Origin of the sequence: Blastococcus saxobsidens DD2, from assembly GCF_000284015.1 — a bacterium.
GTDB lineage: Bacteria > Actinomycetota > Actinomycetes > Mycobacteriales > Geodermatophilaceae > Blastococcus > Blastococcus saxobsidens_A.
In genome coordinates this window covers 3708115-3935642 of sequence record NC_016943.1, presented here as the reverse complement: position 1 = coordinate 3935642, position 227528 = coordinate 3708115, and the positions used below count along the sequence as shown (strand labels likewise).

General features: G+C 73.3%; 210 protein-coding genes and 3 tRNA genes (2 of these 213 only partly in view). 124 read left to right on the top strand and 89 right to left on the bottom strand.

Annotation, left to right across the window (positions count from 1 at the left end):
* The 6 genes from BLASA_RS18605 to BLASA_RS18580 all read left to right on the top strand — a co-directional run.
* On the top strand, nt 1-207 hold the 3' portion of the coding sequence (locus BLASA_RS18605) for a TIGR03086 family metal-binding protein (RefSeq protein ID WP_014377770.1). The gene continues 375 nt to the left of window position 1, outside the view; only the last 207 of its 582 coding nucleotides appear in the window; its start codon lies beyond the left edge, outside the window; it ends in the stop codon at nt 205-207.
* Between the two features lie 88 nt (nt 208-295).
* Nucleotides 296-604, top strand: a complete 309-nt coding sequence (locus tag BLASA_RS18600; protein WP_014377769.1) for an MGMT family protein — start codon at nt 296-298, stop codon at nt 602-604.
* 71 nt (nt 605-675) lie between these two features.
* A complete protein-coding gene (locus BLASA_RS18595; RefSeq protein WP_166486591.1) occupies nt 676-837 on the top strand; it encodes a hypothetical protein in 162 nt (53 codons plus the stop codon).
* 63 nt (nt 838-900) lie between these two features.
* Entirely contained in the window at nt 901-4083 is a 3183-nt protein-coding gene (locus tag BLASA_RS18590; protein WP_166486590.1) for an ATP-dependent helicase, read from the top strand.
* Nucleotides 4080-7508 carry an ATP-dependent helicase gene (locus tag BLASA_RS26360; protein ID WP_014377766.1) on the top strand — a complete coding sequence of 1143 codons (3429 nt, stop codon included), beginning with the start codon at nt 4080-4082 and terminating at the stop codon, nt 7506-7508. The genes BLASA_RS18590 and BLASA_RS26360 overlap by 4 nt, the downstream gene beginning before the upstream one ends.
* Before the next feature lie 449 nt (nt 7509-7957).
* Entirely contained in the window at nt 7958-8341 is a 384-nt protein-coding gene (locus BLASA_RS18580) for a VOC family protein (protein ID WP_014377765.1), read from the top strand.
* Nucleotides 8342-8559: 218 nt separating this feature from the next.
* On the opposite strand, the gene BLASA_RS25215 is transcribed toward BLASA_RS18580, so the two are convergent.
* Nucleotides 8560-8751, bottom strand: coding sequence for a hypothetical protein (locus tag BLASA_RS25215; RefSeq protein WP_014377763.1), 192 nt, complete (start codon nt 8749-8751; stop codon nt 8560-8562).
* Nucleotides 8752-8943: 192 nt separating this feature from the next.
* On the bottom strand, nt 8944-9795 hold the full coding sequence (locus BLASA_RS18575; protein WP_014377762.1) for an alpha/beta fold hydrolase: 852 nt from the start codon (nt 9793-9795) through the stop codon (nt 8944-8946).
* Here BLASA_RS18575 and BLASA_RS18570 point away from each other — a divergent pair.
* From BLASA_RS18570 to BLASA_RS18560, 3 genes are read left to right on the top strand one after another with little or no spacing between them, the layout of a single operon-like run.
* Nucleotides 9794-10837, top strand: coding sequence for a metallophosphoesterase family protein (locus BLASA_RS18570; RefSeq protein ID WP_083878052.1), 1044 nt, complete (start codon nt 9794-9796; stop codon nt 10835-10837). The genes BLASA_RS18575 and BLASA_RS18570 overlap by 2 nt on opposite strands.
* On the top strand, nt 10834-11361 hold the full coding sequence (locus BLASA_RS18565; RefSeq protein ID WP_014377760.1) for a hypothetical protein: 528 nt from the start codon (nt 10834-10836) through the stop codon (nt 11359-11361). Before BLASA_RS18570 ends, BLASA_RS18565 begins: the two co-directional genes overlap by 4 nt.
* Nucleotides 11358-12770, top strand: coding sequence for a M20/M25/M40 family metallo-hydrolase (locus BLASA_RS18560; RefSeq protein ID WP_014377759.1), 1413 nt, complete (start codon nt 11358-11360; stop codon nt 12768-12770). Before BLASA_RS18565 ends, BLASA_RS18560 begins: the two co-directional genes overlap by 4 nt.
* Here BLASA_RS18560 and BLASA_RS18555 read toward each other — a convergent pair.
* A complete protein-coding gene (locus BLASA_RS18555) occupies nt 12767-13510 on the bottom strand; it encodes a putative protein N(5)-glutamine methyltransferase (RefSeq protein WP_014377758.1) in 744 nt (247 codons plus the stop codon). The genes BLASA_RS18560 and BLASA_RS18555 overlap by 4 nt on opposite strands.
* Nucleotides 13511-13619: 109 nt before the next feature.
* Here BLASA_RS18555 and BLASA_RS18550 point away from each other — a divergent pair, with 109 nt between their 5' ends.
* From BLASA_RS18550 to nudC, 4 genes are all read left to right on the top strand, one after another.
* A complete protein-coding gene (locus BLASA_RS18550) occupies nt 13620-14519 on the top strand; it encodes a DUF2510 domain-containing protein (RefSeq protein ID WP_014377757.1) in 900 nt (299 codons plus the stop codon).
* 335 nt (nt 14520-14854) lie between these two features.
* On the top strand, nt 14855-16165 hold the full coding sequence (locus tag BLASA_RS18545; protein WP_014377755.1) for a M16 family metallopeptidase: 1311 nt from the start codon (nt 14855-14857) through the stop codon (nt 16163-16165).
* 37 nt (nt 16166-16202) lie between these two features.
* A complete protein-coding gene (locus BLASA_RS18540; protein ID WP_014377754.1) occupies nt 16203-17567 on the top strand; it encodes a M16 family metallopeptidase in 1365 nt (454 codons plus the stop codon).
* Complete coding sequence (gene nudC / locus BLASA_RS18535; protein WP_014377753.1) at nt 17564-18460, top strand: NAD(+) diphosphatase; 897 nt, start codon at nt 17564-17566, stop codon at nt 18458-18460. The genes BLASA_RS18540 and nudC overlap by 4 nt, the downstream gene beginning before the upstream one ends.
* Before the next feature lie 3 nt (nt 18461-18463).
* Here the strand turns inward: nudC and BLASA_RS18530 are convergent, their stop codons facing one another.
* From BLASA_RS18530 to BLASA_RS18520, 3 genes are all read right to left on the bottom strand, one after another.
* Nucleotides 18464-19018, bottom strand: a complete 555-nt coding sequence (locus tag BLASA_RS18530; RefSeq protein WP_014377752.1) for a uridine kinase — start codon at nt 19016-19018, stop codon at nt 18464-18466.
* Between the two features lie 95 nt (nt 19019-19113).
* Entirely contained in the window at nt 19114-19758 is a 645-nt protein-coding gene (locus BLASA_RS18525; protein WP_014377751.1) for an ANTAR domain-containing protein, read from the bottom strand.
* On the bottom strand, nt 19755-20021 hold the full coding sequence (locus tag BLASA_RS18520; protein ID WP_014377750.1) for a mycoredoxin: 267 nt from the start codon (nt 20019-20021) through the stop codon (nt 19755-19757). Before BLASA_RS18520 ends, BLASA_RS18525 begins: the two co-directional genes overlap by 4 nt.
* Nucleotides 20022-20205: 184 nt before the next feature.
* On the opposite strand from BLASA_RS18520, the gene BLASA_RS18515 reads away from it, so the two are divergent.
* From BLASA_RS18515 to BLASA_RS25205, 6 genes are all read left to right on the top strand, one after another.
* Nucleotides 20206-22200, top strand: a complete 1995-nt coding sequence (locus BLASA_RS18515) for an ATP-dependent helicase (protein WP_014377749.1) — start codon at nt 20206-20208, stop codon at nt 22198-22200.
* Between the two features lie 186 nt (nt 22201-22386).
* Entirely contained in the window at nt 22387-22863 is a 477-nt protein-coding gene (locus tag BLASA_RS25640; protein WP_231839494.1) for a helix-turn-helix domain-containing protein, read from the top strand.
* Nucleotides 22752-23552 carry an IS630 family transposase gene (locus BLASA_RS25210; protein ID WP_197536355.1) on the top strand — a complete coding sequence of 267 codons (801 nt, stop codon included), beginning with the start codon at nt 22752-22754 and terminating at the stop codon, nt 23550-23552. The genes BLASA_RS25640 and BLASA_RS25210 overlap by 112 nt, the downstream gene beginning before the upstream one ends.
* 82 nt (nt 23553-23634) lie before the next feature.
* Nucleotides 23635-23961 (top strand): hypothetical protein, encoded by a 327-nt coding sequence (locus BLASA_RS18500; RefSeq protein ID WP_014377746.1) that lies wholly within the window; start codon nt 23635-23637, stop codon nt 23959-23961.
* 144 nt (nt 23962-24105) lie between these two features.
* Complete coding sequence (locus BLASA_RS18495) at nt 24106-24474, top strand: WhiB family transcriptional regulator (protein WP_014377745.1); 369 nt, start codon at nt 24106-24108, stop codon at nt 24472-24474.
* Nucleotides 24475-24569: 95 nt separating this feature from the next.
* On the top strand, nt 24570-24734 hold the full coding sequence (locus BLASA_RS25205; RefSeq protein WP_014377744.1) for a hypothetical protein: 165 nt from the start codon (nt 24570-24572) through the stop codon (nt 24732-24734).
* Between the two features lie 107 nt (nt 24735-24841).
* Here the strand turns inward: BLASA_RS25205 and BLASA_RS18490 are convergent, their stop codons facing one another.
* The 3 genes from BLASA_RS18490 to BLASA_RS25200 all read right to left on the bottom strand — a co-directional run bounded on the left by BLASA_RS18490 (nt 24842) and on the right by BLASA_RS25200 (nt 27626).
* Complete coding sequence (locus BLASA_RS18490; RefSeq protein ID WP_014377743.1) at nt 24842-26164, bottom strand: ABC1 kinase family protein; 1323 nt, start codon at nt 26162-26164, stop codon at nt 24842-24844.
* Between the two features lie 66 nt (nt 26165-26230).
* Nucleotides 26231-27346: a ThiF family adenylyltransferase gene (locus BLASA_RS18485; RefSeq protein WP_014377742.1), complete on the bottom strand. Its 1116-nt coding sequence runs from the start codon at nt 27344-27346 to the stop codon at nt 26231-26233.
* Nucleotides 27347-27473: 127 nt separating this feature from the next.
* Nucleotides 27474-27626 (bottom strand): DUF5679 domain-containing protein, encoded by a 153-nt coding sequence (locus BLASA_RS25200; RefSeq protein WP_012950213.1) that lies wholly within the window; start codon nt 27624-27626, stop codon nt 27474-27476.
* A gap of 420 nt (nt 27627-28046) precedes the next feature.
* Here BLASA_RS25200 and BLASA_RS18480 point away from each other — a divergent pair, with 420 nt between their 5' ends.
* Nucleotides 28047-28637 carry a M48 family metallopeptidase gene (locus tag BLASA_RS18480; protein ID WP_014377741.1) on the top strand — a complete coding sequence of 197 codons (591 nt, stop codon included), beginning with the start codon at nt 28047-28049 and terminating at the stop codon, nt 28635-28637.
* On the opposite strand, the gene BLASA_RS18475 is transcribed toward BLASA_RS18480, so the two are convergent.
* A complete protein-coding gene (locus tag BLASA_RS18475; protein WP_014377740.1) occupies nt 28634-30028 on the bottom strand; it encodes a zinc-dependent metalloprotease in 1395 nt (464 codons plus the stop codon). The two genes, BLASA_RS18480 and BLASA_RS18475, sit on opposite strands and share 4 nt — an antisense overlap.
* A gap of 109 nt (nt 30029-30137) precedes the next feature.
* Between BLASA_RS18475 and BLASA_RS18470 the strand changes: the two genes are divergently transcribed.
* The 3 genes from BLASA_RS18470 (at nt 30138) to BLASA_RS18460 (ending at nt 34425) form a co-directional block, all read left to right on the top strand.
* Entirely contained in the window at nt 30138-31160 is a 1023-nt protein-coding gene (locus tag BLASA_RS18470; protein ID WP_014377739.1) for a PDZ domain-containing protein, read from the top strand.
* Nucleotides 31161-31330: 170 nt separating this feature from the next.
* Complete coding sequence (locus tag BLASA_RS18465) at nt 31331-34282, top strand: UPF0182 family protein (protein WP_231839659.1); 2952 nt, start codon at nt 31331-31333, stop codon at nt 34280-34282.
* 66 nt (nt 34283-34348) lie between these two features.
* Nucleotides 34349-34425, top strand: a tRNA-Met gene (locus tag BLASA_RS18460).
* 59 nt (nt 34426-34484) lie between these two features.
* Here the strand turns inward: BLASA_RS18460 and BLASA_RS18455 are convergent.
* Both BLASA_RS18455 and BLASA_RS18450 read right to left on the bottom strand, forming a co-directional pair.
* Entirely contained in the window at nt 34485-35024 is a 540-nt protein-coding gene (locus BLASA_RS18455) for a hypothetical protein (RefSeq protein ID WP_014377737.1), read from the bottom strand.
* 85 nt (nt 35025-35109) lie between these two features.
* Nucleotides 35110-36465 carry a threonine/serine ThrE exporter family protein gene (locus tag BLASA_RS18450; RefSeq protein WP_014377736.1) on the bottom strand — a complete coding sequence of 452 codons (1356 nt, stop codon included), beginning with the start codon at nt 36463-36465 and terminating at the stop codon, nt 35110-35112.
* A 195-nt stretch (nt 36466-36660) separates the two neighbouring features.
* On the opposite strand from BLASA_RS18450, the gene BLASA_RS18445 reads away from it, so the two are divergent.
* The 5 genes from BLASA_RS18445 to BLASA_RS18425 all read left to right on the top strand — a co-directional run bounded on the left by BLASA_RS18445 (nt 36661) and on the right by BLASA_RS18425 (nt 40336).
* A complete protein-coding gene (locus BLASA_RS18445; protein ID WP_014377735.1) occupies nt 36661-38241 on the top strand; it encodes a BCCT family transporter in 1581 nt (526 codons plus the stop codon).
* A 60-nt stretch (nt 38242-38301) separates the two neighbouring features.
* Nucleotides 38302-38378 (top strand) — tRNA-Met (locus BLASA_RS18440).
* A gap of 133 nt (nt 38379-38511) precedes the next feature.
* Nucleotides 38512-39822, top strand: a complete 1311-nt coding sequence (locus tag BLASA_RS18435) for a cytochrome P450 (protein WP_014377734.1) — start codon at nt 38512-38514, stop codon at nt 39820-39822.
* A complete protein-coding gene (locus BLASA_RS18430; RefSeq protein WP_014377733.1) occupies nt 39819-40037 on the top strand; it encodes a ferredoxin in 219 nt (72 codons plus the stop codon). Before BLASA_RS18435 ends, BLASA_RS18430 begins: the two co-directional genes overlap by 4 nt.
* Nucleotides 40038-40045: 8 nt before the next feature.
* A complete protein-coding gene (locus BLASA_RS18425; protein ID WP_014377732.1) occupies nt 40046-40336 on the top strand; it encodes a GNAT family N-acetyltransferase in 291 nt (96 codons plus the stop codon).
* A 54-nt stretch (nt 40337-40390) separates the two neighbouring features.
* Here BLASA_RS18425 and BLASA_RS18420 read toward each other — a convergent pair whose 3' ends face one another.
* Nucleotides 40391-40897, bottom strand: coding sequence for a VOC family protein (locus BLASA_RS18420; protein ID WP_014377731.1), 507 nt, complete (start codon nt 40895-40897; stop codon nt 40391-40393).
* A gap of 105 nt (nt 40898-41002) precedes the next feature.
* Between BLASA_RS18420 and BLASA_RS18415 the strand changes: the two genes are divergently transcribed.
* Nucleotides 41003-41872, top strand: a complete 870-nt coding sequence (locus tag BLASA_RS18415; RefSeq protein ID WP_014377730.1) for a polysaccharide pyruvyl transferase family protein — start codon at nt 41003-41005, stop codon at nt 41870-41872.
* On the opposite strand, the gene BLASA_RS18410 is transcribed toward BLASA_RS18415, so the two are convergent.
* On the bottom strand, nt 41850-42740 hold the full coding sequence (locus BLASA_RS18410) for a glycosyltransferase (protein ID WP_041775842.1): 891 nt from the start codon (nt 42738-42740) through the stop codon (nt 41850-41852). The genes BLASA_RS18415 and BLASA_RS18410 overlap by 23 nt on opposite strands.
* 83 nt (nt 42741-42823) lie before the next feature.
* Here BLASA_RS18410 and BLASA_RS18405 point away from each other — a divergent pair, with 83 nt between their 5' ends.
* A complete protein-coding gene (locus tag BLASA_RS18405) occupies nt 42824-43135 on the top strand; it encodes an antibiotic biosynthesis monooxygenase family protein (protein ID WP_014377728.1) in 312 nt (103 codons plus the stop codon).
* A 2-nt stretch (nt 43136-43137) separates the two neighbouring features.
* On the opposite strand, the gene BLASA_RS18400 is transcribed toward BLASA_RS18405, so the two are convergent.
* The 4 genes from BLASA_RS18400 to BLASA_RS18385 form a co-directional block, all read right to left on the bottom strand.
* Nucleotides 43138-44286, bottom strand: coding sequence for a cystathionine gamma-synthase (locus tag BLASA_RS18400; protein ID WP_014377727.1), 1149 nt, complete (start codon nt 44284-44286; stop codon nt 43138-43140).
* Nucleotides 44283-45689 (bottom strand): cystathionine beta-synthase, encoded by a 1407-nt coding sequence (locus BLASA_RS18395; protein WP_014377726.1) that lies wholly within the window; start codon nt 45687-45689, stop codon nt 44283-44285. The genes BLASA_RS18400 and BLASA_RS18395 overlap by 4 nt, the downstream gene beginning before the upstream one ends.
* Nucleotides 45690-45764: 75 nt before the next feature.
* Complete coding sequence (locus BLASA_RS18390; RefSeq protein ID WP_014377725.1) at nt 45765-46937, bottom strand: zinc-dependent alcohol dehydrogenase; 1173 nt, start codon at nt 46935-46937, stop codon at nt 45765-45767.
* A 29-nt stretch (nt 46938-46966) separates the two neighbouring features.
* Nucleotides 46967-47917: an SRPBCC family protein gene (locus BLASA_RS18385; RefSeq protein ID WP_014377724.1), complete on the bottom strand. Its 951-nt coding sequence runs from the start codon at nt 47915-47917 to the stop codon at nt 46967-46969.
* 102 nt (nt 47918-48019) lie between these two features.
* On the opposite strand from BLASA_RS18385, the gene BLASA_RS18380 reads away from it, so the two are divergent.
* Nucleotides 48020-49039 carry an aldo/keto reductase gene (locus BLASA_RS18380; protein ID WP_041775841.1) on the top strand — a complete coding sequence of 340 codons (1020 nt, stop codon included), beginning with the start codon at nt 48020-48022 and terminating at the stop codon, nt 49037-49039.
* A 159-nt stretch (nt 49040-49198) separates the two neighbouring features.
* On the opposite strand, the gene hisN is transcribed toward BLASA_RS18380, so the two are convergent.
* Nucleotides 49199-50008, bottom strand: a complete 810-nt coding sequence (hisN, locus tag BLASA_RS18375; protein WP_331371031.1) for a histidinol-phosphatase — start codon at nt 50006-50008, stop codon at nt 49199-49201.
* A 52-nt stretch (nt 50009-50060) separates the two neighbouring features.
* Nucleotides 50061-50243, bottom strand: coding sequence for a DUF2795 domain-containing protein (locus tag BLASA_RS18370; RefSeq protein ID WP_014377720.1), 183 nt, complete (start codon nt 50241-50243; stop codon nt 50061-50063).
* A gap of 53 nt (nt 50244-50296) precedes the next feature.
* Between BLASA_RS18370 and BLASA_RS18365 the strand changes: the two genes are divergently transcribed.
* The 4 genes from BLASA_RS18365 (at nt 50297) to BLASA_RS18350 (ending at nt 54614) form a co-directional block, all read left to right on the top strand.
* Complete coding sequence (locus BLASA_RS18365) at nt 50297-50833, top strand: DUF2087 domain-containing protein (RefSeq protein WP_014377719.1); 537 nt, start codon at nt 50297-50299, stop codon at nt 50831-50833.
* A gap of 144 nt (nt 50834-50977) precedes the next feature.
* Nucleotides 50978-51718: a hypothetical protein gene (locus BLASA_RS18360; RefSeq protein WP_014377718.1), complete on the top strand. Its 741-nt coding sequence runs from the start codon at nt 50978-50980 to the stop codon at nt 51716-51718.
* Between the two features lie 148 nt (nt 51719-51866).
* Complete coding sequence (locus tag BLASA_RS18355; protein WP_014377717.1) at nt 51867-53348, top strand: HNH endonuclease signature motif containing protein; 1482 nt, start codon at nt 51867-51869, stop codon at nt 53346-53348.
* A 114-nt stretch (nt 53349-53462) separates the two neighbouring features.
* Nucleotides 53463-54614: an IS630 family transposase gene (locus BLASA_RS18350; protein ID WP_014377716.1), complete on the top strand. Its 1152-nt coding sequence runs from the start codon at nt 53463-53465 to the stop codon at nt 54612-54614.
* Between the two features lie 7 nt (nt 54615-54621).
* Here BLASA_RS18350 and rsgA read toward each other — a convergent pair whose 3' ends face one another.
* The 3 genes from rsgA to BLASA_RS18335 are packed head-to-tail and all read right to left on the bottom strand — an operon-like array spanning nt 54622 to nt 58515.
* Nucleotides 54622-55614: a ribosome small subunit-dependent GTPase A gene (gene rsgA, locus BLASA_RS18345; RefSeq protein ID WP_014377715.1), complete on the bottom strand. Its 993-nt coding sequence runs from the start codon at nt 55612-55614 to the stop codon at nt 54622-54624.
* A 26-nt stretch (nt 55615-55640) separates the two neighbouring features.
* On the bottom strand, nt 55641-57005 hold the full coding sequence (gene aroA / locus BLASA_RS18340; protein ID WP_014377714.1) for a 3-phosphoshikimate 1-carboxyvinyltransferase: 1365 nt from the start codon (nt 57003-57005) through the stop codon (nt 55641-55643).
* A gap of 46 nt (nt 57006-57051) precedes the next feature.
* Complete coding sequence (locus BLASA_RS18335) at nt 57052-58515, bottom strand: NAD-dependent succinate-semialdehyde dehydrogenase (protein ID WP_014377713.1); 1464 nt, start codon at nt 58513-58515, stop codon at nt 57052-57054.
* A 137-nt stretch (nt 58516-58652) separates the two neighbouring features.
* On the opposite strand from BLASA_RS18335, the gene BLASA_RS18330 reads away from it, so the two are divergent.
* Together BLASA_RS18330 and BLASA_RS18325 are read left to right on the top strand one after the other, a co-directional pair.
* Nucleotides 58653-59438 (top strand): SOS response-associated peptidase, encoded by a 786-nt coding sequence (locus tag BLASA_RS18330; RefSeq protein ID WP_014377712.1) that lies wholly within the window; start codon nt 58653-58655, stop codon nt 59436-59438.
* Nucleotide 59439: 1 nt separating this feature from the next.
* A complete protein-coding gene (locus tag BLASA_RS18325) occupies nt 59440-61002 on the top strand; it encodes a fused MFS/spermidine synthase (protein WP_014377711.1) in 1563 nt (520 codons plus the stop codon).
* Between the two features lie 61 nt (nt 61003-61063).
* On the opposite strand, the gene ybaK is transcribed toward BLASA_RS18325, so the two are convergent.
* Nucleotides 61064-61537: a Cys-tRNA(Pro) deacylase gene (ybaK, locus tag BLASA_RS18320; RefSeq protein ID WP_014377710.1), complete on the bottom strand. Its 474-nt coding sequence runs from the start codon at nt 61535-61537 to the stop codon at nt 61064-61066.
* Nucleotides 61538-61734: 197 nt separating this feature from the next.
* Between ybaK and BLASA_RS18315 the strand changes: the two genes are divergently transcribed.
* Both BLASA_RS18315 and rsrA read left to right on the top strand, forming a co-directional pair.
* Entirely contained in the window at nt 61735-62427 is a 693-nt protein-coding gene (locus BLASA_RS18315; protein ID WP_014377709.1) for a sigma-70 family RNA polymerase sigma factor, read from the top strand.
* Nucleotides 62427-62768 (top strand): mycothiol system anti-sigma-R factor, encoded by a 342-nt coding sequence (gene rsrA, locus BLASA_RS18310; protein ID WP_014377708.1) that lies wholly within the window; start codon nt 62427-62429, stop codon nt 62766-62768. The genes BLASA_RS18315 and rsrA overlap by 1 nt, the downstream gene beginning before the upstream one ends.
* A 262-nt stretch (nt 62769-63030) precedes the next feature.
* Here rsrA and BLASA_RS26600 read toward each other — a convergent pair whose 3' ends face one another.
* Complete coding sequence (locus BLASA_RS26600; protein ID WP_014377707.1) at nt 63031-63105, bottom strand: 50S ribosomal protein bL37; 75 nt, start codon at nt 63103-63105, stop codon at nt 63031-63033.
* Between the two features lie 172 nt (nt 63106-63277).
* Between BLASA_RS26600 and BLASA_RS18305 the strand changes: the two genes are divergently transcribed.
* Both BLASA_RS18305 and BLASA_RS18300 read left to right on the top strand, forming a co-directional pair.
* On the top strand, nt 63278-64327 hold the full coding sequence (locus tag BLASA_RS18305; protein ID WP_014377706.1) for a biotin carboxylase N-terminal domain-containing protein: 1050 nt from the start codon (nt 63278-63280) through the stop codon (nt 64325-64327).
* 56 nt (nt 64328-64383) lie between these two features.
* Nucleotides 64384-64608: a biotin/lipoyl-binding carrier protein gene (locus BLASA_RS18300; RefSeq protein ID WP_014377705.1), complete on the top strand. Its 225-nt coding sequence runs from the start codon at nt 64384-64386 to the stop codon at nt 64606-64608.
* Between the two features lie 5 nt (nt 64609-64613).
* Here BLASA_RS18300 and BLASA_RS18295 read toward each other — a convergent pair whose 3' ends face one another.
* A complete protein-coding gene (locus tag BLASA_RS18295) occupies nt 64614-65132 on the bottom strand; it encodes a GNAT family N-acetyltransferase (protein ID WP_014377704.1) in 519 nt (172 codons plus the stop codon).
* A gap of 67 nt (nt 65133-65199) precedes the next feature.
* On the opposite strand from BLASA_RS18295, the gene BLASA_RS18290 reads away from it, so the two are divergent.
* Nucleotides 65200-66681 (top strand): sensor histidine kinase, encoded by a 1482-nt coding sequence (locus BLASA_RS18290; protein WP_014377703.1) that lies wholly within the window; start codon nt 65200-65202, stop codon nt 66679-66681.
* 127 nt (nt 66682-66808) lie between these two features.
* Here BLASA_RS18290 and BLASA_RS18285 read toward each other — a convergent pair whose 3' ends face one another.
* Together BLASA_RS18285 and BLASA_RS26355 are read right to left on the bottom strand one after the other, a co-directional pair.
* Complete coding sequence (locus BLASA_RS18285) at nt 66809-67060, bottom strand: WhiB family transcriptional regulator (RefSeq protein WP_041775839.1); 252 nt, start codon at nt 67058-67060, stop codon at nt 66809-66811.
* A 279-nt stretch (nt 67061-67339) separates the two neighbouring features.
* A complete protein-coding gene (locus BLASA_RS26355; protein ID WP_014377701.1) occupies nt 67340-68359 on the bottom strand; it encodes a diacylglycerol/lipid kinase family protein in 1020 nt (339 codons plus the stop codon).
* 90 nt (nt 68360-68449) lie between these two features.
* Between BLASA_RS26355 and BLASA_RS18275 the strand changes: the two genes are divergently transcribed.
* Nucleotides 68450-68932, top strand: a complete 483-nt coding sequence (locus tag BLASA_RS18275; RefSeq protein WP_014377700.1) for a hypothetical protein — start codon at nt 68450-68452, stop codon at nt 68930-68932.
* Between the two features lie 128 nt (nt 68933-69060).
* Here BLASA_RS18275 and BLASA_RS18270 read toward each other — a convergent pair whose 3' ends face one another.
* The 7 genes from BLASA_RS18270 to sodN all read right to left on the bottom strand — a co-directional run bounded on the left by BLASA_RS18270 (nt 69061) and on the right by sodN (nt 74211).
* Nucleotides 69061-69843, bottom strand: coding sequence for an HAD-IIA family hydrolase (locus BLASA_RS18270; RefSeq protein ID WP_014377698.1), 783 nt, complete (start codon nt 69841-69843; stop codon nt 69061-69063).
* Between the two features lie 23 nt (nt 69844-69866).
* A complete protein-coding gene (locus BLASA_RS18265; RefSeq protein WP_014377697.1) occupies nt 69867-70337 on the bottom strand; it encodes a quercetin 2,3-dioxygenase in 471 nt (156 codons plus the stop codon).
* A gap of 78 nt (nt 70338-70415) precedes the next feature.
* Nucleotides 70416-70895: a GNAT family N-acetyltransferase gene (locus tag BLASA_RS18260; RefSeq protein WP_014377696.1), complete on the bottom strand. Its 480-nt coding sequence runs from the start codon at nt 70893-70895 to the stop codon at nt 70416-70418.
* The gene (gene pssA / locus BLASA_RS18255) at nt 70892-71719 is read right to left on the bottom strand and encodes a CDP-diacylglycerol--serine O-phosphatidyltransferase (RefSeq protein WP_014377695.1); all 828 of its coding nucleotides are present in this window, start codon (nt 71717-71719) and stop codon (nt 70892-70894) included. Before pssA ends, BLASA_RS18260 begins: the two co-directional genes overlap by 4 nt.
* 11 nt (nt 71720-71730) lie before the next feature.
* Complete coding sequence (locus BLASA_RS18250; protein ID WP_014377694.1) at nt 71731-72396, bottom strand: phosphatidylserine decarboxylase; 666 nt, start codon at nt 72394-72396, stop codon at nt 71731-71733.
* 52 nt (nt 72397-72448) lie between these two features.
* Nucleotides 72449-73696, bottom strand: a complete 1248-nt coding sequence (locus BLASA_RS18245) for a PP2C family protein-serine/threonine phosphatase (RefSeq protein WP_014377693.1) — start codon at nt 73694-73696, stop codon at nt 72449-72451.
* Between the two features lie 110 nt (nt 73697-73806).
* Nucleotides 73807-74211, bottom strand: coding sequence for a superoxide dismutase, Ni (sodN, locus tag BLASA_RS18240; protein ID WP_014377692.1), 405 nt, complete (start codon nt 74209-74211; stop codon nt 73807-73809).
* A 51-nt stretch (nt 74212-74262) separates the two neighbouring features.
* Between sodN and BLASA_RS18235 the strand changes: the two genes are divergently transcribed.
* Together BLASA_RS18235 and BLASA_RS18225 are read left to right on the top strand one after the other, a co-directional pair.
* Nucleotides 74263-74646, top strand: coding sequence for a S26 family signal peptidase (locus BLASA_RS18235; protein WP_014377691.1), 384 nt, complete (start codon nt 74263-74265; stop codon nt 74644-74646).
* A 395-nt stretch (nt 74647-75041) separates the two neighbouring features.
* Entirely contained in the window at nt 75042-76238 is a 1197-nt protein-coding gene (locus BLASA_RS18225) for an NAD(P)-dependent malic enzyme (protein WP_014377690.1), read from the top strand.
* On the opposite strand, the gene BLASA_RS18220 is transcribed toward BLASA_RS18225, so the two are convergent.
* From BLASA_RS18220 to BLASA_RS18210, 3 genes are read right to left on the bottom strand one after another with little or no spacing between them, the layout of a single operon-like run.
* Nucleotides 76228-77667 (bottom strand): pyridoxal phosphate-dependent decarboxylase family protein, encoded by a 1440-nt coding sequence (locus BLASA_RS18220; protein ID WP_014377689.1) that lies wholly within the window; start codon nt 77665-77667, stop codon nt 76228-76230. The two genes, BLASA_RS18225 and BLASA_RS18220, sit on opposite strands and share 11 nt — an antisense overlap.
* On the bottom strand, nt 77664-79007 hold the full coding sequence (locus BLASA_RS18215) for an MFS transporter (protein ID WP_014377688.1): 1344 nt from the start codon (nt 79005-79007) through the stop codon (nt 77664-77666). Before BLASA_RS18215 ends, BLASA_RS18220 begins: the two co-directional genes overlap by 4 nt.
* A gap of 20 nt (nt 79008-79027) precedes the next feature.
* Entirely contained in the window at nt 79028-80215 is a 1188-nt protein-coding gene (locus tag BLASA_RS18210; RefSeq protein ID WP_014377687.1) for an RtcB family protein, read from the bottom strand.
* 76 nt (nt 80216-80291) lie between these two features.
* On the opposite strand from BLASA_RS18210, the gene BLASA_RS18205 reads away from it, so the two are divergent.
* A complete protein-coding gene (locus BLASA_RS18205; protein WP_014377686.1) occupies nt 80292-80588 on the top strand; it encodes a hypothetical protein in 297 nt (98 codons plus the stop codon).
* Nucleotide 80589: 1 nt separating this feature from the next.
* Here the strand turns inward: BLASA_RS18205 and BLASA_RS18200 are convergent, their stop codons facing one another.
* The 6 genes from BLASA_RS18200 to BLASA_RS18175 all read right to left on the bottom strand — a co-directional run bounded on the left by BLASA_RS18200 (nt 80590) and on the right by BLASA_RS18175 (nt 88155).
* Nucleotides 80590-81303 carry a metal-dependent hydrolase gene (locus tag BLASA_RS18200; RefSeq protein WP_014377685.1) on the bottom strand — a complete coding sequence of 238 codons (714 nt, stop codon included), beginning with the start codon at nt 81301-81303 and terminating at the stop codon, nt 80590-80592.
* Between the two features lie 84 nt (nt 81304-81387).
* The gene (locus tag BLASA_RS18195) at nt 81388-81576 is read right to left on the bottom strand and encodes a DUF6104 family protein (protein ID WP_014377684.1); all 189 of its coding nucleotides are present in this window, start codon (nt 81574-81576) and stop codon (nt 81388-81390) included.
* A gap of 68 nt (nt 81577-81644) precedes the next feature.
* A complete protein-coding gene (locus BLASA_RS18190; RefSeq protein WP_041775837.1) occupies nt 81645-85400 on the bottom strand; it encodes a multifunctional oxoglutarate decarboxylase/oxoglutarate dehydrogenase thiamine pyrophosphate-binding subunit/dihydrolipoyllysine-residue succinyltransferase subunit in 3756 nt (1251 codons plus the stop codon).
* Nucleotides 85401-85539: 139 nt separating this feature from the next.
* Nucleotides 85540-86349, bottom strand: a complete 810-nt coding sequence (locus tag BLASA_RS18185; RefSeq protein ID WP_014377682.1) for an ankyrin repeat domain-containing protein — start codon at nt 86347-86349, stop codon at nt 85540-85542.
* Between the two features lie 157 nt (nt 86350-86506).
* Nucleotides 86507-87262 carry an ABC transporter permease gene (locus BLASA_RS18180; protein ID WP_014377681.1) on the bottom strand — a complete coding sequence of 252 codons (756 nt, stop codon included), beginning with the start codon at nt 87260-87262 and terminating at the stop codon, nt 86507-86509.
* Nucleotides 87259-88155, bottom strand: coding sequence for an ATP-binding cassette domain-containing protein (locus BLASA_RS18175; protein ID WP_014377680.1), 897 nt, complete (start codon nt 88153-88155; stop codon nt 87259-87261). The genes BLASA_RS18180 and BLASA_RS18175 overlap by 4 nt, the downstream gene beginning before the upstream one ends.
* A 234-nt stretch (nt 88156-88389) precedes the next feature.
* On the opposite strand from BLASA_RS18175, the gene BLASA_RS18170 reads away from it, so the two are divergent.
* The 3 genes from BLASA_RS18170 to BLASA_RS18160 all read left to right on the top strand — a co-directional run bounded on the left by BLASA_RS18170 (nt 88390) and on the right by BLASA_RS18160 (nt 91652).
* Nucleotides 88390-88860: a universal stress protein gene (locus BLASA_RS18170; protein ID WP_014377679.1), complete on the top strand. Its 471-nt coding sequence runs from the start codon at nt 88390-88392 to the stop codon at nt 88858-88860.
* Nucleotides 88861-88874: 14 nt separating this feature from the next.
* Nucleotides 88875-89939, top strand: a complete 1065-nt coding sequence (locus BLASA_RS18165) for an adenylate/guanylate cyclase domain-containing protein (protein WP_014377678.1) — start codon at nt 88875-88877, stop codon at nt 89937-89939.
* Between the two features lie 75 nt (nt 89940-90014).
* Nucleotides 90015-91652, top strand: a complete 1638-nt coding sequence (locus BLASA_RS18160; protein ID WP_014377677.1) for an ABC-F family ATP-binding cassette domain-containing protein — start codon at nt 90015-90017, stop codon at nt 91650-91652.
* A gap of 5 nt (nt 91653-91657) precedes the next feature.
* Here the strand turns inward: BLASA_RS18160 and BLASA_RS18155 are convergent, their stop codons facing one another.
* From BLASA_RS18155 to BLASA_RS18140, 4 genes are read right to left on the bottom strand one after another with little or no spacing between them, the layout of a single operon-like run.
* Nucleotides 91658-92215, bottom strand: a complete 558-nt coding sequence (locus tag BLASA_RS18155; protein WP_231839492.1) for a GNAT family N-acetyltransferase — start codon at nt 92213-92215, stop codon at nt 91658-91660.
* A gap of 10 nt (nt 92216-92225) precedes the next feature.
* Nucleotides 92226-93335 (bottom strand): alpha/beta fold hydrolase, encoded by a 1110-nt coding sequence (locus tag BLASA_RS18150; protein WP_041775836.1) that lies wholly within the window; start codon nt 93333-93335, stop codon nt 92226-92228.
* Nucleotides 93256-93714 carry a hypothetical protein gene (locus tag BLASA_RS23660; RefSeq protein ID WP_014377674.1) on the bottom strand — a complete coding sequence of 153 codons (459 nt, stop codon included), beginning with the start codon at nt 93712-93714 and terminating at the stop codon, nt 93256-93258. The genes BLASA_RS18150 and BLASA_RS23660 overlap by 80 nt, the downstream gene beginning before the upstream one ends.
* Entirely contained in the window at nt 93711-95213 is a 1503-nt protein-coding gene (locus BLASA_RS18140; RefSeq protein WP_014377673.1) for a long-chain-fatty-acid--CoA ligase, read from the bottom strand. The genes BLASA_RS23660 and BLASA_RS18140 overlap by 4 nt, the downstream gene beginning before the upstream one ends.
* 121 nt (nt 95214-95334) lie before the next feature.
* On the opposite strand from BLASA_RS18140, the gene BLASA_RS18135 reads away from it, so the two are divergent.
* A complete protein-coding gene (locus tag BLASA_RS18135) occupies nt 95335-96105 on the top strand; it encodes an SDR family NAD(P)-dependent oxidoreductase (protein WP_014377672.1) in 771 nt (256 codons plus the stop codon).
* Here BLASA_RS18135 and BLASA_RS18130 read toward each other — a convergent pair.
* Together BLASA_RS18130 and BLASA_RS18125 are read right to left on the bottom strand one after the other, a co-directional pair.
* The gene (locus tag BLASA_RS18130; RefSeq protein WP_014377671.1) at nt 96095-96511 is read right to left on the bottom strand and encodes a hypothetical protein; all 417 of its coding nucleotides are present in this window, start codon (nt 96509-96511) and stop codon (nt 96095-96097) included. The two genes, BLASA_RS18135 and BLASA_RS18130, sit on opposite strands and share 11 nt — an antisense overlap.
* Before the next feature lie 104 nt (nt 96512-96615).
* A complete protein-coding gene (locus BLASA_RS18125) occupies nt 96616-98820 on the bottom strand; it encodes a putative bifunctional diguanylate cyclase/phosphodiesterase (RefSeq protein ID WP_014377670.1) in 2205 nt (734 codons plus the stop codon).
* Between the two features lie 147 nt (nt 98821-98967).
* On the opposite strand from BLASA_RS18125, the gene BLASA_RS18120 reads away from it, so the two are divergent.
* Nucleotides 98968-100308 (top strand): aminotransferase class V-fold PLP-dependent enzyme, encoded by a 1341-nt coding sequence (locus BLASA_RS18120; protein WP_166486584.1) that lies wholly within the window; start codon nt 98968-98970, stop codon nt 100306-100308.
* Nucleotides 100309-100794: 486 nt separating this feature from the next.
* Here BLASA_RS18120 and BLASA_RS18115 read toward each other — a convergent pair whose 3' ends face one another.
* The 3 genes from BLASA_RS18115 to BLASA_RS18105 form a co-directional block, all read right to left on the bottom strand.
* A complete protein-coding gene (locus BLASA_RS18115; RefSeq protein WP_014377668.1) occupies nt 100795-101484 on the bottom strand; it encodes a hypothetical protein in 690 nt (229 codons plus the stop codon).
* Complete coding sequence (locus tag BLASA_RS18110) at nt 101477-102133, bottom strand: hypothetical protein (protein ID WP_014377667.1); 657 nt, start codon at nt 102131-102133, stop codon at nt 101477-101479. The genes BLASA_RS18115 and BLASA_RS18110 overlap by 8 nt, the downstream gene beginning before the upstream one ends.
* A gap of 181 nt (nt 102134-102314) precedes the next feature.
* Nucleotides 102315-102524 (bottom strand): helix-turn-helix transcriptional regulator, encoded by a 210-nt coding sequence (locus BLASA_RS18105; protein WP_014377666.1) that lies wholly within the window; start codon nt 102522-102524, stop codon nt 102315-102317.
* Nucleotides 102525-103547: 1023 nt separating this feature from the next.
* Between BLASA_RS18105 and BLASA_RS23655 the strand changes: the two genes are divergently transcribed.
* From BLASA_RS23655 to BLASA_RS18085, 5 genes are all read left to right on the top strand, one after another.
* Entirely contained in the window at nt 103548-105668 is a 2121-nt protein-coding gene (locus BLASA_RS23655) for a tyrosine-type recombinase/integrase (protein WP_014377665.1), read from the top strand.
* Entirely contained in the window at nt 105658-108174 is a 2517-nt protein-coding gene (locus BLASA_RS18095; protein WP_014377664.1) for a tyrosine-type recombinase/integrase, read from the top strand. The genes BLASA_RS23655 and BLASA_RS18095 overlap by 11 nt, the downstream gene beginning before the upstream one ends.
* A 441-nt stretch (nt 108175-108615) precedes the next feature.
* A complete protein-coding gene (locus BLASA_RS26350) occupies nt 108616-108747 on the top strand; it encodes a hypothetical protein (protein WP_014377663.1) in 132 nt (43 codons plus the stop codon).
* An 18-nt stretch (nt 108748-108765) separates the two neighbouring features.
* Complete coding sequence (locus BLASA_RS18090; RefSeq protein WP_014377662.1) at nt 108766-110463, top strand: ParB/RepB/Spo0J family partition protein; 1698 nt, start codon at nt 108766-108768, stop codon at nt 110461-110463.
* Nucleotides 110464-110730: 267 nt separating this feature from the next.
* A complete protein-coding gene (locus BLASA_RS18085; RefSeq protein ID WP_014377661.1) occupies nt 110731-111219 on the top strand; it encodes a hypothetical protein in 489 nt (162 codons plus the stop codon).
* Between the two features lie 252 nt (nt 111220-111471).
* On the opposite strand, the gene BLASA_RS18080 is transcribed toward BLASA_RS18085, so the two are convergent.
* From BLASA_RS18080 to BLASA_RS18070, 3 genes are all read right to left on the bottom strand, one after another.
* A complete protein-coding gene (locus BLASA_RS18080) occupies nt 111472-111801 on the bottom strand; it encodes a type II toxin-antitoxin system PemK/MazF family toxin (RefSeq protein ID WP_014377660.1) in 330 nt (109 codons plus the stop codon).
* The gene (locus BLASA_RS18075; protein ID WP_041775835.1) at nt 111798-112022 is read right to left on the bottom strand and encodes an antitoxin MazE family protein; all 225 of its coding nucleotides are present in this window, start codon (nt 112020-112022) and stop codon (nt 111798-111800) included. Before BLASA_RS18075 ends, BLASA_RS18080 begins: the two co-directional genes overlap by 4 nt.
* A 63-nt stretch (nt 112023-112085) precedes the next feature.
* Nucleotides 112086-113279 carry an MFS transporter gene (locus BLASA_RS18070; RefSeq protein ID WP_014377658.1) on the bottom strand — a complete coding sequence of 398 codons (1194 nt, stop codon included), beginning with the start codon at nt 113277-113279 and terminating at the stop codon, nt 112086-112088.
* Nucleotides 113280-113335: 56 nt separating this feature from the next.
* Between BLASA_RS18070 and BLASA_RS18065 the strand changes: the two genes are divergently transcribed.
* Entirely contained in the window at nt 113336-113926 is a 591-nt protein-coding gene (locus BLASA_RS18065) for a TetR/AcrR family transcriptional regulator (protein ID WP_014377657.1), read from the top strand.
* 424 nt (nt 113927-114350) lie between these two features.
* Here the strand turns inward: BLASA_RS18065 and BLASA_RS18055 are convergent, their stop codons facing one another.
* Nucleotides 114351-114953, bottom strand: a complete 603-nt coding sequence (locus tag BLASA_RS18055) for a DUF305 domain-containing protein (protein WP_014377656.1) — start codon at nt 114951-114953, stop codon at nt 114351-114353.
* Nucleotides 114954-115269: 316 nt separating this feature from the next.
* Here BLASA_RS18055 and BLASA_RS18050 point away from each other — a divergent pair, with 316 nt between their 5' ends.
* From BLASA_RS18050 to BLASA_RS18040, 3 genes are all read left to right on the top strand, one after another.
* Nucleotides 115270-115701: a hypothetical protein gene (locus BLASA_RS18050; protein WP_014377655.1), complete on the top strand. Its 432-nt coding sequence runs from the start codon at nt 115270-115272 to the stop codon at nt 115699-115701.
* Nucleotides 115702-115706: 5 nt separating this feature from the next.
* Nucleotides 115707-116396 carry a DUF305 domain-containing protein gene (locus tag BLASA_RS18045; RefSeq protein ID WP_231839491.1) on the top strand — a complete coding sequence of 230 codons (690 nt, stop codon included), beginning with the start codon at nt 115707-115709 and terminating at the stop codon, nt 116394-116396.
* A 146-nt stretch (nt 116397-116542) separates the two neighbouring features.
* Nucleotides 116543-117391, top strand: coding sequence for a F510_1955 family glycosylhydrolase (locus BLASA_RS18040; RefSeq protein ID WP_419761011.1), 849 nt, complete (start codon nt 116543-116545; stop codon nt 117389-117391).
* A 68-nt stretch (nt 117392-117459) separates the two neighbouring features.
* Here BLASA_RS18040 and BLASA_RS18035 read toward each other — a convergent pair whose 3' ends face one another.
* On the bottom strand, nt 117460-117867 hold the full coding sequence (locus tag BLASA_RS18035) for a four-helix bundle copper-binding protein (RefSeq protein ID WP_014377651.1): 408 nt from the start codon (nt 117865-117867) through the stop codon (nt 117460-117462).
* Nucleotides 117868-117985: 118 nt separating this feature from the next.
* Here BLASA_RS18035 and BLASA_RS18030 point away from each other — a divergent pair, with 118 nt between their 5' ends.
* From BLASA_RS18030 to BLASA_RS18010, 5 genes are all read left to right on the top strand, one after another.
* Nucleotides 117986-118363 carry an ArsR/SmtB family transcription factor gene (locus BLASA_RS18030; RefSeq protein ID WP_014377650.1) on the top strand — a complete coding sequence of 126 codons (378 nt, stop codon included), beginning with the start codon at nt 117986-117988 and terminating at the stop codon, nt 118361-118363.
* Between the two features lie 475 nt (nt 118364-118838).
* Nucleotides 118839-119228 carry a hypothetical protein gene (locus BLASA_RS18025; RefSeq protein WP_197536235.1) on the top strand — a complete coding sequence of 130 codons (390 nt, stop codon included), beginning with the start codon at nt 118839-118841 and terminating at the stop codon, nt 119226-119228.
* 195 nt (nt 119229-119423) lie between these two features.
* Nucleotides 119424-119684 (top strand): hypothetical protein, encoded by a 261-nt coding sequence (locus BLASA_RS18020; RefSeq protein WP_041775833.1) that lies wholly within the window; start codon nt 119424-119426, stop codon nt 119682-119684.
* A gap of 692 nt (nt 119685-120376) precedes the next feature.
* Complete coding sequence (mobF, locus tag BLASA_RS18015; protein WP_014377647.1) at nt 120377-124039, top strand: MobF family relaxase; 3663 nt, start codon at nt 120377-120379, stop codon at nt 124037-124039.
* A gap of 122 nt (nt 124040-124161) precedes the next feature.
* Nucleotides 124162-125340, top strand: a complete 1179-nt coding sequence (locus BLASA_RS18010) for a tyrosine-type recombinase/integrase (RefSeq protein ID WP_014377646.1) — start codon at nt 124162-124164, stop codon at nt 125338-125340.
* Between the two features lie 34 nt (nt 125341-125374).
* Here the strand turns inward: BLASA_RS18010 and BLASA_RS18005 are convergent.
* From BLASA_RS18005 to BLASA_RS17995, 3 genes are all read right to left on the bottom strand, one after another.
* Nucleotides 125375-125449, bottom strand: a tRNA-Arg gene (locus tag BLASA_RS18005).
* Between the two features lie 70 nt (nt 125450-125519).
* Complete coding sequence (locus tag BLASA_RS18000) at nt 125520-126194, bottom strand: DUF305 domain-containing protein (protein ID WP_014377645.1); 675 nt, start codon at nt 126192-126194, stop codon at nt 125520-125522.
* Nucleotides 126195-126238: 44 nt separating this feature from the next.
* Complete coding sequence (locus BLASA_RS17995) at nt 126239-126979, bottom strand: DUF3105 domain-containing protein (protein ID WP_014377644.1); 741 nt, start codon at nt 126977-126979, stop codon at nt 126239-126241.
* A gap of 153 nt (nt 126980-127132) precedes the next feature.
* On the opposite strand from BLASA_RS17995, the gene argS reads away from it, so the two are divergent.
* The 24 genes from argS (at nt 127133) to BLASA_RS17875 (ending at nt 152671) form a co-directional block, all read left to right on the top strand.
* Nucleotides 127133-128794: an arginine--tRNA ligase gene (argS, locus tag BLASA_RS17990; protein WP_014377643.1), complete on the top strand. Its 1662-nt coding sequence runs from the start codon at nt 127133-127135 to the stop codon at nt 128792-128794.
* Nucleotides 128794-130287, top strand: coding sequence for a diaminopimelate decarboxylase (lysA, locus tag BLASA_RS17985; protein ID WP_014377642.1), 1494 nt, complete (start codon nt 128794-128796; stop codon nt 130285-130287). Before argS ends, lysA begins: the two co-directional genes overlap by 1 nt.
* A complete protein-coding gene (locus BLASA_RS17980; RefSeq protein ID WP_014377641.1) occupies nt 130284-131576 on the top strand; it encodes a homoserine dehydrogenase in 1293 nt (430 codons plus the stop codon). The genes lysA and BLASA_RS17980 overlap by 4 nt, the downstream gene beginning before the upstream one ends.
* Entirely contained in the window at nt 131573-132658 is a 1086-nt protein-coding gene (gene thrC, locus BLASA_RS17975) for a threonine synthase (protein WP_014377640.1), read from the top strand. Before BLASA_RS17980 ends, thrC begins: the two co-directional genes overlap by 4 nt.
* Entirely contained in the window at nt 132655-133611 is a 957-nt protein-coding gene (thrB, locus tag BLASA_RS17970) for a homoserine kinase (protein WP_014377639.1), read from the top strand. The genes thrC and thrB overlap by 4 nt, the downstream gene beginning before the upstream one ends.
* Before the next feature lie 371 nt (nt 133612-133982).
* Nucleotides 133983-136007: a transcription termination factor Rho gene (gene rho, locus BLASA_RS17965; protein WP_419761019.1), complete on the top strand. Its 2025-nt coding sequence runs from the start codon at nt 133983-133985 to the stop codon at nt 136005-136007.
* Nucleotides 136008-136188: 181 nt separating this feature from the next.
* Nucleotides 136189-136422, top strand: a complete 234-nt coding sequence (gene rpmE / locus BLASA_RS17960; protein WP_014377637.1) for a 50S ribosomal protein L31 — start codon at nt 136189-136191, stop codon at nt 136420-136422.
* A 122-nt stretch (nt 136423-136544) separates the two neighbouring features.
* Nucleotides 136545-137624, top strand: a complete 1080-nt coding sequence (gene prfA / locus BLASA_RS17955) for a peptide chain release factor 1 (RefSeq protein ID WP_014377636.1) — start codon at nt 136545-136547, stop codon at nt 137622-137624.
* 6 nt (nt 137625-137630) lie between these two features.
* Entirely contained in the window at nt 137631-138491 is an 861-nt protein-coding gene (prmC, locus tag BLASA_RS17950; RefSeq protein ID WP_014377635.1) for a peptide chain release factor N(5)-glutamine methyltransferase, read from the top strand.
* 91 nt (nt 138492-138582) lie between these two features.
* Nucleotides 138583-140076: a protein kinase domain-containing protein gene (locus BLASA_RS23650; protein WP_014377634.1), complete on the top strand. Its 1494-nt coding sequence runs from the start codon at nt 138583-138585 to the stop codon at nt 140074-140076.
* Between the two features lie 46 nt (nt 140077-140122).
* On the top strand, nt 140123-140764 hold the full coding sequence (locus BLASA_RS17940) for an L-threonylcarbamoyladenylate synthase (protein ID WP_014377633.1): 642 nt from the start codon (nt 140123-140125) through the stop codon (nt 140762-140764).
* Between the two features lie 257 nt (nt 140765-141021).
* Complete coding sequence (gene glyA / locus BLASA_RS17935) at nt 141022-142326, top strand: serine hydroxymethyltransferase (RefSeq protein WP_014377632.1); 1305 nt, start codon at nt 141022-141024, stop codon at nt 142324-142326.
* A gap of 3 nt (nt 142327-142329) precedes the next feature.
* A complete protein-coding gene (locus BLASA_RS17930; RefSeq protein WP_014377631.1) occupies nt 142330-143580 on the top strand; it encodes a glycosyltransferase family 4 protein in 1251 nt (416 codons plus the stop codon).
* Nucleotides 143577-144053, top strand: coding sequence for a hypothetical protein (locus tag BLASA_RS17925; RefSeq protein ID WP_014377630.1), 477 nt, complete (start codon nt 143577-143579; stop codon nt 144051-144053). The genes BLASA_RS17930 and BLASA_RS17925 overlap by 4 nt, the downstream gene beginning before the upstream one ends.
* A gap of 128 nt (nt 144054-144181) precedes the next feature.
* A complete protein-coding gene (locus BLASA_RS26025) occupies nt 144182-144391 on the top strand; it encodes a hypothetical protein (RefSeq protein WP_014377629.1) in 210 nt (69 codons plus the stop codon).
* Complete coding sequence (gene atpB, locus BLASA_RS17915) at nt 144388-145215, top strand: F0F1 ATP synthase subunit A (RefSeq protein WP_014377628.1); 828 nt, start codon at nt 144388-144390, stop codon at nt 145213-145215. The genes BLASA_RS26025 and atpB overlap by 4 nt, the downstream gene beginning before the upstream one ends.
* A gap of 109 nt (nt 145216-145324) precedes the next feature.
* Nucleotides 145325-145555 carry an ATP synthase F0 subunit C gene (gene atpE, locus BLASA_RS17910; protein WP_014377627.1) on the top strand — a complete coding sequence of 77 codons (231 nt, stop codon included), beginning with the start codon at nt 145325-145327 and terminating at the stop codon, nt 145553-145555.
* Between the two features lie 52 nt (nt 145556-145607).
* On the top strand, nt 145608-146168 hold the full coding sequence (locus BLASA_RS17905) for a F0F1 ATP synthase subunit B (RefSeq protein WP_014377626.1): 561 nt from the start codon (nt 145608-145610) through the stop codon (nt 146166-146168).
* Nucleotides 146168-147040 carry a F0F1 ATP synthase subunit delta gene (locus tag BLASA_RS17900; RefSeq protein ID WP_014377625.1) on the top strand — a complete coding sequence of 291 codons (873 nt, stop codon included), beginning with the start codon at nt 146168-146170 and terminating at the stop codon, nt 147038-147040. Before BLASA_RS17905 ends, BLASA_RS17900 begins: the two co-directional genes overlap by 1 nt.
* Before the next feature lie 50 nt (nt 147041-147090).
* Complete coding sequence (gene atpA / locus BLASA_RS17895; RefSeq protein ID WP_014377624.1) at nt 147091-148728, top strand: F0F1 ATP synthase subunit alpha; 1638 nt, start codon at nt 147091-147093, stop codon at nt 148726-148728.
* Between the two features lie 3 nt (nt 148729-148731).
* Entirely contained in the window at nt 148732-149703 is a 972-nt protein-coding gene (locus tag BLASA_RS17890; RefSeq protein ID WP_014377623.1) for a F0F1 ATP synthase subunit gamma, read from the top strand.
* Nucleotides 149704-149752: 49 nt separating this feature from the next.
* Entirely contained in the window at nt 149753-151195 is a 1443-nt protein-coding gene (atpD, locus tag BLASA_RS17885) for a F0F1 ATP synthase subunit beta (RefSeq protein ID WP_014377622.1), read from the top strand.
* Between the two features lie 663 nt (nt 151196-151858).
* Complete coding sequence (locus BLASA_RS17880) at nt 151859-152248, top strand: F0F1 ATP synthase subunit epsilon (protein ID WP_014377621.1); 390 nt, start codon at nt 151859-151861, stop codon at nt 152246-152248.
* A 21-nt stretch (nt 152249-152269) separates the two neighbouring features.
* Entirely contained in the window at nt 152270-152671 is a 402-nt protein-coding gene (locus BLASA_RS17875; RefSeq protein WP_014377620.1) for a DUF2550 domain-containing protein, read from the top strand.
* 5 nt (nt 152672-152676) lie between these two features.
* Here BLASA_RS17875 and BLASA_RS17870 read toward each other — a convergent pair whose 3' ends face one another.
* The gene (locus BLASA_RS17870; protein WP_014377619.1) at nt 152677-153297 is read right to left on the bottom strand and encodes a cob(I)yrinic acid a,c-diamide adenosyltransferase; all 621 of its coding nucleotides are present in this window, start codon (nt 153295-153297) and stop codon (nt 152677-152679) included.
* Nucleotides 153298-153368: 71 nt separating this feature from the next.
* On the opposite strand from BLASA_RS17870, the gene murA reads away from it, so the two are divergent.
* A complete protein-coding gene (gene murA, locus BLASA_RS17865; RefSeq protein WP_014377618.1) occupies nt 153369-154646 on the top strand; it encodes a UDP-N-acetylglucosamine 1-carboxyvinyltransferase in 1278 nt (425 codons plus the stop codon).
* 1 nt (nt 154647) lies between these two features.
* Here the strand turns inward: murA and BLASA_RS17860 are convergent, their stop codons facing one another.
* Complete coding sequence (locus BLASA_RS17860; protein WP_014377617.1) at nt 154648-154965, bottom strand: hypothetical protein; 318 nt, start codon at nt 154963-154965, stop codon at nt 154648-154650.
* Nucleotides 154966-155059: 94 nt separating this feature from the next.
* Here BLASA_RS17860 and BLASA_RS17855 point away from each other — a divergent pair, with 94 nt between their 5' ends.
* Together BLASA_RS17855 and BLASA_RS17850 are read left to right on the top strand one after the other, a co-directional pair.
* Entirely contained in the window at nt 155060-157078 is a 2019-nt protein-coding gene (locus BLASA_RS17855) for a protein meaA (RefSeq protein ID WP_014377616.1), read from the top strand.
* Nucleotides 157079-157097: 19 nt separating this feature from the next.
* On the top strand, nt 157098-157868 hold the full coding sequence (locus BLASA_RS17850; protein WP_014377615.1) for an enoyl-CoA hydratase-related protein: 771 nt from the start codon (nt 157098-157100) through the stop codon (nt 157866-157868).
* 143 nt (nt 157869-158011) lie between these two features.
* Here the strand turns inward: BLASA_RS17850 and BLASA_RS17845 are convergent, their stop codons facing one another.
* The 4 genes from BLASA_RS17845 to BLASA_RS17830 all read right to left on the bottom strand — a co-directional run bounded on the left by BLASA_RS17845 (nt 158012) and on the right by BLASA_RS17830 (nt 161499).
* Nucleotides 158012-159016: a Fic family protein gene (locus BLASA_RS17845; RefSeq protein ID WP_269446674.1), complete on the bottom strand. Its 1005-nt coding sequence runs from the start codon at nt 159014-159016 to the stop codon at nt 158012-158014.
* A 333-nt stretch (nt 159017-159349) separates the two neighbouring features.
* Entirely contained in the window at nt 159350-159661 is a 312-nt protein-coding gene (locus tag BLASA_RS17840; protein ID WP_166486582.1) for a hypothetical protein, read from the bottom strand.
* A 130-nt stretch (nt 159662-159791) separates the two neighbouring features.
* A complete protein-coding gene (locus tag BLASA_RS17835) occupies nt 159792-160709 on the bottom strand; it encodes a hypothetical protein (protein WP_014377612.1) in 918 nt (305 codons plus the stop codon).
* Nucleotides 160710-160758: 49 nt separating this feature from the next.
* Nucleotides 160759-161499: an EAL domain-containing protein gene (locus BLASA_RS17830; protein ID WP_014377611.1), complete on the bottom strand. Its 741-nt coding sequence runs from the start codon at nt 161497-161499 to the stop codon at nt 160759-160761.
* A gap of 110 nt (nt 161500-161609) precedes the next feature.
* Here BLASA_RS17830 and nucS point away from each other — a divergent pair, with 110 nt between their 5' ends.
* The 3 genes from nucS (at nt 161610) to BLASA_RS17815 (ending at nt 164490) form a co-directional block, all read left to right on the top strand.
* A complete protein-coding gene (gene nucS, locus BLASA_RS17825; RefSeq protein WP_014377610.1) occupies nt 161610-162281 on the top strand; it encodes an endonuclease NucS in 672 nt (223 codons plus the stop codon).
* Between the two features lie 100 nt (nt 162282-162381).
* On the top strand, nt 162382-164163 hold the full coding sequence (locus BLASA_RS17820; protein ID WP_014377609.1) for a 3-hydroxyacyl-CoA dehydrogenase family protein: 1782 nt from the start codon (nt 162382-162384) through the stop codon (nt 164161-164163).
* A 66-nt stretch (nt 164164-164229) separates the two neighbouring features.
* On the top strand, nt 164230-164490 hold the full coding sequence (locus tag BLASA_RS17815) for a hypothetical protein (RefSeq protein ID WP_014377608.1): 261 nt from the start codon (nt 164230-164232) through the stop codon (nt 164488-164490).
* A gap of 13 nt (nt 164491-164503) precedes the next feature.
* On the opposite strand, the gene BLASA_RS17810 is transcribed toward BLASA_RS17815, so the two are convergent.
* The 6 genes from BLASA_RS17810 to mce form a co-directional block, all read right to left on the bottom strand.
* Nucleotides 164504-165124: a class F sortase gene (locus BLASA_RS17810; protein WP_166486581.1), complete on the bottom strand. Its 621-nt coding sequence runs from the start codon at nt 165122-165124 to the stop codon at nt 164504-164506.
* Nucleotides 165125-165134: 10 nt separating this feature from the next.
* Nucleotides 165135-165989 (bottom strand): DUF4397 domain-containing protein, encoded by an 855-nt coding sequence (locus tag BLASA_RS17805; RefSeq protein WP_231839489.1) that lies wholly within the window; start codon nt 165987-165989, stop codon nt 165135-165137.
* Nucleotides 165990-166074: 85 nt separating this feature from the next.
* Nucleotides 166075-166992: a hypothetical protein gene (locus BLASA_RS17800; protein ID WP_014377605.1), complete on the bottom strand. Its 918-nt coding sequence runs from the start codon at nt 166990-166992 to the stop codon at nt 166075-166077.
* A 104-nt stretch (nt 166993-167096) separates the two neighbouring features.
* Nucleotides 167097-168323 (bottom strand): hypothetical protein, encoded by a 1227-nt coding sequence (locus tag BLASA_RS17795; protein WP_014377604.1) that lies wholly within the window; start codon nt 168321-168323, stop codon nt 167097-167099.
* Between the two features lie 146 nt (nt 168324-168469).
* A complete protein-coding gene (gene ccrA / locus BLASA_RS17790) occupies nt 168470-169801 on the bottom strand; it encodes a crotonyl-CoA carboxylase/reductase (RefSeq protein WP_014377603.1) in 1332 nt (443 codons plus the stop codon).
* 99 nt (nt 169802-169900) lie between these two features.
* The gene (gene mce, locus BLASA_RS17785; RefSeq protein ID WP_014377602.1) at nt 169901-170374 is read right to left on the bottom strand and encodes a methylmalonyl-CoA epimerase; all 474 of its coding nucleotides are present in this window, start codon (nt 170372-170374) and stop codon (nt 169901-169903) included.
* A 212-nt stretch (nt 170375-170586) separates the two neighbouring features.
* Between mce and BLASA_RS17780 the strand changes: the two genes are divergently transcribed.
* Nucleotides 170587-171777, top strand: coding sequence for an acetyl-CoA C-acetyltransferase (locus tag BLASA_RS17780; RefSeq protein WP_014377601.1), 1191 nt, complete (start codon nt 170587-170589; stop codon nt 171775-171777).
* Nucleotides 171774-172799: a methylmalonyl Co-A mutase-associated GTPase MeaB gene (meaB, locus tag BLASA_RS17775; protein WP_014377600.1), complete on the top strand. Its 1026-nt coding sequence runs from the start codon at nt 171774-171776 to the stop codon at nt 172797-172799. The genes BLASA_RS17780 and meaB overlap by 4 nt, the downstream gene beginning before the upstream one ends.
* 31 nt (nt 172800-172830) lie before the next feature.
* On the opposite strand, the gene BLASA_RS17770 is transcribed toward meaB, so the two are convergent.
* Nucleotides 172831-173715, bottom strand: a complete 885-nt coding sequence (locus tag BLASA_RS17770) for an HTTM domain-containing protein (RefSeq protein ID WP_014377599.1) — start codon at nt 173713-173715, stop codon at nt 172831-172833.
* Complete coding sequence (locus tag BLASA_RS17765; protein ID WP_014377598.1) at nt 173712-174197, bottom strand: hypothetical protein; 486 nt, start codon at nt 174195-174197, stop codon at nt 173712-173714. Before BLASA_RS17765 ends, BLASA_RS17770 begins: the two co-directional genes overlap by 4 nt.
* Before the next feature lie 121 nt (nt 174198-174318).
* On the opposite strand from BLASA_RS17765, the gene BLASA_RS17760 reads away from it, so the two are divergent.
* Complete coding sequence (locus tag BLASA_RS17760) at nt 174319-175794, top strand: phytoene desaturase family protein (protein WP_014377597.1); 1476 nt, start codon at nt 174319-174321, stop codon at nt 175792-175794.
* A 48-nt stretch (nt 175795-175842) separates the two neighbouring features.
* On the opposite strand, the gene BLASA_RS17755 is transcribed toward BLASA_RS17760, so the two are convergent.
* Nucleotides 175843-176730, bottom strand: a complete 888-nt coding sequence (locus tag BLASA_RS17755) for a hypothetical protein (RefSeq protein WP_014377596.1) — start codon at nt 176728-176730, stop codon at nt 175843-175845.
* A gap of 181 nt (nt 176731-176911) precedes the next feature.
* Between BLASA_RS17755 and BLASA_RS17750 the strand changes: the two genes are divergently transcribed.
* The 4 genes from BLASA_RS17750 to BLASA_RS17735 are packed head-to-tail and all read left to right on the top strand — an operon-like array spanning nt 176912 to nt 180566.
* Nucleotides 176912-177457 (top strand): MarR family winged helix-turn-helix transcriptional regulator, encoded by a 546-nt coding sequence (locus BLASA_RS17750; protein ID WP_014377595.1) that lies wholly within the window; start codon nt 176912-176914, stop codon nt 177455-177457.
* Nucleotides 177458-177480: 23 nt separating this feature from the next.
* Nucleotides 177481-179160 carry an acyl-CoA mutase large subunit family protein gene (locus tag BLASA_RS17745; RefSeq protein ID WP_014377594.1) on the top strand — a complete coding sequence of 560 codons (1680 nt, stop codon included), beginning with the start codon at nt 177481-177483 and terminating at the stop codon, nt 179158-179160.
* 25 nt (nt 179161-179185) lie between these two features.
* A complete protein-coding gene (locus BLASA_RS17740; protein WP_014377593.1) occupies nt 179186-179560 on the top strand; it encodes a VOC family protein in 375 nt (124 codons plus the stop codon).
* A 43-nt stretch (nt 179561-179603) separates the two neighbouring features.
* Nucleotides 179604-180566, top strand: coding sequence for a tetratricopeptide repeat protein (locus BLASA_RS17735; protein WP_083878048.1), 963 nt, complete (start codon nt 179604-179606; stop codon nt 180564-180566).
* Between the two features lie 15 nt (nt 180567-180581).
* Here the strand turns inward: BLASA_RS17735 and BLASA_RS17730 are convergent, their stop codons facing one another.
* From BLASA_RS17730 to BLASA_RS17710, 5 genes are all read right to left on the bottom strand, one after another.
* Entirely contained in the window at nt 180582-181973 is a 1392-nt protein-coding gene (locus tag BLASA_RS17730; protein WP_231839488.1) for a neutral zinc metallopeptidase, read from the bottom strand.
* Between the two features lie 122 nt (nt 181974-182095).
* Nucleotides 182096-184957, bottom strand: coding sequence for a 1,4-alpha-glucan branching protein GlgB (glgB, locus tag BLASA_RS17725; protein ID WP_014377591.1), 2862 nt, complete (start codon nt 184955-184957; stop codon nt 182096-182098).
* 50 nt (nt 184958-185007) lie between these two features.
* Nucleotides 185008-186375, bottom strand: coding sequence for a maltokinase N-terminal cap-like domain-containing protein (locus tag BLASA_RS17720; protein WP_014377590.1), 1368 nt, complete (start codon nt 186373-186375; stop codon nt 185008-185010).
* A complete protein-coding gene (gene treS / locus BLASA_RS17715) occupies nt 186372-188192 on the bottom strand; it encodes a maltose alpha-D-glucosyltransferase (RefSeq protein WP_014377589.1) in 1821 nt (606 codons plus the stop codon). Before treS ends, BLASA_RS17720 begins: the two co-directional genes overlap by 4 nt.
* Before the next feature lie 105 nt (nt 188193-188297).
* Nucleotides 188298-190331 carry an alpha-1,4-glucan--maltose-1-phosphate maltosyltransferase gene (locus tag BLASA_RS17710; protein WP_014377588.1) on the bottom strand — a complete coding sequence of 678 codons (2034 nt, stop codon included), beginning with the start codon at nt 190329-190331 and terminating at the stop codon, nt 188298-188300.
* A 158-nt stretch (nt 190332-190489) separates the two neighbouring features.
* On the opposite strand from BLASA_RS17710, the gene glgP reads away from it, so the two are divergent.
* Nucleotides 190490-193039 carry an alpha-glucan family phosphorylase gene (glgP, locus tag BLASA_RS17705; RefSeq protein WP_041775831.1) on the top strand — a complete coding sequence of 850 codons (2550 nt, stop codon included), beginning with the start codon at nt 190490-190492 and terminating at the stop codon, nt 193037-193039.
* Between the two features lie 204 nt (nt 193040-193243).
* Nucleotides 193244-194203 carry an FHA domain-containing protein gene (locus tag BLASA_RS17700; protein ID WP_014377586.1) on the top strand — a complete coding sequence of 320 codons (960 nt, stop codon included), beginning with the start codon at nt 193244-193246 and terminating at the stop codon, nt 194201-194203.
* Nucleotides 194204-194285: 82 nt separating this feature from the next.
* Here BLASA_RS17700 and glgX read toward each other — a convergent pair whose 3' ends face one another.
* On the bottom strand, nt 194286-196436 hold the full coding sequence (gene glgX, locus BLASA_RS17695; protein WP_014377585.1) for a glycogen debranching protein GlgX: 2151 nt from the start codon (nt 196434-196436) through the stop codon (nt 194286-194288).
* A 111-nt stretch (nt 196437-196547) separates the two neighbouring features.
* On the opposite strand from glgX, the gene BLASA_RS17690 reads away from it, so the two are divergent.
* The 5 genes from BLASA_RS17690 (at nt 196548) to BLASA_RS17670 (ending at nt 201204) form a co-directional block, all read left to right on the top strand.
* Nucleotides 196548-197315: an ABC transporter ATP-binding protein gene (locus tag BLASA_RS17690; RefSeq protein WP_231839487.1), complete on the top strand. Its 768-nt coding sequence runs from the start codon at nt 196548-196550 to the stop codon at nt 197313-197315.
* Nucleotides 197316-197397: 82 nt separating this feature from the next.
* The gene (locus tag BLASA_RS17685) at nt 197398-198183 is read left to right on the top strand and encodes an enoyl-CoA hydratase/isomerase family protein (RefSeq protein ID WP_014377583.1); all 786 of its coding nucleotides are present in this window, start codon (nt 197398-197400) and stop codon (nt 198181-198183) included.
* Nucleotides 198180-199301: a PLP-dependent cysteine synthase family protein gene (locus BLASA_RS17680; protein ID WP_014377582.1), complete on the top strand. Its 1122-nt coding sequence runs from the start codon at nt 198180-198182 to the stop codon at nt 199299-199301. The genes BLASA_RS17685 and BLASA_RS17680 overlap by 4 nt, the downstream gene beginning before the upstream one ends.
* Nucleotides 199302-199418: 117 nt before the next feature.
* Complete coding sequence (locus BLASA_RS17675) at nt 199419-200198, top strand: electron transfer flavoprotein subunit beta/FixA family protein (RefSeq protein WP_014377581.1); 780 nt, start codon at nt 199419-199421, stop codon at nt 200196-200198.
* Nucleotides 200199-200232: 34 nt separating this feature from the next.
* Complete coding sequence (locus BLASA_RS17670; RefSeq protein ID WP_014377580.1) at nt 200233-201204, top strand: electron transfer flavoprotein subunit alpha/FixB family protein; 972 nt, start codon at nt 200233-200235, stop codon at nt 201202-201204.
* 58 nt (nt 201205-201262) lie between these two features.
* On the opposite strand, the gene BLASA_RS17665 is transcribed toward BLASA_RS17670, so the two are convergent.
* On the bottom strand, nt 201263-201940 hold the full coding sequence (locus tag BLASA_RS17665) for a response regulator transcription factor (protein ID WP_014377579.1): 678 nt from the start codon (nt 201938-201940) through the stop codon (nt 201263-201265).
* Nucleotides 201937-203298: a sensor histidine kinase gene (locus BLASA_RS23645; RefSeq protein ID WP_014377578.1), complete on the bottom strand. Its 1362-nt coding sequence runs from the start codon at nt 203296-203298 to the stop codon at nt 201937-201939. Before BLASA_RS23645 ends, BLASA_RS17665 begins: the two co-directional genes overlap by 4 nt.
* Nucleotides 203299-203458: 160 nt before the next feature.
* Here BLASA_RS23645 and BLASA_RS17655 point away from each other — a divergent pair, with 160 nt between their 5' ends.
* The 8 genes from BLASA_RS17655 to BLASA_RS17620 all read left to right on the top strand — a co-directional run bounded on the left by BLASA_RS17655 (nt 203459) and on the right by BLASA_RS17620 (nt 214036).
* Nucleotides 203459-204148 carry a hypothetical protein gene (locus BLASA_RS17655; RefSeq protein WP_014377577.1) on the top strand — a complete coding sequence of 230 codons (690 nt, stop codon included), beginning with the start codon at nt 203459-203461 and terminating at the stop codon, nt 204146-204148.
* A complete protein-coding gene (locus tag BLASA_RS17650) occupies nt 204145-205605 on the top strand; it encodes an MFS transporter (RefSeq protein ID WP_014377576.1) in 1461 nt (486 codons plus the stop codon). Before BLASA_RS17655 ends, BLASA_RS17650 begins: the two co-directional genes overlap by 4 nt.
* On the top strand, nt 205602-206804 hold the full coding sequence (locus BLASA_RS17645; RefSeq protein WP_014377575.1) for a cysteine desulfurase family protein: 1203 nt from the start codon (nt 205602-205604) through the stop codon (nt 206802-206804). Before BLASA_RS17650 ends, BLASA_RS17645 begins: the two co-directional genes overlap by 4 nt.
* A 10-nt stretch (nt 206805-206814) precedes the next feature.
* A complete protein-coding gene (mnmA, locus tag BLASA_RS17640; protein WP_014377574.1) occupies nt 206815-207912 on the top strand; it encodes a tRNA 2-thiouridine(34) synthase MnmA in 1098 nt (365 codons plus the stop codon).
* A gap of 146 nt (nt 207913-208058) precedes the next feature.
* Nucleotides 208059-210386: a bifunctional metallophosphatase/5'-nucleotidase gene (locus BLASA_RS17635; protein WP_014377573.1), complete on the top strand. Its 2328-nt coding sequence runs from the start codon at nt 208059-208061 to the stop codon at nt 210384-210386.
* Nucleotides 210387-210431: 45 nt separating this feature from the next.
* Complete coding sequence (locus BLASA_RS17630) at nt 210432-211448, top strand: methionine synthase (protein WP_193345666.1); 1017 nt, start codon at nt 210432-210434, stop codon at nt 211446-211448.
* Between the two features lie 57 nt (nt 211449-211505).
* Nucleotides 211506-213686 carry an NAD-dependent DNA ligase LigA gene (gene ligA / locus BLASA_RS17625; RefSeq protein WP_014377571.1) on the top strand — a complete coding sequence of 727 codons (2181 nt, stop codon included), beginning with the start codon at nt 211506-211508 and terminating at the stop codon, nt 213684-213686.
* A 62-nt stretch (nt 213687-213748) separates the two neighbouring features.
* On the top strand, nt 213749-214036 hold the full coding sequence (locus BLASA_RS17620; RefSeq protein WP_014377570.1) for a hypothetical protein: 288 nt from the start codon (nt 213749-213751) through the stop codon (nt 214034-214036).
* 222 nt (nt 214037-214258) lie between these two features.
* On the opposite strand, the gene BLASA_RS17615 is transcribed toward BLASA_RS17620, so the two are convergent.
* Together BLASA_RS17615 and BLASA_RS17610 are read right to left on the bottom strand one after the other, a co-directional pair.
* The gene (locus BLASA_RS17615) at nt 214259-216316 is read right to left on the bottom strand and encodes a DUF222 domain-containing protein (protein WP_166486578.1); all 2058 of its coding nucleotides are present in this window, start codon (nt 216314-216316) and stop codon (nt 214259-214261) included.
* Nucleotides 216317-216392: 76 nt separating this feature from the next.
* Nucleotides 216393-217061 (bottom strand): ACT domain-containing protein, encoded by a 669-nt coding sequence (locus tag BLASA_RS17610; protein WP_014377568.1) that lies wholly within the window; start codon nt 217059-217061, stop codon nt 216393-216395.
* 168 nt (nt 217062-217229) lie between these two features.
* On the opposite strand from BLASA_RS17610, the gene gatC reads away from it, so the two are divergent.
* The 4 genes from gatC to gatB are packed head-to-tail and all read left to right on the top strand — an operon-like array spanning nt 217230 to nt 220754.
* Entirely contained in the window at nt 217230-217547 is a 318-nt protein-coding gene (gatC, locus tag BLASA_RS17605) for an Asp-tRNA(Asn)/Glu-tRNA(Gln) amidotransferase subunit GatC (protein WP_041776676.1), read from the top strand.
* Nucleotides 217544-219067 carry an Asp-tRNA(Asn)/Glu-tRNA(Gln) amidotransferase subunit GatA gene (gatA, locus tag BLASA_RS17600; RefSeq protein WP_014377566.1) on the top strand — a complete coding sequence of 508 codons (1524 nt, stop codon included), beginning with the start codon at nt 217544-217546 and terminating at the stop codon, nt 219065-219067. The genes gatC and gatA overlap by 4 nt, the downstream gene beginning before the upstream one ends.
* Nucleotides 219064-219261, top strand: a complete 198-nt coding sequence (locus BLASA_RS17595) for a hypothetical protein (RefSeq protein WP_014377565.1) — start codon at nt 219064-219066, stop codon at nt 219259-219261. The genes gatA and BLASA_RS17595 overlap by 4 nt, the downstream gene beginning before the upstream one ends.
* Nucleotides 219258-220754, top strand: a complete 1497-nt coding sequence (gene gatB / locus BLASA_RS17590; RefSeq protein WP_014377564.1) for an Asp-tRNA(Asn)/Glu-tRNA(Gln) amidotransferase subunit GatB — start codon at nt 219258-219260, stop codon at nt 220752-220754. Before BLASA_RS17595 ends, gatB begins: the two co-directional genes overlap by 4 nt.
* A gap of 203 nt (nt 220755-220957) precedes the next feature.
* Here the strand turns inward: gatB and BLASA_RS17585 are convergent, their stop codons facing one another.
* Together BLASA_RS17585 and BLASA_RS17580 are read right to left on the bottom strand one after the other, a co-directional pair.
* Nucleotides 220958-222088 carry a PQQ-dependent sugar dehydrogenase gene (locus BLASA_RS17585; protein WP_014377563.1) on the bottom strand — a complete coding sequence of 377 codons (1131 nt, stop codon included), beginning with the start codon at nt 222086-222088 and terminating at the stop codon, nt 220958-220960.
* A gap of 23 nt (nt 222089-222111) precedes the next feature.
* A complete protein-coding gene (locus BLASA_RS17580) occupies nt 222112-223068 on the bottom strand; it encodes a DUF808 domain-containing protein (protein ID WP_014377562.1) in 957 nt (318 codons plus the stop codon).
* A 132-nt stretch (nt 223069-223200) separates the two neighbouring features.
* Here BLASA_RS17580 and BLASA_RS17575 point away from each other — a divergent pair, with 132 nt between their 5' ends.
* Entirely contained in the window at nt 223201-224139 is a 939-nt protein-coding gene (locus BLASA_RS17575) for a 2-hydroxyacid dehydrogenase (RefSeq protein ID WP_014377561.1), read from the top strand.
* On the opposite strand, the gene BLASA_RS17570 is transcribed toward BLASA_RS17575, so the two are convergent.
* Entirely contained in the window at nt 224133-224510 is a 378-nt protein-coding gene (locus BLASA_RS17570) for a PH domain-containing protein (RefSeq protein WP_014377560.1), read from the bottom strand. The genes BLASA_RS17575 and BLASA_RS17570 overlap by 7 nt on opposite strands.
* A 63-nt stretch (nt 224511-224573) precedes the next feature.
* Here BLASA_RS17570 and ilvD point away from each other — a divergent pair, with 63 nt between their 5' ends.
* The gene (ilvD, locus tag BLASA_RS17565; protein WP_014377559.1) at nt 224574-226298 is read left to right on the top strand and encodes a dihydroxy-acid dehydratase; all 1725 of its coding nucleotides are present in this window, start codon (nt 224574-224576) and stop codon (nt 226296-226298) included.
* A 70-nt stretch (nt 226299-226368) separates the two neighbouring features.
* A protein-coding gene (locus BLASA_RS23640) for a putative bifunctional diguanylate cyclase/phosphodiesterase (RefSeq protein WP_014377558.1) crosses the window boundary here: on the top strand, nt 226369-227528 show its 5' portion. The gene runs 1654 nt beyond the window's last position; 1160 of the gene's 2814 nt are visible here — the first part of the coding sequence; it begins with the start codon at nt 226369-226371; its stop codon lies off the right edge, out of view.

Here is a 227528-nt window from a genome sequence, read left to right as displayed (position 1 = left end):
GACCTCACCGTGCACGCCTGGGACCTGGCGCACGCCACCGGCGGCGACACGGAGCTGGACGGCGAGCTGGTGACCGCGGCGCTCGTCTACGCCGAGCGGCTGCCCGAGGACGGCGTCCCGGGTCTGTTCGGTCCGCCGCTGGACGTCTCCGCCGCCGCGGATCCGCAGACGCGGCTGCTGGCGCGGTTCGGCCGCAAGGCGACCTGACCGCGCCGCTCCCGGGACGTCCTCCGGTGGCGGGCGTGTCGCTGTTCCGGATGGGTGCTCGCGGGACGACGCTTGCCATGATCTGCGGGTGGCCCGCCCTCCCTCCGCGAGGGATTTCGCGCAGGACGTCGACGAGGCGGTGTTCGACGCCGTCGAGGACATCCCGCCCGGCCGGGTCAGCACCTACGGTGCGATCGGCCGGCTGATCGGCGTCGGCCCGCGGCGGGTCGCGCGGGCGCTGTCACAGGGCGGGGGAGCGGTGCCCTGGTACCGGGTCGTGCGGGCCGACGGCTCGATGGCCGAGCCGGTACGGGCGCGGCAGGCGGAACTGCTCGCGGCCGAGGGGGTGCCGATGCGCAACGGCCGCGTCGACCTCGCCGCCGTCGTCTGGCCGTGAACGGCCGGGCGGCGCCGGCCGATGTGCGCGGCGAGCTTCAGTTCCCCGCGGAGCTTGCCGATCGTCCCTGCATGAACACGATGGCATGCCGGGCGGTCGCCCAGGCCGGGCTCGTCGCCGGAACCGCCTCCCTGGACGAGGAGCGGGCCTTCCCGCTCCTGCTGGTCGCAGGCTGGCTCACCACGGCGGCCGACCTCATGCTCGAGCAGGCGCTCCTCGACTCGCTGGCCTGATCCGCCCGGCCCACCTGCCGCGTCCGGCGCGGGAACGTCGTACCCCCGTGCTTCCATCGAGGGGTGGCACAGCGCGGGGGTGACGGCAGACCGGTCTACCGGTTGCTGCCCGGTCAGGTGCCGGGCACCACGGCGCCGGTCCTCGACCCGACGCAGCAGGCGGTCGTCGACCATCCCGGTGGCCCGCTGCTGGTCCTGGCCGGTCCCGGCACGGGCAAGACGACGACGATCGTCGAGGCGGTCGCCGGCCGGATCGACGCCGGGATCGACCCCGAGCAGATCCTCGTCCTGACGTTCAGCCGCAAGGCCGCCGCCGAGCTGCGCACCCGCATCACCTCCCGGGTCGCCCGCACCATCCGCGAGCCGCTGGCGCGCACCTTCCACTCCTACGCCTACGGCGTCCTCCGTCGCGCTGCCGTGCTCCGGGGCGATCCGCCGCCGCGGCTGCTCACCTCCGCCGAGCAGGACGCCGTCGTGGCCGAGCTGCTGCGCGGCGACGCCGAGGGCGTCGGCACGGTGCGCTGGCCCGACGACCTCGCACCGGCGCTGGGCACCGAGGGTTTCCGGGCGGAGCTGCGCGAGCTGCTGATGCGTGCCACCGAGCGCGGGGTCGGCTCCGCGCAGCTGGCCGCCTGGGGGCGGGAGACCGGCAACGAGCACTGGGTGCATGCCGCGGCCTTCCAGCAGCAGTACGAGAACGTCAGCGACTTCTGGGTGGCGTCCCGCGGTGACGCATCCGGGTACGACCCGGCCGAGCTGGTCCGCCAGGCCATCCTCGAGCTCAGCGACGACCCCGAGCTGCTGCGCCAGGAGCGGGAGCGCGCCCGCTGGCTGTTCGTCGACGAGTACCAGGACACCGACCCCGCGCAGGTCGAGCTGCTGGAGCTGCTGGCCGGGGGCGGCGCCAACCTGGTGGCCGTCGGTGACCCCGACCAGTCCATCTACGCCTTCCGCGGCGCGGAACCGCGCGGCATCGTGGAGTTCCCCGATCGTTTCCGGCACACCGACGGCCGCCCGGCCGGCCGGCTCTCCCTGGGGGTGTGCCGCCGGTCGGGTGCGGAGCTGCTGCGGGTCAGCCGGCAGGTGGCCGACGGGCTGCCGGGGCCGTGGGAACACCGCCGGCTGGCCGCCGGCGAGGGCACGCCACCCGGCGAGGCCGCGGTGCACGTCTTCGGCTCCACGGCGGTGGAGGCGGCCTACGTCGCCGACGTGCTGCGGCGGGCCCACCTGCTCGACGGCGTCCCGTGGTCGGAGATGGCCGTCGTCGTCCGCACGGCCGCGGTGCTGGGTCCCTTCCGGCGGGCGCTCGCCTCGGCCGGGGTGCCGGTCACCGTCTCCACCGACGACCTGCCGCTGGCCGCCCAGCCCGCGGTGGCCCCCTTCCTCCACACCCTCACGGCATTGCTGCCGGGGCCGGACGGCGAACCGGCCGGCCTCGACGAGCCGGCGGCCGAGGCACTGCTGGCCTCGCCGCTCGGTGGGGCCACCGTGCTGGACCTCCGCCGGCTGCGCCGCGCGGTGCGCATCGCGCTGGCCAGACAGGGCATCGATGCCGCTGAGCGCGGCGCGCCGCTGGCGATGGCGCTGGCCGACGACGCGCTCCTGGAGGCGCTGCCCGAGCACGTCGCCCGCCCGGCGGTGCGGGTGGCCGCGGTGATGGCCGCCGGACGGCTGGCGCTGGCGCTGGACGGCACCGTGGAGGACGTGCTGTGGGCGATGTGGCAGCGCAGCGGGCTGGCGTCACGGTGGGCGCGGGCCAGTGCCGCCGGGGGGCCGCCGGGCGCCGTCGCCGACCGCGATCTCGACGCCGTCGTCGCGCTCTTCGACGCCGCTGCCGGCTTCGTCGACCGGCTGCCCTCGGCCGACGTGCGGGCCTTCGTCGCGCACCTGTCGGCGCAGGAGCTGCCCGGCGACACCGGCGCCGCGCGGGCGGTTCCCGGCGAGACGGTGCGGCTGCTCACCGCGCACGCCGCCAAGGGCCTGGAGTGGGAGCTGGTCTGCGTCTCCGGGGTGCAGGAGGCCGTCTGGCCCGACCTACGGGAACGGGCGTCGCTGCTGGGGGCCGAGGTCCTGGTCGAGAAGGCCGCCGGCATCGACGGTGCCCGTACCGACCGCCGCGCCCTCGCGCTCGCCGAGGAGCGCCGCCTGTTCTACGTCGCCTGCACCCGCGCCCGCCGCCGGCTCCTGGTCACCGCCGTCGAGGGTGCACTCGACGGCGCCGACGCCGGCGCGACCGCCTCCCGGTTCCTGGACCTGGTCGAGCCGCCCCCGGCCGACGGCCGTCCGCTCACCGAGCTGCCGCGGGCGCTGACGCTGTCCGCGCTGGTGGCGGAGCTGCGGCGCGCGCTGACCGATCCGCATACCCCGGCGCCCCGTCGCTCGGCGGCGGCTTCGGTGCTGCGCCGGCTCGCCGACGACGGCGTGCCCGGCGCCGCTCCCGCCCGCTGGTGGGGGCTGGCGCCGCTGTCCGACGACGCCCCGCTGGTGCCGGAGGAGCAGCCGGTGCGGGTGCGGCCCTCCGCCATCGAGACCTTCCAGAAGTGCCCCCTGCGCTGGGTGCTCGGGGCGGTCGGCGCGGAGGCCTCGGCCGACGCCACCCGCACCGTCGGCACGGCGGTGCACGCGGTCGCCCAGCAGGTCGCCGAAGGGCTGCCCGCCACCGACGCACGGGCGGTCCTGGACGCCGAGCTCGACCAGCTCGACCTCGGGCCCGGGTGGGCCGACCAGCGGCAGCGCGTCCAGGCCCAGGACATGCTCGTCCGCTTCCTGCGCTGGCATGCCGCCAACAGCCGGGAGCTCCTCGCCGCCGAGGGCAACGTCGACGTCGTCGTCGGGCGGGCGCGCATCCGCGGTCAGGTGGACCGGCTCGAGCGCGACGCCGAGGGGCGCCTGGTCGTCGTCGACCTCAAGACCGGCAAGACGGCCGTCAGGAACACCGAGGAGCACGGCCAGCTCGCCGCCTACCAGGTGGCCATCGCCGCCGGCGGCTTCGCCGAGCACGGCACCGTGCCGGGTGGCGCCGCCCTGCTGCAGGTGGGTACCGGCGCCAAGGCCAAGGAGCAGCACCAGGAGCCGCTGCCCGCCGACGTCCCGCTGGACCAGACGTGGGCCGGGCAGCTCGTGGCCGAGGTGGGCGACGGCATGGGGGCCGGCACCTTCGAGGTCCGCACCGGCGCCCACTGCTCCCGTTGCCCGGCCCGGCGGAGCTGCCCGCTGCAGGAGCGCGGACGGCAGGTGACCGGATGAGCCGCGGACCCGACGACGGGCAGCTCTCCTTCGACGACCTGCTCGCCGGCACCCCGGCCGAGCAGCCGGCCCCGCGCCGCGTGCTCACCCCGGCCGAGGTCGCCGCGCGCTGCGGGCTCTCCTACGCGCCGTCCGACGAGCAGGCCGGAGTGGTGTCGGCACCGGCCGACCGGCCGCTGGTCGTCGTCGCCGGGGCCGGATCGGGCAAGACGGAGACGATGGCCGCGCGGGTGTCGTACCTGGTGGCCAACCGGATCGTCGAACCCGAGGCGATCCTCGGCCTCACCTTCACCCGCAAGGCCGCCAGCGAGCTCAACGAGCGGATCCGGCTGCGGCTGGGTGCGCTCGCCCGCCACCCGGACACCGAGCCGGACCTACGGGAACGGCTGGCGATCGCCCAGCCCACGGTGGCGACCTACCACGGGTACGCGGCGGCGCTGGTCGCCGAGCACGGGCTCCGGATCGGCATCGAACCCGGCGCGGGCGTCCTCGGCCCGGCCATGTGCTGGGGTCAGGCCACGACGGCGGTGGCCGCCTGGACCGGCGACATGTCCGACGTCCCGCTCTCGCTGCTCACCACCGTCGAGGACGTGCTGGCGCTGGCCGCCGAGATGGGCGAGCACGACGTCACTCCCGCCGCCCTGCGCACCTGGACGGCGCGGCTCGAGCAGCAGATCGCCGGCTACCCCGACGCCCCGAAGAAGAAGGGGGTCTACGCCGCGGTCGCCGAGATGCTCGCCCGGCAGCGGGCCCGGGTGGCGCTGCTGCCGCTGGTCGAGGCGTTCGAGGCGCGCAAGCGGGCGATGGGCTCGATCGACTATGCCGACCAGGTGTCCTACGCCGCGCGGATCGCCGTCGCCTCCCCGGAGGTGGGCCGGCGGGAGCGCACCCGCTGGAAGGTGGTCCTGCTCGACGAGTACCAGGACACCAGCGTCGGCCAGCTGCGGATGCTCGAGGCGCTCTTCGGCGGCGACAGCGGCCACCCGGTGCTGGCCGTCGGCGACCCCCGGCAGTCCATCTACGGGTGGCGCGGAGCGTCGGCCGGCACGATCGAGCGGTTCGCCCGCACCTTCCCCGGCAAGCCGGGCCGCCGGGCCGAGCGGCTGACCCTGGCCACCAGCTGGCGCAACGACGAGGCGGTGCTGGCCGTCGCCAACGCCGTCTCCGGGATGCTGCCGGAGCCGGCCCACCCGCTGCCCGACCTGGCACCGGCGCCCACCGCCGGACGTGGCTCGGTGACCGTCGGGTTGTACGAGACCGTCGCCGACGAGACCGTCGCGCTGGCCGACCGGTTGGCGCAGGCCTGGCATTCAGGACTCGGGGATACCGGTCGTCCCGAGTGGGCCCCGGAGGGGTCCGCGCAGGGACGACGCAGCGGCTCCGCTGAGCACGGGGACGGCACCTGGCCGCGGTGCGGTCGGGAGGACCGCGAGGTGCAGAGCCCGCCGTCGATGGCGGTGCTGGTGCGCACCCGCAAGCAGCTGCCGGGGATCGCCGCGGCGCTGCGCGAGCGCGGGCTGCCCGTCGAGGTGGTGGGCCTCGGCGGGCTGCTCGAGGTGCCCGAGGTCTCCGACGTGGTCGCCACCCTCACCGTGCTCGTCGACCCGACCGCCGGGGACGCCATGGGCCGGCTGCTGACCGGGGCGCGCTGGCGGATCGGCCCGCGTGACCTCGCGGCACTCGAGGCGCGGGCCCGGGCACTGGTGCACTCCCGCAGGCCCGCCCGCCCGGCGGAGGGCGAGCCCGCGGACCCGGCAGCGCCCGAGCCCCCGCAGGAACGCGGCAGCATCGTGGAGGCGCTGGACGACCTCGGGGACGCCGAGCAGTACTCACCCGCCGGCTACCGCCGGCTGCGCCGGCTGGGCGGCGAGCTCGCGTACCTGCGCGGCCGGATCGGGGAGTCGCTGCCCGACCTGGTCGACGAGGTGGCCCGCACGCTGGGGCTGGAGACCGAGCTGGCCAGCGCCCCCGGGGTCAGCCCGGCCGGGGCGCGGGCGCACCTGGATGCGCTGCACGGGGTGGCCGCGGAGTTCACCGAGCTGGCCGAACTGCCGTCGCTGCCGGCGTTCCTGGGATACCTGCGCGACGCCGAGGAGCGGGAGCGCGGTTTGGAGCCGGGGGAGGTGGCGGTCAACCCGGAGGCCGTCCAGCTGCTCACCGGACACTCCGCCAAGGGGCTGGAGTGGGACGTCGTCGCCGTGCCGGGGATGACCGTCGACCAGTTCCCGGCGCGGTCCAACGCCAGCGACTCCTGGATCAAGGACTCGGGCGCCGTCCCGGTCGACCTGCGGCTGACCGACCGCGAGGAGCTGCCCAGGATGCGGCTGCCCGTGCCCGGGTCCGGGGACCAGGCGGTGGTGCGCGATGCGCTGGAGGAGTACGTCGAGGACTGGAAGGACTTCGGCCGGGACGAGGAGATCCGGCTGGGGTACGTCGCCGTCACGCGCGCCAAGCGGCTGCTGCTGTGCTCGGGCAGCTGGTGGCGCGACGGGATCAAGCCGTGCGGGCCGTCGTCCCTGCTGCACACCGCCAAGGAGGCCTGCGAGGCCGGCGCCGGCAGCGTCGTGCACTGGGCGCCCGCACCCGAGGACGGCGCGACCAACCCGGCGCTGGAGGAGTGGCCGGTCGGTCAGTGGCCGGCCGACCCGCTGTCGGAGCCGCGCCGTCGCGCCCTGACCGCGGCGGCCCAGCTGGTCGAGGGCGCCGCGCCGCACCCGCTGGATCCGGAGCTCGCCCTCGGCGAACCGGACGAGCTCGTCGCCTCCTGGGTGCGCGATGCCGACCTGCTGCTCCGCGAACGCGCGGTCGCGGCGAGCCCCACGGTCGAGGTGCCGCTGCCCTCGCACCTGTCGGTCTCGGCGCTGGTCACGTTGCGCCGCGACCCCGGTGAACTGGCCCGGCGGCTGCGCCGCCCGATGCCCGCCGCACCCGCACCACAGGCCCGGCGGGGCACCGCGTTCCACGCCTGGCTGGAGGAGCGGTTCGGTGCCGCGCGGCTGGTCGACCTCGACGAGCTGCCCGGCTCCGGTGACGAGCTGGCTGCGCCCGACGACCAGCTGGAGGAGCTGCGCGCGGCGTTCCTCGGCAGCGAGTGGGCCGACCGCCAGCCGCTCGAGGTCGAGGTGCCGTTCGAGACCCCCCTCGGCCCGCTGACCCTGCGGGGCCGGATCGACGCCGTCTTCCAGCGCGAGGACGGCGGCTACGAGGTCATCGACTGGAAGACCGGGCCACCGCCGACCGGTGGCGACCTCGCCGCGGCGGGGGTGCAGCTGGCCGCCTACCGGCTGGGCTGGTCACGGCTGACCGGGGTGCCGGTCGAGCGGGTCAGCGCCGGCTTCCACCACGTGGCCGCCAAGGAGACGATCCGACCGGTCGACCTCCTGGATGAGGCCGGCCTGCTGGCCCTGGTCACCGGGACGGGCTGACCGAGTTCCCGGGCGCACTTTCACCGGACCGGTGCGGTGAGCCGACGGCCACGCGGTCGCGGCGCCGTCGAACAGGGCGTCGGCAGATGGAGCCCGTGCGCCGCGTCATGGTCGGGTGTCCCTGAAGGCGGCTTCAGAGACACGGCGCCGACGGCACGATGTGCGCAAACGGGCAGTTCTCCATCCAGAAACTGCCCGTCCGCGCACACTGTTCGGCTGCCGGAAGGCCGTTGCGGCCATCGTCCCTGAACGGGCCGCTCAGGGACACGAGAGCCGACTCCCCGTAGGCGGCTTCGCGACACCTGTCGAGCGAGGCTCGCAGCCAGCTCCGGGCTGGCCGATCCTCTCGAGACGACACGCTCGACCCAGGATCGTTCGCTGCAACATCCTGAGTCAGCGGACCGTGACCGTTCGCACCGCATCCCGTCCCGCTGGACGAGGATGGCGCCATGGAGATACTGAGCAGCCGCATCCTGCTGCGACCGTCGGATCCGCGACGCTCACAGTCCTTCTATCGCGACGTCCTCGGGCTGGCGGTATATCGCGAGTTCGGCCCAGCGGAGCAGCCGGGAGTGGTCTTCTTCCTGGGGAGCGGGCTGCTGGAGGTGTCCGGTCAGTCACAGCAGAGCTCTCCGGGCCTGGCACTGTGGCTGCAGGTCCGTGACGTCGCCGCTGAGCACCATCGACTTGCGGCGGCCGACGTGACCGTCACACAGCCGCCCCGGCTGGAGCCATGGGGGCTGGTCGAGATGTGGATCGAAGATCCCGACGGCGTTCGGATTGCTCTGGTCGAGGTCCCCGACGACCATCCCCTGCGTCGGGACCAGCGCTGAGTCAGCGCCCAGGACGCGGCTGGTGACATCTCCGACGGCGAAGCTCCACAGGCGTGCGTGGGCCGACCTGGCTGTCCTCGAGTGGGCCGCTCAGGATCACGGGCCACTGCCACACCCGGCGCGTGCTGTCTGCGAGTGCGCAAACCGTTCCCCGTTCGGCGCGCTGCGACGGGGTTGTCATGCCGGGGACCGGCTCCGCCCGCGCTTCGCGGTCTCCCTCAGACGGGGGCTTGCACGATCAGAGGTGCGGCGACATACCCGACACCGCCCCCATCGTCGTCGTCGGGATCACCGCAGGCGGCCAGTCCCAGGGTGACGAGGGTCAGCACGGTGACCAACGAGGTCCGCTGATGCATAGGACCGCGACGGGCAGCATGCAGCATCCATGGGTTCGACAGTTTCCTGACCACGGGTTCCTCCTCCGGCAAGGGGTGAGAGCAACAGCATGCTCCGTGCCGGAACCGCGCGCATCGGCCACGCGGGGGACTCCCGCGGAACGTCAAGGCGCCTGGACGGCGCTTCCGCCGGAACGTCCCGTAGGAGTCCCGACCAGCTGAGGGTGGCTCGGTCTCTCACGGCTGAGTTCGTGAGCGGGCCGAGTGTCAGGCGGAAGCGACGCGGTCCAGGATCGCCGTGGCCAGCTGCTCGGGCGCCTGCTCCGGGATCCAGTGCGTGATGCCGGCCAGCTCCACGAACCGGTAGTCGCCGGTCACGAATTCCTCGCACGCCTCCGCGGCCGTGCGCCCGATGGCGACGTCACCGTCGCTCCACACGTAGGTGGTCGGCAGCTGCACCTTGTCCACCCGGATGTCCGAGCTCATGGCCCGGTACCAGTTCAGGGCCGCGGTCAGGGCGCCCGGCGCCGAGAGCACCGCCAGGTACTCGTCGGCCGCCTCGGGGGAGACCCCCGTCTCGCCCTCGGTGCCCAGCAGCATCCGCCGGAGTCGCCGGGCGTCGTCGGCGAGCAGCACCTCCTCGGCCTTGCCGGGCTGCCAGAACAGCCGGATGTAGGCCGAGCGCTCCTTCTGCTCCGGGTCGATCCGGAAGGCCGCGGTGTAGGCGGCCGGGTGCGGCACCGAGACCGCTGTGAGCGATCGCACGCGGTCGCTGTGCCAGGCGGCCAGCGTCCAGGCGACGTTGGCGCCCCAGTCGTGGCCCACGACGTCGGCGACCGGGATCTCCAGCGCCGTCATGAGGTCCGCGCTGACCTGGGCCAGGTTCTGCATGGCATAGGCCTCGACCTCGCCGGGGCGGGCACCGGGGGAGTAGCCCAGCTGGTCGGGCGCGTAGGTGCGCAGCCCGGCCTGCGCGAGCAACGGCGTCACGGCGGCCCAGCAGGCGGAGGTCTGGGGGAAGCCGTGCAGCAGCAGTACGGGCCGGCCGTCCTCCGGTCCGTCGACGCGCACGTCGAAGGTCAGGTCGCCGACATCGGTCCGCAGCAGCTCTCCGGGCATGGCCCGGACGCTAACGGTCGCGACCCCGCCCCGCGTCGCCGGGAACGCCGGGCACCCGCCGCCGCGTTGGCCCTACATGTCGCTGACCCGACGACAGTTCCTCGCCGCGGCCGCAGGAGTGGGCGGAGCAGCCCTCACCGGCGGGGTCCTCGCCGACCAGGTGTGGCCGCTGCTCAGCCGGGAGGACCTGGTCCCCGGGCGGACGCCCGAGCTCGTGCTCCCGTCCCGGGCCTGGACCACCACCCCCGACCGGCTCACCTTCGCCGCGGTCGGGGACACCGGCACCGGCGGCCGGCAGGCGGTCGCGGTCGCCACCCGCATGGCCCAGGGGTATGAGCAGAACCCGTACGGGTTGATCACCCACCTCGGCGACATCTGCTACTACGGCAAGATCGAGAACCGCTTCGACGACGTCTTCCTCCGCCCCTACGGCCCGCTGATCGAGGCAGGGGTCGACGTCGAACTGGCCATCGGGAACCACGACGGCGAGGTCTACTTCAGCGACGCCCGGCTCGAGGAGATCGAGACCGAGCTGCGGCTGCTCGGCACGCCGGCCCGCTACTACCGGACCACCCACGGTCCGGTGGACTTCTTCTACCTCGACTCCAGCACGCCGGGGCTGTTCGGCGATGACGCCTCCCGGCAGCTGGACTGGCTGGACGACGCGCTCAGCACCTCGACCAGCCAGTGGAAGATCGTCTGCCTGCACCACCCGCCGTACTCCTCCGGCCGGCACGGGCCGACCCCCGGCGCGGAGGACATGCTGGTCCCGGTGCTCGAGCGGCACGCGGTGGACCTGGTGCTGACCGGGCACGACCACAACTACGAACGCACCATCCCGCTCGACGGGATCACCTACGTGGTGAGCGGTGGCGGGGCGAAGCTGACCCCGGTGCGACCGACACGGATCACCGCGGCCGCCGCGTCGGTGCTGCAGTACCTGCACGTGGAGGTCGACGGCGACCGGCTGACCGCCCGGTGCATCCGCCCCGACGGCGGTCTGGTGGACCGGTTCACCCTGCGGGCGCGCGAGGGCCGATGAGCACGCGGGTACGCGCGAGACGGACCATCCGGGAAGGTGCGGCGGCGCTCTACGGGCTGGCCGCGCTCGGCGTCGTCGTCGCGCCGGCGCTCATCCTCGACTCGACCGCGACCGGCGGCGGGGTGGCGCCCTCGTGGCAGGCGTGGGACCTGCTCGCGGTGAGCGCGGTGCTGGGGCTGGGCTACGGGGTCGTCTGCTACCGGCGGCTGCGCCGGCAGTCGACGATGACCCGCTCCCGGCCGAACGTCTGGATCGGCGCCGCGCACGCCCTGGTGGCGCTGGCCCTGCTGTCCTCGGTGCTGCTCGCCGTCGTCCTGCACCAGTTGGGGGACATGCAGGCGCCGCTGGCCGGCCAGGAGTGGACGCTGCTCGCCCTGTGGGGCGGGGTGCAACTGCTCGCGATCGCGGTCGCGGAGGCGGTGGAGCGCGGGGTGTTCCGCTGGCTCACCAGCCCCGAACGCCGGGCGGCAGCCGGACACGGCGAACGTCCCGTCCCGGCCCGCCACTACCGTCGGGGACCGTGACCAGCGCCGAACGGAACTTCGTCCTCGACCACCTCGACGACCTGCACGCCGATCTCGACACCTGGTTGCGCATCCCGTCGATCTCGGCCGACCCGCTGCACGCGCGGGACGTCGCCGCCAGCGCCACGTGGCTGGCCGACGCGCTGCGCCGCGTCGGCTTCCCGACCGTCGAGATCTGGCCGACCGACGGCGCACCCGCCGTCTTCGCCGAGTGGCCGTCGGCCGACGCCGACGCCCCGGTGGCGCTGGTCTACGGCCACCACGACGTGCAGCCGGTGGACCCGCTGGAGCTCTGGGCGCACCCGCCGTTCGAGCCGACCCGCGTGGAGGGCCCCGATGGTCCCGAGCTGCACGCCCGCGGCGCGATCGACGACAAGGGCAACGTCGCCTTCCACCTGCTCGGCATCCGCGCGCACCTCGCCGCCACCGGCCGGGACACCCCCGCCGTCACGGTCAAGCTGCTGATCGAGGGCGAGGAGGAGTCCGGCTCGCCGCACTTCCGCCGGTTGCTCGAGGACCGGCGGGACCGGCTGGGCTGCGACGTCGTCGTCGTCAGCGACACCGGCATGGCCGCCCCCGACGTGCCCAGCGCGGTGACGGCGATGCGTGGGCTGGCCGACGCCGAGATCACCCTGCGCGGCCCGGCCGTCGACCTGCACTCCGGGTCCTTCGGCGGCGCGGTCCCGAACCCGCTGCACGCCCTGGCCGAACTCCTGGCCAAGCTGCACGACGACCAGGGCCGGGTCACCCTGCCGGGCTTCTACGACCGGGTCCGCCCGCTGTCCGACCGCGAGCGCGAGCTGATGAGCCGGGTGCCGTTCGACGAGCAGGCGTGGCTGGCCGGTCCCGCGGCCTCGCGCGCCACGTACGGGGAGACCGGCTTCAGCACCCTCGAGCGCACCGGCGCCCGGCCGACCGCGGAGGTGAACGGCATGTGGGGCGGCTACACCGGCCCCGGCCACAAGACGATCATCCCGGCCGAGGCGCACGCCAAGCTCACCTTCCGGCTGGTCTCCGACCAGGCTCCTGCGGACGTCGGGCCGCAGCTGCGGGCCTGGGTGGAGGCCAACGTCCCGGCCGGGATCGAGGCCGAGGTGCACACCCCGCCCGGCGGTGTCGCGCCCTGCGCGAGCGACCTCGACTCGCCGGCCATGGGCGCGCTCCTGTCGGCCATCGGCCAGGCCTTCGACACCGCACCGGAGGACGTGCTCTTCACCCGCGAGGGCGGCAGCGGACCGGAGGCCGATCTCGTCGAGGTGCTCGGCGCGCCGCTGCTGTTCCTGGGCGCCGGCCTGCCCACCGACCGCATCCACTCGCCGAACGAGCGGGTGCTGCTGCCGATGCTGTACCGCGGAGCCGAGGCCGCGGCACACCTGTGGCGGGAACTGGCGGCCGCGCGGCTCCGCTAGGCGCGCGTCCCGACGACGACGGTCGCGCCGAGCTCGCCGTCCGCCACCAGCCGGGCGGCCAGCCCGGCAGCGGTGACGACGTCGACCGCGGTAGCGGCCTGCTCCTCGCCGCACTCGAACAGCAGCGCCCCACCCGGCGCGAGCCAGCGGGCGGCGCCGTCGACCACCCGGCGGACGAGGGCCAGGCCGTCGGGCCCGCCGTCCAGCGTCGCCCGCGGTTCGTGGTCGCGTGCCTCCGGCGGCATGAGGGCGATCGCCGCGGTGGGCACGTACGGCACGTTGGCGGTGAGGACGGCGATCCGGCCCACGAGCCCGTCCGGCAGCGCGGCGAACAGGTCACCTACGTGCACCGGGACGCCGGGCAGGTTCCGCCGGGCGCAGGCCGCCGCCGCGGCGTCGACGTCCGCGGCCTGCAGGTCGATCCCCGGGACGGCGGCGGCCAGTGCTGCCCCCACTGCGCCGGTGCCGCAGCAGAGGTCGACGACGACCGAACCCGGCCGGGCGCGCGCAGCTGCCGCACGGACCATCAGCTCGGTGCGCCGGCGCGGCACGAAGACGCCGGGCGCGACGGCGATCCGCAGGCCGCAGAACTCCGCCCAGCCCAGGACCTGCTCCAGCGGCACCCCGGCCACGCGCCGGTCCACCAGCGCAGCCAGCTCGGCGGCGTCCCCCGCGGCCGAGACCAGCAGCCGCGCCTCGTCCTCGGCGAAGACGCACCCGGCGCCGCGGAGCCGGCGCACGACGGCCGGGTCGGGTGCGACTGCCTTCGCGACGTTCAGGGCGACCTCCTGGTGGGCGCGGTGGGCGCGGTGGGCGAGGACGGTGGTCGCAACGCCTTACGCTGCACCCGTGACCGGGGTCGGGCAGAACGCTGCGCCGGGCTGGTACCCCGACCCGAGCGGTGCGGCCGGCATGGTGCGCTGGTGGGACGGGACGGGCTGGTCCGACGTCATGATGCCCGCGGGTCCGGGCGTCGCCGTGCACAGCGCCCAAGCCCGACCGCCGGCGTCGTCGCCGGACCCGGCGACCGCCGAGCTCCCCGCCACACCGCGTGGCTCCGGGCGGCCGTCCGCCTTCGGCCGGTGGGTGGCGGCCGGGTCGGTGCTCGTGCTCGTCGTCGCCGTCCTCTCGGTGCTGTGGCTCCGTCCCGGCACCACCGCTGCCGACCGCAGCACCGCCACCCAGCAGCCGGGTGCGCCGCTGCCGCCGCCCGCCGCGCCCTCGTTCCCGCCCGGCACCGTTCGGATCATCGACGAGGCGGCCGGCATCTCCTACCCGTACCTGGGCGAGGGCTGGCAGGAGTTCGACCTGGGCCTCCAGCTGGAGACCACGTCGACCGCCGGTCAGTACTTCACCACCCAGGAGGACACCCCCGACGGCGGGATCTTCATCTCCCAGTGCACCTCCGGCCCGGTGGCCGAGTGGTACGGCTGGGCCGGCCCGTCGACCCTCCGGAGCACCACCCAGGCGCTCGCCGACAGCGTGCGGGTGAACTACTACCCGGGCCCCAACGAGCGGGAGGTCCTGCGCGACGAGCCGCGGACCGTCGACGGGCACGCCGCCCACCTCTACGAGTTCGCCCTCACCTGGGACGTCGAGGGGTACGACGCCTCCGGCGAGCGCGCCGCGCTGCTGCTCATCGACGTCGGCCGCCCGGCGCCGGCGCTCCTCTACGTCTCGATCCCCAACACCCACGCCGAGCTCTACGGCGTCATCGACCGGGTCATCGAGTCCGTCGACGTGCTCTGACATGGTCGGCCTCCGGCCGACACCGCCACCAGGTGCCGTCCCCCTGCCGCGCTGAGCCGCTGCCGGTGTCCCGGTCGGGAGCCCTCCGGGCCCCGCGACCGACCCACACCGCCACCAGGTGCCGTCCCCCTGCCGCGCTGAGCCGCTGCCGGTGTCCCGGTCGGGAGCCCTCCGGGCCCCGCGACCGACCCACACCGCCACCAGGTGCCGTCCCCCTGCCGCGCTGAGCCGCTGCCGGTGTCCCGGTCGGGAGCCCTCCGGGCCCCGCGACCCGTCCACCTCGGACGGGTGCACCGCACGGCGGGCGTCACCGCCGCGCGGTTAGTGTCGGGAGCGTGACTGCAGCTGGTACCGAACTGACCCTGCGGCACCCGATCGAACGGTTCACGCTGGACAACGGCCTGCGGGTGGTCCTCGCCCCGGACCGGAGCGTGCCGGTGGTGGCGGTGAGCGTCTACTACGACGTCGGGATGCGCAACGAACCAGAGGGGCGCACCGGCTTCGCGCATCTCTTCGAGCACCTGATGTTCCAGGGGTCGGCCAACGTCGCCAAGATGGAGCATGCCCGGCTGGTGCAGGCCGCGGGCGGCACGTTCAACGGCTCGACGCACCAGGACTACACGAACTACTTCGAGGCGCTGCCCGCCGAGGCGCTCGAGCGCGCGCTGTTCCTCGAGGCCGACCGGATGGCCGCGCCGGCGATCACCGAGGAGAACCTCCGCAACCAGATCGACGTGGTGAAGGAGGAGATCCGGGTCAACGTGCTCAACCGGCCCTACGGCGCCTTCCCCTGGCTGCAGCTGCCGCAGGTCGCCTTCGACACCTTCGCCAACACCCACGACGGCTACGGCTCCTTCGTCGACCTGGAGTCCTCCACGGTCGACGACGCCACCGACTTCTTCTCCCGGTACTACGCGCCGGGCAACGCCGTGCTGTGCATCGGCGGTGACCTCGACGTCGCCGAGACCGACAAGCTCGTCCGCCGCTGGTTCGGCCCCGTCGGGGGCCGCGACGTCCCGCCGCTGCCGCCCACCGGTGAGCCCTCGCCCACCACGGTGCGCACGGCCGTGGTCGAGGACGCGCTGGCGCCGGCGCCGGCACTGGCCATCGGCTGGCGGGTGCCCGACCCGGTCGGCGACTTCGACACCTACCTGGGCACCGTGCTGCTCGCCGAGCTGCTCAGCGAGGGCGACGCCTCACGCCTGGAGCGCCGGCTGATCCACGACGACCGGATCGCCATCGCGCAGAGCAGTTACGTCGGGCTCTTCGGCGACCCGTTCGACGTGCGGGACGCCACCTTGCTGACCACGCAGGTGCACCACCCGGCTGCGGTCCCGGCCGACCGCGTGATGGCCGCGGTGCACGAGGAGATCGGCCGCATCGCCGAGGACGGCGTCGAGCCGGCCGAGCTGCGCCGGGTGCAGGCCCGCATCGAGGCCCAGCTGCTCCAGCAGGCCGACTCGGTGCTCGGCCGCACCCTGGCCTTCGCCGCCGCCGAACTGATCCACGGCCGTGCCGAGCTCGCCGGCGAGCTGGCCGCCCGGCTCGCCGCCGTGACGCCGGAGGCCGTGCAGGCGGCCGCCCGCGGGCTCGACCCGGGTACCGCCGCGGTGCTCGAGCTGCGACCGGCGGGAGGCCGTCCATGAGTGCCGGAGGCGCCGGTTCCCCACTGGAGGTGCGTCGATGACCGCGACCCAGGAATCCCCGCTGATCCCGCCGCTGGGCGAGCCCCGGCCCTACCCGGTCCCGGTGGTCGAGGAGACCACGCTGCCCACCGGCCTGCGCGTCGTCGTGGTGCCCCGGCCGGGTGTGCCGCTGGTCGAGCTGCGGCTGCGGGTGCCGCTCGCCTCGCCCAGCGCGCGCAACGCGGGGGTGCACGCGGCCCGCGGCGCGGTCCTGTCCGGCGCGGTGCTGCTCGGTACGGACCAGCACGACCAGACCGGCATCGCGCAGCTGCTGCAGAGCCACGGCGCAGAGCTGTCGGTGAGCACGGACGCCGACCGGCTGGTCTTCGGGACGACGCTGCTGCCCGACGGCCTCGGGCCCGTGCTCGGACTGCTCGCCGAGCTGCTCACCGGCGCCACGTACCCGGCCGGCCAGGTCGACGGCGAACGCGACCGGCTCGCCGAGCGGATCGCCATCGCCCGCACGCAGCCCGGCACCATCGCCCGCTCGGCGCTGGCCGCCCGCCGCTACGGCGCCCACCCGTACGCGATCCAGCTGCCCGATGCCGACCTCGTCTCCGCGGTCCGCGCGCCGGCGCTGCGGCGCCTGCACCGGGACCGGGTGGTGCCGGCCGGCAGCATCCTCGTGCTCGTCGGGGACCTCGATCCGCATGCCGCGACCGACACGGTGGCCGCGGCCCTCGGCGGCTGGACGGCGACCGGCAAGGCGGTGGAGACGCCGCCGGTGGACGAGCAGCGGGCGGCGGACATCCAGCTGGTCGACCGCCCCGGCGCGGTGCAGTCCAACCTCAGGCTGGGTGGCCCGGCCCCCGGCCGCACTGAGCCGGACCTGCCCGCGGCCCGGCTCGCGGCGATGGTCTACGGCGGCTACTTCTCCTCCCGGCTGGTGGAGAACATCCGCGAGCGGCGGGGATACAGCTACAGCCCGCGCAGCGCCGTCGAGCACCAGCGTGCCGGCTCGTCCTTCCTCGTCGAGGCCGACGTCGCCACCGAGGTCACCGGCCCGGCCCTGCTGGAGACGCTCTACGAGCTGGGGCGCATGGCGCTCACGCCGGTGACCGAGGCCGAGCTGGACGCCGCCCGCCGCTACGTCCTCGGCAGCATGGCGCTGTCCACCTCCACCCACGCGGGATTGGCCAGCACGCTGTCGGCGCTGCTGGGTGTGGGGCTGCCGGCCGACTGGCTGAGCACCCACCAGCGCGACCTGACCGCCGTGACGGCCGAGCAGGTCCAGGCGGCGGCCGCGCGGTACCTGGCGCCGGAGCAGCTCACCGCGGTCGTCGTGGGCGACGCCGGCCGGGTCGCCACCGCACTCGGGACCCTCGCACCGGTCACCGTCACCGGGGGCGGCGAGCAGGCGTGACCGGCGGGTCGGGCACCGGCGGGTGGCCGCTGCTGTCGCGGACCGTGCACGACCGGGCGCATCTCGCCCGCCTGCTGCCCGACCCCTGCGGGGGGCGACCCGTCCGGGTGCTCACGGTCGACGCCGCCCGTACCGCGCCGGTGCACGAGGACCCGTCCGGCCCGCGGCTGGTGTGGGACGAACGGCCGTCGCTGCCGGTCGGTGCGGTGTTCCTCGGCGAGGCCGACGGCGTGCCCTACGCCGCGGTCCGCGGCGAGCGCGCGCTCACCGTCAACGGCCGGCGCGTGGACCGGTGGGCCGGCCTGCGCGACCTGGGTGCGAACCTGGACGACCTGGACGGCGGTCTGCTCGCCCAGGCCGTCGGCATCCTCGAATGGCACGAGCGGCACCGGTTCAGCCCGCTCACCGGGGCGCCGACCACCGTGGAACGGGCCGGCTGGACGCAGCGCGACCCGACGACCGGGGTCGAGTTCTTCCCGCGCGTCGACCCCGCGGTGATCATGCTGGTCCACGACGGGGCCGACCGCGTCGTGCTCGGCCGGCAGGTGGTCTGGCCGCCCGGGCGCTTCTCCATCCTGGCCGGTTTCGTGGAGCCGGGGGAGTCGGCCGAGGCCGCTGTCGCCCGCGAGGTCGAGGAGGAGGTCGGCCTGCGGGTCACCGACGTGCGCTACGTGGCCAGCCAGCCGTGGCCGTTCCCGCAGTCGCTGATGCTCGGCTTCGTGGCCCGGGTCGACGGCGATCAGGAGATCCGGATCGATCCGACCGAGATCGAGGAGGCGCGCTGGTTCACCCGGGAGGAGTTGCGGACACCGGACGGGCAGCTCGCGGTGCCGCCGTCGATCTCGATCGCCCGCCACATCCTGGACCGCTGGGTGAACGACGAGCTGGACTGACGCTCACGGGGGGAAGCGGCCGCCCAGGACCAGCGCCGGCCGGTCCGGGTGGTCGGCCAGGACGACGGCGTCGGCCAGTGCCATCGGGTCGACCTCGGCGTCGTAGCGGTCGTAGGCAGGCAGGGCCCAGGCCTGCTCGACCGGGGCGCGCCGGCGGCGCGCGGCCGGTGACAGCCGCAGGTGCACCACGACGTCGAACGCCAGGCCGACGCCTTGCAGCAGTGCCCCGGGCATCAGCAGCACGGCCCCGGCCGGCAGCGGCACCCGCGGGACACGGGCGGCCCGGTCACGGGTGAGGTCCCACAGCACCGGCAGGTACTCCCCGGAACCACCGGGCCCGGTCGGCGCGAGCACCTCCCGGTCGAGGGCGCCCACGTCGAGCCAGTCGGTGTACCGGGCGTCGGGGTCGGTGCGGCCGTGCTCGAGCCGCAACGACGCCGGCCGGTAGAACCCGGTGGCGGGAACCACGACGGCAGCCCGCCCCAGTGCGGGAAGTCGATCGGCGATCGCCGCGGCGAGCACCTCCGGGTCGGCGAACTCCGGACCGTCGACGGCCACGCGCAGCGCGACCGCTCCCGCTTCGGCGGGGGTCTCCGCCAGCAGGACGGCGAGACGGGCGGCGAGGGCCTCGGGCGACAGCGGCTCCGGACGGGTCAGGACCGGCCGTCCGCGGCGGCGACGGCGCCGGTGGCCACCCGCACCATGGGTGCCGCGGACGTCCCGACGAGGGGCGCCGAGTCCTCGGCGGACCCCGGCGCGGCGGCGTCGGAGGCCAGACCGTCGAGCACCTCGCGGGCGAGCTCGACGACGGGCCGGCCCTGGGTGCGTGCCTCCCGGCGCAGCGTCTCGAACGCCGCCCGCGGGCTTGAGCCGTGCCGCTCGGCGAGCACGCCGATCGCCCGCTCGGTGGACACCCGGGCGGCGAGGGCGTGCTCGAGTTGCGCGACGGTGCGTTGCAGTGCGGCGATCCGCGCCTCGACCGGGTCGCCCTCGGTGGGGGCGGTCACCGGGCCACGTGCCGCGCGCCGGGCGGTGCGGTCGGGCTCGGGCAGCGCGCCCAGTTCCTCGGCCACCAGGTCGGCCAGCGTCATGCCCTCGACGAGACCGTCGACGCGCTCACCCGGGAAGACGCCGCCCGACCGCGGGACGACGACCCAGCCCCGCCCGGTGCGGGTGACGGCGACCGGCGGCCCGTCGGTGAGGGGGCACCCGGAGCCCCGGGGACGACGAGCGGCGTGCGGGAACGCCCACTCGTCGGACTCCTCGGGCGGCCGGGGACCGGGGACCACGTGCCTCACGCCTCCGGGAGCCGGGCGAGCTGGGACCTGACCGCGTCGATGCTCGGGTTGGTCAGCGCGCTGCCGTCGGCGAACACCAGCGTGGGCACGGTGCGGTTGCCCCCGTTGGCCGCCACGACGATGTCAGCTGCCTGCGGGTCGGCCTCGATGTCGACCTCCGCGAAATCGATGCCCTCGCGCTGCATGAGCTTCTTCAGCCGCACGCAGTAACCGCACCACGTGGTGGTGTACATCGTGACGGCAGCGCCGGGGGTCGTGGTCATCGCGGGGGAGTCTCCCTGTTCGTGCCTGACGGGTCCAGCCCCGGGGCGGGGTGGCGTGGGTGCGTGCATCCCAACGTGTCGTCCCTGGGGATGCTTCCCGCCGGCGGTCCGCGCCGGCTGGGAGGATCGTCCCGGGCCGGGCAGGTCCGGTGGACAGGGCGAGGGACGGGGAGGCACGGCCGAGATGGTGCATGCGGACGCGGAGGCCGTCCTGGCCGGCCTCGACGACGAGCAGCGCGCGGCGGCGCAGGCGGTGTCGGGCCCGGTCTGCATCCTCGCCGGTGCCGGCACCGGCAAGACCCGCACGATCACGCACCGCATCGCCTACGGCGTGCACACCGGGGCCTACGTGCCCGAGCAGGTGCTCGCGGTGACGTTCACGGCGCGTGCCGCAGGAGAGCTGCGTGCCCGGCTGGCCGCTCTCGACGTCGGCGGGGTGCAGGCGCGCACCTTCCACGCCGCGGCCATGCGCCAGCTGCGGTACTTCGCGCCGCGCGTGCTCGGTGGGCCGATGCCCGGGCTGATCGAGAACAAGCTGCGCGTGGTCGCCTCCGCGGCGGCCCGCAACCGGCTCACCACCGACCGCACCAGCCTGCGGGACCTCGCCGGCGAGATCGAGTGGGCGAAGACGACGCTGGCCACGCCCGAGGACTACCCGGCCCGGGCCAAGGCGGCCGGGCGGGAGGCGCCCTTCGAGCCGGCCGCGGTCGCGGCGGTGTACGAGAGCTACGAGTCGGCCAAGCAGCGCGACGGGGCACTGGACTTCGAGGACCTGCTGCTGGTCACCGCCTACGCGCTCGAGGGGCACCCCGACGTCGCGCGGCAGGTGCGCGCGCAGTACCGGTACTTCGTCGTCGACGAGTACCAGGACGTCAACCCGTTGCAGCAGCGGCTGCTCGATGCCTGGCTCGGCGGCCGGGCCGAGGTCTGCGTCGTGGGTGACCCGAACCAGACGATCTACTCGTTCACCGGGGCCGACCCCGACTACCTGCTCGGGTTCGCCGACCGCTATACCGACGCCGCCGTGGTCAAGCTGGAACGCGACTACCGCTCCACGCCACAGGTGGTCGGCCTGGCGAACCGGCTGATCGGTCAGGCGCCCAAGCGCAAGGGGCTCCCGGGGCTGCGCCTGCTCGGCCAGCGGGCGGGAGGCCCGGAGCCGACGTTCGTGGAGCACCCCGACGAGCCGGCCGAGGCCGCGGCGGTCGCGGCGCGGTGCAAGGCGCTGATCGACGACGGCACCCCCGCCGCCGAGATAGCGGTCCTCTTCCGCATCAACGCGCAGTCGCAGGTGTACGAGTCGGCGCTGACCGACGTCGGGGTGCCCTACGTCCTCAAGGGCGGCGAGCGGTTCTTCGAGCGCCCCGAGGTCCGCGAGGCCGTCCTGCTGCTGCGCGGCGCGGCGGCCGGCGGCAACGAGCCCGGCATGCTCGTGCCCGCCGTCCGCGACGTGCTCGCCTCGACCGGTTGGGTCGAGCACCGGCCGCCGCCCGGAGGAGCGGCGCGCGACCGCTGGCAGTCGCTGGCCGCACTCGTCGACCTCGCCGTCGACCTCGTGGCCGAGAACCCGTCGCTCGACCTGGCCGGCTTCGTCACCCACCTGGCCGAGCGGGCCGACGCCCAGCACGCGCCCACCGTCCAGGGCGTCACGCTCGCCTCGATGCACGCGGCCAAGGGCCTGGAGTGGGACGTCGTCTTCGTCGTCGGCCTGGTCGACGGCGTGCTTCCCATCGCGCAGTCGCTGAGCCGTCCGGAGGCGGTGGAGGAGGAACGCCGGCTGCTGTACGTGGCCGTCACCCGGGCCCGCGAGCAGCTCACCCTGTCGTGGTCCCTGGCCCGCAATCCCGGGGGCCGCCGTTCCCGGCCGCGCAGCCGGTTCCTCGACGGGCTGGCGCCGGGCTCGGGTCCCACCGCCCCGCCGGCCCGCCGGCCGGCGAAGAAGCAGAAGGTCGTCCTCGAGGGGGAGGCCGGCGAGCTGTTCGAACGGCTCCGGGCCTGGCGGAGCCAGGCCGCCCAGTCGGCGTCGGTCCCGGCCTACGTCGTCTTCACCGACGCGACCCTGCAGGCCATCGCCGAGAGCCGCCCGGCCAGCCTCCGGGAGCTGTCGGGGCTGCCCGGCATCGGCGCCCGGAAGCTCGAGCTCTACGGCGAGGACGTGCTGGCCGCCGTCAGCAGCTGATCGGACGTGCCGACGCCGTCGCCGAGGGCGACGGCAGGCGGTTCCGGAACCGGCGGAACGCCCCGCCGGAGGAAGCGTCGTCAATTCGATTGACCTCGGATCCGGGGCCGTCCTAGTAGCGCGTCGCCGCTAAATCCGGCAGGTGGGACAATCTCGTGTCAGCAGCTTCCCCCTGCTGACAGGACGATGGCCATGCCCAAATCGAAGGTCTTCACGGCTTGCTTGTCTTCGACCGACCGTGCGGCGTTGCTCAAGATCGTGACCACGGGCGAGCATCCGGCGAGGATGATCACGCGTGCCCGGGTGCTGTTGGAGATGGACGAGAACGCCGGCCCGATCGCTGAACGGGCGGTGATCGGTGCGCGGGTCGGGGTGTCGACCACGACGGTCGCCGCGGTCGCGAAGCGGTTCGTCGAAACCGGCGGTGACGTCGAGGCGACGATCACCCGCAAGAAGCGCGCCTCGCCGCCGGTCGCCCCGATCGTGACCGGGGAGGTAGAGGCCCGGCTGGTCAAGATGGCCTGCTCGGCGCCACCGGAAGGGTATGACCGCTGGTCGTTGCGCCTGCTGGAGAAACACGTCGCGTTGGTCGACGACATCCCCGATCTGGATCACTCGACCATCGGCCGGGTCTTAAAAAAACGAAACTGCGTCCTCATCTGAAGAAGTGCTGGACCATCCCGCCACACGCCAACGGCGAGTTCAGCGCCCGAATGGAAGACGTGTTGGCCGTCTATGCCCGCCCCCACGACTCGGCGCGTCCGGTGGTGTGCATGGACGAGAAGCCCTACCAACTGCTCGGCCACGCCCGCGAGCCGATCCCGGCCACGCCGGGCCACGACCGCAAGGAAGACAGCGAGTACGTCCGCCACGGCACCTGCTCGATCTTCGTCTGGGTCGAGCCGCTGCGTGGCTGGCGCCACGTCGATGCCCATCCACGGCGCACCAAGCTCGACTGGGCCCACCAGGTCGACCGGCTGCTCACCTGCGACTATCCCGACGCGGAGAAGGTGGTGCTGGTGATGGACAACCTCAACACCCACACCATCGGGTCGCTGTACGAGGCGTTCCCACCCGAGAAGGCGTTCGGCCTGGCGCAACGCCTGGAGATCCACTACACCCCCAAGCACGGCTCCTGGTTGAACATCGCCGAGATCGAACTGTCCGCGCTGACCGGTCAATGCCTGGACCGGCGCATCGACGACCTCGGCGTGCTCAATACCGAACTCGCCGCCTGGCAGCAGGCCACCAACGCCGACCAACGCCAAGTGAACTGGCACTTCACCACCGCCGACGCCCGGGTGAAACTACGACACCTGTACCCCGAACAATTAGAAGCGACAGCCTACTAGTGTCCCGTTCCACACGCGCTGCACCACCGTGCACGCCCGGCCGCCCGGCCGGTGCGCGGGCAGAGGAAGGAGGGGCATCCCGATGACCAGCATCACCTGGACCACTGCTGCCTCCACCGACCTCCTGGGCCGGGACGGCGTCGATGTGCGCGCGGGTGGCCCGACCATGGCCGGCCGCGCCGCCCGGCACGAGGGCACCGGTCTGCCCATCGCGGCCTGCACCGGCGTCCAGCCGGCCACCGGGGTCGCCGGCGGAACCGCTGACACGGGCACGCCCCGCATCGCCTCCGCCTTCGACCGGCGCCCGAAGTCGCTCCGCACCGCCGAGCACTTCCCCGTGTCCACCTACCTGCCCCAGAACGACGGCACCACCCTCGGGATCCGATCTCCGGGGAGACCGCTGAGCTAGCCGCTCACCGGTCCTCCTCGAGGCCGCGGAACCCGAACCCCGGGATCCGCGGCCTCTTCTCTTTTCCTCCGCGGCGCCCGGCCCCCGACCTCGGTCGGCGGACCTCCCGCCGGCCGTACCCGACCAGTACGAGGAGGAGCGGCCGTGCAGCAGACGATCGACCGCCCGACGTCCCACCGCCGGCCCGGGCTCCCCTGGACCGGCGGCGCCACGCCGAGCAGCCCTCACCCACCCCACCGGCGGCGACCACACCCCCCGCTGTCACCCGCACCGGTCCGGCGCCCCCTGCCGTGCCGGGTCCAGGACCCCGAGCTGTGGTTCTCCGAGAGCCCGGCCCAGCTGGAGCTCGCCAAGAGCTTCTGCGGCGACTGCCCGGCCCGGGACTCCTGCCTGGCCGGCGCGCTCGACCGCGCCGAGCCCTGGGGCGTCTGGGGCGGCGAGATCTTCGAGCGCGGTGCGGTCATCGCGCGGAAGCGGCCCCGCGGCCGTCCCCGCAAGGTCGTCGCCGCGTGAGCCCACGCCCGTCGACGACCGGTGGACCGACACCCGACAACCGACATCCAGCGCACCCGGCGGCCCCGCCGGGCCGCCACCCGGAGGAACCCACCATGCACATGCTCGAACACCAGCTGGCGACCAACCGCATGCGCGAGCTGCAGGCCGAGGCGATGGCCGCATCACGCGCCCGGCGGCTCTACCTGGCGCGCCGGTCCGCCCGTCGCGCCGAACGAGCGGTCCGCCGGGCCGCCCGCGCCAGCGCCGCCGTCTTCTGACCGGCCGGCATGCTCCGACCGGCCACGGATACGTCCGTGGCCGGCCCGTCCCCCGGACCGGCGCCAGGCCGCCGGTCCGGGGGGACGGGCCGATCATCCCCGGCCGCTCACTCCCGGAAGCCGGGGAGCCACTCCGCCAGCACCGCCCGCCAGTCGGCCGCGGCGTCGAGCTGGCACAGCACGCCGATGGACCCCATCGACACCCGGTGGATCAGCAGGTACGCCGGCGGCAGGTTCAGCTGCCGGCCCAGCCGGTTGGCCTCGGTGCGGGGATCGGCGATCCGCATCGCCTGCTCCTGCATCCAGGCGCGGGTGAAGTGGAAGTGGTGGCCGGCGATCGGCGCCAGCAACGGCCGGAGGTAGTCCAGGACCCCCTCGGGGTCGACCTCGATCCCGGGGCGCACGAAGCCCTCGGTGCGCAGGTCGGCCAGGACCTCCGTCGCCCGGCCCGCCAGTGCCCAGCGCAGCAGGCGGCCGATGGGCTCGGGATGCCCGTCGGGCAGCCGCGCGGTGGCCCCGAAGTCGATGACCCCGAGCCGGCCGTCGGGCAGCAGCCGGAAGTTCCCGGGGTGCGGGTCGGCGTGCAGCAGGCCCGCCCGCTGGGGGGCGGAGAAGTGCAGCACCGCCAGCAGGCGGCCGGCGCGGTCGCGGTCGGCCCGGCTGCCGTCGGCGATGACGCGGGAGAGCGGATTGCCCTCGATCCACTCGGAGACGATCACCTTGGGCGCGCTGGCCACCACCCGGGGCACGGCGATCTGCTCGTCGCCGGCGTAGGCGACGGCGAAGCCCCGCTGCGCGTCGGCCTCCAGGGTGTAGTCGAGTTCCTCGACCACCCGCGCCTTCAGCTCCGCGATGAGCGGCTTGACGTCGAGCCCGGGGAACACCGCGGTGAACAGCCGGGCGAACCGGGCCAGCTGGTTGAGGTCGCTCATCAGCGCGGTGGCCGCGCCCGGGTACTGGATCTTGACGGCGACGTCGCGACCGTCCCGCCAGGTGGCGCGGTGCACCTGCCCGATGCTGGCCGCGGCCGCCGGCGCGTCGTCGAACTCGCGGAACCGCTGCCGCCAGGTGCCGCCGAGCTGCTGGGCCAGGACCGCGTGCACGGTCCGCACCGGCATCGGCGGCGCCTCCTCCTGCAGCTTGGTGAGGGCCTCCCGGTACGGCGCCGCCATCTCCTCGGGCACCGCCGCCTCGAAGACCGACAGCGTCTGCCCGAGTTTCATGGCGCCGCCCTTGAGCTGGCCGAGGACGGCGAACAACTGCTCGGCGGTGCGCTGCTGCAGTTCGGCGTTCACCGCGTCGGCCGACTGCCCCGACAACCGCCTGCCCAGCCCCATGGTGGCCCGTCCCGCCGCTCCCAGGGGCAGCGAGGCCAGCCGGGCCGTCCGCGCGACCGACCCCCGCGGCATCACCGGTCGCTCGTCGCTCACGCGTCCTCCTCGCCGGCGCCCGGTGGTAGCGGCGCCGTGTCGTGTCCGGTGAGCCCGTGAGCTCGCTCAGCGGTCCATTGTGGCCTGTGCGACCGGGGGCGCGCCGGGAGGAGGTGTCTCGCCCTCGCCCGGGCTCCCTGCCCCGCCGGCCGTCGCGCCGCAGTGGCAGGCCGGATGGGGCGGCCATCGGCGCAGGCGGGGCAGCAGTTCCGGTGGGCGTACCTCCACCGTGGCGTCGAGGGTGAGCGGCGCACCGCCGCCGTCCAGGTACGCCAGGGCCTGGCCGGCGGCCAGCAGCGCGGTGAGCAGGCAGGTCAGCGTGGCGCCGCTGGCGGGTGCCTCGGTCGCGGTCAGCTGCGCAGCCAGCCGTGGCCATCGCGCATCCGCGTCGCGGCGGTGCAGGTCACCGCAGTGCAGGCAGCTGCTGGTGCCGGGGACCACCAGCGGCCCGACGACGCCCGTCTCGCCCCGGACGGTGGCCACCAGGTGTGCCCCGTCGGCTCCGCCGACCAGGGGATCCGAGGCGGCCCAGGCCCCGGTGAGCACCGTCAGGTCGGGCGTCAGTCCGGCCGGCAGGGGGCCGAGGTCGGTGAGCGGGCTGGCGCGGCGGATCGCGTCGGCCGCTGCCACGCTGCGCGGCCGCCCCTCGTCGGCTGCGGTCAGCCCGCCCACCACGGTGTCGGCCGCGGTCACGACCCCCGCGTCGCGCACGATCACCCGGCCGACCCCGCTGGCGGCGAGGACGGCGGCCAGCGGCGTGCCCACCCGTGTCGCCCCCTCGACCACCACGGTGGCCAGCCGCCGCGTCCGCCAGGCAGCAGGCCGGCTGCCGGGCGCGCCGGTCGCCGCCGGCAGCTCCACCGCCGCCCGCGCGACCGCGGCCGGTCCGGTGCCGATCGCGAGCAGGTCGGCGACGTCGAGGTCGGTGAGCAGGCCGGTCTGCCGGCACGCCTGGAGGACCGCGTCGACCAGGGCGGGCTCCAAGCCGTCGCGGGCGGCGTCGGCCCGGACCACCCGCTGCGACCGGCGCCCGTCCAGGCCGCGCAGCAGGGGCGCCAGGCCGGCGGCGGGCGCCAGGAGGAGGCCGTCGGTGGAGTCGACCCCACCGACCTGCAGGCTGCCGGCGTCGCCGAGGAGCAGCGGGGTCGCCGCCGGGAGGAGGGGATGGACGCTGTCGCTCACCCCGGCAGGGTGGCAGCCCGGCGGTGGGCCCGCGGCCGTCGTCCACAGGGGGGAGGACGACGAACGGCGGCGTCCCGGGTGAGGAACGCCGCCGTCGCGACCTCCCGGCCGGGAGGTGCGGTGTCTCTCAGGCCTTGCCGAGGATCCGGTTCATCTTGGTGCCGCACACCGGGCAGGTGCCCTGTGCCATGCGGCGACCGGACTCGCTCACCTTGACCTCGCCGTCGAAGTCGCGCTTCTCCTTGCACTTCACGCAGTAGCCGTTGTAGCTCTCCGCCACGGGATCTCCTCGTCTCTGGGGCGTCCCGGCTCGCACGCCGGGCGCCGTTGCGCGAGCACGCTACCCGGCGCGGGCGCCCGCGATGCCTCCGGCGGCCGCCCCGGGCGCACGGGGGCCGCACAGCCGGCAGCCGTGATGGCGGTGCGTCACCCACAGCTGTGGACAGCCCTGTGGACGCGATGGGGACGGGCAGGCGTGTCGCTGTGCGGAACCGGGGGACGGCGCCGGGAGGGGGCACCTGCCGTGGTGGCCGGCGCGGCTGCGACCTGCGCGGATGTCCCCATCCGGGTGTGGACGGCACGCCGGCGGTCGCCTCGTCACCGGCTGGAGCGGCGGCCATGTCCACCGTCCGTGCGACCTGCACCCGAGAGGGTGTCCCTGCGCAGGCGCCACGGCCGAACGGTGCCCTACGGTTCCTCCGTGCCCGGAACCACTCGCGACGCCGCCGCCCTGCCTGAGCCGGCGGACGACGACCTCGTGGAGGTCCGACGCAGCACGCGCCGGCGGCGCACGGTGACCGCATACCGCGAGATGGGCCGCACCGTGGTCCTCATCCCGGCGGCGTTCAGCCCGGCCGAGGAGCAGCGCTGGGTCGCCCAGATGGTGGCGAAGCTGCGGGTCCGCGAGGAGCGCAGGAAACGGTCGCTCGGCGGCGACGCGGAACTCCTCGCCCGCGCCCGGGCGCTCTCGGCCGCCCACCTCGACGGGCTCGCGGAGCCGGCGAGCGTGCGCTGGGTGGACAACCAGCACCGGCGCTGGGGATCGTGCACGCCGGCCGACCGCACCATCCGGCTGTCGAGCCGGCTGCGCTCGATGCCGGAGTACGTCGTCGACTACGTGCTGGTGCACGAGCTCGTGCACCTGCTCGAGCCCGGCCACGACGACCGCTTCTGGGTGCTGGTCGCCCGTTACCCGCGGGCGGAACGGGCGCGCGGCTTCCTCGAGGGCGTCGAGCTCGCCGCCATGGCCGGCGCGGCCGGCCAGGACGGCGCCCCCGACATCGTCGACTAGGGGCGCTGACCGGGCTCCTCACCGGTCTCGTCGTCAGCCGGCGGCTCCTCCTGCGCCGGGCGGTCCGCGTCGTCGGCGTTCAGCGCGGCCAGTTCGTCGTCGAAACCCTGGCGGGCGACGAAGTCCAGCGGCTCGTCCAGGTCCTCCGAGGTCGGCAGGAGGTCGGGGTGCGACCACAGCCGGTCCCGGTCGGCGCTGCCGTGCTGCTGCCCCATCGCGCCCCAGACGGTCGCGGCGTCGCGCAGCCGGCGGGGGCGCAGCTGCAGCCCGACGAGCGTGGCGAAGGTCTGCTCCGCCGGACCGCCCGAGGCCCGCCGGCGGCGCATGGTCTCGGCCAGCGCGGCGTGGCCGGGGAGCCGGTCGGCGGCGGCCGCCGCGACGACGGTGTCCACCCAGCCCTCCACCAGGGCCAGCAGCGTCTCCAGCCGGCGCAGCGCCATCTGCTGCTCGGGCGTCTCCTCCGGCTCCAGCACACCGCTGCCCAGCAGCCGCTGGATGCTCTCCGGGTCGCTGGGGTCCAGGCCGCCGCCCAGGCCGCCCGACATCGCCTCGTTGATCCCGCGTTCGATCGCCTCGCGGTCGATGGTGATGCCGCGGGCGTAGGCGTGCACCGCGTCCTGCAGCTGCTGGCGCAGCCACGGGACGTGCGCGAACAGCCGCTGCGAGGCGGCCTCCCGCAGCGCCACGAAGAGCCTGACCTCGTCGGCGGGGCGGTCGAGCCCCTCGGCGAACGCGGCCAGGTTCTGCGGCACCAGCACCCCGGTGCCGGCCGGTGCCAGGGGCAGCCCGACGTCGGTGCTGGTGAGCACCTCCTCGGCGAGCTTGCCCAGCGCCTGCCCGACCTGGGCGCCGAACATCACGCCGCCCATCCGACCCATGATCCCGGCGATCGGACCGAACGACATGGCCGCCTCCTGGGGGAGTGCGCTGGTCATCGCCGCCACCACCCGCTCGGCGAGCGGATCGATCAGCGCGGTCCAGGCCGGCTGGGTCTGCTCGACCCACTCCACCCGTGACCAGGCGGCGGTGCGCTCGATGCCCGACGGCAGCTCGGTGACCTGGTCCAGCCAGAGGTCGGCCAGCCGCAGCGACTCGGCCGCACCCGTCCGCTCCGCCTCCGACGAGGGCTGGTGCCCGGCCGCCAGTTGGCTGATCGCGCCCTGGCGGGCGAGGTCCCAGTTCACCGGGCCGCCGGACCAGTTCATCAGCTTCTGCAGCTCGGCGAACAGCGGCATCTTGCCGAGCACGTCCTCCGGCGAGCCGCCTCCCGCCATGCCCCCGAAGAGGGCTCCCAGGCCGAACGGGTCACCGCCGCCCTGGTCTCCGCGGCCGGGTTCCCGGCGCTCGGGGTCACGGTCGGGAGGGCCGAAGCCGAACGGCACGTCACTCATGCATCCACGGTAGACGGGTGATCTTCGGTCGGGGGGTGCGGCGCTGCGCCGGTAGCGGACAGGGCGGCTGTCAGGTGATGCCCAGGTGGGCGACATAGGCTCGCCCCTCGTGACCCGTCGGATCGCCGTCCTCAGCGTGGGCGCCGTGCTGCTGCTGCTGTTCGGCGTGCTCGGCACGAGCGTGCCGGTGCCGTACGTGGCGCAGGTGCCCGGCCCCACCTTCAACACGCTCGGGGAGATCGACGGCGAGCCGATCATCGAGGTGCAGGGCAGGGAGCGCGACGACGTGGCCGGAGACCTCACCCTCACCACGGTCGGCGTCAGCCGGGGTGGGCTGAGCCTGGTCCAGGCGGTCCGTGGCTGGTTCGACGACGAGGTGAGCGTCGTCCCGGAGGAGACGGTGTACCCGCCGGACCGGAGCGAGGAGGAGACCCGGCAGGTGAACCGGCAGGCGTTCCTCACCTCCGAGCAGGCCGCCGAGAGCGTCGCGCTCGGCGAGCTGGGCTACCCGGAGAAGGTCGTCGTCCGGGGCGTGGCCGAGGAGTCCCCGGCAGAGGACCGGCTGGAGGAGGGTGACGCGCTCGAGTCGATCGACGGGCGCCCGGTGCCCGACTCGGACGTGCTGGCCGACGTGCTCGCCGACATCCCGCCGGGCAGCACGGTGACCGTGGGCTACACGCGGCTGGGTGAGCCGGGCACGACCACGGTGACCACCAAGGCCGCCGAGGGCCGGGCGGGCTCGCTGCTGGGCATCTCCGTGCTCGACCAGCCGGCGGCACCGTTCGACGTGGACATCCAGGTGGCCGACGTGGGCGGGCCCTCGGCCGGTCTCATGCTGACGCTCGGGATCCTCGACCTCGTGGGGGAGGAGGACCTGACCGGCGGAGCGGTGGTGGCCGGCACCGGCACCATCGACCTCGAGGGGAACGTGGGGCCGATCGGCGGCGTCCCGCTGAAGATGCTCGCCGCCCGCGACATCGGGGCCGAGCTGTTCCTGGTGCCGGCGGACAACTGCGCCGAGGCGGTCGCCGGCCCCGACGCCGGCGTCCCGATGGCCAAGGTCGCGACCCTCGACGACGCCCTCGCGGCACTCGCCGACCTGCGGGCCGGCCGGACCCCGGAGAGCTGCTGACGCCCTGACCGGCGCAACCGTCCGGCCGGGAACCCCGCGCCGTCCGGTGCGTTGTCCTGAAGACCGGGGCTCGCCCCGGAACCGCGAACCCCGTACCACCCGGCCCCCGCGGCCGGTCGTCCCGTGGCCCCTGCGGCCACGCCTGCAACTGAAGGAGCCCGCTCGTGGCCATGCGGCCCCCCGTGCCGGTACCGACCCTGTCGCGGCGCGCGAAGCTGGTCATCGGCGCCATCGCCGTGCTGCTGGTGCTGTTCACCGTCGTCGGGACGCTCACCAGCGTCTACGTCGACTTCCTCTGGTTCGAGGAGACCGGGTTCACCGAGGTCTTCTGGACCGAGCTCCAGACGCGTGCGCTGCTGTTCGCCGTCGCCGCGGTGGCGACCGGTGGGCTGACGGCGCTGGCCATGTACCTGGCCTACCGGTTCCGTCCCACTTTCCGCCCGATGTCGCTCGAGCAGCAGAACCTCGAGCGTTACCGGCAGTCGCTGGAGCCGCGCCGCGCGCTCGTGCTGACCGGCGTGGCGGTCGTGCTCGGCCTGTTCGCGGGCTTCACCGCGCAGGCCAACTGGGAGACGTGGCTGTCGTTCCGGAACAGCACCGACTTCGGCCGGACCGACCCGCAGTTCGGCATCGACCTGTCGTTCTTCGTCTTCGACTACCCCTTCTACCGGCTGCTGCTCGGGTTCGGGTTCGCCATCGTCATCCTGGCGCTGATCGGCTCGCTGCTCACCCACTACGTCTTCGGCGGGCTGCGGCTGCAGACCCCCGGGCAGAAGCTCACCGCGGCCGCGCGCGTGCAGCTCTCCGTGCTGCTGGGGCTGTTCGTGGCGCTCAAGGCCGTCGCCTACTGGCTGGACCGCTACGGGCTGGTCTACTCCGACCGCGGTGACGTGTTCACCGGCGCGAGCTACACCGACGTCAACGCACTGCTGGTGCCGAAGACGATCCTGGTCTTCGTGGCGGCGGTCTGCGCCGTGGCGTTCTTCGCCAACATCGTCGTCCGCAACTTCCTGCTGCCCGCCGCGGCCCTGGTCCTGCTGCTGGTCTCCAGCCTGGTCATCGGCGTCGCCTACCCGGCGATCGTGCAGCAGTTCGTGGTGAAGCCCAGCGCCAACGAGAAGGAGGCGCTCTACATCGAGCGCGCCATCGAGTCGACCCTCCAGGCGTACGGCCTCGACGACATCGACTACGTCGACTACGCGCAGGACACCGCCGGGGACGCGGACGCCCCGGCGGTGCTGGCGGAGTTGCGCAACGACACGGAGACGATCCCGAACGCGCGGCTGCTGGACCCGAACGTGCTCTCCGAGACGTTCACGGCGCGCCAGCAGATCCGCAACGTCTACGGGTTCCCGGAGAAGCTGGACATCGACCGCTACGAGATCGACGGGGAGCTGCGTGACTACGTGGTGGCCGCACGCGAGCTCGACAGCGCCGGCCTGAGCGAGAACCAGGACACCTGGATCAACCGGCACACGGTCTACACCCACGGGAACGGCTTCGTCGCCGCCCCCGCCAACGAGGTCGTCGCGGGGCAGGAGGGTGGTGAGCCGAACTTCACGACCCGCGACCTGCCGCCGGTCGGCACCATCGACATCGACCAGCCGCGCATCTACTACGGCGAGCTGATCGACGACTACTCCGTCGTCGGTGCGCCGGCGGGGGCACCGCCGCGCGAGTTCGACCAGCCCGAGGGTGGATCCGAGCAGGAGGAGATCAACAACACCTACGACGGCGAGGGTGGCATCTCGATCGGCAGCTTCTTCCGCCAGCTGACGTTCGCCATCTACTACCGGGAGCGCAACTTCCTGCTGTCCGGTGCGGTCAACGACGAGTCCAAGGTGCTCCACGTCCGCAATCCGCGGGACCGGGTCGAGAAGGCGGCGCCGTTCCTCGAGGTGGACGGCGACGCGTACCCGGCGGTCATCGACGGCGAGATCAAGTGGATCCTCGACGGCTACACGACCTCGGATTCCTACCCCTACGCCGAGCAGATGGAGCTGGGTGAGGCGGCGGCCGACGCACTGACCACGGCGACGACGGCGCTGCCGAACGAGACGTTCAACTACATCCGCAACTCCGTGAAGGCCACGGTGGACGCCTACGACGGCACCGTCACGCTGTACGCCTGGCAGCCCGAGGACCCGGTGCTGCAGACCTTCATGAAGGCGTTCCCGGGGACCATCCAGCCGCGCACCGAGATGAGCGAGGAGCTCATCAGCCACGTGCGGTACCCGCAGGACCTGTTCAAGGTGCAGCGGGACATCCTGACCCGGTACCACGTGGACGACCCGGCCGACTTCTACGAGCAGAGCGACCGCTGGCAGATTCCCGACGACCCGACGCAGGACACCAATCAGGACCAGCCGCCCTACTACATCCTGGCCCAGCGGCCGGGCGACGACGAGGCCACCTTCCAGCTGACCAGCGCGCTGAACGCCTTCCAGCGGGACAACCTCTCGGCGTTCATCTCGGCGTCGAGTGCGCCGGAGACCTACGGGGACATCCAGGTGCTGCGGCTTCCGGGCAACACCCCGTTCCGCGGCCCGGAGCAGGTGCAGAACGCGTTTCTGACGAACAACCAGGTCCGGCCCGACCTGACCCTGTTCAACAGTGAGAACTCCGACGCGGTCTTCGGCAACCTGCTGACCCTGCCCATCGGGGATGCCGGACTGCTCTACGTCGAACCGCTGTACGTCCGCGGCGCCGGCGAGGGTGGCTTCCCGCTGCTGCAGAAGGTCCTGGTCAACTTCGGGGACCGGATCGGCTACGCCGACACCCTCGCCGGGGCTCTCGACCAGGTATTCGGCGCGGGGGCGGGGGAGTCGGCCACCGACAGTGACGACATCGCCGACACGGTCGACGAGGACGCCACGCCGGAGATCGTGCCCGATCCGGGGACGAATCCGGACCCGGCGCCGGACATCGACGAGATCCCACCCGGCGACACGCAGGTCAACCCGGATCTGGCCGAGGCGGTGGTCGACATCAACGCCGCCCTGGCGGCGCTGGCCACCGCGCAGCGCGGCGGTGACTTCGCCGGCCAGGGCCAGGCCCTGGAGGACCTCCAGACCGCGGTCGACGCCTACCAGGCGGCCCAGCGGGCGGCAGCCGGCGAGTGATCCCGGGGTGGGGTCGGTGGGCGGGCGCCCACCGACCCCACGGACCTGGTACGGTGGTCATAGCGACGCGGGGTGGAGCAGCTCGGTAGCTCGCTGGGCTCATAACCCAGAGGTCACAGGTTCGAATCCTGTCCCCGCTACCACCACGAAGGCCCGGCCCCCAGGGGGCCGGGCCTTCGTCGTTCCGCGATCTCGTGGTCGGTCACACCGAGCTGAGCCGTTCGTCCCGAGAGCGGGTGTCCGGCCAGTCGCGAGACCACTCGTCGGCCTGGGGCGACGTGCGGCGGTACGGCGTGGGCCGAGGGCGCGCCGGTGCCGACGGCCGATGCCGGTGCGCGGCGGGCCGCAGGGCGGTGGCCACGGGGTCCGGAGCGGCGGGCACGGCCGGCGGCGCGACCGCGTGCGCGGGCGGGCGCGGCCGGGTGGTCAGCGCAGCCAGGAGCGAATGCGGCCGGGTGCGGTCGTCCTCGTGCTCGGCGGCGGCCGGGAGGGGCCGCGCCGGTGGAGCGGGGAACGGCTCGCGACGGGGCGGGTGCGCCGGGTCGGGGAGCCGGAGCTCGGCGAGGTCCTTCCACGTCGAGTGCCGCAGCCCGTCGACGGTGCAGCGGACCCGGGCGGCCACCCGGCCGTCGGGTGTGTGCCGCCAGCCGAGCAGTTCGCCGGAGTACCAGATGCCCCGGTGGTGGATCTCCACCGGCTGCGGGTTCCCGACGAACCTGCCCGCCGCCATGTCTCCCGCCACGGGTCGGACTGTAGGTCGGCCGCGGACACGGGCCGGGGAAGGCGCGCGTCGTGCCCGGACGCGGTGTGGCACCGCGTCACACCGTTCACACGGGCCCGTGCCGCCGCCCGTGCACGAACGTGGTGCCGACCGCGCCCCGGCGGCGGGCGCGGGCCTGCAGCAGCCCGGTGAGGTGCCGTTCCGCGGGCAGGGCGGTCCGGCGCAACGCCTGGCCCACGTACTCGCCGAGCAGCGCGCCCGCGGCCAGGGCCAGCCCGACCGTCACCGCGGTGCCGAGCAGCGTGATCCCGCCCAGGGTGTCGCCCTCGGTCAGCCGGCGCAGGCCGAGGTAGATCGTCAGGCCGGGCAGCAGCGGGATGATCCCCGCGGCCACGTACACCACGACGGGCACCTGCTGCCTGCGGGCCAGCACGTAGCTGCCGAGGCCGATGACCACCGCGGCGCTCGCCGACGCCAGGGTGGGGGAGAGGTCGAGCCGGTCCAGGCCGAGGAAGACGCCCCAGCCCAGCGCACCCGCGGCCGCGGTGGGCAGCAGCGTGCGTCGCGGCGCGTGGTTGGAGACGGCGAACGACGCCGAGGCCAGGGCGGCGGCGAACAACTGCAGCGGCACGTCCCCGATCCCGCTCACCTGCGGGTCCCAGATCTGCGCCGGGACCCCGAGGCGCACGCCGATCGACAGGGCGATCGCGACACCGCTGATGATCCCCGCGGTCAGGAGGAAGGTCTCGAACGCCCGCGCGCTCGCGGTGACGTAGAAGCCGGTGATGGCATCGTGCACCGCGCCGACCAGCGTCACTCCCGGTAGCAGCAGCACGATGCCGCCGGCGACGACGAGCGACGGGCGCACCCCGAGATCGGCGGCGACGAGCACCAGCGCCACCGACGTGGCGATCAGCCCGCCGGCGGCGTTCTGGAAGAACGTCGGTATCCCGCGGCGGCCGAGGGCGTCGATGGCCAGACCGACCAGCACGGTGGCGCCGAAGGCGGCGGCGGTCACGACGGCTCCCGCGCCCAGCAGCAGCGCCACGGCGGTGGCGAGCAGGGCGCGGGCCGCGGTCACGACCGGACGCCGGTAGGGGTGCCGCGCCGCCGCGACCATCAGCAGCCGGCGCTCGGCCTCCCGGGGGGTGATCCGGTCCTCGGTCAGCTCCGTGACGACGTCGTGGACGGCGGTCGCGCGGGAGTAGTCCAGCTCCCGCAGCTGCACCAGGCGCAGGCCGCTGATCGGCGCGGTATCGTCGGACGGCTGCCCCGACACGGTGATCGAGGTGAACGTGATGTCGCTCTCCACCCGCCGCAGCCCGCCGGCCCGGGCCACAGCGGAGCAGGTGGCCGTGACCTCCGCGGCGCTCGCACCGGCCGACAGCAGCAGCTCGCCGGCCCGGAGGGCGAGCTCCAGGGCCCGGTAGGCGTCCTGCGAAGCGGAGGGAGACGACGGCACCCGCCCACGATCCACGACCGGCCGGGCGCGGCGCTCGTGGGGGGTGGCACGCCGATCGTGGGACTACTCACCCTCCGTGAAGGTGCGCGGCTCGGCCGTATCGAGCACTCTGGAAGGTCGAGCGCGACCAAGCCCCGGTCGTCCCCGTGCTGCCGGCCACACCTGGCCGGCCCCAACTGGAGGAGTCGCTCTCCCGTGCGAAGAACATCAGCTGTCTTCTGGGCCTCGCTGGCCGTCGTCCTGCCCTTCGTGGTGTGGGGCGCGATCGCGCCGGCATCGCTGGACTCCGCCGCCGGAGCGACGCGGGCGTTCGTCGTCGACCGGTTCGGCTGGTTCTACCTGCTGACGGCGACGATCGTCCTGATCGCGGTGATCGTCGTGGCGGCGTCGCGGTGGGGCAAGGTCCGGCTGGGCCGGGACGGCGACGAGCCCGAGTACAGCACCACCGCGTGGTTCGCGATGCTCTTCAGCGCGGGCATGGGCATCGGCCTGGTGTTCTGGGGTGTCGCCGAGCCGGTGGCGCACTTCATGACCCCGGCCACGGCCGACCCCGAGACGACCGCGGCGGCACGGGACGCGCTGCGCTACTCGTTCTTCCACTGGGGCCTGCACCCGTGGGGCATCTACGCGGTCCTCGCGCTGGCGCTGGCCTACGCCCGGTTCCGGCGTGGTTGGAAGGCCACCATCAGCGGCGCACTGCGGCCGATCCTCGGGGACCGGGTCGACGGCCCCCTGGGCACCGTGGTCGACACCATCGCCGTGGTGGCCACCGTGTTCGGCGTCGCCACCTCCCTGGGCCTCGGCGCCGCGCAGGTCAACGGCGGGCTGGCCTCGCTCGACGACGGGTTCACCATCGGCTCCGGCACCCAGCTGCTCATCATCGCCGTCGTCACGGTGCTGTTCCTGGTCTCGGCACTCTCGGGCCTGAACCGGGGCATCAAGTGGCTCTCCACCGCCAACATGGTCCTGGCCGTGGGGCTGTTCGCCTTCGTGCTGTTCACCGCGTCGACCGGCCGGCTGGTCGGTGCCTTCACCACGACGCTGGGCAGCTACCTCGCCGAGCTGCCCGCGATGAGCCTGCAGACCGGGCCGTTCGACGCGGAGCGATCGGACTGGATCAACGGCTGGACCATCTTCTACTGGGCGTGGTGGATCTCCTGGTCGCCGTTCGTCGCGACCTTCATCGCGCGCATCTCCCGCGGCCGCACGATCCGCGAGTTCGTGATCGGCGTCCTCGGCGTGCCCACGCTGGTGAGCGGCCTGTGGTTCTCCGTCTTCGGAGGCGCCGGCATCCTCGCCCAGCAGGACGGGGCCGACCTGGCCTCCCAGCCGACCGAGTCGCAGCTGTTCGCCCTGCTCGACACGCTGCCCGGCGGCCTGATCGCCGGTATCGGCGCGATGATCCTGATCGTCACCTTCTTCGTGACCAGCGCCGACTCCGCCACCTTCGTGCTCGGGTCGCTGAGCACCCGGGGCGGGGCGGACCCGGCACGGTCGGTCACGGTGATCTGGGGTCTGGTCATCTCCGCTTCGGCGGCCGTGCTGCTGGTCAGCGGCGGCCTCGGCGGGGTGCAGACCGCGTCGATCGTCGCGGCCTTCCCGTTCGCGGTCGTGCTGCTGCTGGTGCTGGCGTCGCTGATCAAGGGGTTGCGCGACGAGCCGCGGCTGCCGAGGACCGAGGCAGCCGCTCCGCCGGTGGCGGCGGGGATGCCCGGCGTGCCGGTCGCCTCCGGGAACGGGGCGACGACCGCCGGGGCGGTTCCGGAACGGACCTGAGCGAGGGTGACGGGGTGGCCTGCGGCAGCCGTGGACGGTGGGGTACAGTGGTCCTATCGCCGCGGGGTGGAGCAGCTCGGTAGCTCGCTGGGCTCATAACCCAGAGGTCACAGGTTCGAATCCTGTCCCCGCTACCACGACGAAGACCCGGTCACCACGGTGACCGGGTCTTCGTGCTTCCGGCCCCGGGTCGCCCGCCTCCGGTGCATTGTGTGTCACCAGGATTCTCACTAGCGTTCGGTCATCGACCGCTGCTCTGGGAGGACGCCCGTGTCCGTCGGCACCGCACCCGGAACCGTTCCGCCGCCCCGCCGGGTGGGGGCCGCCGATCTCGGCATCGACCTCTCCGACCGGGACTTCTGGGCGCGCCCGCCGGCCGAGCGTCACGCGGTCTTCGACCGGTTGCGCCAGGAGCGCCCCTTCGCATTCTTCGCCGAGCCGCAGATCCCGTCGTTGCCGAGCGGGCCCGGCTACCACGCCGTCACCCGCTACGCGGACCTGGCGGCGATCAGCTCCCAGCCCGCGGTCTTCTGCTCGGGGGAGGGGGCGGTCTCCATCCAGGACATCCCGGCCGATCTGAACGAGTTCTACGGCTCGCTGATCAGCATGGACGACCCCCGGCACGCCAAGATCCGGCGCATCGTCGCCAAGACGTTCACCCCGCGCATGCTCGAGCGCGTGGTCGACTCGGTCGCGGGCATCGTCGACGACGTCCTCGCTGCCGTCCGTCGGAAGGCGGCCGAGGGGGACGGCACGTTCGACGTCGTCGCCGACCTGGCCGCGCCCATCCCGCTGCGGGTCATCTGCGACATGATGGGTGTCCCCGAGGAGGACCGGGCGATGGTCCTGGCCAAGTCGAACGTGATCCTCTCCGGCGGCGACCCGGAACTGGTGGAAGACGAGGACGACCCGCTCACCGGCGTGCTCATGGCCGGGATCGAGCTGGCCGGCCTGATGGAGCGGCTGGCCGCCGAGCGGGTGGAGCGGCCCACCGACGACCTCACCACGGCGCTGGTCACCACGGAGGTGGAGGGCGAGAAGCTCACCCACCAGGAGATCGCCTCGTTCTTCATCCTCCTGCTCGTGGCCGGCAACGAGACCACGCGCACCGCCATCTCCCAGGGGCTGCTGGCGCTGCAGGACCACCCCGAGCAGCGGGCCGCCTGGGTCGCCGACCCCGAACTCACCCGTACCGCCGTCGAGGAGATCGTGCGCTGGGCCAGCCCGGTGACCTGGATGCGCCGCACCGCGACCAGGGACGGCGAGCTGAACGGCCACCGGTTCTCCGCCGGCGACAAGTTCCTGCTGTTCTACGCCGCCGCGAACCGCGACCCGGAGGTGTTCGCCGACCCGCACCGGTTCGACCTGGCCCGCGACCCCAACCCGCACGTCGGATTCGGGTCCAAGGGGCCGCACTTCTGCCTCGGTGCCCACCTCGCCCGCCGGGAGCTCGCCGTCACCTTCGCCAAGGTGTTCGAGCAGCTGCCCGACCTGGAGGTCACCGGCCCCCCGGACCGGCTGCGTTCGTCGTTCGTCAACGGCCTCAAGCGGCTCCCGGCCCGGCTCACGGACGCCTCGTGAGCCGGCTGGAGGCCGATCTCGAGCGGTGCGTCGGAGCCGGGGCCTGCGAAGCGTTGATGCCCGACGTCTTCGAGGTGGGGGACGAGGGCACGGTGCAGATACTGCGCCCCCACCCGGCGGACGCCGAGGTGCGCGACGTCGAGGAGGCGGTGCGGCAGTGCCCGACCGGGGCCCTCCAGCTGGTGACGGAACAGCCGGCCCCCGCCGGCGGTTGACCGCAGCCATGGAGACCACAGTCACCGACGTCCCCGAGTCCGACCGCTTCGAGATCCGGGACGGCCAGCGCGTCCTGGGGATGGCCGCCTACCAGCGCCACGGCGACACCCTCGTGTTCACGCACACGGAGGTCGACCCCGACGCCGGGCAGTCCGGGCTGGGCAGCACCCTTGTCCGTGCCGCGCTCGACGAGGTGCGCTCGCGCGGCGGGTCGGTCGTGCCCCGCTGCTCGTTCGTCGCCGGCTGGATCGAGCGGCACCCCGACTACGCCGACCTGGTCGCCGACCAGGACCGCTGATCGCCCGTCCGTGGTCGCCCCCGGGGGAGGGAAGGCCACGGACCGGCGCCGTGCTCAGAGCACCTGCGAGCCGTACATCTCGCCCAGCGGGTCGGCGATCAGCTCGATGCGGGCGCCGTCGGGGTCCCGGAAGTAGACCGAGACGCCGCTGTGCACCTCGTGCTCGACGCCGGCATCGGTGAGCCGCTGCACCAGTTCCTCCCACCGCTGCGGTTCCACGCTGATCGCCATGTGGTGCAGGCCGCCCAGCACCTCGGCGTACGGGCCGACGCCCAGTCCAGGGAAGTCGAAGAAGGCCAGCAGGTTGCTGTTGCCGATGTCGAAGAAGAAGTGCGAGGAACCGGGGTAGTCGCGGTTCTCGATCAGCTCGGTCAGCGGGAAGCCGAGCACGTCCTGGTAGAAGCGCACCGTCCGCTCGACGTCGCTGCTGATCAGCGCGGTGTGGTGCAGGCCCCGGGCGGTCGACGCCGGCCGCTGCTCGGCCGGGCGCAGGTACGCCTCCCGGATGCGGGCGCGCTCGGCCTCCGACGCGGTCAGGTCACGGGTGTTCTCGGTGGTCACGGGGGAGATCCTCCTCGCTCGGGCTGCTGGCACCGACAACCGGCGGAGGCGTGATCTCGTTCCCCCCGCGCGCCGGGCGGCCGCCCGGCTGCGAGGGTGGAGGCCATGCGTGTCCTGGTGGCCGGGTGGTTCAGCTTCGACGAGGTGATCGCCACCGTCGGCGACGAGCTGGGGGCCGACGTCGTCGTCGGGTGGCTGACCGAGCTGGGCATCGACCACGACGTCGCGTGGGCGCCCTACCTGGGCCGCGGGGTGCACTGGCGGGACGTCGAACCCGCCGACTACACGCACCTGCTCTTCGTCACCGGCCCGGTCGGGAACCTGCCGCCGCTGCCGGAGCTGACCCGGGCGTTCGCGTCGGCGCGGCGTTGGGCCGTGAACGTGTCCGTCGTCGACGACGTCGCCCGGACGATGTTCGACGAGGTGTGGGAGCGGGACGCCCCCGGGATCACCCGACCCGACCTGGCCGTCGAGGGCCCGGAACCCGACGTCCCCGTCGTCGCCGTGGCGTTCGCCCCGGTGCAGGGTGAGTACGGCGACCGCAGCCGGGCCGACCGGGTGCGGGGGGTGATCGAGGAGTGGCTGGCGGCGCGGGCGCTGCCGTGGTTCCCCATCGACACCGACCTGTTCGACAAGCCGCATCCGCGCCGGCCGGCGCAGGTGGAGGCTCTGCTCCGGCGGTGCGACGTCGTGGTGAGCATGCGGCTGCACGGGCTGGTCCTCGGGCTCAAGAGCGATCGGCCGGTCATCGCGTGCGACCCCATCGACGGCGGCGCCAAGGTCACCGGTCAGGCGCGGGCGCTGGACTGGCCGCTGCTGCTGGCCGCCGACGACGTGACCCTCGAGGCGCTCGATGCGGCGCTGGCGCGCTGCCTGGCCGGGGAGTTCACCGGCCCGGTGGCGCACTCCCGGGTGCGGGGCGCCGCGGGCAACCGCGAGCTCCGGGAATGGCTCACCCGGCAGCTGGGGAGCTGAGCGGCCGCTGCGCGGCCGCGAACCGGCGCTCGACGTCGGCGGGGACCGCCCGTCGCTGGCGGAGGGCGGCCGGGAGTCGGCGGGCCCAGCCCCGCACCGCCGCCCGCGCCGCCGGATCACCGGCCGCCTGGCGGAGCAGCCGCGTGGTGGCCGAGAGCGCCACAGGCAGCGGCCGGCGGAGCCAGTCGACCAGCAGGTCGTTGCGGGTCTGCAGCGCCCAGCGTTCGGGGGAGACGACCACGGGGCCGGCGGGGTCGTGCCAGGCGACCACGTCGTCGGCGTAGACCTGCTGCCAGCCGGCCGCGGCCAGGTCGAGCGCGAGCAGGTGCTCCTCGCCGCCGAAGAACAGCAGCGGTGAGAAGCCGCCGACCGACAGGTACGCGTCGCGGCGGACGACCACGGCGAAGGCGGGATAGCTGAGCACGTCGGGCCCCGGATTGCCCGGGGTGGTGCCGAGGACGGCGGCGCGGTGCTTGCGCGACACGGCATCGAGCGAGCCGTCCGCGGCCAGCCGGACCCGGCCGGTGACCAGTGCGATGCCGGGGTGCGTGTCGAGCAGGTCGGTCGCCCGGTCCAGGGATCCCGGTGCCCACCACGAGTCGTCGTCGGCGAAGGCGACGTAGGGGGTTGCGGTGCGTCGTACGCCGACGGTGCGGGCGGCCGCCCCGGCGTTGGTGGGCAGCTCCACCACCACGACCGTGGGGTGCCGGTCGCGGACGGCGGCGGGGGTTCCGTCGGTGGAGCCGTTGTCGACGACGACGACCGGGGGTCCGCCGGCGTGCACGAGCCGGTCGAGCGATCGCAGCAGCGACGCCCGGCGGTTCCGCGTGGCGAGCACGATGCTGATCCGGGGAGCGGGCACGGACATCACCTGCCCGGCCGGGCAGTGGGGAATGCACCGGGTGTGCCGGCGGGGATGTCACATCCGCGGCGTCCCCGTACGGTGCGGAGATGATCCTGGAGCGGGCGGAACTGTCGGTGCGGCCCGGTCAGGAGGAGGCGTTCGAGCAGGCGTTCCGCGCGGCCACGGGCCTCATCTCCACGGTGCCCGGATTCGCCGGCCTCGCGCTGAGCCGGTGTCTCGAGCGGGAGAGCGTCTACCTGCTGCTGGTCCGGTGGGAGCGGTTGGAGGACCACACGGAGGGCTTCCGCGGGTCGGCCGGCTACCAGCAGTGGCGCCGGCTGCTGCACCACTTCTACGACCCGTTCCCGGTCGTGGAGCACTTCTCGCCGGTCTTGACCGCCGGCCATCCGGTGCCCTGAGCTCAGCTGAGCGCCCGGTCCAGGTCGGCCAGCAGATCCTCGACGTCCTCGATGCCCACCGAGAGCCGCACGAGGTCGGCGGGCACCTCCAGCGGTGAGCCGGCGGCGCTCGCGTGGGTCATCCGGCCGGGGTGCTCGATGAGCGACTCGACGCCGCCGAGGGACTCCGCGAGCGTGAACAGCCGGGTGCGCTCGCAGACCCGCAGCGCGGCCTCCTCGCCGTCGCGCAGCCGGAACGACAGCATCCCGCCGAAGCCGGACATCTGCCGCGCGGCGATCTCGTGCCCCGGGTGGTCGGGCAGCCCCGGGTAGAGCACCGAGGCCACCGCGGGATGGTCGAGCAGGAACTCGGCGATCCGGGCCGCGTTGGCGCAGTGCCGGTCCATCCGCACGCCGAGGGTCTTGATCCCGCGCATCAGCAGCCAGGCGTCGAAGGGGCCGTTCACCGCTCCCATGGCGTTCTGGTGGTAGGTGAGCCGCTCGGCCCAGTGCGCGTCGCTGGTCACCAGCGCTCCGCCGACGACGTCGGAGTGCCCGCCCAGGTACTTGGTGGTCGAGTGCACGACGACGTCGGCCCCGAGCGTCAGCGGCCGCTGCAGGTAGGGCGAGGCGAAGGTGTTGTCGACGACGAGCACGGTGCCGCTCTCGCGCGCGATCTGCGCCAGCGCGGCGATGTCGGCGATGTTGAGCAGCGGGTTGGTCGGCGTCTCGCACCAGACGACCCGGGTGGTCTCGGGCGCGACGGCCTCCCGGACGGCGTCCAGGTCGCCCAGGTCGATCGGCCGGTAGCCGACGCCCCAGGGCTCGAGCACCCGGGAGATCAGCCGGAACGTCCCGCCGTAGGCGTCGCCGCCCAGGACGATCTCGTCGCCCGGCCGGCAGAGGGTGCGCAGCAGGGTGTCCTCGGCGGCGAGGCCGGAGGCGAAGGTCAGGGCCGTGGTGCCCTGCTCCAGGGCCGCGAGCTGTTCCTGCAGCGCGGCACGGGTCGGGTTCCCGCTGCGGCTGTACTCGTAGCCGCCGCGCAGCCCGCCGACGCCGTCCTGCTTGTAGGTCGTCGTCAGGTGCAGCGGCGGGATGACCGCGCCGGTCGCGGGGTCGGGCTCCTGCCCGGCGTGGATGGCGCGGGTGTTGAATCCCGCGAGCTCGCTCATGAGTCGACCGTAGGCGCAGTCGCCGCGGGACGGTCGGCGATGTGCCCCAGCACGTCCTGCCGGGTGATCACGCCGGCGGGCTTGCCGTCGACGTGCACCAGCAGCGCGCCGGCCGAGCCCAGCTCGGCGACGGCCGACGTCACCGGCTCACCGGAGCCGATGATCGGCAGTGGCGGCGACATGTGCTTCTCCACCCGGTCGGCCAGCGTCGCGCGGCCGGTGAAGACGGCGTCCAGCAGGGTCTTCTCGTCCACCGAGCCGACGACTTCGCCGGCGGTGACCGGCGGCTCGGCACGCACCACCGGCAGCTGGCTGACGCCGTACTCCCGGAGGATGTCGATCGCGTCGCGGACGGTCTCGTTGGGATGGGTGTGCACCAGCGGCGGGGTCTCGCCGGACTTCGTGTGCAGCAACTCGCCCACGGTGGTGCCGGCGGTCGAGCCGAGGAAGCCGTAGTCCGCCATCCACGCGTCGTTGAAGATCTTGTTCAGGTAGCCGCGGCCGCCGTCCGCCAGCAGCACCACCAGGACGTCGTCCTCGGTGAGCCGCTCCGCCACGCGCAGCGCCGCCACCACCGCCATGCCGCAGGAACCACCGACCAGCAGACCCTCCTCGCGGGCCAGCCGGCGCGTCATGGCGAAGGAGTCGCCGTCGGAGACCGCGATGATCTCGTCGGCGACCTCCTGGTCGTAGGTGGACGGCCAGAAGTCCTCGCCGACGCCCTCCACCAGGTACGGGCGGCCGGTGCCGCCGGAGTACACCGACCCCTCCGGGTCGGCGCCGATGACCTGCACCCGGCCGTCGGAGACCTCCTTGAGGTACCGGCCGACGCCGCTGATCGTCCCGCCCGTGCCGGCGCCGGTGACGAAGTGGGTGATCCGCCCCTCGGTCTGCGACCAGATCTCCGGCCCGGTCGTCTCGTAGTGCGACTGCGGGTTGCTCGGGTTGGAGTACTGGTCGGGCTTCCAGGCGCCGGGGATCTCCCGGGTGAGCCGGTCGGACACCGAGTAGTAGGAGCGCGGGTCGGCCGGGTCGACGGCGGTCGGGCAGACCACCACCTCGGCCCCGTAGGCCTTGAGGACGTTGATCTTCTCCTGCCCGACCTTGTCGGGGCAGACGAAGATGCAGTGGTAGCCGCGCTGCTGGGCCACCAGTGCCAGGCCGATGCCGGTGTTGCCGCTGGTGGGCTCCACGATGGTGCCGCCGGGCTGCAGCTCACCGCTGGCCTCCGCGGCGTCGACCATGCGGACGGCGATCCGGTCCTTCACCGAGCCGCCGGGGTTGAGGTACTCGACCTTGGCCAGCACCAGCGGGGCGTGGGGGCCCAGCCCGCGGGTGACCGACGACAGCTTCACCAGCGGCGTGTTGCCGACCAGGTCGACGACGGACTCGGCGTACTGCACGGTGGCGTCCTCCTCGGACCCGGGGCGGCCTCGTCGCCGGCGCCCGGTTGCTGCCCATCCCATCAGACGGGCAGGTCAGGGCTTGAGGACCACCTTGTTGCTGGAGTCCTCCTTGTCGCGGAACATCCGGTAGGCCTGCGGGGCCTGCTCCAGCGGCAGGGTGTGCGAGACGACGAAGCTCGGGTCGATGTCGCCGTTCCGGATCCGCTCGTACAGCGGCTTCAAGTACCGCTGCACGTGCGCCTGGCCGGTCCGCACCGTCAGTGACCGGTTCATCAGCGAACCGATCGGGAACTTGTCCATGAGCCCGCCGTAGACTCCGACGATCGAGACCGTCCCGCCGTTCTTCACCGCGAGGATCGCCTCGCGCAGCGCGTGCGGCCGCTCGGTCTCCAGCATGGTGGCCTGCTTGGCCCGGTCGTAGGCGTTGATCGCGGTGCTCGGGTGGTGGGCCTCCATCCCGACGCAGTCGATCGCGGCGTCCGGCCCGCGCCCGGCGGTGAGCTCCTGCAGGGCGTCGAGGACGTCGACGTCCTCGTAGTCGAGGACGTCGGTGGCGCCGGCCTCCTTCGCCTTGTCCAGCCGGTAGTCGAACCGGTCGATGGCGATGACCCGCTCGGCGCCGAGCATCTTCGCGCTGGCGACGGCGAACTGCCCGACCGCACCCGCGCCCCAGACGGCGACGACGTCACCGGGGGAGATGTCGCAGTTATCCGCACCCATGTAGCCGGTGGGGAAGACGTCGGTGAGGAACAGGACCTGCTCGTCTGTCAGGTCGTCGTCGACCTTCAGCGGGCCGACGTCGGCGAACGGGACGCGGGCGTACTCGGCCTGGCCACCGGGGTAGCCGCCCATCATGTGCGAGTAGCCGAAGATGCCGCACGGCGCGTGGCCCATCACCTTCTCGGCGATCCGGGCGTTGGGGTTGGAGTTCTCGCAGACGGAGAACAGCCCCTTCTGGCAGGCGACGCAGTTGCCGCAGGAGATCGGGAACGGGACGACGACCCGGTCACCGACCTTCAGGTTGCCGACGCCCTTGCCGAGCTCCACCACCTCGCCCATGAACTCGTGACCGACGATGTCGCCCTTGCGCATCGTCGGGATGAAGCCGTCGTACAGGTGCAGATCCGACCCGCAGATCGCGGTGGAGCTGATCTTCACGATCGCGTCGCGGTCGTTGAGGATCTGCGGGTCGGGGACCTCGTTGACCTCGATGTGGTTCTTGCCCATCCACTGGGTGGCGCGCACGGGGGTGTCCTTCCGGAGACGGGTCGGGGTCAGGAGCGGGGCGCCGCGGGGCGCTGGGCGGCGAGCCGCCCCGCCTCCAGGCCGTGCGGTGTGCCCTCGGAGCGGACCACGTGCCCGGTCTCGAGCACCTGCTTGAAGCGGGTGAGGTCGTCGCGCACCTGCTGCTCCGGGGACTCCCCGAACAGCCCGGCGACGACCTTGCCGAGCCGGCCGCCCGGCTGGGCGTAGGCCAGCCGGACCCGCACCTCGGTGCCTCGCCCGCCGGGGGCCGGGCGGAATCCCACCGATCCGGCGTTCTCGATGCCGGCGCCGGGCAGCGAGCGCCAGCGGATGAGCTCGCCGGGGGAGTCCTCGACCACCTCGGCGTCCCACTCGACCGAGAGCTTCCCGGGCGCCTCGGCGACCCAGTGCGAGCGCGCACCGCCATCCAGCGTGCGGACCTCGCGCACGTGCGCCATGAACTCCGGCAGGTGGGCGAAGTCGCGCCAGTACCGGTAGACCTCCTCCGGCGTCCTGTTCACCGTGGTGGCCGCGGAGACGTCGATCGCGCCCTTCCACGGGGCGGACCCGGGGAGCAGCTCCCGGGTGGAGCTCCGGCTGCCCGAGCGGCGTGAGCGCGCCGCGGTGAGCAGGTCGAGGGCCGCCAGCCCGGCGACGGCGGCGGTGGCGTTGCGCAGCCGCCGTCCGCGGTCGCCGCTCCGGTGCGACAGCGCGATCCCCATCGCGGTGAGGTCCACGGCGTCGCCGGCGACGCGCGTCCAGGCCCAGCCGGGGCGGCCGGCCAGCAGCGGAAGGGCGTGCAGCAGCTCGCGGGCGCCGACCAGGGGGATCACCGACAGCGCGGTGGCCGAGTCGTCCACGCCGGACACCCGGGCGACGCCCTTCGGGTCACGCAGCATGGCCACGCCGAGGCCGGTGCTGGCCAGACCCAGGACGCGGGCGGTGCGGCGCAGGCCGGGGCGGCTGCGGCTGGAACTCATGGGGGCCCTCCGGTTCGGTCGGTGCCCGGACCGCCTACCCGTGGGGTGGAGGAGGAAACGGCCGGTGGCGGCCCCGGTGCGCGGCGGACGAGGATGCGGCCCATGCCTGCTTCCCTCCCGCCCGTCGGTACCCGCACGCTCGGCCGGACCGGACCCACGGTCTCCTCGCTGGGTCTGGGCTGCATGGGGATGAGCCAGATGTACGGCCCCGCCGACCGCACCGAGTCGATCGCGACCGTCCACCGGGCGCTCGACCTCGGCGTCACCTTCCTGGACACCTCCGACGTCTACGGCAGCGGCCACAACGAGGAGCTCGTCGGCGAGGCGATCGCCGGCCGCCGGGACGAGGTGCAGCTGGCCACCAAGTTCTCCCTCGCCCGCACCGCGGACGGGGGCATGACGATCGACGGCCGGCCGGAGAACGTGCGCGCCTGCGCCGAGGCGAGCCTGCGCCGGCTGGGCGCCGACGTCATCGACCTCTACTACCAGCACCGCGTCGATCCCCGGATCCCGATCGAGGACACCGTGGGCGCCATGGCCGAGCTCGTGCAGCAGGGGAAGGTGCGCCACCTCGGGCTCTCCGAGGCCAGCGCCGCCTCGATCCGGCGAGCGGTGGCGGTGCACCCGATCGCCGCGTTGCAGAGCGAGTGGTCGCTGTGGACCAGGGACATCGAGGGTGAGGTCCTCGGCGTCGCCCGGGAGCACGGCATCGGCATCGTGCCGTTCAGCCCGCTGGGCCGTGGGTTCCTCACCGGGGCGATCACCAGCCCGGCCGACTTCGGCGACGGCGACTGGCGCCGCAACCATCCGCGGTTCACCGGCGCGGCCTTCGCGGCCAACCTGCGCCTGGTGGAGGCCGTCCGCGCGCTGGCGACGGAGAAGGGGGGAACGCCCGGCCAGCTAGCGCTGGCGTGGGTGCTGGCGCAGGGCGACGACGTCGTCCCGATCCCCGGCACCAAGCGGCGGAGCTACCTGGAGGAGAACGTCGGCGCGGCGGGCATGGAGCTCTCCGCCGACGACCTCGCCCGGCTGGACGTCATCGCGCCACCGGGGGCCGCGGCAGGAGGACGTTACGTCGACGCCGGCTACGCCTACGGCGACAGCCCGGAGCGGGCCCGGTGAACGCAGCCGCGCGCGGGCCGGTGCGGGGCCGCCGGTGAACGGCCTGTTCCTCGGCGCGGACCTGGGGACCAGCGGCCTGGAGGTCGTCGCGCTGGACGCCGGCGGCGGCCTGGTCGCCGAGGCGGAGGCCGGGTAGCGGTGGAGCCGTCCCGGACCTGATCAGGACGGCGGGACCGGCGGGGCGGAGGTCAGCGGGTGGACCGTCTCGGGCAGCCCCAGCCGCTCCAGGGCGGCGTCGTGCAGCTTCCCGTTGCTGGCCAGCGCACTCCCGCCGGCCGGACCGGGCGCCCCGGTGACGTCGGTGAACCGGCCACCGGCCTCCCGCACGATCACGTCCAGTGCCGCGAGGTCCCACAGCGACACCTCGGGTTCGCAGGCGATGTCCACCGCGCCCTCGGCGAGCAGCACGTAGCTCCAGAAGTCGCCGTAGGCGCGGGTGCGCCAGACCGAACGGGTCAGGTCGAGGAACCCGTCGAGCCCGCCGCGCTGCTCCCATCCGGAGAGGCTGGAGTAGCTGAGGCTGGCGTCCTCGAGGCGCGCGACCTCCGAGACGTGGCAGCGGGTGGCCGACTCCAGCCGGCGCCCGGTCCAGGCGCCGACGTCCTTGGCCGCCCACCAACGGCGGTTCAGGGCCGGCGCGGAGACCAGCCCGACCACCGGCTCGTCCCCGTCGAACAGCGCGATGAGCGTGGCCCACACCGGGACGCCCCGGACGAAGTTCTTCGTGCCGTCGATCGGGTCGAGCACCCAGCGGCGGGATCCGTGGCCGGTGGTGCCGAACTCCTCGCCCAGCACCGCGTCGCGCGTGCGGGCCCGGCCGAGGGTGATCCGCAGCTGCTCCTCGACCGCGCGGTCGGCGTCGGTCACCGGCGTCAGATCCGGCTTGGTCTCGACGGTGAGGTCCTGGGCCTTGAAGCGGTCCAGGCTGATCGAGTCGGCCTGGTCGGCCAGCACGTGTGCCAGCCGCATGTCCTCTGAGTAGCCCCGACCCGACGTCATGGGCACCGAACCTAGCGGGCGGTCACTCGAAGACCGCGGAACTGACGCCGCTGGGGCCCTCGTACTCCCGGTCCTCGATGCCTCGGAGCGCCGCGAGCACCTGGTCGTCGCCGCCGTGCTGCTCGGCGTGCGCGACGATGTCGTCCTTGCTCGCCGGGTAGTCGATGCCGGACAGGGCCTTCTGGATGTCGATGGGGCTGACCATGCCCGGTCCCTACCCGGCCCCGCCCCGTCGACGCACCGATTACCGTCGGCTGCGTGGAGGCAGCGACGATCGTGGGGCTGCTGGCCGACCCGGTGCGACTGAAGGTGGTGGCGGCCCTGGCGCTGGGCGCGGGCACCATCGAGCAGGTCGCCGACGCCTCCGGCCTGTCGCTGAAGGAGGTCGCGCTCGCCGCCCGGCGGCTGGCCCGGGCCGGCCTGGTGCACCGGGACGGGCGCCTGCTCGTGCTGCACACCGAGCGGTTCGGCGCCGCTGCCCGCGCCGCCGCCGAGGCCGCTCCGGCACCGGAGCCGCTGTCCGACGACCCGGCGGCCGACGCGGTCTTGTCGGCCTTCGTCCGGGACGGCCGGCTCACCTCGATCCCGTCGCAGCGCAGCAAGCGGCTGGTCGTCCTCGACCACCTGGTGCGGGTGTTCGATCCCGGTGTCCGGTACCCCGAGCGGGAGGTCAACGCGCTGCTGGCCGTCTGGCACCCCGACGTCGCCGCGCTCCGCCGCTACCTGGTCGACGAGGGCCTGCTCAGCCGGGACTCGGGCGTCTACTGGCGCAGCGGCGGCTACGTCGAGGTCTAGCTAGATCGCACGCCCCCGAGATGCGCCGGAAGCCGCTCTCGGTGGCCCCGGAGACCGGCATGCGCCGCATCTCGACGAGTCGACACGTCGGCCTGTCGCCGAATCGCCTCGACGGCCACGCCGCGATCCGCGCACACTCGCCGCGTGCCCACCCCGTCTCCCGACGCCTTCGCCGCCCTCGCGCGTTCCTCGCCGTGGCGGTGGAACACGCTGCGCTGCACGGTGCGCTGGCCCGGCGATCCCTGGAAGACCGGCCGGCTGCGGGCGTGGCTGCGTCGGCCGGACGTGCTGCGGGTGGAGACGATCGACGGCGCGCTGCTGCAGGTGGTCCGGGAGCCGCAGAGGGATGCGGTACCGGAGCCAGGATGCCGGCCGGACGGACTGGTGGCGGAGCGGCGTCGCGCGTGGGACCACTCTCTCGACGACCCGATGCACCAGGACTACCACTGGGTGGCGATGCTCGACCCGGTGGAGCTGGGCGACGGACGCGATCCGGACACCGAGGTGCTGGTGCCCGCGCTGGAGCTGGAGTCCGTGGCGGAGGTCGAGCACGCCGGGCGGCCGACGTGGGAGGCCTTCGTCCGGCCGACCGACGCCTACGAGCCGCGCTGCGGCTGCTGCCCCCTGCTGCGCACGCGGGTCGTCGACCTGGCCGAGTTCGGCGCCGGCGGCCGGCACCTGCTCGATGCGTACCCCGACGCCTTCCGGGTGCGGCTGGACGTGCAGACCGGTGTCTGTGTGCTGACGGAGGCGCTCGGCGGCGACGTCGCGGGGCGGGGTCACGAGCTGCGGATCGAGGCGGTCGACGAACCGATGGCCGACGACCTGTTCACCGAGCCCCGTCGAGGGATCCTCCGCCGCCGCGGCTGGAGCACCTACCCCTGAGGAGCCCGGCGCGAGCGTGCGAGCCGTGGGGGCAGGGAGGTCCTTCTGGCGCCGAGTACGGGCCGCCGAGCTGCCCGTGCGTCCTGCGAAGGTCCGGCCGGGGCGGAAAAGTGTCGTAGGCTGGCCGTAGCTTGTCGGTGTGTCCCGGATGTCCGGCTCCTCGACCGTCGAGGGCGTGCTGATCGACTGGTCGCTTGACCAGCCGATCGCCCCGTCGCGGCTGCCGGTGGCGTTGCTGTCGAGGGAGCAGGCCGCCGCGGAGCTCGCCCAGCACCAGCGCCGGCAGGCGATGGCTGCCGCCTATGAGGCGGAGCTGATCCTTCGGCTGGCTGAGCTGACCTCGGATGAGCACGATCCGCCGGCCGGTACTCGCGGGGCGCGCAGACCCGGGTGGGTGGCCGGACACGATCCGGCGGGGGTCAGTGAGTTCTTCGCCGGAGAGCTGGCGCTGGTGCTCAACCGCGGCCGCGGCACCGCCAACCACCGGCACCACCGGGCCCAGGTATGGCGCGACAGCCTGCCCGCCACCTACCGTGCCCTCTCCCGGGGAGAGCTGGACGAGGCGCGCGCGGCGGCGCTCGCGGACGTGCTCGGGCACACCAGCCCCGAGCTGGCGCGGGCGGTCGAGGACCTGCTGCTGCCCGACGCGGTCGACCTGTCGGTGGCCAAGCTGAAGGCCCGCGCGCTGGAGCTCCTGCTCGAGCTGGACGCCGCAGCGGCCGAGGAGCGTCGCGAGCAGGCCAAGCGCTGTGCGGACGTCTTCCTGCAGCCCGGGCAGGACGGCATGGCGACCCTGGGCGCGGAACTGTCGGCCGATGAGGCGGCCGAGGCCTACGCAGTGATCAACGAGCTGGCGACGATGGCGAAGGCCGACGGCGACGACCGTCCGATCGCCCAGATCCGCACCGAGCTGTTCTCCCTGCTGCTACGCCGCCCCGGCGGGCACGACCAGCCCGACGTCGCCGCAGATCTGAGGATCACCGCCACGCTCGAGTCCCTCCAGGGCGCTGCCACGCAGGCGGGATCGGTGAACGGGCTGGCGATCACCGCCGCGCACGCCCGCGACCTGCTCGCCCGGATCGGTGCCCTGGGCTTGCAGACCCCACCCGGCGGCAGCCTGACGTTCGCCATCACCGACGCGGACGGCCGGCTGCTGGCCACCACCACGGTGACCGAACTGCTGCGGGTGGCCAAGAACGGCTGCGCCGAACATCCGGGCGAAAGCTGCGGCTGCCCGGTGATCGGCAGTCCCCCGGACTCGGATGGCTACGAGCCGACCAGCCGGCAGGAGGCGTTCGTCACGACCCGGGACCGCACCTGCCGGATGCCCAACTGCGGGCAGCGGGTGGGCTGGGCCGATCTGGACCACGTCATCCCGCACTCCCGCGGCGGTGCGACGACGTGCGCGAACCTCTGCTGCCTGTGCCGCTCCGACCACCGGCTGAAGACCTTCGCCCGCGGCTGGCGCTTCATCATGGACCCGGACGGCACCCTGCACGTCACCACCCCCACCGGGATCACCCGCACGACCAGGCCACCAGGCCTGCGGAGACCCCAGTCCGAGCCGCCACCGGAGCCGAAACGGGAGCCGCCACCGGCCGAACCGGACGGCGAACCACCGCCGTTCTAGTGCCGCGGCTCGGAACCTTCGCCCCGTAGTAGGGAGCACGGGAAGGGTCCCAATGGAGGGTCAGAGTGTCAGCCTTGTCGCGTCCGATCCTGTCTTCCCCGCAGGAGATGCGAGATGGTCCACCCCGTGCAAGTCCGGCCCATTGGTGACGACGAGGGCAACCGGCTGCTGCGCATCGTGCGTCGCGACTCCGGGTCGGTGGTGACCTGGCGGCGCGCACAGATGGTGCTGCTGTCGGCGCAGGGCATGCCCGTGCCCAGGATCGCGGAGGTGACGTTCACCAGCCCGGACCGGGTCCGCGACGTGCTGCACAACTTCAACGCCGACGGCTTCGACTCGCTGTATCCGCGCTACGCCGGCGGCCGGCCGCCCAAGTTCGACCTCAAGCAGCGGGCCGAGATCAAGAAGATCGCGCTGAGCCACCCCGGAGATCATGATCTCCCGTTCTCGACCTGGAGCCTGCCGAAGCTGGCCGATTTCCTGGTCGCCGAGGGGGTGGTCGACGACATCAGCCACGAGCGCCTGCGCGTGTTGCTCCGCGAGCAGGGCGTCAGCTTTCAAGCGGTGAAGACCTGGAAGACCAGCACCGATTCGGACTACGAGGCGAAGAAGCACCGGGTGCTGGAGCTTTACGCGATCGCCGACGGCACCTGCTCGCCCGGCCCCGGCGACCCGACCATCGTGTTCTGCGTCGACGAGTTCGGGCCGCTGAACCTGCAGCCCCACCCGGGCAAGCAGTGGGCGCCGCGCGCGGTCGGCAAGGGTGATCAGGGCGCACCACGGCGTCGCCGCCGGCGGGCGACCTACACCCGCCGGCACGGGGTCCGGCATCTGATGGCCGCCCTGGACCTGGCCCGCGACAAGATGTACGGACACGTCACCCACCGCAAGAGCCGTACCCAGTTCCTGGCCTTCTGCCGCTACCTGCGCTCGCTCTACCCCGCCGACGTGCGGATCGCCATCGTCTGCGACAACTTCAGCCCACACCTGTCCACCCAGGTCGATGACCGAGTCGGCCGGTGGGCCGCGGCCAACAACGTCGAGATCGCCTACACGCCGATCTACTGCTCCTGGCTCAACCGCATCGAGCCGCAGTTCACCGCGCTGCGCTACTTCACCCTCGACGGCACCGACCACCAGACCCACCACGAGCAGGCCAGCATGATCCGCCGCTACATCGCCTGGCGGAACCGGCACACCACCGATCCGAAGCTCCGGAAGGTGATCAAGAGAGGCGAGGCCCGCAACAGGGCAAAGGTCGCGTGACGCGGCACTAGTAGCCGGGGCCGACCTGGCCCACCGCGCCGAGCAGGACCCGCAGGGCACTGAGCTGCTCCCGCCGGCGCGGCGCGCCGTCGGCCGCCCAGGCGTCGAGCGCGCAGTCGGGGTCCTCGGCGGTGTGCCCGCAGCCGGGCGGGCACTCGGTCGCCGCCTCCGCGAGGTCGTCGAAGGCGGAGAGGACGTCGTCGGCGGTGACGTGGGCCAGCCCGAAGGAGCGGATGCCCGGGGTGTCGATGACGGTGCCCCCGCCGGGGAGGTCGAACAGCACGGCCGACGACGAGGTGTGCCGGCCCTTGCCGATCTTGCTGACATCGCCGGTGGCGCGGAGCGCGTCGGGCACCAGCCGGTTGACCAGGGTGGATTTGCCGACCCCGGACTGCCCGACGAAGACGCTCATCCGGTCCCGCAACCGGCCGGTCAAGTCGTCCAGCGGCAGCTCCCGGGACATCGGGACGGCGTCGAGGCTCAGCCCGGCGTACCGGTCCAGCAGCGGCTGGGCCGAGGCGAGGTCGGTCTTGGTGAGGCACAGCAGCGGCTCGAGCCCGCCGGCGTAGGCGGCGACCAGGCACCGGTCGAGGAAGCCCAGCGCCGGCTCCGGGTCGGTGACCGAGGTGACGATCACCAGCAGGTCGGCGTTGGCGACGACGATGCGCTCGGTGGGGTCGGTGTCGTCGGCGGTGCGGCGCAGCGACGTCGCCCGCTGCTCGATCACCACGATCCGGGCCAGCGTGTCGGTCCGGCCACTGGTGTCGCCGACCAGGCGCACCCGGTCGCCCACGACCACGCCGTGCCGCCCGAGCTCCCGAGCCCGCATGGCGGTGACGTCGACCTGCCCGCCGTCGGTTCCCTCGACCCGCACGGTCATCCGCCCCCGGTCGACGGCGATCACCAGCCCGGGGACGGCGTCCTCGTGCGTGGGGCGGGTGCGCGTGCGGGGGCGGGAACCGCGCCGGCTGGGCCGGACGCGGACGTCGTCCTCGTCCATCCGCCGGGCGCCGCGCTGGTTGCCGCTCAGCGGATCCTCCCTCGCTCGACTCCGCCCTCGTTCCGCTCCTCGGTCGCTGGCGCTCCCTGCGATGCTCGCTCGGGCGTCGTCTTCGTGCGCCCCGGGTGCCCGCCCAGCAACCCGGCCCACCGCTCCCGGAAGTCCGGGAGCGTCTTGGTCACGGCGCCGGGGTCGGCGACCTGGACGCCGTCGATCGCCAGGCCGAGGACGGCGGCGGCCATGACCATGCGGTGGTCGGCGTAGGAGTCCAGTCGGGCGGACCGCCGCGGTCCGGGCTCGATCTCCAGGCCGTCGGGGAGCTGCCGGACCCGCGCCCCGACCGCGGTCAGCACCTCGTCGAGGGCCTGCAGCCGGTCGGTCTCGTGCCCGCGCAGGTGGGCGATGCCGGTCAGCCGCGACGGCCCGTCGGCCAGCGCGCACAGCGCCGCCAGCACCGGGGTCAGCTCGCCCACCTCCCCGAGGTCGGCGACCAGCGGGCCGATCGTCCCCCTGCCTGCGACCCGCAGCCCGCCCTCGGCGGTGCGGGCGACCTCGGCGCCCATCTGCGACAGCAGCCGGTCCAGCTGGGCCCCCGGCTGGGTGGTGCGCTCCGGCCAGTCGCGCACGGTCGCCCGTCCGCCGGTGACCAGCGCGGCGGCGAGGAACGGGGCGGCGTTGGAGAGGTCGGGCTCGATCACCCGGTCCAGGGCGGCGATCGGCCCGCGGGCGACCCGCCAGCCGCGGTCGGTGGTCGAGACGTCGACGCCGTGCTCCCGCAGCGTCGTCACGGTCATCTCGACGTGCGGCATCGACGGCACCCCGCCGGACAGGGCGAGGTCGACGCCCCCGTCGAAGCGGGCGGCGGCCAGGAGCAGCCCCGAGACAATCTGCGAGGACTCGCTCGCATCCACCGTGACCGCCCCGCCGCGGACACGACCGGTGCCGCGCACGGTGAACGGCGCCCGGCCGCGGCCGCCGTCGTCGACCTCGACGCCCAGGGCGCGCAGGGCGGCGATCAGCCCGGCGTTGGGGCGCTCGCGCAGCCGCGGATCGCCGTCGACGGTCACCGGGCCGTCGGCGAGCGCGGCCACCGGAGGGAGGAACCGCAGGACGGTCCCGGCCAGGCCGGCGTCGACCGTGACCGGACCGCGCAGCGGCCCAGGGCTGACCAGCCAGTCCGCGCCGTCCTCGTCGACGCGCACGCCCAGGGCGCGCAGCGCACCGGCCATGAGGTCGGTGTCCCGCGCCCGGAGCGGCCGGACCAGCCGGCTGGGGCCCTCCGCCAGCGCCGCGAGCACCAGGGCCCGTGCGGTCAGCGACTTGGACCCGGGCAGGGTGACGACGGCGTCGACGGGAGCCGGGTGGTGCGGCGCGGACCAGACGTCACTCACGTGATCAGTCTGCCCGGTCTCCGCGCCGCACCGTCCCTACACCCGTTCAGCCGGCCTGCGGCTTGTCGGCCTTCTTCACCGGAACCGTGCGCACCAGCCGCCGGTTGGCGAACTCGAACATGGCCAGCTCGGAGAGCTCCCGGCCGTAGCCGGACCGCTTCACGCCGCCGAAGGGCAGCTCCGGGGACGAGCCGGTGGGCTGGTTGATCCAGACCATCCCGGCCTCGAGCCGGTCGGCCACCGACCGCGCGCGGTCCATGTCGCCGCTCATCACGGTGGCCCCCAGGCCGTAGACGCTGGAGTTGGCCAGCGTGACCGCCTCGTCGGCGTCCTTGACCTTGTAGACGACGGCCGCGGGACCGAACAGCTCCTCGTGGTAGGCCCGCATCTCCGGCGTGACGTCGGTGAGGATCGTGGGCTCCACGAAGGCGCCCGGGTGATCGGGGCGCTTGCCCCCGGCGACCACGGTGGCGCCCTTGTCGATGGCGTCCTGGATCTGCGCGTGCAGGTCCTGGGCCGCCCGCTCGCTCGACAGCGGGGCCAGCGACGTCGACGGGTCGGCCGGGTCGCCGGGCGCGAAGGTCGAGAATGCCTGCTTGAGGCCCTGGACGAACGGCTCGTAGAGGTCCTCGGTGACGATCAGCCGCTTGGATGCGGTGCACGCCTGACCGGTGTTCTGCATCCGGCCCATCGTCGCGGCCTTGACCGTGGCGCCGAGGTCGTCGGCGTCGAGCACGATGAACGGGTCGCTGCCACCGAGCTCCAGCACCGACTTCTTCAGGTGCTTGCCGGCCAGGGCGCCCACCGCGCTGCCGGCCCGCTCGCTGCCGGTCAGGGTCACGCCCTGGACGCGCGGGTCGGCGATGACCTGCTCGACGTCGGCGATGCGCAGGAAGGTGTTGGTGAAGACGCCCTGCGGCGCTCCGGCGTCGGTGAACAGCTGCTCGAGCGCCACCGCGCACTGCGGATTGATCTCGGCGTGCTTGAGGATGACCGTGTTGCCCAGCACCAGGTTCGGGCCGGCGACGCGGACGACTTGGTAGAAGGGGTAGTTCCACGGCTCGATGGCCAGCAGGACGCCGATCGGCTGGGTCTCGACGACCGCCTCACCCTTGCCCATGAGCGGCTGGATGGCCTGGGGCTGGAGGAAGCCGGGGCCGTTGTCGGCGTAGTACTTCAGGATCATCGAGCACAGGAACAGCTCGCCGGTCGCCTCCTCGCGGCGCTTGCCCATCTCGGTGGTGATGAGGGCGGCGAGGTCGTTCCGGCGCTCGTCCATGAGCTCGGCGACCCGCCGGACGACGGCGGCACGCTCCTCGACGGGGCGGTCGCGCCACTCCTGGTAGGCGGCGTGCGCCCGCTCGACGATGCCGTCGATCTCCGCGGTGTCGGTGAAGGGGAACTCCTTCTCCGTCTCCCCGGTGAAGGGGTTGACCGTGGCGTAGCGCCGCTCGGCGCTCTCGCTCGCGGTCTTCGGGTGCTCGGTCGGTGGATTCTGCGTAGCGGTCACGCGGTGATCCTCGTCTCTCGGCGGTCGTTGCGACAGGGGGGCTACCCCGGGGGCCCGGGTGCACGCACGCTCCGCCCGGTGTCAGCGGCCGCGCCTAGAGTGCCAACGGTCAGCCCGTGCCCGTCGAGGAGGCGCCCATGTGCGGTCGCTACGCGGCCAGCCGCAAGCCCGAGGACCTCGCGGTGGAGTTCGAGGCGGTGCCGGCCGAGGGGCATCCGCCGCTCCCCGCGGACTACAACGTGGCGCCCACGAAGGACGTCTACGTCGTGCGGCAGGCCAAGGAGCGGGACGCCGAGGGCCGGCCGACCGGCGGTGCGCACCGGGAACTGCGCGCGGTCCGGTGGGGCCTGGTGCCGTCGTGGGCCAAGGACCCCTCGGTCGGCAACCGGATGCTCAACGCGCGCGTGGAGTCGCTTCCCGAGAAGCCCGCCTTCCGGAAGGCGGCCGCCTCTCGCCGCTGCCTGGTACCCGCGGACGGCTGGTACGAGTGGGCCAAGCGGCTGGACTCCACGGCCAAGCAGCCGTACTTCATCACGCCCGAGGACGGGTCGGTGCTGGCCTTCGCGGGCCTGTGGGAGGTGTGGGGCCAGGGCGAGGACCGGCTCTACACCTGCACGGTGGTCACCGCCCCGGCGACCGGCGCCCTGACCGAGATCCACGATCGGATGCCCCTGGTGCTGCCTCCCGACCGGTGGGCCGACTGGCTGGACCCGGGTCGGGAGGACGTCGCGGAGCTGGCCCGGCCGACCCCGGCGGACTTCGTGGCCGGCCTCGAGCTCCGTCCGGTGGGTGCGGACGTGAACAACGTCCGCAACAACGGTCCCGAGCTGCTGGCCCGGGCCGGTTCGGTCGCCGCACCCGCTCATCAGGACGCCCTTCCGGTTCCCCTGCGGAGCAGCGACGACCAGCCGGCGCTGTTCTGAGGTGGCCGCCGGACCCGGGCACTCCCCACGCACTCGGAACCTGCCCGCCGACGACCTGCCGCCGGAGCCCCCGCCCCCCGGCGGCGCCCTCCCGACGTGGGTGGCGGCGGCGCTGACCTTCCTCAGCTCGGGGGCGGTCCTCGTGCTGGAGATCGTGGGGCTGCGGCTGATCGCGCCCTACGTCGGCGTCACCGTGCAGACCAGCACCGCGGTGATCGGCTTCGCGCTGGCGGCGATCGCCCTCGGCGCGTGGGTCGGTGGTGCGACCGCCGATCGCACCGACCCCCGCCGCCTGCTGGCCCCCCTGCTAGTCGCCGGGGGTGCGCTGATCGTCGCCGTCCTGCCGCTCGTCCGGTTCACCGGTTCGGCGCTCTCCGGGGCCGATGCCGGTGGTGTGCTCCTGCTGGCCGCGGTCGCGGTCGTGGTCCCTGCGGCGCTGCTGTCGGCCGTACCGCCGATGGTGGTCAAGCTGCAGCTGGCCAGCCTGTCCGAGACCGGGGCGGTGGTGGGGCGGCTGTCGGGCATCGGCACGCTCGGCGGCATCGCCGCGACGTTCGCCACCGGCTTCGTGCTGGTGGCGATTCTCCCCAGCAGCGTCATCCTCGTCGCGACCGGCGCGGTCACCGTGGTCACCGGGCTGGCCGTGGGCCTGGTCCTGCGGCGTGGCACGGGCGCCCGTCCGGTGACCACCGGGCTGCTGGTGCTGGCGGTGGTCGGTGGCGGGCTCGCCGCGGTCGCGCCCACGCCGTGCGAGGAGGAGACCGCCTACCACTGCGCCCGTGTGGTGGCCGATCCCGACCGGCCGTCCGGCCGGGTGCTGATGCTCGACACCCTCCGGCACTCCTACGTCGACCTCGCCGATCCGACGCACCTGGAGTTCCAGTACGTGCGGGCGATCGCCGCGGTCACCGACGCGGTGTTCCCGGCGGGCGAGCCGGTCTCCGCGCTGCACATCGGCGGCGGTGGGCTGACCCTGCCGCGGTATCTGGCCGAGGTGCGCCCGGGGACGGAGAGCGTGGTGGTGGAGGTCGACCCGGGTGTCGTCGCCATGGACCGCGACCAGCTGGGGCTGGAGACGTCCGAGGACCTGCGGGTGCGGGTCGCCGACGGCCGGGTCGGGCTGGCCGAGGAAGCGGCCGGCGAGCGGGACCTCGTCGTCGGCGACGCCTTCGGCGGGCTGTCGGTGCCCTGGCAGCTCACCACCCGGGAGGCGCTGGAGCTGGTGGACCGGGCACTGGCCGACGACGGCGTCTACGCCGTCAACCTCATCGACCACCCGCCGCTGTCGTTCGTCCGGGCGGAGGTCGCCACGCTCCGGGAGGTCTTCGACCACGTGCTGCTGCTCGCTCGTGCACCCGTGCTGGCAGGGGAGGACGGCGGCAACCTCGTCGCCGTCGCCTCGCAGCAGCCGCTGCCGGTCGAGGAGATCGCGGTGGAGCTGGCCGAGCGCGACCTCGCCTGGCGGGTGGCCGGCGGCGAGGAGCTGGACCGGTTCGTCGGCGATGCCGCCGTGCTCACCGACGACTTCGCGCCGGTCGACCAGCTGCTCAACCCCTACGGCTGAGGGAGGACCCCCGCCACCCGCTGGTTCCCGGCGGGGCCCTGCAGAGCGCCGTTTCAGGCGCTCACCTGCCGATCGGCGCGGCACGGGCGCGGGTCAGCCGGACGAGTTCGGCCGGCGACAGCTCCACCTGCAGCCCGCGCCGGCCGGCGCTGACCAGGACGGTGTCGAACTCCAGCGCCGAGGAGTCGACGACGGTGGGCAGCGCCTTCCGCTGACCGAGCGGGCTGATGCCGCCGAGCACGTAGCCGGTGGCCCGCTCGGCGTCTGCCGGGTCGGCCATCACCGCCTTCCGGCCGCCGCCGGCGGCGGCGAGTGCCTTGAGGTCGAGGGTGCCGCTGACCGGTACGACCGCGACGGTGAGGGCGCCGTCGACCCGGGTCACCAGCGTCTTGAGCACCTGGCGGGGGTCGGCACCCAGCGCGGCCACGGCCGCCTCGCCGTGGCCCTGGTCCGCTGGGTGCTCCGCGTCGTACGGGTGCAGTACGTACGCCACGCTCGCCCGCTCCAGGGCCCGCACCGCCGGGGTCGCCGCCACGGCGCCGGAGCCTAGCGAGCTGGCCCCGGCCGGGAATGTCCCCGCCCGGCCGGGCGGTTGCACCGGCCGTGAGCAGCACCCTCTCCAGCACGCGCACGCGGGCCGCGCACCGACGTCCCCCGGGCCGTCCGGACGCAGCACGGCTAGGATCGACCGATGTGGCGCCCCGCACCAGGGGGCCCCAGAGAGGATGGTCGGTGCCTGAGGATTCCGCGGTCGACAACCCCGGCCAGACGCCCGTGGCCGCACCCGTAGAGGTGCCCGAGGCCCGCGAGGGCGGCAGCCGCACGGAGCTGGCCGAGACCCGCGCGGAACGCGATGCGCGGTTCGAGCGGGATGCGCTGCCCTTCCTGGACCAGCTCTACCCGGCCGCGCTGCGGATGACCCGCAACCCGGCCGACGCCGAGGACCTGGTGCAGGAGACGTTCGTGAAGGCCTACTCGGCCTTCCACCAGTTCGCCCAGGGCACCAACCTCAAGGCGTGGCTGTACCGGATCCTGACCAACACCTACATCAACAGCTACCGGAAGAAGCAGCGGCAGCCGCAGCAGTACCCCACCGAGCAGGTGCAGGACTGGCAGCTGTACGCGGCGGAGGAGCACAGCTCCACGGGGCTGCGGTCGGCCGAGATCGAGGCGCTGGACCACCTGCCGGACTCCGACATCAAGGAGGCCCTGCAGCAACTGCCGGAGGACTTCCGGCTGGCCGTCTACCTCGCCGACGTCGAGGGGTTCGCCTACAAGGAGATCGCCGAGATCATGGGCACGCCCATCGGCACGGTGATGTCCCGTCTCCACCGCGGTCGGCGCGGGCTGCAGAAGCTGCTGGCCGACTACGCCCGTGAGCGCGGCTTCGTCCGTGCCGGAGCCGGTGAGGAGGCGAGCCACTGATGGCCGACGAGGCTTCTCAGGCCGGTGGGCCGATCGAGATCAACTCCTGCGACGACGTCCTGACGCACGTGTTCGAGTTCCTCGACCACGAGACCAGCGACGAGCGCCGCGGGCTGATCGCCGAGCACCTCGAGGACTGCTCTTCGTGCCTGCGCGAGTTCGGCATCGAGCAGGAGTTCAAGGCGCTGGTGCGCCGGCGCTGCGGTGGGGACAAGCCGCCGTCGGGCCTGCGGGACCGGATCAAGATGCAGCTGACCACCGTGTCCATCGAGGACGACGGCACCTCGGTCAGCGTCGAGCGGTTGACGATCGAGCGGTCGGCGGAGCGCCCCACCGCATAGGACCGGGAAACGCCAGAAGCCCAGAACCGGTCCGGTTCTGGGCTTCTGGCGCGCAGCCCCTCTGCGTGTAGAGGGGGCCGCTCTCACGCGTCACCGCTGGCGCGTCCCCCGCAAGCGGGAGGTGCCCCCATCCGCGGCCCGGTCCGCTCCTCGCTCGAAGCCGTACGCCGCCTCCGCGGTCGCTCCGCTCCTCGCTCGTTCCTCGCTGCGATGCTCACTCTCTGTCGGCGGCGGCCTCGCTGCGATGCTCCCGGGCCTGTCGTCACGCGTTGGGGCGCTTGCCGTGGTTGGCCTTGTTCCCCTTGCGGGAGCGACGCTTGCGTCCACGCTTGGACATCGCTGCCCTCCTCTCGCACTGCCGGTGGGCCGCTGGGCCCGTGGATCTCGCGGGGCCGGAGCGTGGTGCACGTAGGGTGCACGACGCCGACGAACCCGCCAAGCTGACCCGACAAGCCTCTCACGGGGGGACCCGGCCGTGTGCCGGGCAGGGCGATGCAGGAGGAACAGCAGTGCCGCAGCTGGGGATCGAGACCGTCCTGGTCGCCGGGCGGGGACCGGCGGCCTGCGCCGTGGTCGCCGCCTGCCATCGACTGGACGTCAAGGCCGTGGCGGTGCACAGCGAGGTCGAACGTGCCGCCCGGCACGTCCGGCTGGCCGACGACGCCGTCCTGCTCGGCCCGGCGCCCGCCGCGGAGTCCTACCTGGCCGTCGACCGCATCGTCGAGGCCGCTCGCCGCAGCGGGGCCGACACCGTGCTGCCGGTGCCCCCGGCGCTGGCCGGGAACGCGCGGCTGGCCGGCGCGGTCATCGCTGCCGGGCTCCGCTGGGCGGGCCCCGACCCGGAGGTGCTGGAGCGGCTCGGTGGGGACGGCGTGGAGCCGGCCAGCGAGCGCGGCTTCCTGGCCTGGGTGACCGCCGACGGGTTGCGCTTCACGACCCCGGTGGCCCGCGACCGTGCCGCCGGGATCGCCCGGGTCTCCTGGACGCCCGGCGTCCCGGAGGAGCTGCCGGCAGCGGCCTCCCGGCTGGCGGAGGTGGGCTGGCGGGGGCTGGTCACCGTGGGCATCGCCCCGGACGGCGCGCTCGCCGAGGTCGCCGCCGGATTCTCCCTGGACATGGCCGTGCTGGAGCGGGCGTACGGGGTGGATGCCGTGGAGCTCGCCCTCCGCAGCGCGGGGGACCCGCGGGCGGCCGGCCCGGGCTCCGCGGGGGACACCCCGCCGCGGGCCGCGATCGCCGTCCAGCTGCGGTCGACCCTGCCCCCCGGGACCGCGGGCAGGATCAGCGGTCGCCTCCCGGGCTCCGGCCGCCCGCCGGCGGCCGCGGCCGACGTCGACCTGGTGGCGCGCAGCGGCTACGACCCGGGCGACCGGCTGGACGGCTGGTACGACGCGCTGCTGGCCACGGTGAGCGTGGGCGCCGACGACATCCCGACGGCGGCACGGGTCGCGAGCGGGACGCTCTCGGGGCTGCCCGAGACCGGTGTGCCGCACGACGGACCGGAGGTGTGCGCGGTGCTCGGCCGGCTCGCCTCGGCAGCGACCGTGCCGGGAGCCTGACCAGCGTCCGCCGTGCTTGGATGTGGGCTCACGAACGGCGAGCGCGGGAGGAACCGGTGGCGGTCGAGGAGATCCACGCGGAGATGGTCTCCAGCGTCTGGAAGGTGCTCGTCGCGCCGGGGACGCCCGTGGCGGCCGGTGACACGCTGGTGATCCTCGAGTCGATGAAGATGGAGATCCCGGTGCTCACCGAGCGTGCCGGCACCGTGCGGGAGCTGCACGTGGTGGAGGGCGAGGTCCTCCAGGAGGGCGACCTGATCGCCACCGTCTCCGACGGCTGAGCGCTCTAGAGTTCCCGGCCGTAGACGAGCAGGTCGATGCCGGGTACCGGCGACCAGTCCCGTTCCGGCATCCGGACGAAGCCCAGCCGCCGGTACAGTCGGTGCGCGGCGACCATCCGCGGGTCGGTCGACAGCACCATGCGGCGCCTGCCGGCCGCCCGCGCCCGCTCGAGGCAGGTGGTCACCAGCAGTTCGCCGACACCGCGACCCCGGGCCGCCGGGTCCACCGCCAGCATCCGGAACGCCGCCTCGTCGTCGGTCTCGGTGATCTCGCCGAAGTCGCCGTCGAGCACCAGCGCGACGCTCCCCACCAGCCGCCCGCCGGGGTCGTGCACCACGAGGAGCTCCGACCGGACCGCGCGGCCGGCGACGTCGGCGAGCTGGTGGGTGTAGTCGGGGGAGGCCAGATCGCCGCCGAGGTAGACCCGCACCGTCAGCTCGGCGATCGCGGGGAAGTCCTCGGGCCCGGCGGCGACCACGGCGAGCTGGCTGGGCGGCGGCACGTCCGAAGCGTAGAGAAACACCCCGTCCTCCTCACCCCTCGCTCGCTCGGGGTGCGCCTCGGGACGCCGGCCATAGGCTCGGGGGACCATGAGCAGCCTCTCCGAGCGCCTCACCCGCGGAACGGCGTCGAGCCCCGCGCAGGTCGATCACGCCCGTCGGCTGGTCGCCGACTGGCAGTTGCTGGCCGATCTCGCCTTCGCCGACCTCACGCTGTGGGTGCCGTTGCCGACCGGGGCGTGGTGGTGCGTGGCGCAGGTCCGCCCGCTCACCGCCCCGACCAGCCTGCCGGAGGACATGGTCGGCGCCGAACTCGACGCGGCGGCTGCCGAGGCGTTCGCCGCGGCGCACCGGGACGGGTGCCCGGTCACCGACGGCGAGCCGGACCGGGCCGGCAGCAGGCCGCGACGACGGGAGGTCATCCCGGTCCGTCACGCAGGCGTCGGTGTCGCCGTCCTGGCCAAGGACACCAACCTGGCGGTCACCCGGTCGCCGTCGACGCTCGAGTTCACCTATCTGGACATCGCCGCCGACCTCTGCCTCATGGTGTCCGCCGGCACCTTTCCGCCGGAGAAGCTCCAGGACGCGGAGATGGGCCCCCGGGTCGGCGACGGGCTGGTGCGCCTCGACGGCGCCGGGCGGGTCAGCTATGCCAGCCCGAACGCGCTCTCGGCCTACCGGCGGATCGGGGTGGCCGGCGATCTCGCCGGGGCCGACCTGGCCGAGGTGACGTCCCGCGTCGTGACCGACCGGGTCGCCGGGGAGGCGGCGGCCGCCCGTGTCACGGCGGCGGTGGCCGGGCGGTACCCCGACCCCATGGACGTCGAGGCCGCGAGCGCCACGCTGCTGCTGCGCGCGCTGCCCCTGCAGGCCCCCGGCGCCGATCCGGGTGCCCTCGTGCTGGTCCGGGACGTCACCGACGTGCGGCGCCGAGACCGGGCGCTGCTCACCAAGGACGCGACCATCCGGGAGATCCACCACCGGGTGAAGAACAACCTGCAGACGGTGGCCGCGCTGCTCCGGCTGCAGGCCCGGCGCATGACCGAGCCGGCCGCCCGGGCGGCGCTGGAGGAGTCGGTGCGCCGAGTGGCGTCGATCGCCGTGGTGCACGAGACGCTGGCCGGCAGCCGCGAGGACGTCGTCGACGTCGACGACGTGCTCGACCAGGTGCTGCCGATGCTGGGCGACCTCACCTCCGTGGGCCCGGCGGCCGGCACCCGCCGCACCGGCTCGTTCGGGGAGCTGCCCGCTGCGGCGGCGACGCCGCTGGTCCTGGCGGTGACCGAGCTGCTCCACAACGCCGCCGAGCACGCGTTCGTCGGTGCCGAGCCCGGGACGATCGAACTGGTCGCCGAGCGCGACGGCGACGACCTGGTCGTCCGGGTCCGCGACGACGGGCAGGGCCTGCCGCCGGGGTTCGACCCGATCGACAGCGACGGCCTGGGGCTGCAGATCGTGCGGACCCTGGTGACCAGCGAGCTCGGCGGCAGCCTGAGCATGGGTCCTCCGGAGGGGCGGACCGGCACCGAGGTGGTGCTCACGCTGCCCGGCGGGAAGCGACCGCGTCGCTGACCCGGCCGGCTCCGAGAACGCCGAGGCCGGTCCGGGGACAACCCGGACCGGCCTCGTGGCGGTCAGTGCGATCGCGGTGGTGCAGTGGCCGCGGGGGCGTCCCCCGCAGCCGGTCGTGTTCTCCGGATCAGGCGGTGTGCACCCGGGTCCGAGCCTGACGGCGCTTCAGCGCGCGTCGCTCGTCCTCGGAGAGCCCACCCCAGACACCGGAGTCCTGACCCGAGCGCAGGGCCCAGTCCAGGCACGGCTGCACGGCCGGACAGCGCTGGCACACGGCCTTCGCCTGCTCGATCTGGACCAGGGCCGGGCCGGTCGTCCCGATCGGGAAGAACAGCTCCGGATCCTCGTCCCGGCAGAGCGCGCGGTGGCGCCAGTCCATGGCGTTGTACTCCTCGATGTCGTCTACGGATTTTGCGTCAGTCGCCTGCTCGGTCCGCCTTCGCCGGGCCGACACCGGTGTACCCAGCGCCATGGCGGCAGCGACTTTCCGCTGTGTTACCGACAGGTTGCGTTCCAGCAGCGATGTTTTCACGGCACGGACGCCTGTCAAGGGAAACGGGCTGAGGGCGGACCCCCGCGTGAGCAACCTCACCATGGCCGTGATAGGCCCGCCACTCGGCGGGACGAATCTCGCCGCGCCGGCGCGCAAGAAATCGGATCAGGCCACTACCCGGAGCGCATCCGGCACGTTCTCGATGCGCAGCCCGGTGGCGGTCCCGAGGTGGTCGCCGTCGACCTGCCAGCCCTGCGGGCGCTCAGCCGTCAGCGTGAGCTGCCGGAGGTCGTGCCGTCGGTGCAGCCCCCGGCCCCGGAGGTCGGGCTCCTTCGCCATCGTCTGCCGCAGCGCCCGCAGCATCCGGGCGGTGCTCGTGCGGCCGAGGGCGAACACGTCGAGCCCGGTCTCGAAGGACGCCTCGGGCGTCGGGTTCACCGGGCGCGCGCCCAGATACGTCCAGGGACTCACGTTGGAGATCAGGCAGAGGAACAGCCCGTCCAGGTCGGGTTCGCCGGGCACTCGCAGGCTCATGGCCGGACGGCGCCGCTCCCGGCCGAACAGGAAGGCGCTGGTGGCCTCGCGTACGTACAGCGCCCCGGTGGACCGCCGTCCCTGGGCCCGGCGGGCCTCCACCCGGGCGATGACGTCGGCGTCGAAGCCGAATCCGGCGGCGAAGACGAACCAGCGTGGCGCGGTCCACCCCGACTCGTCGGCGTCGGCCCGGGCCACGGCCTCGGCCACGGCCGGCGCGACACCGCTGACCGCCGCCGTGCTGGTGCCCGTGGCGCGCGCCGTGCCCAGCGACACCATGCGGGTCCGGCCCGCCCGGAGCGCGGCCAGGATCTCGGCGGTGGCCTCCACCGGGTCCCGAGAGCGGCCCAGGGCGCGGGAGAAGACGTTCGTCGATCCGCCGGGGACGACGGCCAGGGTGGGCACCGCCGGCCCGGGACCGTCGCTCAACAGGCCGTTGACCACTTCGTTGACCGTCCCGTCGCCGCCCAGGGAGACCACGACGTCGATCCCCTCCGCCGCGGCCTGGGCGGCGAGTTCGCGGGCGTGCCCGCGGTGGCCGGTCTCGGCGACGTCGACCTTGAGCTCGCTGGCGAGAGCGCCGACCAGCACGTTTCGCATGTTGGCGGTCGTGGTGGTCGCCGCAGGGTTGACCACCACGAGCGCGCGCATGCCGCCAGGCTATCCAGCGGCGCCGGACGGCCGTGGGAGGAAGCGGGGAAGCCGGGCCGGGGGCCGGATGTGCCGCGTAGTCTCGCCGTCGTGACCGAGGACCGCAGCGCGCCGTCCCCGCCGCCCCGTCGCCTGGCCGACCGGTTGTTCGGCGCCGCGGCGGCACAGCCGGCGCCGCGCCCCACGCGGCCCGCGACCGAGGCGCCGGCGTCCCTGCGCCGGGCGGCGCTGGCGGTCGCCCTCGAGGCGCTGGCCTTCGCGCTCGGCGCCCTGGTCCTGCTGTTCCTGACGCTGACCGGGAGCCCGGAGAGCGTGCCCCGGGCGCTGGCCGAGGTGGTGCTCGCCGCCGTGGTCGCGGGCGTCCTGGGTGCCGGGGCCCGCGGTCTGTGGCGGGTGGCCGGCTGGGCCCGGGGGCCGGTGATCGCGCTCCAGCTCTTCCTCGGCCTGACCGGCTTCACGTTCGCGTTCTCCGCCCAGCTGCCGCTGGTCGGCCTGCCGGTCCTCGCGCTCGTGGCCACGGTGCTCTACCTGCTGGCGACCCCGGAGTCCCGGCTGGTCTATCTCGACCGCTGAACCACGGCCCGGCCCAGGCACGGGAGCGCGCCACCGCCCAGGCACGGGAGCGCGCCACCGCCCAGGCATAGGAAGCTATGCATACGGAAGGCGCCCCAAGACCATAGGCACAGGTTCCTATGCCTGGGTCAGATCAGGTCGATCACGTCGGCGATCGAGTCGCACACCCGGCTGGGGCGGAACGGGAAGCGGCTGACCTCGCTGGCCGCGGTGGAGCCGGTGAGCACCAGGACCGTCTCCAGCCCGGCCTCGATCCCGGCCACGACATCGGTGTCCATGCGGTCGCCGACCATCATCGTGGATTCCGAGTGGGCCTCGATCCGGTTCATCGCGCTGCGGAACATCATCGGGTTGGGCTTGCCCACGAAGTAGGGCTTCGCGCCGGTGGCCGCGGTGATCATCGCGGCCACCGAGCCGGTGGCCGGCAGCGGGCCCTCGGGGGAGGGGCCGGTCACGTCCGGGTTGGTCGCGATGAAGCGGGCGCCCTTGGCGACCAGGCGGACGGCGCGGGTGATCGCCTCGAAGGAGTACGTGCGCGTCTCGCCGAGGACGACGTAGTCCGGATCGGTGTCGGTGAGCGTGTAGCCGGCCTCGTAGAGCGCGGTGGTCAGCCCGGCCTCACCGATGACGTACGCCGAGCCGCCGGGCAGTTGGGAGGTGAGGAAGTCCGCCGTGGCGAGGGCGGAGGTGAAGATCGCCTCCTCGGGCACCTGCAGCCCGCCGCGGGCCAGGCGGGCGGCGAGGTCGCGCGGCGTGAAGATCGAGTTGTTCGTGAGCACCAGGAACCGGCGACGACGTTCGACGAGCCGGTCGAGGAACTCCCTGGCTCCCGGCAGGGCGTTGCCCTCGTGGACGAGGACGCCGTCCATGTCGGTCAGCCAGCACTCGATGGGCCCGCGCTCGGTGGTCACGCGGCGAACGCTAGCGCTTCCGGTCACGGCCAGGTGGTCAGCACCTCGGCTCCGTAGTGGGCGGCCAGCGTGACGACCCGCTCGGGGTCGGGTGCACGGTCGTGCGGCGGCAGGGTGGGGGCGGTGGCCGGCTCGCCCAGCTCCACGAACAACCGCTCCACGCCGCCGGGCGTGCAGAGCGTGAGCATCCGCACCTCCTCGGACTCCACGGTCAACAGGTGCGGGACGTCCCGGGGGCAGAACACCAACGAGCCGGCGCGGGCGCGGAAGAGGTCGTCGCCGGCCTGGACGGTGAGCTCGCCGGCCAGGACCAGGAACGACTCGTCCTCCCGGTGGTGGACGTGCGGCGGCGGCTCGGCCCCCCGGGGCAACCGCTCCTCGAGCAGGCTGAAGGCGCCGCCGGTCTGCTCGCCGGTGGCCAGGACGGTCAGCAGCTCGCCCAGGGACCAGTACGCGGGGGCGTCGTCACGGTGCACGGCGAACGGTCGAGGCATGGCGCGCTCCTCGGGGGACTACCGGGTGGCGGCATCGTGCCGCTCTCGGGCGCGCCGGTCCAGGCCTCGGTGCGTGTCTCAGCGGCGGTCGGCGGCGAAGGAGCCCAGGGCGCCGTCGGTGAGGCGGAAGACCGTCCACTCGTCCATGGGGACGGCGCCGGCGGCCCGGTAGAACTCGATGGACGGGGCGTTCCAGTCGAGCACCGACCACTCGAGCCGGGAGTATCCCCCGTCGACGCAGACCTGGGCGAGGGTGCGGAGCAGCTCCCGGCCCAGGCCGCTGCCGCGGTGCTGCGGCTGGACGTACAGGTCCTCGAGGTACACCCCGTGGGTGCCGCGCCAGGTGGAGAAGTTCAGGAACCACAGGGCGATGCCGACCACGGTGCCCTCGTGCTCGGCCACGTGGCCGAACAGCGCCGGGGAGTCGCCGAACAGGCATGCGGCGAGTTGCTCCTCGGTGAGGCGCACCTCGTGCAGCGCCTTCTCGTACTCGGCCAGTTCGCGGACCAGGCCGACGACGGCGGGTACGTCGTCGGCGCGGACGGGGCGCACGCTCATGAGAGGACCTCCTTCAGCCTCGCCGGCAGCAGCCCGGCCAGCGGAGCGACGACCGGCACGAGGACCGGCGCGAACAGGTAGCCGTAGGCCAGCAGGCAGAAGGTGACCACGGGCCAGAGGGCAAGGCCGACGACCAGCAGCACAGCAGCGGCGATCAGGCCGTAGGGGCGCCCGCTCTTGGGGCTGACCAGCGACCGGAACGACCGGAACCGGATGTTGGTGACCATCAGCACCGCCGGCAGCGCCACGACCAGCAGCACCCAGAGCCGGTCGCGGCCCTGCATGGAGTCCCCGAAGGCGAACACCGACGCCAGCACGATGCCGGCGGCGCCGGGGCTGGGCATGCCGATGAAGTACCGCTTGTCCGCCGTCGGGTCGATCGTGGTGTTGAACCGGGCCAGCCGGATCGCCGCGCAGGCCACCCACAGGAAGCAGACGACCCAGCCGAGCGGGTCCCACTCGTCGCGGCCCTCGGAGAAGAGGGTGAAGGCCAGCAACGCCGGCGCCAACCCGAAGGACACCAGATCGGCCAGCGAGTCGAACTGCAGGCCGAAGGGCGTCACGGCCCCGACCAGGCGGGCGACGGCGCCGTCGGTGATGTCGAAGAGCACCGAGAGCCCGATCAGCACCGCGGCGAGGGTGTACTGGCCACGGATCGAGACCAGGATGGCGGCGAAGCCGCAGAGCATGTTCGCGAGGGTGAACAGGCTGGGAAGCGTCGCCAGCGCTCGGCGCCGGCTGCCCCGCACCGAGCCGCGGACGAATTCGACGGTGGCCGTCCGGCGCGTCTGCGGCGGGCGTTCGCCGGATGCGGAGCTGGGCACGCGACGCTCCCTCAGTTGGTCGAGGGCCAGCGGGCGATGACGGTCTCGCCGCCCCGCACGCGCTGCCCCTTCGTCACGGTGATCGTGCACTCGGGCGGCACGAACACGTCCATGCGGGAGCCGAACTTCATCAGCCCCATCCGCTCACCGGTCTCCAGCGACTGGCCGGGACCGGTGCGGGTGACGATCCGCCGCGCCAGCACACCCACGATCTGCCGGAAGACGACCGTGCGCTCGCCGTCACGCAGCCACAGCTCGCTGCGCTCGTTCCGGTGCGCCGACTCCTTGCGGTACGCGGCGAGGAAGCTCCCCTTGCGGTAGGAGCTCTCCACGACCTCGCCCCGGTAGGGGGAGCGGTTGACGTGCACGTCGACCACCGACAGGAAGACGCTGACCTGCTGCCAGTCGCCCTCGGGTGCGACGCCCGCCTGCGGCTCGCCGGCGACCATGACCACACCGTCGGCGGGGGACAGGACGTCGTCGGGACCGGCCGGGGTGGTGTCGCACCGGCGGTCGGGGTCGCGGAAGAAGAGCGCCATGTAGGCGGACATGCCGAGCAGGGGCCAGGCGGCCAGGCGAGGCCAACGACGGCCCGTGGCACGGCCTCCTGCAGCGAGCAGGGCGGCAGGGGCCAGCGGTCCGGTGATGAAGGGCCACCCGGCGGGGTCGATGCGCATCGTCCTCAGACCGTACCGGCCACACCCCGGGTCGGTTCGGACGCCGGCCGGTTCAGGCAGGTCCCGAGGCGATCTCCGGGTCGGCCCCCTCCTCGGTGGTGCGCGCTCGGGGCGGCCCGCCGTACCAGTCGAGGCAGATCATGGTGGCGTCGTCGCGGAGATCGCCGCCGGTCTCCTTGAGGACGGCCCTGCCGAGGGCGTGGACGACCTCCCGCGGATGCTGGTCGGCCGTGTCGGCGAGAGCCTGCGCGACGTCGAGGTCGACTGCGTTCCGCTCCTGCATGCCGTCGGTCAGGAAGACGATCCGGTCACCGGGCTGGAGCGGGAAGGACTGCACGTCGAAGGACTTGCCGGCCACGACACCGAACGGCGGGTCGATCCGCAGCTCGATCTCCTCGACCCTGCCGTCGCGCAGCCGCAGCGGGAGGACGTGCCCGGCGTTGACGATCACCCCGGTACCGGCGTGCAGATCCACCCGGACGAGCTGCCCGGTGACGAACTGCCCGGGGCCCGCGTGCTGTACGAGGGAGTCGTTGGCGTACCGGGCCTGGTCGGCCAGATCCATGCCCCGGCGTCGCCCGTTCCGCAGGGCGCCCACCAGCAGCGTGGCCACCAGGGCCGCCGCCACCTGGTGGCCGACGGCGTCGGTGATCGAAAGCTGGAGGCAGTCGCGGTCCTGCGTGTAGTCGAAGGTGTCCCCGCCGACCGAGCTGGCCGGCTCCAGCCAGCCGGCGAGGGTGAACTGGCCGGCCTCGCACGTGTAGGACGCGGGCAACAGCCGGCGCTGGATCTCCGCGGCCAGCGCGAAGGGCGTCGAGCGCTGGCCCCACTCGAACACGTCGGTGTGCCGGCGGGCGGCGATGACGACGTAGGCGAGCGCATGTGCCGCGCTACGGACGTCGGCCACCTCCTTGGCGGAGGGATACCGGGCCAGCTCGAGTTCGATGACGCCGATCGCGTCGCCGCGGTCGGTGACCGGCACGACCATGACAGCCCCGCCGCCGTCCTCCCGGACGTCGGCCTCCTGCGTCCGCAGGACCCGCTCGTAGACGGTGCCGGCCAGCGGCAGCGTCTCGGCCTGCTCGATGCCGTGCCCGCGCGCGCACTCGACCAGCGCGCCGGAGGTCAGCCGGACGACGGCCCGGCCGCTGAAGTCAGCGATCAGCAGGGTGACGCCGCGGGCCTCGACCATCGCGCCGAGAGCGTCGGCGACGGCTTCCACCGCCTCGATGGGCGCAGCTGCCTCCACCTTCTGGAGGAGATCTCCGACGTCGATCACGAAGTCCTCCGAACCGCGCATGGGCCGACCCTAGGCGCACGTACGGCAGCGCTGCGGCCGGTACGGCGCACGCGACGCTGCTGCCGGACCACCGTGTGGTGGTCCGGCAGCAGCGGATGGCGCGGGGAACGTCAGGCGGCGGCCTTCGTCTCCCAGAAGATCTTGTCGATCTCGGCGATGTAGTCGAGCAGCTTCTGGCCCTCGGCGGGGTCCATGCTGCCCTTGCCGCCGGCCGCGCCGGCCTGCTTGGTGGCCTTGTTGAACAGCTCGTGCAGCTGCGGGTACTTCTCGAAGTGCGGCGGCTTGAAGTAGTCGGTCCACAGCACCCACAGGTGGTGCTTGACCAGCTCCGCCCGCTGCTCCTTGATCATGATGGCGCGGGTGCGGAAGACCGGGTCATCGTTGGCCTGGTACTTCTCCTGGATGCCCTTGACGGATTCCGCCTCGATGCGGGCCTGGGCCGGGTCGTACACGCCGCAGGGGAGGTCGCAGTGCGCGGTGGCCTCCACGGCGGAGAACATGCGGGTGAGACGCATGAAGATGCCTCCGAAGGTCGTGGGGTTGTGTCGTCTGCGACCCTACTCGCGGTGATCGACGGCGACAGTGCGAGAGAGCACGCGAACGGCCCGGTGCAGCCGCTGCCGAGTGCGTGGGCCCTGGTGCGGGTGAGCGGGCCGTCGATGTCCCCGACCGTGCGCTCCGGTGATCGGCTGCTCGCCCGCCGGGTGCGGCCGGGGAGCCGGCCGGCGGGGCGGGTGCGGCCGGGCGACGTCGTCCTGGCCGGGTTTCCGGCGCGGCCGGAGCTCCTGGTGGTCAAACGGGTGCGCCGGGCCGTCGCCGGCGGGCACTGGGTCGAGGGCGACAACCCGTTCGCCACCGACGACAGCCGCTCGTTCGGCCCGGCCGTGGTCGTCGGCCGGGTCGTGGGGCGGCTGTGGCCGCGGCCGGGCCGGCTGCCCGGGCGGCCCTAGGCATGGCGTAGCGCCGCGTACCGCGCGGTGCACTCCGCCAGGGTGGGCAGCAGGCCCTGCCGCCGGGCCTCGTCGAGCGGGTGGGGGGGGGGGGGGGGGGGGGGGGGCACGGTCCTGGCCGACAGCTCCCGCTCCACGTCGGCGGCCACGGCAGCACGACGTGCGCCCCGCGCAGGACGCCTCGGAGACGCTGTGTCGTCCTGGGCGAGGGGCAGGCGGGTGTCCCAGGAGCTGGGACAGCACGTCGGCGTTGTACCGCTGCGTGAAACGTCCACGCGTATCACCGTGCCGTACCAGGTCCAGCACGTAGCCGTCGGGAACGGCGAGTGCGCGCATCTCCACGTCGCCACCGTCGCGACCGGAGCCCGCCCGATCACCGTTACGCTGCTGTGCCCATGAGCGGAAATGCCGGGCCCGAGCAGCACGTCAGCAGCGACCGCTTCGCCGACGACCCGGCGTTCGCGGTGCACGAGGGCGGCAAGCTCTCCGTAGCCGCCATCCGCTCGATCGCCTCGATCGCCGATCTCGCGCTCACCTACACCCCCGGTGTCGCCCGGGTGTCCAGCGCCATCGCCGCCGAGCCGGAGCTCGCCCGTCGGTTCACCTGGGCGCCGCGCGTGGTCGCCGTCGTCTCCGACGGCACCGCGGTGCTGGGGCTCGGGAACATCGGCCCCGCAGCGGCGCTGCCGGTGATGGAGGGCAAGGCCTGCCTGTTCAGCGAGTTCGCCGGGCTGTCCTCGGTCCCCATCGTGCTGTCGACCACCGACGTCGACGCGATCGTCGAGACCGTCGCCGCGATCGCCCCTTCCTTCGGCGGCATCAACCTCGAGGACATCAGCGCCCCCCGCTGCTTCGAGATCGAGGCCCGGCTGCGCGACCGGCTGGACATCCCGGTCATGCACGACGACCAGCACGGGACGGCGATCGTCGTGCTCGCCGCGCTGCGCAACGCGGCCAAGGTCGTCGGCCGGGAGCTCTCCGACCTGCGGGTGGTCGTCGCCGGTGCCGGTGCCGCCGGTGTGGCCTGCACCAAGATCCTGCTGGAGGCGGGGGTCGGCGACATCGCCGTCGCCGATTCGCAGGGGATCCTGCACCCGGGGCGCGAGGCGCTGACCGGCACCAAGCAGTGGCTGGTGGATCACACCAACGAGGCCGGCTTCGCCGGGTCCATGGTCGGGGCGCTCGAGGGCGCCGACGTCTACGTCGGCGTCTCCGGTGGCACGGTGCCGGAAGCGGCGATCGCCTCGATGGCCGAGAACTGCATCGTCTTCTCGCTGGCCAACCCCATCCCCGAGGTCGATCCGGAGATGGCGGCGAAGTACGCCGCCGTCGTCGCCACCGGTCGCAGCGACCTGCCGAACCAGATCAACAACGTGCTGGCGTTCCCCGGCGTCTTCCGGGGTGCCATCGACGCCGGCGCGACCGGCATCACCGAGGAGATGAAGCTCGCGGCCGCCACCGCGATCGCCGACGTGGTGGGGGAGGACCTGCGGCCGGACTACATCGTGCCCAGTCCGCTGGACCGCCGGGTCGCCACCGCCGTCGCCACCGCCGTCGCCGCCTGCGCCCGCGAGCAGGGCATCACCCGCTGACGCTGGGCCGGTAGACCCGGCCGAGCACCCCGGCCAGCAGCCGCTCGGCGACCGGCCGGGGCAGCGCGGCGACCAGTGCGTGCACCGGGGCCATGCGCTCGGGCAGCGCGCCGCCGGCGACCCCGGCGAGCTCCAGCAGCGCCTCCACCTCGGCCACGGTCAGCGCCGCCGGGTCGATCGTCGCGGCGGCGGCGACCAGGTCGCGATCGGGGACGGGACGGGGGAGCGCGGCCGCCGATCGCGCGGCGTCGGCGAGGTCGGTCAGGAGCGCGTCCACCCGACCGGCGGTCGCGGCGGTGACCGTGAGGTGCAGGGTCGCCGGCAGCTCGCCCGCGGGCTGGGCGAACGGGGGCTGTGGCTGGAGCAGCCACCCGCGGGCGGTCATCTCGTCGGCGAGGTTGAGCACGTCGACGCCGTCCGGCCCGTCCTCGGCCAGCGCCACCAGCGTGGCCACCGGCCGGCCGACCACCCGCAGGCCGCGGATGCCGGCGACCCCGTCGGCGAGCTGCACCGTGGCCTGCCGGGCGCTCCGGGCCAGCTCCCGGTAGCCGCCGGTGCCCAGCCACCGGTGCACTGCCCACGCCGCCGCCATGGCCCCGGCGGGCCGGGTGCCGGCCAGGGTCGGGTTCACCACCGGGTAGCCGGGCCAGCCCGCGGTGCTGAACCAGTGCGCGTGCCGCAGCTCCGGCGTCGCGGTGAGCAGCACCGAGACGCCCTTGGGTGCGTAGCCGTACTTGTGCAGGTCCACCGACAGCGACGTCACGCCGGTCACCGACAGGTCGAACGGCTCGGGGACGTCGTCGAGGAAGGGCAGGATCCAGCCGCCGATGCAGGCATCGACGTGGCAGGGCACTCCGGCGGCGGCCGCCAGCCCGGCGATCTGGCCCACCGGGTCGAGCACGCCGTGCGGGTAGGACGGGGCGCTGACGACCACCAGCACCGTCCGCTCGTCCAGCTGCCGCACCACCGCCGACGGGTCGGCCCGGCAGGTGTCGCGGTCGACCGGTATGTCGACGACCTCGATCCCGAACAGGTGCGCGGCCTTGCGGAAGGCCGCGTGCGCGGTGACCGGGAGCAGCAGCCGGGGGCGTCCGGTCCCGCCCCGGGCCCGCCACTGCTCGCGGGCGGCGAGGACGGCCAGCTGGCAGCTCTCCGTGCCACCGCTGGTCAGCGTGCCGACGGCGTCCGGTCCGCCGCCCAGCAGCGCCAGTGCCGCGCCGACGAGGTCGTTCTCGATGCGGGCAACGCTCGGGAAGGCGGTCGGATCCAGCGCGTTGGTCCACTGGAACGCCACCTGGGCGGCGGCGGCCAGCTCGTCGACGTCCGGACGCCCGGAGTCGTAGACGTAGGCCATCGTCGCGCCGCCGTGGGTGGGCACGTCGCCGGACTGCAGCGCGGTGAGCTCGGCGAGCACGTCCTGCGGGTTCACGCGGGGACCTCCTGGGTGGGGACGGGATCGAGCCGGTAGCGGGCGAGGACGGGCAGGCTGAGCAGGACGAGCAGGGCCGGGACGACGCTGAGACCGAGCTCGACCGTCACGGCGGCCGCCGTGCCCTGGGTGACCACCTCGTCGCCCGTGGAGGAGACGTATCCGGCCAGCGCCAGCAGGCCGCCGAGCAGGCCGGGGCCGATCGCCAGGCCGAGGGTCTCCGCCGCGGTCCAGACGCCGGTGAAGACGCCCGCCCGGCGCTGCCCCGACGTCGCCTCGTCGGCGGCGATGACGTCGGGGAGCATCGCCAGCGGGAACATCTGCATGCCGGCGTAGCCGATGCCGACCAGGACGACGGCTGCATACGCCCCGGCCGGACCGAAGTCGTCCCAGACCACCACGCTCCCGGCCCCGAAGACGAACACGGCCGCGGAGAGCAGTAGCCCCTTGCGCTTGCCGAGACGGCGGCTGACCCGCAGCCACAGCGGCATGACCAGGATCGCCGGCGCCACGAGCGCGACGAACAGCACCGTGCCGGCGGCCGGGTCCCCGAGCACCTGCTCCGAGTAGTAGGGCACCCCGGCCAGCATCACGCCGATGCCCAGCGCCTGGAGGACGAAGCCGGCCAGGAGCACCCGGAACGGCCGGGACCGCCACGCCAGCCGGAGGGTGGGCAGCAGCCGGGCCTCGCTGCGCACCCGGGTGAGCGTCGGCGCCCGCCGCGTCCCGGCCACCGCGCCGAGCATGCCGAGCGCGAGCAGCAGGGCGACGAAGACCGCCATGGCCAGGTAGCCGCCCCGCCCGCCGCCGAATGCGTCGACGACGGCCGGTGCCCCCGCCCCGGCCAGCAGGATGCCGAGCGCCAGGGCCGCGACCCGCCAGGACATCAGCGTCGCCCGCTCACCCGGATCGTCGGTGATCTCGGCCGGCTGGGCGACGTAGGGCACCTGGAAGCAGCCGTAGGCGGTCGCCGCCAGCAGGAAGGTGACCGCCACCCAGCCCGCCGCCAGGGCCGGGGGAGCACCCGGCCCGGCGAAGACCAGCACGAACAGCAGGGGGAGGGTGACCCCGCCGGCCAGCATCCACGGGCGGCGGGGCCCCCAGCGGCTCTCCGTGCGGTCCGAGCGGCTGCCGATCCACGGGTTGAGCAGCACGTCCCAGGCCTTCGGCGCGAAGACCACCAGCCCGGCGATCCCCGCGGCGACGCCGAGCACGTCGGTCAGGTAGTACAGGAGCAGCAGCCCCGGCACGGTCCCGAACGCCGCCGTCCCGACCGATCCCAGCGCGTAGCCCAGCTGCGTGCCCCGGGACAGGCGAGGGATCGAGGGGACGGCGGTCACAAGATCGAGACCGTAGCGGGTCAGTCGCCCTTCACGTTGACCAGCTGGCGCAGCGTGTGCCGGACCTCCACCAGATCCGCGGCGTCGGCCATGACCTGGTCCACGTCCTTGTACGCCGCGGGGATCTCGTCGAGGAAGGCGTCGCTGTGCCGCCACTCGATGCCGCGCATCGACTCCTCCAGCTGGGCGCGGGTGAACGTCTTCCTCGCCCGGGTCCGCGAGAACACCCGCCCGGCGCCGTGCGGCGAGGACTCCAGCGACTCCGGGTTGCCGAGCCCGCTGACCACGTAGCTCGCCGTCCCCATCGAGCCGGGGATGAGGCCCGCCTGCCCCTTCTGCGCCTGGATGGCGCCCTTGCGGGACACCCAGAGGTCCTGGCCGAAGTGCCGCTCGTGCTGGGTGAAGTTGTGGTGGGCGTTGATCCGCTCGAGCTCCGGCGTGCCGTCGGCCCGCATGTGCCGGGCTAGGCAGTCGGCGACCCGGTCCATCATCTCCTCGCGGTTGAGCAGCGCGAAGTGCTGCGCCCACCGCAGCTCGGCGATGTATCGGTCGAACTCCGGGGTGCCCTCGTCGAGCCAGGCGAGGTCGCGGTCGGGCAGGTCGAGCCCGTCCCGGCGGGCCTGCTCCTGGGCGATAGCGACGTGCTTCTGGGCGATCTTGTTGCCCACCCCGCGGCTGCCGGAGTGCAGGAAGAGCCAGACGCGGTCCTGTTCGTCGGCGGTCAGTTCGATGAAGTGGTTGCCCGAGCCTAGGCTGCCCAGCTGCATCGCCCAGTTCGGCGCCGTCGTCGTCACCGAGTGCAGGACGCGGTCGCCGAGCCCCTCGGCCGTGGCCTCGAGCTCGACGACCCGGCGGCGGGCGGTCTCGGTCAGCTTCTTGTTGTAGCGCCCCGCCGACAGCGGGACGGCGCGCTCGATGTCGCCGCGCAGCGGCGCGAGCGGGCCGCGGGCCCGCACCTCGTCCGCCGACCACGGGGTGCGGACGGCGATCATGCCGCAGCCGATGTCGACGCCGACCGCCGCCGGGATGATCGCCGCCCGCGTCGGTAGCACCGAGCCGACGGTCGCGCCCTTGCCCAGGTGTGCGTCGGGCATGAGCGCGACGTGCGGGTCGACGATGTCGAGGGAGGCGGTGCGCTCGGCCTGCTTCAGCGTCTCGTCGTCGAGGATGCTGGCCCAGTTCAGGAGTTTGTCGGACAGTCTTTCCACGCCCCGAGTCTGCGTGCCGCGGCCGATCGCGGCGAACGGTTTGTCGCAGGCCAGGGTCTCGGGTACGGAGCGGCGCATGGGAGCGGGCAGCGCGGCCGTGGCAGCCACGGACCAGTGGGTCGATCCCGATGACGGGATCCGGTACCCCGCCGGGGAGGTGCATGCGTGGGAGCGCGGGCGCAACGAGACGGTCTGCGGGCTGTCGCTGAGCCGCTCGCGCCTCACCCGCTTCCCGCACGTCGGCTGGCCCGACGTCCAGCCGGAGTCGGGCCGGCACGCGGAAGGCGTGCAGGTCGTGTGCCGCCGCTGCCGTGCCGCCCGGGGCGCCCGGCGGGACGAGCGCGGCTGGACGCGGACCAATCCCCGGCCGTGAGTCAGCCGGCGCTGAGCAGGCGGTCCACCAGCGGGTCGACGGCCAGGTGCAGGCCGGTGTTGCTGTAGGCGAACACGAGGGTGGCGACCACGAACAGCGGCACCAGCGCCATCTTCTCCACCCCGGCACCGGTGCGGATGGGGGAGAGGGCCAGCCGCTTCCGCTTGATCAGCCACAGCACCGGCACCGGTACGCCGGCGGTGGTGATCGCGTCGCCGAGGACGTGCGTCAGGACGCCGGCGGCCACCGCCCACGGCAGCCACGCCGGGCTGCTCATGTGGTCCAGCAGCAGCCACGCGCCGCCCCAGGACAGGACCAGGTTGCCGAGGATCGTCGTCTCGGTCCGCCCGGGGATGACGAAGTGCAGCGCCCGCAGCGCCAGCCCGATGGCCAGCGCCATCAGCAGGTAGGTGGACCAGAACGCGCCGGCGGCGAGCACCGCGAGGGCGCCGAAGGCCAGCGGGGCGAGGATCGCGTCGTGGGTGCCCCAGCGGTGCCCGCCGGACAGCGCCCCGATCGCCCCCGCCGGTACGTCGGTCACCGGGCCCCACATGTCCGACACCGTGGAGTTGCGGTGGTCGAGGTCCGGCAGCATCGCGAACCCCCCGACGGCGGCGATCCAAGCGCCCTGGGCGACCGCACCCTGCACCGGGGCCCAGGGCAGGGTCGCGGCGCCGGCGGCGAGACCCGAGAGCGCATGCGAGTGACCGAGCACGTACGGAGAGTGCCTCGCTCCGGGCATGTCCGGACGGAGGCTCGCGGTACCCATCGCCCGGAGCCGACGCGGGGGCAGGCCGAGTCAGTCGTCCAGCTCGTCGTCGTCCGTGCCGCCGCGGGCCAGCCAGGTGGCCAGCCGCTCGACCGGCACCTCGAAGTCAGGGTGCTGGTCGACGAACGCCTGCATCTGGTCGGCCAGCCAGGCGAGGGTGACCTGCTCCCCGCCCCGCCGCTCGGCCAGCTCCTCGAGGCCCCTGTCGGTGAAGTACATGCCGCAGAACCTACGACGCCCGGTCCCCAGCGGATCGGGGACCGGGTGTCGTAGGGCTTCCTGCTGCGTCAGTCGGCGAAGGCCTCGGCGACCAGCGTGCGCTGCTCGACCTCGTGCACCTTCGCCGAGCCCACGGCCGGGCTGGCCGACGCCCGGCGGCTGACCCGCCGCAGCTTCCGGTCGGCCGGCAGCTCCTCGGGCAGGTTGACCGCCATGAACTGCCAGGCCCCCATGTTGGCCGGCTCCTCCTGCACCCAGACGACGTCGGAGGCGTTCGGGTAGCGCTCGAGCTCCGCACGAATCTGCTCGGCCGGCAGCGGGTACAGCTGCTCGACCCGCACCACGGCGGTGTCGGCGCGGCCGTCGGCCTCCCGCTGCGCCATCAGGTCGTAGGCGACCTTGCCGCTGCACAGCAGCACCCGCGTGACCGCGGATGCCTCGAGGGGCTCGCCGCCGACGCCGGTGTCGGGCAGCACCGGGCGGAAGTTCTCCTCGGTGAAGTCGCTGACGGGGCTGACCGCGGCCTTGGCCCGCAGCAGCGACTTCGGCGTGAAGATGACCAGCGGCCGGTGCACGTCCGACAGCGCCTGGCGGCGGAGCAGGTGGAAGTAGTTGCCGGGCGTCGTGCAGTTGGCGACCGTCATGTTGTTCTCGGCCGACAGCTGCAGGAACCGCTCGATCCGGCCGCTGGAGTGGTCGGGGCCCTGCCCCTCCATGCCGTGCGGCAGGAGCATGACGACGCCGGAGCGCTGGCCCCACTTGGCCTCGCCGGAGCTGATGAACTCGTCGATGACCATCTGCGCCCCGTCGACGAAGTCGCCGAACTGCGCCTCCCAGAGCACCAGCGCCTGGGGGTTGGCCACCGAGTAGCCGTACTCGAAGCCGACTGCGGCGTACTCGGACAGCAACGAGTCGTAGACGAAGAACTTCGCCTGCTCCTCGGTGAGGTTGGCCAGCGGGGTGTACTCATCGCCGTTCTCCCGGTCGATGAGCACCGAGTGGCGCTGCACGAACGTGCCGCGGCGCGAGTCCTGGCCCGCCAGGCGCACGGGGACGCCGTCCATGAGCAGCGATCCGAAGGCCAGCAGCTCGCCCATCGCCCAGTCGATGCCGCCCTCGCTGGCCATCGCCGCGCGACGCTCGAGCATCTTCTGCAGCTTCGGGTGCGGGGTGAAGTCCGGCGGGAAGGAGACGTGCGCGTCGCCGATGGCTTTGAGCACCTCGGGGGTGATCGCGGTCTTCACCTGCGACTGCTCCGGGGTGCGCGGGTCCATGACCGGCTCGGGCTTCGAGGAGTCCTGCGCGTCGTGGGTCTCGGCGAACGCCCGCTCGAGCTGACCGCGGTAGTCCTTGAGTGCCTCCTCGGCCTCCTCGAGGGTGATGTCGCCGCGGCCGACCAGCGCCTCGGTGTAGAGCTTCCGGACCGAGCGCTTGCGGTCGATGATGTCGTACATCTGCGGCTGGGTCATCGAGGGGTCGTCGCCCTCGTTGTGCCCCCGGCGGCGGTAGCAGACGAGGTCGATGACGACGTCCTTCTTGAACTTCTGCCGGTACTCGATCGCCAGCCGCGCCACCCGGACGCACGCCTCGGGGTCGTCGCCGTTGACGTGGAAGATCGGCGCGTTGACCATCCGCGCGACGTCGGTGGAGTAGAGCGTCGAGCGCGCGGAGCCGGGGCTGGTGGTGAACCCGACCTGGTTGTTGATGACCACGTGGACCGTGCCGCCGGTGCGGTAACCGCGCAGCTGGGAGAGGTTCAGCGTCTCCTGGACCACGCCCTGCCCGGCGAACGCGGAGTCACCGTGCAGCAGGACCGGGAGGACGGTGAAGCCCTCCTCGCCCTTGTCGATCATGTCCTGCTTGGCCCGCACGATGCCCTCGAGGACGGGATTCACCGTCTCCAGGTGGCTCGGGTTGCTGGCCAGCGAGACGGCGATCTCGGCGTCGGGCTGGAACGGGTTGCGGAACCTGCCGGTGGCGCCGAGGTGGTACTTCACGTCACCGGAGCCCTGGACCGTGCCCGGATCGATGTTGCCCTCGAACTCGCCGAAGATCTTCGCGTAGCTCTTGCCCAGCACGTTCGCGAGCACGTTGAGCCGGCCGCGGTGCGCCATGCCGATCGCGACCTCGTCGAGGCCGTGGTCGGTGCCGGCGATGAGCACCTCGTCGAGGATCGGGATGACCGACTCGCCGCCCTCGAGGGAGAACCGCTTCTGCCCGACGTACTTCGTCTGCAGGAACGTCTCGAACGCCTCGGCGGCGTTGAGCCGGCCCAGGATGTGCTTCTGCTTCTCCCGGTCGGGCTGCTCGTGCTTGACCTCGATGCGCTGCTGGAGCCACTCGCGCTCCTCGGGGTCGGTGATGTGCATGTACTCCACGCCGACCGTGCGGCAGTAGGAGTTGCGCAGCACGCCGAGGATGTCGCGCAGCGGCATGAGTCGCTCACCGGCGAAGCCGCCCACGGGGAACCGGCGGTCCAGGTCCCACAGGGTCAGGCCGTGCTCGAGGATGTCGAGGTCGGGGTGGGTGCGGACCTTGAACTCGAGCGGGTCGGTGTCGGCCATCAGGTGGCCGTTGCGCCGGTAGGCCTCGATGACCTCGATGACGCGGGCTTCCTTGTCGATCTGCCCCTCGCGCGTGACCCGCACGTCCGGCATCCAGCGCACCGGCTCGTAGGGGATTCGCAGGGAGCGGAAGACCTCGTCGTAGAAGCCGTCCTCACCCAGCAGCAGCGCGTGCAGCTTCCGCAGGAAGTCGCCGGACTCCGCGCCCTGGATGATCCGGTGGTCGTAGGTCGAGGTCAGCGTGATGATCTTCGAGATGCCCATCTCGGTGAGCACCTCGGGGCTCATCCCCTGGAACTCGGCCGGGTACTCCATGGCCCCCACGCCGATGATCGCGCCCTGGCCGGCGGTGAGCCGCGGCACCGAGTGGTTGGTGCCGATCGTGCCCGGGTTGGTCAGGCTGATCGTGGTGCCGGAGAAGTCCTCCATCGTCAGCTTGTTGTTCCGGGCCCGGCGGATGATGTCCTCGTAGGCGGCCCAGAAGCCGGCGAAGTCCATCTCCTCGGCGCCCTTGATGGAGGCCACCACCAGCGAGCGGGAGCCGTCGGGCTTCGGCAGATCGATGGCCAGGCCGAAGTTGACGTGCTCCGGCTGCACGAGCACCGGCTTGCCGTCGACCTCGGCGAAGGCGCTGTTCATGTTCGGGAACGCCTCGAGCGCCCGGATCAGCGCGTAACCGATCAGGTGGGTGAACGAGATCTTGCCGCCGCGCGCGCGGGCCAGGTGGTTGTTGATGACGATGCGGTTGTCGGCCAGGAGCTTGGCCGGCACCGCGCGCACGCTGGTCGCCGTCGGCACGGTCAGCGACGCGTTCATGTTCTTGACCACCGCGGCGGCGGCGCCGCGCAGCGGCGACTGGCTGCCGTCCGCGACCGGGAGCTTGGGCGCGGCCTTGGCGGCGGGCTGGCTGGACTTCTGCACGGGCGAGCTCCCCGTCGGCTGGGACCCGGCGGCCGGGCGCGGGACGTCGGGCTTCTTCGCGGCGGCGGGCGCCTCCGGCGCGGGAGTGGCCGGGGCCGCCTGCTTCGGGGCCGCCTGCTTCGGGGCCGCCGCGGGCGCGCCGTCACCGGCCGGCGCCTCGCCTCGGTCGCCGCCACCGACCGGACTGCCCGGCCGGTAGTCGGCGAAGAACTCGTGCCACGCCTGATCGACGCTGGACGGGTCGGCGAGGAACTGCTGGTACATCTCCTCGACCAGCCACTCGTTGGTGCCGAAACCGGCGACCGGGGACGAGGCGGACGACGGTCGGGATGAACTCACGCTTGACACGGGGTCGAGTGCCTTCTTCGTCTCGGGGCTGCGTCTGAGGGGCGTCGCTGAACCGGGTGCCGAGTCTACGCCCGTGTGCGGGGGCTGACCGGGTGCGGAGCCGCTCCCGCGTGCCCCGCCCGGAACGAGGTCAATGGCTCGCCCCGCGCGCGACGAGGAGGTCGGCCAGGGCGTCGGCACCACTGGCCTCTCCCTCGTCGGCGCGGCGGTGGCGTGCCGCGGCGACCCGGCTGATGTCGAGCGCGCTGGCGCCGTCGTGGGTGGTGGCGTCGACGTCCGCGCCGGCGTCCAGGAGCAGCCGGACGATCTCCGGCGAGGCGCCGGTGCCGCCGGCCGCCACGGCCGTGTGCAACGGGGTGCGGCCGGTGTCGGGATCCCGGCGGTCGACCTCGGCCCCGGCGTCCAGGAGCAGGCGGACCAGCTCCAGGCGCCGACCCTCGGCTGCGGCGTGCAGCGCTCCGCCGTCGGGGTCGGCGCCCCGGTCGATCAGGAGCCGCGCGGCACGGGCCGCGCCACCGTAGGCGGCCCACGCGAGCAGGTCCAACCCGGTGGTGGGGTCGGTGAGCGGGGCACCGCCGTCGAGCTCGGCGGTGAGCCGGTCGACGTCGTCGAGGTAGGCCGCGCTGGGCGCGTCGACGACCGCACCGAGCTCCACCAGCATCGGCACCAGACCGGGTGCGTGCTCGAGCGCCACGTGTAGCGGGGTGCGGTGACCGTCGGTGCGCGCCGCCAGGTCGGCTCCGGCCTCCACCAGGACCGGCACCACGTCGGCGCGGTCGCAGGCGACGGCGAGGTGCAGCGGCGTCCAGCCGCCCTCGCCCTGCCGCTCCACCGAGGCGGTGAGCAGGTGCGGGGCCTCGGCGACGGCGGCGCGGACGTCGTCGGCGTGCTCCTCGGCGATCATCCGGTCCAGTCGCTGCACGGTCATGCGGGTCGTCACGCGGTCTCCGTTCTCCGTTCGGGGCGCCCGGCGCGTGGTCTCGCCCGGACGGGGATCGTGCGCTGTCCGCCGGCGCCTCAGGCGATTCCTCGGGTCCGACTCCGTGCCCCGGTCCGCTCCTCGCTCGTTCCTCGCTGCGATGCTCACGGGGCTGTCGTCAGACGATGTCACGCCGGACGGCCAGGAACGTGCCCAGCACGGCGGCCACCAGACCGTAGCCGAGCAGCAGGACGCCGCCCTGCCACGCCTCCAGGACGTCCGGGCCCTGGAAGGTCGCCGTGAGCGCCTCGAGGCCACCGCCGGGCAACCACTTGTACGCCGTGCCGACGAACTGGCGGATCAGCGCCTCGATGACGAAGAGGTAGACCAGGGCGCCGACGATCGCCCCGATCTGGTTGCGGATGAGCGCGCCCAGGCCGACGCCGATGACCGTGTAGATCACCAGGGCCAGCGCCGAGGTCAGCACGACGCGGAGGTTGTCGCCGGTGAGTGCGGGGACGTTTCCGCGGCTGCCCGCGAACACCGCCAGGACGGCGTAGTTGACGGCGGTGACGACCACCGCGAACGGCACGGCGACCAGGGCGTAGGCCACCAGCTTGGCGATCACGACCTGGCCGCGGTGCGGCGTGGTGAGAAACGTCGGGGTGGCGGTGCGGTGGCGGTACTCCTGCGTCATCCCGATGACGCCCAGCACGAGCATGAGGACGACGGAGTTCGCCGGCCCCGCGAGGGCCAGCTGCTCGAAGGTCGGGGTGCCCACCGGGGGGATGCCCACGCCGCCCTGGCTGTCCCCGGCGAACGCGGTGAGGAGGACGGTGGACAGGACCGCCAGGGCGACCGCGCCGATCAGCAGCCCGATCCAGACGCGGGTGGTGAACAGCTTCGTCCACTCGGCACGGACGAGGCGCATCATCGGGTGGTCTCCTCGGCGACCGGACCGGCCGAGGGCGCGGCGAACTGCCCGCGCCCGGCGGTGAGCTGGAAGTAGATCTCCTCGAGGCCGCTGGTCTGCGAGCGCAGCTCGTGCAGCTCGACCCCGGCGGCGAAGGCGCAGGCCCCGATCTCGGCGGTCGTCCGACCGCTGACGGTGAGGGCGTCGCCGTCCAGCGAGACGCCGGTGCCGTCGGTACGGAGGGCCTCGGCCAGCCGGGCGGCCTCCGGGCTGCGCACCAGCACGGTCCCCGCGCCGTCGGCGCCGGACCGCAGCTGCTCCATCGAGCCTTCGCGCACGAGCTGCCCGGCCCCGACGATGACGACCCGGTCGACGGTCTGCTCCACCTCCGACAGCAGGTGGCTGGAGACGAGGACCGTCCGCCCCTGCTCGTGCGCGAGGTGGCGGAGGAAACCGCGCAGCCACTGGATGCCCTCGGGGTCGAGGCCGTTGGCCGGCTCGTCGAGCACCAGGACCGCGGGGTCGCCGAGGAGCGCAGTGGCCAGTCCGAGCCGCTGCCGCATGCCCAGGGAGTAGCCACCCGCCCGGCGCTGGCCGGCGTCGGCGAGCCCGACCTGCGCGAGCACCTCGTCCGCGCGCTGCAGCGGCAGTCCGGCGGCGCGGCAGTAGACGCGCAGGTGGTTGCGTCCCGACCGGGCGGGGTGGAACGCGGTCTCCAGCACCGCCCCGACGGTGCGCAGCGGCTGGGAGAGCGACGAGTAGGGCACGCCGTCGAACGTCGCGGTGCCGGCGTCGGGGTTCAGCAGTCCCAGGACCATCCGCAGGGTGGTCGTCTTGCCTGCGCCGTTGGGGCCCAGGAAGCCGGTCACGGTGCCGGGCTCCACGGTGAACCCGAGATCGGAGACCGCCCGCACGCTCCCGAAGCTCTTCGTGAGACCGCGGATCTCGACCCGGACGGGGTCGACCCTCGCCGTCGTGCCGCTGGAAATGGCCTGCTCCCCTCATCGGTCCTGGTGAGTTCCATCCAAGCGCACCCGGCGACGTCCGCGGGAGCCCCGCGCCGCGCGGGGGCTCCCGGCTGCGCCGGGCGGCATCCGTTCGCGTGACCACGGGCACACCAGCCGCGGCGATCCCATAGAGTGCGCGCCGTGAGCGAGCCCGCCAGCGCGTACTCCACGGTCGTCGTCGGAACCGACGGGTCGGAATCGTCCCTGCGTGCGGTCGCCCGCGCCGGTGCCCTCGCCGGCGCCTGCGGGGCGACCCTGGTCGTCGCCTGCGCCTACCTCCCCACGGAGGCGGACGAGCGGGAGCTGGCCCGCGCCCAGGACGTCCTCGGGGACGAGGCCTACCAGGTGGTGGGGGCGCACCCCGCGGAGGACACCGTGCGCACCGCGGCCGAGCGAGCAGCTGCCGCCGGTGCGGGGAAGGTGCGCACGGTCGCGGTCATGGGTTCCCCGGTCGAGACGCTGCTGGACGTGGTCCGGCGGGAGAACGCCGACCTGCTGGTCGTCGGCAACCGGGGGCTGAACGGGATCAAGGGCCGGCTGCTGGGTTCGGTCCCCGCCGATGCGACCCGTCGGTCGCAGTGCGACGTGCTCGTCGTCCACACCACCGACTGAGGTCCGGCGAGGGCATGGACGCCGACGCCCCGGTACCCGACGCCCGCGAGGCCATGGAGCGGCTCCTGCTCGACGGTCCGCGCCGGTACACCCGGCTGCAGGTGCATCAGCGGGCGGGCATGCCGCCGGAGCGCACTCAGCGGCTGTGGCGGGCGCTGGGCTTCCCGGACGCCGCCGACGACGACCCCGCGTTCACCGATGCCGACATCCACGCCCTCGGCGTCCTGTCGGACCTGATCAGGTCGGGGTTCGTGGACGAGGACACCGAAGCATCGATCGCGCGGGCCATGGGACAGGCGCTGTCGCGGCTGGCTGACTGGCAGGCGGACATGCTCGCCGACGCCCTGACCCGGACCGGGCCGGACGGCGAGCGGCGGCCGGCCTCTCCTGAGGAGGCCGTGGCGGTCGCCGGCGCGATGCTGCCGAAGATGCTCCAGCTTCAGAGCTACGTCTGGTTGCGCCACCTGGCGGCGAACGTCGACAGGTTGCTGGCGGCGACCGGACCGGGGGACCGGCGGGAGCTCGCGGTGGGCTTCGCCGACCTCGTCGGCTACACCTCCCGCAGCCGGGGCATGGGTGGCCGGGAGCTCGGCGCGATGGTGGAGGACTTCGAGAGCATCGCGGCCGAGGTCATCGCCCGGCACCACGGCCGGGTGGTGAAGACGGTGGGGGACGGGGTGCTGTTCACCGCCCGGACGGCCACCGACGCCGCCGGCATCGGCCTCGAGCTGCCCGGTATCTGGGCGGCCGCCGACCGCCCGCCGTTGCGGGTGGGCGCGGCCTACGGCGCCGTGCTCACCCGGCTCGGTGACGTGTACTCGCCGGTCGTGAACCTGGCCAGCCGGCTCACCTCGCTGGCCCGCCCCGGGGCGCTCCTGGTCGACCGCGACCTGGCCGACCGGCTCCGCGGGCTCCCGGGCTACCGGGTACGGCCGCTGCGCCGGGTGTCGGTGCGCGGCTACGACCACCTGCAGCCGTGGCTGGTCCGCCGCCCGGCGGGTGCCGCCGGCGAGCACGACAGCGACAGCGGCTACGACGAGAACGCGTTCGACGAGGCCGGTGACGACCCCGACGCCTGAGCTGCCGGGGGGTCGGGTCGGCGCGTCCCCGACGTCGGCTGCCGGCCGACCGCGACGGCTTGGCAGGCTGTAGGGGTGAGCGCCACCCTCGTCGCCCGCGGACTGTCGGCCGGTCACGGCGCCCGCGTGCTCTTCTCCGACCTCGACCTCGTCGTCGCGCCCGGCGACGTCGTCGGGCTCGTGGGGGTGAACGGCGCGGGCAAGTCCACGCTGCTGCGCATCCTGGCCGGGGACCTCCCGGCCGAGGCCGGCAGCATCGCGCTCAGCCCACCGAGCGCGACCCTCGGCTACCTCCCGCAGGAGCACGAACGGCGGGCGGGGGAGACGGTGCTGGCCGCGCTCGCCCGGCGCACCGGCGTCGCCGCCGCCCAGGCGGCCCTGGACGCCGCGACCGAGGCGCTCACCTCCGGTGCGGCGGGCGCCGATGACGGCTACGGCGACGCGCTCGAGCGGTGGCTCGCCCTCGGTGGGGCCGACCTCGACGAGCGGGCCGCCGAGGTGGTGGCCGACGTGGCGCCCGGTGTCGCCCTCGACGCGCCGACCGCCGGGCTCTCCGGCGGCCAGGCCGCCCGCGTGGGGCTCGCCGCGCTCCTGCTGTCCCGGTACGACGTCCTGCTGCTCGACGAGCCGACCAACGACCTCGACCTGGCCGGGCTCGACCAGCTGGAGCGGTTCGTCACCGGCACCCGGGTCGGCGTGGTGGTCGTCAGCCACGACCGCGAGTTCCTGGCCCGCACCGTCACCCGGATCGTCGAGCTGGACCTCGTGCAGCAGCTGGTACGGGTGCACGACGGCGGCTACGAGGCCTACCTGGTCGAGCGCGAGGTGGCCCGGCGGCACGCCCGCGAGGAGTACGAGGGGTTCGCCGATACGAAGGCATCGCTCGAGGCGCGCGCGCGGATGCAGCGGAACTGGATGGCCAAGGGGGTCCGCGACTCGATCAAGAAATCCAAGGACGGCGACAAGCACATCAGGGCCGCCAACCGGGCGTCCTCGGAGAAGCAGGCGGCCAAGGCCAAGCAGACCCAGCGCATGATCGAGCGCCTGGACGTCGTCGAGGAGCCCCGCAAGGAGTGGGAGCTGCGCATGGAGATCGCCGTCGCGCCGAGGGCGGGCGCGGTGGTGGCCACGTTGCGCGGGGCCGTCGTCCGGCGGGGCGGGTTCACGCTGGGACCGGTGGACCTCCAGATCGGCTGGGGGGACCGGGTGGCCATCACCGGGGCCAACGGCTCGGGGAAGTCCACCCTGCTGGCCGCCCTGCTCGGCCGGGTGCCGCTGGACGACGGCGCGGGCTCGGTGGGCCCGGCCGTGCGGATCGGCGAGATCGACCAGGCGCGGGGGCGGTTCCTCGGCCCCGAGCAGCTGCTGGACGCGTTCGGCACCGAGGTGCCCGACTGGCCGACGGCGGAGGTGCGGACGCTGCTGGCCAAGTTCGGCCTCACCGCCGACCACGTGCTCCGGCCGGCCGTCACCCTCTCTCCCGGGGAGCGGACCCGCGCGGCCCTGGCGTTGCTGCAGGCGCGCGGCGTGAACGTGCTGGTGCTCGACGAGCCCACCAACCACCTCGATCTGCCGGCCATCGAGCAGCTCGAGCAGGCGCTGGCCGACTACCCCGGCACCCTGCTGCTGGTCACGCACGACCGGCGGATGCTCGAGGCGGTGGCGACCACCCGGCGGTTCGAGGTGGTCGGGGGCCGGGTCACCGAGAGCTGAGGCGGTCAGCCGGCGGGAGCGCCCAGCTCGTCGGCGACGCCGACGGTGTCCATGCCCGACCACGTGTCCGAGACGTGGTGGGCGAGCACCATGAGGTCGCGCAGCTCGCCGTCGCGGCCGCGGATGTGGTCGCGCAGCAGCGCCTCCCCGGAGAAGCCCAGGTCGGTGAAGAGTGCCAGGGCCGCCCCCTGCTCGGCGACGACCTCCACGACGAGCTTCGACAGACCCGACGAGACGGCGCCCACCAGGGCCTGCCGGGCCAGCTCGCGCCCGAGCCCGCTGCCGCGGCGGGACGGCGCGACGACCAGCCGCACCTCGCCGACGTGGTCCGACCACCCGGGGAGCGGCCGGACGGCGACGTAACCGGTCACGTCGTCTCTGCCGTCCCCACCCTCCCCACCGGTGTCGACCGCCACCCAGCGGCCACCGGCGGAGTCGCCGGTGGCCCACGAGCGGACGGTCTCCGGGTCGGTGACCTCCTCCTTGATGAAGGTCAGGTCGCCCTCGGGGAGTTCTCCGAAGAACCGCAGCAGCGCGTCGCAACGCTCCGGTCCGAGTTCCACCACCGCCACGTCAGGCCTCTTCTCTCGCGTCGTCGGCATCCAGTGCGTCGCTGCGCCGCCGGATGAAGTCGATGATGGTCGGCACCGTCGTTTTCGCCGCGGTGCGTCCGACGACCAGCCCCATGTGGCCGGCGTCGAGGCACAGCTCGTGCTTGTCGGGGGAACCGATCAGGTCGATCAGCGGCGCGGTCGCGTCCGGCGGGACGATGTGGTCGCGGTTGGCCCGCACGGTCAGGAACGGCACCTGGATGTCGGAGAGGTGCACCCGGTCGCCGCCCACGGTGAGCCGGTCGTTGACCATCCCGTTGTTCCGCACCAGCATCTCCGCGGTCTCCCGGGCAGCCGCGCCGGGGAACGGCACGTGGTCGTCCGACCAGCCGGTCATGGCCTGGTAGGAGGCGACGTACTCGTCGCTCCAGAGCCGTTCCCAGAGCGTCACGTACCGGGTCACCTCGGCGGTCGGGGTCAGGGTCCGGAACCCCTGGACGACGACCGACGGCGGCACGTTGCCGTCGGGGCCGAGGACCGAGCCGACGTCCATGCCGCCGACGCTGAAGATGTCGGCGAGCGGGCCCATGTGCTGGAAGTCGACCGGCGTCGCCAGCACGGTCAGGCTGCGCAGCGGGGCGTCGGGATGGTGCGCGGCGTAGAGCAGCGCGAGGTCGCCGCCGAAGCAGTAGCCGAACAGGTTCACCTCGTCGGCACCGGACAGCTCCAGGACCCGGTCGATCCCGGCCGGGATGTAGTCGTCGACGTAGTCCTCGAGCCGGTTCTCCGCGTCCCGCTCGTCGGGTTCGCCCCAGTCGAGCATGTACACGTCGAATCCCGCATCGAGCAGCTGCTCCACGAAGCTGTTGCCCGGCGTGAGGTCGAGGATGTAGCTCCGGCTGATCAGGCTGAACACCAGCAGCAGCGGCGGCCCGTAGCGCACGTCGTCGTTGCGGTAGTGCCACAGCTGGGTGCGGCCGCGCTGCCAGACGACGTCCTTGGGGGTCTGCCCGACGCCGGGGCGGTCGACGCCCGCCGCAAGCTTGATCCCGTTACGCGCCCGTAGAGCGTTGCGCTCGACGTCTCGCCGGACGCGGTCGAGCACCGTCTGCGGGCTGGGCACCGTCGGCATCGTCGTCCTCCGTGGTCGCGGGTGTCGTCGTCTCGGGGGGCCGGGTGCGCGCGGGGGCCGAGGCCCGTCGCCGCTCGGACTCCAGTTGCAGGGTCAGCCGGCGGACCTCCCGGTCCAGGGAGCCGATCTGCGCGCGCAGCCGGCTGATGTCGCTGCCCGCGGGCAGGTTGAGCAGGTGCCAGGCGCGGGCGCTGAGGCCCTGCACCGAGCGGCCCGCGAGGGTCTGCGCCCGGCGCACCAGAGCGGTGCCGAGGGCGAAGTGCTCCGAGCGGACCAGGCTCTCCGCGTGGGGTGCCACGGCCCGTTCGGCGGCGTCGAAGGCCTGCCGCCACAGCGGTGGCGACGGTGGTGGTGTGCGGGGGGCCGGCTGCTGGGTCATCGGGTCCCCACCTCCTGGGGAACCTCCACCGACCGTCGCAGGATCTTCCCCGTCGGCCCCTTGGGCAGGGTGTCCACCAGCCACAGGTGCCGCGGGTACTTGTAGGCGGCCACCCGCGACTTGACGAACTCGCGGAGCTCCTCGACCTCGGCGCCGGCCCCCGGCTTCAGCGCGACCGCCGCGGCCACCTCTTCACCCAGGTCGGGGTGCGAGATGCCGATCACCGCCACCTCGGCCACCGCCGGGTGCTCGTAGAGGGCTTCCTCGATCTCCCGCGGGTACACGTTGTAGCCGCCGCGGATGATCATCTCCTTCTTGCGGTCGACGATGAAGAAGTAGCCGTCGTCGTCCTTCCGGGCCAGGTCGCCGGTGCGGAACCAGCCGTCGGGGATCGCCTTGGCCGTCTCCTCGTCGCGCTGCCAGTAGCCCGTCATGACGTTCTCGCCGCGGATGGCGATCTCGCCGACCTCGCCCGGACCGACGTCCTCGCCCTCGTCGTCGACCAGTCGCATCTCCACGCCGCGGATCGGGGTGCCGATGGAGCCCGGCTTCCGCGCGGCGTGCGGGTGGTTGAAGGAGGCGACCGGCGAGGTCTCCGACAGGCCGTAGCCCTCGAGGATGATGCAGCCGAACCGCTCCTCGAACGACCGCATGATCTCCACCGGCATGGCCGACCCGCCGGAGACGCACAGCCGCAGGCTCGACACGTCGTGCCGGTCGGCGTCGGGCTGGTGCAGCATCGCCGCGAACATCGTCGGGACGCCCTCGAAGATGGTCACCCGGTCGCGTTCGATGACCTCCAGCGCCTTGCCGCCGTCGAACCGGGGGATGAGCGTGAGCAGCGAGCCCCGCAGGACGGCGGTGTTGAGGCCGCAGGTCAGCCCGAAGACGTGGAACAGCGGCAGGCAGCCCATGATCACGTCGTCGGGGGTGTTCTCGGCGAGGGTGTCGGCCGTGGTCACGGCGTTGCGGCCCAGGTTGGCGTGGGTGAGCTCGGCGCCCTTCGGCTGCCCGGTCGTGCCCGAGGTGTAGAGGATCACCGCGAGGTCCTCGTCGGACCGCTCGACCGGCTCGGCCAGCGGCTCGTCGGCCATCAGCTCGGACGGGGACGCCGGCCCCACCACCACGGCCTCGACGCCGACCGTGCCGGCCGCCTCGCGCACCGGCTCGGCGGTGGACCCGAGGGTGACGACGACCCGTGCCCCGGAGTCCTCCAGGTAGTACTGCACCTCCCGCGCCTTGAGCAGCGGGTTCATGGGGACGACGGCGGCCCCGGCGAGCAGGGCGCCGTAGAGGACGACCGGGAACGCCAGCACGTTGGGCAGCACCAGGCCCACGCGGTCACCGGGTCGCACGCCACGGCCCTGCAGTGCCGCGGCGACCCGCAGCGCGGCGTCCCGGAACTCGCCGTAGGTCAGCACGGCGTCGTCCATCCGCAAGGCGGGGCGGCTCTCTCGCTCGGCGGCCGAATCGAGCAGGTTCTGCGCGAGGTTGGTCATGCGTGGTCCTCCCTGTGCCCTGAGCTGGACTGGCAGCCCCTACCCGGCTCGACCGGTGATCTACCGCACAGGGCGGATACGGTGGCGGGACCGCCCACCGTCTGCGAGGAGATCCCCGCTCATGCCCGACCGCCCGATCCTCGACCTCTTCCGCCTCGACGACCGCGTCGCCGTCGTGACCGGCGCGTCCTCCGGGCTCGGCGCGGTCTTCGCCCGGACGCTGGCCGAGGCCGGCTGCGACGTCGTGCTGGGCGCCCGCCGGGTCGACCGGCTGGCCGACACCCAGCGGTCCGTGGAGGCGGCCGGGCGGCGGGCGATCGCGGTGGCCACCGACGTGTCGAAGCCCGAGGACTGCCAGGCGCTCGTCGACGCCGCCATGGCGGAGTTCGGCAAGGTCGACATCCTGGTGAACAACGCCGGGGTCGGCACCGCCGCTCCGGCGACGCGGGAGGCCCCCGAGCAGTTCCGGCAGGTCATCGAGGTCAACCTCAACGGCTGCTACTGGATGGCCCAGGCCTGCGGCCGGGTGATGCAGCCGGGCAGCTCCATCGTCAACATCTCCAGCGTCCTCGGCCTGACCACCGCGGGTCTGCCGCAGGCGGCCTACGCGGCGAGCAAGGCGGGGCTGATCGGGCTGACCCGCGACCTCGCCCAGCAGTGGACCGGCCGCAAGGGCATCCGGGTCAACGCCCTGGCGCCGGGCTTCTTCACCTCGGAGATGACCGACCAGTACCCCGAGGGGTACCTGGAGTCGCAGCTGTCCCGGGTGCTCGTCGGGCGCAAGGGTGAGCCCGAGGAGCTCGCCGCCGCCCTCGTCTTCCTTGTCAGCGACGCCGGCGGGTACGTCACCGGCACCACCATCCCGGTCGAGGGCGGGATGCTCACCAGCTGAGCGGCGCCTCGGCGGCGAGCTCGGCCGGGGCGGTGCACGGCAGCACACGGCCGGCATCCGGATCCGGCTCCGGCAGCGCCGCCGTCCCCCCGCCGGCGCGCGGGTGCGGACGACGAGGCTGGCGGCTGCCGCTGCCGCCACCGCGGTGCGGGTAGACCAGGACGCCGTTCACCGGGTCGGGAGCGGCGTCCAGCGCCGCCCGCACGGCGGCCGAGTCGCGGAAGCCGTCGCGCTGGGTCTCCTCGTCGAAGACGAACTCGAGGACGACCCCCCACCGGTGCTCGTGCTCGTCCCAGAACCGGGCACCGGAGGTCACCGCCGTCTCGACCAGCAGGTCGTGCCAGGCGCGCAGCCACCCCGCGGCGGGCGTGCCGCCGTCGAAGACCTCGATGGTGACCCAGTTCACAGTTGGCCGACGCTACGCGCGTCGCCGCTGGCCGGGAACCCCGGCGGAGCGGCGGTCACGCTGGGCGTTCGACGCGATCGATCAACGCGGTGATCCGGTCTGTCCTAGGAATGGCCGGGTGACGCAGCTTCCCGGACAGGGTCGTCCTGCCCGGGGGAGGCCGCGGTGGCCGCCCGGGGCGCGGGTGCGGACCGGAGCGCGGTTCCCGGACTGCCTGACCGGCGGCGCTCTGCGCCGGGCGAGGCGTACTGCGGCGGTGCGGGCCGCCCGAGGTGGTAGCCCTGCCCGGACTGCACGCCCAGCGCCTCCAGGGCGGCGAGCTCTTCGGCCGTCTCGATGCCCTCGGCCACGAGGTCGAGGTGCAGGGTCTGCCCCAGCGCGACGATCGCCCCGATGACGGCTCGGTCCTCGCAGCTCGTGGCGACGCCGTCGACGAAGGACTTGTCGATCTTGAGGATGTCGATGGGGAAGCGCCGCAGGTAGCTCAGCGACGAGTATCCCGTCCCGAAGTCGTCGAGGGCGAGCCGGACGCCGAGGGCCTTGAGCTGCTCGAGCTTGAGCGTGGTGCCGGTGGTGTCCTGGGCGAACAGCGACTCGGTGATCTCCAGGGTCAGCCGGTCCGGTGCCAGGCCAGAGGCCCGCAGTGCTTCGGTGACGTCGTCGACGAGGTCGGGGTGCCGGAACTGGCACACCGACACGTTGACACTCATCCGGGGTGCCCTGCCGTCGATCCGCTGCCAGGCGGCGGCCTGACGGGTGGCCTCCCGGAGGATCCACCGGCCGATCGGGACGATGAGGCCGCTGTCCTCGGCCAAGGTGATGAACTGCGCCGGCGGCACCAGCCCCCGCTCCGGATGCTGCCAGCGCACGAGCGCCTCGTAGCCGTTGATCTCACGGGAGGCCAGGTCGACGATCGGCTGGTAGTGCAGGACGAGCTCGTGCCGTTCCAGCGCCTGGTACAGGCCGGCCTGCAGACGTTCGCGCTCCAGGTGGTCGGCGTGGTGACTGGGCTGGAACGCCTCGCAACGACCCTTGCCGCTGGTCTTGGCCACGTACATGGCGATGTCGGCCGCGCGGAGCAGGCCGATGCCGCTGACGCCGGCGGTGGCGGTCGTGGCCAGGCCGATGCTGAGCCCGGCCCGGACCATGCGGTCGACGACGAGTACCGGTTCGCGGAGCGCGCCGAGGATGCGCTCGGCCACGCGAAGAGCCATCTCGCCGCTCTGCGGGCCGCCGAGGAGCACGGCGAACTCGTCACCGGCCAGGCGGGCGAGCGTGTCGCCCGGACGCAGGCAGGCGCCGACCCGCTGGGCCACCACCTCGAGGAGTGCGTCTCCGCCGTCGTGGCCGAGCGTGTCGTTGACCGTCTTGAGGTTGTCCAGGTCCAGGAACAGCACCGCAGCCGGGGTACCGGTGTCGCGTTCGAGCTCCTCGGCGGCGCGCAGGCGGTCCATGAACAAAGCCCGGTTCGGCAGGCCGGTCAGCGGATCGTAGAACGCCTGGGTCCGCAGTTGCTCCTCGAGCTCCCTGCGGTCGCTGACGTCCCGGGTGGTGAGCACGACGCCGGTGACGGCGGGGTCGTCCAGGAGGTCGTTGACGACGGTCTCGGTCCACCGCCAGGAGCCGTTGCGGTGCCGTATCCGGACGGCGGGGCAAGGAGCCGGGGACGGCCCACGGACGACCGAGGCCAGCTGATCGCGGAAGGTCCGGGCGTCCTCGGGGTGGACGAGCGCGTGGATGTCGGTGCCGATGAGCGTCCCGGGTGGGTAGCCGAGCACCCAGCCGACCGACGGGGTCTGGTAGGTGACCGTGCCGGCGGGGTCGACGACGGTGATGACGTCGGAGGCGTTGCGCACGAGTGAGCGGAAGTGTTCCCCCGCCTCGAGTGCGTCGAGCAGGCTGTTGAAGGCCTGGGCGGTCTCCCCGAGCTGGTCGTCGGAGTCCACGCGGATGCGCTGGGAGGTCGACTGTGCCCAGTCGCCGGTGCGGCTGGCCTGCGAGATGCCCTGAGCCACCGACCGCAGGTGGCTGCTGAGCACGGCCAGCCGGCCGCCGACCAGGCAGCGGCACAGCGCGTAGCTGAGGGCGCCGACGAGGAAGCCGGCGCCGAGGCAGGCCGCCTGGAACAGCGGGCGCTCGGCGTACTCGGCGGGCACGCCCAGGCCGGTCGCGAACGGCGGGAACACCAGCCCGACGGCGATGCCGAGTCCGATCATCCAGACGGCCAGGTCCCAGAAGACGCGCGACGTCAGCCGGAACCCGCGCCGACGACGGCGCACGGTGCTTATCTCGATCGGAACCGGGCTCATGCCCAGTCCCTCGTCAACCGGGGGCAGCACGTTGAGCCTGCCGCCCGGAGATCACCACAACGGGTCGGTACAGGTTCCGGTCGCCGGGTTGCGCTTGAGTAACCGCGATCCGCAGCCGATGGCATCACCATGCGACCGGCATTCGACATGACCGCGGGCCGACTCGTCGGTGAGGACGTCCAGGTTCCGACGCGCGGTGGGCAGTTGACCCGCTACGTCGACCTGGACGCTGCCGCGACCAGCTCCGCCTCCGTCCGGGTGGTCCAGGCCGTCCAGGACCTGCTGCCCTGGTACTCCAGCGTGCACCGGGGCGCGGGCGCCAAGTCCCGCTACACCAGTGCCCGGTACGAGGAGGCACGGGAGGGCGTGCTGCGTCTGGTGGGGGCCGATCCGCGCTCGCACGTCGCGGTCTTCACCCGGAACACCACCGAGGCGCTCAACGCGCTGGCCTTCCGGCTGGACCTACGGCCCGACGACGTGGTGGTCACCACGGCCGTCGAGCACCACGCCAACCTCCTCCCGTGGCGCCGGCACGCGCGGCTGCGGGTCGTCGACGTCGACTCCAGGGGGACCTTCACCCCGGAGCAGGTCGTGACCGCACTCGACCGGAGTCCCGCGCCGCGCGTCCTGGCCGTCAGTGGGGCATCGAACGTCACGGGCTGGGTACCCGACCTCGCCGCGATCGCCACCGCCGCGCGGGAGCGGGGTGTGTTCGTGGTGGTCGACGCGGCCCAGCTGGCACCGCACCGGCCCATCGACATGACGGCGCTCGGAGTGGATGCCCTGGCCCTCTCCGGCCACAAGATGTACGCGCCCTTCGGGTCCGGGGCCCTGGTCGTGCCGCGACATGTCCTCCGCCACGGCGAGCCGCTGCTCGCCGGCGGCGGTGCGGTCAGGGCGGTCTCGTTCGGCGACGTGGTCTGGGCCGATGCCCCCGACCGCGACGAGGCCGGGTCGCCCAACGTCCTCGGCGCCGTCGCCCTGGCCGCTGCCGCCGACGAGCTGCGGAGCGACTGGCCCGGACTGCTGGCCCACGAGCGGGTACTGACCGAGGCGCTGGACGCCGAGCTGAGCACGGTCCCGGGGCTCCGGCGCTATGGACCCAGCTCGGGGGACCGGCTGCCGGTCGCCGCTTTCAACCTCGAAGGCGTGCCGCACGGACTGCTGGCTGCCCGGCTGTCGGCCGAGTACGGGATCGGCGTGCGCAGTGGCTGCTTCTGCGCCCACCCCTACATGGCCCGGCTGCTGGACCTGACCGAGAAGCAGGTGGAGCGCTTCCACCAGGACGCCCGCGCCGGGCGCCGCCAGTTGCCCGGAGCCGTGCGCGCCAGCGCCAACCGGGCCACCTCGATCCGGGACGTCATAGCGCTCGGGGAGGCCCTCCGTGCCATCGCCGCGACACCGGAGGACGGCCTCCGCTACCGCATCGACGTGCACGGGGACCACGTCCCACCCGAGGTCCGCGACCACGTCCCTGCGGGAGCTTGATCGGGTGTCGCATCGTCCGCCTGCCGGTGCGACGACGTGCGCGGAGCAGCAGCCAGTCATGCCTCGCCGACCAGTTGCCGACCGCGCCGAGACCCCGCGGGCGGATGCGACCAGTGCTGGCCGACCGAGGCGATCGTCGCGCTGACCAGCACACGTTCTCTGTGCCCCCGGCAGGATTCGAACCTGCGCACCCGCCTCCGGAGGGCCATTCGGCTGGTTGGCTGACCTGCGGACACGCGTCCAAACCTGCAGTTGACCTGCCGTTATGTCGTTGGCCACTGATGGGTGAGAGTGGCCATCTCCGGACGGTCTGCGGACTTTCTGCGGACTCTGTGCGGACCAAGATCGTGCGCTGTCGGTTCGTCGACCGCCCGTGCGGCGACGAGGACTTCGCTGCCTAGATCGCGTCGGCCCGAGCGTCTGTTGCACCGACCCCCGGAAAATGGTGCGGCCTTCCTGCCGGCTCGCCGCTCGCGGGGCCGCGGGTCAGTAGAGGTACCGGTCGATGCCGGAGCCGCGCGCCCACAGGTGGTTCATGCGGTCGGCGGTGCGGGCGTGGGCGGCTTCCTCGGCGTCGCTGAGCACGCAGTCGATGCCGAGCGGGGTGGCCCGAAGCCGGGCGGTGAGCAGTCGGGTGTCGTCGGTGGGAGCGAGGTCGAGCAGGCTGGCCAGCCGCGCGAGAAGCGAGACCAGCTCGATGCGGCCGGTCCGGCGGTAGCCGCCGGCGAGCTGCGCGGCGTGCGCGTCAACCAGCTCGGCGAGGTGGGCGTCCAGCCCGGGGTGGCCGAGGGCGGCTGCGGTTGCGGACAGAAGCTCGATGTCGGCGGCGGGCAGGCTGAGCGCGGTCATCGGCGCGTGCTCGTAGCGGCCGTCCGGGGCGAGCAGCCGGCCGCACCCTGGTCCTCGGGACTGGGTGGGCGCCAGCGCGGCGAGCAGGCGCTGCACGGCGGCGAGGGCGACCCGGCCGGCCAGCGGCGCCGGCAACCGCTGCGGCTCCGTGCCGGCGCCCGGATCCTCCTGGTCGTCGTCCTCCCACCCGCCCAGGCACAGGAGAATCTCTTCCAGGGCGCGCAGCGGCGCCAGCGGCTCGCCGTCGAGGTCGACGACGAGCACGGTCCGCTGCCCTGGCGCGGGCTGCTCGCTCGGTCCGGGGTGGCCGGTCGGCTGCTCAGTCACGGGCGGACCACCGCTCGGTGGCCGACCGGCCGGTCATGCCGGTGACCTGGCCGATGTCGGCCCACGAGGCCCCGGCGGCGAGTGCAGCGCGCACCGCCTCGTCGAGCGCGCGGGCGGCGGCGGCCTGCCGGGTGGCGGCCTCCTTGACGTCTTCGAGGGCTTGCCATCCGGCGATGTGCTGGCGCCATTCCTGTCGCACCCGGTTCTCGTCTGCGGCCTCCAGCTCGGCCCACGGGCCGGCTACGGCCAGCCGCCGCGCCGCCGGGTCGGCCAGCCGCGGTGGCACGCGGGTCCAGGGGGTGCCGCGCCAGCCGCAGGTGCAGCCGGCGACCCAGCCGACCACCTCCGCGTCCGGACGCCACTGGTCGGCCTCCTCGATCACCTCGCAGTGCACCTGGCCGCCGGCATTGCCGGGCATGATCCCGTCACCGCCGATGACCGTGCCGTCCTGCCAGATGCCCTCGGCGGTGCAGCCGTCGCGGTAGGCCAGCCGCACCCGGTCGCCGTCGCAGGGTCCATCGTCGGGCCGACGGACTATCAGCACCCCGCGGGCGCTGGTGGTGCCGGCGCCTTGCGCGCCGTCGGCGAACAGCGGCACCACCCAGCCCTCGTGCTCTTGGTCGTCCACGACCGGGCCCATCCATCCCATCGCTCCTCCTCTCGATGCGTGTGCGCAGCGTCGCCGCTCCGGCGCCTGCCGGACCTGTCCTGTTCGGCTTCTGTGGATGGCCGTCGTTGTCCACAGACAGGGGTGGCCACAAGTCCCCACCGTGGGCCCGGAGACGCAAGCGGCCCCGCGCCCCGTCCAGCCGCTCTCCGGAGGCACGGGACTATCGGCGCCGGGACTGGTCTGCTTGTGCGTCGATCCAGGAGCGCAGATCGGCGCGGCGGTAGAGGACGCACCGGCCGAGCCGGAAGCTGTTCGGGCCGGTGCCGAGGTGTCGCCAGTACCGGAGGGTGGCCACGGGCGCGCGGAGCACGTCCGCGGCCTCGGTGATGGTGAGCAACTCGGGCTCGTGGTCGGCGGTGGGCTCGGGCATGGCTGGCTCCCGGGGGTCATCGGTGGTGGGCTGTGCCGTCACCACAGAAGGCGCCATTTCGGGCCCGGTGGTGACACTGCACAGCCAGCCTTCTCTGACGATCTCCGGTTCTTCTCCTGTAGCGGCGCGCTTCTGGCACGTCACCTGCCAGCGACGGAAGCGCTTCATCTGCCGACGCCCGGGTCGGCGCCGGTATAGCCGGGGGACAGCCCCCGGTCCTGCGGCTGGGTTCGACATGTCCCGATCAGCGGTCTCCCGGGACCGGGACGATGGCCGAGGGGTCTCTTGTTTTCCTCCTGCTCGCGCCGATCACCCTGCAAGTCGTCGCGGTGGATGTTGTGGTATTACAGCCGCCGCGAGGTATGAGCACAGCTCATGGGTACTGGAGGACTACCTGACCTGGGATTTCTCCAGTTGTCCTCCAGTCAGCCGATGCAGGCGAGGATCGGGGCGTCCCTGCGCAACCGGTTCCTGTGGACGACGGCTCCTGTCCACAGCATCCGAACCGACGCCCTTGGACGAGCGCTGAGCTGGCCACGCTCGACCCATGGCGCACGACATCGCATCGGGAGTACGGCGAGACGGCGGGCCCGTGACTGGTCCGCCAGGAGCCTCCGCGACGTGTCGGGTTACCGGCGCTCGCTATCCGGTGAGCGTGCCGCCGACGTCGTCGCCGCCGCGGCCGGTGAGGCGGGCCAGGAGCACCCTTCGGGCCACGCTGCGCGTGGCGCCGGCTGCGCCGTCGTCAAGGTCCGCCTTCGGCGGGCTGTGCTTGCTGGTCCCCCGACCCGTCCGGCAGCTCAGCGTAGGGGCCTCCCGCGCCGTCTCCTCCCGACCGGACCAAGATCCTTCCGCCCTTCGGGCGCTTCGCTGCGGAAGCAGTCTTGGTCCGGTCGTCCCCCGCCGGCGCTCCCGGCCCCTGAGCAGAGCTCTGTGCCGGACGGGCCGGGGGAATGGGTGGCAGGACACCTGTTCCGCAGTTCCTCCCGTACCGGTGTCGGCTCCAGTTCCGGGAGGGTCCAGATGACCAGCACCAGAAGCGCAACGAGCAGCAGTCGCACCGGCAAGGGCAAGCGGGGCAGGAGCGCCCACCTCAGCGCCGCGCAGGCGGAAGCCGCCGACGCCGCGCGGGCAGCGAAGATCACCGCCCTGCACGAGCAGATCGGCGAGCGCGTCGAGCAGCTGACCGCCGATCCGCAGTGGCGGGCGATGCTCGATGCCGCCGCGAAGTTCCACACCTACAGCCTCAACAACCAGCTGCTGATCACACTGCAGGCCGCGCGGCTGGGCATCAACCCGACCCGGGTCGCCGGGTTCGGCACCTGGAAGGCGCTGGGCCGCAGCGTGGTCAAGGGATCCACCGGGCTCGCGGTGCTGGCCCCCTGCACCTACACCCCCAAGGACACCCGAGCCGACACCGGCACCGGCACCGGCGAGGGCACCGACCGGGCTGCGCCCGCGGTCGCGACAGCGACGGGGACGGCGGGGGAGCCGGCCGGCGGGGACTCCGACAGGCCGGCCCGGGGGCGGGTGCTGCGCGGGTTCCGCGTCGCGCACGTCTTCGACATCTCCCAAACCGAGGGCGACCCGCTGCCCGACGTCGCACCCGAGCTGTTGTGCGGCGACGCCCCCGCCGCCCTGTGGCAGGCGCTGGCCGCCCAGGTCGCCGCGCACGGCTACACGCTCAGCCGCGAGGACTGCGGGCAGGCCAACGGCCTCACCGACCCGGTCGCCCGCACCGTGCGGGTCCGCCCGGACGTCGCCGACGCCCAGGCGGTCAAGACCCTCGCCCACGACCTATTGACCGCACCAAGCCGGGTCGGTGAGCGTGCGCGGCCGGTTCGCGCGCAGCGGACTCGCCGTCGCGGGTTCGGTTGCGATCATCCGGGCTGGTTGGCTGCTGCGCTCTCTCCACCGATGTGGGGAGGAGCCGCTGTGGCGAGGGCCGGGGAGTGTGATCCGTCACGGGACGTGACGGGGTTGACGGTGGCCGCGGTTGGCGGGATCCGGGTGAGCGACGAGCTGCCCGGGGTGGCGGTGCTCGACGCTGCGGGGGTGCCGGTGCCGGCGATCGCGGACTACCTGTGCTCATTGCTGGCCAGCGGCGCTGCCACCGGCAGCGTGCGGTCCTACGCGCTCGCGCTGCTGCGCTGGTGGCGGTTTCTGGCGGCCGTGGAGCTGGGCTGGCAGCGGGCGAGTCGGGTCGAGGCCCGCGACTTCGTGCTGTGGATGCGGCTGGCCGCGACGACTGCCGGCGGCGCGACGCGCGCCGGCCGGGTGGGAGAGCGGGTCGGGTACGCGCCGGCGACGATCAACCACAACCTGGCGGTGCTGCGCGGCTTCTACGCCGACCGGATGGCGGCCGGGGACGGTCCGGTGGTCAACCCGGTGCCGGAGGCGGTCGGCCGCGGCGGGCAGCGGGTGGGTGCGCACGCCAATCCGATGGCGCCGCCGGAGCGGCACCGCCGCGCGCCGCTGCGGCAGAAGACGCCGGCCCGGCTGCCGCGCAGCCTGCCAGATCACTTGTTCGACACGTTGTTCGCGGCGATGCGCAGTGACCGGGACCGGGCGCTGCTGGCCCTCTACGTCAGCACCGGCGCCCGGGCCAGCGAGCTGCTCGGGGTGAGCGTGGACCGGGTCGACGTGGGCGCTCAGCGGATCGGGGTGCATCGCAAGGGCAGCGGTCGGCTGCAGTGGCTGCCCGGGTCGGCGGACGCGTTCGTGTGGCTACGGCTCTATCAGCAGCGGCAGGACCGGCCGGCCGGGCAGCAGGCGTTGTGGCTGACCCGCCGGGCACCGCACCGGCCGCTGACCTATTCGGCGATGCGGCGGGTGCTGCAGCGGGCCAACGAGGAGCTGGGCACCGGCTGGACGCTGCACGATCTGCGGCACACCGCGGCCTTCCGGATGGCCGAGGATCCGCGGCTGACGCTGACCGACGTGCAGTGGGTGCTCGGGCACGCGCAGCTGGCCACCACGCAGATCTACCTGCGTCCACGCGAGGACGCGGTGGTCGCCCGGGTGCTCGAGCACCACCGGGCGCGCGGTGACCGGCCGGCACGGCAGCCGGCAGCGCCGCCGTCGGGCGGCTACCGCCCGGACTCGCTGCGCGAGCTGCTCGGGCAGGCCCGCGATGCGCGCTGAGACCACCGGCCGCCAGTCCGGTCAGGAGCTCGTAGAGCAGGGCGTCGATTCCGGGGCGGACCGTTACGTCGATGCGGTGCCGGCGCCGCGCGGACGTGGCCCGCGCACCGCCCGCCGGCCGTCCGAGCAGCACGACTTCCGCACGCCGACGCTGCCGACCCCGATCCTGGCGCGGCCGAGCGTGTGGCCGGAGACCGCCCGCAGCCGCAGCGAGGTCCTCGCCGCGCTGGACGAGCTGGGCGGTGGGGTGCCGGTCAAAGAGCGGCGCCGCCGTCGCGCCGCGGTCGGACTGCTGCTGGACTGGCTGCAGACCTTTCCCGGCGGGTCCTGGCAGCAGCGCTGGCAGGCCTGCGGCGCGGACGCCGCCGGCTCCGACTGGGCCGACCTGGTGGACGTCGACGGGCTGCAGACCGGCCCTGACCGCCGCGCACAGCTCACCGGGGCGGTCGGCCGGCTGATCGTGCTCGGCGCGCTGCGGCCGAGCTACGCCTGGCTGTATGCGCTGCGCTCGGCCAGCGTGCTGGAGCGGTTCCGCGCCCGCCACGACCCGGACGGGTTCGCCGCGCTGGACGCCCTGTTCACCGAGGACGACACGCGGTTGACCCCGGCGGATCGGCGGCTGGCCTTCTGTCAGCTGACCCGCATCCTCATCCACAACGGCGGCCGGCTCGCTGACGTCACCCTTGCCGACTGCGTGGAGGCCTACCGGGCGCAGGCCGGATACAGCCAGCGCCAGCACAGCTACTGGTACGTGCTGTTGCTGCGGGCCGGCATCCTGCCGCCGGGCAGCCCACCGAGCATCTGGGCGGCCAGCCGACGCGGGCAGCTGACCGTGGAGGAGCTGGTCGACGGCTACGACGTGGAGTGCCGTCCGGTCCGCGACCTGCTGGTGGACTACCTGCACGAGCGGCAGGCCGGCATGGACTACGCCTCGCTGCGCCAGCTGGCGACCAAGCTGGTGCTGCTGTTCTGGCGCGACCTGGAACTCCACGAACCGGGCATCGACTCGTTCCAGCTGTCCCAGCAGATGGTGCGGGGTTGGAAGAGCCGGCTGGGCGAGATCCGCTATGGCAACCACCGGATCGGGGAACGCCGCGAGGACCCGCACGCGATCCTGATGGCGGTGCGGGCGTTCTACGCCGACCTGACCCACTGGGCGCTGGAGGAACCGCTCCGTTGGGGGCGGTGGGTCGCTCCCAACCCGGTCAGCGCCAACGACCTGCGCGGAATGGGCAAGCAGCGCACCCGCACCACCGCCCGCATGCACCAGCGCACCCGCACCCAGGCCTCGGGGCTGCCCGCGCTGGTCGACGCCGCCGAGACCGGTCGGCGGACTGCGGCGGCGCTGCTACAGGCCGCCTCCGCCGTCGCTCCCGGCGAGACCTTCGACCTCGACGGAGTGCAGCGGCGGCGCTCGGCGGTCGCGACCGGCCAGCGCGCCGCCAGCACCCGGCGACCTGGCGTCGTCTACGTCGACGACCCCGACGGCGGCCCGCGGTGCAACCTCACCCTCGCCGAGGACAACGCGTTCTGGACCTGGGCCATCGTCGAGGTGCTCCGGCACACCGGGATGCGCATCGAGGAGATGCTCGAGCTCACCCACCGGGCCTTCGTCGCCTACACCGTGCCCGACACCGGCGAGGTGGTGCCGCTGCTGCAGATCGTGCCATCGAAGACCGACCGGGAACGGCTGCTCGTGGTCAGCCCCGAGCTGGCCGACGTGCTCGCCGCCGTGATCGCCCGAGTGCGCGCCGGCCACCAGCAGATCCCGCTGGTCTCCCGCTACGACCACATGGAACGCGTGCACAGCTCCGCGCTGCCGTTCCTGTTCCAACGCTGGTGGGGCGCCTCGGCGCACTGCCTGACCCACCACTACGTGCGGGTGCTGCTCGACCGGCTGGTCACCGCCGCCGGGCTGACCGCTCCCGACGGCACGCCCATGCGGTTCTCCCCGCACGACTTCCGGCGGCTCTTCGCCACCGAAGCCGTCGCCGCCGGCCTGCCGATCCACATCGCGGCGAAGATCCTCGGCCACCAGACGCTGGCCACCACCCAGATCTACGTCGCCGTCTATGACTCCGACGTCGTCGAGCACTACCGCGGCTTCCTCGCCCGGCGCAGGGCGGTGCGACCCAGCGAGGAGTACCGCGAGCCGACCGACGCCGAATGGGACGAGTTCCTCGGCCACTTCCAACGGCGCAAGGTCGAGCTCGGCGTCTGCGGGCGCGCCTACGGCACCCCCTGCCAGCACGAGCACGCCTGCATCCGCTGCCCCATGCTGCGGCCCGACCCCGCGCAGCAGCACCGGCTGGAAGAGATCAGAGCCAACCTCCACGCCCGGCTGGCCGAGGCCAAGGATCAGGACTGGCTCGGCGAGGTCGACGGCCTGGAGACCAGCCTCGCCGCGGCCGAACAGAAGCTCGCCCAGATGCGCCGCAGCCGAACGACCACCGACCTCGGCCTCCCCGCCATTCCAGCCACCCCAGCGGCCATCACACCGCCATGAGTACGGAGACGACGATGAGAAACGGTCCCTAGCGAGAGGGCCGCGAGCGACGGCTGCTCCGCGGCGGCTTCGGGTAGCCGCGACCGATCTTCCAGGTCCCGTCATCGCGATAGATCAGGCCGAGGTACTGGCCAACCCTTCGGAGCCAAGACGCCACGTCAACACGTTAGTGCGCCCTGCGCTGCACCGGTCCGGCCGGTCACCGCGATCGTCTGCACACAACGATCTTGGTGCGGAAAAGAACTCGCGCACATCGAGTGCGGGCACACCGCCGACGGCTATGACTACCGGGGCTGCCGCGGGCGGGCAGAGGCCGAAGCCGAGTCGGTCGCCTACATCGTCACCGCCTGGGCCGGGCTGGACGCCGGCGCCTACACCGTCCCCTACGTCGCTGCCTGGGCGGCCGGGGACGTCGCCGTCGTCCGCGCCGCCGCCACGACCGTGACCGCCGCCGCGCGCCGCATCCTCGACCACCTCGACGGCGCCGAGAACCCACCGAGGGACGGGGACGACGCCCGGTCGGCCGGCTCGGCCGCGCAGCCCGGGGGCGCCCGCGTCCTCGCCACCGCCTGAGCGGGGAGAGCGCGCGACATGGCCGCCACCAGCACTCCCGCCGAGAGCACCGCCATCCCGCAGAGCATCGAAGGAGAACCCGGCATGACCACGACCACTACAGCCACCGCCTTGACCACCGGCCGGGAGAGCACGCCCGACGAGGGTTCCGCGACCGGAACCGCTCAGCGTGCCGGGAGCGAGCAGCGCGAGGCCGAGCACGTCGACCCGGCCGACACCGGCAGCGCAGGCGCCGACACGGCCGAGGACAGCGGGCGGGCACACCGGCTGGTGTGGCTGGACCCCCGAGGGCTGGCCGTGCACCCCCGCAACATCCGCGACGACCTCGGCGACCTGTCCGGGCTGGCCGACTCCATCGCCGCCCAGGGCGTGCTGGAGGCCCTCACCGTGATCCCGCACGCCGCCGCCGACGGCACGCCGCGCCATCAGCTGGTCGCCGGGCACCGCCGGGCGGCCGCCGCGATCCTCGCCGGCCTCACCTCGGTGCCGTGCGTGCTGCGCCCCGACCTCGCCCTCGACCGTGACGCCGCCGACGGTGACCGGGCCGCCCAGGCCGGACACGTGGGCGCGATGCTGGCCGAGAACCTGCACCGCCGCGGCCTGTCCGCGGTGGAGGAGGCCCGCGGCGTACAGGCGATGCTCGACCTCGGCGTATCCCTCACCAGGGTGGCCAAGTCCACCGGGCTGGCCCGCAAGCGGGTCGCCAAGGCCGCCGGTGTGGCCCGGCTGGACAGCGACACCGCCGCGGCGGTCGCCGATGCCGGGCTGACCCTGGACCAGGCCGCCGCCGTCGCCGTCTACGCCGATGACCCCGACACCACCGCGACCCTCATCGCGGCAGCGGGGGAAGGGCCGGGGCGGTTCGCCCACGCACTGACCCGCGCCAAGCAGGCGAGGCAGGAAGCGGAGAAGGCCGCCGCCCTGCTGGCGGAGTTGACCGCCGCCGGGCGCACCGTCCTGGACGAGGACACCGGCCGCACGCGCACCCGGCTGGCCGACCTTGAGCACGACGGCGAGCCGCTGACCGCCGACGGCCACGCCGGGTGCCCCGGTGCGGCGGTCTACGTCTGCACGACCGGCTGGTCTGGGCCACGGGCGGTCGAGGTGTGCACCGACCCGGCCGGCAACGGCCACCGTGACCGCTGGACGGCCACCGCCCTGCCCGCCGGTACAGCAGCCGAGGAACCCAGCGAGGCCGAGCGGGAGGCCGCCGCGGCCGGGCGGCGGGCCACCATCGACAACAACAAGGCGATGGCGGCGGCCAACGAGACCCGCCGGGAGTGGATCAAGGGCCTGCTGCTGCGCAAGACCGCGCCCAAGGGGGCGCTGCGGTTCGCCGTCGAGACACTGGCCATCGACCCCCGGGCGCTGTCCCGGTGGCTATCCGGGCAGCCCAACCGTGCCCAGAATGCCGCCGCCGCCGACCTCGGCATCGACGCCCCCGGTCAGTGGTGGGCCACCCGGGACAAGCCGTCGCTCACGCTGACCAGTGGCGAACGAGTGCCCGACGCCCGGCTGGGCGTGGCGCTGCTGGCCCACGTCGCCGGGGCCATCGAGTCCGGGCTGCATCGCCAGTCCTGGCGCAACCCCGGGGCCGGCGACGCCCGCTGGCTGCGGTTCCTGGTCTCGTGCGGCTACACCCTTGCCGACATCGAGCGGCAGATCATCGACGCCGCCGACCAACCCACCGCCGATCCCGCACCCGACGCAACCTGACCGGCGTTCGGCCGTCCCCGCACCCCCGCGGGGGCGGCCACGTCGAGGCGGGGGGTGGTTCGGGGTGGCCGGCCGGCGGCGGGGGTCGCGCGAGGCCTCGCCGCTGGCGCGTCGAGGCCCACCGTCAGCAAGCTGCCGGCGGGCCTGCCGGCCCGACGCGCTCACCAGCCCCTCGACCGCCACCCGACACCCGTCACCGGCCGCGCCTGTCAGACCCCACCGGCACACTCAGCCCCGACCCACGCCGGCCGGGAGAGGGAGAACTTAGTGATCTTCAAACCTAGAGCCGCCGATCTCGACCCGGTCGACGTGGAGAACGCCCTGCTGCGCGCCGCCCTGGGCGACTACTCCGACGAGGCCGCGATCCTCCTGCTGATCACCTCCGGCCACTGGCTGCCGCAACTGCACCACGCCGGGCTGATCACCCTCGACGGGAACGTCGACGGCGACGGACTGTGGGCCCACATCGCCTGGCCAGGCCTCGACGGGGCCGTGGGCATCGGCACGATCACCGGCAGCAGCAGCCAACGCCGGGTCCTGCAGGCGGCCGCCAGCATCGCCGACGGCCATCCCATCGACCTCGGTGACCTCGCCGCCGGCCTCGACCGCCGCGCCCTGACCCTCGTCCTCGCCGCGATCGCTCACGCCGCCGGAAGCCACGAACACCACCACATCACGCGCGACCTCGACGGCGCCCCGCACCCGGGTGGGCGGCTGCCGCCACTGGTCCCCTGGCCGCAAGCAAACATCCAGTGAACCGTCAGAAGACGGGGAGGAGCACACCGGCGAGAACGCACCGAGCGCCGAAGACAACTGGACGGCCTCGGAGTCCCATCCGGCGCTCCCCGGGCCGGGGGAGCCGGTCGCAGCGGGTGACGCCCACCAGCCTCACGGACCCCCGGTCGTCGCTGCTCGCAGCGGCGGATCCCGTCATGACATATGGGGTCCAAGTGGCTTCCCGACTCCATAGCGGAAGGGATTGTGCGTCACCGCGCGCGGGTGAGCTCGTCACTCTGCAAGCCCGAAAAACACCAGGAGTGCGCGATTGAGCCGAACAATATCTGAATCGGCGAGTCGGCCGAGAGGACTGCGCACATTTGCCCGCGGCATCGTCACAACCTTGTCGACCATGATCTGACTTGCTTGCTCGATTCCGGTGGCGGCCGTCGGCTCTACAGCGATCCGGATCAACGGCGCCTCGACCAGATTGGTGGTCAGCGGGCAGACCGTAACGGAGGCGGTGGCATCGAACCGATCGTCCTGGACGATGACAACGGGCCTCGGCTTGCCGGTGTAGGCACCACGCGCAGCTGCAATGCAGATGTCGCCTCGCCTCACTCGGCGGGCTCCGCCTCGTCGTCCCAATCGACGGAGATGGCATCGACGAACGCCTGCTCGTCAACTTCATGTTCGCTGACCGCGACGACAGCCGACTGGCGGTGAGATTCCGCGACGAACTCCGGAGCCCGTACGTCGGGCACCCAGATCTGAACAGGCCTGAGACCCTGTTCGCGCAAACGCTGTCGATGCTCACGTACCCGATCCCGCGTGCTTGCCATGGGACGATGTTACATGTAACGCTACTGGGCAGCAAATAGGCCTGCGTCCCGCTGGCGGATTGACTATTGAGTTGGCGTTCCATGGTCTGCCAGCGCGTATTCGGGTTTTCCCGGCGGGGTGGGCCGGCTACGGGTCAGCGGGAGACAGCTGGCGGTGGCGAGCACCGCAGCGGCAATGAAGGCGGTGAGCGAGCTGCTGGCATCGGTGAGGCTGCCGAGCAGGAGCGCGCCGAAAGCCTGGCCGGCGGCGAGGGTGAGGAAGAGGATGGCGTTGGCGCTGCCGGGTGAGTCTGGGTGGAGCTGGGTTCCCCAGGCGATCAGGACACCGGACAGGGCGACGTAGGAGCCGCCGAAGGCGGCGGCGCAGGCGAACGCGACGACGGGCACATCGGGGGCGAGCGCGAGGCCCCCGGTGGCGAGGGCCAGGGTCACCGCGAAGGCGGTCCAGGTACGGGGGACGTCCCACCGTCGGACGGCGTCGCCGGCCACGGCGCCGGTGGCGCCGGCGGCGCCGAGCACGATCCAGAAAGCGGTGGAGGCGAGGGGGTCGAGCCTGCCGGCGGTGACGACGAGGTCGCGGCCAAAGGTCCACACCGCGGCGCTCCCGGTCCCGGCGAGCAGGGCAGCGACGATTGCGGGGCGGAGGCGGTGCCACGGGGCCGAAGGGACGACATCGTCTGGCATGGCCCGAGCCCCGTTGCCGGGGGGCGCTGCGGCGCGGACGGTGGCCATCGTCGCGAGGACGGTGAGCACCGCGAAGCAGAGCCAGGCGACGCGCCAGTGCCCGGTCAGGGCGAGGGCCAGCGGTCCGGCGAGCAGGACACCCAGGCCGGTGCCGGCGTTGACGACGGTCTGCGCCCGCGACCGGTCGGCAGCCGGGACGGCGCGGTCCACGAGGGCGACGAGGGCAGGAGAGGCCAGGCCAGCGCCACTTCCGGCGACGAGGACGGCGATCCCCAGCACAGCGGCGCTCGGCGCGGCCGCGACCGCTACGCACCCTCCCGCGGCGAGCGCCCCCGCGAGCGCGGCGGCCGCGCGCGACCGGCCAGAGCCCACGAGGCGGCGGGACAGCAGGGCGGCGGCGCAGTAGGAGCCGAACGCCCCGGTGGCCAGCAGCCCGGACAGGGTGGACGAGAGGGCGAAGTCGGCGCGGAAGGTCGGCAGGAACAAGCCGTAGCCGTATCGGGCCAGCCCGTAGGTGCAGGCGATCAGCGCCGTGCCCCCGGCGACGAGGGTGATCCCCCGGCGGTCAGCCATCCCCGTACCCCTATCTAGAACGTTCGTTATGGCAGAACGGACGTTACAGTAGCGGTGTGGTGGCGCGACAGGTCCGGGGCCCGGCGGTGCGGGAGCGGCTGCTGGATGCCGCGGAGACGCTGTTCCACCGCGACGGAATTGGACGCACCGGGGTGGACGCGGTCCTCGCGCAGGCCGGTGTCTCCACGGCCACGCTCTACGCCCACTTCGGCGGCAAGGACCCCCTCGTCGCCGCCTACCTCCAGCGCCGCCTCGACCGATGGCGCCGCGTCTGGGACGACGCCGTCGCGGCCGCGACCACACCCGAGGACCGGCTGCTCGCCGTCTTCGACGCGCTGGCTCGCTTCCGCGCCGACCAGCCCGCCGCGCGTGGCTGCGCGTTCCTCGCCACGGCCGTCGAGATTCCCGGCCCCGACCACCCCGCCCTGGACGTCGTCGCGGCGGACACCGCACACCTGCGCGACCGGTTGCGCTCACTCGCTGCCGACTTGCCGGTCGCGGATCCCGATTCCCTCGCCGAGCACATCCTGCTGGCTTACGACGGCACCCTGGCCGCCTTCCTCCGCGGCACCTCCGATGACGCAGTCACCCGCGGACGCGCCCTCGCTGTCACCGCCGTCACACACGCCGAGGGTAACCGGGGGTAGAGCGGCAGCCGTCCTCCCCGGCCTCTCAAGCACCACAGTTGTTCCTCAGCCTTGGCGCTCAGCCAGCCTTGGCGCTCAGCCACTGTGCCGCTTGACGATCCCCTCCGGTCACCAGGAGCGGTGCAGTGCCGATCCGAGACCTGCTCGTAAAGGTGGCTGCCGCCGACGGGCTCCGGGACGACGTAGCACCGGACGAGCTCGCCAGCTACTGCCTGCACGCTCTGACGGCCGCGGGGGGCCTGCCGTCCGAGGCTGCTGTCCGGCGGCTGGTTGATGTCACGTTGGCGGGGGTCAGTCCCCAAGGCTGAAAACCGTGCTGGTCGATTGGCCCCCCTGGACGCCCCATCGGCCACTTCCCACTCCACCGGCGGGGCCCCTGGCAGGGTGCTCACCCACCGGCCCGGACGCGCCGGCCGTGCCGTGATCAGTCCGACGGCGGGCAGTCGCGCAGTGCCGACGCCTCGAACTCGGGGACGGGTCGCGCCTGCGCCTCCTCGAGGGTCTCGGCCTCGCCGTTCTCCTCGATGTCCTCGATGAGCCACTCCATCTCGCTGATCTCGATCTCCTGTGCCCGGATGATCTCGACGGCGAGCTGGCACACGCGGACGTCGTCGATGTCGGCCCGCTCGGAGCGGGTGATGGCCAGCGAGTGGTGCGGGATCATCGACTTCATCCAGCCGAGGTCGTCCACGGTGAACTGGGTGCGGTCGAGGGCGATGCCGCCGCCCAGCAGCAGCAGGCTCGCCGCCACGATGGCGATGTTGCCCTTCATGTTCTTGTACATGTTGAGCATCCAGCCGAGCATGACCAGCCCCATGGTGCCGCCCATGGTGATCGCCATGAGCACACGGCTCTCGCTGAACTGGACGTGGCTCCACTCCCACGTGCCGGCGAACATGACCCAGTACATGACGACTATGGCCGTCGAGATCATGGCCGCGAAGCGCAGGTACATCTTCGTCTCGTGCGACAGCTTGCCGCCGTGACCCTGCTGGTCGTTCTTCTCGTCGCTCTTCTTCGTCGCCATGGATCCGATCTCCGTTTCGCTGTCGTCGGGGTGGAAGGGCGCTGGACGTCGTACGGCTCCTCGTCACCGGGCCCGCCCGTCACATGCTGGTCGCGTCACAGGCGCGTGGCGTGGGGTCGGCAAGTCCGCGCGTGAGGCCGGGACTGTGCGTGCGCAGACTGTGAGTCTGTGGAACGGCGTCCGCATGCCCGTACGGTCGTCCGGGCAAACGCTGGTCGCTCGGTACTCTTCATCCGAGCAGTCGCAACGAATAGCGTCGTGCCCGCCGTCGAGCCTGCAGGCACGGTCGGGTCTGCGGTGCGGAGCGGGGGGTGTCATGCGAGGCCGGCGGATCTGGGCACTGCTCGCGGTGGCCGCCGTCCTGGCCATGCACGGGGTGCAGTGCATGAGCGGATCTGTCGGCTCCGCCCACGTCAGCGTGGCAGCACCGGCCGTCCCTCTCACCGTGCTCGACGGCGGCCCCACCGTGTTCCCCGATGGCCCCCACCACGTCGCCGCCCTCGGCGCGGACGCGAGCACGCCACTCCACCCGGCTCCTGGCGGCATACCTGCCCATGGAGCGGAGTTCTGGACCATCTGCCTGGCTGTGGTGTTCGCGGCGTTGGCGCTGGTGAGCGTCGCGACGCTGTTCCGTGGGCGAGTCGCCCTTCTCGTGCGAGGCCCGCCGCCCTCGCTGCGCGGGCTCCGGCGGCGCTACCGGCTGCCCGCTGCGCCGGATCTTTCCACTCTCTGCCTCCTGCGGATCTAGGCCGAATGCCCCGACCTCGCCAGCGCCTGCTGGACGGGGTCGATCAGGCACGCCCAGATTCCGTTGACAGGAGACTCGCAATGACCCGCACGACAGCTCGACTCGTCCGCATCGCCGGCGGCCTGCTCGCCGGCGCAGTCCTCCTCGGCGGCTGCTCCAGCGCCGTCGACGACACCGCGGCCGAGAGCAACACTTCCGCCGACAGCTCGGCGACCGTGTCCGAACAGTTCAACGACGCCGACGTCGCCTTCGCGCAAGGGATGATCCCGCACCACGAAGGTGCCCTGGTGATGGCCGAGATGGCTCTGAAGCGCGCCAGCGATCCTCGCGTGCTCGACCTGGCCGAGTGCATCCAGGCCGGCCAGGGCCCGGAGATCGATCTGATGACCGGCTGGCTGGAGGCGTGGGGAGAGCCGGTGGAGTCCGGTGGCATGGGCGGTATGGATCATGGATCCGGCGGCGGCATGGACCATGACTTGGAAGGCATGGGGGACATGCCGGCCGCCGGTCCCGACTTCGACGTCATGTGGCTGCAGTCGATGATCGAGCACCACGACGGCGCGGTGATCATGTCGCAGATCGAGATCGACGACGGCGCGAGCGAGGGAGCGATCGACCTGGCTCGGCGCATCGTCGAGACCCAGAACGACGAGATCAACGAGATGCAGCAACTGCTGAACGAACTCGGCGGCTGAGTCGGTGGCACGGGGGCGGCGGCCACTCCGCCGCCCCCGTCTCCGACGCTGCTCCCCGGGTCCACCCCCGACCCTCAGACAGATTCCTGGAGATTGCCGTGCACCGCCACGTCCCGCCTCGTCGCCGCTGTCCCCTCCGTACGCCGATGACCGCCAGCTCGGTGATGACCGTTGCGGTCGTGGCCGCCCTGGCCGCATGTTCCTCGCCGGAGCCCGCCGCCTCCGGCCCAGCCGAAGCACTTCCTGCGGGGTCGTTGCCGCCAGCTCACGTCCACGGAGTCGGGATCGACCCCGGAGACGGAGCCGTGCTGGTGGCGACTCACGAGGGCCTCCTTGAGGTGGGTGACGGCGGCCAGGTCACCCCCGTCGGCCCGGTGATCGACCTCATGGGATTCAGCGTGGCCGGGCCCGACCGGTACCTGGCCTCCGGTCACCCCGGCCTACGCGTCGACCTGCCACAGCCCGTCGGGCTCATCGAGTCCACCGACGGCGGCCGCACCTGGACGCCGCTGTCCCGACAGGGCCAGTCGGACTTCCACGGCTTGACCGTCAGCGACGCCGGTGTGCTCGGCTTCGACGGGGCACTGATGCGCAGCCCCGACGGTCGAGAGTGGGAACAGCTGGACATCCCGGTCGAGCCGCACTCGCTCGCGGCTTCACCGGACGGCATGCATGTGCTCGCGACAACTCAGCAGGGCCTCCTGCGTTCCGTCGACGCCGGGTCCTCGTGGTCATCGGTGGATGGGGCGCCCGTCCTCCAGGTGGTCGACTGGGCCGACGGCGACAGCGCCGTCGGAGTCACGCCGACCGGGGTGGTGTGGTTCAGTAGCGACCGGGGTGAGAGCTGGCAGGAGGCGGGGCGGCTGGACGCGGCTCCGGAAGCTGTGGCGGCGTCATCGGAAGGCGATCGGATGCGGCTCGTCGTCGTGACCACCGACGCCCTCGTCGAGTCGTTCGACGGCGGCTCGACCTTCCAGGTCCTGCTGGAGCGATGACGCCGCTCCGGGGCGCCAGGCCGTGGTGAACCGTGGCGCCCCCGGCGGCGGCTTCCATGTGGCCTCCGTCAGCCAAGCGAGCTGATGAGATCCCGGCAGGCCCGCTCGCAGCGCCGGCAGGCCTCGGCGCAGACCCGGCAGTGCTCGTGCATCGAGGCGTGGCTTTCACACTCGTCACCGCACGCCTTGCAGGCGGCGGCGCAGGCCTCGAGCACCGCCCGGGTGAGGTTGGCGTCGTAGCCGGTGTGCCGGGAAAGCACGCGGCCGGTTGTGTCGCAGATGTCGGCGCAGTCGGTGTTGCTGCGAATGCACTTGGTCAGCTCGGCGACCATGTCCTCGCTCAGGCAGGCGTCGGCGCAGGCGGTGCACGCCTGGGCGCACTCGAAGCAGGCCTCGATGCACTCGAGGAGCTTCTGCTTGTCCACTCCGCCGAGGTCCTTGGGGTACGTGTCGAGCATCTGGGCTGCCACGGTCATGGTTGTCTCCTCGGATTCTCGGCGCCGGACGGCTCGGATGTCGCCCGGACGTCACGCCGACAGATCCGGCGGTACCCGCAGACCCGTACGGGTATGAGCGGCCTGGAGGTGTTTCTCGATGTCCGAACCTGATCACGCGCATCCGGTCGATCCCGAGCGTGTCGCACACGCCCGTGCCCGGCTGCCCAGTCGGGAGGAGGCCGCCCAGCTGACCAGCGTCCTGAGCCTGATGGCCGATCCCACCCGAGCCCGAGTCCTGTTCGCGCTCGACATGGTCAAGGAGCTATGTGTGGGCGATCTGGCTCTGGCCCTGGAGTCCAACGAGGACGCCGTCGGCTATGCCCTGCGGCTGCTGCGCACGGCGGGACTGGTGACCAACCGGAAGCAGGGGCGCGTCGTGTTCTACCGCCTGGCCGAAGGTTTCCCCGAGCCACTGCGGGAGCACTGCCTCCGCCAGTTGGTCGTCCTCACGGAAGCGGCGCCGGACGACGACTGACAGTGGGTGTGTCGAGGCTGGTGCGGTTGCACAGGCGGGGTGATCGCGCGCCGCGCGAACATCTCCGACCGCCCCTACAGTGATTCGGACACGGCGCAATGGACGAGGCTCGGCATCCCGGCCGGGGTACTGCACGGAGCGGCGGCGCTCTCGCTTGTCCTCGGTCTCGGGGCGGGATGGTGGCTGGCTTTCGCTCTGCCAGCGTGAGGCACAGCCGCGGTCCTGGACGATCACGCGGATTCCCAGGTGTGGAACCGTCAGCGGCGACGAGGCTGCTTCCGACGGCGACCGCGAAAGCCGTCGCCGTCGGAGGGTCGGCTTGCGAGACGATCGTCGGCGCCGAGTCGTGGCGTGAAGTGCTGCCGGTCGCCTTCGCTTTGCCGGGCCATGAGTCCCAGGCCGGTCGCTCGACGGCCCGTCGCGCACGACGGGGGCGAGCTGCAACGATGAGCATGTGGCTGCAGTGATACGTCTGGTGACGTTCGTCGATGTCGACGACGCCGCTGACGCTCGACAGATCTCGGTGTCGGCGCGCCACGAGGCCGTGCTGGAGGACGGCCGCCAAGTGCTGCTGCTGGATGACCGGGGCTGGAGCGAATCGGGCCCACCCAACATCTGGGCTATGACCTCGGTCGAGGACATCGTGGGCACGACGCGCACGGTGGTCGGGCCGGACGAGCCGTTCGGTGAGCGGTCGCACGAGGACATGGAGGCAGACCACTGGGCTCAGCTGACTGGGGTCCTCCGGCAGCAGGGGATCGTCGCGGACGCCCTGGACCTCAAACGGCTACCGCACGACGTCGTGCTCAGCGAGCGGTTACGCGCACTCGTCGGCCATGACCCAGGCGACGCCGTCCAGCCCTGACGCTGCTGCGTGTGTGGCTGACCCGGGAGTCGGACTCGATCGCTCAACACGACGACCGAAGCAGAGGGCATGTGCCGTACGCGGATCCGTCCCGGGAGACGCGTTCTCCCAGGCGGTGATCGCGCAGAGGTAGCCCACGGACGTCGCCAACAGGACGCTCGGTGAGCGTGTTGACGGACTGTCTACGGTCACGGGGTGAACCCCGACGCGACGCACAGCGTGACGCTGTCTGGATACGACATGATGACGGTGCGGGCGGGGTTGAAGGCCTACCTGCGGGCATTCGCAGAGCACCGGAAGCTCGACGGAGGCGACACTCACCCGGACGACGAGTGGCAGCGGCTCCAACGGCACGTCGGAGAGCTCATCTGGCGTCTCGAGGACGCGGGAGCCGAGTCCGGCACCCTTGTGATCCACAGTGACGAGGCTGTCGAACCGCGCGGTGAGGAGCAGTAGGCTGGCGAGCCGAACTACAGCGTCATCGCATGGGTCGTCGATGGGGCAACCACTGCCCGTCGGCGTCGAGAGCTCCTCTCGCTGCAGCGCGGCGTCGCCGAGACAGCAGTCCGGAGTTGTGAGTGAGATCAACCCCGGCTACCCGACCGTGCTGGCTAACCCGGTAGCGGCAGGTTGGGCGACTCGGCGCCGACCGGTGTGAGGTGATTACTCCGTCTCAGTAGCCGAACCCCTACTGGTTGCGCCTGCGATCAGGTCCGGTCGCGGCAGCGGTGAGCCGTAAGACCTGTCCGGGTGACACTTCCCGCAGGGGGTGCGGTAACCGGACGCCGGTCAGCGCAGCAATCCACGAACCTGGCCTTTCGAGACACTCGCCATCCCCTCGGGGGACGGTCGCCCCGAGACCCTGGTCATCGGCACCGTGCACACTGCCATCGCCATGATCATGACGTACGCATCACAAGCACCCCCAAGGCAATCTGCAATTGCCATAACGGCTCAATATGCTGGACTTTTGCGTCGTCTCAGTATCGCATTCGCCAATGATTATCAACACCCCCTCCACTGTTCACAGGAGAACGGCACGCATGCTACCTTCGGAGGTAGATCGGGCCCCGCTTCGCGGGGCCCATCGCTGTTTCTAGGGGTGACTTGTTGGTCATTGTCGGGTGGCGTTGAGAATGCATGGCGGGATGAAGGTCTACGCCGGCGCGCCGGCGGCTGCCCGGCAGTACGTGGAGGCCGACCGGGGTCGGGCGGATGACTACTACCTCAGCGAGGGCGCCGGCGTCGCCCGCCGGTTCGGCGTCACCGGGGGGCGGGTGTGCGAGCTGGCGCCGCTGACCGGCGACGCCTATGAGACGTGGGTGGCCGGCTGTGACCCGGGCACCGGCGAGCCGCGGGGGCAACTGCGGGACGACGACCGGGCGGTGCGGTTCGTCGAGGTGGTGGTCAACGGCCCGAAGACGTGGTCGCTGGCGGCCGCGCTGCATCCGGACATCGCGACGGCGTACGACGCGGCCCAGGCCCGGGCGGCCGAGCAGATCATCGGCTGGCTCGGGGAGCACGCCACCACCAGGGTCGGTCCCCGCGGCGGGCAGGTGCAGGTGCCGGTCGAGGTGGCCGAGGCGGTGACGGTGGCGCACTACACGTCGCGGGCCGGGGATCCGCACCGCCATCTGCACCTGCAGATCAACGCCCGGGTGTTCGCGGCCGGGAAATGGCGCAGCCTGCACACCGTCGGCGTCCGCGATTCCCTCGCTGCAATCAACGGTATCGGGCACGCCGCGGTCGCCTGCGACCCGCAATTCCGCGCCGCGCTCGCCGCCCACGGGTACGCATTGGATGCGACCGGAGAAGTACACGAGCTCGCCCAGTACGTCGGTCCGTTCAGCGCACGGACCGCGCAGATTTCCCGGAACATCGACACGTACGAACGAGAATGGGCCGCGGCGCATCCCGGCGAACGCGCCGGGCCGGCGTTGCGCCGGGCCTGGGACGCGCGAGCGTGGGCAGCGGGCCGCCCGGACAAGGTGCTGCCCCAGCCGGGGGAGGACCTCACCGCACGGTGGCTGACCGAGCTGGTCGCCCTGGGCTACCGCGACCGGAATGTTGCGGTCGGCCTGACACCCACCCCGGTCGGCTGCCTGGACCGGGAGCAGGCGGTGGAGCGGGTGCTGGCCCGGCTGGGCGCCGCCCGCTCGGCGTGGAACGCCGCCGACGTGCGCGGAGAGGTCGAGCAGCTGCTCGCCGCCGCCGGCATCGTCACCGACCCGGCGGTGCGCATCGAGCTGGCCGAAGACCTCACCGCGCGCGCGATGGACCGGTGCGCGCCGCTGCTGGACCGCGACGGGGTGCCCGAGCACATCCGGGCGTGGACCTCAGGCCCGGTGCTCGCCGTCGAGAACGACCTCACCGCCCGCCTCGCCGCCCGCGCCTCCGAGCACTCGGCCGGCGTCTCTGCCACCGACCCGACACCGCCGGTCGACGTCGCAGCCGGTGCCACGCGGCTGGACCCGGGACAGGCCGCGGCGGTGGCCGCGCTCGCCGGGCAACGGCGGCTGGTCGTGGTCGAGGGCGCGGCCGGCGCCGGCAAGACCACCACGCTGGCCGCCACCAGGACCCTGCTCGCCGAGCAGGGGCGCCGGCTGGTGGTGGTGACCCCGACGCTGAAGGCGGCCAAGGTCGTCGCCGCGGAGGTCGGCGCGGTCGCCGGGTCGGCGGCCCGGCTGGCCTTCGAGTACGGCTGGCGCTGGAATGACGACGGTGCCTGGGCCCGGCTCGCGCTCAGCGAGACCGACCCGGTCACCGGCGACTCCTACACCGACCCGACGGAAGGGGCGCGGCTGCGGGCCGGCGACCTCCTCGTCGTGGACGAGGCGGGCATGCTCGATCAGGACACCGCCCGAGCCCTCCTGACGATCGCCGACGAGTGCCAGGTGCACCTCGCCCTGCTCGGTGACCGGCACCAGCTGCCGGCGGTCGGCCGCGGTGGTGTCCTGGACCTCGCCGCGGCGCAGGTTGACCCGACCGAGCACCTGACCCTGGTCGGGGTGCACCGCTTCACTCGCACCGACGCCACCGGCCGCACCACACCGGACACCGATTACGCCGACCTGACCCTGGCGATGCGCACCGGCGAGAACCCCGGCAAGGTGTTCGACGCGCTGCTCGCCCGCGAGCAGATCCGGCTGCACCCCGACGCGCAGGCGCTGCGGGAGGCGCTCGCCGCCGGCGCGGCCGAGCGCTACACCGCGGGCGAGCGCGTGGCCGTGGTGGTCTCCACCCGCGAGCAGGCGACCGCGCTCAATGCCGCCATCCGGGACCGACTCGTCACCGATGGCCGGGTCGACGACCGGCGCGTGGTCGTCACCGGGGCTGGGGAGCGGATCGGCGTCGGCGACCGGATCGCCACCCGCCGCAACGACCGCGACCTCGCAGTCGCCAACCGCGACGTGTGGACGGTCACCGGCGTCGGCCGGGACGGCGGGCTGCTCGTCACCCCCGACAGCACACCGCATGTCACCCCCGCCGGCGGCGTGCTCGCCGCTGTCACCCCCGCCGTCACCCCGGCCGGGACAGGGTCGCGGGTGCTGCCCGCCGACTACGTCATGGCACACGTGGAACTGGCCTACGCAACCACCGCGCACGGCGCGCAAGGTGACACCGTGACCGCCGCTCACCTGGTGGTCGGCGAGGACACCGGCGCGGCGGCGGCCTACGTCGGGATGACCCGCGGCCGTATCGCCAACACCGCCCACCTCGTCGCGACCGACCCCGCGCAGGCGCGGGAGCAGTGGCTCGCCGTCTTCGCCCGCGACCGCGCCGATCTCGGCCCCGCGCACGCCGCCCGGCTGGCCGCCGCCGAGGCCGCCCGCTACGCCCAGCCGCGCCCGCTGGAGCAGGCGCTCGCCGCCCTGCACTTTGCGTGGACGGCCGAACAGCGCTGCCTGGATCGGCTCGCCCGCGACCTGCCGCGCCGGGACGCGCTGCGCGAGATCGTCGCGCTCGACGAGTCCGCCTACGCCGACTGGGCCGCCGCCCTGACCGACGCATATCGGCGGACGGGAATCGACGCCCGCGACGCCACGGCGCGGGCCGACGCCAGCGGCGCGGTCGTCGCCGCCGAGACCGACCGGATCCGCGACACGCTGCTCGCCAGCTGGGACGCCGGGCGGAACGCCTCCCGCGACGCCGCGCGAGTCGTGCTCGACGGTCCCGGCCGGCTCGGGCTTCGGCGGGGGGCGGTGAACCGGGCCGGCGAGCAGCTGGTCGACTGGGCGGACGCCTGGCGGCCTTACCTGCCGGCGATGCCCACCGACCCGCAGCTGATCGCGCGCCTGGCCGACCGGTCCGACGACCGGCCGCGGCTGTGGACCGCCTTCGACTCCTACGCCCGCCACCACGCCGAACGGGCCCACCCGGAGAACGCTCAGTCGCGCGGGACCGCAGCCACCGCCCAGGAGGCCCACCGGCACGCCGGGGCCGCGGTGGCCGACGCCCGCCGTCAGCACGAGGAGCGGCTCGCCCGCTTCGGGTCTCTCGCCTGGACTCTCGACCCGGCGGGGCGGCTGGCCCACACCGACCGGAACATAACCGCCGCCCACACCGAGCTGGCCGCCGTCCGAGCTCGCATCGCGCGCCTGACGGCCGAGCCGGTTCTCCTCGCCCAGCCGGCCGATCGGCTAGCCAGAGAGCGTGACCAGTGGCGGGCCCGCCACGATCCCGAGCTCGCCGCCACCCGGCTACCCGCCTCCCCGCCGGCGCCACCGCGGCTGGTCGTCCGTCCGCCGCGGCCCGAGGACGTCCGACGGCTCGCGTTCCATCCCGACGCGGGCCTGGGGATTCCCCGGTGAATCCCCAGAAAGACCGGAGCCGGGAGACAAGTCCCACTTGCGGTGTCAGCGTTCGGGTCAGCAGACGAGCCCGAGACGGCGCTGGTCACGGGCCAGATTCACGACCAGGGAGGCGATGAGCGGTGGCGTCGATCGCGAGGCGGCCTGACGGCACGTACCGGCCGCGGTACCGGGATGAGAACGGCAAGGAGCACGCCCGCCACTTCAAGCGAAAGGTCGACGCCCAGCGGTGGCTGAACTCCGTCACGGCCGCCATGGAAACCGGGAACTACGTCGACCCTCGTGCGGGCAAGATCAAAGTGGGCGAGTGGGCGGAGAAGTGGTTCGAGGGTCAGGCCCAGCTCAAGCCCACGACGCGGTCGCGGTACCGAAGCATCCTCGACATGCACGTCCTGCCCAACTGGTCCGCCCACCAGTTGGTGGCTGTGTCGCATGCCGACGTCCAGGCATGGGTGGCGCAGCAGCACGCGGAAGGTGCCGCCCCCGCTACCGTCCGCAAGCACTTCCGAGTCCTCAGCCTCATCCTCGATCTCGCCGTGCGTGACGGACGGCTCTCCCGGAACCCGTGCCAAAAGGTCAACCTGCCCCGAGTCCAACAGGCTCGGCGGCGGTACCTCACACACGCACAGGTCCACCGCCTCGCGGACGCGACATGTTCTCTCCGGGCTGGCACCCGGCTCCCGCACCGCGAGCGGGAGATCATGGCCTCCTACCGCGTCGTCGTGCTAGTCCTCGCGTACTGCGGGCTGCGCTGGGGCGAGTTGGCAGCCCTCAAGGCGAAGCGGGTCGACCTTCGCCGGCGCCGGATCGAGATCGCCGAATCGGTGGTCGAGGTCGACGGACTGCTGACCTGGGGCGTCCCCAAGGGGTACGAGCGCCGCTCGGTCCCCATCCCGGCCTTCATCGCCGAGGACCTACGCGAACAGCTGGCAGGCCGGGGACCTGAGGATCTCGTCTTCACTGGCCTGCGGGCCGGGGGAGTACTGCGCAACCGGGTGTTCCGCAGAGCGGGCTTCGACCGGGCAGCCCAGGCGGTGGGACTCGAGGGACTCGTGCCGCACGAGCTTCGGCACACGGCCGCCAGCCTGGCCGTGTCATCCGGTGCCAACGTGAAGGCGGTGCAACGGATGCTGGGGCACGCCTCGGCCGCCATGACGTTGGACACCTACGCCGACCTCTTCGACGAGGACCTCGACGCGGTAGCGGAGCGCTTGGACCTCGCTGCGCGGACGGTCCGCGAACGTTCTGCGGACTATTTGCGGACTCCGGACCTCTTCACGCTCGATCCAGCGTCGAATTGATCACCCAAACGGCCGACTGACCAGCGACTTCTCGTGGTGCCCCCGGCAGGATTCGAACCTGCGCACCCGCCTCCGGAGGGCGGTGCTCTATCCCCTGAGCTACGGGGGCTCGGTGGTGGGGCAGAGGAGAAGTTACCAGCCGCCCGCGGTGGTCCGGGAAGCGGCTCCCGGCCCGCCGATCACGGCGCCGGGAGGGGGGTGCCACCCCGGGCGGCGAGCATGTCGGTCATCGTCGCGGTCTCGGTGCCCTGCGACTGCACGATCGACCGGGCGAGGTCGCGCACGGCCTCCTCCTCGGCGTGCTCGGCGGCGTACGCGCCCATGTCGAAGCCGCCCTGGTGGTGCCGGATCATCAGCTTCAGGAACTCCACGTCGAACGCGGTGCCCGACAGGCTGCGCAGTTCCGCCAGCTCGTCCTCGGTCGCCATGCCCGGCATGAGAGCGCCGGCGCCCATGTCCATGTCGGCCGTGTCGTGCCCGCCGTGGCCGCCCTCGCCGGCGGGCATCCAGGCCATCGTGTCGCCGCCGGTCGGCGAAATGCCCCACAGGGACAGCCAGCCCTGCATCCGGCCGGCCTGGTTGGTCTGGGTGGCGGAGATGTCGAAGGCCAGCTGCTCGACGTCGGGGTCGTCGCTGCGCTCGGGCGCCAGGTTCGCCATCTCCACGCCCTGCAGATGGTGCAGGGACATGTCCCGGGCGAAACCGGCATCCACCGAGTCCGCCGTGGGATCGGGGTCCTGCCCGACACCGACGGCGACGGCCAGCCCACCGCCCAGGAGGACCAGCCCGACGCCGATGACGGCGAGCAGGACCGCCCGCAGGGGGCGGCGCGCCGGATCGGGGGTACTGGTCACGAAATCTCCTCCGTGGTCGCCGCCGTGCAGGTGCGGGGTGCGGGTCAGGGCGCCGGGACCTCGCCGGCGTCGGCGTCCGCGGCGCCGTCCTCCTCGACGAGGGGGTCGGCGAGGAAAGCCGGGTTCTCGCACGTGGCGCCCGGCTCGGGGAAGTCCCCGGCCTTGTAGGTCATCAGGTCGGCGAACTGCTTGATCCGCTCGTCCTCGGCGCTGTCCGCGGTGATCTGGTCGCCCCACGACTGGACGCTGATCGGGGACTCTTGCCCCTCGTAGGGCGACAGCATGCGGCCGGAGACGCCGTCCACCAGCCCGGCCAGCGTTGCGACGTCGGCGTCGGAGACCTCGTCCGGGTTGTAGGTGATCCACACGGCACCGTGCTCGAGGCTGTGCACCGCGTTCTCGTGCCGGATGTCCACGTCGTAGACGCTGCCGGTGCAGTCGGCCCAGTACGGGTCGTGCGGGCCACCGACCGGCGGGGACTGCTCGTAGTCGACCGGCGTCTGGACGTGCTGACCGGCCTCGTAGTCGAACGTCGCGGCGCCGGCGATCTCGTCGATCGAGTCGACCCTGAGCGCATCGGCCTCGCGCACCTCCACCACGGCGTAGACGATGACGGCCGCGGCGAACACCACGACGGCCAGGGCGCCGGCGATCAGCCCCCACGGGCGCTGCTGGGCCACGACCTGCGTCGGGGGCCTGGTCCGGCCGCCCGTGCCGCGCCCGCCGGCGCGGGAGGCCCCACCGCCGGTCGCTCGGCTCTTGTCGGGCGTGCGGTCCTTGGCCAAGGCCTCTCCTCGTGACGGGGCGCGTCCGCGCCGGTGCCGCGGGGCCCCGGACAGCCCCTCGTACCGGCGGCGAGTCTAGGTCGCGGACCTGTACGCGAGCTGGGAGCCGGGCGGCCCGCCGGGCGCGCCGGAGCCGGTCAGTACGCTCGCCGGGTGACACCGGAGCAGCTGCAGGACGCCGTTCGTACCGCCGTGGCCGCGGTCGTCGAGCGAGGCGCGCTGCCCGTGGACGTGCCCGCCGACGTCGTGGTGGAGCGTCCGAAGAATCCCGAGCACGGCGACTACGCCACCAACCTGGCCATGCGGCTGGCCAAGCCGGCCGGGCGGCCGCCGCGCGAGGTGGCCGAGCTGCTGGCCGCGGAGCTGCACGGCCACGCGGGCATCGCCCGGGTGGACATCGCCGGGCCGGGCTTCCTCAACATCACCCTCGCGCAGGGCGCGCTGGGGAAGATCGCCGTCGACGCGGTCACCGCGGGGCAGGCCTACGGCCGTACCGCGACGCTGGCAGGTCAGAAGCTGAACCTGGAGTTCGTCTCGGCCAACCCGACCGGCCCCGTGCACATCGGTGGCACGCGGTGGGCGGCCGTCGGGGACGCCATCGCCCGCCTGCTCCAGGCCAGCGGCGCCGACGTCACCCGGGAGTACTACCTGAACGACGCCGGGGCCCAGATCGACCGGTTCGCCCGGAGCCTGCAGGCCGCGGCCAACGGCCGGGAGGTGCCCGAGGACGGCTACGCGGGCAGCTACATCGGCGACATCGCCGCGCAGGTCGTCGCGGCCGAGCCCGGGCTGCTCGACCGGCCCGGGGACGAGCAGCTGCCGGTGTTCCGGGCCCGCGGCGTGGAGCTCATGGTCAGCGAGATCCGCAGCACCATGGAGGGCTTCGGCGTCCACTTCGACGTCTGGTTCTCCGAGACCTCGCTGCACGAGGCCGGCGCCCTGGAGAAGGCCGTGGCGCGGCTCCGCGAGCACGGCCACGTCTACGAGTCCGAGGGCGCGGTGTGGCTGCGGACGACCACCTTCGGCGACGACAAGGACCGCGTCCTGGTCAAGGCCGACGGCGAGCCGACCTACTTCGCCGCCGACTGCGCCTACTACCTGGACAAGCGCGGGCGCGGGTTCGACAAGGTCGTGATCATGCTCGGTGCCGACCACTCGGGGTACGTCGGGCGCTACAAGGCGCTGGTGGCCGCGGCCGGCGACGACCCCGCGACGCACCTGGAGATCCTCCTCGGCCAGCTGGTGAATCTGCTGCGCGACGGGGAGCCGGTCCGGATGAGCAAGCGGGCCGGCACGGTGGTCAACCTGGAGGACCTGGTCGACGCGATCGGTGGTGATGCCGCCCGCTACGCGCTGGCGCGGGCGTCGGTCGACCAGCAGATCGACATCGACATCGACCTGTGGACCCGCAAGACCAACGACAACCCGGTCTTCTACGTCCAGTACGCGCACGCCCGGATCTCCTCGGTGCTGCGCAACGCCGCCGACCTCGGCCTGGCGCTCGGCGAGGCAGGCGACGTCGACGCCGGGCAGCTCACCCATGAACGGGAGAACGACCTGCTGCGGGCGATCGGCGAGTTCCCGCGCGTGCTGACCACGGCCGCGGAGCTGCGGGCACCCCACCGGGTGGCCCGGTACCTCGAGGAGCTGGCCGGCACCTACCACCGGTTCTACGACTCCTGCCGGGTGCTGCCGCGCGGCGACGAGGAGGCGACTCCGCTCACCACCGCCCGGCTGTGGCTGTGCGCCGCCACCGCGGGGGTCCTGCGCAACGGCCTGGCCGTGCTCGGTGTCTCCGCGCCGGAGCGGATGTGATGCGCGCGCACCCGGCTGGTCCGCTCCACGGCAACCTTCAGCAGCCGACCGCCGCGGGGGCGCCGCCGAGCGACCTCGGCGTCCTGGATCCGCATGTCTGGCCACGGTCGGCGGAGCGGATCGACGGCGAGCTGCACCTGGGTGGCCGGGCGGTCACCGACCTCGCCCGCGCGCACGGCACCCCGCTGTTCGTGCTGGACGAGGCGGACTTCCGCGGCCGCTCCGCCGAGTTCGCGACCGCGTTCGCCGGCGCCGACGTGCACTACGCGTCGAAGGCCTTCCTCTGCGGTCAGGTGGCCCGCTGGGTCGCCGACGACGGCCTGCACCTGGACGCGTGCAGCGGCAACGAGCTGGCGCTGGCGCTGGCCGCCGGTTTCCCCGCCGGGCGGATCGCCCTGCACGGCAACAACAAGTCGCTGGTCGAGCTGCAGCTGGCCGTCGACTCGGGGATCGGGCACGTCGTCCTCGACTCCTTCGACGAGATCGACCGGCTGGTCCCGATGGCCGAGAAGCGGGTCGCCGACGGCGGGTCGCCGGTGCCGGTGCTCATCCGCGCGACCGTCGGCATCGAGGCGCACACCCACGAGTTCATCGCCACCGCGCACGAGGACCAGAAGTTCGGCTTCTCGCTGGCCACCGGCGACGCGCTCACCGCCGCGGTGCGGGTCATCCGCGAACCCGCGCTGCGGCTGACCGGGCTGCACAGCCACATCGGCTCGCAGATCTTCGACACCGCGGGCTTCGAGGCCGCGGCGCACCGGGTGGTCGGGCTCCTCGGGCAGGTGCACCAGGCCACCGGCCAGGTCCTGCCCGAGCTCAACCTCGGCGGCGGGTTCGGCATCGCCTACCTGGCCGAGGACGACCCGGTGAGCCCGGCCGACGTCGCGACGCGGCTGCGGGCCGTCGTCGCCGCCGAGTGCGCCCAGCTGGGCCTGCCGATGCCGCGGCTCGCGGTCGAGCCCGGCCGCGCCATCGCCGGGCCGGGCACGGTCACGCTGTACGAGATCGGCACCATCAAGCCGGTCCGCCTGGGCGCCTCCGGGGCGCCGGGCACCCCGCTGGTGCGCAACTACGTCTCCGTCGACGGCGGGATGAGCGACAACATCCGCACCGCGCTCTACGACGCCTCCTACACCTGCGTGCTGGCCAACCGGGTCTCCGAGGCCCCGCCGGCGCTGTGCCGGGTGGTGGGCAAGCACTGCGAGAGCGGCGACATCCTGGTCCGGGACCTGTGGCTGCCCGCCGATGTGCAGCCGGGTGACCTGCTCGCCGTCGCCGCCACCGGCGCGTACTGCTGGTCGATGGCGAGCAACTACAACTACCTGCTCAAGCCTCCGGTGGTCGCCGTCCGGGACGGACACGCCACGGAGATCCTGCGACGTCAGACACTGTCCGACGTGTTCGCCCTCGACGCGGTCCTCGCCGACCGCCCCGACCCCTCGCCGGCGATCGACCAGCCGGCGCCCGAACACCCCGCGGGAGCGACCTCGTGACCGGACCCCTCAAGGTCGCCCTCCTCGGCTGCGGCACCGTCGGCAGCGCGGTGCTGCGCGTGCTGCAGGACCAGGCCGGCGATCTCGGCGCCCGCATCGGCCGCCCGGTCGAGGTGGCCGGCGTCGCCGTGCGCCGCCCGGCGCACCACCCCGACGTGCCGGCGCACCTGCTCACCACCGACGCGCACGCCCTGGTCACCCGCGACGACGTCGACCTCGTCGTCGAGGTGATCGGCGGCATCGAGCCGGCGCGCTCGCTGATGCTGGCGGCGTTCGAGGCCGGCAAGTCGGTGGTCAGCGCGAACAAGGCGCTGCTCGCCGAGGACGGTGTCGCGCTGCACGCCGCGGCCGCCAAGGCAGGGGTGGACCTCTACTACGAGGCCGCCGTGGCCGGTGCCATCCCGATCCTCCGGCCGCTTCGCGAGTCGCTGGTGGGGGATCAGCTGTCCCGCGTCGTGGGCATCGTCAACGGGACGACGAACTACATCCTGTCGCGGATGGCCGAGACCGGCGCCGGCTTCGGCGAGGCGCTGGCCGAGGCGACGGAGCTCGGTTACGCCGAGGCCGACCCGACCGCCGACGTCGACGGGTTCGACGCGGCCGCGAAGGCGGCGATCCTCGCGTCGCTGGCGTTCCACACCCCGGTGTCCGCCGTCGACGTGTACCGGGAGGGAATCTCCACGGTCACCGCCACGGACGTCGCCCGGGCGGCCGAGATCGGTTGCACGGTGAAGCTGCTGGCCATCTGCGAGCGGGTCGCTGGTGAGGACGGCGACTCGGTCGCCGTCCGGGTGCACCCGGCGATGATCCCGACGTCGCACCCGCTGGCCTCGGTCGGCGGTGCCTTCAACGCCGTCTTCGTCGAGGCCGCGGCCGCCGGGCAGCTGATGTTCTACGGCCAGGGCGCCGGGGGAGAGCCCACCGCCAGCGCCGTGCTGGGCGACCTGGTCGCCGTCGCCCGCAGCCGGGTGACCGGCGCCCCCGGGCCGGGGGTGACCGGGTACGCGAACCTCGCCCTGCGGCCCATGGCGGAGACGCCGACGCGCTACCACGTGAGCCTCGACGTGGCCGACAAGCCCGGTGTGCTCGCCGCCGTCGCGCAGGAGTTCGCGCGGCACGAGGTGAGCATCTCCACCGTCCGTCAGACCGGCCGCGGCGACGCCGCGACGCTGGTCATCGTGACCCACAGCGCCCCGGACGCGGCGCTGTCGGCCACCATTGCCGCGCTGCGGGAGATGCCCGCGGTCCGGGGGGTCACCAGCGTGCTGCGCGTGGAGGGATTGTCATGACGGTCTCGTCGGTCGTGTCCCCGGGCTGGCCGGGCCTCATCGAGGCCTACCGCTCCCGGCTGCCGGTCACCGACACGACCCCGGTGGTCACCCTCCAGGAGGGGGCGACCCCGCTGGTGCCGGCCCGCGAGCTGTCGGAGCGGACCGGCTGCGAGGTGTACCTCAAGGTCGAGGGCGCCAACCCGACCGGCTCCTTCAAGGACCGCGGCATGACGATGGCCATCAGCAAGGCCGTCGAGGAGGGGGCGCGCGCGGTCATCTGCGCGTCCACCGGGAACACCAGCGCCAGCGCCGCCGCCTACGCCGCGCGCGCCGGCATCACCTGCGCCGTCCTCGTGCCGCAGGGCAAGATCGCGATGGGCAAGCTGGCGCAGGCACTCGTGCACGGCGCGCGGCTGCTGCAGGTCCAGGGCAACTTCGACGACTGCCTGGCACTGGCCAGCAAGCTGGCCATCGACTACCCGGTCAGCCTGGTCAACAGCGTCAACCAGTACCGCATCGAGGGGCAGAAGACGGCGTCCTTCGAGATCGTCGACGTGCTCGGGGACGCGCCCGACATCCACTGCCTGCCGGTCGGCAACGCCGGCAACATCACCGCCTACTGGCAGGGCTACCGGGAGTACTGCGCCGACTCCGAGGCCCCCGGCCCCGCCTCCCGCGCGCCCCGGATGTGGGGTTTCCAGGCCGCCGGCGCGGCTCCGATCGTCAGCGGGCAGGTGGTGGAGAACCCGAGCACCATCGCCACCGCGATCCGGATCGGCAACCCCGCGTCCTGGACCAAGGCGCTGGCCGCCCGCGACGAGTCCGGCGGCCGCATCGACGCCGTCACCGACCGCGCCATCCTGTCCGCCTACCGGCTGCTGGCCCGCAGCGAGGCGGTCTTCGTCGAGCCCGCGTCCGCGGCGTCGGTCGCCGGTCTGCTGCAGGTGGCCGCTGCCGGTGAGCTCGAGCCCGGCCAGCGGATCGTCTGCACCGTCACCGGCAACGGGCTCAAGGACCCGGAGTGGGCCATCTCCGGGGCCCCGGCGCCGGTCACCATCCCGGTGGACGCCGCCGCCGCCGCATCCCAGCTCGGCCTGTGAGCCGGCTCGACCCCTACCGGGTCCGCGTGCGGGTGCCGGCCACGAGCGCGAACCTCGGTCCGGCCTTCGACTGCGCCGGGCTGGCCCTGGCGCACCACGACGTCCTGCACTTCTCGGTGCAGCCGAGCGGTCTGGCCGTCGAGGTCAGCGGCGTGGGCGCCGGTGAGCTGCCCACCGACGAGTCGCACCTCGTCGTGCGCGCCTTCCGCGCCGCCTGCGCGGAGCTCGGCTGGACGCCGCCCGGGCTCCGGGTCGTCGCGGAGAACGCCATCCCGCAGGGGAGGGGCATGGGTTCCTCGGCCGCAGCGGTCGTGGCCGGGATCCGTGCGGCGTGGGAGCTGTGCCCCGACGTCGAGGTCACCGACGGCAACGCCGTCCTGCGCCTGGCCACGGCGATGGAGGGGCACCCCGACAACGTCGCCGCTTGCCTGCTGGGCGGGCTGACGCTGTCCTGGACCGGCGAACGGGGCGTCGGCGCGGACAGCCTCACCGTGCACCAGAACGTACTGCCGGTCGTCCTGGTCCCCGACGCGACGCTGTCGACGGAGGTGGCCCGCGGGCTGCTGCCCGACGTCGTCCCGCATGCGGACGCCGCGTTCAACGCCGGGCGGTCCGCGCTGCTGGTGCACGTGCTGACCTCGGGGGACTACTCGTTCATGGAGGCCACCGAGGACCGGCTGCACCAGCGGCAACGGGCCGCGGCCATGCCCGACTCGTTGGCCCTCGTCGACCGGCTGCGGGCGGCCGGGCACGCTGCCGTGATCTCCGGTGCCGGCCCGTCGGTGCTGGTGCTGGGCCGTCGCACCGTCATGCGCCCGGACGAGCGACCCGGCGACAGCGAGGTGCGGGCCATCGCCGAGTTCGCTCCAGAGGGCTGGTCGGTGCTCCCGCTGGAGGTCGATCCGACGGGGGCGCGCGTCGACCACCCGTTCCGCCAGGTATCGTCTCGATAACGAGGAACACGCCGAGATCATCCGGTGTTGTCCTGCCCGTGAGCTGCGACTAGGCTCACGGCGTAGCCGCCCACTCGGGCGTGCCTCGCGCGGGGCCGAAGCAGACGTTCGATTCTCTTCGTCGCTGATCCGCCCCGCACCTCTCAACCTGTCTCCTGACGCGCACCCGTCCGATCCCCGGGCCGGTCCGCCGGGGACCGGGCATCCCCTGCGCCGACTCGGCGCAGGTCACCGCAGGGAAGGACCTGTACGTGAGCGAAACCAACGACCTCGCCGTGAACGGTGCGCCCGACGCCGCCGTCTCCACCGAGGACGCTGCCGCTTCTGGGACGGCGGGCCGCCCCCGCCGCCGCGGCAATGGACTGTCGGGCATGCTCCTGCCCGAACTTCAGCGCCTGGCCGGGGAGCTCGGCATCGCCGGCACCGGCCGGATGCGCAAGAGCGACCTGGTCGCCGCCATCTCCGCCCGCCAGGTGGGCGGGGACCCCGAGGCCGGCGCCCCGGCTCCGCCCAGCGAGACGGCCGCCACCGAGAGCCCCGCCGCCGGTGCCGCCGACACCGCCCGCGGTGTCGCCGCCTCGTCCGCACCCCTCGAGGCGCCGATCAGCGGCGGCGCCAACGGTGGCCCGCTGACCGGCGAGAGCACCGCCGCACCGGCCCGCACCCGTCGCGGCGCGCGTCGTCCGGCGGGCTCGCCCGACAGCACCACCGATACGCCCGCGACCGAGGCTGCCTCGGTCGACTCGTCCGCCCCCGCCCCCGCCCCCGCCGACGCCGCGGCCCCGGCCACCACCGAGCCCCGCGAGGACGAGGCGCGTGCGGACGAGCAGCGCGACGGTGACCGGCCGCAGCGCAACCGCGACCGCAACCGGAACCGCGGTGAGCGGGACGGCAACCGCGACGGCGGCCGGGAGAACAACGACCGCGGCGAGCGCGACAGCCGGGACGGTGGCAACCGTGACCGCACCGAGCGCGGGGACCGCACCGAGCGCGGCAACCGCGACGCGGACGACCGGAACGAGCGCGGCAACCGCGACGGCAACCGTGGCCCCGACCGCGACCGCAACGACCGGGGCGGGCGTCCGGACAACCGCAACGACAACCGCAACGACGGTGGCCGCGGTCCGGCATCCACCGACGAGGACGACGACGACTTCGAGGGCGGCCGCGGCCGTCGCGGGCGCCGGTACCGCGACCGCAACAAGCGCGGCAACAGCCGGGACCGCTTCGACCAGGGGGAGCCGACCGTCAGCGAGGACGACGTCCTGCTGCCCGTCGCCGGCATCCTCGACGTCCTGGACAACTACGCGTTCGTCCGCACGTCCGGGTACCTGACCGGCCCGAACGACGTCTACGTCTCCCTGTCGCAGGTGCGCAGGTACGGCCTGCGCCGCGGTGACGCGATCACCGGCGCCGTCCGGCAGCCGCGCGAGGGCGAGCGCAAGGACAAGTACAACGCGCTGGTCCGGCTCGACACGGTCAACGGCCTGGACCCCGAGCAGGCCCGCAACCGCCCCGAGTTCACCAAGCTGACCCCGCTCTACCCGCAGGACCGCCTGCGGCTGGAGACCGAGCCGCACCTGCTCACCACCCGGGTCATCGACCTGGTCATGCCGATCGGCAAGGGGCAGCGCGCACTGATCGTGTCGCCCCCCAAGGCCGGCAAGACGATGGTGCTGCAGTCGCTGGCCAACGCGATCACCACGAACAACCCCGAGTGCCACCTCATGGTCGTGCTCGTCGACGAGCGGCCCGAAGAGGTCACCGACATGCAGCGCTCGGTGAAGGGCGAGGTCATCGCCTCGACCTTCGACCGGCCGCCGTCGGACCACACCACGGTCGCCGAGCTCTCCATCGAGCGGGCCAAGCGCCTGGTCGAGATGGGCCACGACGTCGTCGTCCTGCTGGACTCGATCACCCGCCTGGGCCGCGCCTACAACCTGGCGGCCCCCGCCAGCGGGCGGATCCTCTCCGGCGGTGTCGACTCCACGGCGCTCTACCCGCCCAAGCGCTTCCTCGGCGCCGCCCGGAACATCGAGAACGGCGGCTCGCTCACGATCATCGCCTCGGCGCTGGTCGAGACCGGCTCCACGATGGACACGGTCATCTTCGAGGAGTTCAAGGGCACCGGTAACGCGGAGATCAAGCTCGACCGCCGGCTGGCGGACAAGCGGGTCTTCCCGGCCGTCGACGTCAACGCGTCGGGCACGCGCAAGGAGGAGATCCTCATGTCGCCCGACGAGCTGGCCATCGTCATCAAGCTGCGCCGGGTGCTCTCCGCACTGGAGCCCCAGCAGGCGCTGGAACTGCTGCTCGACAAGCTGAAGAAGACCCGCAACAACGTCGAGTTCCTCATGCAGATCCAGAAGACCACCCTGGGCCCCGGCGGCGACTGAAGGACCTCATTTCCGCACCCCCCGCAGGCTCGGGGTGAGCCTCGGGACGGGGCCGACGGCGGGCGGGGCGCGGCGATCAGGGATACTGGTCGACCGAGCCCCGCCCCCGGCGCGGAATACCTCCCGCCGCCCGGCGTTCCACCACGTGAACCGCACAGACTTCTCGGAAGAGGCAACAGGCATGAAGCCCGACATCCACCCCACGTACCACGAGACCACCGTGACCTGTGGTTGCGGGAACACCTTCACCACCCGGAGCACGGCGCCCAGCGGTCAGCTGACCGTCGAGGTCTGCTCGGCGTGCCACCCCTTCTACACCGGCAAGCAGAAGATCCTCGACACCGGTGGCCGGGTGGCCCGCTTCGAGAAGCGCTTCGGCAAGCGCAACGCCGGCGCGGCGGCCGACGCCCAGTAGCACCCCCGACGGCGCCCGTCCCCACCCCTCGCGGTGGGGCGGGCGCCGTCGTCATGTCCGGCCCCCGGCACGCCCCCGGGGACTTTCGGTACCGGAAGTCCCTCTCTGAGAGCGAGTTCCCGATGAGCAGCACCGAGACGTCGGCACCCGACCGGCTGGCCGGGCTGCTCGCCGAGCACGCGCGCCTGGAGCGGGAGCTCGCCGACCCGGCGGTGCACGCCGACCAGCCGCGCGCCCGCCGGATGGGACGCCGCTACGCCCAGCTGGCGCCGCTGGTGGAGACCGCCCGTGGCCTGGACCAGGCCCGCGACGACCTCGGTGCGGCCCGTGAGTTGGCCGCGGAGGATGCGTCCTTCGCCGCGGAGGCGACCGCGCTCGAGCAGCAGGTCGCCGAGCTCACCGATCGCCTCCGCGAGCAGCTGCTGCCCAAGGACCCCGACGACGACAAGGACGTCATCCTCGAGATCAAGGCCGGCGAGGGCGGTGCGGAGTCCGCGCTCTTCGCCGGCGATCTGCTGCGCATGTACCTGCGCTACGCCGAGCGGCGCGGCTGGGCCACCGAGGTGCTGGACGCCGTCGATGCCGAGCTCGGTGGCTACAAGGACGTCGCTGTCGCCATCAAGTCGCGAACTGACGAAGGCATCTGGGCCCGGCTGAAGTTCGAGGGCGGCGTGCACCGCGTCCAGCGGGTACCGGCCACCGAGAGCCAGGGCCGCATCCACACCTCGGCGGCCGGGGTCCTGGTGCTGCCCGAGGCCGAGGAGGTCGACGTGAGCGTCGACCCGAACGACCTGCGGATCGACGTCTTCCGCTCGTCGGGCCCCGGCGGGCAGAGCGTGAACACCACCGACTCCGCCGTCCGCATCACCCACCTGCCCAGCGGCATCGTGGTCAGCTCGCAGAACGAGAAGAGCCAGCTGCAGAACCGCGAGTCGGCGCTGCGCGTGCTGCGCGCCCGGCTGCTGGCCGCCGCCCGTGAGGAGGCCGCCGCGACGGCGAGCGACCAGCGCCGCAGCCAGGTCCGCACCGTCGACCGCAGCGAGCGGGTGCGCACCTACAACTTCCCGGAGAACCGGATCTCCGACCACCGCGTCGGCTACAAGTCGCACAACCTCGACCAGGTGCTCGACGGCGACCTCGACGGCGTCATCGACGCCCTGGTCGGCGCGCACACGGCCGAGCTCCTGGCGGCCGGCTCCTAGGACGCCATGACCCTGACCTGCAGAGCCCTGCTCACCGCGGCGGCCGCCCGGCTCGCCGACGCCGGTGTCGAGTCCCCGCGTGTCGACGCCGAGCTGCTGCTGGCACACGCCCTCGTCGTGCCGCGCACCCGGCTGCTCACCCTCGACGAGGTGGGCGACGAGGCGATCGCCCGCTTCGAGGCGCTGCTGGCCCTGCGGGCCGACCGGGTGCCGCTGCAGCACCTGACCGGCCGGGCGCCGTTCCGGTACCTCGAGCTCGCGGTCGGGCCGGGTGTCTTCGTGCCCCGCCCCGAGACGGAGCAGCTGGTGGGCTGGGCGCTGCAGCAGGTCGCCGGCATCGCCGAGCCCGTCGTGGTCGACCTCGGGTCCGGCTCCGGCGCGATCGCGTTGTCGATCGCGCACGAGCACCCCGGCGCGCGGGTGACCGCGGTGGAACGCGACCCCGGCGCCGTCGAGTGGACCCGGCACAATGCGCGCACCCGTGCCGCCACCGGTGACCCCCCGGTCGAGGTGCTCAGCGGGGACATGACCGACGGCGGGCTGCTGCGCGAACTCGACGGCACCGTCGACCTGGTCGTCTCCAACCCGCCCTACGTCCCCGACGGTGCGCGGGTGCCCCGCGAGGTCGCCGACCACGACCCGCCGCTGGCGCTGTGGGGTGGACCCGACGGGCTCGACGTCGTCCGCGGGTTGCTGGTCACCGCCGCCCGGCTGCTCCGGCCGGGCGGGGCACTGGGCATCGAGCACGCCGACCAGCAGGGGGAGAGCCTGCCGGCGGTGGTCCGGGCGCACGGCAGCTTCACCGACGTGGATGATCACCCCGACCTGGCCGGGCGTCCCCGCTACACCACCGCCCGCCGGGTCTGAGGGGAGCACCCGGACGGGTGCTCCCGGCCGGTCCGGGGATTGCGTGCGGTGGCGTGGTGGCACCGGGGAACCGATGGCAGGGGGAGGCGCGATGCGACCGCGGACGGATCTGCTGGCGAACCGGTACGAGCTGCGGGCACCGATCGCCGGCGGCGGCATGGGGCAGGTCTGGCGCGGGCAGGACACGCTGCTCGACCGGCCGGTCGCGGTGAAGGTGCTGCGCGACCAGTTCGCCGGGAACGCCACCTTCCTGACGCGGTTCCGGGCCGAGGCGCAGCACGCCGCCCTCCTCACCCACCCGCACATCGCCGCGGTGTTCGACTACGGCGAGGTGCCGGCGGGCCCTGACGGTTCGCCGCTGGCCTACCTCGTGATGGAGCTCGTCGAGGGCGAGTCCCTCGCCGACCTGCTCGCACGGGTCGGGCGCCTCGACCCGGCACGGACGGTGGACATCCTGTGGCAGGCCGCCGACGGGCTCGCGGCCGCGCACGCGGCCGGGGTCGTGCACCGCGACATCAAGCCGGCGAACCTGCTGGTCACCCCGCAGGGCGTCGTGAAGATCACCGACTTCGGGATCGCCCGATCCGCTGCCAGCGTCGCGGTCACCGGCACCGGCCAGGTGATCGGGACGGCGCACTACTTCTCACCCGAGCAGGCAACGGGCGGGGCGTCGACCCCGGCCAGCGACGTCTACGCCCTGGGGACGGTCGGCTACGAGTGCCTGGCCGGACGACGCCCGTTCGAGGCCGAGAACCCCGTCCAGATCGCGGTCATGCACATCCGCGACGCCCCGCCTCCGCTGCCGGCGGGGATCCCGGCCGGCGTCCGGGCTCTCGTGGAACGCGCCATGGCCAAGGACCCGCACGCGCGGTTCCCCGACGGTGCGGCCCTCCGGGACGCCGCCGGACGACTGGCCCCGGGCCTGCCCACCTCCCCGACGCGACGAGCGACCACGGCGGTGCTGCCGGTAGCCGGCCCGGGCACGACCCCGATGGCCGCCGCGACGACGGCTGCGCGGGCACGCTCCCGGTGGGCGATCCCCCTGCTGGCGGGGCTGGGCGCGCTCCTCCTTGCCGTCGCCGTCCTGGCGGTGGTGCTCCCCGACCGCTCCGAACCCGCGCCGCCCGGCGAGGCCCCGACCGCGACGACCCCCGCCGGGATCGAGGTCCTCGCCGCGGCCCACATCGGCCGGCCGGTCCAGGAGGTCCAGGCGGATCTCGTCGGCCGTGGTCTGCGGGTGGAGCTCGTCGCCGTCGAGACGGCGGACGTGCCGGCGGGTCAGGTGACCGCGCTGGATCCGGTCGGGACGCTGGCGCCAGGCGATCTCGTCCGGCTGTCCTACGCGGTGTCGCCGGTTCCCGTGCCTGCTCCGGTGCCGCCCCCGGTCGACCCGGGCGACGACGGGCGCGAGGACCGGGAAGAAGCCGAGGAGGACCGGAAGAAGGCCGAGGAGGAGCGGAAGGAGGCCGAGGAGGAGGCGAAGGAGGCCGAGGAGAAGGCCAGGAAGGACGCAGAGGAGGCGATGAAGGAGGCCGAGGAGGAGCGGCAGGACCGGGAGGAGGACCGCGAGGAGGGCGGGGACTGACGCCGGTTCCCCACGGCCCACCGACCGGCTGGGAGACTCGGCGCTCGTGGCCGACATCTACGACTGCTCCGATCCCGCCGCCCGGGCCGCCGGACTCGATTCCGCCGCCGCGGCGATCGGTCGCGGCGAGCTGGTGCTGCTGCCGACCGACACCGTCTACGGCGTCGCGGCCGATGCGTTCACCCCGCCGGCGGTCGCCCGCCTGCTGGCCGCGAAGAACCGGGGGCGGGCGATGCCCGTGCCGGTGCTGATCGGGGAGGCATCGACGCTGGCCGGGCTGGTGCTGCAGCCACCGGAGACGGCGACACAGCTCGCCCAGGCGTTCTGGCCCGGTGGACTCACGCTGGTGCTGGAGCACGCGCCGTCCCTGGCCTGGGACCTGGGCGACGCCGAGGGGACGGTCGCGGTCCGGCTCCCCGACGACGAGCTGGCGCGGGACCTGCTCCGCCGCACCGGCCCGCTCGCGGTGTCCAGCGCCAACCGCTCGGGGCGCCCGGCGGCCGCCTCCGCCCAGGAGGCCGACATGCAGCTCGGCCCGCACGCGGCGGTGATCCTGGACGACGGCCCCCGCACCGGCTCGGCGGCCAGCACGATCGTCGACTGCACCGGTCCGGCGCCGCGCGTCCTGCGCGTCGGCGCGATCAGCGTCGACCGCCTCCGCGAGGTCGTCCCCGAACTTACGGATTGACCCGAGAGCATGTAGGGACATGGGAACGTAGAAATCGGGCCGAGTGGGGCCCGGAGGGTCCCGCGCAGGCACGACGCAGGGGCTCGACGGCGGCCAGGACGGCAATTGGTCGCGGTGCGACGCGGAGCGTCGCGATGTGATAGCCCGCGGTGCGACGCGGAGCGTCGCCATGTCGCAGTGTCATAGTTGTACGACCGCCGCGCCGCCCGAGCCCGGGCATCGCGGGCGCCCGCACCGACTTCTGGAGTGCGCCTGAGATGAGCACCCCCTACTGGGGCCCGGACTTCGACGCCCTGGCCGCTTTCGACCCCGACATCGCCGGTGTGGTCACCGGAGAGCTGGACCGGCTGCGGGCTGGGCTGCAGCTGATCGCCAGCGAGAACTTCACCAGCCCGGCCGTCCTGGCCGCACTGGGCAGCACGCTGTCGAACAAGTACGCCGAGGGCTATCCCGGCCGGCGGTACTACGGCGGCTGCGAGGTCGTCGACGTCGCCGAGGAGATCGGCATCGCGCGGGCCAAGGAACTGTTCGGCGCCGAGCACGCCAACCTGCAGCCGCACTCGGGCGCGAACGCCAACCTGGCCGCCTACGGGGCCTTCCTCAAGCCGGGGGACACCTTTCTGGGCATGGCGCTGCCCCACGGAGGCCACCTGACGCACGGCACGAAGGTCAGCTTCAGCGGCAAGTGGTTCAACGCCGTGCAGTACGGGGTCGACCAGAAGACCGAGCACATCGACTACGACCAGGTGCGCGACCTGGCCCGCGAGCACCGGCCCAAGCTCATCGTGGCCGGCGGGTCGGCGATCCCGCGGCTGATCGACTTCGCCGCGTTCCGCGAGATCGCCGACGAGGTCGGCGCGATCTTCATGGTCGACGCCGCCCACTTCATCGGCCTGGTCGCCGGCAAGGCGATCCCGAGTCCCGTCCCCTACGCCGACGTGGTGACGTTCACCACCCACAAGGTGCTGCGCGGTCCGCGCGGAGGCGCGATCGTCTGCAAGGCCGAGCACGCCAAGGCCATCGACAAGTCCGCCTTCCCGATGATGCAGGGCGGTCCGCTCATGCACGCCGTCGCGGCCAAGGCGGTGAACTTCAAGGAGTGCCTGCAGCCCGAGTACCAGGCCTACGCACGGCAGGTGGTCGCCAACGCGCAGGCGCTCACCGAGGGCCTGGCGGCCGAGGGGCTGCGGCCGGTGGCCGGCGGCACCGACACCCACCTCGCGCTGCTGGACCTGCAGGAGACCGGGGTGACCGGGGTCGACGCCGAGGCGCGCTGCGGTGCGGCGGGCATCGTCCTGAACAAGAATGCGATCCCCTTCGACCCGCAGCCGGCCTCGGTCGCCTCGGGCATCCGGGTCGGCAGCCCCGCGGTGACCACCCAGGGCATGACGGAGAGCCACATGAAGGAGATCGCCTCCCTCATCGGCACCGCCATCCGCGACGCCGACGGCAGCCGCGCGACCCAGGTCGCCGCCGGCGTCCGCGAACTGGTCGGCGCCCACCCGGCCTACCCCCACCCGACCCGACCGACTGCCTACCCCGAGCCCGCGCGGACCGTCTGAGTCGTGCGCGAGTACGTCGTCGTCCTGCTCACCGCGGCGCTGGTCACCTTCCTGGCCACGCCGGTGGTGCGGATGACGGCGATCCGGCTACGCATGATGGCCGCCCCGCGGGAGCGCGACGTGCACGTCATCCCCACCCCGCGGGGCGGCGGCGTGGCCATGTACCTCGGGGTGGTCGCCGCCGTCCTGGTGGCCTCCCGGCTGCCCGCGCTGCAGCGGACGTTCGAGGACACCCAGGTCTACGCGGTGCTGGTCGCCGGCGGGCTGATCTGCCTGCTGGGGGTGCTGGACGACAAGTGGGGCCTGGACGCCCTGACGAAACTGACCGGGCAGATCGCCGCCGCCGGCGTCATGGTGCTGCTGGGCGTGCAACTGGCGTTCCTGTTCCTGCCGTTCGCCGACATCGGCACCCTGATCCTCGGCCCGGATGTCGGCGTGCCGCTGACCATCCTGCTCACCGTCTTCGCGGTTAACGCGCTGAACTTCATCGACGGGCTCGACGGGCTGGCCGCCGGGGTGTCGGCGATCGCCGCGCTGGCGTTCTTCGCCTACAGCTACAACCTCGGACAGATGCGGTACGAGGAGGCGGCGAGCGCCCCGGCGCTGATCACCGCGGTGCTCGCCGGCGCCTGCCTCGGGTTCCTGCCGCACAACTTCAGCCCGGCACGCATCTTCATGGGGGACTCCGGCTCGATGCTGGTCGGGCTCATGCTGTCGGCGGCCGCGGTGACGGCGACCGGGGGAGTGGACGCCCAGACCTTCGCCTCGGCGGCCAGTCTGCTGCCGCTGACCCTGCCGCTGCTGGTACCGATCGCGATCCTCTTCATCCCGTTCATCGACCTGGTGCTGGCAGTGGTGCGGCGCACCCGCCAAGGCCGGTCGCCGTTCTCGCCGGACAAGATGCACCTGCACCATCGGCTGCTGTCGATCGGGCACTCCCACCGGCGGGCGGTGCTGGTCATGTACTTCTGGGCCGCGCTGCTCTCCTTCGGGGCGGTCGGGCTGTCGGTCACCGGTGGTCAGGTGGAGGTCCTGGTGGCCATCGCGGTGCTTCTCGTCGTCGGCGTGGTGGTGGTGCTCAGCCCGCGGGCGCGACGGGCCGCACGGGAGGCGCGGGCCGCGGAGCTCGAGGCGCAACGCCGTCGGAGCCGGGCCGACCACCCGACGGGCCGCGCGGTCCGTGTCCCCCTCGACGGGTCCGGCTCCAGCCGGACCGCCGTCCCTTCCTCCGACACCCGTGAGGCCCTCCGGTGACCGTCCCCTCCACTGCTCGCACCCCGCCCGACGCTCCCTGGGACCTCTCCTTCCTGCGCGCCGGTGCCCTCGTGACGGCGCTGGCCGCGGCGGTCGGAGCCCCGGTCGCGGGACTCCTGGCCGGCTGGGCGGGGGCGCTGGGCGTCCTCCTCGGAGCCGTCATCGTCACGGTGTTCTTCGCCGTGTCCAGCAGCGCCGTGGCCTTCGCCGGCCGGATCGGTGACACCCTCACCCTGCCGGCCGCCCTCCTCGCGTTCTTCGTGAAGGCGCTGCTGCTCTTCGCCATCCTCGATGCCCTGCCCGTGGACGGCTGGGTGGACCGGCGTGCGCTCGCGTGGGCGGTGGTCGTGGGGGCGCTGGTGTGGAGCGGGGTGCAGCTGCGCTGGGTCTGGACCCGGTCCCTGTACTACGTCACCCCGCCGCGTCCGCCGGCCCCACGGGCGGACCCGGACGGGCCCGCGACCGGCGGCTGATAGTGTCCAGCCCGATGTCCGAGGACACCTCCGGGAACGGAGGAGGCCGAGCGCGCCCAGCGAGCCCAGCTCGTCAGCCCAGTGGGGCTGACGCCGGCTGGGCGGTCACCGGAACGATGTTGTCCGGCATGGCCGTGTGGGGCGGGGGCGGCTGGCTGCTCGACCGGTGGTTGGACACCCGTGTGTTCTTCGCGGTCGGCGTCATCCTCGGCGTGACGGTGGCGATCTACGTGGTCGTCGTCAAGTACGGAACCGTGGACCCTGACCCCGGGTCGCGGACGGGGACGACCCCGGACGGGCGACGGAGCCGGTCCGGGACGCAGAAAGGACAGCGGTGACCTCCAGCGCCCGTGCGCTCGGCGATGTGCTCGCCGTGGAGAGCGACCCCGGTGGAGGCTTCACGCCCCCCGGTCTCGGTGAGTTCTTCCCCGCGACGATCGCCGACTTCACGCTGCTCGGCGTCGAGTTCGAGATCACCCGGATCACGCTCCTGCTCTGGATCGCGACCGCCGCGATGATCGCGTTCCTCGTCGCGACGGTGCGCAATCCGCAGATCGTGCCGGGGCGCATGCAGTTCATCGGTGAGACGGGCTACTCCTTCGTCCGCGACGGCATCGCCCGCGACGTCGTCGGCCCGAAGGGGCTGCCGTTCGCGCCCTTCCTCGCGTCGCTCTTCTTCTTCATCCTGGCGAACAACCTGATGGCGATCATCCCGTTCGCCCAGATCTCGCCGATGTCGAAGTTCGCCTTCCCGCTGGTCCTCGCGGTGATCTGCTGGGTCGTGTACATCGCGGTCGGCATCCGCAACCAGGGCGCGTGGCCGTACTTCCGGGACATCATGTTCCTGCCCGGCGTGCCCAAGCCGATGTACATCCTGATCACGCCGCTCGAGCTGCTGCAGAACTTCGTCGTCCGGCCGTTCACCCTGGCGATCCGGCTCTTCGCGAACATGTTCGCCGGTCACATGCTGCTGGTGACCTTCGCCCTGGGCGCCGTCTACCTGCTGCAGGTCGGCAACTTCTCGGCCGTCTTCGGTCCGATCTCGGCCCTCATGGCGATCGTGATGACCTTCTTCGAGCTGCTGGTGATCTTCCTGCAGGCCTACGTCTTCACGATGCTGATGGGCACCTACCTGAACGGGTCGGTCGAGGCCGCGCACTGACCAGCAGCACGCCACCGGCCGCGGCCGGTGGTCCTGAACCGCACCACCCGCACGATCCCGCCAGCCGTCCGGCGACCGCCGGGCGACGACACAGGAGGAACATCCCGCAATGATCGAGGTACTCGCAGAGCTCGAAGGCAGCATCGGTTCGGTCGGCTACGGCATCGCCACGATCGGCCCGGGCATCGGTGTGGGGCTCGTGTGGGCCGCCTACATCCAGGCCACGGCCCGCCAGCCCGAGTCGGCCGGCCTGACCCGTACCTACGCATTTCTCGGCTTCGCGCTCGCCGAGGCGCTCGCGCTGATCGGCTTCGTCGCCCCCCTCGTCTACGGCACCTGATCCGCACTCCTTCCGAGTACGGTCACCGACTCCAGACGAGGACGTTGAGAGCATGAGCATCCTGGCTGCGGAGAGCCCCAATCCGCTCCTCCCGCCGGTGGGCGAGATCATCATCGGCCTGATCGCGTTCGCGGTCCTGCTGTTCGTCGTGGCCAAGTTCGTCGCGCCCCGCTTCGAGCAGGTCTTCCGGGCCCGCCGCGAGGCGATCGAGGGCGGGATCGAGCGCGCCGAGGCGATGCAGGCCGAGGCGAAGGCCTCGCTGGAGCAGTACCGCGCCCAGCTGGCCGAAGCCCGGAACGAGGCGGCCCAGATCCGCGATCAGGCCCGCGCCGAGGGTCAGCAGATCCTCGAGGAGCTGCGGGCGCAGGCACAGGAGGAGTCGGCGCGGATCGTCGCCCGCGGCGAGGAGCAGATCGCGGCTTCCCGCCAGCAGGTGGTCAACGAGCTGCGCGGGCAGATCGGCGCGCTCGCCGTGGAGCTGGCCGGCCGGGTGGTCGGGGAGTCCCTCGCCGACGACGCGCGCCGCCAGGGCACCGTCGACCGGTTCCTCGACGAGCTCGACGGGATGGTCGGCACCGGGCACGGGGCAGTCGCCGCCGAGGGCACCTGCTGATGGAGGCATCGAGCCGCGCTGCGCTGGCGGTCGCCCTCGAGCGGCTGGACGCGCTGACCCGGGACCCCTCCGGACTGCTGGGGAAGGCCCGCGACCGGCTGACCGGTCAGGCCGGGGCCACCACCGCCGAGGACCAGCTCGCGCTGGCCGAGGAGCTGTTCGCGGTGGCCCGGCTGCTCACCGGGCAGCCGTCCCTCCGGCGGGCGCTGTCCGACCCCTCGGGCAAGCCGGAGGAGCGGGCCGCACTGGCCCAGCGGCTGTTCGGGGCGCGACTGTCCCCGGTGGCCCTCGACCTGGTCGAGGTCAGCGTCCGGCAGCGCTGGTCGCGGCCACTGGACCTGGTCGAGGCCGCCATGACCCTGGCCACCGATGCGGCGCTCGACGCGGCGGACCTGCGCGGCGAGCTGGACGGCGTGGAGGACGAGCTCTTCCGCTTCGGCCGGATCGTCACCGGCGACCGCGAGCTGTCCCGGCTCCTCAGCGACCGCACCGCATCGGCGCAGGGCAAGACCGAGCTGCTGGACCGGCTGCTGTCGGGGCGGGTCAGCCCGGTCACCGAGCTGCTGCTCCGGAACGTCCTGACCGGCTCGCACGCCGGTACCGCCGGGGTCGCTGTCGAGCGGCTCTCGGAGGTCGCCAGCCGTCGCCGCGGTCAGTCGGTGGCGCGGGTGACGACCGCCGTGCCGCTCAGGCCGGCCCAGGAGCAGCGGCTGGTCGACGTGCTCACCCGCCTCTACGGGCGGACCATCGGGTTGCAGGTCACCGTGGACCCGAGCGTCCTCGGCGGACTCGTCGTCCAGGTGGGCGACGAGCTCATCGACGGCAGCATCGCCCATCGGCTGGAAGCCGCTCGCCGGCAGCTCGCCGGCTGACCGCCCACCACCACAGATCACGACCCCCGCAGGGAAGAGGACTCAGAGCCATGGCCGAGCTGACGATCTCCGCAGACGAGATCCGCAGTGCCATCCAGAACTACGTCACCGAGTACTCGCCGGACGTCTCCCGCGAAGAGGTCGGGATCGTCACCGAGGCCGGCGACGGCATCGCCCGGGTCGAGGGCCTGCCTTCGGTCATGACCAACGAGCTGCTCGAGTTCGAGAGCGGTGTCCGCGGTCTGGCGCTGAACCTCGACGTCCGCGAGGTCGGCGTGGTCATCCTGGGTGACTTCTCCGGCATCGAGGAGGGCCAACAGGTCCGCCGCACCGGCGAGGTGCTCTCCGTGGCCGTCGGCGACGGTTACCTGGGCCGCGTGGTCGACCCGCTGGGCAACCCGATCGACGGTGCCGGCGCCATCGCCTCCACCGGCCGCCGCGCCCTGGAGCTCCAGGCACCGAGCGTGGTGCAGCGCCAGTCGGTGCACGAGCCGATGCAGACCGGCATCAAGGCCATCGACGCCATGACCCCGATCGGCCGTGGCCAGCGCCAGCTGATCATCGGTGACCGGCAGACCGGCCGGACCGCGATCGCGATCGACACGATCATCAACCAGAAGCAGGCCTGGGCCACCGGCGACCCGACGCAGCAGGTGCGCTGCATCTACGTCGCCGTGGGTCAGAAGGGCTCGACGATCGCCGCGATCCGCGCGTCCCTCGAGGACGCCGGCGCCCTGGAGTACACGACCATCGTCGCCGCTCCCGCGTCCGAGTCCGCCGGCATGAAGTACATCTCCCCCTACACCGGCTCGGCCATCGGCCAGCACTGGATGTACGAGGGCAAGCACGTCCTGATCGTCTTCGACGACCTGTCCCGGCAGGCCGAGGCCTACCGCGCGGTCTCCCTCCTGCTGCGCCGCCCGCCGGGTCGCGAGGCCTACCCCGGTGACGTCTTCTACCTGCACTCCCGCCTGCTGGAGCGTTGCGCCAAGCTCTCCGACGAGCTCGGGGCCGGCTCGATGACGGGTCTGCCGATCGTGGAGACCAAGGGCAACGACGTGTCGGCCTACATCCCGACGAACGTCATCTCGATCACCGACGGGCAGATCTTCCTCGAGACCGGCCTGTTCAACTCTGGCGTCCGCCCCGCCATCAACGTCGGCATCTCGGTGTCCCGCGTCGGTGGCTCGGCGCAGATCAAGGCGATGAAGTCGGTCGCCGGGCGGCTGCGGCTGGACCTGGCCCAGTACCGAGAGCTGGAGGCCTTCGCGTCCTTCTCCTCCGACCTCGACGCCTCCAGCCGGGCCACGCTCGAGCGCGGTCAGCGTCTGGTCGAGCTGCTCAAGCAGGGCCAGTACTCGCCGTACCCGGTGGAGCGCGAGGTCGTCTCGCTGTGGCTGGGCACGACCGGCAAGCTCGACCGCGTGCCGGTCTCCGAGGTGCGCCGCTTCGAGTCGGAGTTCCTCGACTCCATCGGCCGCGGTGACACCGGCATCTTCGACACCATCCGGCAGTCGAAGAAGCTCGAGGACGACACCGTCGCCGCGCTGGAGCGGGCCGTCGAGACCTTCTACGGCCAGTTCACGACCTCCGAGGGAGAGTCGCTGGTGGTCAACGAGCCCGAGGCCGAGGCCCTGGACGCCTCGCAGCGGGGTCAGGAGCGCGTCCAGGTCAAGCGGGGCAGCTGACCCATGGCCGGCTCTCTCCGCGCGCTGCGGCGCCGCATCCGTTCCACGCAGTCGACGAAGAAGATCTTCTCGGCCCAGGAGCTGATCGCCGGTGCCCGCATCGTCCGCGCCCAGGCCCGGGTGGAGGCGTCCAAGCCCTACGCCCGGGAGATCACCCGGGTGCTGTCGGCACTGGCCTCGTCGGCCTCGCTGGACCACCCGCTGCTGACCGAGCGGGAAAACCCGCAGCGGGCGGCCGTCCTGGTGATCACCTCCGACCGAGGGTTCGCCGGGTCGTACAACGTGAACGTGCTCCGGCGCACCGAGGAGCTGCTCGCCCTGCTGCGGCAGGAGGGCAAGGAGCCACTGCTCTACGTGGTCGGCCGGAAGGGGGAGACCTACTACTCCTTCCGCAACCGCGAGATGACGGCGACGTTCACCGGCTTCTCCGAGCAGCCGGGCTACACCGACGCGCAGGAGGTCGGCCGCGAGCTCATCGACGCCTTCACCGCCGGTGAGGACGACGAGGCCGGTGGCGCGGGCGCCGACGGCATGCTCGGGGTGGACGAGCTGCACATCGTCTACACCGAGTTCCGCTCCCTGCTCGCACAGGTCCCGGTCGCCAGGCGGATGGCTCCGCTGGAGGTCGAGGAGGTCGACGAGTTCGACTACGAGCGGGAGGACCGGGAGCGCGGCGCGGCCGGCGACAGCGGCATCCCGACGTCGTACGAGTTCGAGCCCTCGGCCGAGGGGCTGCTCGACGCCCTGCTGCCGAAGTACATCACCACGCGGATCTACGCGGCGATGCTCGAGTCGGCGGCTTCGGAGTCGGCTTCGCGCCGCCGGGCCATGAAGTCGGCCTCGGACAACGCCGAGGAACTGGCGAAGAATCTGGCGCGCCAGGCGAACCAGGCCCGCCAGGCGGAGATCACCCAGGAGATCAGCGAGATCGTCGGTGGCGCCGACGCGTTGGTCTCGTCCGGCGCCAACGACTGACCCCACCGAACAGCAGACACCCGAGCCCCAGGGCAGGAGAGCAGTACAGATGACCGTCACCGAGGACCGTCCGACCACCCAGCACACCCAGGCCACCGGCCGGGTCGTGCGGGTCACCGGGCCGGTCGTCGACGTCGAGTTCCCCCGCGACGCGATGCCCGACCTGTACAACGCCCTGAAGGTCGACGTCACCCTGACCGACCTCAGCAAGACGCTCACCCTCGAGGTCGCCCAGCACCTGGGCCAGAACGTCGTCCGGACCATCTCCATGGCGCCGACCGACGGCCTCGTCCGCAGCGCCGAGGTCACCGACACCGGCGGGCCGATCAGCGTGCCCGTCGGCGACGTCACCAAGGGGCACGTGTTCAACGCCCTGGGCGAGTGTCTGGACACCCCCGGCTACGCCGAGGACGCCCTGCACTGGTCGATCCACCGGCACGCCCCGCGGTTCGACCAGCTCGAGGGTCGCACCGAGCTGCTGGAGACCGGCATCAAGGTCATCGACCTGCTCACGCCCTACGTAGCGGGCGGGAAGATCGGTCTGTTCGGCGGTGCCGGTGTCGGCAAGACCGTGCTCATCCAGGAGATGATCCGCCGGGTCGCCCAGGAGTTCGGTGGTGTGTCGGTGTTCGCCGGTGTCGGCGAGCGCACCCGCGAGGGCAACGACCTGATCACGGAGATGACCGAGTCCGGGGTCATCGAGGCGACCGCGCTGGTGTTCGGTCAGATGGACGAGCCGCCGGGTACGCGGCTGCGCGTGGCCCTGTCGGCCCTGACGATGGCGGAGTACTTCCGGGACGAGATGCACCAGGACGTGCTGCTGTTCATCGACAACATCTTCCGGTTCACCCAGGCCGGCTCGGAGGTGTCGACCCTGCTGGGCCGCATGCCCTCGGCGGTGGGTTACCAGCCCACGCTGGCCGACGAGATGGGTCAGCTCCAGGAGCGGATCACCTCGACGCGGGGTCGTTCCATCACCTCGCTGCAGGCGATCTACGTGCCCGCCGACGACATCACCGACCCGGCGCCGCACACCACGTTCGCCCACCTCGACGCGACGACCGTGCTCTCGCGGCCGATCTCGGAGAAGGGCATCTACCCGGCCGTGGACCCGCTGGACTCCACCAGCCGGATCCTCGACCCGCAGTACGTGGGCCAGGACCACTACCAGATCGCCCAGACGGTGAAGCAGATCCTCCAGCGCTACCAGGAGCTGCAGGACATCATCGCCATCCTCGGTATCGACGAGCTCTCCGAAGAGGACAAGGTCACGGTCAACCGGGCCCGGCGCATCGAGCGCTTCCTCTCGCAGAACATGTTCGTGGCCGAGGCCTTCACCGGGCAGCCTGGCTCGTACGTGCCGCTGTCGGAGACCCTCGAGGCGTTCAAGGCGCTCACCGAGGGCACCTACGACCACGTGCCGGAGCAGGCCTTCTTCATGTGCGGTGGTCTCGAGGACCTCGAGAAGAACGCGGACAAGCTCAAGAAGTAGAACGACCCGGCTGCCCCCTGCAGCCGCGCCGTTCCAGCCCATTGCGTCGACGGCCGGGTCCCCGTACGGGGACCCGGCCGTCGCCGTTCCCGCTTCCTCGGTCCCCGGCTCCGGCCGTGCACCGGCGGGAGCCGGTCGCTCGGTCGGGTGATCTCGCGCGCGGACCCTGCGCCGGCGATGCCGGCCTGCCGACCATCTGCACAGGAGCGCCCGCCGGCGGGCGCCGGCACGAGGGGCGACGTGGAGCGGGACAGGTCGGTACGTCCGTGGACCAGCCGGGACACCGGCGGCCGGACGTGGGCGCCGTACGCCGGTCGAGGGGCCGGCTGCCGCCTTCGACACCGACGGCTGGGCGTCCCCCACGTGCGTGCGTTACCCCTGGGTGCGGGTCGGCCGCTGGACGCTGCTCTACCGCCGCCCCGCCTGACGACGAACCCCGGGCCCCCTCTTCGCTGTCCCCCGCAAGCGGGAGGTGCCCCCAGCGGGGAGCGGGTCCCTGCACGGGCTCCTCCGGCACGTCACCCGCCCGGCCCCGAGCCTGCGGGGGAAGGGCAGGGCGGGGTCCTTATAGAGTGGGCAGGTCCGTCGCCGCCCCTGCCGGGTCGGCGTCCCCGTACGCAGCGCACCCCTTCGACGGTGGAGGGGTGAACCCCGAGGAGTGTCGTGGCGACCCTGCAGGTCGAGTTGGTGGCCGTCGAGCGCAAGATCTGGTCCGGCGAGGCCACCCGCGTCATCGCCCGCACCACCGAGGGAGAGCTCGGCGTCCTGCCCGGCCACGCACCGCTGCTGGGTCAGCTGGCGGACGGCGGTGTGGTGACGATCCGCACCGAGTCCGGGGACGATCTGGTCGTCGCGGCGCACGGCGGCTTCCTGTCCGTCACCGAGCGCGGCGTCTCGATCCTCGCCGAGACCGCGGAGATCTCCTCCGAGATCGACGTCGAGCGCGCCCGCGAGGCGCTGCGCCGCGCCGAGAGCGAGGGGGACAGCCCCGAGGCGCTCGCCGCCGCCCGCCGCGCGCAGTCCCGGCTGAGGGCGGCCGGCGACAGCGCCTGATCCACCCGGCGAGCGCGCAGCATGACCACGGCCCTGCTGGTCCTCGCCGGGGTCCTGCTGCTGCTCGTCGTCGTGGTGTTCCTGCTGCGCCGCCGGTTCCTGCTGTCGGGGCTCGGCGCGGTCACCATGTGGTACCGGCCGGAGGGCACGCCCCGCTGGTCGGTCGGGGTCGCCTGGTACGGCGGCGACGCCCTGCTCTGGTACCGCGCGCTCTCGTTGTCGGTGCGGCCGCAGCAGCGGCTGTCGCGGGCCGGCTTCCGGGTGCTGGCGCAGCGGCCCGCGGGGCGGGAGGACCTGGCGCTGCCCGGCGACGTCCTCGTCCTGTCCTGCAGCACGGGAGGCGGCCGCTGTGAGCTGGCGATGGAGCCCTCGACCCTGACCGGGTTCCTGTCCTGGGTGGAGTCCGCGCCGCCGGGCAGCTGACGCCGTCAGTCGGCCTGCTGCTCCCGCGCCGCCGCCGCCCGCTGCACGTGTGCGCCGCTGTGCGCTCCGGGCTCCCACAGGATGTCGCCGTCGGGGTTGGCCACGCGGCCGAGGATGAAGACCAGGTCCGACAGGCGGTTGAGGTAGCGGGCGGTCTCGGGATTGGTGCGCTCCGGCTCGACCTCGAGGATCGCCCAGACGCTGCGCTCGGCCCGGCGCACGATCACCCGCACCTGGTGCAGCAGCGCCGCCAGCGCGGTGCCCCCGGGCAGGATGAAGCTGGTCAGCTTCGGCAGCGTCTCGTTGTAGGTGTCGCAGGCCGCCTCGAGCCGCTCGGTGTAGGCGGCGGTGATCCGCAGCGGCGGGTACTCCGGGGCCTCCACGATCGGCGCGCACAGGTCGGCACCGACGTCGAACAGGTCGTTCTGGATGCTGCGCAGCAGCTCGGCGACGGCCGGATCGGCCGAGCCGAGCGCCAGAGCCACGCCGATCGCGCTGTTGGCCTCGTCGACGTCGGCGTAGGCGACCAGCCGCGGGTCGGTCTTCGACACCCGGCTCATGTCGCCCAGGTGCGTCTGACCGGCGTCACCGGTCTTGGTGTAGATGCGGGTCAGCCGGATGGTCATGATCGCAGCCTAGGCCGCGTCCCTGTCCGTCGCGGCCCAGGTCGGGGGAGCGGGCGCCGTAGGGTGGCCGGGTGGAGTGCTTCGAGGTGACCGGGGGAGCCAGGCTCGCGGGTCGGGTACGGGTCACCGGCGCGAAGAACAGCGCCCTCAAGCTCATGGCCGCCGCGCTGCTGGCCACCGGACGGACGACCATCCACGAGGTCCCCGACATCCTCGATGTGACGATCATGAGCGAGGTGCTCCGGCGGCTGGGGTGCGAGGTGTCCTACGAGCGCACGCCGGGCACCGGCGGTGGCCGGCTGACCATCGACGTCCCGGAGCGCCCGTCGACGGAGACCGACTACGACCTGGTCCGCCGGATGCGCGCCTCGATCAGCGTGCTGGGCCCCCTGGTCGCCCGCTGCGGCACCGCCCGGGTGGCCCTGCCCGGCGGTGACGCGATCGGTTCGCGCGGGCTCGACATGCACATCTCGGGGCTGGAGCGCCTCGGCGCCACCATCGTCAGCGAGCACGGTTTCCTGGTGGCGACGGCCCCACGGCTCACCGGCACGTCGATCTGGCTCGACTTCCCCTCGGTCGGGGCGACCGAGAACCTGGTCATGGCCGCGGTCCTGGCGCAGGGGACGACCGTGGTGGACAACGCCGCCCGCGAGCCCGAGATCGTCGACCTCTGCCGGATGCTCGGCGAGATGGGCGCCCGCATCGACGGCGCCGGGACCTCCACCATCACCGTGGAGGGCGTGGACTCCCTGGAGCCGGTGGAGTACACGACCGTTCCGGACCGGATCGTGGCCGGCACCTGGGCGATCGGCGCGGTGATGACCCGCGGCGACGTCGTCATCGAGCGCGGGATGGCCGAGCACCTCACCGTGGCGCTGGACAAGCTCGCCGACGCCGGCGCCACCGTGGAGACGCTCCCCGGCGGGATCCGGGTGGCGATGGACGGCCGGCCGCGTTGCGTCGACGTCGTCACGCTGCCCTTCCCGGGGTTCCCGACCGACCTGCAGCCCATGGCCGTCGCGCTCGCCGCGGTGTCCACCGGCACGGCCCTCATCACCGAGAACGTGTTCGAGGGCCGGTTCATGTTCGTCAACGAGCTGGTGCGGCTGGGGGCCGACGTCCGCATCGACGGGCACCACGCCGTCGTCCGTGGCCGCGAGCGGTTCTCGAGTGCGCCGGTCCTGGCGACCGACATCCGTGCCGGTGCCGGTCTCGTGCTGGCCGGGCTGTGCTCCGACGGCGTCACCGAGGTGCAGGACGTGCACCACGTCGACCGCGGCTACCCCGACTTCGTCGACCAGCTGCGGGGTCTCGGCGCCCAGGTGCAGCGGACCCAGCGCCCCGGCTGAGTCATCCCGGGCCGCTGAAGGAGGCCGCCAGGGCACGGGCCCGCTCGGCGTCCGCGGGGAAGACCAGCACCTCGGTCCGGTGGGCGGCGGGGGAGCGCACGGTGGAACGGATGCCGGCGTCGGACAGGGTCGCCTGCAGCGCGGACGCCCAGTCGCGCCGGCTGACCGTCGCCACCCGGACGAGCAGCCCGTCGTCGTCGGCCGTCGGCCCGCCACGGCCGGCGAAGGCCCAGCGCACGAACAGTGCCAGCAGTGCCAGGACGACGAATGCGATCGGCGGGCCCACCGCGGGGTGCAGGCCGCCTACGTCCACCGGCATGGTCCCTCCCGTCCACCCCCGTACGAGTGTGCCACCGCACACGTCGCCCGGGCGGGGCTGCTACTCATGGGTAACCGCCCTAGACTTCCGCGACATGCCGTTCCCGCACATGCCGAAGGACCGCGACCGCCCGTGGGTCATGCGCACGTACGCCGGCCACTCCTCGCCCGCGGAGTCCAACGCCCTGTACCGGCGCAATCTCGCGAAGGGCCAGACCGGCCTCTCGGTCGCCTTCGACCTGCCCACGCAGACCGGTTACGACCCCGACGACGAGCTCGCCGTGGGCGAGGTCGGGAAGGTCGGCGTCCCGGTCACGCACATCGGTGACATGCGCGCGCTCTTCGACGGCATCCCGCTCGACGAGATGAACACGTCGATGACGATCAACGCCACCGCCATGTGGCTGCTCGCGCTCTACCAGGCGGTCGCGGAGGAGCACGGGCACGACGTCTCGCAGCTCGCCGGGACGACGCAGAACGACATCATCAAGGAATACCTGTCGCGGGGGACCTACGTGTTCCCGCCGGCACCCTCGATGCGGCTGATCACCGACATGGTCGCCTACACGGTGACGGCCATGCCGAAGTGGAACCCGACCAACATCTGCAGCTACCACCTGCAGGAGGCCGGGGCGACCCCGGTGCAGGAGATCGCCTACGCGATGAGCACCGCCATCGCCGTGCTGGACTCCGTGCGCGACTCCGGGCAGGTGCCGCAGGAGCGCTTCGGCGAGGTCGTCGCCCGCATCTCCTTCTTCGTCAACGCGGGCGTCCGGTTCGTGGAGGAGATGTGCAAGATGCGCGCCTTCACCCAGCTCTGGGACGAGCTGACGAAGGAGCGCTACGGCGTCGAGGACCCCAAGCACCGCCGCTTCCGCTACGGCGTCCAGGTCAACTCGCTGGGGCTGACCGAGGCGCAGCCGGAGAACAACGTCCAGCGCATCGTGCTGGAGATGCTGGCGGTCACCCTCTCCAAGGACGCCCGCGCCCGCGCCGTGCAGCTGCCGGCCTGGAACGAGGCGCTCGGCCTGCCCCGGCCGTGGGACCAGCAGTGGTCGCTCCGGCTGCAGCAGGTGCTCGCCTACGAGACCGACCTGCTCGAGTACGAGGACCTGTTCACCGGCTCCGTCGTGGTGGAGAAGAAGGTCGCCGAGCTCGTCGAGGGCGCGCGGGCCGAGATCGCCCGGGTGCAGGAGATGGGCGGGGCCGTCGCCGCCGTCGAATCCGGCTACATGAAGGGCGAGCTGGTGGCGTCCCTGGCCGAGCGCCGGCGTCGGATGGAGAGCGGCGAGGACGTCGTCGTCGGGGTCAACAAGTTCGACACCACCGAGCCCAACCCGCTGACCGCCGACCTGGACACCGCGATCATGGTCGTCGATCCCGCCGTCGAGGCGGCCGCTCAGGAGGCGGTGCAGAAGTGGCGCGCCGAGCGCGACCCGGAGCCGGTGCGGAAGACCCTGGACGCCCTCCGTGTGGCCGCCTCCTCCGACGTCAACCTCATGCCCGCCACCCTCGACTGCGCCCGCGCCGGGGTGACGACGGGGGAGTGGGCCGGCGTGCTGCGCGAGGTGTTCGGCGAGTACCGCGCCCCCACGGGCGTCGCCGCGGCCGCCGGCGGGGGCGAGGCCGACCAGACGCTGACCGACGTCCGGGAGCTGGTGCGGGCCACCGGCGAGGAGATCGGCGGCCGGCTGCGCTTCCTGGTCGGCAAGCCCGGCCTGGACGGGCACTCCAACGGCGCCGAGCAGATCGCCGTCCGGGCCCGCGACGCCGGGTTCGAGGTGATCTACCAGGGCATCCGGCTGACCCCCGAGCAGATCGTCTCGGCGGCCGTCGAGGAGGACGTGCACGTCGTCGGCCTGTCGGTGCTCTCCGGCTCGCACCTGCAGGTGGTGCCGGCCGTCCTGCGCGGCCTGCAGGAGGCCGGGCTGGACGACGTCCCGGTGGTCGTGGGCGGCATCATCCCCGACAGCGACGCCCGTCGGCTGCGCGAGCAGGGCGTGGCCCGTGTCTTCACGCCGAAGGACTTCGGGCTGAACGACATCATGGGGCAGGTCGTCGACGTGGTCCGCGACGCCCACGGCCTGGATGCGCAGGTTCCCGAGCCGGCCTGACCTCGGCTAGCGTGCTGGCATGAGCGACGGCGCACCCAGGGTCGAGCGGGACGGCGACGTCGTCCGCATCACGATGGTGCGGGCGGCCCGCCGCAACGCCCTGTCGCGGGAACACCTCGGCCAGCTCCTGGCCGCGGTCACCGAGGCCGGGGAGTCCGACGCGGCGGGCATCGTGCTCGCCGCCGAGGGGCCGGTGTTCAGCGCCGGCCACGACTTCGCGGACGTGGCCGGCGCCTCCCTGCCGGAGGTCCGCAGCCTGCTGGCGCTGTGCACGGAGCTGATGCAGACCGTCCAGGACGTGCCGCAGGTGGTGCTGGCGCGCGTGCACGCCCTCGCCACGGCGGCCGGCTGCCAGCTGGTGGCCTCGTGCGACCTGGCGGTGGCGGCCGAGTCGGCCGGCTTCGCGGCGCCGGGCGGCAAGGGCGGTTGGTTCTGCCACACCCCGATGGTCGCGATCGCCCGCAACGTCGGGCGCAAGCGGGCGATGGAGCTGGCGCTGACGGGGGACGTCATCGACGCCGCCACCGCCCTGGAGTGGGGCCTGGTCAACCGGGTCGTGCCCGACGACCGGCTGGACGCCGCGGTCGCCGACCTCATGGGCCGGGCCACCCGGGGTTCGCGGGCCAGCAAGGCCTGGGGTAAGCAGACGATGTACGCCCAGCTGGACCGGCCCGAGCGGGACGCCTACACGACGGCGATCGAGGTCATGGCCGCCGCCAGCCAGCTGCCCGGAGCGGTCGAGGGCATGTCGGCGTTCCTGGAGAAGCGGCGTCCCGTCTGGCCGGACTGACACGGGCCGTCGGTCCGCACCCGTGGGTCAGCACTCACATCAGCCGATAAGTGAGTACAAGCACGGTGCCACCACTCGGTTGTGAGGCCCGGAAGCGGTCGTCACTGAGGCCCGATTCGGTCAGGACGGCCTGAGCCGGGCTCTCAGGACTGCGGAGGCGCCGGCACGGGACGGTCCGGTGAGGAGATGCGGGTGTCGAACCGGGTGCTCGCCAGCTGACGTTCGGCGTGACCGATCAAGTCGAAGACCTCTCTGGCCAGGAACCCGGCGGTCTGGCCGCCCAGCTTTCTCCGCGTGAGCACCCCGGCATCAGTCAGCTCCTCCAAGCCTGCACGGGCTGCGACGTCGGATACGTCGAGGATGCGCTGCACCGTCGCAAGCGTGACCACCGGTGCTTCGGGGAGTCGAGCGAGTAGTCGAGCGGAGACAGAATCGGCACGCGGGACGCCTCGGAGTCCCTTCTCCTGGCGGTGGGCGCGCACGCGTGCGTCCCATTCTTGGGTGAGCGCAAGCACTTCGGCGGATACGAGCCTGGCTTGCTCGGCAGCGACCAATGCGGCCTCGAGGAAGACGCGCAGCCACGCCGAGACTCCTTCATGTGCTGCCTCGCTGCCTGATGGGCCGTCATACCGGTAGTGCGTGAGTCCCGCGATGTACTCCTCGGCCAGCGTTGCGAGGACGAGGCTGATCGGGAGAACCGACGAGGAGGTCAGTCCGCGACGGGTCAAGACGGTGTGGATCAGGGCCCGACCCACTCTGCCGTTGCCGTCGGTGAAGGGATGGATCGTTTCGAATTGCGCATGCACCAGCGCTGCCTGGATGAGGGGGGCATGCACGGAGCCGTTCATGTAGCGCACCAGATCGTCGATCATGGGAGCAACGAGGTCGGGCGGCGGAGGGACGAAGACCGCGTCGAGGGGGTGGTAGCTCGACCGTCCGATCCAGTTCTGGACACGGCGGATGCCGTGATGCTTCTCCTCCGGGAGCAGCGCACGGTGCAGTGCATCGATGTCGGGCATCCGGACGTGATCGGCCTGGGCCAGCCGTCCTGCTGCGTCCCGGAGCACGGTGATGTTGTTGGCGACGAGCCGCGCCTGCTCGCTGAACCCCTTGAGACCTTCTACCTGGGCGAGCTCTGCGAGGGCCACTTGCTGCGCACCTGGCGCCACTCCCTCGATGAGGGAGCTGGCAATGGCCTCGGACCGGAGCAGGAATCGGGACAGGCCTTGCAGCCCGGTGACGCCCGGCTGCGAGCTGACAGCTCGAACCGCACGTTCAGCGTCAGCTGCCAGCTCTCCCAGTACTGGGTCTACTCGAAGCGCTCGGTCGCCCAAGGGATCGGGGAGGTAGGACTGGAAGGGGCCGCTCTTGCGTTCACGCCGGGGCAGCATGGTGGACTCGGATGCTGGCCAGTACTCGGCTCGCCATCGAGCCATGGCGGGTTTCCTTCCCTCGGACCTCCGTTTCGGCAAGGTTAGCGACTATCCTTTGTAGAGCGCGCTACACAGCCAAGGAAACGCCGCAGCCCCGCGTCGGTCGGTCTCGAAGCCGGACTGCTCGAAGCGGAGGGTGCCGGCGTTCTCCGATACGGTGCGGACGACGTCGTCGCCTAAGCCTTCGGCCTTGGTCGCCGAGATCTCCAGCTCCACCTCCAGCTGCGCGCCGGTGGCCGACAGCCGCTGCAGCACCTGTTCCACGACGACGGCGAAGTCCTTGCCGTACGTCTGCGGGTCCAAGGTCCGCACTCCGAAGAAGCGGGTCTTCTGCGTCGGCGTCGGCCCGGCTACCTCCATCCCGGTGGCTCTCCGCCGGGGCAGGACGTCGACGTGCGTGCGTCGCCCTGGATCCTGGGCCATTCGAGGCGCTTCAGCCGATGGGCGCGCCCCTCCTCGCGGAGCGGCGGGCCCGTCGGTGACGTCCAGCTCAGTCCACCAGGTCGTCGCAGCCGGACTCGTGGGGCAGCAGCGGCCGGAGGACCACGGACCAGCGGGTGCCGTCGTCCGTCGTCCACGGGGTCGCGCCGGAGGCGTCGGCCGCGGCAGCGAGGACGGCGTCGGCCTGCTCCCCGGTGGCGGTCACGCAGGTGACCCCGGGCGCGATCGGCTCGCCCGGCAGCGGCGGGCCGGGCCACGCTACCTCCGGCTGGGGAAGATCCGGAGCCGGGTCGACGTAGGGCGAGACCAGCGCCGCCACCGCTTCGGGGACGTAGGGCTCGGGCTCGGTCACCCACTCGGCGCCCAGCACCTCGCCCGGGTTCCGCAGGGCGTCGACCAACGCCGACAGCTCGGCGCGTGCGGCCATCTGCTCCTCGGTCAGGCCGCTTCCGTCGTCCGCGGGCGCCGCCGGGCCGTCGTCCGGCAGGCGCGGCGCACCGATCCCGAGGGCGTAGACCTCCCGGGTGACGATCTCCCCGCCCGTGCGGACCGTGATGCGGGTGCTGGTGACGTCGGCGAGCGGTGGGCTGCCGAGATCGGTCGTCTCGGTGACGCCCGCGGCCAGGGCCTGCTCGACGAGCTCGCGCACCCCGCCGTCGTCGAGCTGGTAGAGCTGCAGGTTCGGCAGCGCGGGCGCGGGCCAGATGGCCGGCACCGGGCCGTCGGTGATCACCCGGCCGTCGGAGTACACCGTCACGCTGGGCACCCGGCCGGCCAGCAGGGCCGGGGTCGTGAAGCCACCGACCTCGCTGACCTGCAGCACGACCGTGGCCGGGTCCGGCTGCGGTTCCGGCGACGGGCCGGCGGCGGAGCCGCCGTTCCCGCCGTTCCCACCCTTCCCGGCGCAGGCGCTGAGCAGCAGGGCCAGCACCACGGCGGCTGCGACGTGCAGTCGATGGTTGCTCATACGGGTATGACGGGGCGGGCAGCACGAAAGGTTCCGGCCTTCTCCCGTCCTACCTGCCGAGGGCGGACAGCACCTCGCCGGCCGGACGGGGCCGGCCGAACAGGTATCCCTGCCCGTACCGGACGCCGCGGGCCACCAGGGTGTCCCGCTCTGCTGCGTCCTCCACTCCCTCGGCGATCAGGAGAGCGCCCGTCTCACCGGCGAACGCGACCATCGCCGAGGTCATGGCCTGGCGGGCGCGGTCGGTGTGCAGACCCATCACCAGCCCGATGTCGAGCTTGATCACGTCGGGATTCAGTCGAAGGATGTGCCGGAGGCTGGCGTACCCGGCCCCGGCGTCGTCCACGCTGATGGCGACGCCGGCGTGGCGCAGCCGCCTGGTGGTCGCGAGGACGGACTCGTAGTCGTCGACGGGGCTGTGCTCGGTGATCTCCACGGCCAGCGGGCAGCCTGCGTGCTCCAGCAGCGCGTCGACCACGGACGGGCACAGGAACGCGCCGGCCGAGAGGTTCACCGCGAGGGTCAGCTCCCCGGGCAGCCGGCCGGCCTCCGCGAGCGCGGCACGGACCGCGACCTCCTCCAGCTCGACGCCGACGCCGGTGGCGGCGGCCTCGCTGAACAGCTCCGCGGGCCCGTCGGCGGCCCACGCCGGGAACCGGCTGAGGGCCTCGTGGCCGATGACCTCCTCCATGCCGAGCCGGGCGCGGGCCGCGTCGAGCAGCCAGTGCACCCAGTCGTCGGCGAGCGCGCCGCCGGTTGCGACCGTCGTGGTTCCCCCCGCACCTGGCACGCCGCCCATTCTGGGCTCAGGTGACGGTCGCCACCACGACTTCCGGTACGGGTCTTTCCGTAACCGGTGGGCCCCTCCGGTCCGGCACCGGACCGGTACCGTCGTCGTCCGTGCGCCTGGTGATCGCCCGCTGCTCCGTCGACTACATCGGTCGGCTCACCGCCCATCTGCCGATGGCGACCCGTCTGCTGCTGGTCAAGGCCGACGGCTCGGTGTCCATCCACGCCGACGACCGCGCCTACAAGCCGCTGAACTGGATGACCCCGCCCTGCACGCTCAAGGACGACCTCGTGGACGGGGCGGGCACGTGGACGGTGACGAACAAGGCCGGCGAGCAGCTGGTCATCACGATCGACGCCGTCGAGCACGACCACTCCCACGAGCTCGGTGTCGATCCCGGGCTGCAGAAGGACGGCGTCGAGGCCGAGCTCCAGCGCCTGCTCGCCCTGCACGTGGAGACCTTCGGGCCCGGCTGGTCGCTGGTCCGGCGCGAGTACCCGACGGCGATCGGGCCGGTCGACCTGCTGTGCCGGGACGCCGGCGGCACCACCGTCGCCGTGGAGATCAAGCGCCGCGGGGAGATCGACGGGGTCGAGCAGCTGACCCGCTACCTGGAACTGCTCAACCGCGACCCGCTGCTGGCGCCGGTCCGCGGGGTGTTCGCCGCCCAGGAGATCAAGCCGCAGGCCCGTGTGCTGGCCACCGACCGCGGCATCGACTGCGTCACGGTCGACTACGCCGTGCTGAAGGGGACCGACGACCCCACCCAGCGCCTGTTCTGACGGTGGCCCGGGAGGTTACCGACCGGTAGTCGCGCGCAGCCCCGGAGCGGGGAGGTGAGAGACTTCCCCGCGATCACCGGCGGTGGGAGGAGAGGGCAACGTGGCCAGGGAACTGAACGAGGTCGGCGTCGTGGGGCTGGGCACCATGGGTGCCGGGATCACGGAGGTGCTCGCCCGGGCGGGCCTGTCGGTCACCGCCGTGGAGGTCACCGACGAGGCGCTCGCCCGCGGTCGTGGCCACCTGGAGCAGTCGACCGACCGAGCCGTGGCCCGGGGAAAGCTCGACCCGGCGGAGCGCGACGCGATCTTCGAGCGGGTCCGCTTCTCGACCTCGCTGGAGGACCTCTCGTCCGCGGAGCTGGTCATCGAGGCCATCCCGGAGCGGATGGAGCTCAAGGCCGAGGTCTTCGCCAAGCTCGACAAGATCTGCCCGCCGGACACCATCCTGGCGACGAACACCTCGAGCCTCTCGGTCACCGAGCTGTCCGTGGTCACCGGCCGGCCCAGCAAGGTCATCGGCATGCACTTCTTCAACCCGGCGCCGGTCATGAAGCTGGTCGAGGTGGTGCGCACCGTCGTCACCGAGCCCTCGGTGGTCGAGGACGTCGAGGCCCTCGCCGATCGGTTGGGCAAGGTCGACGTGACGATCGGCGACAAGGCGGGCTTCATCGCCAACGCGCTGCTCTTCGGCTACCTCAACCACGCGGTGTCGATGTACGAGAACCGGTACGCCAGCCGTGAGGACATCGACGCCGCCATGCGGCTGGGCTGCGGCCTGCCCATGGGGCCGCTGGCGCTCATGGACCTCATCGGCATCGACACCGCCTACGAGATCCTCGACACGATGTACAAGCAGTCGCGCAACCGGCTGCACGCACCCAGCCCGGTCATCAAGCAGATGATGACCGCCGGGCTGCTCGGCCGGAAGGTCGGCCGCGGCTTCTACACCTACGCCGAGGCCGGCTCCGCCGAGGTGGTCCCGGACGCGGCCACCCCGATCCCCGGCGGCGCCGCCGAGGGCGCCCGGCCGGTGTCGACCGTGGGCGTCGTCGGCTCCGGCACGATGGCCACCGGCATCATCGAGGTCGTCGCCAAGGGCGGCTACGACGTGGTCTTCGTCGCCCGCGCGGCCGAGAAGGTCGAGGCGGTCCGCACGGCGCTGGCCAAGTCGCTCGACAAGCAGGTCGTCCGCGGGCGGCTCGAGGAGGCCGCCCGGGACGAGATCCTCGGCCGGATCACCGGCACCACCTCGCTGGACGACCTCGCCGACCGCGACCTGATCATCGAGGCCGTCGTCGAGTCGCTGCCGGTCAAGGAGGCGCTGTTCGCCAACCTCGGCGAGATCGCCAAGCCGGGTGCCGTCCTGGCCACCACGACCTCCAGCCTGCCGGTCATCGAGTGCGCCAAGGCCAGCGGCCGCCCCGCCGACGTGGTCGGGATGCACTTCTTCAACCCGGCGCAGGTCATGAAGCTGGTGGAGGTCGTCTCGACGATCTCCACCGCGCCCGACGTCGCGGCGACCGTGCACGCGGTCTCGGCGAAGCTGGCGAAGCACGCGGTCTCGTGCACCGACCGGGCCGGCTTCATCGTCAACGCCCTGCTCTTCCCGTACCTGAACGACGCGGTCAAGATGCTCGAGGCCCACTACGCGACCGCGGATGACATCGACGCCGCCATGAAGGTCGGCTGCGGCTACCCGATGGGTCCGTTCGAGCTGCTCGACGTCGTCGGCCTCGACGTCTCCCTGGCCATCGAGCGGGAGCTCTACACCGAGTTCCGCGAGCCCGGCTTCGCCCCGGCCCCGCTGCTCGAGCACCTGGTGACCGCCGGCTACCTGGGCCGCAAGACCGGCCGCGGGTTCCGGGACTACGCCAGCCGCTGACGCGTGCCCCGTCGCCGCCCCCGGGCCGGTTCGCGATCCCCGGATCGTGCGCCGGGTGGGTCGGGGGTGCGCCGGCGGGGCGTCGAGCAGGTCGAGGAAGCCACGGACGGCGACTGGGTGGTGCGCGGGATCACCGGGGCGGCGACCGGCAAGACCTACCGCTGTCCGGGCTGCGACCAGGAGATCCGTCCCGGCACACCGCACGTGGTGACCTGGCCGGCGTACGCCCGGGACTCCGACCTCCAGCCCTGGGACGTCGACTCCGCCGCCGACTGGCGGCGGCACTGGCACACCGCCTGCTGGCGGGCCCGCGACCGTCGCCGCTGACGGGCGGCGGCCGTCAGCTCACGAGGACGGCGGTCACCACGACGTTGTCGCGATAGCTGCGCCGCTCGCGGTCGAACTCCCCGCCGCAGGTGATCAGCGTGAGCTCGGCGCGGGGTGTCGGACCGTAGACCTCCTGGGTCGGGAACCGGTCCTTCGGGAAGCGGTCGGCGCCGGTGACGGTGAAACGGGCCGTCGTGCCGTCGGCGCGGTCGACCAGCACCTCGTCGCCGGCCGCCAGTTCGTCCAGCCGGAAGAACACCGCGGGCCCGTCCCGCGAGTCGACGTGACCGGCGATCACGGACGGCCCGACGTCACCGGGGGCCGGCCCCCCGGCGAACCAACCGGCACGGGCGAAGTCCGCGGGCGGCACCAGCGCGCCGGCGCCGTCGATGCCGAGCTCGACCAGCGGGCTGTCCACGCCGATCGCCGGGACCCGCACCCGGACCGGCGGCGCCGCCGCACTCACCGTGCCGTGCCCGGTCACCACGGGGACCGGCGGGGTCGCGGTGGACCCCGCCGCGGGGACGTTCGCGCCGGGAGAGATCAGCGCGACCGTGCCGGCCACCAAGGCGGTGCCGGCGAGCAGTCGCAGCCACGGCTGCACCGGCCGCCGCGGCCGGCGGTGGCAGCTCACCGGGCGCGCCTCAGGAACCGGCGGCGTGCCGTGCCGGATCGCGGCGCGACCGCCGGGCCAGCAGCAGGCCGGTGAGGATCGTCAGGCCTGCGGCACCGCTCACGACGGCCGGGTCCACCTCGTCGGCCGCGGTGCCGCCGGCGCCCGTCTCGACACCGCCGGTCGGCACCACGCCCGAGCCCGCGGCGTCCAGGACCGTGCGCACGGTCAGCCCGCCCTCGGGTCGGTCCAGGACGAAGAGGCTGTACACGGAGCCCGGGGCCAGGTCCAGCGGCAACTCGGTGGGCTCGCCGTCCACCGTGAGCCGCACCGAGCCGGCGTCGCCGGGCACGGTGGCGTAGTCGCCGGCCTCGGCGAAGGCCAGACCGGTGGCCAGGTCCGTACCGCCGACGGCGGCGTCCAGCGTCGGTGCCGTGGCTGCGGCGGAGATGATCCGCACGCGGGCCTGGCCGGGCGGCGCGAGCGTGAGGTCGTCCTCGAGCACCTCCAGGCCCAGGTCGGCGAAGCGGCCGACCCCGGCGACGGTGCGAGCGTCACCGGAGCCGATCTCCACGGTGGTCGACAGCACCGGCGGAGCGGTCGGGTCGGCGCCGGCCTGCCGCATGCTCACCGCGTAGACCCCCGCGGGCACGCTCTGGTAGTCGGAGATGGTCCCGTAACCGACGCCGGGCACGGTGAGCAGCGCCGTCCCGTCGCCCGGGTCGGCGACCGAGTCGACGTACACGTCGACCGCCGGGGTGTCCGGCGAGAGGTGGGCCAGGCGCAGCAGCCCGTCCTCCTCGGCGGCGCCCGCCCCGGCGGGGGCGACGAGCAGGAAGCCGGCACTCAGTGCGGCGACGGACAGCACGCGGGTCAACCGGTCCACAGTTTCTCCAAGAGGTGGGGAGCGGACCGGGAAGCGGCCCTGGGGTCCATTCGCCCACTCGACGCGACTCCTGTCCAACCGAGCGTCACGGGGCGGCCTCGGCGACCAGCGCGTCGGGGTCCGATGCGTAGCGGTAGGACAGCAGAACGCCCTCCTCCGTGACCTCGACGCGGTCGGGGGCGAAGGGCGGGAGCTGGGCCTCCAGCCAGGTGCGTAGTTCCGCGGTGGCCGCTTCGCCGGCGCCGACCGGCGCGCTTCCCACGGCGTCGAGCAGCACGGTCCGCGCCGGCCCCTCGGCTCCCGCGGCCCGCGGGAAGGCGGCCACACCGAGGCCCTCCCGCGCGGTCAGCACCGCCAGCAGGGACAGCAGCCGCATGTCCACGTCGGCCGACCGCAGCACCGCGGCCGCCTGCTCCGGGGCGCGCATCGTGGGGTTGGCCAGCATCGCCTCGGCCAGCGCCCGCCGCCGTTCGAGGTGCTCCACCGTGGGGGTGCCGGGGGAGGGGTCGCTCAGGACGAGGCCATCGAAGCGGGCGACCACCCGGCCGCCGGGCCCGGCGGAGCCGTCGGACACCGTGAGGACGAGGCCGTCCGGGCCGGTGGGCCGGTCGGTCGCCACCAGGTCGTCGGGTGCTCCGGCGGCGAGCAGGTCGTCGCGCACGTCGCCCTCGGCGCGCAGCTGCGTGCCGGGAGGCAGTTCGCCGTCGGCCCAGTCCAGCAGGGAGGTGATCCCGGTCCCGGGGACGGTGTTCGTCGCCGGGGCGCTGTCCGGGGCGGTCGTCGTCCCCGCCGTCGGTGTGCCCGCCCCTCCGGTCGGTGGGCCGCCCTGGGCGCTGGACCGGTCCCCCTGCTCCGGCCCCGCCACCAGGGCGACCGCCGCCGCAGCCAGCACCGCGACGAGCGCCGCCACGAGGAGGAGCTGCCCGCGCCGGCTGCCGAGGGTGGCGCCGAGCGGTCCCCCGGCGCGGTGCCGGGGACGGTGCCGTGCACTGCGGGTCGGCACCGCACCTCCTCCCCGGCGTCCGTGGAGGTTCCGCGCGCAGGACGCCGGTCGGCCCGCGCGCGGTGGTGCGGTGGCTCGCTACCGCGGGTGGTGGGCCGCCGGCGTCAGCCCTGCGCCCGGACCGGCTGGTCGATCGACCGGGTGGCCGGGTTCGCGACCGTGGCGCCCGCCATGGACTCCGCGGTGGATTCCGACGGGCCGGAGTCGGGGCGCGGCGGCAGCGGCAGCTGCCGGGTCGTGGGCTCTCCCGCGCGGTGGCCGGCGGGGAACGTGGCGGTCACCGGGTCGGGACGCGTCGGCTGCCGTGCGGCGGCGGCCTCGCCGTCGCCCCGGGGCACCTGGACGGCGGGCTGCTGCCCGGTCTGCGGCCCGGCGACCGGGGCCGGTGCCTGGGGCCAGGCGGCGGCAGCCGGCTGCGGAGCCGTGGCGGGCTTGGCGGTCTGCGCCACGGGCGCGCCCTCCGCCGCAGGCTCCGCGGGGCGAGCGGCCGGCTCGGGGCGCCGGTCGGTCCCGGCGTCGTCCCGGGACTGCTGGGAACGGTCGCCCAGGTCCGGCAGGGTGTCCAGCAGCCGGCGGGCCTGGAGCAGCCGGCTGGTCAGCTCGTCGCGAACCTCGCGGATCGCCTCGGCGCGGGCCTCGGCCTCGGCGACGAGCTGGGCCGCGTGCTGTTCGGCGGCCGAGATCCGCTGGCGAGCGGCCTGCGTGGAGACCCGCTCCCGGTCCTCCTCGGCGCGGGCGGCCTCGGCGCGGCGGGCGCGCTGGGCGATGTCGAAGTCCTCCTCGACCTTCGCCCGGCGGGCCTGCGACTCGGCGTCGAGACGCGCGACCCGCTCCTGCGCCTTCGCGACCAGCTCGTCGGCGCGGATCTGGGCCTTCTGCGCGATCTGCTCGGCGCCCTGGCGGGCCTCGGTGATCATCCGCTCGATCTCGGCCTGCCCGGCCGCGTGCCGCTCGAGCAGGGCACGCTCCTCGGTGGCCGTCTGCTCGCGGACGGCCAAAGCGTCGATCTCGGCGGCGCGGCGGATCTCGCCGGCCTCCTCCTCGGCGAGCTGCAGCATGTGCTGGATGCGCTCGCTGATGTTCTCGAACGTCGGGGCCGCGGCGGTGGCGGCCTTGCGCCGGAGGGACTCGATCTCGCCGTGCAGCGCCGACAGCTGGCCGGCCATGTCGGCCGAGCGGGCGACCGCGGCGTCGCGATCGGCGAGCGCGATGCGGAAGTCCGCCTCCAGCCGCTCGATGGTGTCGGCCACCTGGCTGCGGTCGTATCCGCGCAGGACGACGTCGAACGAGTGCTGCGCCTCGTGCATCGGCAGATCGCGGGGGTCGCTCATGGGGTCATCCTCGCAGAAGGGGAGGGGCTCGTCACCGTTCCCGGGGTGGTCGAATCCCAGCTGTCCCGGACGTCTCGCGCGACACGCCGGACGGTGCCCGGTGGGGCCGGCGCGCGGCCGACCCCACCGGCGGCCGGAGTCCTCCCTCAGACTCCGCGGAAGCGGTTGATCGCCGCCAGGTGCTTCTCGCGCTTCTCGGCGTCCTTGACGCCCAGCCCCTCCTCGGGGGCGAGGGTGAGGACGCCGACCTTGCCCTGGTGCAGGTTGCCCTTGACGTCGCAGGCGGCCTGGCCGACCTCCTCCATCGGGTACACCTTCGACAGGGTCGGGTGGATCAGCCCCTTGTCGATGAGCCGGTTGGCTTCCCACGCCTCCTTGTAGTTGGCGAAGTGCGAGCTGACGATCCGCTTGAGGTTCATCCAGAGGTACCGGTTGTCGTAGGAGTGCATGTACCCGGTGGTGGAGGCGCAGGTGACGATCGTCCCGCCCTTCTTGGCGACGTAGACGCTGGCGCCGAAGGTGTCCCGGCCGGGGTGCTCGAAGACGATGTCGACGTCCTCCCCGCCGGTCAGCTCACGGATCTTCTTGCCCAGGCGCTGCCACTCCTTGGGGTCCTGGGTGTTCTCGTCCTTCCAGAACCGGTAGCCCTCGGCGGAGCGGTCGATGACCAGCTCGGCGCCCATCTTCCGGACGATGTCGGCCTTCTCCGGGCTGCTCACGACGCACACGGGGATGGCACCGCCGTTGAGCGCCATCTGGGTGGCGTACGAGCCCAGCCCGCCCGAGGCGCCCCAGATGAGCACGGTGTCGCCCTGCTTCATGGCCGCGCCGTTCTTGCTGACCAGCTGCCGGTAGGCGGTGGAGTTGACCAGCCCCGGCGCCGCGGCCTCCTCCCAGGACAGGTGGGCCGGCTTGGGCATGAGCTGATTGCTCTTGACCAGCGCCAGCTCGGCCAGACCGCCGAAGTTGGTCTCGAAGCCCCAGATCCGCTGCTCGGGGTCCATCATCGTGTCGTCGTGGCCGGCCGGGTCCTCGAGCTCCACGGACAGGCAGTGCGCGACGACCTCGTCACCGGGCTTCCACTTGTTGACGCCCGGCCCGACCCGCAGCACGACGCCGGCCAGGTCGGATCCCACCACGTGGTAGGGCAGGTCGTGCCGCTTGGTCAGCTCGGAGACCCGGCCGTAGCGCTCCAGGAAGCCGAAGGTCGAGACCGGCTCGAAGATCGAGGTCCAGACGGTGTTGTAGTTCACCGAGGACGCCATGACGGCGACGATCGCCTCGCCGGGGCCCAGCTCCGGGGTCGCCACCTCCTCGACGTGCAGCGACTTGCGGGGGTCCTTGTCCTTGGTGGACATCCCCTCGAACATGTTCTGCTCGTCCTTGCGGACCAGCACGGCGCGGTAGGACGCCGGCACGGCCAGGCCTCCCAGTGCGTCCAGCTCGTCGGCGAGGATGGCGTCCCTGATCTCGTTCACGCGAACTCCTGGGTCATCGGCGGCCGGGTCGGCCGGGCTCGGAGGGCGGTTGCGGTGGGGATGGATGTTACCGGTCGGTAACCGTTCCGGTGTGGTCGGTCAGTGAGCGGGCGCGGCGGCGGGCTCGACGAGCTCGACCAGGACGCCGCCGGCGTCCTTCGGGTGGATGAAGTTGACCCGGCTGTCCGACGTCCCACGCCTGGGGACGTCGTAGAGCAGGCGCAGGCCTCGCTCGCGCAGCGTGGCGCTGACCGCCTCGACGTCGTCCACCCGGAAGGCCAGCTGCTGCAGGCCCGGGCCGGAGCGGCCGATGAACTTCGCGATGGTCGACTCCGGGGTCAGCGGCGCGAGCAGCTGGATGCGGGTGTCCCCCGTGCCGACGGCGAGCATGGCCTCGCGGACGCCCTGCTCCTCGTTGGTCTCCTCGTGCACGGAGCGCACCCCGAAGGTCCGGGCGTAGAAGGCGATCGCCTCGTCGAGGTCCGGCACGGCGATGCCCACGTGGTCGATGGTGGTGAACAGCTCCGCGGGCAGGCCCGCGGCGCTGCTGTGATCGGCGTCGTTGGTGGTCACCGGGGCATCCTGACGCCACGACGTCCCGGACGACAGGTCGATGTGGCGGGCATCACCCGACCGGCGTGATCGCGACCACAGAACCGGCCCTGCCGCATGCCGGTGCGCCGTCCTATCCTTCCCGGAAGGCCTGACGCCGCGCCGGTCCCCGCCGCCGCGGTGCGTCCCGACAACGTGGCCGCCAACGGCGGCGGCCCGCCCCTGGAGGCAGCATGTCCCGCTCGGTCATCGTCAGCGGCGCCCGTACCCCGATGGGGCGGCTCCTCGGCTCGCTCAAGGACTTCTCCGCGGCCGACCTCGGCGGCGTCGCCATCAAGGCCGCTCTCGAGCGCGCCGGCATCTCCGGCGACCAGGTCGACTACGTGATCATGGGTCAGGTCATCCAGGCCGGTGCCGGTCAGAACCCGGCCCGCCCGGCCGCGGTCGCCGGTGGCATCCCGATGTCGGTGCCCTCGCTGACGATCAACAAGGTCTGCCTCTCCGGCCTCAGCGCGATCGCGATGGCCGACCAGCTGATCCGCGCCGGCGAGTACGACGTCGTCGTCGCAGGCGGCATGGAGTCGATGACGCAGGCTCCGCACCTGCTTGCCGGCTCGCGCACCGGCACGAAGTACGGCGACACCACGCTCGTCGACTCCATGGCCCACGACGGTCTCTCCGACACCTTCGACCAGGTCGCGATGGGAGAACTGACCGAGAAGGCCAACTCCCGCTACGACCTGACCCGCGAGGAGCAGGACGAGTTCGCCGCCGCCAGCCACCAGAAGGCGGCGCGCGCCGCCAAGGACGGCGTCTTCGCCGAGGCGGTCACCCCGGTCCTCATCCCGCAGCGCAAGGGTGACCCGATCGAGTTCACCGAGGACGAGGGGATCCGCCCCGACACCACCGCGGCGAGCCTGGCCAAGCTGAAGCCGGCGTTCGCCAAGGACGGGACGATCACCGCGGGCACCGCGTCGCAGATCTCCGACGGGGCCTGCGCGGTGGTGGTCATGAGCGCCGAGAAGGCCGCCGAGCTGGGCGTCACGCCGATCGCCGAGATCGGCGCGCACGGCGTGGTCGCCGGTCCGGACGCCACCCTGCAGAGCCAGCCGTCGCGGGCGATCCAGAAGGCCTGCGAGCGCGAGGGCATCACGCCTGCGGACCTCGACGTCGTCGAGCTCAACGAGGCCTTCGCCGCCGTCGGCATCGTCTCCACCCGCGAGCTGGGCATCGACCCCGAGAAGGTCAACCCCAACGGCGGCGCCATCGCGCTGGGTCACCCGATCGGCATGAGCGGTGCCCGCGTCGTGCTCGACGTCGCGCTGGAACTGCGCCGCAGGGGCGGTGGCGTCGGCGCGGCCGCGCTGTGCGGCGGCGGGGGCCAGGGGGACGCGCTGATCCTGCACGTGCCCGCCAAGGCGTGACGTCGGACGGCATCGCGGTCCAGCCCGACGCCTCCGCCGCCCCGAGGGGGCGGCGGAGTCGCCGCGCGGTCGACGTCCCCACGCTGGTCGCCGGAGCCCGGAAGGGCGACGCCCGTTCCGTGGCCCGGCTGATCTCCCTGGTGGAGGACGCCAGCCCGGCCCTCCGCGAGGTGGCGGCCGCCCTGGCCCCGCACACGGGGCAGGCCCAGGTGATCGGCCTGACCGGCTCACCCGGGGTCGGCAAGTCCACGTCGACCACTGCGCTGGTGCGCGCTCTCCGCCAGGCCGGCAAGCGCGTCGGCGTGCTCGCCGTCGACCCGTCGTCGCCCTTCTCCGGTGGCGCGTTGCTCGGCGACCGCGTGCGCATGCAGGACCACGCCGGCGACAGCGGGGTGTTCATCCGCTCCATGGCCTCGCGCGGCCACCTGGGCGGCCTCTCGTGGGCGACCCCGCAGGCCCTGCGGGTGCTGGACGCCGCCGGCTGCGACGTCGTGCTGATCGAGACCGTCGGTGTCGGGCAGTCCGAGCTGGAGATCGCCTCGCTGGCCGACACCACGCTGGTGCTGGTGGCCCCCGGCATGGGCGACGGCATCCAGGCGGCGAAGGCGGGCATCCTCGAGGTCGCCGACGTCTTCGTCGTCAACAAGGCCGACCGGGACGGCGCCGACCAGACCGTGCGCGACCTGCGCTACATGCTGTCCCTCGGCGGCCGGCACTCGGAGGCCGGTCACTGGCGGCCACCGATCTGCCGCACCGTCGCCGCCCGCGACGCCGACAACGGCGTCGAGGAGGTGCTGGCGAAGATCGAGGAGCACCGCCAGTGGCTGGAGGCCTCCGGCGAGGGGCACCGCCGGCGCAGCGAGCGGGCGGCCCGGGAGATCGAGGCGATCGCCCTGGCCACGCTGCGGGGGCGGATGGGTGACGTGCGCGGCTCCGCGGCGCTCGGCGCGCTGGCCGACGAGGTGGTGGGCGGGAGCACCGACCCCTACCGCGCCGCCGACGAGCTGCTCGGCCAGCTCTAGCCAGCGCTCCCCGGCGGGCCAGGGTGGCTCGTCAGGCCGGCGCCGGGCTCGGCTCCGGGACCGACGGCTCGGCGGGCGCCCGGCGCCGTGCGGTCAGCCGCTCCCAGGGCAGGATCGACAGGATCGCCACGCAGTGCGGCAGGAAGATGATCTCCACCCCGGCGTAGACCATGACGTGGAAGCCGAGCAGGAAGACCGCCAGGGCGATCCGGGCCCGGTCACTGCGCACCAGCAGCACGAGCGGGGCGGCGAACTCCAGGATCAGCATTCCCCACTGCGCGGTCGCCAGCAGGTAGGGCACGTCGAGGGTCCACTCGGACAGCTCCGTGCCACGGCGTACGAGCGCGCGGGTGAGCGTGGCCCCGGACGGCCAGTCGAGGCCCCCGAACCGGATCTTGGCCCAGGCGGCGAGGAAGTACGTCAGCATGATCGTCACCAGCACGGCGGCCATGGCCCAGCCGGCGGCCTCGGACGGGCGCCGGTCGCGGAACCGTGCCCGCCCGATGGTCGGTAGCACCGCCAGCGCGACCAGGTAGGCGATCCGGTCGTGGTCGACCTTGCCGAAGCTCATCGCGATCACCATCCACTCCAGGTAGAGGAGGAAGACAGCGGTGCCCAGCAGCCGCGGTGCCCGGCCGGTCGCGGCGGCGAGGGCAGCGAGCAGGAGCGCCCACTGGACGACCACCACGACGGTGGCGGTGGGGGTCGGGAGGGGCAGCAGCCGGCCGATGAGCAGCGGGTCGTACCACTCGACGGGCACGTCGGCGTGCGCCTTGACCCATGCGGTGGTGAGGAAGACGTCGACCGGGATGAACAGGTAGGCGATCGCGCGGAAGACCGCGATGCGGGCGAGCGGGACCGGCCGGAACCACCAGCGGTCCGGCGCCGCTGCGTCCGGGGACGTCGCTGTGCTCATGCGTCCTCCAGTTCGTACTCGACCACGACGTGGTCGGACCAGGTCCCGGTCTGCCGGCCGTCGATCAGCTCGATCCGGCGCTGCACGACCTGCACGGCCACCAGCTCCGGCGCGGACGGGTGCGCGTCGGCGAAGGACTCGGCCAGCAGCCCCAGCAGCTCCGGGTTCTCCTGGATCCGGTCCAGCTGCCCCTCGAACTCCGCGCGGCGCAGCCCGACCTGCCCGCCGGACAGCCGCACCTCCTCGCCGGTCGCGGTCAGCCCGACCGTGCGGGTGGAGACCACCGGGGCGTCCGGGTCGGCGCGGGTCGAGTACATCCGGAACGGGCCGAACGGGAACTCGTCGTCGTCGCCGAACAGGGTGCCGGCGAGCAGCAGGGCCAGGACGACGACCGTCGCGGCCAGCCGTCTCCGGCGCGCGGCCGGGGGCAGCCGGAGCACCGGCGGCTCCGCCGCAGGCCCGGGGCGGGAGTGGAACGACACGGGGGCAGGCTAGGACGGGCCGGAACCGGGAGGGGACTGCCGCGCGTGGCCGCCCGCCGGGGCGGCACAGCCGTCACAGCCGGAACTTGCGCTTCCTCCGCGCCCTCGTGAGGATCGCCGGGTGAGCGGGGCTGCGGGACGACCTGATGCCGTCGTCGTCGGGGCGGGGCCGAACGGCCTTGCCGCCGCCCTGCGCCTGTCGGCGGCGGGCCTGCGGGTGCGGGTGGTGGACGCCGGTGAGCGGCCCGGCGGTGGCATGCGTACGGAGGAGCTCATCCGCCCCGGCTACCACCACGACGTCTGCTCGACCGTGCAGCCCCTGGCCGTCGCGGCGCCGTTCTTCCGGGAGTTCGACCTCGAGAGCCGCGGTGTGCGCTTCGCGCACCCGGAGATCAACTTCGCCCACCCGCTGGACGGCGGGGGTGCGGCGCTGTCGTTCCGGTCGCTGGAGGAGACCGCGGCCGGCCTGGGGGCGGACGGCGACGCGTACCGCCGGCTGTTCGAGCCGCTGGTGGAGCACGGCACCGACATCGTCGACTTCTTCCTGACCAGCCGGCTGCGGTCGCTGCCCACGAAGAGCGTCGCGCAGATCGCGAAGTTCGGGCTGACCGGCCTGCCCAACGTGCGCTGGCTGTCGCACCGGTACTTCGACACCGAGGAGGGGCGGGTGCTGATCGCCGGCGCCGGCGCGCACGGGATGCTCGACCTCACCCAGCCGCTGACCTCCGCGCTCGGCATGCTGCTGGCGATGCTGTCCCACCACGTCGGGTGGCCGCTGATCGAGGGCGGGTCGCAGCAGCTGGCCGACGCGATGGTCACCGCGCTCGAGGAGCAGGGCGGGGAGGTGGTCACCGGCCACCGGGTGACCGACCTGCGGGAGTTCGAGGGCGTGCCGGCCGTGCTGCTGGACACCACGCCCGAGGACTTCGTCGCGATGGCGGGGGACCGGGTGAACGAGGGCTACCGCCGCTGGGTGGGGCGGTACCGGCACGGCGCCGGCGTGTTCAAGATCGACTGGATCCTCTCCGAGCCCGTGCCGTGGGCGAACCCCGATGTGCGCCGCGCGGGAACGATCCACGTCGCGGGGGACCTCGACGAGACGATCGAGGGCGAGCGGGCCCCGAACGAGGGCCGGATCACCGACCGTCCGTACGTCCTCGCGGTGCAGCCGACGGTGCCCGATCCCACCCGCGCGCCCGAGGGTGGGCACATCTTCTGGGCGTACGTGCACGTGCCGCACGGCTCCGACGTCGACATGACCGAGGCCATCGAGAACCAGATCGAGCGGTTCGCGCCCGGCTTCCGCGACACGGTGCTGGAGCGGTACACGAAGACCGCCGTCCAGATGGAGGAGTGGAACCCGAGCTACCTCGGCGGCGACATCTCCAACGGCCAGGCCACGCTGCGGCAGATGCTGGCCCGGCCGGTGCCGCGGTGGAACACCTACAAGACCCCGGTGACAGGGGTGTACCTCGCATCGGCGGCGACCCCGCCCGGGCCTGCGGTGCACGGTGCCTGCGGAGACAACGCCGCCCGCGTCGCGCTGCGGGAGGTCTTCGGCGTCCGGGAGATCCCGCCGCTGCGCCCCGCCGCCTGAACCACCGATATGCGCACCGATGCGGTTATCCCGCCCGCATAACCGCGTTCATGCGTATCGCGGTGCACTCAGCGCCGCCGCGATGCGGGCCACCAGAGCGACCGGGTCCCGGAGATCCGCCGCGGTCACGAACACCACGGTCCAACCGGCCGCGGTCAGCCGGTTCAGCCGCCGTCGGTCCTTGCCGACCTGCTGAGGTTCCCCGTGCCAGACGCCTTCGTACTCGACGGCGACCTTGTGCTCGGGCCAGCCGAAGTCGACCGCGGCGACGAAACCCGTGGCGTCACGGACCTCGTACTGGGCGACCGGCCGCGGGAGCGAGGACCGGTGCAGCAGCAGTCGTAGCCGGGTCTCCTGTGGCGACTGGGCCAGCCCGTCGGCACGTTCGGCCGCCAGCCGGATTCCGCGGCATCCCGGGCCGGTGGTCGCTGCGGCCGCCGCGCGCAGCTCGTGCAGCGTGACCAGGCGCGAGCGCAGGAACCGGTCAAGATGCACGACGGCCTCGTCCGGAGGCTGGATGCGGGCCAGATCCAGCGCCGTCCGCATCGGGGTCGTGACGAGGACGCCGTGCCGCTGCACGACCTCGTCGTCTGCCAGATGTCGGCGGGTCACGTGGACCCCGCGGACGGCGCCGCAGCGCCGCGCCGGAGCCAGCGTGCACTCGACCGGATCGTCCCGCTCCGCGGCATCGACATCCCACAGCACGGCCGCGCTCCGGCCGCTGAGCACCGCACCGGGCAGCAGCAGCCGGGCCACCGCCCGCGCGCGCCGGTGGTGGGTGACGGGTAGCGACGCGCAGGCGTACACGTCGGGGAAGAGGCGCGTCCAGGCCGAGCTGCGCAGCTGCGCCCGTGTCAGGCGCCCCCGCGCCACCTGCTCGGAGCCGCGAAAGATCGTCCCGCGCAGCTGTGCGGGTCGGACGGGGGTTCGGGTCACCCCGGCACCTTGCCGCTTTCAGTTACGGCGCGGCGGGCGCTGTCCACAGAAGCGATCAGCCCGACTGTGCGGCGTGGGCCGCCCTGACGCGCATGGTGGCGGTTATGGCGCCTTGATAACCGCCACCATGCGCATATCGGCGGGCACCAGGTGGGAAGCGCGGGCCGGTACCGTGCGGCGCATGGTCCGACCGCTGGGGCTGCCCTTCGACCCGATCGAACGGGCCGGGGAGACGTGGGAGCAGCGCTTCGGGCCGGCCTCGGCCATGCGTGCGGCGACGTCGATCTTCCGGGTGCAGCAAATCCTGCTCGCCCGCTTCGACGAGGTGCTCAAGCCGCACGGGCTGACCTTCGCCCGCTACGAGGTGCTCGTGCTGCTCACCTTCAGCCGGCGCGGGGAGCTGCCGCTGAAGGTCATCGGCAGCCGGCTGATGGTCCACCCGACCAGCGTCACCAACGCCATCGACCGGCTGGTCGCGGCCGGCTACGTGGACCGACGGCCCAACCCGGCCGACGGGCGCGGCGTCCTGGCGGCGATCAGCGAGCGGGGGCGGGCGGTGGTGGAGACGGCGACGAGGGCGCTGACCGCGCTCGACTTCGGCCTGGCAGAGCTCCCCGGGCCGGAGCGGGAGCAGCTGTTCGGCATCCTGCGGGCCGTGCGGCTGGGTGCCGGCGACGTCGACCAGGGGGGCGGCGACCCCACCTGCGTGACGGTCGACACACGATAGTTGGACGTCCTACTATCGGAACCATGACCCAGGACGCCCGGCAACGGTGGCAGCAGCGGTACGACTCGGCGCTGGCTGCGGGGCGGGTGCGGGACGCCGACTTCACCACCCTCTCCGGTGACGAGGTGCAGCCCGTCTACGGCCCGGCCGACGAGAGCGCCGTCGAGAACTTCGAGCGCATCGGCTATCCGGGCGAGTTCCCCTTCACCCGCGGGCTGCACGCCACGGGCTACCGCGGGCGGCCGTGGACGATCCGCCAGTTCGCCGGTTTCGGCAACGCCCGGCAGACCAACGAGCGTTTCCGGTCGATCCTGGCCGACGGCGGCGGCGGGCTGTCCGTCGCGTTCGACATGCCCACCCTCATGGGCCGGGACTCCGACGACCCGCGGGCGCTGGGCGAGGTGGGGCACTGCGGCGTCGCGATCGACACCGCGGCCGACATGGACGTGCTCTTCGACGACATCGACCTCGAGGGCACGACGACGTCGATGACGATCAGCGGCCCCGCCGTCCCGGTGTTCTGCATGTACCTGGTGGCCGCCGAGCGCCAGGGCGCCGACCTCGGGAAGCTCAACGGCACCCTGCAGACCGACATCTTCAAGGAGTACATCGCGCAGAAGGAGTGGCTGTTCCCGCCCGAGCCGCACCTGCGCCTGATCGGCGACCTCATGGAGTACTGCGCCGAGCACATCCCGGCCTACAAGCCGATCAGCGTCTCCGGCTACCACATCCGCGAGGCCGGCTCGACCGCCGCGCAGGAGCTGGCCTACACGCTGGCGGACGGCTTCGCCTACGTGGAACTCGGCCTCTCCCGCGGCCTGGACCTCGAGACGTTCGCCCCCGGTCTCTCCTTCTTCTTCGACGCGCACGTCGACTTCTTCGAGGAGATCGCGAAGTTCCGCGCCGCACGGCGCATCTGGGCCCGCTGGCTGCGCGACGTCTACGGGGCGACGACCGACAAGGCCCAGCAGCTCCGCTTCCACACCCAGACGGCCGGCGTCAGCCTCACCGCCCAGCAGCCGGACAACAACATCGTCCGGACGGCGATCGAAGCGATGGCGGCGGTCATGGGTGGCACCCAGTCGCTGCACACCAACGCCCTGGACGAGGTGCTCGCGCTGCCCAGCGCCAAGGCGGCGCAGATCGCCCTGCGCACCCAGCAGGTCATCGCCGAGGAGACCGGCGTCGCCAACGTCGCCGACCCGCTCGGTGGCTCCTGGTACGTCGAGGCGCTGACCGACGAGATGGAGCGCCAGGCCGAGGACATCTTCGCGCGCATCAAGGACATGGGCACCGACGGCACCATGACCGCGGGGATCCTGCGGGGGATCGAGGACGGCTGGTTCACCGGCGAGATCGCCGAGGCGGCGTTCGTCTACCAGCGGGCGCTGGAGAAGGGCGACAAGAAGGTCGTCGGCGTGAACACCCTGACCGGCTCGGTCGACGCGGACGACAAGCTGGAAATCCTCCGGGTGAGCCACCAGGTCGAGATCGATCAGAAGGCCGAGCTGGCGGGCCGCCGGCAGCACCGGGACGACGCCGCCGCGCGGGCCGCGGTCGCCCGCATGGTGGAGGTCGCCCGCACCGAGGCCAACATGGTGCCGGCGATGCTCGACGCGGTGCGGGCCGAGGCCACCCTGGGCGAGATCTGCGACGCCCTGCGCGCCGAGTGGGGCGGCTACACCGAGCCCGCGCGTTTTTGACACCCCCGGCGGTCAGGATGCTCGCATGACCGAGCACCCCGAGCACCGTCACCACACCATCGACTACGTCGAGCTCACCGCCACCGACCTCGAACGGGCGAAACGGTTCTACGCGGAGGCCTTCGGCTGGGCGTTCACCGACTACGGACCGCGGTACGCCGGGATCCGCCACCTGGACGGCGGGGCCGGCCCGGAACCGGGCGGCATCGCGCTCGGCGAGCCGGCCGGCAGGGGCGGGCCGCTCGTCCTGCTCTACTCGGCCGACCTCGAGCAGAGCCTGGCGGCGGTGTCCGCCGCGGGGGGTCAGGTGGTCGAGGGCCCGTACCCGTTCCCCGGCGGACGGCGGTTCCACTTCCGCGACCCCAGCGGCAACGAGCTCGGGGTCTGGGCGGAGGCCTGAGGCCTGCCCGCGCGGGGCGGCTCGCCTCTGGGATCATGTCCCCATGCAGCCGACCCGACCCGGACCCCCTGACCCGCGCGCACAGGCTCAGCAGGCCCAGATGGCGGCCGCGATGGCCGGCGCGGTGGACCTCGCCGCCGTCAAGGCGCGCTCCGAGGCCGCCGCACGCGCCCAGGCGGCCCCGCCGCCGAGCGCCGCCGCCCCGGACGGGGCGCCGGGTGGCGCCGTCGTCGACGTCACCGAGGCGACGTTCCAGGCCGAGGTGCTCGACCGCTCCTTCCAGGTGCCCGTGGTCCTGGACCTGTGGGCGGAGTGGTGCGGGCCGTGCAAGCAGCTGTCCCCCGTCCTGGAGGCGCTGGCCGTCGAGGGTGGCGGCTCGTGGGTCCTCGCGAAGGTCGACGTGGAGGCCAACCCGGCGCTGGCCCAGGGGTTGCGCGTGCAGGGCATCCCGGCGGTGAAGGCCGTGTGGCAGGGCCAGTTGGTCGCCGAGTTCACCGGCGCCATCCCCGAGGAGCAGGCGCGGCAGTTCGTCTCCGAGCTGGTGCAGGCCACCACCGGGGGCGCGGTTCCGGGAGCCGCTGCACCCGAGGAGACGGAGGACCCGCGCCTGGACGCGGCCGAGGCCGCGCTCGAGCGCGGTGACCTCGCCGCTGCCGAGGCGGCCTACCAGGCCATCCTCGCCGAAAATCCCGACCACCCCGACGCGGCGCTCGCGCTGCGCCAGGTCCAGCTGTTCCGGCGGGCCGAGGAGGCCGGGCCCGACGCGCTCGCCGCTGCGGACGCCGCGCCGGACGACGTCGCCGCGCAGACCCGCGCGGCCGACTTCCTGCTGGGGACCGGTGACGTCGACGCGGCGTTCGACCGGCTGCTCGGCGTCGTACGGCGCACCGCCGGCGAGGACCGCGACCAGGCACGCATGCACCTGGTCGAGCTGTTCGCCGTCGTGGGTGACCAGGACCCCCGGGTCACCCAGGCCCGCCGGCAGCTCACCACCGCGCTGTTCTGAGCCAGGGGTCCTTGCTCAGCGGCCGAGGTCGCACGCCTCGCCGCCATCGAGGAAGCCGGCGCGGAAGGCGCCCACCAGCTGGAAGCCGGAGATGTCGACGTTCGGGAACACCCGGTCGTCGACCCCGTACTGCAGCAGGAACTGGACGGCCTCGTCGAGGTCCCCGGGGCTGATCTCGGCCTCGAGCAGGTCGCCGAACGCGTCGGTGTACCACTGCGCCTCGTACCAGCCGGTGAGGCAGACGGCCGACCGGGTGGCCGCGCTGTCGTCGACCGAGAGGCCGGCCTGGTCGCGCACCGCCAGGGCGTAGGGGAGCGCCATGGCGGTGGCCAGGGCGAAGTCGCCGATCTCGTCGTACGCCGGGACGGCGAGGCCGCTCTCGTCGATGTAGACGGTGCCGTCGTCGGCGCAGTAGCCGAGGTCGCGGCCGTCGAGACCGGCGCAGTCGGGGGCGTCGCCCTGGAACCCCTCGATCCCGGGCGCCTCGAACTCGGCGCCGAGAGCGATGGGGAACACCTCGCCCCAGAACGCGGGCAGCGTGGTGCCCACCCAGTCGACGATGTCCTGGAACTCCGCGTTGCCCTGGTTGAGGTCGCCGGACGTGAACTCCGCGGCGGTGAACAGCCGGTCCTCGCCGAACGCGTCGCGGCAGGTGGCCAGGCCGGTGTCGAACCCGTCGTAGAACGCCGAGACCCGGTCGAAGTACGACCCGTGCGCTTCGACGTCGTCGGGGTCGCTCCCGACGTCGTCGCGCAGCAGGAGGAAGCCGCGGATGACGTCGTCGAGCTCCGGCTCCCGCAGGCTCAGGTGGTCGGAGCCGCCGTCGGCGACCCAGCGGGTCCACGCGCCGGCCAGGCAGTCGGCCTGCGTCTCGTCCTGGATGCTGCGTCCTGACGCGGCGAAGCCGAAGCGCCCCTGCATGGCGTGGCCGAACTCGTGCGCCATGACCACCGGCACCAGGAAGCGGCCGTAGTCGTCGGACAGCTCCTGCAGCATCGAGCGGTCGTAGGCGATGACGTCGCAGACGGCGTCGTAGAAGGCGTTGCCGGCCACGTCCTCCGGAGCGGTGTACGAGCCCTCGCAGCCGATGCCGGTTCCCGGGTACGCGCTCTCGTCCAGGTCGACGGAGTCGACCGAGAAGTAGCCGCCCTGGAGGGGGGTGTACTCCTCCCCGAAGAACTCCGGATAGGCCTGCGACCAGAAGGCGTCGAGGTCGGCCAGAGCGTTGCGGGCGAACTGGTCGATGGGGTCCTCGCTCACCCCGGTGATCGGGAACTCCTCGGCCGGGACGTCGACCCGGTCAGCAGGGCCCGGCGATGCCTGCCCGCGGACGGCGTGGGAGGAGCAGCCGGTGAGCAGCACGCCGGCCACGGCCACGCAGCCGGCGCGGCGCAGCAGCTGTCTCATCCGGAGGTCCTCCACGTGCCCGCGCCCGCCCGTCCGGCCGGACGGGCGCCGAACAGCATGCCCGCTGCGCCGTGGCCCCGGCTACCTCCGACGCGCCGCGGGGCGGCGCGCCGGAGGGGCGATCAGCCTTCGTGCAGGAACCAGACGGTGCCCAGCGGGGGAGCGGAGATGGTTGCCGAGTACGGCTGGCCGTGCCAGGGCTCGGCCACGGCCTCCACGCCGCCGTAGTTGCCGACGCCGGACCCGCCGTAACCCTCCCCGTCGCTGTTGAGGACCTCGCGCCACTGTCCGGGCCGGGGCAGGCCGATCCGGTACTCGTGGTGCGGCGAGCCGGAGAAGTTGACCACGCAGGCGAGCGCGGAACCCTGCGCGGCCGGCTCGCCCCCCGGGGCGGCGTCGTCCACCGGCGCGTCCTCGGTCGCCGGCCCGCCGGCCGCGGATCCGTAGCGCAGGAACGACAGCACGTTGCCCGACGCGTCGTTGGCGTCGATCCACTGGAAGCCGGCGGGGTCGACGTCCTGCGACCAGAGCGCGTCGATCTCCTTGTACCGGCCGTTGAGGTCGGTGACCAGCTGCAGCATGCCGCGGTGGGCGGGATCGTCGAGGTGCCACCAGTCCAGCGAGCGGCTCTCGGCCCACTCGGCGTCCTGGGCGAACTCCGACCCCATGAACAGCAGCTGCTTGCCCGGGTGGGCCCACATGTAGGAGAGGTACGCGCGCAGGTTGGCCAGCTGCTGCCACCGGTCACCCGGCATCTTCCGCAGCATCGAACCCTTGCCGTAGACGACCTCGTCGTGGCTGATCGGGAGGACGTAGTTCTCGCTGTACGCGTAGTGCATCGAGAACGTGAGCTGGCCGTGGTGGTAGCTGCGGTAGATCGGCTCCCGCTCGACGTAGCCGAGCGAGTCGTGCATCCAGCCCATGTTCCACTTGAAGCCGAAGCCCAGCCCGCCCAGGTGCGTCGGTCGGGTGACCCCTGGCCAGGCGGTGGACTCCTCGGCGATGGTGACCACGCCGGGGACCTCGCGGTAGACGGTGGCGTTGAACTCCTGGAGGAAGGCGACGGCCTCCAGGTTCTCCCGGCCGCCGTACTTGTTGGGCAGCCACTCGTCGCGCGAGTAGTCCAGGTAGAGCATCGAGGCCACGGCATCGACGCGGACACCGTCGACGTGGAACTCCTTGCACCAGAACAGCGCGTTGGCGACCAGGAAGTTCCGGACCTCGGAGCGCCCGAAGTCGAAGACGTACGTGCCCCAGTCCAGCTGCTCGCCGCGGCGCGGGTCACCGTGCTCGTAGAGCGGCGTGCCGTCGAAGCGGGCCAGCGCCCACTCGTCCTTGGGGAAGTGCGCCGGCACCCAGTCCACGATGACGCCGATCCCGGCCTGGTGGGCGCGGTCGATCAGGTAGCGCAGGTCGTCCGGGCTGCCGAACCTGGACGTGGGCGCGTAGTAGGAGGTGACCTGGTAGCCCCAGGAGCCGCCGAAGGGATGCTCGGCCAGCGGCATGAACTCGATGTGGGTGAAACCAGCGGAGACGACGTAGTCGACCAGCTCGTCGGCGAGCTCGCGGTAGGACAGGCCCTGCCGCCACGAGCCGGCGTGCACCTCGTAGACGCTGATCGGACGCTGGTGCCAGCCGGCCTCGGCCCGCTGGCTGAGCCAGGCGTCGTCCTGCCACTCGTAGGTCGACTCGGTGACGACCGAGGCGTTCAGCGGCGGGACCTCGGTGGCGAAGGCGAGCGGGTCGGACTTCTCCCGCCACGTGCCGTCAGCACCCAGGACGTGGTAGCGGTACCGGGTGCCCACCTGGGCGCCGGGGATGAAGATCTCCCACACGCCGGAGGACCCGAGGTGCCGCATCGGGTAGGCGCGGGCCTGCCAGTAGTCGAAGTCGCCGGTCACCTTGACGCCGCGGGCACTGGGCGCCCAGACGGCGAAGGAGACGCCCTCGACCGTGCCGCGGGGCGTCTCGTAGCGCCGGATGTGCGCGCCCAGCACCTCCCACAGCCGCTCGTGCCGGCCCTCGCGGATGAGGTGCTCGTCCAGCGGACCGAGCGTCGGCAGCCAGCGGAACGGGTCGTCGACGGTGTGGGTGGTGCTTCCGCCCTCGCCGTCGCCGTAGACGACCTCGATGCGGTAGTCGCCCGGCTGGCGCGGGAAGCTGGCCTCGTAGATCCCGCCGTCGTGCAACCGGGTGGCGTCGTAGCGGGTGCCGTCCTCGTCGAGGACGGCCACGGCGACGGCGTCGGGGCGCAGCGTGCGCACCACCCACTCCTCGCCGGTCCGGTGCGCGCCGAGCACCCCGTGCGGGTCGCGGGACCAGCCCTCGACGATCGCCCGCAGGTCCTCCTCGCCGACCTCCCGGACCTCGGTCCCGGCCGTCAGGCCACCAGCCTGCTCGCCGGTGTCCGGAGCGCCCGACGCGGTGTCGGCCGGGACGGGCGCCACCGGAGCCGCCGGCTCGGCGGAGCCGGCGCCCGAGGCCGGCCGGCTGCCGGCACCCTCGCCGGGCGCCTGCGGGGTGCTCGGCTCGGCCGGGTCGGGGCTGGGCGCCTCCGGCTGGCCGGCCGGCTCACCGCTGGGCGACCCGGGCTCGGCGATCGGCGCCGGGGCCACCACCGGGTTGGCGGTGGTCGGGGCGTCCTCGCTGCCGGGCTCGGGCGTCGCCTCGGTGGCCGTCGGTGCGGCCGCCACCTTCTTGGCCGTCGTCCGCTTGGCTGCGGCGGCCTTCTTCGCCGGTGCCGCCTTCTTGGCCGGCGCGGCCTTCTTCGCCGCCGCCTTCCGGGCCGGTACCGCGCCGCCCCCGGCCGGCTCGGCCGCCGCGGTCTTCTTCGCCGTGGCGCGCTTCGTCGTCTTCTTCGCCGGTTCGGCGTTCACCACGGGGCCGCCGGCGGCTGCCTCGGCCTCGGTCACCTTCTGGTCCACGGCGCGCTGCAGATCGTCCTTGCCGGCCACGGGCTGCTCACCTCGGTCGTCGGTCGTCATCGTCTCGCCGTCCTCGTCCGTCTCGGTGCTCTGGTCCGTCGGTTCGGTGCTCAGTCGCGGCCGGCGAGCCGGGCCAGCGACTGGAGCGGGATCATCAGCCAGTGCGGACGGTTCCTCGCCTCGTAGACGCATTCGTAAACCGCCTTGTCCGCCTCCAACGCCCGAAGGAGTGGTGAATCCCCGCACGGGTCGAGCCCCCTGGCGTGCGAGTAGCCGGCGCAGAAGGCGGCCCGGTTGCGGGCCGCCCACTCCTGGGCGCGGTACTCGCGCTGCGGGTCCTCCGGCTGCTCGACGAGCAGGTGCCGGGCGGCGTAGTCGAAGCTGCGCAGCATCCCGGCCACGTCGCGCAGCGGGCTGTCGAGCTCGCGGCGGGACGCCAGCGGGCGGGCGGGCTCCCCCTCGAAGTCGAGGATGATCCAGCCGGTCGCGGTGCGCAGCACCTGGCCGAGGTGGAGGTCGCCGTGCACCCGCTGGCGGACCACCCGCTCCTCGGTACCGGCGACCGCGGCGTACACCTCCCGGAGGCCGTCGGCGTGCTCCGCCAGCTGAGGCACGACCTCGATCGCCGCGTCGAGCCGCTCGGACATCTGCCGCGAGACGGTGGTGAACCACTCGGCCGCGGCTGCCTCCGTGGGCAGGACCTCCGCCATGTCGGCGTGCACGGATGCCGTGGCCGCGCCCAGCCGCTCGCTGTCGGCCGCGAAGTCGCCGCCCACCTCGTCGGCGTGCAGGTCGCCTTCGGCGTAGAGGTCACGCACGCTCGCGGTGGCCAGCCGCCAGCCGTCGCTGGCGTTGGGCACGAACGTCTGGAGCATGGCCACGGTGGCGGGCTCGGCCCCCGACGGGTCGTCGATCTCCACGTGCCCCAGCAGCGAGGCGATGTGCGGGTTGTCCGCCCGGCGCAGCGCACCGTGGACCTCCACGTCGGGGTTCAGCCCGGGCTCGAGCCGCCGGAACAGCTTGAAGATCGCCTCCTGGCCGTAGACCAGCGAGGTGTTGCTCTGCTCGGTGGAGACGATGTCGCCGGGCAGACCCTCCGGGATGTCGCCTTCGCCGGCGGGGGAGAAGTGCATCGGGCCGACCGACGATCCCTGGGCCAGGTGGATCAGCCAGGGCGCGGTGGCCTCCCGGTCCCGCATCGCGTCGTAGGCGAACGTCTCGTTCCCCTCGCTCGCGACCGCGCCGACGAACGCCGACTCCAGCTCGTCGGCCTGCTGGTCGCGCCAGGACAGCGGCACGAGGTAGGTCTCGCGGACGCCGTCGGTGTACTCGATGTGCACCCGGTGCACGGACAGCACGGGGTTCCCGCGGTCGAGGAAGAAGCCCTCCTCGGTCACGTCGGCCCACTCCCGCCCCTTGCCGCCGAACCACCGCTGCTGCGGGATCCACTCGCGGAACAGCTCGGTCAGTGCGCTCATCGGGGGCCTCCGGACTGGTCGGACGGGGTGTCGTCAGCGGCGCTGACCACCCCGGCGGCCAGCAGGGAGTCGGCGACGGCACTGGACGTGGCGTTGGCCCAGTCCTCGTGCTCGTCGGGAGCCGGCTCGGTGGGCTTGGAGAGCTCGAACCAGTAGAAGCCGTGCCCGGCGAGGGTCAGCATGTACGGCAGGACGCCGATCTGCGGGAACTCCACCCGGCCGGTGAGCTCGATCGGGGTGTAGCCCTCGAACCGCCGCAGGTCCAGCTCCACCGGCTGCGGGAACCGCGACAGGTTGTTCACGCACAGCACCACGTCGTCGCCGAACTCGCGGACGAACGACAGCACCGTCGGGTTGCGGGACCCGATCTCCGCGTAGCTGCCCAGGCCGAAGGTGGGGTGCTGGCCCCGGACCTGGATCATCCGGCGCAGCCACTGCAGCAGCGAGTTGCTGTTGCGCAGCTGCGACTCGACGTTGGTGACCTGGAAGCCGTAGACGGGGTCTCCGTTCAGCGGCAGGTACATCCGCTGCGGGTCGGCGCTGGAGAACCCACCGTTGCGGTCGGGTGTCCACTGCATCGGGGTCCGGACGCCGTCGCGGTCACCGAGCCAGATGTTGTCGCCCATGCCGATCTCGTCGCCGTAGTAGAGGACCGGCGAGCCCGGGAGCGACAGCAGCAGCGCGTTGAACAGCTCCAGGGTGTTGACGTCGTTGTCGAGCAGTGGGGCCAGCCGACGGCGGATGCCGATGTTGGCCTTCATGCGCGGGTCCTTGGCGTACTCGTCCCACATGTAGTCGCGCTCTTCGTCGGTGACCATCTCGAGCGTCAGCTCGTCGTGGTTGCGGAGGAAGACGCCCCACTGGCAGTTGTCCGGGATGTCCGGTGTCTGCGCCATGATCTCCGAGATCGGGAAGCGCTGCTCCCGGCGCACCGCCATGAACAGGCGCGGCATGACCGGGAAGTGGAACGCCATCTGGCACTCGTCACCGTTCTCGCCGAAGTACTCGACGACATCGGCCGGCCACTGGTTGGCCTCGCAGAGCAGCACCGTGTCGGGGTAGTTGGCGTCGACGACTGTGCGCACCTCCTTGAGGAACTCGTGGGTGCGCGGCAGGTTCTCGCAGTTGGTGCCCTCCTCCTCGAAGAGGTAGGGCACGGCGTCGAGCCGGAAGCCGTCGATGCCCAGGTCCAGCCAGAACCGGAGGGCGTCGATGATCGCCTCCCGGACCTTCGGGTTCTCGAAGTTCAGGTCGGGCTGGTGGGAGAAGAACCGGTGCCAGAAGTACTGCTTGCGCACCGGGTCGAACGTCCAGTTCGAGCTCTCGGTGTCGACGAAGATGATCCGCGCGTCGGCGTAGCCGGTGTCGTCGTCGGCCCATACGTAGAAGTCGCCGTAGTCGCCGTCCGGATCGCTCCGGCTGGCCTGGAACCAGGGATGCTGGTCCGAGGTGTGGTTCATGACGAAGTCGATGATCACGCGCATGCCGCGGGCGTGGGCCGCGTCGAGGAACTCGTGGAAGTCCTCGATGTCGCCGAACTCCGGCAGGACGGCGGTGTAGTCGCTGACGTCGTAGCCGCCGTCACGCAGGGGCGAGGCGAAGAACGGCGGCAGCCACAGGCAGTCGACGCCGAGCCACTGCAGGTAGTCCAGCTTGTCGATCATGCCGCGCAGGTCGCCGACGCCGTCGGCGTTGCTGTCGGCGAAGCCGCGCACCAGCACCTCGTAGAAGACCGCGCGCTTGTACCACTCCGGATCGGTCCCGGGCGGCGGGAGCGGGGAGTGGTTGCTGCGGGAGTCGGGGACGGGAACGGTCATCGGGAGTGGGTTCCCCTCTCGGGTCGTGCAGTGGGTGGGACGTTCACGGCCCACCTGCACGGGCCGACGCGAGCGTGCGAGCGGTGGGTGCAGGCGGGGCCTCTGTCAGTCGACCGGCGGGGGGAACTGCACGGTCCGCGGGAAGGTGACCGCGAAGACGTGCGCCGGCTCCCGGTAGGGATCGAGCTCCACGTAGTTGAACTGACCCCAGTCGTAGCGGGCGCCGGTGAGCTCGTCGGTGACCGCGAAGCGCTCGTGCCAGTCCAGTCCGAGCGCGGGCAGGTCCAGCGCCGTCGTCCCGATGTGGGTGTCCCGGCTGGAGAGGTTCACGACGACGAGCACGGCGTCCTGCGACCCGGTATCGGTCTTGGTGAAGCAGAGCAGGTTCGGGTTGTCGACCTGGTGGAACCGCAGCGTGCGCAGCTGCTGCAGCGCCGGGTGCGCCCGCCGGACCTCGTTGAGCCGGCGCAGGTACGGGGCGAGGCTGCGGCCCGACGCCTCGGCGCCGGCCCAGTCCCGGGGACGCAGCTGGTACTTCTCGCTGTCGAGGTACTCCTCGCTGCCCGGTTTCACCGCCACGTGCTCGAACAGCTCGAACCCGGAGTAGACGCCCCACGTCGGGCTCAGCATCGAGGCGAGCACGGCGCGGATCTTGAACATCGGCGGGCCGCCGAACTGCAGCGACTCGTGCAGGATGTCCGGCGTGTTCACGAAGAAGTTCGGCCGCATGTAGTGGCTGTTGGTGGCCAGCTCGCTGCCGTACTCCTCGAGCTCGCCGCGCCCGGTCCGCCAGGTGAAGTACGTGTAGGACTGCGTGAACCCGATCCGGGCCAGCTGGTGCATCATCGCCGGCCGGGTGAACGCCTCGGCGAGGAACAGCACGTCCGGGTCGGTCTTCTTGACCTCCCAGATCAGCCAGTGCCAGAAGTTCAGCGGCTTGGTGTGCGGGTTGTCGACGCGGAAGATCCGCACGCCGGCGTCCATCCACACCCGCACGACCCGCAGCACCTCGGCGTAGAGGCCCTCGGGGTCGTTGTCGAAGTTGATCGGGTAGATGTCCTGGTACTTCTTCGGCGGGTTCTCCGCGTAGGCGATCGTGCCGTCGGGCTTGGTGGTGAACCACTCCGGGTGCTCGCGGACCCACGGGTGGTCGGGCGCCGCCTGCAGCGCCAGGTCGAGGGCGACCTCCATGCCGAGGTCGCGGGTGCGCTGCACGAACGCACGGAAGTCGTCCATCGTGCCGAGCTGCGGGTGCACGGCGTCGTGCCCGCCCTCGGCGCTGCCGATGGCCCAGGGTGACCCGACCTCGTCCGGCCCGATGTCGTGCGGGTTGCCGCCGGGGAACTGCGGGGAGTTCGGGCCCTTGCGGTTGACCGTGCCGATCGGGTGGATCGGCGGCAGGTAGACGACGTCGAAGCCCATGTCGGCGATCGCGGGCAGCCGGTCACCGGCGGTGGTGAGCGTCCCGTGCGTCGACACACCGCCGACGACGGGGCCCTCCGAGCGGGGGAAGAACTCGTACCAGGAGCCGTAGAGCGCTTCGCGCCGGTCGACGAACACCTCGTACCGCGGCGACCGGGTGACCAGCTCGCGCACCGGGTGGTCGTGGAGGTAGCGCTGGAGACCCGCCGCGAGCGCCGGCGCGATGCGGACGGTGAGCTCCTGGGAGGAGTCGCGCAGGGCCGCGGCGGCCGCGGCGGCGCGGTTCCGCCACTCGCCGTCGGCCTCGGCGGCGACCCGGTCGAGCAGCCGGGCGCCCTCCTCGAGGTCGTTGGCGAGCTCGTCGGGCCCCTGGCCTGCCTCGACCTTCACCTCGACGGCGTGCTTCCACGTGGCCAGCGGGTCGCTCCACGCCTCGATGCCGAACGACCACCGCCCCTCCCGGTCCGGGACGACGCCGGCGATCCAGCGGTCGGGTTCCGGGGGGAGCTTCGCCATGCGCACGAAGGGCGCGGGCGAGCCGTCCTCGCCGGGGGCGGTCCAGACCACGTTCGCCGCGACGGCGTCGTGGCCCTCGCGGAAGACGGTGGCGGTGATCGGCAGGTGTTCCCCGACGACCGCGCGGGCCGAGAAGGACCCGCAGGACACGACGGGGGCGACATCGGTGATGCCGAGGCGGAGGTCAGCGCGGCCATTCATCCCGGCCACGCTATCGAGGTGCCGCCCCACCAGCATCTCGGCGGTTGATCTGCCCCTCCTGTCTCACCCGTCGGAGCTGCCGGAGACGCCGGGGACGGCTTCCCGAGAGATCCCTCGAGAAGCCTCCCGGTGTCGCCGGGACTCGTTAGTCTCGTCCGGTGCGTGCTCTCCGTCGGTTCACCGTCCGTGCAGCTCTTCCCGAGCCGCTCCTGCCGCTGTCCCAGTTGGTGATGAACCTCCGCTGGTCGTGGCACGCGGAGACCCGGGACCTGTTCGAGACCCTCGACCCCGATCTGTGGCAGAGCTGCGGCGGGGATCCGGTGCGCGCTCTCGGCGAGGTGTCGGCCGAACGGCTGGCGGCGCTGGCCGGCGACCGGCGCTTCGTCCGCCGGCTGACCGACGCGGTCGACGACCTGGAGGAGTACCTCGCGACCCCGCGCTGGTACCAGTCGCTGGGGGCCGAGGCGCCCGCGACGATCGCCTACTTCTCGGCGGAATTCGGCATCACCGAGGTGCTCCCGCAGTACTCCGGTGGGCTCGGCATCCTGGCGGGTGACCACCTCAAGGCGGCCTCCGACCTCGGCGTCCCGCTGATCGGTGTGGGGCTGCTCTACCGGGCCGGCTACTTCAGCCAGGGGCTGTCCGCCGACGGCTGGCAGCTGGAGCACTACCCGTCCCTCGACCCGCACGGTCTGCCCATCAAGCTGCTGCGCCACGCCGACGGCTCCGCCGTCGTCATCACCGTCCCGCTGCCCGAGGGGCGCACCCTGCACGCGCACGTCTGGCGGGCCCAGGTCGGCCGGGTCTCGCTGCTGCTGCTCGACAGCGACATCGAGGAGAACGCCCCGGCCGAGCGGCTGGTCACCGACCGCCTCTACGGCGGCGACGAGGACCACCGGCTCCGCCAGGAGATGCTGCTGGGCATCGGTGGCGTGCGGGCGCTCCGGGCGTACTGCTCGGCCACCGGCACCGCGCAGCCGGAGGTGTTCCACGCCAACGAGGGCCACGCCGGCTTCCAGGGCGTCGAGCGCATCCGCGAGCTCACCGAGGCCCACGGGCTCACCTTCGCCGAGGCCCTGCAGGCCGTCCGCGCGGGCACCGTGTTCACCACGCACACGCCGGTGCCCGCCGGCATCGACCGGTTCCCGAAGGCGCTCATCGAGCGCTACTTCGCCGGGTTCGGTGTGCCGATGGACCAGCTCCTCCCGCTGGGTGCCGAGGAGGACCCGTCGAAGTTCAACATGGCGCACATGGGGCTGCGCCTGGGGCAGCGCGCCAACGGAGTCAGCGAGCTGCACGGGCACGTCAGCCGGGGGATGTTCCGCGACCTGTGGCCGGGCTTCGACGAGGGCGACGTCCCGATCGGCTCGATCACCAACGGGGTGCACGCGCCGACCTGGACCGCCCGCGAACTGGTCGAGATGGGCACCCAGACCTCGAGCCAGGGTGACTCGGTGTACGTGGACGGCCCGGTGCACTTCGACGGGGTGGACCGGATCCCCGCCGCGGAGCTGTGGGCGACCCGTCGCCAGCTGCGGGCCCGCCTGGTCGACGAGGTCCGCCGCCGCATCCGGGAGACGGCGCTCTCGCGGGGCGCGACCGTGGCCGAGGTCGGCTGGACCGACACCGCCTTCGACCCCGACGTGCTCACCATCGGCTTCGCCCGGCGGGTGCCCTCGTACAAGCGGCTGACCCTCATGCTGCGCGATCCCGAGCGGCTGAAGGCCCTCCTGCTCGATCCGGAGCGTCCGCTGCAGCTGGTCATCGCCGGGAAGAGCCACCCGGCCGACGACGGCGGCAAGAAGCTCATCCAGCAGATGGTCGCGTTCGCCGACGACCCGGAGATCCGCCACCGGATCGCCTTCCTGCCCGGCTACGACATCGGCATGGCCCGTTACCTCTACTGGGGCTGCGACGTCTGGCTGAACAACCCGCTGCGCCCACTGGAGGCCTGCGGCACGTCGGGCATGAAGGCCGCGCTCAACGGCGGGCTGAACCTGTCCATCCGCGACGGCTGGTGGGACGAGTGGTTCGACGGCCAGAACGGCTGGGCGATCCCCACCGCGGACGGTGTCAGCGACCACGACCGGCGGGACGAGGTCGAGGCCCGGGCGATCTACGAGCTGCTGGACAACCAGGTGCTCCCGCGGTTCTACGAGACCGACCGCGACGGGATCCCGGGCCGGTGGGTGGAGATGGTCCGGCACACGCTGCGCGAGACCGGGCCCAAGGTGCTGGCCACCCGGATGGTCCGCGACTACGTGCAGGCTCTCTACGTACCGGCCGCCGGGTCCACCCGCGCCATGGCCACCGACGGCTACGCCCCGGCGCGCACCGAGGCCGCGTGGCGGGCGCACCTGCTGCACCACTGGCACGACGTCCGGGTCGCCCACGTGGAGGCGACCGGAGCCGGCGACACGCCGGAGATCGGGTCGACCGTGGCGCTGCGTGCCGAGGTGGAACTGCCCGGCCTCGAGCCGGCCGACGTGGAGGTGCAGGCGGCCTACGGCCGGGTGGACGACGCCGACGGGCTGCACGAGGTGACGACGGTGCCGATGGCCCACGAGCACAGAGACGGTTCGCGGCACTGGTTCACCGCCACGGTGCCCCTCGAGCGGACCGGTGCCTTCGGCTACACCGTGCGCGTGCTCCCGCACTCGGAGTACCTGGCCGATCCGGCGGAGCTCGGCGTGGTGAGCACTGCCTGACGACAGCCGCGGGAGCATCGGAGCGAGCGCCAGCGAGCGAGGAGCGGGCCGGGGCGCGGAGTCGGGCCTGGACACAGCCTGAGTACGGCTCAGCGGACACTCGGACCACGCCGGTCACAGTGACCTCGTGTGACGTCGCGACACCCCGGCGTGGCGGGAGGCTGCGCCCAGCCAGACCGGCTGGACATCACTAGGCTGGACGCCATGCCCGACCGCTGTGAAGTCCTCCCCGGAGATGCCGTCGTCGCCCGCCGTGGCGGCGGCCTGCTGTGGGTCGACGCTCCCGGTTCGCCCGCCCTGGTGTCGGCTCTCCACGCCTGCCTGGGCGTGGCGGGCCCCGGTGCCGACCGCGTCCTGGCCGCCGTCGGGGCGCAGGTGAGCTCGCTCACCTCCGGCGGCGCCTCCTTCGCCCTCGTCCTGACGACCGACGCCGGTACCGGCGTCGCGCTCTGGGGGGGTAAGGGCCAGCCGGCCGTCGACGGCGTCCCCGTCTCCGGCTCGTCGGTGGACGGGGGCACGCTCGCGTCCGGCTTCTCGCTGGGGCAGTCGCTGTACGTCGGCCCCGGCCAGTCGGCCCCCGGCACCCCGCCGGGCGTGAGCTACGACCTCGTCGAGGGCACCGTGCCGGGGAGCGGCGCCACGCTGCACCTGGCCGGTCCCGCGCCGGTCGGCGCGCCCACGGCCGCAGCGCCGGCGCAGTCGCCGTTCTCGGCCGGCACCGACGCCGGTTTCAGCGCGAGCCGCGGCTCGGCGTCGGCGTCGGCGGCCCGCCCGGAATCCGGCGAGCAGACCGCCTTCTGGCGCCCCGACCCGTCGGACGCCGCGCCCGTCCTGCGCTTCGACGACGGCATGGTCGTCACGATCGACGAGGACCTCGTGCTCGGCCGGCGTCCCGACAACCACGAGATGGTGAGCAGCGGTTCGGCGCGGGCCGTGCCGATCGCCGACACCCAGAACGTCCTCTCCTCGGCGCACGCCGCGCTGACCCGCTCCGGCCGCGAGGTCTCGCTGGTCGACCTGGGCTCGCTCAACGGCACCCACGTCGCCGGCCCCGAGGCCACCGAGTGGACCCAGTTGGAGCCGGGGGTGGCCCACCCGCTCTCCGACGGCGACCGCCTGCTGCTGGGCTGGACGGTCATCACCTTCGAGCAGCCGTCGGAGTAGGCAGGCGCCCCGGGCGGGCCGTCCGAGTGCGACGAAGTCGTGGCCGTCGAGCGCTGATGGCCACGACTTCGTCGCACTCGCGTCAGGGGCGGCGTTCGATGCGCAGCAGCCAGACGCAGCGGCCGGGGACGTCGACCGGCCCCGGCGCGAGGAACGCCGGCGCCGGGGGAGCACCCCTCGGGTACTCGGTGGAGAGCACCAGCCCGTAGCCGTCGGCCCAGGGCGGCCCGGGCAGCGTCACGGTCACCGGCTCGGGCCCGGCGTGCAGCTGCAGCAGGTAGGAGTCGTCCAGCACCGGGTGGCCGTGCTCGTCGCGGTGCCGGATGCCGCGGCCGTCCAGGTACATGCCGACGGTCTGCAGCCCGGTGTCGAACCAGTCGGCGGTGGTGAGCTGGCCGCCGGCGGGGGCGAACCACGCCAGGTCGCGGGTGCCCCCGGTCCCGGGCAGTTCGTGGCCCTCGAAGAACGCCTCCTGCCGCAGCACCGGGGCGCCGCGGCGCAGCCGCACGAGCCGGGTGACGAAGGCCCTCATGTCCTCGTCCACGTGCTCCCAGTCCAGCCACGAGAGCTCGTTGTCCTGGCAGTAGGCGTTGTTGTTGCCGCGCTGGGTCCGGCCGAGCTCGTCGCCGGCCGTGAGCATCGGGACCCCGGTGGACAGCAGGAGCGTCGTCAGCAGGTTGCGGACCTGCCGGGCCCGCAGCGCCAGCACGTCCGGGTCGGAGGTCTCGCCCTCGACGCCGCAGTTCCAGTTCCGGTTGTGGCTCTCGCCGTCCCGGTTGTCCTCGCCGTTGGCCTCGTTGCGCTTCTGCTCGTAGGTGACCAGGTCGGCGAGCGGGAAGCCGTCGTGCGCGGTGACGAAGTTGATGGAGGCGAACGGGCGGCGGCCGTCGGAGCGGTAGAGATCGGACGACCCGGTCAGCCGGTACGCCAGGTCCCGGACGCCCACGTGCGCACCGGACCAGACGTCGCGCACCGTGTCGCGGTACTTGCCGTTCCACTCCGTCCACGGTGGCGGGAAGTTGCCCACCTGGTAGCCGCCCGGGCCGACGTCCCACGGCTCGGCGATGAGCTTCACCTGGCTGACCACCGGGTCCTGGTGCACGACGTCGAAGAAGGCCGAGAGCCGGTCGACGTCGTGCATCGAGCGGGCCAGCGCCGAGGCGAGGTCGAACCGGAAGCCGTCGACGTGCATCTCGGTGACCCAGTAGCGCAGCGAGTCCATGAGCAGGCCGAGCACCGCCGGCCGGCGCACGTCGAGGGTGTTCCCGCAGCCGGTGTAGTCGGTGTACCGGGCCGGGTTGGCACCGTCGAGGCGGTAGTAGCCGGGGTTGTCGATGCCCTTGAACGACAACGTCGGCCCGGTGTGGTCGCCCTCGGCGGTGTGGTTGTAGACGACGTCGAGGAGCACCTCGATGCCGGCGGCGTGCAGCTCCTTCACCATCGTCTTGAACTCGGTGACCTGGCCGCCACCGCTGCCGGAGGCGCTGTAGGCGGCGTGCGGGGCGAAGTAGCCGAGGGTGTTGTAGCCCCAGTAGTTGGTCAGGCCGCGGCGCAGCAGGTGCGGCTCGCTGACGAAGTGGTGGACGGGCAGCAGTTCCACCGCGGTGACCCCGAGTGCCAGCAGGTGTTCGACGAACGCCGGGTGCGCCAGCCCCGCGTACGTCCCGCGCAGGTGCGGCGGTACGCCGGGGTGCGCGGCGGTGGCGCCCTTGACGTGCACCTCGTAGATGACGGTGTCCGACCAGGAACGGCGCGGGGGCCGGTCGCCGTCCCACGGGAACGGGTCGTGGACCACCACGCCGCGCGGGACGGAGGGTGCGGAGTCCCGGGGGTCGGGCACCGCGGAGTCCACGCCGTCGGCGGGGTGGCCGAACAGGGCCGGGTCCAGCCGCAGCTCGCCGTCGACGGCGCGGGCGTAGGGGTCCAGCAGCAGCTTGGCCGGGTTGTACCGCAGGCCGGACCGCGGGTCGTAGCCGCCGTGCACGCGGTACCCGTAGCGCTGGCCGGGCCCGACGCCGGGCAGCCGGCCGTGCCACACCTGGTGGGTGGTCTCCTCCAGCCGGTGACGCTGCTCGGTGCCGTCGGGGGCGAACAGGCACAGGTCGACGGCGGAGGCGCCGGCCGACCACAGCGCGAAGTTCGTCCCGCGGCCGTCCCAGGAGGCGCCGAGGGGGGTGGGCGTGCCGGGAAGCACCCCGGGGACCAGGGATCCGGCAGCGGGGGAGTCGGTCACCTGCGTGATCGTGCCAACTCCGGGCCCGGAGCGGGCGCACCGACGGCGGGGAAGGTTGGTTGGATGGGGGACGTGTCGAACCCTGGCGCCCCGGAGGGCGCGGTCGTACGGATGACCGGTGTCGACGTCGTCCGCGGGCAGGACCACCTGCTGCGCGGCGTCGACTGGAGCGTCGAGGCCGACCACCGGTGGGTGGTGCTCGGGCCCAACGGGGCGGGGAAGACGACGCTGCTGCAGCTGGCCGCGGCGCTGATGCACCCGACCCGCGGCGAGGTCCGGCTGCTGGGGGAGACCCTGGGCGCGGTCGACGTCTTCGAGCTGCGCCCGCGGATCGGCCTCACCAGTGCGTCGCTGGCCCAGCGCATCAGCGGCGCCGAGCGCACCGGCGACGTCGTCGTCTCGGCGGGCTACGCCGTCGTGGGACGGTGGCGGGAGCGGTACGACGTCCACGACCTCACCCGCGCCGGGCTGCTCATGCAGCAGTGGGGCGTCGCGCAGTACGCGCACCGCCCCTTCGGCACGCTGAGCGAGGGCGAGCGCAAGCGCACCCAGATCGCCCGGGCGCTCATGCCGGACCCGGAGCTGCTGCTGCTCGACGAACCCGGTGCGGGACTGGACCTCGCCGGGCGGGAGGACCTCGTCGGCCGGCTCACCGACCTCGCCAAGTACCACTACGCGCCGGCGCAGGTGCTGGTCACCCACCACGTCGAGGAGATCCCGCCCGGGTACACCCACGCCCTGCTGCTGCGCGACGGCGAGGTGGTGGCCGCCGGCGCCGCCGACGACGTGCTCACCGCCGCGACGCTCTCGGACACCTTCGGGCTCCCGCTGTCGCTCGCCCGCACCGACGGCCGGTTCACCGCCCGCCGCGCGACCTGACAGGCCCCGTCCAGGGGCGGGGTGGACGGGGTCCCTTCTAGGGTGCTTTCGACGACGTCGTCCGCACCTGGAGGTACCGCACATGGCCGAGCCCGAGTTCGTGACGCTGCAGGTCGAGAACGGAGTCGGCACCATCCGCCTCGATCGGCCGAAGATGAACGCGATCGACGAGCAGCTGCACCTGGAGGTGCGTGCCGCGGCGGTCGAGGCCGGCGAGCGGACCGACGTGCGCGCCGTGGTGATCTACGGCGGCGAGCGGGTGTTCGCCGCCGGCGCCGACATCAAGGCGATGTCGCAGCTCGACGCCGCCGGCATGACCGCCTGGGGCAAGGAGCTGCAGGACTCGTTCCGGGCCGTGGCCGGCATCCCGAAGCCGGTCGTCGCCGCGGTCACCGGCTACGCCCTCGGCGGCGGTTACGAGCTGGCGCTGTGCGCCGACTTCCGGGTGCTCGGCGCGTCGGCGAAGGTCGGCCAGCCGGAGATCCTGCTCGGTGTGATCCCGGGGGCCGGCGGGAGCCAGCGGCTGGCCCGCCTGGTCGGCCCGGCCCGGGCGAAGGACCTGGTCTTCACCGGCCGGCACGTCGGTGCCGAGGAGGCGCTGGACATGGGGCTGGCCGACGCCGTGGTCCCCGACGCCGAGGTGTACGAGACGGCTGTGGCCATGGCGCGCAAGCTCGCCGCCGGCCCGCCGCTGGCGCTGGCCGCGGCCAAGCGGGCGATCGACGAGGGGCTCGACCTCCCGCTCGACGAGGGCCTGGACCTGGAGAGCCGGCTGTTCGCCGAGCTGTTCGACACCGAGGACCAGGCCGCCGGCATGCGATCGTTCCTGGAGAGCGGCCCGGGCAAGGCGACCTTCACCGGGCGATGAGCGCCGACCGGTCCGTCGTCGACCGGTCCGATCCCGCAGGCCGGGCCTGGGTCGACCGGGCCGTCGCCGCGGTCGAGGCCGACGCCCGGCGCAGCGCCGACACCCACCTGCTGGTCTACCCGCTGCCGCCGGAGTGGGGCGTCGACCTCTACCTCAAGGACGAGTCCACGCACCCCACCGGCAGCCTCAAGCACCGGCTGGCGCGGTCGCTGTTCCTCTACGGGCTGTGCTCCGGGCAGATCACCGAGGGCAGCACGGTCGTCGAGGCATCGAGCGGATCGACGGCGGTCAGCGAGGCGTACTTCGCGCGGATGCTCGGCCTGCCGTTCGTCGTCGTCATGCCCCGGTCCACCAGCCCGGAGAAGATCGCGCTCATCGAGTTCCACGGCGGGCGCTGCCACTTCGTCGACCGTCCGCCGGACATGTACGAGGAGGCCCGGCGGCTGGCCGCCGAGTGCGGTGGCCACTACCTCGACCAGTTCACCTACGCCGAGCGGGCCACCGACTGGCGGGGCAACAACAACATCGCCGAGTCGATCTTCGAGCAGCTCGCCGCCGAGCGGCACCCGGTCCCCGAATGGGTCGTCGTGGGCGCCGGCACGGGAGGCACGAGCGCCACCATCGGCCGGTACATCCGCTACCGCCGCCACCCCACCCGGCTGGCCGTCGTCGACCCGGAGAACTCCGCCTTCCTGCCCGGTTACGCGGCCGGTGACCCCGGGTGGACCACCGGGACCCCGTCGCGGATCGAGGGCATCGGCCGGCCACGGGTCGAGCCCTCGTTCGTGCCGACGATCGTCGACCGGATGATCGGCGTGCCGGACGCCGCCTCGCTGGCGGCCATGCGGCACCTGGAGCGGATGACCGGGCGCCGGGCGGGCGGGTCCACGGGCACCAACCTGTGGGGGGCCTTCGGGTTGGTCGCCGAGATGGTGGCGGCCGGCCGCCGGGGCAGCGTGGTCACCCTGCTGTGCGACGGCGGCGAGCGGTACGCGCACACCTACTACTCCGACGACTGGGTGGCCGCGCAGGGCCTGGACCTCGGGCCGCACACCGGGACCCTCCGGCGCTTCGCCGCGACGGGGGAGTGGGCGGTGTCACCGGGCGCGTCGGCGTGATGTGCCTCACCGGCCCCTCGTCCCGCGTCGGCGTTACCGCCCAGTAGCCTCCATGATCGGAGCCAGGCGGGCCCGCGTGCCCGCATCCTGAACGCGTCCTGAGGAAGGTTCAGCGCGATGAACATCGTCGTTCTTGTCAAGCAGGTCCCGGACTCGGGAAGTGAGCGCAAGCTGGACCCGGCCGACAACACCGTCGCCCGTGCGTCCGCCGACAACGTCATCAACGAGATGGACGAGTACGCCATCGAGGAGGCGCTCACCATCAAGGAGGCGCAGGGCGGTGAGGTCACCGTGCTGACCGTCGGCCCCGACTCCGCCACCGACGCCATCCGCAAGGCGCTGTCCATGGGCGCCGACAAGGCCGTGCACGTCGTCGACGACGCCATCCACGGCTCGTGCGCGGTGCAGACCTCGGCGGTCATCGCCGCGGCGCTGGGCCAGCTGGAGTACGACCTCGTGCTCTGCGGCGCGGAGGCCACCGACGCGCAGCTGTCGGTCATGCCCGCCCTGCTCGCCGAGCGTCTCGGCCTCCCGCAGCTGTCCGGGGCCCGCAAGGTCACCATCGAGGGCGGCACCGCGAAGGTGGAGCGGCAGACCGACGGCGGCTTCTGGGCGCTGGAGGCCCCGCTCCCGGCGATCATCTCGACCTGGGACACCATCAACGAGCCGCGCTACCCCTCGTTCAAGGGGATCATGGCCGCGAAGAAGAAGCCGGTGGAGACCAAGTCGCTGGCCGACCTCGGCGTCGACGCCGGCAGCGTGGGCCTGGCCAGCGCCACCAGCAAGGTGCTCGACTTCGCCGGCCGCCCGCCGAAGGGCGAGGGCGTCAAGGTGACCGACGAGGGCGACGGCGCGCAGAAGTTCGTCGACTTCCTCGCCAGCCAGAAGATCGTCTGAGCCCGGTCCGGATCGAAGGAAGAGAGACAGAATCGTGGCAGAGAGCAATGAGATTCTCGTCCTGGCCGAGCTCAACCCGGCCGGCGGCGGCGTCCGCAAGACCACCCTGGAGGCCCTGACCGCGGCCCGCGCGCTCGGTGAGCCCTCGGCCGTCGTCCTCGGTGCCCCCGGCACCGCCGCCGGTGTCCGCGACCAGCTCGCGGAGTACGGCGCGGCCACGGTGTACGTCGCCGAGTCCGCCGACATCGACGACTACCTGGTGGCCCCCAAGGCCGAGGTGCTGGCGCAGCTGGTGAGCGAGAAGTCGCCCGCCGCCGTCGTCATCCCGTCCTCCCCGGAGGGCAAGGAGATCGCCGCTCGCCTGGCCATCAAGACCGGCAGCGGCTTCCTGACCGACGTCACCGAGATCGCCGCCGACGGCACCGCCACCCAGGTGGCGTTCGCCGGGGCGACGATCGTGCACTCGCAGGTGACGGTCGGCACCCCGATCTACACGCTGCGGGGCAACTCGGTCGCCCCCGAGGCCGCCCCGGCCGCGGGCGCCGAGCAGCCCGTGTCGGTGTCGGTGAGCGACTCGGCCAAGCAGGTCCGGGTCGTCGAGCGCGTCGTGGAGCAGAAGAGCAACCGCCCCGAGCTCACCGAGGCCTCGATCGTGGTCTCCGGTGGTCGCGGTGTCGCGAGCGCCGAGAACTTCTCGGTCATCGAGGGCCTGGCCGACTCCCTCGGCGCGGCCGTCGGCGCCTCGCGGGCTGCGGTCGACTCCGGCTTCTACCCGCACAGCTTCCAGGTCGGGCAGACCGGCAAGACCGTCTCGCCGCAGCTCTACGTGGCCGTCGGCATCTCCGGCGCGATCCAGCACCGCGCCGGCATGCAGACCTCGAAGACCATCGTGGCCATCAACAAGGACCCCGAGGCCCCGATCTTCGAGCTGGCCGACTTCGGTGTCGTCGGCGACCTGAACACGGTCGTGCCGGCCGCCACCGAGCAGATCAACGCCCGGAAGTAAGAGCGCAGCACGGCACCGTCGAGCGCCGATCCCTCCGGGGGTCGGCGCTCGACGCGGCTCAGGCCCCGGGGCCGGGGCGGTGCTCCACCCAGGTGAGCACGGCGCGCACCCGCCGGTCGGTGTCGGGCGACTCGTGCAGCCCGAGCTTGGCGAAGACCGACGCCACGTGCTTGCTCACCGCGGACTCCGAGACGTGCAGGGACGCGGCGATCGCGCCGTTGGTGCGCCCCTCCGCCATGCCCCGCAGGACGTCGACCTCCCGCTGGGAGAGGTCCCGCACCGGTGAGCCGGCGGCCCGCCGGCCCGCGGCCAGGAGGGCGTCGACCACCTGCGGGTCCACCACGGAGCCGCCCGTGTGCACCGCCTCCAGCGCCCGGATCAGCTCCTCCCGGTCGCCGACCCGGTCCTTGAGCAGGTAGGCCAGGCCACCGGTGCCCTGCGCGAACAGCGCGGACGCGTAGGAGGCGTCCGCGTGCTGGGAGAGCACGACCACTCCCACGTCCGGGTGCTCGGCGCGCAGCTGCAGCGCGGCGGTGATCCCGTCGGTGGTGAAGGTCGGGGGCATGCGGATGTCGGTCAGCACGACGTCGGGTCGCAGGTCGCGGACCCGCAGCAGCAGTGCCGGCGCGCTTGCGGCCGTGCCGACCGTCGTGACCTCGTCGCCCTCGTCGAGCAGCCGCCGCATGCCTTCCCGGACCAGGTAGTTGTCGTCGGCGAGGACCAGCCGGAGGCTCACCGCGGCGTCCCGGGGCCGGGGAAGGTCGCACGGACGACGGTGCCCGTGCCGGGGCCGCCGGTCACCGAGAAGGTGCCGCGCAGCGACTCGACCCGGTCCTGCAGGCCGCGCAACCCGCCGCCGGCCGACGTGCCGGCTCCCGGGCCCGGGCCGTCGTCGGCGACGGCGACCTCCAGCCGGTCGTCGGCTCCGGTGATCCGGACGGCGATCCGGCTGCACGGTGCGTGCTTGAGCGCGTTCGTGACGGCCTCGGTGACGACGAAGTACGCGGCCGCCTCCACCGCGGCAGGCCGTCGTGCGACGGCGTCCGCGTCGGTGCACAGCTGCACCGGAGCCGGCAGCGAGCTCAGCCGGCTCTCGATCGCCGGCACCAGCCCGGCGTCCTGGAGCACCGGTGGACGGATGCCCCGGACGAGCTCCCGCAGCTCCGTCATGGCCCCGCGCACCCGCTCGCCGACCTCACCGACCGTGGCCCCGGCCACCTCGGGGTTGCGCTCCACGTGCCGGGCGGCCAGCGCCGTGAGCGACAGCGCCGCGACCAGCTGCTGCTGCACCCCGTCGTGCAGGTCGCGCTCCAGGGCGCGCCGGGCGGCGTCCTCCGCGGTGACCAGCCGCTCCCGCGACTCGACCAGCCGGGCCTCCAGGCCCCGTACCCGCCGGGTGATGCCGACGAGCAGGGCCACGGGGAAGAGCGCCAGCGCCAGCAGGAACACCGGCACGAACACCACCTCCGGCGGGATCGGCGCGCCGGTGACCTCGACGACGACGATCAGCACCAGCAGGGCCGACAGCAGGCCGATGCTGCGCAGTGCCCAGCTCAGCTCGTGGCGCCGTTGCGTGCTGCCGTAGCGCCACCGCAGGAGCAGCAGCGCCACCCCCAGCAGCACCCAGGCCGGTTCGGTGGCGCGGACGACGGCCCCGGCGGCACCGAGGGGGTCCAGGCCGGCCACGGCGAGCGGGTTCTCCCGAGCGGGGGAGTCGGCATCGACCGCGAGCGTCGGCGAGCCCACGAGTTCGAGGACCGGCGCTGCGACGGCGAGGGCGGCCAGCGCCCGGGCGAGCCGGACGTGCCACACCGAGTCGGCGACGCCGTCGGGGAGCCGGGACAGGGTCAGCACGATCGCGGCCACCGCGCCCAGGAAGGTGATCCAGCCGGCCGTGCGCCACAGGGCGAAGCCGACCGGGCCGCCGGCCGCCTCGCGGGCGAGGGACTCGGCGCCGGTGCTCGCGGCCAGCAGCACGCCCGCGGCCAGCAGCGAGCGTGCGGCGGGGTTGCGCGGGGTCAGGCAGACCGCGGCGAGGCCGGACGCCACCCAGGTGACGAGGACGCCACCGATGAGGAGGCCGACGCCGGGCACCGGCCCACTGTGGCAGCCGGCACGGCCTGCCGGGAGGGTGCCGGCTGCCGGAGGGACCTGCAGCCGGCTGCAGCTGACCGGGCAGCCGGCTCCAGTGTCGGGGCCGGTCCCGGCGCCGACGATCGGCGCACCGATCCGCACGGCCCCGGAGGACTCCGCCATGAAGCGTTCGCCATCGCCCGTCCTGCTCCTGCTCGGGGGCGCTTCCTGGACCGCCGGTCAGGCCGTGCTCCCCGACATGGGGACGGACTGGGGACCGCGGCTGGCCGCGGTCGCCGCGGCCCGCCCGGCGCAGTCGCTCTCGGCCGGGCTGTTCGTCGTCGCCGGTGGGCTGCTCGTGACCGCCGCGGTCGTGACCGCGCGCCGGCCGCTGCCCGGCCGGGGGGCCGGGACCGTCCGCACCGGCACGGTCCTGCTGGCCCTGGGCGGGATCTGGCTCGCTGCGGGGCGGGGGGCGTTCAACCTGCAGATGTACCGGTTGAGCGATCCCTCCGTCCCGGCGGCGCCGGCGGCCGACGTGCTGGCGGCCGACGTCGGCCCGGGCTTCGTCCCGCTGGTCCTCGCGCTGCCCGCCCTGCTGGTGGCGCCCGTGGTGCTGGCGGTCGGTGCCTGGCGGAGCGGGGCCGCCGGCCGGCTGCCGGCGCTCGCGCTGGCCACCTGGGTGCTCGGCATCGGCGGGTTCATGGCCAGCGAGTTCACCGTCAAGGCCGGTGAGGTGGCGGGCCTCCTCGTGGCCTCGACCGCCCTGGGGCTGGTCGCCGTCGCCGTCTCGCGCGCGGCGGCACCGGGTGCCGGGGCGGCCGTCACCCCGCTCGCCGCTCCTGGGCAGGTCCCCGCCGGCCAGGTGTGAGCACCGCCGTCGCCGGCTCCGGGAAGCCGGAGCCGGCGACGGCGGTTGGCGAGGGCGTGGACACCAGTGAGGCGCCGTCGGTCTTCGACCGGGCCCACCGGCTGACCACCGCAGGGCTGCTGATGCTGGTCACCTTCGTGGCCTTCGAGTCGATGGCCGTCGCGACGGCGATGCCCACCGCGGTCGCCGAGCTCGACGGGCTGGCCTGGTACGCGTGGCCGTTCAGCGCCTACCTCGTCGCCTCGGTCGTCGGCATGGTGGTGGGCGGCGACGTGGGCGACCGCCGCGGGCCCCGGGCGGCGCTGCTCGGCGGCGTCGCGATCTTCGCCACCGGGCTGCTCGCCGCCGGCGTGGCCGGATCGATGGCGGTGCTCGTCGCAGCGCGCGCGGTGCAGGGCATCGGTGGCGGCATCATCGCCGTTTCGCTCTACGTCGTCGCCGGGCAGGCCTACGAGGCGCGCCTGCGGCCCCGCCTGTTCGGTGCGATCTCGGCGGCCTGGGTGCTGCCGGCACTGATCGGCCCGGTCGTCGCCGGTCTGCTCACCACCCACCTGACCTGGCGGCTGGTCTTCCTCGGCCTGCTGCCGCTGATCGCGCTCGGGCTGGCGCTGGTGCTGCCCGCGGTGCGCGGGCTGGCGGTCCCCGGGCCGGACGCGGTCGCCGCGCCGGCCCGGCGCTGGTGGGCGCTGCTGGCGGGGGCAGGCATCGTCGCGCTGCAGTACGCCGGCCAGCGGCTTGATCTCCTGGCGGCCGGGCTGGCCGTCGCCGGGCTCGCCGCGCTCGCGCTCGGTCTCCGCGCGCTGCTGCCGGCGGGGACCGCGACCGCGCGCCCCGGGCTGCCGGCCGTCGTGGGTGCCCGCGGGCTGCTCGCCGGCGCGTTCTTCGGCATGGACGCGCTGCTGCCGCTGGCGCTGACCGAGCTGCACGGCTACCCCGCGGCCGCCGCCGGGGTGCCCCTCACCGCGGGAGCGCTCGGCTGGGCGACGGCCTCCCAGCTGCAGGGCCGCCGGCCGGACTGGAGCCGCACGGTGGTGCTCCGCGCCGGCTTCCTGCTGCTGGCCGCCGGGCTGGCCGGCACCGCGCTGATCACGCTGCCCGGGATCGGCGGCTGGCCGGCCTATCTCACCTGGGCGGTCGCCGGCCTCGGCATGGGGCTGGGCATGCCGAGCCTCGGTGTGCTGCTGCTCGACCAGTCGCCCGAGCACCGGCGCGGCGCGGACTCGGCGGCCTTCCAGATCGCCGACGTCACCGGCTCGGCGCTGCTCGTCGGTGTCGTCGGCGTGCTGGTCGCCGCCTCCGTCACCGGTGCGCTGCCCCTGTCGGCGGCGGTGCTGGCCGGGGTGGCGGTGCTCACGCTGGTCGCGGTGGGCGGCGCGGTGGTCGCTCCCCGGGCGGGCGCCCGTCCGGCGCTGACCGGGGACCCCTCGGTCCGCGCGGCTACGCTGAGCGCGTCATGACCTACTCGGAGCCGGTCTACCTCGACCACGCGGCGACCACGCCGATGCTGCCCCAGGTGCTGGCCGCGACGACCGAGCAGCTGGGCCGGGTGGGCAACGCCTCGTCGTTGCACGCCAGCGGCCGGGCCGCCCGCCGGGCGGCCGAGCAGGCCCGCGAGCGGCTGGCCGAGGCGCTGGGCGCCCGGCCGTCGGAGGTGCTGTTCACCGGCGGCGGCACCGAGAGCGACAACCTCGCGGTCAAGGGGCTCTTCTGGGCCCGGCGCGAGGCCGACTCCCGCCGTCGCCGGATCGTGGTCAGCCCCGCCGAGCACCACGCGGTGCTCGACAGCGTCGAGTGGCTGGCCAAGCACGAGGGCGCCGAGGTCACCTGGCTGCACGTGGAGCCCTCCGGGCGCGTGACGCCAGTCTCGCTGGCCGACGCGCTGGGCGACGGCACCGACGTCGCCGTGGCCAGCGTGATGTGGGCCAACAACGAGATCGGCACCGTCAACGACGTCGCCGCGCTGGCGGCCACCGCCCACGACGTCGGGGTGCCGCTGCACACCGACGCCGTGCAGGCGGTGGGTCACGTGCTGGTCGACTTCGGCGCCACCGGGGTGGACGCGCTGACCATGACCGGGCACAAGCTCGGTGGCCCGATGGGCGCCGGCGTCCTGCTGCTGCGCCGGGACGCCGAGTGCACCCCCCTGATGCACGGCGGCGGGCAGGAGCGCGACGTCCGCTCGGGCACGCTGGACGTGGCCGCGATCGTGGGGCTGGCCGTGGCGGCCACCGCGGCCGTCGCGGGCCGGGTGGAGCGTGCCGCGGAGCTGTCGCGCCTGCGCGACCGGCTGGTCGCCGGCGTCGTCGGCCAGGTGCCCGACGTACGGCTCAACGGTGCGCCGCTGGACGACGTGGTGCGGTCGGGGCCCGGCCGGCTGCCCGGCAACGCGCACCTGTCCTTCCCGGGGGCGGAGGGCGACGCGCTGCTGATGCTGCTCGACGCCCGGGGCATCGAGTGCTCGACGGGGTCGGCGTGCAGCGCCGGGGTGGCCCGGCCCAGCCACGTGCTGCTCGCCGTGGGCGCCGATCCCGACCGCGCCCGCAGCTCACTGCGGTTCAGCCTCGGGCACACCAGCACCGACGCCGACGTCGACGCCCTGCTCGACGTGATCGGTCCGGTGGTGGAACGGGCGCGCCGGGCCGGGGGACGGCGATGAGGGGCTGGACATGAGGCTGCTCGCCGCCATGAGCGGGGGAGTGGACTCCGCCGTCGCCGCGGCCCTCGCGGTCGACGCCGGGCACGACGTCACCGGCGTGCACCTGGCGCTGTCACCGGACCGGCAGACCCTGCGCAGCGGTGCCCGGGGCTGCTGCAGCGTGGAGGACGCCCACGACGCCCGCCGGGTCGCCGACGAGCTCGGCATCCCGTTCTACGTCTGGGACCTCGCCGACCGCTTCCGCGAGGACGTCGTCGACGACTTCGTGGCCGAGTACGCCGCCGGGCGCACCCCGAACCCGTGCCTGCGCTGCAACGAGAAGATCAAGTTCACCGCGGTGCTGGACCGGGCCCGGGCTCTCGGGTTCGACGCGGTGGTCACCGGGCACCACGCCCGGTTGGCCGACGGTGAGCTGCGCCGGTCGGTGGACGCGGCCAAGGACCAGTCCTACGTGCTGGGTGTGCTGACCCCCGAGCAGCTCGCCGCGGCGATGTTCCCGCTCGGTGGGATGACCAAGGACCGCGTCCGCGAGATCGCCGCCGGGCGCGGCTTCGCCGTCGCCACCAAGGCCGACTCGCACGACATCTGCTTCATCCCCGATGGCGACACCCGCGGCTTCCTGGCCCGGAAGCTGGGCAGCCGGCCCGGCCCGGTGGTCGATGCGGCCACCGGCGAGACCGTGGGGGAGCACGAGGGCACCTACGGCTTCACGGTCGGCCAGCGCCGCGGGCTCGGGGTGAGCGTCGGCGACCAGCAGCCCCGCTACGTGCTCGGCATCGAGCCGGTGACGCGCACGGTGACCATCGGCACCGCCGACCTCGCGGGAGTCGGCGAGATCTCCACCGCGGCCGCCACCTGGACCGCGGCGGTTCCCGAGCTGCCGTTCCGGGCGCAGGTCCAGCTCCGCGCACACGGGGCGGCGGTGCCTTGCATGGTGACCGCCTCGGGCGGCGGCGGCCTGGTGATCAGGCTCGACGAAGCACAGCGCGGGATCGCCGCGGGACAGTCGGCGGTGCTCTACGCGCCCGACCCGGAGCAGGGTGACCTGGTGCTCGGCCAGGCGACCGTCGAAACGACGCGTGAACGGGAAGAAGCGGTCCGTCCCTGAGTATTGGTTTCGTCCCTCCCGGGGGCTAGCTTTCTTCGCGAGCGGCTTCCCGTGCCCGCCCTCCGGAGCGGGCCGGTGACCAGGCTCCCTCGTCCGTCGGAACCGCCCTGGGGCGGTCGGTGCCCGCCTGTCCTCTGGAGGACTCCTTGCGCAGATCGCGCCTCTCCCTGGCCCTGGCCCTGGTGGTGGCCACGTCGGCCGCCGTGGTCGCCCCGTCCGTGGCGTCGGCGGCGCCGCGCCACGGTCAGCCCCCCGTCGCCGACGTCCCGGTCCAGCTGCTGGCCATGAACGACTTCCACGGCCGCATCTCGACGACGACCAACGGCGACAGCGAGCTCGTCGTCGGCCCGGGCCCCGACGGGCTGCACGGGGACCAGACCCCCGACGACCGGACGGATCCGGTCGACGACGAGACGATCACCGTCGGCGGCGCCGCGAACATCGCCGGCACCGTCGACGCCGCGCAGCAGACGTTCGTCGAGCAGGGCGGCAGCGAGCAGGCCACCTTCTTCGTCGGCGCCGGCGACCTGGTCAGCGCCTCCCCGTACAACTCCAGCGCCTTCAAGGACGAGCCGACCATCGAGGTCCTCGACGCCATGGGGCTGGACGTCTCCTCGGTCGGCAACCACGAGTTCGACCGCGGGACCGAGGAGCTGCGCCGGATCTCCGGTGCCACCGACGGCACGTTCACCGACGACGTCGAGGCGTGCGAGGGCATCGTCCCGGGGGAGACCGGCTGCTTCGGCGAGGGCGAGCACGCCTTCGACGGCGCCGACTTCCCCTTCCTCGCGGCCAACGTGATCTCGAAGGAGACCGGGGAGCCGATGCTGCCCCCGTACCAGGTCATCGAGGTCGGCGGCGGCAAGAAGATCGCGCTGATCGGCGTGGTCACCGACACCACCCCGAGCATCGTCGCGCCCGCCGGCATCACCGACGTCGAGTTCATCGACGAGGCCGAGGCGGTCAACCGTTGGGTCCCGGTGCTGCAGGAGGAGGGCATCGAGGCCATCGGCGTGCTCGTGCACGAGGGCGGCGAGAGCACCGGTGAGGACGCCGAGCTCGCCAACGGCTGCGACTTCCTCAGCGGACCGGTCGTCGACATCAACAACGCGGTCGTCCCCGCCGTCGACCTGATCGTCAGCGCACACAGCCACCAGGCCTACGACTGCCTGCTCACCGACCCGGCCGGCGCGCCGCGGCTGGTCACCCAGGCCGGCTACTACGGCCGGCTGGTCACCGACATCCGGCTCACCCTGGACGGCAGGACCGGCGACGTGGACCGGTACTGCGCCGACTACCGGGCGGTCAACGTGCCGGTGACCCGCGATGCCCCGGACGAGGAGGTCGCCTCGATCGTCGCGTACTGGGAGGAGCGCGGCCTCGAGGAGGGCAGCGTGCCGGTCGGGTCGACCACCGCGGCGATGACCCGTCCCGACCGGAGCACGGAGTCCAGCCTGGGCAACCTGGTCGCCGAGATGCAGTTGCAGGCTGTGCAGGAGGAGCAGTACGGCTCCCCCGTGATCGCGTTCATGAACCCCGGTGGCCTGAGGGCCGACCTGCCGGCCGGCGAGCTCACCTTCGCCGACCTGTTCGCGGTGCAGCCGTTCGGCAACACCGTCAACACCATCACGCTGACCGGTGCCGACATCCGCGCGGTGCTGGAGCAGCAGTTCCAGCTCGACCAGCCGCGCGGCACCGTCCTCGCCCTCGGCACCTCAGAGGGGTTCGCCTACTCCTACGATCTCGCGCAGCCCTACGGCCAGCGGGTCGACCCGGCCACGATCACGCTGGACGGCGTGCTCATCGACCCGGCCGGGAACTACCGGGTGGCCGCGAACTCGTTCCTGATCGCCGGGGGTGACCAGTTCTCCGCCTTCACCAACGGGACCGCCCCGGCGACCGGTCCGCTCGACGTGGACAGCGCGGTCTTCTACTTCGAGCAGAACAGCCCGGTGGCACCGCCGGCGGCCGACCACGGCACGGCCACCACCTTCACGACGCCCCCGGCACCGGCCGAGGGCCTGGGCGGCAGCGGTGAGGAGCCGGCCGAGCCGACAACCGTCGACGGGACTCCCGCGGTCGAGGGTCCGCAGACCCCGGGCCCGGCCTGCGACGCCACCGCGGCGATCAGCGACGACGAGGTGCGCCCCGGCGACGAGGTGACCGTCACGGGCACGAAGTTCTCCCGCGGTGAGAAGGTCTCCGCGACGCTGGGTGACCGCACCGTCGGCTCGGCCCGCGCCGACCGCAACGGAACGGTGGAAATCCGGTTCCGGGTGCCGCGGGACGTGCAGCCCGGGAAGTACGAGGTGGTCCTCACCGGGAAGAGCGGCGAGACGGCGTCGGTCGCTCTCGCCGTCGCCTCCGGCGGGTCGGGTGGCCCCGCTCCGACCCCGACTCCCACGCCCGACACGGTCAAGCAGTTCATCCAGGACCTCGTCGCCAAACTGCTGATCTGGCTGAGCAACCGCTGACCCGGGCGTGACGCGGCCGCGACGGTGGCGGCTACCGTCGCCGTCGTGGCCACTCCGACCGACAGCACCGACCCGAGGCCGGTCCCCATCCTCTGGGGGCCGGCCTCCGGCGTCGGGTCCCTCCCGGGCACCGACCCGGCCGAGGCGCTGCGCACGGTGGTGGGGGAGCTCCCGGACTTCGCCCACCTGCCCGAGCTGCCCGGCCGGGGTGCCGGCGCCGACATGCTCGGCCGCACCGCCGCGCTCCTGGTCGACCTCGCGGTGGACCTGACTTCCGCCGGCTGGCGGCTGGTGCCCCGTTCGGGGGTGGACCACCAGCGGGCGCAGGAGTTCCTGGACCGCGACCTCGATGCGCTGCACGACGTCGCCGCGAGCTGGACCGGCCCCTTCAAGGTCCAGGCCGCGGGCCCCTGGACGCTGGCCGCCGGGCTCGAGCGGACCCGGGGTGACCGGGCCGTCGTCGACGCGGGTGCCCGCCGCGACCTCGGGCAGTCGCTCGCCGAGGGGCTGGCCGCACACGTGCGCGAGGTGCAGGCGCGGGTCCCGGGGGCGCAGGTCGTCGTCCAGCTCGACGAGCCGTCGGTCCCGGCCGTCCTCCAGGGCGGGCTCCCCACGGTCAGCGGCTTCGGCAAGCTCTCGGCCGTCGAGCCGGAGGTGATCGAGCGGGAGCTCGCCGCCGTCATCCGGGCGCTGCCGGCCTCGGTGGTGGTGCACTGCTGCGCCCCGCGCATGCCCCTGGATCTGTTCCGCGCGGCAGGCGCCACCGGTCTCTCCTTCGACCTGGGCCTCGTCCAGGACCTGGACGCCGTCGGCACCGCCGTCGAGGCGGGGGTGCACCTGCTGCTGGGCGTCGTGCCCGGCACCGACGCCCCGCTCGGTGCGCCGAAGGCCACTGCCTCACGGGTGCAGGCGTGGTGGAGCGAGCTCGGCTTCCCGCTCCAGCAGCTGCCGGATGCGGTGACGCTCACCCCCGCGTGCGGGCTGGCCGGCGCGACGCCGGCCTACGCCCGCGCGGCCATGGGGCAGGTACGAGAAGCCGGAAAGTATCTGCGCCCGGAGTGATCGCCCCGACCGGGTGACCGCCGGTCGGCCGTCGTACCCGCCGGATACCGTTCCCGCGTGACCAGCGAGGCCGGACTCGAGGACCCCAGCGTCGACCACCCTCCCGTCGGCGCGCCGACCGACCGGGAAGACCTCACCGAGGTGCCTGACGACGTCCGCACCCGGCACCGCGACCTGTCGGAGGCACTCGACCGGTACGCCTTCGCCTACTACGTCCGCGACGAGCCGCTGGTCAGCGACGGCCAGTACGACGAGCTGATGGGCGAGCTCGAGGCGCTGGAGGCGGCGCACCCGGCGCTGGTCAGCCCCGATTCCCCCAGCCAGAAGGTCAACGGCGGCTTCACCGCCACCTTCGCGCCGGTTCAGCACCTCGAGCGGATGCAGAGCCTGGACAACGCGTTCAGCAGCGACGAGCTGTCGGCGTGGGCAGCGCGCGTCGACCGCGAGGGTGCGGCCGGCGCGGGCTACCTGTGCGAGCTGAAGGTCGACGGTGTCGCGGTCGACCTGGTCTACGAGAAGGGGCGTCTGGTCCGGGCCGCCACGCGCGGCGACGGCGTCACGGGCGAGGACGTCACCGCCAACGTCCGCACGATGGCCGACGTCCCGCAGCAGCTGACCGGGGACGACGTCCCGCCGCTGCTCGAGGTGCGCGGCGAGATCTACTTCCCGGTCGAGGCGTTCGCCGAGGTCAATGCCGGGCAGGTGGCCGACGGCAAGCCGCCCTTCGCCAACCCGCGCAATGCCGCCGCGGGTTCACTCCGGCAGAAGGACCCGAAGGTCACCGCGTCACGCCCACTGCGCCTGGTGATGCACGGCCTGGGGGCCCGGACGGGCTTCGAGCCCGACCGGCAGTCGGCGGCCTACGACGGGCTGCGGGCGCTGGGGCTGCCGATCAGCGACCGGTACGAGGTCGTCGACGACCTCGAGGGCGTGTGGGCCTTCATCGAGCGCTACCGCGAGCAGCGGCATTCGGTGGCGCACGAGATCGACGGCGTCGTCGTGAAGGTCGACCAGGTGGCCCTGCAGCGGCGGCTGGGCTCGACGTCCCGCGCCCCGCGCTGGGCGATCGCGTTCAAGTACCCGCCGGAGGAGGCCACCACGAAGCTCCTCGACATCCGGGTCAACGTCGGCCGCACCGGACGGGTGACGCCTTTCGCCCACATGGAGCCGGTCAAGGTCGCCGGCTCGACCGTGCAGCTGGCCACGCTGCACAACGCCAGCGAGGTGAAGCGCAAGGGGGTGCTGATCGGCGACACCGTCGTCATCCGCAAGGCCGGCGACGTCATCCCCGAGGTGCTCGGCCCGGTCGTGGCGGCGCGCGACGGGTCCGAGCGCGAGTTCGTCATGCCCACCCACTGCCCCGAGTGCGGCACCGGGCTGCGCCCGGAGAAGGAGGGCGACGCCGACATCCGCTGCCCGAACGCGCGGTCCTGCCCCGCACAGCTGCGGGAGCGGGTCTTCCACGTGGCCGGCCGCGGCGCCTTCGACATCGAGAACCTCGGGTACGAGGCGGCGATCGCCCTGCTGCAGAGCTCCCTCCTGCAGGGCGAGGGCGACCTCTTCTTCCTCGACCGGGAGCAGCTGCAGCGCTCGGCGTTCTTCACCAGGAAGAACGGCACGCTGTCGGCCAACGGCGCGAAGCTGCTCACCAACCTGCAGACCCGCAAGGACGTCCCGCTGTGGCGGGTGCTGGTCGCCCTGTCGATCCGGCACGTCGGCCCGACGGCGGCCCAGGCGCTGGCCCGCGACTTCCGCTCGCTGGACCGCATCGCCGAGGCCAGCGAGGAGGAGCTCGCGGCCGCGGACGGCGTGGGGCCGACGATCGCCACGTCGATCCGGGACTGGTTCGCCGTCGACTGGCACCGCGACGTCGTCGAGAAGTGGCGGCAGGCCGGCGTCCGCATGGCCGACGAGGGGGACGACGCCGGACCCGGTCCGCTCACCGGCGTGACCGTCGTCGTCACCGGGTCGCTCCGCGACTACAGCCGTGACCAGGCCGTCGCGGCGATCCAGGAACGCGGTGGCAAGGTCACCGGCTCGGTCTCGAAGAATACCGGCTTCGTCGTCGTGGGTGCCGACCCGGGCAGCAAGTACGACAAGGCCGTGCAGGTGAAGGCGCCGATCCTGGACGACGACGGCTTCCGCGTGCTGCTCGAGGAGGGGCCCGATGCGGCACGCGAGGTCGCCACGACCGGCGACGGGAATGAGCCCGGCGGCGGAGATGTACCGACCACGTGACTGTGACGCAGGTCATCGGGGTAGGGGGCCTCGACCAACCACCGAAACAGAAAGAGGTCGCCATGTCGGAGCAGCCCAGCACGCCGAAGGTCCCGCAGCCGGTCACCGATGACAGCATCCGGGTGCGCCAGCTGTCGCACTACCAGTTCAGCTGGACCGCCCAGGAGCCCGGCGAGTCCGGGGTGTGGACGCTGCAGCTGGTCCTCGACCAAGGTGCCTGGGAAGAGGTGGTCACCCTCGACGAGGATGACGCCGATGTGCTGCAGGACCTCCTCCGGCACAGCGATGACGTCCACTACGACGTAGGTCGCCGGGTCCTCATGTTCGGGACCACGCCGGTCGGGAAGTAGGCCCGCTGCCCTAGCGTCGGGTCGGAACCGATCCGGGAGGCGGGCCGGCAGAACCGGTACGAGTGAGCCACGCGTCTCAGGACCATCGTCGTCACCGGGTCGCTCCGATGACTACAGCCGTGACCAGGCCGTCGCAGCGATCCAGGGACGCGGCGGCAAGGTCACCGGTGGCGACGGTCGCAGACGGCAGCGACTCGTGAGGTCTGGAACACCCACTCGGACTCAGAATGGGGGCGGTTCGGTCTGAGCGACCAGGCCGGTGGGGGTGGTGACGGTGAGGGTGCCGGTCGGGTCGAGGTCGTAGGTCCAGCCGGGTGCCTGGTGTTTGCCGCGGTGGTGGCCGGTGCAGAAGCCGGTGAGGTCCTCCGCACTGGTCGGCCCGTCGGGGTAGGGCGTGTTGTGGTCCAGTTCCCCGCCCCGCGGGACGCGGCGGCGGCAGCCGGCGAAGCGGCAGCGGCGGTCGCGGGCGCGCAGGTACCGGTCCAGTGCCGCCCCGGGTCGGTAGCCGTCGGTGGGTGGTGGCGGGCCGAGGCCGGGCCGGCCGGTGAGGTCGTGCTCGCAGGTCTCGGGCCGGCGGGTGCAGGCCGGTCGGCCGCAGTGCGCCCTGCGGCGTAGTTCGCGGGCGTCGGTGAGTGCCAGCAGGGCGCCGGTGAGCTCGTCGACGACCGCGATGCGTGGCCGGTCGACCAGCGTGCCGCCACCGGATCGGTCGAGCAGTTCGGCCAGCGCGGCGCGTTGGGGGGCGGTCGCCGCGACCAACGCTGCCAGGTCCGATCCGGCCGCGTCGATCCGGCCGGCCGGGCTGCGCCGCCAGCTCTCCTCGTCCTCGTGGTCGGCCATCCGCGCCCGGTCGACCGCCCCGGAGGCGCGGTTCATTGCCCGGTCCAGCGCCAGCAGGGCGAGGCTCGCCTCGTCCACGGCCGCATGCGCGGCCGGCCACAGCCCGGCCGGCGCCGGGGCAGGGGCAGGGGCCGGGGCCGGGGTCGGGGCCGGGGCCCCGCAGGGCGCGGACTCCGTGGCCGCCCACCGTTCGTCCTCCCGGGTGGGGACGGCTGCGTGCGCTGCGCCCGGCTCGCCGTCGTCGGCCCGGAGCTGGGCGGCCCCTTCGGACTCCTCGTCCCAGAGCCGCTGCCGTACCTCCGGTGGCGGATCGTCCTCACCGCCCCATCCGCCGGCCAGGGCGCGGGCCTCCAGCTCCGCCCACCACCGCTCGTCGGCGTCGCGCAGCCAGTCCGGCCAGGTCTCCGGCGGCGACGTCTCGACCTCCCACTGCGCGAGCAGGTGGCCGGGGACCAGGCCCTCGCCGGTCGACCCGGCATCCGCCGGGTCTGCTGCCGGGACCGCCAGCAGACCGAGGCCGCGCGCCAGTGCCCGGACCATCTCGGCCGGCACCGGCTCACCGCCGATCTCGCCGGGTTCCTCGCCACCGGCCAGGGTCCGCACCCCGGCCACGACGGTGAGCTGTGCCTGTACCGGCGGCAGCTGGCTCTCACCCGGGCGCAGCACCAGGTCGAGCAGCACGTCGGCCATCTTCTGCCCCCGGGTGCGGCGGTCCTCGGGGTCGTCGAGGGCGTCGGCGTACCGGCCCAGCACGTCGACCACCGCCTGCGCCTCGGACTGGGTGAGCAGTGCCGTCAACGCCGCCATGCCGGACCGGCGGTCCGGCCGTGCCCACACCCCGCGCTCCCTGAGCGCCGCCAGCAGCTCGTTCGCGTCCTGCCGAGGGTCGCGGCCCAGACCCATCCGACGCAGCTTTCCACCGAGCTGCGCCGGGGTGGTGATCTGCCGCTTGCCGGCCCGCTCGGCCACCCAGGCGAGCACGTCCCGCTCGAGGTCGGCCCGCTTCTGCTCGTCGGTGACCGGCGCGACCCGCTCCAGCAGCGCCCACAGATGCCGGTCGTGCAGCAGCCCGGACTCCATCGCATCCACGGTCCCGGGCAGCTTGTGCACCAGGGTGAGTGATCGCTCCAGCAATTGCCCGGCGCCCTGCCTGCTCAGCCCGAGGGCGATCGACAGCTCCTGGGCTGTCCACTCCGACACATCAGCCAGCACCGCGGGCCGGGCGGCCCGCCGCGCCGCGCTCATCGCACCCGGCTCACCGGGCTGCCGGTCCACCGACGCCGGCCGGGACGCCGCGAACTCCGCCACCGCCCGCGCCCGCACCGCCGTCTGCCGGGCGATCTCCCGATCGGCGGCCTGCACCGCGCCCAACGGCCCCGACGCCCAGCCGGCCACAGGCGCACCGGCGGTGCCGGCCGCGAGAGTGGTCTCCTGCTCCATGTGCTCGATCATACGTTCGACCACCGACAGAAACGGGGTCGCGAGCGGAAGGTCGGGCGAGGAGACGCGGGAAACCTCAGGCCGGGGGCAGGGCCTGCACCGTCGCCGCGATCCCGGTCAGGTGCGCCAGGCGGAGCAACTCCGACCGCCGGAAGGCCGGGCCGCCCGACCGGCCGATCACCACGGCGCGAGCGGTGCCGCCGTAGGGGGCGGCCATCATCTCGATGGCCATCTCCTGCCAGCGCTCGGGCAGCCACTCCTCCTCGCTGGGCAGCAGCTGCGGGGTGGTCAGCGGCAGCCACGGCAGGGTCAGCCCCTCGAACGCGGGCGCCGCATCCGACGCCGCGGCGACGTGCCACGTGTCAGCCGCCTCCTCGCACTCCAGCACCACGGCCCAGCCGCTGTGCAGCACCCGGGGCAGCTCGGCGGCCAGCAACGTCGCCGCGCCGCCCGCCTCGTGGGCCAGTGCGTCGAGCAGCTCGAGCTCCCGGTGGGTGTCCAGCGGACCGGCGAAGGGGCGCAGCGACTCGACCTGGACGCCGGGTACGGCCTGCGCCACCGTGATGAGGCTGTCGGGCAGCCGGTCGCCGGGCAGGTCGACGACCACGTCGTCGACGGCGATGCCGTCGCCCCGCTCCAGCACGTCGAGGGAGATGATGTCGATCCCGGCCGCGCCGAGCGCGGTGGCCACCGCGCCGAGGATGCCGGGGCGGTCGGGCAGCACGAGCCGCAGGAGAAAGGACACGGTTCCTCCGGGGAGTCCTCGCCGGTTCGGGCCGATCTCCGTCGATCGCGGTCGGGGAGAGCCTCTCACGCTGACCAGCGGCCGGAGGGGCCCACGTACAGTGTCCCGGTCACGTCCCGGGCCGAGAGCGGGCCGACGGGCACTGCCGAAGTGGAGTTCCACCGCAGCATGAGCACCCCCTCCCCGAAGGGCCACCTGACCCGCGACGAGGTGGCGCACCTGGCCCACCTGTCCCGGCTGGCGGTGAGCGAGGAGGAGCTGGACCTCTTCGCCGGCCAGCTCGCCGCCGTGCTCGACGCCGTCGCGGAGGTGGGCAAGGCCGACGTCACGGACGTCGCGCCCACCACGCACGCGGTTCCGATGACCAACGTCATGCGGCCGGACGTCGCCCGCCCGAGCCTGCCCTGCGACGTCGTCCTCGCCGGCGCCCCCGCTGCGGAGGACGGCCGCTTCCGCGTGCCGCGCATCCTGGGGGAGGAGTCGTGACCATCACCACCACCAGCGCCGCCGACCTCAGCACCGCGCTCCAGGCCGGCGACCTGACCTCCGTCGAGGTCACCGGCGCCTACCTCGACCGCATCGCGGCCGAGGACGGCGAGCTCGGGGCCTACCTGCACGTCGACGCCGACGCCGCGCTGGCCGCCGCGGAGGCCGTCGACGCCGCCCGCGTCGCCGGCCGTGACCTCGGCCCGCTGGCCGGCGTCCCGATGGCGCTCAAGGACGTCGTCGTCACCGAGGGCGTGCCCACCACGAGCGGTTCGAGGATCCTCGAGGGCTGGCGTCCACCGTACGACGCGACCCTCGCCGCGAAGCTCAAGGCCGCGGGCACCGTCCTCCTGGGCAAGACGAACATGGACGAGTTCGCGATGGGCTCGTCGACGGAGAACTCCGCCTACCGGATCACCCGCAACCCCTGGGACCACAGCCGGATCCCCGGCGGGTCCTCGGGTGGGTCGTCGGCCGCCGTCGCCGGGGGGCTCGCGCCGTGGTCGATCGGTACCGACACCGGTGGCTCCATCCGCCAGCCGGCCGCGGTCACCGGGCTGGTCGGTCACAAGCCCACCTACGGCTCGGTGTCCCGCTACGGCCTGATCGCGTTCTCCTCCAGCCTCGACCAGGCCGGGCCGATGACCCGCACGGTCCTCGACGCGGCGCTGCTGCACGAGGCGATCGCCGGGCACGATCCCTACGACTCCACCAGCATCGACAGCCCCGTCCCCGTGCTCGCCGAGGCCGCCCGCCGCGGTGCCGAGGGCGAGCTGGCCGGCCTCACGGTCGGCGTCGTCCGCGAGCTGGGTGGCGAGGGGCACGCCGAGGGCTACGAGCCGGGTGTGCTGGCCCGCTTCCAGGAGGCGGTGGCCCTGCTCGAGAGCATGGGCGCGGAGGTGCGGGAGGTCTCCTGCCCGGCCTTCGACCTGGCGCTGCCCGCCTACTACCTGATCGCGCCCAGCGAGGCCTCGTCCAACCTGGCCCGGTTCGACGGCGTCCGGTACGGGCTCCGGGCGGGCGACGACGGCAGCCGGGACCTCGACGAGGTCATGGCGCTCACCCGTGAGCAGGGCTTCGGCCCGGAGGTGAAGCGGCGGATCATCCTCGGCGCCTACGCGCTCTCCGCGGGCTACTACGACGCCTACTACGGCCAGGCGCAGAAGGTCCGGACGCTGATCACGCGGAACTTCGCCGCGGCCTACGCGGACGTCGACGTGCTGGTCAGCCCCACCATGCCCACGGTCGCCTTCCCGCTGGGCTCCCGGGTCGACGACCCGATCGCCATGTACGCCGCCGACCTCTGCACCCTGCCGGCCAGCCTGGCCGGGGTGCCGGCCATCTCGGTGCCCTGCGGGCTGTCCGAGGGCCTGCCGGTCGGCTTCCAGGTGATGGCGCCGGCGCTGGCCGACGACCGCTGCTACCGGGTGGCCGCCGCGCTGGAGGCCGCCCAGGACGCCGCCCGCGGGCACCGGCTGCTCGACGAGCTGGGCCGCACCGCCCCGGGGAGCGCGGCGTGAACGGCGCCATGAAGGCGGCGTGGGCGCTCACCGCGTTCGTCGTCCTCGCCGGCCTCGTGCTGTGGCTGACCACCGGCCGTGCCATCTTCGCCGTCTTCATCGTCCTCGGCCTGCTGACCGGGGTCGGGGCGTGGCTCACCGGGCGCAGCCAGCCCCCCGGCCGTCCCGGGCGTAAGGAGAACACCCCCTCATGAGCACCGACACCCTGGTCGACTTCGACGAGGTCCTGACCCGCTACGAGCCGGTCGTCGGGCTGGAGACCCACGTCGAGCTGGGCACCGAGTCCAAGATGTTCTGCGGCTGCTCGACCACCTTCGGTGCCGAGCCCAACACCCAGACCTGCCCGGTGTGCCTCGGCCTGCCGGGGTCGCTGCCGGCGGCGAACGCCGCGGCGATCGAGGCGACCATCCGGATCGGGCTGGCGCTGGGCTGCCGGATCGCCACGTGGTCGCGGTTCGCTCGCAAGAACTACTTCTACCCGGACATCCCCAAGGGCTTCCAGACCAGCCAGTACGACGAGCCGCTCTGCACCGCCGGGCACCTCGACGTCGAGGTCGACGGCGAGACCTACCGCGTGGAGATCGAGCGGGTCCACCTGGAGGAGGACACCGGCAAGAACCTGCACGTCGGCGGCTCCACCGGCCGCATCCACGGGGCCGACCACTCGCTGGTCGACTACAACCGGGCCGGTATCCCGCTGGTCGAGATCGTCACCCGCCCCATCCCCGGTGCCGCTGCGAAGGCCCCGGAGGTCGCGCGCGCCTACGTCACCGAGCTGCGGGAGATCCTGCTCGCCCTCGGCGTCTCCGAGGTCCGCATGGAGCAGGGCAACCTGCGCTGCGACGTGAACACCTCGCTGGCGCCGGTCGGGAGCCTGGACTGGGGCACCCGCACCGAGACCAAGAACGTGAACTCGCTGCGCTCGGTGGAGCGGTCGGTGCGTTTCGAGATGCGCCGCCAGGCCGCCGTCCTGGACGCCGGCGAGCGCATCGTGCAGGAGACCCGCCACTTCCACGAGGACACCGGCAGCACCTCGCCCGGGCGGAGCAAGGAGGAGGCCACCGACTACCGGTACTTCCCCGAGCCCGACCTGGTGCCCCTCGCCCCGGACGAGGAGTGGGTGGAGAAGCTGCGCGCCGGGCTGCCCGAGCTGCCCGCCGCCCGCCGGTCCCGGCTCCGCGACGAGTGGGGCATCTCGCCGACCGAGATGGCCTGGCTGGTCAACGCCGGCGCCGTCGAGCTGGTGAGTGACACGGTGGCCGCCGGCGCCTCGCCGGCCGACGCCCGGAAGTGGTGGCTGGGCGAGCTGGCCCGCCGGGCCAACGACGCCGGGACGGACCTGGGCGAGCTGGCCGTCACCCCGGCGCAGGTCGCCGAGTTGATCGGCCTCGTCTCCGCGGGCACCATCAATGACCAGCTGGCCCGGCAGGCGCTCGACGGTGTGCTGGCCGGCGAGGGCGGTCCGGCGCAGGTCGTGGCGTCCCGCGGTCTCGCCGTCATGGGCGAGTCCGACGAGCTGGTGGCCGCCGTCGACGCGGCGATCGAGGGCAACCCCGACGTGGCCGAGAAGGTGCGCGGCGGCAAGGTGCAGGCGATCGGGGCACTGGTCGGTGCGGTCATGAAGACCACCCGCGGCAAGGCCGACGCCGCCACCGTCAAGCGAATGCTGGAGGAACGCCTCACCTGAGTGTGGTCGTTCCCGGCGCGGGGCCCGGAGGGCTCCCGCCGGGAACGACGGGCGCGCTCAGCTCAACAGGGGGCGGCTGCTGTACCGCGAGTCGCCCTGTCGTGGCGAGTGGGGCCCGGAGGGTTCCGCGCAGCCGCGACGCAGCGGCTCCGCTCGTCAGGGGCACGGCACCTGGCCGCGGTGCGGTCCGGAGGACCGCAGTGTCATAGCGGGGACGTGGGCTGGCCGCCGGGGGGCTGGATGCGCAGCACCTTGTCGTCGTCCTCGGCGGGGGTGCCGATGCCGTCCTTGTTCGACGTCGTCACCCAGAGCGCGCCCTGGGTGTCGAGGACGACGCTGCGCAGCCGGCCGTAGCTGCCGCCCAGCACCTCGTCGGAGACGTCCTCCAGCGGTGCGCCGCTCTCGTCGAGCGTGAACACGTGCACCCGCTGCCCGTCGAGCGCGCCGAGGAACACGGTGCCGTTGGCGACGGCGCAGCCGCCCAGCCCGCCCTCCTCCGCGGGGACGTCGAGCAGCGGCGCGCCGTCGCCGCCCTCGGTGACCACGTCGAACTCGTCGGGGCCCTGGCGGGCCTCGTCGGTGGCGTAGATCCGTTCCTCGTCCTGGCACAGGGCGGTGACGTCGCGGTGGCCGCGGCTGAACACCGGGCTGCTCCCCCCGACGGGGCGGCCGAAGACGTCGATCCGCAGCACCTTGCCCGCCAGGGACGCCGGGTCGGCGGCGAGCGCGGGGTTCCCGGCGTCGCCGGTGCCCACGTAGAGATGACCGTCGGCCCCGGTGAGCAGCCCACCGCCGTTGCCGACCTCACCCCGCGGGATCCCGGTGAGCACCGGGTTCGGCGTCCCGCCGATCGGGAAGCGCACCACCCGGTTGTCGGTAGCGGTGGAGACGTAGGCGAACAGCAGCCCGTCCTCGAGGAACGTGGGGGAGAGGGTCAGCCCCAGCAGTCCGCCGTCACCGGTGGTGTCGATCCCCGGCACGGTCATGAGCTCCTTGGCCGGGGACCGGTCGGGGAAGACCTGGAGCAGGCGGCCCGTGTCCCGTTCGCCGACGATCGCCGAGCCGTCGGGGAGCAGCACGACACCGGTGGGCACGCTCAGCCCTGAGGCGACGACGTTCGGGTCGCCCTCCTCCTCGCCCGACCCGGGCTGGGCCGGGTCGACCGGCGCCGGGACGGTGGCCGGTGGCGGCCCGACCTCGGGCGGGGCGCCCTCCGGCAGCGGGCGGAACGGGCCGGCCGGCTCGTAGCCACCGTCCGAGCAGGCGGTCAGCAGCAGCCCGGCGAGCAGAGCGCCGACCACCCGCGGCGCGCGCAGCGCCCTCGTCGGCCTCACCAGCCCAGCGTACGTGCGCCGGACTAGTGCGCCCCCGCCTCGCTGCCGGCGTCGGCCTTCTTCCGGTGCACCGTCGGGTTCATGACCGCCACGATGATCGCGCCGACGACCAGTCCGAGGACGGCGCTGCCCAGCGTGTTGACCAGCCAGCCGATGACGCCGCCGAAGGCCCCGGTGGCGTCGTGCGCCGCTTCCTCCAGGTGGTGCACGAACTCGTAGATCGGGTGGAAGCCCAGTTCGTCACTTCCGACCAGGATGATGTGGCCACCGACCCACAGCATCGCCGCGGTACCGACCACGGTGAGCCCGGCGAGCAGCTTGGGCATCCCCTTCACCAGCCCGCGGCCGAATGCGGCCACGCCCTTCCCGGCGCGCTGGGAGAGGTTCAGCCCGACGTCGTCCATCTTCACGATGACGCCGACGACGCCGTACACCAGGACGGTGATGCCGATCGCGACGACGAGCAGGATGATCGCCCGGGACCAGAACGCCTCGCTGGCCACCTCGTTGAGGCTGATGACCATGATCTCGGCCGACAGGATGAAGTCGGTGCGCACGGCCCCGGACACGATCGTCTTCTCGTCGGGGAGGGCGTCCTCCACCGACGCATGGGACTCGGCATGCCCGCTGACCTTGTGCCAGATCTTCTCCGCGCCCTCGTAGCAGAGGTAGGCGCCACCGAGCATGAGGATCGGGGTCAGCAGCCACGGCAGGAACTGACTGAGCAGCAGGATCGCGGGCAGGATGACCAGCAGCTTGTTGCGCAGCGAGCCGAGGGCGATCTTCCGGATGATCGGCAGCTCCCGCTGGGCCGCGAGGCCGTGCACGTACTGCGGCGTGACCGCGGTGTCGTCGACGACGACGCCGGCGGCCTTCATGCTGGCCCGGCCGGCCGCGGCCCCGATGTCGTCGATCGAGGCCGCGGCGGCGCGTGCCAGCACCGCCACGTCGTCGAGCAGGGCTACGAGTCCACCCGCCACGGGAAGTCCTTCCGGTCGGTGCGCACGTGTGTGCCGTCCCACGAATGGTCGCCTGTCCGGCCGCGCTCCGCGCGGGCGGCCCGGAAGCGGGTGACCTGCGGATGGGGGCGAGTCACTCGCTAGCGTGGCACGGTGACCACCCTGGAGCTTGCGGCGGACGAGACGCTGCACGTGCTGCTGTCCTCCCGCCGTCTGGAGGCGGCGGTGGAGGCGCTGTCGCCCCGGGTGCGGGCGCACCGCTGGAAGCCGGCGGACGGGCTACCCCACGGGGAGGCTGCGCAGGCCCAGGTCTGGGTGCCCTCGACGCGGACCGCGCCGGAGGGTCTGCTCGAGGCGCTGCCCCGGCTGCAGCTGGTCCAGTCGATCAGCGCCGGCGTCGAGGGGTTGGCGGGGCGACTGCCCGAGGGCGTCGTCCTCTGCAACGCCCGCGGCGCGCACACCCCCTCGACCGCCGAGTGGGCGGTGGCCGCCACGCTGGCCGCCCAGCGCGGGCTGCCCTTCTTCGTCCGGGAGCAGGACGCGGAACGCTGGTCGTTCGCCACGCACCGGTCGCTGGTGGGTGCGCGGGTGCTGGTGGTCGGGGCCGGGGACATCGGCCGCGCCATCGGCCGGATGCTGGCCGGGTTCGACGTCGAGCCGATCTATGTCGCCCGCACCGCCCGCGGGGACGTGCGCGGCACCGACGAGCTGCCCGGGCTGCTCCCGCACGCCGACGTCGTGATCCTGATCGTCCCCCTGACGCCGGAGACCGCCGGCATGGTCGACGCCCGCTTCCTGGCTGCGATGCCCGACGGGGCGCTCCTGGTCAACGCCGCTCGCGGGCGGATCGTGGACACCGACGCCCTGGTCACGGAGCTGACCTCGGGTCGGCTGCGGGCGGCGCTCGACGTCACCGACCCCGAGCCGCTGCCCGCCGGGCACCCGCTGTGGCGAGCGCCGGGACTGCTGCTCACCCCGCACGTCGCGGGAGAGGTGCCACGGACGGGCGAGCGTGCGGTCGCGGCCGTCACCGCGCAGATCGGCCGGATCCTGGCCGGGGAACCACTGGTCGACGTGGTGGGCGCCTACTGAGGTAGTGCCGGGATCTCCAGCCGGCCGCCCGACGCCGCGGCCAGGGCGGGGAGGTCCCGTGCCCGGACCACCGGCAGCCGCACCTCCGTCGCCGCGGTGGTCACCAGCCAGAGGTCCCCGCGCTCCCCGATCCGGATGCCGGCGAGCTCGGTCCAGCGCACGGTCCGGGAGCCGAGCACGGCCCGGGCGGTGACCCCGTCGTCGCCGACGTCGGTCCCGCTCCGCAGCACCCAGCAGGCCACGGCCACGGGCACCAGCAGCAGGAGCAGCGTCCACCACGTCACCGCCGCCGTCGGCAGGATGCACAAGGCCAGGACGAGGACCGGGATCAGCGCGCTGCGGGACATCCGGAACCGGACGGGAGAGCTCACGGCCGGCCATCCTCCCACCCGGCTGCGGCAGCGGGTGCGGCCGCAGGCCTACCATCCGGACCCGTGACGATCGGCGAGGACCTCATCCCCGGCAACGAGCCCGCGAGCGCGACGCACAGCCCGCTCAAGCCCCGCAGCCACGAGGTGACCGACGGGATGGCCAAGGCGCCGGCGCGGGCGATGCTCCGTGCGGTGGGCATGGGCGACGACGACTTCGCCAAGCCGCAGATCGGCGTCGCCTCGTCGTGGAACGAGATCACCCCGTGCAACCTCTCGCTGGACCGGCTGGCCAAGCGGGCCAAGGAGGGCGTGCACGCCGCCGGTGGCTTCCCGCTGGAGTTCGGCACCATCTCCGTCTCCGACGGCATCTCCATGGGCCACGAAGGCATGCGGGCCTCGCTGGTGTCCCGCGAGGTGATCGCCGACTCGGTCGAGACCGTCATGTTCGCCGAGCGGCTGGACGGCTCGGTCCTGCTGGCCGGCTGCGACAAGTCGCTCCCGGGCATGCTCATGGCCGCCGCGCGGCTGGACCTGGCGAGCGTCTTCCTCTACTCGGGCTCCACGCTGCCGGGCAAGCTCGGCGACCGGGACCTCACGATCATCGACGTCTTCGAGGGCGTCGGCGCGTGCGCCCGGGGCCTCATCACCCAGGACGAGCTCGACGCGATCGAGAAGGCCGCCTGCCCGGGCATGGGGTCCTGCGGCGGCATGTACACGGCCAACACGATGGCCAGCGTCGCCGAGGCGCTCGGCATGGCGCTGCCGGGCAGCGCCGCCCCGCCCGCCCCCGACAACCGGCGCGACGCGTACGCGATCGCGTCCGGCGAGGCGGTGGTCAACCTGCTCCGCAAGGGCATCACCGCGCGGCAGATCATGACGCGGGAGGCGTTCGAGAACGCGATCACCGTCGTCATGGCCCTGGGCGGTTCGACCAACGCCGTCCTCCACCTGCTCGCCATCGCCCACGAGGCCCAGGTCGAGCTGACCCTCGACGACTTCAACCGGATCGGCGACCGCACCCCGCACCTCGCCGACGTGAAGCCCTTCGGCAAGTACGTCATGACCGACGTCGACCGGGTCGGCGGGGTGCCCGTCGTCCTGCGCGCGCTGCTCGACGCCGGGCTCCTGCACGGCGACACGCTCACCGTCACCGGAAAGACGATGGCCGAGAACCTGGCCGAGATCGCCCCGCCGGACCTCGACGGCACGATCGTGCACGCCATGAACGACCCGATCCACAAGACGGGCGGGCTGAGCATCCTGCGCGGCACGCTGGCCCCCGAGGGGGCGGTCGTGAAGTCCGCCGGCTTCGACGCCGACGTCTTCGAGGGCACCGCGCGGGTGTTCGACGGCGAGCAGGGCGCCATGGACGCCGTCACCGACGGCACGCTGCAGCCCGGCGACGTCGTCGTCATCCGCTACGAGGGCCCGCGCGGCGGCCCGGGGATGCGGGAGATGCTCGCCGTCACCGGCGCGATCAAGGGCGCCGGGCTCGGCAAGGACGTCCTGCTGCTCACCGACGGCCGGTTCTCCGGTGGCACCACGGGACTCTGCATCGGGCACGTCGCCCCCGAGGCGACCGACGGCGGCCCGATCGCCTTCGTGCGCGACGGCGACCGGATCCGGCTGGACCTGACCACCCGGACGCTGGACCTGCTGGTCGACGCCGACGAGCTGGCCAGCCGGGCGGACGGCTGGGCGCCGCTGCCGCCGCGGTACACCACCGGGGTGCTCGGCAAGTACGCGAAGCTCGTCGGCTCGGCCGCGCAGGGCGCCATCTGCGGATGAGCCCCCCTGAGGGGTGAGGTGCCGGCGGCGTGGCCTTGACCGCCGCCTCCCGGCTGCCGACGGGAGGAGCGTGGAGCTCCATGAGCGGTGGTCGCACGGCGGTGCCCTCGAGGGACCGCCGGGCCTTCCGTTCGCGCCACCGCCCCGCGCTGCGGCACCCGCCGTCCCGGCGGCCGCCGCTCCGGCGCGCGAGCTCCGGGAGTCCCTGATCTTCCTGGCCGTGCTGGCGGCGCTCACTCTCGGCGGCGTCGTCCTGCGGGCGGCCCTGGGCGCGACGGCGGAGCCGGTGCTCACCCTGGGCCTCGCCGTCTCGGCGGCTGCGGCCGGCGTGGTCGTCCACCGCCACTCGTCCCGGCTGGACCGGCGCTCGGGCCGGCCGTGGCGGCTCCTGGCGGTGGTCGGTGGGCTGCTGGCGGCCGGCCGGCTGATCGATGGCCTCGGCGCCGCCGTCGGCGACGCGCAGAGCGCGGCCGCCCACGTCCCGCAGGTGCTCGCCGTGCCCCTGGCTCTGGCGGCCTGCCTGCTGCTGCTGCCGTCGCGGGACGGCCGGCGTGCGGGCGTGCGGGAGCTGCTGGACAGCGCGATCGTGGTGGTCGCGGTGGCGTTGCTGGCCGGCCTGGTGCTCTGCGAGGCCGTGGTCGGCAGCCGGGGTCTGTCCGGTTTCCTCCTCGCCATGGGCTATCCCCTCGCGGGAGCGCTGCTGTGCGGCATCGCGCTCATGGTGGTCTCCCGGGCGGCGGCGAACCGCCGCCGCCCGGCCGTGTGGGTGTTGGTGGCGATGGTCGGGGCGTCGGTCGTCGCGGTCGCCGGCGCGCTCGCCCCGGTGCTGGGGGACACGTCGGCCGACCTGCTGACCGGCGTCGCCGGGGCGGTGATGCTGGCGGCGGTGGTCCGTGCCGTCGACACCGATCCCGGGCACCGCCCGCACGGTGGGACGCCCGCCGGGCTGCCGATGTTCGGCCTGGTCGTCAGCCACGTCGCGGCCTACGGCGTGGCCGGCGTCGTGGTGGCGGTGCTGAGCACCGGCCACGCCTTCTGCACCTTCGAGCGGATCGCCATCGCGATGCTCGTGCTCTGCACCTCGCTGCGCAGCCTGCTGTGGGTCCTCGACGGCGGGCGGCTGACCCGCCGGCTGCAGGAGACCGAGGCCTACTTCCGCGCGCTGGCCGCCAGCGCCGAGGACGTCACCGTCGTGCTCGACGCCGGCGGGACGCTGCGCTGGGTCTCCGG

Excerpts from the sequence above, each read along its gene's own strand:
- BLASA_RS23655 (WP_014377665.1), top strand. The coding sequence starts at position 103,548 with ATGACCAGCACCAGAAGCGCAACGAGCAGCAGTCGCACCGGCAAGGGC.
- atpE (WP_014377627.1), top strand. The coding sequence starts at position 145,325 with ATGATCGAGGTACTCGCAGAGCTCGAAGGCAGCATCGGTTCGGTCGGC.
- atpD (WP_014377622.1), top strand. The coding sequence starts at position 149,753 with ATGACCGTCACCGAGGACCGTCCGACCACCCAGCACACCCAGGCCACC.
- BLASA_RS18380 (WP_041775841.1), top strand. The coding sequence starts at position 48,020 with ATGCCTGCTTCCCTCCCGCCCGTCGGTACCCGCACGCTCGGCCGGACC.
- BLASA_RS17735 (WP_083878048.1), top strand. The coding sequence starts at position 179,604 with ATGCAGCCGACCCGACCCGGACCCCCTGACCCGCGCGCACAGGCTCAG.
- BLASA_RS18405 (WP_014377728.1), top strand. The coding sequence starts at position 42,824 with ATGATCCTGGAGCGGGCGGAACTGTCGGTGCGGCCCGGTCAGGAGGAG.
- BLASA_RS18245 (WP_014377693.1), bottom strand. The coding sequence starts at position 73,696 with ATGCGCGGTTCGGAGGACTTCGTGATCGACGTCGGAGATCTCCTCCAG.
- BLASA_RS17795 (WP_014377604.1), bottom strand. The coding sequence starts at position 168,323 with ATGAGCGACCCCCGCGATCTGCCGATGCACGAGGCGCAGCACTCGTTC.
- rsrA (WP_014377708.1), top strand. The coding sequence starts at position 62,427 with ATGGCCGACGAGGCTTCTCAGGCCGGTGGGCCGATCGAGATCAACTCC.
- BLASA_RS18260 (WP_014377696.1), bottom strand. The coding sequence starts at position 70,895 with ATGAGCGTGCGCCCCGTCCGCGCCGACGACGTACCCGCCGTCGTCGGC.
- BLASA_RS18075 (WP_041775835.1), bottom strand. The coding sequence starts at position 112,022 with ATGGCAAGCACGCGGGATCGGGTACGTGAGCATCGACAGCGTTTGCGC.
- BLASA_RS17690 (WP_231839487.1), top strand. The coding sequence starts at position 196,548 with ATGACCGGTGTCGACGTCGTCCGCGGGCAGGACCACCTGCTGCGCGGC.
- mnmA (WP_014377574.1), top strand. The coding sequence starts at position 206,815 with ATGAGGCTGCTCGCCGCCATGAGCGGGGGAGTGGACTCCGCCGTCGCC.
- BLASA_RS18350 (WP_014377716.1), top strand. The coding sequence starts at position 53,463 with ATGGTCCACCCCGTGCAAGTCCGGCCCATTGGTGACGACGAGGGCAAC.
- BLASA_RS18520 (WP_014377750.1), bottom strand. The coding sequence starts at position 20,021 with ATGACCACGACCCCCGGCGCTGCCGTCACGATGTACACCACCACGTGG.
- BLASA_RS17905 (WP_014377626.1), top strand. The coding sequence starts at position 145,608 with ATGAGCATCCTGGCTGCGGAGAGCCCCAATCCGCTCCTCCCGCCGGTG.
- BLASA_RS18105 (WP_014377666.1), bottom strand. The coding sequence starts at position 102,524 with ATGCCCGAGCCCACCGCCGACCACGAGCCCGAGTTGCTCACCATCACC.
- BLASA_RS17780 (WP_014377601.1), top strand. The coding sequence starts at position 170,587 with ATGTCCCGCTCGGTCATCGTCAGCGGCGCCCGTACCCCGATGGGGCGG.
- BLASA_RS18070 (WP_014377658.1), bottom strand. The coding sequence starts at position 113,279 with ATGGCTGACCGCCGGGGGATCACCCTCGTCGCCGGGGGCACGGCGCTG.
- BLASA_RS26360 (WP_014377766.1), top strand. The coding sequence starts at position 4,080 with ATGAGCCGCGGACCCGACGACGGGCAGCTCTCCTTCGACGACCTGCTC.
- BLASA_RS18330 (WP_014377712.1), top strand. The coding sequence starts at position 58,653 with ATGTGCGGTCGCTACGCGGCCAGCCGCAAGCCCGAGGACCTCGCGGTG.
- lysA (WP_014377642.1), top strand. The coding sequence starts at position 128,794 with ATGCGCGCGCACCCGGCTGGTCCGCTCCACGGCAACCTTCAGCAGCCG.
- glgB (WP_014377591.1), bottom strand. The coding sequence starts at position 184,957 with ATGACGACCGACGACCGAGGTGAGCAGCCCGTGGCCGGCAAGGACGAT.
- BLASA_RS18040 (WP_419761011.1), top strand. The coding sequence starts at position 116,543 with ATGACCGCCAGCTCGGTGATGACCGTTGCGGTCGTGGCCGCCCTGGCC.
- BLASA_RS18565 (WP_014377760.1), top strand. The coding sequence starts at position 10,834 with ATGAGCACGCGGGTACGCGCGAGACGGACCATCCGGGAAGGTGCGGCG.
- BLASA_RS17745 (WP_014377594.1), top strand. The coding sequence starts at position 177,481 with ATGACCCAGGACGCCCGGCAACGGTGGCAGCAGCGGTACGACTCGGCG.
- mobF (WP_014377647.1), top strand. The coding sequence starts at position 120,377 with ATGAAGGTCTACGCCGGCGCGCCGGCGGCTGCCCGGCAGTACGTGGAG.
- BLASA_RS25640 (WP_231839494.1), top strand. The coding sequence starts at position 22,387 with ATGGCCATGCCCAAATCGAAGGTCTTCACGGCTTGCTTGTCTTCGACC.
- BLASA_RS18475 (WP_014377740.1), bottom strand. The coding sequence starts at position 30,028 with ATGAGTGACGTGCCGTTCGGCTTCGGCCCTCCCGACCGTGACCCCGAG.
- BLASA_RS18410 (WP_041775842.1), bottom strand. The coding sequence starts at position 42,740 with ATGTCCGTGCCCGCTCCCCGGATCAGCATCGTGCTCGCCACGCGGAAC.
- BLASA_RS18095 (WP_014377664.1), top strand. The coding sequence starts at position 105,658 with ATGCGCGCTGAGACCACCGGCCGCCAGTCCGGTCAGGAGCTCGTAGAG.
- BLASA_RS18165 (WP_014377678.1), top strand. The coding sequence starts at position 88,875 with ATGGACGCCGACGCCCCGGTACCCGACGCCCGCGAGGCCATGGAGCGG.
- BLASA_RS18500 (WP_014377746.1), top strand. The coding sequence starts at position 23,635 with ATGACCAGCATCACCTGGACCACTGCTGCCTCCACCGACCTCCTGGGC.
- BLASA_RS18595 (WP_166486591.1), top strand. The coding sequence starts at position 676 with ATGAACACGATGGCATGCCGGGCGGTCGCCCAGGCCGGGCTCGTCGCC.
- BLASA_RS18140 (WP_014377673.1), bottom strand. The coding sequence starts at position 95,213 with ATGACCAACCTCGCGCAGAACCTGCTCGATTCGGCCGCCGAGCGAGAG.
- BLASA_RS18400 (WP_014377727.1), bottom strand. The coding sequence starts at position 44,286 with ATGAGCGAGCTCGCGGGATTCAACACCCGCGCCATCCACGCCGGGCAG.
- BLASA_RS18055 (WP_014377656.1), bottom strand. The coding sequence starts at position 114,953 with ATGGCGACGAAGAAGAGCGACGAGAAGAACGACCAGCAGGGTCACGGC.
- BLASA_RS18180 (WP_014377681.1), bottom strand. The coding sequence starts at position 87,262 with ATGATGCGCCTCGTCCGTGCCGAGTGGACGAAGCTGTTCACCACCCGC.
- BLASA_RS18465 (WP_231839659.1), top strand. The coding sequence starts at position 31,331 with ATGCGGCCCCCCGTGCCGGTACCGACCCTGTCGCGGCGCGCGAAGCTG.
- BLASA_RS18355 (WP_014377717.1), top strand. The coding sequence starts at position 51,867 with ATGTCCGGCTCCTCGACCGTCGAGGGCGTGCTGATCGACTGGTCGCTT.
- BLASA_RS17860 (WP_014377617.1), bottom strand. The coding sequence starts at position 154,965 with ATGCCGGTGGACGTAGGCGGCCTGCACCCCGCGGTGGGCCCGCCGATC.
- BLASA_RS18515 (WP_014377749.1), top strand. The coding sequence starts at position 20,206 with ATGGTGCATGCGGACGCGGAGGCCGTCCTGGCCGGCCTCGACGACGAG.
- atpA (WP_014377624.1), top strand. The coding sequence starts at position 147,091 with ATGGCCGAGCTGACGATCTCCGCAGACGAGATCCGCAGTGCCATCCAG.
- gatB (WP_014377564.1), top strand. The coding sequence starts at position 219,258 with ATGAGCACCGACACCCTGGTCGACTTCGACGAGGTCCTGACCCGCTAC.
- BLASA_RS18425 (WP_014377732.1), top strand. The coding sequence starts at position 40,046 with ATGGAGACCACAGTCACCGACGTCCCCGAGTCCGACCGCTTCGAGATC.
- prmC (WP_014377635.1), top strand. The coding sequence starts at position 137,631 with ATGACCCTGACCTGCAGAGCCCTGCTCACCGCGGCGGCCGCCCGGCTC.
- BLASA_RS18195 (WP_014377684.1), bottom strand. The coding sequence starts at position 81,576 with ATGTACTTCACCGACAGGGGCCTCGAGGAGCTGGCCGAGCGGCGGGGC.
- BLASA_RS18385 (WP_014377724.1), bottom strand. The coding sequence starts at position 47,917 with ATGAGTTCCAGCCGCAGCCGCCCCGGCCTGCGCCGCACCGCCCGCGTC.
- BLASA_RS18415 (WP_014377730.1), top strand. The coding sequence starts at position 41,003 with ATGCGTGTCCTGGTGGCCGGGTGGTTCAGCTTCGACGAGGTGATCGCC.
- BLASA_RS18570 (WP_083878052.1), top strand. The coding sequence starts at position 9,794 with ATGGCCCGGACGCTAACGGTCGCGACCCCGCCCCGCGTCGCCGGGAAC.
- BLASA_RS17675 (WP_014377581.1), top strand. The coding sequence starts at position 199,419 with ATGAACATCGTCGTTCTTGTCAAGCAGGTCCCGGACTCGGGAAGTGAG.
- BLASA_RS18370 (WP_014377720.1), bottom strand. The coding sequence starts at position 50,243 with ATGGTCAGCCCCATCGACATCCAGAAGGCCCTGTCCGGCATCGACTAC.
- BLASA_RS17890 (WP_014377623.1), top strand. The coding sequence starts at position 148,732 with ATGGCCGGCTCTCTCCGCGCGCTGCGGCGCCGCATCCGTTCCACGCAG.
- thrC (WP_014377640.1), top strand. The coding sequence starts at position 131,573 with ATGACGGTCTCGTCGGTCGTGTCCCCGGGCTGGCCGGGCCTCATCGAG.
- treS (WP_014377589.1), bottom strand. The coding sequence starts at position 188,192 with ATGACCGTTCCCGTCCCCGACTCCCGCAGCAACCACTCCCCGCTCCCG.
- BLASA_RS17870 (WP_014377619.1), bottom strand. The coding sequence starts at position 153,297 with ATGACCATCCGGCTGACCCGCATCTACACCAAGACCGGTGACGCCGGT.
- BLASA_RS18045 (WP_231839491.1), top strand. The coding sequence starts at position 115,707 with ATGCCCCGACCTCGCCAGCGCCTGCTGGACGGGGTCGATCAGGCACGC.
- BLASA_RS18290 (WP_014377703.1), top strand. The coding sequence starts at position 65,200 with ATGAGCAGCCTCTCCGAGCGCCTCACCCGCGGAACGGCGTCGAGCCCC.
- BLASA_RS17750 (WP_014377595.1), top strand. The coding sequence starts at position 176,912 with ATGGTCCGACCGCTGGGGCTGCCCTTCGACCCGATCGAACGGGCCGGG.
- BLASA_RS17615 (WP_166486578.1), bottom strand. The coding sequence starts at position 216,316 with ATGGAGCAGGAGACCACTCTCGCGGCCGGCACCGCCGGTGCGCCTGTG.
- BLASA_RS25205 (WP_014377744.1), top strand. The coding sequence starts at position 24,570 with ATGCACATGCTCGAACACCAGCTGGCGACCAACCGCATGCGCGAGCTG.
- BLASA_RS26355 (WP_014377701.1), bottom strand. The coding sequence starts at position 68,359 with ATGCGCGCGCTCGTGGTGGTCAACCCTGCGGCGACCACCACGACCGCC.
- BLASA_RS18285 (WP_041775839.1), bottom strand. The coding sequence starts at position 67,060 with ATGGACTGGCGCCACCGCGCGCTCTGCCGGGACGAGGATCCGGAGCTG.
- BLASA_RS17840 (WP_166486582.1), bottom strand. The coding sequence starts at position 159,661 with ATGGAGGTAGCCGGGCCGACGCCGACGCAGAAGACCCGCTTCTTCGGA.
- BLASA_RS17620 (WP_014377570.1), top strand. The coding sequence starts at position 213,749 with ATGTCGGAGCAGCCCAGCACGCCGAAGGTCCCGCAGCCGGTCACCGAT.
- BLASA_RS18205 (WP_014377686.1), top strand. The coding sequence starts at position 80,292 with ATGGGAGCGGGCAGCGCGGCCGTGGCAGCCACGGACCAGTGGGTCGAT.
- BLASA_RS18035 (WP_014377651.1), bottom strand. The coding sequence starts at position 117,867 with ATGACCGTGGCAGCCCAGATGCTCGACACGTACCCCAAGGACCTCGGC.
- BLASA_RS17855 (WP_014377616.1), top strand. The coding sequence starts at position 155,060 with ATGCCGTTCCCGCACATGCCGAAGGACCGCGACCGCCCGTGGGTCATG.
- BLASA_RS18090 (WP_014377662.1), top strand. The coding sequence starts at position 108,766 with ATGGCCGCCACCAGCACTCCCGCCGAGAGCACCGCCATCCCGCAGAGC.
- BLASA_RS18580 (WP_014377765.1), top strand. The coding sequence starts at position 7,958 with ATGGAGATACTGAGCAGCCGCATCCTGCTGCGACCGTCGGATCCGCGA.
- BLASA_RS18150 (WP_041775836.1), bottom strand. The coding sequence starts at position 93,335 with ATGCCGACGGTGCCCAGCCCGCAGACGGTGCTCGACCGCGTCCGGCGA.
- BLASA_RS17875 (WP_014377620.1), top strand. The coding sequence starts at position 152,270 with ATGACCACGGCCCTGCTGGTCCTCGCCGGGGTCCTGCTGCTGCTCGTC.
- BLASA_RS18125 (WP_014377670.1), bottom strand. The coding sequence starts at position 98,820 with ATGAGCCCGGTTCCGATCGAGATAAGCACCGTGCGCCGTCGTCGGCGC.
- sodN (WP_014377692.1), bottom strand. The coding sequence starts at position 74,211 with ATGCGTCTCACCCGCATGTTCTCCGCCGTGGAGGCCACCGCGCACTGC.
- BLASA_RS23660 (WP_014377674.1), bottom strand. The coding sequence starts at position 93,714 with ATGACCCAGCAGCCGGCCCCCCGCACACCACCACCGTCGCCACCGCTG.
- BLASA_RS17645 (WP_014377575.1), top strand. The coding sequence starts at position 205,602 with ATGACCTACTCGGAGCCGGTCTACCTCGACCACGCGGCGACCACGCCG.
- BLASA_RS17835 (WP_014377612.1), bottom strand. The coding sequence starts at position 160,709 with ATGAGCAACCATCGACTGCACGTCGCAGCCGCCGTGGTGCTGGCCCTG.
- rho (WP_419761019.1), top strand. The coding sequence starts at position 133,983 with ATGCTCCTGCCCGAACTTCAGCGCCTGGCCGGGGAGCTCGGCATCGCC.
- BLASA_RS18135 (WP_014377672.1), top strand. The coding sequence starts at position 95,335 with ATGCCCGACCGCCCGATCCTCGACCTCTTCCGCCTCGACGACCGCGTC.
- BLASA_RS17655 (WP_014377577.1), top strand. The coding sequence starts at position 203,459 with ATGAAGCGTTCGCCATCGCCCGTCCTGCTCCTGCTCGGGGGCGCTTCC.
- BLASA_RS18050 (WP_014377655.1), top strand. The coding sequence starts at position 115,270 with ATGCGAGGCCGGCGGATCTGGGCACTGCTCGCGGTGGCCGCCGTCCTG.
- BLASA_RS18575 (WP_014377762.1), bottom strand. The coding sequence starts at position 9,795 with ATGCCCGGAGAGCTGCTGCGGACCGATGTCGGCGACCTGACCTTCGAC.
- BLASA_RS18265 (WP_014377697.1), bottom strand. The coding sequence starts at position 70,337 with ATGCCTCGACCGTTCGCCGTGCACCGTGACGACGCCCCCGCGTACTGG.
- BLASA_RS17680 (WP_014377582.1), top strand. The coding sequence starts at position 198,180 with ATGAGCGCCGACCGGTCCGTCGTCGACCGGTCCGATCCCGCAGGCCGG.
- gatC (WP_041776676.1), top strand. The coding sequence starts at position 217,230 with ATGAGCACCCCCTCCCCGAAGGGCCACCTGACCCGCGACGAGGTGGCG.
- BLASA_RS18110 (WP_014377667.1), bottom strand. The coding sequence starts at position 102,133 with ATGGGATGGATGGGCCCGGTCGTGGACGACCAAGAGCACGAGGGCTGG.
- BLASA_RS17720 (WP_014377590.1), bottom strand. The coding sequence starts at position 186,375 with ATGAGCGCACTGACCGAGCTGTTCCGCGAGTGGATCCCGCAGCAGCGG.
- BLASA_RS26025 (WP_014377629.1), top strand. The coding sequence starts at position 144,182 with ATGGCCGTGTGGGGCGGGGGCGGCTGGCTGCTCGACCGGTGGTTGGAC.
- BLASA_RS17770 (WP_014377599.1), bottom strand. The coding sequence starts at position 173,715 with ATGAGCACAGCGACGTCCCCGGACGCAGCGGCGCCGGACCGCTGGTGG.
- BLASA_RS18030 (WP_014377650.1), top strand. The coding sequence starts at position 117,986 with ATGTCCGAACCTGATCACGCGCATCCGGTCGATCCCGAGCGTGTCGCA.
- BLASA_RS17850 (WP_014377615.1), top strand. The coding sequence starts at position 157,098 with ATGAGCGACGGCGCACCCAGGGTCGAGCGGGACGGCGACGTCGTCCGC.
- hisN (WP_331371031.1), bottom strand. The coding sequence starts at position 50,008 with ATGCGGCTGGCACACGTGCTGGCCGACCAGGCCGACTCGATCAGCCTG.
- BLASA_RS18540 (WP_014377754.1), top strand. The coding sequence starts at position 16,203 with ATGACCGCGACCCAGGAATCCCCGCTGATCCCGCCGCTGGGCGAGCCC.
- BLASA_RS17730 (WP_231839488.1), bottom strand. The coding sequence starts at position 181,973 with ATGAGACAGCTGCTGCGCCGCGCCGGCTGCGTGGCCGTGGCCGGCGTG.
- BLASA_RS18250 (WP_014377694.1), bottom strand. The coding sequence starts at position 72,396 with ATGCGCATCGACCCCGCCGGGTGGCCCTTCATCACCGGACCGCTGGCC.
- BLASA_RS17685 (WP_014377583.1), top strand. The coding sequence starts at position 197,398 with ATGGCCGAGCCCGAGTTCGTGACGCTGCAGGTCGAGAACGGAGTCGGC.
- BLASA_RS17740 (WP_014377593.1), top strand. The coding sequence starts at position 179,186 with ATGACCGAGCACCCCGAGCACCGTCACCACACCATCGACTACGTCGAG.
- BLASA_RS17700 (WP_014377586.1), top strand. The coding sequence starts at position 193,244 with ATGCCCGACCGCTGTGAAGTCCTCCCCGGAGATGCCGTCGTCGCCCGC.
- rpmE (WP_014377637.1), top strand. The coding sequence starts at position 136,189 with ATGAAGCCCGACATCCACCCCACGTACCACGAGACCACCGTGACCTGT.
- glyA (WP_014377632.1), top strand. The coding sequence starts at position 141,022 with ATGAGCACCCCCTACTGGGGCCCGGACTTCGACGCCCTGGCCGCTTTC.
- BLASA_RS17710 (WP_014377588.1), bottom strand. The coding sequence starts at position 190,331 with ATGAATGGCCGCGCTGACCTCCGCCTCGGCATCACCGATGTCGCCCCC.
- prfA (WP_014377636.1), top strand. The coding sequence starts at position 136,545 with ATGAGCAGCACCGAGACGTCGGCACCCGACCGGCTGGCCGGGCTGCTC.
- BLASA_RS18225 (WP_014377690.1), top strand. The coding sequence starts at position 75,042 with ATGAGCGGAAATGCCGGGCCCGAGCAGCACGTCAGCAGCGACCGCTTC.
- BLASA_RS23650 (WP_014377634.1), top strand. The coding sequence starts at position 138,583 with ATGCGACCGCGGACGGATCTGCTGGCGAACCGGTACGAGCTGCGGGCA.
- rsgA (WP_014377715.1), bottom strand. The coding sequence starts at position 55,614 with ATGGACGAGGACGACGTCCGCGTCCGGCCCAGCCGGCGCGGTTCCCGC.
- BLASA_RS18120 (WP_166486584.1), top strand. The coding sequence starts at position 98,968 with ATGACCGCGGGCCGACTCGTCGGTGAGGACGTCCAGGTTCCGACGCGC.
- BLASA_RS17900 (WP_014377625.1), top strand. The coding sequence starts at position 146,168 with ATGGAGGCATCGAGCCGCGCTGCGCTGGCGGTCGCCCTCGAGCGGCTG.